This window comes from uncultured Psychrobacter sp. (assembly GCF_947500265.1).
GTDB lineage: Bacteria > Pseudomonadota > Gammaproteobacteria > Pseudomonadales > Moraxellaceae > Psychrobacter.
Genome location: NZ_CANMRN010000002.1, coordinates 288356 through 519041, shown reverse-complemented (window position 1 = coordinate 519041; position 230686 = coordinate 288356). Strand labels below are relative to the sequence as shown.

Below are 230686 nucleotides of genomic sequence, written 5' to 3'. Positions count from 1 at the left end.
TATAATGATGATAATAAATATCTTTTTCGAAATGTTTGAACGTTTTTGAGTGCTTTGTAATTCTTTACCTTATAAACTTTTGTTGCTACATTAAAGTACTGAAAATATTTGGCTAGACTCATGTCGCTATATCAGCTCAAAACTCAGTTTCAAAATCAACTACGCCCGATAAGTAAGTCGCTGGTTGAGCAAAATATTACCGCTAACCAAGTGACGGTATCCGCTGTTTTATTGAGTATCGGTACTGCCTATATCATTGCCAAACCAGCGGCTGAACAGCAGCGGCTGTGGCTTTTATTACCATCATCATTGTTTGTACGTATGGCACTCAATGCCATCGATGGCATGATGGCGCGTGAGCATGGACAGGCATCAAGGCTAGGAGCCGTGTTAAACGAGGTAGGTGATATGGTTGCCGATACGGCGCTATTAGCGAGTCTGGCGCCTCATATTCTGACGCATCATATCAATAATAAAGAATGGCAAAATTTAACAGCCAACTTACCAACGAATATATCAACTTCTCAGCATCATATCACTGCTCTGATCGCGCTTAGTATTGGCACCGAGCTGTTGGGCGTTACTAGTAATACCATGTTAGGTGTTCGTGCTAACCAAGGGCCTTTGGGCAAAAGCGACCGCGCCTTCCTATTAGGTATGCTTGGTGCCTTTATGGGTAGCAGAGCCAAAGTGCCAGTAAGTATTAAAGGACAGATGGCTTCGCCTGCCGTCAGAATAGGTCAATTATTTATACTAACAGAGATAATGCTACTAAAGACCTGTCTCAATCGACTACGTTATATGGCAGAGTTATACTTGAGGCGTAACCCACCTCAGCTGCGATCCGTACTGGGTGAGTCAACAAACAACTCACTATCTCTTACTGTTGTTTTGCCAAATACTTCTACTGATAACGCTCGCCCATTGGAGTTCAAAGAAATGCCAACCACAACCGTTGATAGTCAAAAATTCGAAGAACAGGCCAGTATTGGTTTGGACTTGCCTGCATCTAAAATCATCAATGGTGAAAGCTGTTATAACGCTTATGACGGCACGGCTATTTATTATCGCTATTGGCTAACGATGCCTTTAGAAGATATCAAGCCAACCAACCAACCATCACGCCAAGTTATTTTATTGCATCGAGGGCATGAGCATTCGGGGCGATTGGCAGAGCTAGGAGAGCAGTTTGCAACAGCTGGCTATCAAGTATTTGCTTGGGATGCGCGCGGTAATGGGCGCTCAGGGGGTATCAAAGATCATGCTGAGAGCGTTACCGAGCTTGAGCGAGATTTAGAAGGTTTTGTACAACTGGTGATTGGGCAAACAGGTATTGCTATCGAGGATACATTGATTGTCGCTAGTAGTATCGGCGCGGTATTGGCAGTAGCATGGGTACATGATTACGCGCCCAATATTCGCGGCATGATACTTGGCACGCCTGCGCTCAGTATTCGTCTGTATCTGCCCTTTGCTATACCATCGCTAAAGGTGGCACGTACGTTAGGTCTGATGTCACGTGTCAGCAGCTATGTTAAAGCACAAGTACTGACTCATGATAAAGACGCGCAGCAAGCCTACAATGCTGATCCATTAATCTCCAACAGTATCTCGACCGACTTACTCATCGACACTCATGCGACGGGTCAGCGTTTACTCGATGATGCTGGCGCTATTACTGTACCGACGTTTGTCTTATGCGCGGGTAAGGATTATGTGGTCGATAAGCAGGCTGAGCGGAAATTCTATGAGGCGATTAACACACCGATTAAACGCTGGCAGTTGTATCCAGACAGCTATCATGCAATCTTTCATGAGACCAATAAAGCCGATGTCTTTGCCGACTGTATTGAGTTTGCTGAGGAAATATTTAGCACACCAGTCCAAGCCCCTGATTTGAGTACGGCTCACTTAAACAGTGCCAGTAAAGATAAAGTAGATCGTTTGGCGATTAAACCATTCAATCCAAACTTTGCGATTACCCGTTTTGCGATGCAGAAGTTTGGTCATGTCAGCGATGCGATTGCTACAGGGCTTGAGCATGGATTTGATTCTGGTCATTCGCTAGATCATGTCTATTACAATAAGCCTAGCGGTCAGAATAAATTTGGACAGGCAGTAGATAAGTTTTATTTAAATAATATCGGCTGGCAAGGTATTCGTATTCGCCGCGAGCATATATTGGAATTGGCACGCTTAGCACTCGCAGATATCGAAGATAAAAACCAAAGTAGTAATAAACCATACCGACCAAAACTGTTAGATATCGCTAGTGGACATGGTTTTTATACATTTGATCTGCTGACAGAGTTTGCAGATTTGTATGCTGAGCTGCGTGATTATGAGATGCATAATATACAGGCATTGCAAGCAAAGGCAGAGCATTTGGCCATGAGCAATCGAATAATGACCAGTCAAAAGGACGCCTTTGATCCTGCCAGTTATATTGATGCAGATACGAATGATACTAGTACCGATACTAAAAAATCAGATCTTGCTATTGCCTCTGGGTTATTTGAACTGTTCTCTGATAATGCGCTACCAGCGACGGCATTGGCTGGTATTTATGACAGTTTAAAATCGGGCGGTTATCTGATTTATACCAACCAACCGTGGCACCCTGAACAGGAATTTATCAGTAAAACACTAAACAATCACCGTGGCAGTAGTTGGGTGATGCGTTGCCGTTCGCAGGCGGAAATGGATCAATTGGTTGAACGGGCAGGCTTTAAGAAAGTCACGATGCGTATCGATCGCTTTGGTATCTTTACTGTTTCGTTAGCGATTAAAACTGCATTAGCTGATAACGAGTAATAGATGAATAATCAGCAGGTTAAGCCTTACGAGCGTGTTCAGCTATTTTCAGGCGGAGGCTCACGTTTTGGTTATTATTTGGGCAGTTATGCAGCACTAGCAGCGCATGATTTGACGCCAGACATTATCGTTGGTACTTGCGGTGGTAGTTTGTCTGCTTACTTAGTACAACTTGCGCCTGACCCTAAAGATTTGCAAGCGCTGATGTGCAGCCGTGAGTTGTATCGTGTCATCACTGCAATCAGACAGGTCGCACCAGAGGAAGCCAATAAACGTCTAAAGCTGCGCTATATGACCCATGCACTCAAACGTTGGCGGTTATCAAAGCAAAAGGATAATGGACAAAGACAACGTCAAGCAGACAGCTACGAGCGACTGTTAAATGAGTTACAGCAGTTAGCGATGTTTCGTATCGATAACGAGCAGTACTGGCTAGATGAGCTGTCGCGGTTCGCTACTGGTAGCAAGAAAGGTGGCGCTGCTGATAAAACAACGCCAGAGATAGCTATCATTGCTAGCCGACTGTATCAAGCACCTGCTGATGCCTTATGTAATAAAAAACCTGTACTGCAAGAGTTGTTATTTGCGCCGCCGTGCTTAGCAAATTTACCAAATTCTGTATCAGGTCTGGTCGACGAGCAAATGACGTCACCTGTGCACACCTTTGCAAATGGACGCATACACCTGTCTGTAAAGGTACAGACGCAATGGGATTTTGCCCCAGTGATTCGCGCGTCTATGGCTGACATGTACTATCTACCGCCAACACATATCACAGAGCTTGGCTGGTGCTTGGGAGGTGTGATCAATCTGACACCGATTGAGCTAGCCTGTCAGTTAGGTCACAGCGTATTTGCAGAGACCAAGGCAGGTTATGATTCATGGCTGGCAGCTCCCGCGATTCAGCGCGTCTTTGGTTTCGATCCCAATGAGCGCTTGGCAGCAGTACACGGTTATCAACCGATGGAAGGGTCGTCGCACACTAATACGGCTAGCAACAACCGTCAGCTACATTGGTTACCATTTGCAGATAACGACCAGCAACTGAGAGGGCAAAATGTGCAAAAGCGTTTTAACCTAAAGCAAATGACCGTTGAGCTAATACACAGCGACTATGACGGTTTTGTGCAGCAAATGCAGGCGCAATGGCAATATGGCTATCAGCGTACGGTCAACTATATACAGCAGCATAAATTATGAAAAACCTCGCAAAAGGTATCAATAGAAACCATGCGCCGCATATCATTATCGTTGGTGGTACAAGTGGCCTTGGCTTAGCTTTGGCGTTGCATCATCAGACGCTTGGCTGGCAAGTGAGCGTTGTTGGAAGTAACACAGCAAAGATAGCCGATATCAATAGCCAGCATCCTGCTATTGTGACTTATGTATGCGACTTAACTGACCCAAGTCAAACGCGAACGTTATTAGACAGTTTGTCAGGTATTCCATTTCAAAGACTGATCTATAGTGCTGGTAGCTATACCAATGAGTGTATCCATCACCTAAATCAAGCAGATAGCGACCAAATGCTAGCGATTAATTTACAGGTGTTTGAGCAAGTTTTTAGATGGGCAAGCAGTCAGTTGAAGCAGCAGTTAAAACAACCGCGTCAGGCGTTGGATTTGACTAAAGGTGATAGACCTAGCCTCATCTGTATTGCCTCTATCGCAGGCACGATAGATTATCCCTATGCCAGTCTTTATGCCAAAAGCAAGCGCGCAATGGTTGCTACGGCTAGCGCTTATCGAGCAGCACTTGTACCTTATGATATCCAAGTAAACTGTATTGCTTCAGGCTATATCGATACCCAAGCATTACGTGATTTAAACGATGGCGAGGCTAGCCATAAGCCATTTATCATGAGCACGCAGACAGCGGTTGATCATATTATGCAAGCGATTGACGATGACGTAGAACTGGCGATATTTCCACGCTCGATGCGCTATATCACGAGTGCCTTAAATCATTTACCTAAGCCTGTGCTCAATTGGATATTGCGCAGTAAACTGGATAAAGCCAGATAGTATGGCTATCAATATTTTGACTAGGTTTAACCAAGTAACCAGTACAATAGGGTAAATACTGGCACGCCAATCAGCAAACTGTCTATCCGATCTAATACCCCACCATGACCAGCGAGCATCGTTCCGGTATCTTTCACCCCGTGCTGGCGTTTAAATGCTGATTCTAATAAGTCTCCAAAGATACCGCTCACAGCCAAGCCATAGGCAGCTAATAGACAGACCCACCAATCAAAAGGAGTGAGCCAAAGACCTAATACTGCTGCCAATATCGCCGCAACTAAACTGCCAAAGATAGCACCTTCAATGCTTTTATTCGGGCTAATAGTCGGTGCTAGACCTCGTTTAAACAGCTTACGTCCAAGCAGTCGCCCACATAGATATTGGGCAATATCATTAAACTGACTGGCAAATAATACGAAGAGTAAAACGCCATATTGTTCGCGTTGCCAGGTCAATTGCTGCAAGACAATAAGGCTAATGATGAGTGAGATAAATGCAGCACTCAGTAGCAGATCTAAGGAGTTGAGCCGCGTATAGTGTTGAGTCAGATTGAGAGAGATTTTCGGTAGCAGGAGCGTACTTGGCTGTAAGCCTTTAGCTTGGAGTTTATGAATGAGTGCGGCTTTACTGCGTAAACACCATAGGCGTTTAATCTCGTAGCTGCCGCGTAAACCAATTAATATAAAAAATAAAATGAGCAGCCATTGATAGGGATATACTTGCAAATGAGAACCTTGCGTATCGTTCGTTATTTTTGCAATCACATAGCAAGTGCAGAGCGCGACGAGCATTAACCACCACGAGCGGGCTATCAGGTAGATTTTTGGCAAGCGTTTGCGCAGACGAGGTACGGCAAGTACACTCCAAGCCAAACTGACGATTATCATCAGGGCAATCACAAACACAATATCAGAAGCCATACCATGGACACTCAAAAAAGAGATAATATTTTAAGCCTATCCATAATGATAGCTTAAATGCCTCTTTAACTATAGTGTTAGATATAACCCTTGATGGGTTTGGCTGTTATCTGTCGTAGGCTTAAATATGGTCAGTAACAGGTATCGGATAACTCTCGTCTTCTATAATGTGATTAATAGAGTGAAGCGTAGTTTTTCTTAATGGCAGAATGATACTGGTTAAAGGCGTTTCAGCTAAGTTAGGATAATCCTCACGATAATGCCCACCGCGACTTTCAAAACGCTGATAAGCCGATTGGACAATCATCGTTGCTAACGCTAATTGCCTCACCAATTGAAAAATGTCAAGCTCACTGTCAGTAGTAGGAGCTTTACTACTCATATCAGATAGCATGGTTTCAGTATGTTCAATTGACTCTTGCCACTGCTCAATTTGTCGCAATGCTTGCTCTAATTGTTTGGCACTACGTGTGATGCCCATATTGGCTGTCAAAAGAGCTTTCAACGCTATAGTTATCTCTGCAATATCTACGTCAGAATGAAATGCTTTATCGACCTTATAATTTGGGAGTGATGACTGCTTAGAAGAGGGCAAGATAACAAATTGCGTGTTTTCTAGTGTCGGGGATTGCCAAATGTCGGCAGCTAACTGATGCAGTTCATAATAGGCAGTCGTATGTGGCTGTGCCATTTTTTCTAAAGCTTCAGCCGTTTTCTCTAAAGCTTCTAAGTTCTTTAAGCGATCCAATTTTGTTAAGTAACGTGGCAAGTTGGCTGCGATGTTACGACCAACCACCACACACTCCAACAATGAATTGCTTGCTAAACGATTAGCCCCATGTAGCCCTGTATAAGCAACTTCACCTGCTGCATACAGCCCTGCAATATCGGTCAATCCATTGGCATCAGTCACCACGCCGCCACAACTATAATGGGCAGTCGGAGCGACCGGAATAAGGTCTGTCGTCATATCGATGCCGAGTGCTAGCAACGTCTGATAAATCTGCGGGAAATGTGCCTGTATAAATGCAGCTGGCAAGTGACTGACATCAAGATGCACGTAGCCAAGTCTGTTACCACTAATCTGATTGGCTATTGCCCGAGCGACGATATCGCGTGGGGCTAATTCAGCACGTTCATCAACGTCTAACATAAAGCGCGTACCAGTCTGTGGACAATACAGTCGTCCACCTTCACCGCGTAACGCTTCAGATATCAAAAAGCTGCTGTCATCTAATGCCAGACCCGTTGGGTGAAATTGCACAAATTCTAAATTTGCCAAACGACAGCCTGCTTGCCATGCCATCATGACGCCATCACCGACGCAGACATTAGGCGCGCTGGCACGCTTAAATAGTTGACCTAAGCCACCACTAGCGAGTACGACAGCTGGACTATGAATAGTGAGTTGACGCTCATTGACATGATCAAAGACCAGTGCCCCTCGGCAATGTTTAATATCGCTATCGTCCATGCTAAAAGAAGAGCTGCTAATCATAGGTGCAGTCAGTAACTCTAACGCTTCATGATAAGGCAAGATAGTGATATGGGTTGCAGCTTGTGCTTTGGTGGTTAATGCATCCATCACGTGCCGACCCGTTGCGTCATCCGCATGGGCCACACGTCTACAGCCATGACCGCCTTCTTTGGTCAAGTGTAAGTCACTGGTTTTTAAAACTGAAAAATCAGGAGTATTATCATTTTCTTTAGTTAAAGTGGTTTGAGTAAATGGCACACCTTGTTCACATAGCCACTGCACCGCTTGCTGTCCAGCAGCCAAGATACGGGTGGTATTGTCAGCCGCACACAATCCTGCACCAGCAATTAAGGTATCAGCGACATGATCAGTCACAGAGTCTGCTTTGTCTAAGCTGGCTGCGATACCACCTTGAGCATAGTGACTTGAGCACACTTCAAGTGCCGCTTTGCTTAAAACAGTAATATTCAGCGACTTTGGCAGAGATAGTGCGGTGCTCAAACCTGCCAGACCAGCCCCAATAACAAGAACATCAGTTTTTATAATATTACTCATATCACTGCTGCTCCTGTTATTTTCATAGCGAGTGGTGTTGGAACAATCAACTGAATGCGACGCATGCTAGGCTGCCCCAACGTTAGCGAACAGCGCACGGTCTTTTACAATGTCGCCACAAGCGGCTACGCGTTGCTTTTGCGCTTCAGCAAAATCGAGCATCCGTTGTAATGGTTTTTTTGCTGCAGTCGCTAGCTCAGGTGTCATTAGTACTTCACCGCTTTGATTAGTTAAGCACTGTTCAATCCCTTTTAAGCCGTTCATTGCCATCCAAGGACAAAACGCGCAGCTCTTACAGCTTGCACTCTCACCAGCAGTTGGTGCGGCCAAGAATCGCTTGTTTGGCGAGCGTTTTTGCATCTCGTGCAATATGCCCAAGTCAGTAGCGACGATAAAGGTATCAGCACCCATCTCATACGTTGATTGCAAAAGCTTGCTAGTCGAGCCGACCACATCAGCGAGTGATACCACGCTATCAGGTGACTCAGGATGTACCAAGACTTTGGCTTCTGGGTATTCGGCTTTTAATTGCAGCAATTCAGTGGCTTTAAATTCGTTATGCACGAGGCAAGACCCTTGCCACAGCAGCATATCGGCACCAGTCTCACGAGCGATGTATTTGCCCAAATGGCGATCAGGCCCCCAAATAATAGGTTCGCCTTGGGCATGCAGATGACGGACAATGTCGATACCGACAGATGAGGTGACTACCCAATCAGCTCTCGCTTTTACCGCGGCGCTGGTATTGGCGTAGACGACAACAGTACGCTCAGGATGGGCATCACAAAATTCTGAAAACTCGTCAGCAGGACAGCCTAAATCGAGCGAGCATTCGGCTTCTAAATCTGGCATGAGGATGGTCTTTTCCATGCTCAATATTTTTGCCGATTCACCCATGAAGCGCACACCAGCGACAACCAAAGTCTGAGCGCTATGAGCTTGTCCAAACCGAGCCATTTCAAGTGAGTCACCGACGCAGCCACCGGTTGCCAATGCCAAGTCTTGGATAAAAGGGTCGACATAGTAGTGTGCTACCAGTACGGAATTATTCTCTTTTAGTAGCTTCTTGATATTTTCTTCGACCACGATGCGTTCAGCGCGAGGCAAGTCTGCTGGCATCTTAGCTTTGGCATATTCGATATTCATCTGAGTGGCGATGCGATTGTCCGTACTCATGATGGGTGCGTCGTAAGGATAGTTTTTCATAATGGCAGCCTTTGTTGGTGCGATAACGATAAATGTGTGTGCTAAAAATGTGGGAATTGAACATAGTCAATTTATAAGTTGTCTTAATTATGCTCATTTTGAGCATAATTACAAGTATTTTTTTATACTGATCTATTCAATACATTCGGTTTTAGCCTTTCAAAACGGTATATCGATATTGATTTTTTATACTTACAACGACAGACTATGATAGTTTTAGATTCAAGCTATACTAAGCCGTACGGTAGCTATTAACCTTGATAGCCTTTTGTTTTCAGAGAAAAAGGATAATCCCCAAAGCCATGACGTTGTCTTATTCACATGCGCACCAACAAGGTAGCGGCACGACAGAAGTGGTCGCCGTGTTGGTCGCTATCACAGATCATATCGCGCGTGTCCTAACCGTTGACCAAGGCAAGCTGTTGCCAAATGGACCACTTATGCCGCTACATCGCTCGCTACAGGCAGGGGTGCGTCAGTGGGTAGAAGAACAAACACAGCAACCGCTCGGATATTTGGAGCAGCTATATACCTTTGTCGACACCAATAGACGTAACATCGATGGTCATGCGTTGGTGTATGTGAGTTATTTAGGTTTGGTGCAAGAGACGCAAACGCGGGCACTCCAAAGCAAAGCGCTATGGCGAGATTGGTATGATTATTTCCCATGGGAAAATCACTTGGATGGTATGCCCAGTATCATCATGGACTTTATCGTGCCAGCACTACTCGAATGGGCCAATACTGCCAACGACTCGATTGTCCAACAGCGCAGGCGTCAGCGCATTGGCCTGTGTTGGGGGCTGGACGAAGCGTTTTTGGCAAGTGGCAAACTCACTGACAGTCAATCTGTCAACGAACACGATAATGAAAGTAGAGAATGGATTGCAGAGCATGTATTACTACGCTATGAGATGCTTTATGAAGCAGGTCTGATACCCGAAGCTCCTAATTATCCGCCCAACTATCAGGCTGTTGCTTTGCCAGAAGACTGGTCACAACGCATAGGTGTACCCATGTATTACGATCACCGTCGCGTGATTGCTACTGCTATCTCAAGACTGCGCGCGAAGATTGAATATAGACCGCTTATTTTTGGTCTGATGCCAGACGTCTTTACCTTATCTCAGTTGCAGCAGAGTGTTGAGGCATTATCAGGCGTGCGCTTGCACAAGCAAAATTTTCGTCGATTGCTTGATTCACAAAATCTAGTGATGGAGACAGGAGAGAGTAGCACTGCTCAGCGCGGTCGTCCTGCCAAGCTATATCGCTTCCGCCATGATATTGAATTACAGAGTTTACTGATGGATAGCAAACTTCCTAAGCGCAAATAATCATTTCAAGCCAGTCCGTTGTATCTCTAAATCGGTTTGTAAAACGAAAAATTTGTCACCTTTCCTTGCAGGGTCGCTAACTTTACGCTATATTTATGCTCATTTTGAGTTTAAATGACAAGCAGTTTCTATCAATATCATGCCTAGATAAGGGTCAAAGATGACAATTGAAAAAGAGCCAGCATTGGATGACGTATTACTTAAACCATTGGTTGAGAATGCACTAACTGAAGATTTGGGTAGGCGTGGTGATGTAACCTCACAAGCTACTATCCCAGCCGATATGCAAGCGCAACTACAGATCAAGGCACGGCAAGCAGGCGTGATATGCGGTATAGACTTGGCACGTTTGTCTTTTGCCTTAGTCGATGCACAAATTGAGTTTATTGCACAAGTACAGGATGGCGAAACAGTAGAGGCTGGTGCAGTGTTAGCGACCGTAAAAGGTAACGCGCGTCATTTATTGACTGCAGAACGCACGGCACTGAACTTTATGACCCATCTCAGTGGTATTGCGACAGCGACACGTCAGATTGTCGATAGCGTGGCGCAATATCCTGCACAAATTACCTGTACACGTAAGACCATTCCAGGCTTACGTATTGTACAAAAATACGCCGTACGCTGCGGCGGCGGACGCAATCATCGCTTGGGATTGGATGATGCAATTTTAATCAAAGACAATCATATCGCCATCGCTGGCGACATCACGACAGCCATTCAACAAGCCCAAGATTTTGCTGGGCATTTGATTCCCATTGAAGTCGAAGTCGATACGCTAGAGCAATTAGAGCAAGCGCTCGATGCAGGTGTGAATTTAGTGCTATTAGATAACATGCCGCCTGAAACATTGTCGCAAGCGGTTGCTATGTGTCAGGGTCGAGCAAAGACTGAAGCCTCAGGTGGTATTACGCCCGAAACGGTACAAGCGGCGGCAAGTACAGGGGTTGATTTTATCGCGATGGGTTATTTGACGCATAGTACTACTGCTTTGGATATTGGGCTAGATTTTAGTGCATAAGGGCAGACGTAATACAGGCTAATAGCACTACATGCGCTCGATTTTATGACAAGGACTATCACTGAGTTGATAAAATGGTAATTTATACTGATAGCTTGGGCTAACAAGCTGTTAAATGCTTGTTTTTACACTGAAGCGTTACTAAGGTGACATGTAGGCGTAACGGCGCAAAGTTAATGATTTTATTAGCTTATCTGCCTATGCTACAATGCTATTTTTAGTTACCTATTGGGTCATCGTTGCACTCGCACGATGACCTTATCTTTTTGCACAAGCGGTATCAATAGACAAGCGAGCGCTCAGTGAATACTGAAATTATCAAGATAATCCTAGCCTTTATGGTATTGATCAATCCATTTAGCGCATTGACGTTATTTTTAGATTTGACTCGCGGCTATTCGATGAACAATCGACGTAAGGTCGCGCGCGTTGCTTGTCTGACCATTTTTATCACCATCAGCTTTTTTACGATTGCAGGTGAGACGTTACTAAAAACACTTGGTATTTCTATCGGCTCGTTCCAATTGGCAGGCGGTATATTGGTGTTTTTAATTGCCCTAAATATGATGAATGGAGAGGGTAACCCGGTTAAACCTGATCAAGAGAACTTCGATGTTGATCATGTAAAAGATGCGCCAGTTTCAATGGCAGCTGCCGTGGTTCCCCTTGCGATTCCGATGATGATTGGGCCTGGTGGTATCTCCACGGTTATCATTTATTCTTCACAAGTATCAGGTATTTTGCAGGTATCTGCCATCTTGATTGCTGGCTTATTCATCAGTCTGTTTTGCTATTTGGCATTGATGGCGGCAGGTCGTATCAGTCGCTTATTAGGCGATACTGGCTTGAACATCATGAGCCGAATCATGGGTATGCTATTGGCAGCCGTTTCTATCGAGATTATCGTTAATGGTCTGCGTACGCTCTTTCCTAGCTTGATGTAAATGATCAATACAATATTACCGCTAACCACATATATTTATATACCGGTTAGCGGTTATCAACGTGTTTCGGTTTATCTAATACGTTGTTTACTTGATATTCAGTTTATTCAACACTCAGCTTATCTATCATTTCCTAGTTATATTTCTATCAGCTTTGATACAAATGCCACGCCAGATACAGCATTAACAATCCTACCAAAGCATCCAGTATGTTCCATGCCTTAGGCTTCTCAAATAGAGGCCTGAGTAATCGCGCACCATACCCAAGCGCAAAGAAGAAAAAGAACGAGGCGCTAATTGCACCTGTGGCAAACGTCAATTTACTGCTTGCACCCGTAGAGACCATGCCGACGAGTACCAATGTGTCTAGATAGACGTGCGGGTTTAGCCAAGTAAAGCCAAAGCATAGTAGTAAAGCTTTTTTCAAACTCGTGACGACTTGTCCTTCGACAGTCAAAGCATGTGACACACGTACGCTGGCATACAAACTCTGTAAGCCGTATCCTAATAAAAATATAACGCCTGCTATTTTTGCGATATCTATAACGTGAGGATAGCGGGCCGTAACTGCACCAAAACCACCAACGCCTGCTGAAATTAAAAATGCATCGCTCACCGCACAAAACAAACAAACAAAAAATATGTGCTCGCGTTTGAGACCTTGTTTGAGTACAAAGGCGTTTTGAGAGCCAATAGCAATGATGAGAGATAACCCAAGTAGGAAACCAGAAATATAATCGGGAGCATTCATAATACGGTGCTTAACGGTTGGCGTGTAGGAATGGTGACATTTTGCTTACTGGCAGGCCAGCAAAAACCTGCTAAGATACGCTATTGAATGAATGTATGCAATATGCGCACAATGTGAGTGTAATAGACGAGGGGCAGAGCAAGTCATGGTAGTCAGTTTGACAAGAATGCTACAGTCATTTGGGCAAGCTCAAGATGACCTACCGACATTGGCAGCAAAGAATGCTCAGGAGATGAGCGTCAATCATGAACAGGATGCGGCTGCAAATAGTGATAGCAATCACGCAGTACATGAGCGTTCTACACTGACTCCGCCTGAACGTGTAAACCGTATATGTGATGCGTTGGCACAAGTCAGTGATAGCCAATCATCCACGCCTTTGACCGATCGCTATCTGAGTAATCGTGCTCAAATGCGTCCAACCAATAGACCGCCTTTTGACCCAGATACTTTGTGGTATCTCAAACATGGACGTTGTCCGATTATGACTGAGCTTGTTGATGTGGTCGATGAGGCCACCCTAAATGCCATGCCTATCGAAGCCGTTGCGATATTAGATCGTATCAACGGTAAGCTAAAGCGTTATCGTGAATGGAGTAGTGAGCTGAACGAACAGCAACAGCAGCAACACAATGAGCGTCAGTTCGTCATCGATAAATTAGTATCCGAAAGTATTCCTGAAGCATTACATCATTATGAGCAGCTACAACGCTTTAGTCCGCATCGTACCAAAAATAATATGGTGCAGGGCAAGATGACTGCTGGTGATATGCTGACAGATTTGTTCTTAGAGATTGATTATGAGCTTGACGAATTGTTAGATGAATTGCATCAGACAGTTTTGAACCGCCTTGCCTCAACCCACCGTTATGTTAAGAGCCGTACGCAAAGTTAAATGTTCTTTGATGATGTTTTTTTGAACACTTGTAAAGGTTAAGTATTATCAAAAAACACAATCGACCCAGTGCATAACAATATAGGGCTTTAATAGAGCCTTATTTTTTTGTTTAATAATAACAATCATAAGAAATCAGCCACGACATTCTGATAAGTAATAAGGACAATATAATGACCCAAATGACTGCAATGTTCGTAATGTTTGTTTTGTATGGGCTGTTGCCAGCGGCTGGGTTATATCTAGGTTACCGTGGCATTAAAAAAGTCACAGCACCCAAAATGCTCGAATATAAGGCGATGCCGCAACTGGGTTATATACCTGAAAAAAGCCTACCTGTCGACGTTAAAACTGCTCTGGAGCAAATTAATACAAAGGGTGAAAAGCTGCGTGTCATGTATGGCGATACCAATAACGATGGCAAAATTGATGACAAAGATACCGTCAATGAAACTTATATTATGATTCAAAACTTAATGGATAGGCACGTGCCACAAGCCGTCTCTGATTATCGCCGCTTACATGATTTAGATGTGACGGATAGTGCGCTTGCTGACACTACCAAAATTAAGCATTCTAATGTCACGGGCAAAGAAGCCTTGTTAGATGTGCTTAAGACAATTAACACACAGTTCGATGACCTACTCAACGCGTCATATCATCAAGACGGTCAAAAACTACTTGCAACCAATCGCTATCTCCAAAAACGTTTTGATAACCCTGCTAGCAACACAGAGTTTCAAAAGCCTGATAGCAATGCCAGTAGTAATGCTAGCAGTGATGTAAATATCCAAGCGATTGAAAGCCCAACTGGTGAAAATGTGAGTGCTGAAGACATTAAGCTATAAATACAAAGTTGAATGGTAAAAGGGTAAAGAGCAAGCGTATATGAGTATTTTAATAGGCATCGGTATTGTAACGACCGTCACTACCTTTTATCTAGGTAGAAAAGGCTGGCAAGCTTTTCATAAAGCCGTCGGTATCTCACCTGGTGTACTCACGTATCAGGATTACGATGTACCCTTGTCATTAGCCACATTAAATTGGCAGCAGTTAACGTTAAATAAACAGCACTTAAAAACGTTGTCTGAGCAGAAATTGCGCCAGTTAAAACGTATCGATGAAAAAGTAAGCAGCTATCACGCTTATCAAGCAGCCCTACAAACTCAACATAAGACACCAGCGATAACAGAAGCACAATTTGTGTTGAATAAAATGTTGCAAACACGGTTACCCGAGATGCTGGCTACTCATTACCAATTAACGGATATAAATGCCAAGAATGGAAATAACGAAAAGAGATTGGAAGCTAGTGAGTTATTGCAGAGTGTTTTAGATAATATCGAACAGCGTTTGGATAGACTACTGGCGCAAATGGACGAGGAACAGCTACAAGAGCTGCGAGTCATGAAGCACTATATTAATAGCCACGATAGCTGAGCCGTTATATCTATACTGAGAAACTGTGACGCCTGTAAACTGTGACGCCTGTAAAAAGACACAAAAAAAGCGGTCAATGACTATTTATCATTGACCGCTTTTTTATGTTTATCCCAAATCTATTTAAGACTTAGAATAATGTTAAACCAATTTAACTAGCGCTTATCATTGCGATCACGGGTGTTACGTGTACCGCGGCTGGCAGGGCTAGCGCTACTTTTAGGTTTCGCGCTGCTGTTGCGGTTATCGCTACGAGTATCAGTGCGACGCGCTTTAAGCGGCTTGTTTCTGATACGTTCTTGCTTCTCTTTAGCAGCGCCATGTAGACCCGTGCCATAACGTGGGCGTAAGCTGACCAAATCCGTCAACGTGTTGATTTCTTTTTTATCAAGCTCTAAGAAACGACCAGTACGTAGCTCTTTTGGTAGAACAATCGTGCCATAGCGTGTACGTAGTAGACGACTAACTTTTAGACCTTGTGATTCAAATAAGCGACGTACTTCACGGTTACGGCCTTCTTTTAGCTGGACGTGATACCACTTGTTGACGCCTTCGCCGCCGCCTTCTTTGATGTCTTCAAATTTGGCAAGGCCATCTTCTAGCATGACGCCAGCGGTCAATGCACGAGCAATATCAGGCGTTACTTCACCCAATACACGTACCGCATATTCACGCGTGACTTCACCAGATGGATGCATCAAGCGATGCGCCATTTCGCCATCGTTAGTAAATAACAATAGGCCAGTTGAGTTAATGTCCAAACGTCCAACCATCACCCAGCGGTCATGCGTCAGCTTTGGCAAACGTTCAAAGACAGTTGGGCGACCTTCTGGATCTTTAGCCGAGCAAACTTCGCCTTCAGGCTTATAGTAAGCGATAACACGGCGACGCTTCTCGTTTTCAGAAGTGTATTTGATTTGACGGCCATCAACGCGAATCTCATCACCTTGCGAGACACGATCACCGATGGTCGCAGGACCGTTGTTAACCGTTACGCGGCCAGATTTGATGACTTCTTCCATTTGACGGCGTGAACCAAGTCCCATACGGGCGAGTGCTTTCTGTAATTTTTCATCTTTCATCATAATATCCTTGAGTCGGTGGGTTTACATTTCTCAATGTAAAAAATTGGATTGACTATTCTACGCTATTTTAACAAATTTAGCACGTAAACCAATACCTTACTGGTTATTAATGCCTAAACAAACATAGTGCTAATCAATAAAAGTTTATTAGTCGTATACGAAATATAGACTCTCAGTGACTAACTAGATAAGTTAATACGTAGATACAAACACTTACACTACTTCGGCATTAAAAGGACATTTCCAATCATAAATGCAATCGAAACAATCCTTCATTAAGCTGAATTTTTTCAAATTAAAAATAAAAAATTTATTTATGACTAAGCTGTTTTCACTTCCGTTTTTTTTATCGCTCAGCAATTTGAAAGTTGATATCAATTTTCGTAATTAGCCGTAAATAAAGGGCTTAATGAGAAATTGTAAAACAGTCACTTAATTATTTTATGACAGATTATATGTATTGCACTGAATATATTTTAGGTGTATATTTATTAAATATATTCTTTTTTACGAATATAAATACTATGGTGAAGTTTTCTGGTTTGATTCACAAATATAAATATGAGTAACTGTTATGGTTAATAAATATTTCATTTTTGTACACAAACGCTTCTTGGTAATGAGCATATTTTGCTTATTTCTAATGGGGTTGTTTAGTGGCTGTACGATCAACTCAGGACTTCAGTCAGGAAATCTTCCTGAATCTGGCACCTTTACCGCAGAAAACGGTCTTCAATTTCATATTCAGCCTTTAAGTCTGGCAACTTTACCGCGTACAGCGCCGCCTACTGTGACTCAAGATCTCGCTCATTTAATCAAAATCTCTGGACGAGTCAATTACGGCATTGCGAAAGGGGACATGCTGAATATCATCCTTACCAATTATCCAGATATTAATGCGTCAACTGCTAGCTTAACGGTAGATCAACAAGGGTATATACAGTTTCCATTGATAGGCAGAGTTCAAGCCAGTGGGCTGAGCGTGCCGCAGTTCACCGCTACATTGCAAAGCAAACTACAGCGCTATCTCAAGTACTCAGATCCTCAAGTAAAAATCATCAATTACCGTGGTAGCAAGTTTTTCGTAGATGGGGCGGTAAAGCAGTCTGGCGAGTTTGCTATTGCTGATGTGCCAGTATCGGTATATGGGGCTATCTCTATGGCAGGTGGTACCACTGAGACAGGCGATTCAAATAACATTGTGCTAAATCGTCAGGGCAACAGCTATCGCTTAGGAGTGCAGTCACTACAAAGAATGGGGCTGTCTGCCAATCAAATCTATCTGCGGGATGGTGACTCTATCCACGTCAATAGCCAAAGCCGCAATAAGGTCTACGTATTGGGTGAATTTGGCAAAATTGAGCCAGTGGCGATTCCAGAACAAGGGCTGAGCTTAGCGCATGTATTGGGCGAGTCAAATGGATTAAATTCCAATACGGCTAATGCAGCCAAAGTATATATCGTGCGTGACAACCCTCAGGACCAGTACACCAATATTTATTACGTCGATATGCAGAGCATTACAAGTTTGGCATTAGCCAGTCGCTTTGACATGCAAGCCAATGACATTCTTTATGTGGATCCAACAGGCTTGGCTCGCTGGAATCGTGTGATTAGCGCGATACTACCATCAACCTCTGCCATCAACGTGATATCAGGGTTATAAATGATAGCTAGTGAAAATACTGGATGTGCTTTGAGTTTTAATACTGAAATTGAGAGATAAGAATAGGAAGTAGAGTGATAGGTTTTATAAGGTGCGATAAGGCAGAGAGCAATCTAACTGTAGTCAAGGGCAGTTAGGGTCTTGAAGCTAAGCGAAAGCGATTAAGCGATTAAGCGATTAAGCGATTAACATTGAATAATGGGTATATGGTTATGAATAATATAGATTCAAAAGACCTATCGACACCTAAGGGTGACAACGACAATGACAACATCGACTTAACGGCGCTGGTTTTGGTTTTGTTGCGTGGCTGGAAAGTCATAGCGCTCATGGCAGCAGTCGGACTCTTAATAGGATTTTTCTATACACGCTATATTAATCCAACCTTCAAGTCTGATGCGCTGATCCAAATTGAAGAAAATTCCCAAGGAGTCGATGCGCTTGGGGCGAATATCTCAGAGTTGGTCGGAGAAGAAGCGAGCAAGGCTGAGGCTGAAGCCGAGCTCATACGGTCTCGGATGATACTAGAGCCAGTCGTCGATATGCTACATCTAGACATCAAACTGACCGATCCTAATATTGGCTATCTCGATAAAATAACAAACGACCGCATTAATACTCAGTTGAATACAAATGATGGTGTGTCTTTGAGCACAAAAAACGGTTCGGTTCAAATCAATCAGTTCGATGTGTCACCAGCGTATTTAAACCAATCTTTTACGCTATCACAGTCTGAAACAGGATTTGTCTTGAGCAATGGACTAGATGATTTCAAAGGACAATTGGGGCAGCCGCATCAGTTCAATGGGGTAAACGGTGAGATTAATATTACGGTGACTGAGCTACCTACAGATGGTTATCCTATTGGCATCACTAAGCAGACCTTAAAGACCACGACAGATGCGATTAACAGTGCATTGTCTGTGGAAGAAAAAGGCGATAAAACCAATATTATTCAGCTGTCGATGACAGGCACAAACCAACAGCAAATCACGACCACACTTGATCAGATAGTCCAATCTTATATCGATCAAAACCAATCTCGGGGTACAGAAGAAACCACCAAAACACTGGCTTTCATGGAAACCCAGATTCCAGCGTTAAAAGAGAAATTAGACACCTCTGAAGCTCAGTTCAATGAGTTTCGTAAAAAGCACGGCACCATCGATGTAGGTAAAGAAGCTGAGCTATTACTAAATGAAAAGTCTCGAATCGATGAGCAGCTCAATGATCTCAAATTAAAGAGAGCAGATTTAACGACTTACTATACCAATGAACACCCACTCGTTATCCAGATCAATGAGCAACTAAAAGTCCTCAACAGTCGAATAGGAGCAATAGGTAGCACCGTTGCAGGACTGCCTGAAATACAGCGAGAGTTCTTAAAACTATCAGAAGATACAGCCATTAATAGAGAGATTTACCTCACACTGCTCAAAAATTATGAACAACTAAAAATCGTTAGAGCTGGTCAGGTTGGTTATGCCCGTATTCTAGATAGACCGACCAGTACCTTTGATGCCATTGCACCAAACAAATTCCAAATTATGCTGCTGGCACTACTCGTAGGTACTGTACTTGGGGTAATGCTGGTTTTAATCAGAAACTTAATTAGAAATGTCGTGAAGGACCCAGAGCATCTAGAGTCTAAAACGGGAATTCCTGTCATTGCAACGATTCCACGTTCGACCTCGATATCTAAGCTAGGTAGGAACAAAAAAAATACTGGTCGGATGCTTGCGCACGTTGATCACAATGGCTTGAGTTATGAAGCAATCAAAAATTTACGGACAAACCTTTTATTTGGTAAGACGACGAAGACAGTAGATGAGAAATCCGCTCAGACCATATTAATCACTGGAGAAAGCCCAGGTGTCGGTAAGTCTTTTATTACGGCTAATTTATCTGAGGTATTTGCACAGCTTGACAAAAAAGTGCTGATTATCGATGGAGATATGCGTTTAGGAGAGCTGCACAAAATGTTTGGTATGAATCCGGACAGGGGTCTCACAGATTATTTACTGCAGGATAAAGATAACTCTCTAACAGATAATGAGCCTCGATTAGATAATGATATGGCTAAATTAAACCTTGAAAGCTTTATCCAGCCGACTGGTATGGAGCATATTGACCTTATATCGCGGGGACGACCGTCGCATAATCCGACTTCGTTATTGATAGGAGAGAGGTTCAATTATTTGATGGCAGCGCTCAAAACGAAGTACGACTATATGGTTATCGATGCGCCACCTATTTTGGCTGCATCAGATGCCATGGTGTTGGCACAGCACGCAGACAAAGTACTGATCGTCACCAAGTTTGATCATTCAGTAGAAGGCCAGTTGGTCTATGCCATCAAACAGATGAGTAAAGCAAACATACAAGTCGATGGCATCATCTTAAATGACATACAGCAAAGTATTTTGAATAGGTACAGCTATCACTACCATTATGCTTATGGACACAATTCATAGTTAGTTACTGTCCATGGCAAACGAGCGACATAACTTAAGTAGGTGGATCTTATGTTTATAAAAACAGAGTCTAACAATGCTTATCAAACGCCAAGCGACCTCAATCAATGGTCGAAGCGTATGACGCTATTTTTATTAGCCTTACCACGCTTTGCTAAATGCTCTATCTTATTTGTCATCGACTTTTCGGTTGCTGTCCTTTGCTTTGTAGCGGCATTGGCACTGCGTCAGGGTTATGTCGATGATCAAATCGGCCTTACGGTATTAGCTTTTTATGCATTGATACCTGTCGTCAGCTTATACCTGATTGGCTTTTATAGAGGCGCCTCTAGAGGGTTTTTCGATGCGGTGATGGGTCGAGTCTTACAGTTGTTCTTATTACTTATTCTCGTTTATCAGTTCATCATTTATGTGAACCCAATGTCAATGATGCCGCGCTCAGCGCCAATTATATTCCTATTCTTATTCTTTATTTGGTTATGGAACAGTCGGCTAATAATTCGCGGATTGCTGAATCGACTACAGAAACCAGATAATCAAGATCGCCTAGATAGTTGCTGCGATAACGTGATTATTTATGGTGCAGGATCGGCTGGTAGAGAGCTATTAGAAAGCTTGAGACATTCTCATAAATACAATGTAGTGGCATATATCGATGATGATCCGCAGCTGATAGGGGCTTATCTACATGGTAAAAAAATATATGCTGCTCATGCGTTACCTTGGTTAATAGAAAAATTAAATGTCGCGCAAGTGATTTTGGCAATGCCTTCTATGAGCCGTGGTCGTAAAAAACAGATTATGGATAGCCTGTCAGGCGTTTCTGTCAAATTAAAGGATTTACCTAGCTTACGAGAGCTTGCTGATGAGATCGTAACAGTCAGCCATATACGTCCGGTCGATATATTAGATGTGCTTGAAAGAGAGACTGTAGATCCAGTTGCTGAGCTCCTCCAAAAAAACATTACGGGTAAAAACGTACTTGTGACAGGGGCAGGTGGCTCTATTGGTAGTGAGCTGTGTAGACAAATCATGAAAAACAAACCCGCATGTTTGGTGTTATACGAGCAGTCTGAATATGCTTTGTATACAATCGATCAAGAGCTTAGAAGCCTCGTCACTAGTAACGTCATTAGTAATATTGAATATCAAAATATCGAGATTGTTAGCATCATTGGAAGCGTGGGTAACGAAAAAAAATTAATCAATATATTCGAAAAATACCATATAAAAACGATTTATCACGCTGCTGCATATAAACATGTACCGATTGTCGAGTCCAATCCATTTGAGGGCACGATTAATAATACCAAAGGCACCTACCATTGTGCTTGTGCCGCAATAAAAGCTCATGTTGATACGTTTGTACTGATCTCTACTGACAAAGCAGTGCGACCGACCAACGTGATGGGAGCCTCCAAACGCTTAGCTGAACTCGTCTGCCAAGGATTGAGCCAAAGCAACAGTCATACGTGTTTTAGTATGGTGCGTTTCGGTAATGTCTTGGGTTCATCAGGCTCTGTGGTACCACTATTCACCAAACAAATTGAACAAGGTGGTCCGATTACCATCACCCATCCAGACATCACGCGCTACTTTATGACCATACCAGAAGCGGCCAGTTTGGTTATCCAAGCAGGGGCCATGGCGTTCGGTGGTGAAGTATTTGTACTTGATATGGGAGCGCCCGTCAAAATTGTGGATCTTGCAAAACGTATGATTCGTCTGACAGGGTGTGAGCTAAAAGATGCGAGCAATCCTAATGGTGATATCGAAATTGTATTTACGGGATTGAGGCCAGGTGAAAAACTCTATGAAGAGTTAATCATTGGTGCTGACAATATAGAGACCACGTTTCATCCACTCATCATGCAAGCAATGGAGCATAGTTTTCCATTGGAAGACATCGAAGCTATCTTGTTTGAGTTTATCGAAAGATCAAAGCGGCACGATACTGAATGGTTGAAAGCACAGTTTAGGACCTTCGTTGAAGGCTACCGAGAAGGCGATGACGCTGATGCCGAAAAGATAAATACAGAGCAGTTAGAGGTGGTTGGTTAAGGGATAGTAATGATATTAAGTAACGGTGATAGGGTTGATATTGAAAAGATGATGAAATCACTTATTGGTAATATTGTTTAGGATATGGTGATTGATATAAGTGCTATGACATACCAAATTGGATGATGAGTAATGGCCTCTGAAGTGTTTTTATCGATACAGAGCATAATTAGTCGATTGAAAACCAGTCACTTTGTACGAGATGTGGCCATGGTTGGAGGCGGTATTGCTGCTGGTCAGGCAATTGCTATGGTCTTTATGCCGTTTCTTACCAGATTATATAGTCCTGAAGATTTTGGTATCGCTGCTGCATTTGCCGCAGTCATCAGTATTATTACTCCGATTGCGACCATGGGTTATGCCAATGCCATTGTGATGCCTGACAGTGACGAGGATGCCGCTGCCATTATCAGACTGTCTGTATTGCTCAGTTTGTTTATAGCGGCTATAGCGTTTATCGCTGTCTATGTCGGAAATGTTCATTTGGCACGATGGACGGGTATGGAAAGTGCACCATACATGTTGTATCTCTTACCGTTGACGCTATTGGCCGGTGCGTTTCTAGCTGTTGCTGATCAGTCTGCTATCAGAGTAGGTTTGTTCAAAGCCAAGGCTCGCGCTTATGTGGAAAGCAAACTTGTGACAGATATCAGTAAGTTGATAGGTGGTGTATTGGCCCCCTCTGGTATGTTGCTTATTTTGTTAACGATAGCAGGACAGCTCACGAATTTTATGATGCAGATGCTTCGGGTGCCTAGGATTGGTGTATTAAATGTCCGAGACTGGTTTGGCACGGTTGGTATTCGTAACGCTGCTATATCGCAGCGTGACTTTGCCATATACCGCATGCCGCAAAGTATGCTTAATGCTGCTTCAGTAGGGCTACCAACCATCTTGTTAGCATCATTATTTAGTGCTTCTTCCGCTGGGCAGTATTCGTTGGCTGTTCTGGTACTTGGTGCACCAGCGATGTTATTAGGGCAAGCTGTTGGAGAGGTTTTTTATCCTAAAATTACGCGTGCGATCACAGCAAAGTCACCAGAAGCTTATCAATTTTTATTAAAAGTGACGGTAATTCTATTGGTGGTTGGTATTGTTCCATTCGGTACAGTGTTCGTTTTTGGCGATTATCTTTTTTCTTTAGTGTTCGGCGCAGAGTGGGCCTTAGCAGGGAGTTATTCACAGTGGCTTTCTATTTGGCTTTTGACCAGCTTGGTATCGGGTGCGAGTACTGCAGCATTGCCAGCATTACGTTTGCAGCGCTTTCTTTTGATTAGAGAGATTTTTGCAGTGATATTTCGTGCTGCAGCGCTGTATATAGGTTTTTACGTTTTTGAATCAGATATGGTAGCCATTGCCCTGTTCTCATTTGTTGGGGTCTTGCTTAGCTTATCTATCGTTTATGTCGCTTTTCGGCGTCTGGTTCATATTCATAAAGTGCAGCAGTAGGTAAATATGTTGACTGCGTTGGATGGCACAAAGGATATGCATTAGAAGTCTCAACTCAAGAGGCTCACTATGATTTCAGTTATTATTGCCGCATTTAATGCCGCTGTCACTATTGAGCGTTGTATTAGTAGTATTGACGTTGCGAAAAAGAACCATGAGATTGAGTTGATCGTTATTGACGATGGTTCTAATGATGACACTGCTAGGTTATTGCACAGGTGGGAAAGTGATAGGGCATGGGTTACGGTGAGATATCAAAAAAATGGAGGCGTGGCAGATGCTCGTAATACTGGGCTTGATATCGCAATCGGCGACTACATCGTTTTTATAGATGCGGACGACACTATCGATGATTGGTATTTTGACTTTGTCATTGCACAAACGGTTAATCGGGATATTGAGATGTTGGCGTTTGGTCATAAGCGCATAATGTTAGATGGCTCTGTTATCGAGCGCCATAACATTACAGCAGAATATTCACGGCAGGAAATTCAAGCATTGCAACTGAGAGTGACAGAAAATAGAAATATATATTGGTATGCATGTACTAAAGTTTATAGCAGAAAATTAATAGGCGATATACGGTTTGATTGTGACATAAAACTTGGTGAAGACGGTATTTTCAATATTGAATGCTTAAACAGAGCTAGTCATTTATCTGTCGTACCCGACTCTCCCTATAACTACTATGAAAATGCCACTTCGATGACGAGTTTGCAATATAAGCCAGGGCTGCTCGAGTCTATTGAAGCAGACTATAACGCTAGAGTCAGGATACATGACTGGTCTATCAGTGCTACTGAGAGGCAAGTGCTGCTATCAGATTTTGCTCGTAGTTATATCGAGCATATGCTGCCATATCTGCTCAATAACTTGGCTCATATTCAGATGAAAAAACGCCATGCAGAGTTGATAAAGATACGCCAGTCTTTCGTTTATCAAAACTGTTTGCAACATTACCATCAACGGCACCCAGCCCGCGGCATTCGTATTTTGATTTCATGTTTTTCACGACGTTGGTATGTGATGACATTGGCTTTTTTGCAGCTGTCTTGGTCTAAAGCGAAGGTAAAAAGACATGTTTAATATTGATTTATTTCCTCAGGCATTAAAAAGTGACGAAAATGGACAGACTCGTTCTTGTTTGCTGAAACAAACAACCATGGGTGAAAGTGTCACTGAGCAAGAGTTGTGGTTTGCATATCCTATCAATCTACCAATGCCAGAAGACGATGATTGCGACTCTTATTTGTTAGCCACATTGTTGCCTGCGATGCAGCTACGTGCGGTTATTCGGGTTCATGGCAGTGTGTCACACGAGCTATTAGCCAATCTGACAGAACTACAGTATGTCTGGAATAAATGGTTACCAGAGCGTTATTTTGTGATTGATATACAAGTTGATCGTATTAGAGCGCGCGACGTACAAGTAGATGGTGCGATTGCTGCATTTTCTGGTGGCGTGGATGCCCAATTTACCGCTTATCGTCATGCGACAGACAGAGCAGGATATGCCACACGGAATATTAAGGCAGGAGTTTTCGTGCATGGCTTTGATATACCTTTAGATGATACAGAAGGTTTTGATAGTGCTGTGGAGATAGCGACCGAAGTACTTTCTGATATTAACGTTGATCTACTACCCGTTAAGACAAATGTTCGAGCATTGTGGTCTATCGATTGGGAAGAATATCACGCGGCTGCCATTGCTTCCGTTCTATGTGGATTGAAACGATATGCAGGAATTGGACTCATCGGTAGTGGCGATTCTTATGATGTATTACTTACTCCATGGGGTTCACATCCCATAACAGATCCATTGTTGAGCTGTGGCAATTTTAGAATTATTCATGATGGTGCAGGATTTCGTCGATCTGAGAAGTTAATCATTCTTTCAAATTGGTCTATAGGCATACGAAATTTACGTGTTTGCTGGGCTGGTAATAAGCATGATAGAAACTGCGGTCATTGTGAAAAATGTGTACGAACTCGACTGAATCTCTTACTTGCAGGTGTTGATAACCCTGCTTGTTTTGACACCCCGATAGATTCGTCACTTTTCCGGTTCATGGTTCTGAAAAGTGACGCTGTACGCATAGACTGGTATCTAATTCGTCAAGAGATGATTGAAATGGGCAGGGGGCTTGAGTGGCTTCCGTACATTGAAAAAGTACTCAAACGTAAATCATCTCCAAAATTGAGTAGGTTATTTCCTTTTGGGTCAAAGCGTCGCATGTGGGTAAAAAAGATGTTAATGAGAAATAAATAAGGGAGTGTCAAAAATGAATACTACCGCCATAAAAAAGCTCATACCAATTAAACTGAAAAAACACTTAGTTACTTATATGGGCGCGCGAGATTTACCCTTGCCGAACAGTAATCGATGCTTCATTTTTCTGGCGGCTGACTACGGCAATATTGGTGATATCGCTATCTCTCACGCTCAAAAGCAATATTTGCAACATGTGATGACTGATTATGAAGTTGTCAGTGTTCCTATTAGTCAAACCAGATTGGTGCTTAATTCGATTAAACAACAAATACAACAGAGGGATATTGTCACTATTATTGGGGGAGGTAATATGGGTAGCTCATATCCTGATATTGAGGAGCTGCGCCAATTAGTTATCAATACGTTTCCTACGAATCGCGTTGTGTGTTTCCCTCAGACCTTGGATTGGAGTGATTCTGCTAAGTCTAAACGAGCATTGCATCGTATCGTAAACGTCTACGCCAAGCACCCAGATATACACATTTTCGCTAGAGAGTCGATGACAGCGGCCAAACTTATCAAGCTTTTTGCCGAGTATAGTAATGTCCATGTTGGTCTTGTGCCAGATATTGTTATGAGTGCAAACGCAGCAGTATTTGGGACGACAAATGACGTAGAGTCGTCAACTATTCTGCGATGCTTACGAGATGACAAAGAAGCTGCTCTATCCACTGAACAATACGGTTTTATAGATAAAGCTTTAGCAGGTACTGGTTATCATATTGAAAAGACAGATACCCATGCTGGCGGATCTCAATTGGACGAAGTACATTGCAAAAAATTACTGACTGACAAGCTTAGTCAGTTTCGTGCGGCAAAATTGGTCGTGACTGACCGCCTACATGGCATGATTTTATGTTTACTATCGGGTACACCTTGCTTGGTATTGCCGAACTCCAATCATAAGATAAGACAAACGCAGTTAGACTGGTTACGTAATCATCCAAGACTTGTGTTTTTAGAATTAGATGAGGTTGCTGAGATTTCGAAACATATCGACAAACTGCTATCCCTGTCTCATGGCACCATGACTGAGTCACCCGTTCATATCAATGAATACCATGATTTAGAAAAATCGGTGGTTATTACATGACTAGCCTAGCAGAGCCATTGGTGAGCATTATCGTGCCAGTATATAACGTCGCGTTATATATCGACGCGTGCTTAGAATCTATCAAGCAGCAAACGTATAAGAATATTGAAATTATTGTCGTTGAAGATTGCTCTACTGATAATTCAAAACAAGCGCTTGCCTTACATCTTACAGATAAGCGTATAAGAGTCATTCAACATAACGAAAACACCGGTCTTTCTGCTGCTCGTAATACTGGTATTAAATCTGCAGTAGGCGATTATATGATGTTTGTTGATTCTGATGACATTGTAGATACTCGCTTAGTAGCAGCTTGTGTAGATTGCGCTCTTACTACCAGTGCAGAAGTAGTGACATATGGTTTTGCACCGTTCAAAGAGGAAGCGGCAGAGAATGAACTACCGTATCCAGCTGCCAGCTTAGCATTCGAGGCAACTAAGATAGACGATTCGTATTTTAGCCTACCGCATTTTGCATGGCTAAAATTTATTAAATCCAGTGTCGTGCAAGCAGCTGCTCTAAGTTTTCCAGTGGGTTTGTATTACGAGGATTGGCCTTTCCATTGGCATCTTGGCTTATCTACTAAGGTTAGATATCAGTTGCCTATTAATTTTTACCTGTATAGACAGCGAGGCACGTCGATTACGGGTTCAACAGATAAAAAGCTATTAGACCTATTTATTATTCATTCAGAAGTCATGAACCTAGTAGAAGACTATCAAGCAGATGAAGTTAAAAAAATACTTGCCAATAAAATCAGACAGAGTCATTGGAGCATTCTTACCCGTATAGATAATGAGTATTTAATAAGGGCATTGGCACAAGCTAAAAAAGCAGATAAAACGCTACGATTAAATGGTTATCAGAATAAACGGACGTTAAGAAATATAGTGATCAGCAATATAGTACGTATGCCAAGCCAAATCGCGCTACCTATAATGCAGGTGCTTCGTCAAGCACTAGAGAAAGAAACAAGTTTAAAAGGAAGCAAATTGGAAATAGTTAAGAGAAGCAAAGTTGGCTTTATGTTTCTTAAAAGGTAAATGATATGACTGTCCGCAGAGTACTGCACATAGTGGGAAAAATGGATCGTGCTGGAGCAGAGACCATGCTTATGAATTTATATCGTCATATAGATCATAGCCAGATTCAGTTTGATTTTGTCACTTTTACCGACGAGATCGGCGACTATGACGCTGAGATAACAGCGTTAGGCGGTAGAATTATACCGATTTTAGCTGGTCATTCATTAACGCGCATGCTCAAACTTAAAAAATTCCTTAAACAGCAGCCTGATTATCAAATCGTTCATGCTCATATGCTATTAAACAATGCTTTTCACCTGTTGGCTGCTAAAGGTGCTGGCGTGCCGCATCGCATTTCGCACTCTCATAGCACCAGTAATGGTAAAACCAATATTATTAAAAAAATATATGAACAATGGGCATTAATTACCAATCGTACCTTGGCTACTAAGAGAATTAGCTGCGGTGACTATGCTGCAAATTACCTATTTGGTACTACAAAAGGCGTGTGGCTACTGCCCAATGCTGTTGATATACAGAAGATGATGACAGTCGCTAACCAATCACGGCATTATATCGAGCAGGAGTTTGGTGCTCAAAGACTTGGAGATAAAGGGTTAAAAATCATCCAAGTCGGTCGTCTCAATGAGGTTAAAAATCATCAGTTTTCTTTAGAAATCGCTGAGCAGCTGAAAAAACGTCAGATTGACTTTACCTTATATATCGTTGGACAAGGTCCATTGGAAGATCAATTAAGACGACAAGTGAAACAGCAAGCCCTAGGGAATAACATTAAGTTTTTGGGTATGCGTACTGATATTACTGAGTTAATGGCCAGTGCTGACTGTATGATTATGCCATCCCTGCATGAAGGTTTCCCAGTGGTCTTAGTAGAAAGCCAAACAGTAGGACTTATGGCATTGGTTTCTGATCAAGTATCACCTGAAGTAGACTTAGGACTTGGACTTGTATGTTTTTTACCTATACAGTCAGCCAATGTTTGGGCGGATAGTTTGCTGAGTTTTCAGCCTCCAATATCCAATGAAGCAGAAATAATGAATGCGCTAAATTTACATGGCTTTAGCGCCGCGACCAATTCGCAGAAGTTAACGCAAATGTATTTGAATATGCGATAAGGCTTTTACTTAACATTCAGCTATTTTATAGAGGGTTAAATGCTTCCTTATCTGTTAGTCCTTAGCCTTGTTGTTTTCTGGATAGTACTGGAGAAAAAATCTCTCAATCGTACGTCTTTTTGGCTGCCTTTAATTACTTTAGCCCTGTTCGCAGGCAGTCGTAGCTATTGGGTCGGTACAGATACAGGGAGCTATACCAAAAATTTTAATAATAAATTTAGTCCTGAATCCTTTAGATTTAATGAAGATGTTGAGTACGGCTACCAGCTATTTGAGTATTCGTTACTGCATGTGACAAATAACTATTTTTGGCTACTGATTATCACCAGTTTCGTTATCGTCTATTGTTATTTAAAAGTCATCAGAAGATACAGTGTGAACTATTGGCTCTCTGTATTCCTGTTTATTACGCTAGGCGTCTATACCTTTTCATTCAATGGATTGCGTCAAGGAATCGCAATGGCTTTATTTACTTTAGCCATTCCTTATCTGCTAGAGAAACGGCTTTTTCCTTATCTATTAATATGTGCCATTTCATCATTTTTTCATATCACGGCTTTATTTATCATTCCATTTTATTTCATTGTAAATTTGAGAGTGAAGCCAGCTTATAAAATACTTGCGACGTTTTTTGGGTCTTTATTCGTTAGTAGGTTACTAGTATCTTATATTTCATCTACTAATGATCGATATGAGAATTATGCAAAAGTATCTGAAGAGTCAGGCGGGTTTTTGACACTTGGGTTTTACACAGTGCTTATGCTTCTCATAATTGTTGCGAGCTATGTATATAAAATCAGAGACAAGAACTTTCAACAGCTATTGATGTTTTATGCGTCAGGCGTGGTTTTTGTTATACCACTAGCGCTGTTGGGTACTAGCGCTTCAGGCCCGCAAAGAATCATTTCGTATTTTACATGGACTTTGGCTTTGTTACTGCCTGTGGTTTTGAAAAAGATAAATAACATTTATGTCTATATCATCAGTGTGTTTATCTTCCTTGCGTATTTCATATTGACGACATCAAAGTTCAGCAATCTGAGTCCTTATATTATCAATCCTATGTTTGAGGTGTTCTGATGAAAAGTCGCGCTTATATCTCAATTGGCATTCCATTTTATAATACAGAAAACTATCTAGAAGATGCTATATGTTCAGTTTTAGCTCAAACATATCAATATTGGGAGTTAATTTTAATTGATGATGGTTCTTCCGATAAGTCATTGGAAATTGCTAGAGATTTTGAGAGTAGAGATACTAGGATCAGGGTGATATCTGATGGTTTAAATAAAAAATTACCCTATAGATTAAATCAAATTGTTCGTGAAGCCAAATATGATTATATTGCACGTATGGATGCTGATGACTTGATGAGTAACCATCGTCTTGAGAAGCAAATACAAGTATTAGAAAGTAATAAGGAAATTGATTTTGTTACTACAGGTTGTTTTACTATTGGTAGAAATAATGAGCTGACAGGTGTGCGATTAGGTGATAATTACCAAATGAATGCAAAAATGATTCTAGAGGGAGTGACTAATCTGTTACATGCTTCGCTATTAGCACGTAAAAGTTGGTATGTAAGAAATAATTATGATGAAAGTAGAATTTTGGCAGAAGATTTCGATTTATGGTTACAAGCTGCAAAAAATAATGACTTAAATTATTTAGTTATTGAACAACCTTTATATTGGTACAGAGTTGTTGAGAATGTAACTGTAAAAAAAATGATTCAAGGTTATAATATGCAAATGGAAATCATTAATAGTAATTATAAAGGTATAGTGTCTGTTAGTAGAAAAAATAAAATAATTAGGAGATTTAGGTTAAAAAAACTAGTGGTGAAATATTTAGGTTTTCTTAATCTCATGAGTGTTTTGCTCAAAAGTAGGCATGATGATTGTAAAGACCAAGATATTAGTGATTATAGTAAAAGTTATTCAGAAATAAAAAGAATAGGATTATTCTAGATGATTATTATTATTATTGGTACGGTAGCTTCTAGTTTTTTGGGTTTCCGTGCTGACCTGATAAAGATACTGATTCAGAAAAATCATATTGTTTATGCGTTCACGTCAGAATATACAAATGCTGAACTAGAAAAAATTAAGTTGTTAGGTGCCATACCAGTCACTTATGAGCAAAAGCGAGGTGGTTTAAACCCTTTGGTAGATGTAATATCAACATATCTCTTAACAAATAAAATTAAAGCTATAGCACCGGATTTAGTATTTTCTTATTTTTCTAAACCAGTAATATTTGGTACTTTGGCAGCTAGATGGGCTAAAGTACCTAAGGTAATAGGTATGCTTGAGGGATTAGGGTATACCTTTACTAAGCAGCCCAAAGGCTTGATAAAAAGAACGCAATTAATAAAGCAAATACAAATAGCGTTGTATAGAATTTCTTTACCAAGGTTAGATACTCTCATCTTTCTTAACCCAGATGATCCAAATGACCTATTGGAAGAATACTCAATAAAAGTTAGAAAAGTAGAGATTTTAGGGGGGATTGGTTTAAACCTTGATGACTATAGTTATTCAAACAACTACCCTAAAAACCCAGTATTTATTTTCATAGCAAGATTATTAGCAGAAAAGGGTATTCATGATTATATAGCCGCTGCTAAAATTGTAAAAAAAATATATCCACAGGCAAGGTTTGTTGTGTTAGGAGCAATAGATAAAGTAGCTTTAGGTGCGTTGACAGAAGTAGAGCTAAGACAAGTTATAAAGGCGAGTATTATAGAGTATCCAGGTCATGTTAATAATGTTTCAGACTGGATAACAAAATCTAGCGTATTTGTTCTTCCATCTTATTATCGTGAAGGTGTGCCGCGCAGCACTCAAGAAGCGATGGCAATTGGAAGACCTATTATCACTACTGATGTACCTGGTTGCCGTGAGACGGTTATTGATGGAGTAAATGGGTTTTTAGTAGAAAAATGGAACCCAAAAGCTTTGGCAGAGAAGATGATTTACTTTATAGAACATCCTGAACAGATTAAAGAGATGGGTGATGAAAGCTACAAGCTAGCACAAGAGAAATTTGATGCAGATAAAGTCAATAAACGACTAATAAATATGTTGGGTTTGTAAATGATAAAACGACTATTTGACATTGTAGGTGCAACGACAGCGTTAGTAGTGCTCTCTCCTGTCTATGCTGCAACTGCATACAAGGTGAGTAAAAATCTTGGCGCGCCTGTTCTATTTCGTCAGATTCGTCCAGGTCTGTATGGTAAGCCATTTGAGATGATAAAGTTTCGATCCATGAAGGATGATATAGACGCAGATGGCAATCCTTTGGAGGATGGCGAGCGATTGACATCGTTTGGTAAAGCTCTGCGTAACACCAGCCTTGATGAGCTGCCTGAGCTTTGGAATGTGATTAAAGGAGATATGAGTCTAGTGGGCCCGCGACCATTATTAATGGAATATCTGCCCTTATATAATGATGAGCAAGCGCGTCGACACGACGTCCGCCCAGGTATTACAGGGTATGCTCAAGTCAATGGTCGCAACGCTATCGGGTGGGATGAGAGGTTTGCACTGGATACATGGTATGTTGACAATCAGTCGATGTGGCTGGATATCAAGATTTTATTTAAAACAGTAAAAAAAGTTATTGTTAAAGATGGTATCAGTGCTGAGGGCGAAGCAACTATGAGTAAATTCATGGGCAATAGTATTAATGAAGAAATGCTTTAAAAAAAGTGCTTTTCTGATAGCAATACAGTTAATCAAAAGACATTAAGTATTAGAAAAATCATAAGATATAAAAGGTTAATGACATAGTGAGCAGTTTATCGTAGAGCGTGACACAACATTAGACATAAGTACCATAGAGGAACATATGCTAAATACCCCTTTTTCACCTTGGCCAAAATTTACGCAACAAGAAGCCGACGCTGTCAGTCGAGTACTACTATCTAATAAAGTCAATTATTGGACAGGTGAAGAATGTCGTCAGTTTGAGCGAGAGTTTGCTGATTGGACAGGTAGTAAATACGCAATAGCGTTGGGTAATGGCACCTTGGCATTGGATGTCGCGTTACAAGCACTCGATATAGGTACAGATGATGAGGTCATTGTCACACCGCGTACCTTTATTGCTAGTATCTCGTCAATCGTTAATGCAGGTGCGACCCCTATCTTTGCAGATGTCGATGAAGCAACTGGCAATATTACCGCTGAGACCATCACAGCTGTACTGAGTGATAAAACCAAAGGTATCGTATGCGTCCATCTAGCTGGCTGGCCATGCGATATGGACAGCATTATGGCACTGGCAGATGAGCATGACCTATATGTCATTGAAGATTGCGCACAAGCTCATGGCGCACGATATAAAGGGCGAAGTGTTGGCAGTATTGGTCATGTTGGGGCATGGAGTTTTTGCCAAGATAAAATTATGACCACAGGAGGTGAGGGCGGTATGGTCACCACCGATAGCGAGCTACTATGGCGAAAAATGTGGGCGTATAAGGATCATGGTAAGAGCTATGCTGCAGTCTATGAAACGGAGCAATCACCTGGCTACAACTGGCTGCATGAGAGCTTTGGCACCAATTGGCGTATGACTGAGATGCAAGGCGTTTTGGGACGTATTCAACTGGAAAAAATGAGTAAGTGGACAGCCAAACGGGCTGCTAATGCGCAAGCCATACTAGAGGCCTGTAGCAAATGGGAGTCCGAAGGTTACCTTTGTGTGCCGAGACTAGAGCATTTAGCGCAGTTCTCAAATGCTAACCATGCTTACTATAAATTATATGTCTATGTGCAGTCCGATAATCTACCTGATGGCTGGACACGTGACCGTATTATTGAAGCAATTAACAATCAAGGTGTGCCTTGCTTCTCTGGATCTGCGTCAGAAGTCTATTTGGAGAAGGCCTTTGATAATACTGGGTTGCGTCCAAGCATTAGATTGCCAATGGCAAAGCAGCTAGGAGAGAGTAGTCTGATGTTTTTGGTTCATCCTACGCTTGCGGCGGCTGAAATTGAACTGACGATACAGGCGATCGATGGTGTGTTTGGTTCGATGGTCGAATAAAATGGCAATGAATGATTATTTTTAGAAATTCATCCCTCAGTCGACGCTATTTTTATTGAAAGCATAAGATACATTTGCCTATATATACGTAATACTGTTTCATTCACTTATTATAAAAATTTATCAGTGCGCAGGCCTTATCTTACGCTAGGATTTTGTAGCGTACACAGGTACAATATTACTCTTAGTCAAAGATTGACGAAGCAAAGGACAGGCATGCAAAGTATTTGCGCGCGCTGTCTTTATTTTTTTATATCGTACCCTCTATTGGAGTTACTATGTCTACTGCCCAAGAATCCGCCACCGTTTTGGACGGCAAAGCACTTGCCAAACAAATAGAACAGGATCTGCGCACGCGCGTAGATACGATTAAGGAAAAGACTGGCCGCACCCCAAGCTTAGCGACGATATTGGTTGGTGACGATCCAGCCTCTGCCACTTATGTTCGTATGAAAGGCAACGCCTGTAAGCGTGTTGGCATGGACTCTATACGCGTTGAGATGCCGAGTGCCACGACCACTGAGCAGCTCATGGCAAAGATAGATGAGTTAAATAGCAATCCAGATGTACACGGCATTTTGTTACAGCATCCTGTTCCTGAGCATATTGATGAGCGTGCTTGTTTTGAGCAGATTGACTTAGCAAAAGACGTCGATGGTGTGACTTGTCTTGGTTTTGGTCGTATGGCGATGCAGCAGTCAGCTTATGGCTCATGCACACCGCAGGGCATTATGCATTTGTTAGAGCATCATAATATCGAGCTATCAGGTAAAGAAGCAGTGGTCGTAGGACGTAGTGCTATCTTAGGTAAGCCAATGGCGATGATGCTATTGAATGCTAACTGTACGGTGACTATCTGCCATTCAAGAACTCAAGGTTTGGCAGCCCATATTAAGCGTGCAGATATCGTGGTTGGTGCGGTAGGTGTACCTGAGCTGATTAAAGCGGAGTGGATCAAATCAGGAGCGGTTGTCGTTGATGCAGGCTTCCATCCGACAGATGATGGCGGTGTTGGTGATATCGAAATGAAAGGCATGGAAAACATTGCCAGCGCTTATACGCCAGTACCAGGCGGCGTTGGACCGATGACTATCAACACGCTTATTCGCCAAACGGTCGATGCTGCTGAAAAGTCAGCAGGTTTGAATAACGGCTAAAAAGATAGTCATACGAATACTGATTGCCGATATATAAGGGGCCTGAGGTAACGTAAGCTCAGGCTAAATCAACCACATTTCAGTTGATAGGACCTAAACATGGCTAAAAAAAACGTAGGTGTTCATGAGCGACTACAAGGTATTGGTAGAGAGTTTGTCGATGTCTGTCATTACGTCATTTTATTTCTAATCAGTGTGGTTGTCGTTTGGACCGCAGGAAAAGAGTTTATTTATATTGTCCAAAAAGGCTCAGCGGATCTAAAAGACATATTAATGTTATTTATTTACCTTGAGCTACTGGCTATGATAGGTATCTACTTTAAAACCCACCGACTGCCAGTACAGTTTTTGATATTTATTGCCATAACGGCCTTGTCACGACATTTGGTGGTTGATGTACAGGCAGTTTCAGACTATTTCCATTTATGGCTGCTTGCGACAATTTCCGTGGCCATCATGCTACTGAGCGGCTCTATTGTAATCTTGACTTGGACGGCCAAAACATTTGGTCGTCCAGAGGATAATCTTGATAAGCAGCATGCAAACCTAACGGTTAAAGCACTGTTGCCTGATAATGCTCAAGCGCCTGATAGCCATACCAAGCATCGCCGTGAATAATTAGATAGCAATACAAAAAGATAGCAACATAAAAAAAGAGCGACCAGTGGTTGCTCTTTTTTTATGCCTAGCGTTTGGTATTATAACCATTTTAATCTTTTAAAATTGTAGTACAGATAGCTACATAAGGCGATAATAATGGCCATAATAACAAGGTAAGAATACTTCCAATGCAGCTCAGGCATAAAGTCAAAGTTCATGCCATAGATGCCAGCGATAGCTGTTGGTACTGCTAGAATACCTGCCCATGCCGCGAGCTTACGCACCACTTCATTCTGACCCATATTGACCATTGCCATATAAGTGTTCATGACCACACTCAGCATTTCATTAAGACCATTAATAGCATCTAGTGAGTGCAATAGGTGATCGTTAACATCGCGAAAATACGGCTTTGCTGCTTGAGAAAATCCAGAGACAATCTCACTTTTTTTATGATTGATAAAAAAGCTACAGATGTCTTGCACAGGTAAGATGATGGCGCGCATATGTACCAGTTGCGATTTAAGCTCGTAGAGATTTTTTAGTGTGCCTTTATCAAACTCAGAAGTAAATACATAGCGCTCTTGCTCGCGCAAGTAACGGCCCAATCGATCGGTAATCGGCATATAGTTATCAACGATAAAATCGAGGATAGCATGCAGTACAAAGATAGGGCCCATACGCAGCTTTTCGGGGCGACGATGGCAGTGCTCACGTACTGGCGCATAAGAGTTTGACGGGCCATTGCGAATCGTAATGAGGTAGTTTTTACCCATAAATATCGCAGTAGTACCATAACGAATGACATTGTCTTCTAGCTTGGCTGTACGTAGCACCACAAAAACCATGTCATTATCGTAGTTTTCGACCTTAGCACGTTGATGATCAGCAAAGGCATCTTCAATCGCTAGCTCATGCAGGTCAAAGGCTTCTTTTACTTTGACCATGGTTTCTAAACTTGGATCATATAGCCCAAGCCAAATAAATTGACCGTTATTCCCTAGTGTACGACTCACATCGTTGAGCGCCACTCTATTAAGATTCTCACCTGTTTTACGTGAATAAGCGTAGCAATTGACCACTTCGCCTGCGCTTGATGAATCAATATCTTCATAGCGTTCAGAGTCAGGATCGTAGACCGTCATGGTCTCAATAGTGTCTTCAGTAGTGGCGTCCACATCACCATAAATATAGCTATCATCATCGTCCAAATAGAGATGCTTGTCATTCATATTGGCGTAAATATGATTCATATTGGAATCAGGGGCAATATGAGCCGTTTTTTTAATCAATTGATTATTATCATTTTCCATATACTTTCCTGTCATATAATAAAAAACTTCAATAATCCAAATATGCTGTGAACGCTGCTACGGTTTTATCGTGTACCAATACTATCTATAGGGCATAGATTTCTATAGGGCATAGCTTTTTAGCGTATCGATATCTACCAATGCCAATAGGCTTTCGTGACACGCTTCTAACTTGATTTGCGGTGCGATATCGAAGTCCAATGCTTCAACCCAACGTAGCGCGCAGATGCACCAGTAGTCACCAGGTTTGAGACCAGGAAAGTTGTATTCAGGTAATGGGGTAATCAGGTCGTTACCGCGACTGGCAGAGAAGTTTAAAAACTCGCTGGTCATCTTGGCGCAGACGGTATGTTGACCAACATCATGGTTGCCAGTATGACAAAAACCATTGCGATAATAGCCAGTGATGGGATCGAAACAACAGCTGGCAAGTGCGGTGCCTAAGACATTGGTTTGGTTGATGGCAGGGTTTGGGTGGTAATCAGATGACATAAGGCTTCCGAGATAAAAATATGTGTTAGTGTATCATGAGTCTGTGCCGAAGACGCTGCCGTAATCACGCTCATTATCTTATGGTTAACAAAAAATAAACCTCTCGGCTATTCGCTCAATATTGAGCCAAACACATCAATGATGACTGTTACATCTGCTAAGCTAATAAGCGGCAATTGAACTGTAATTAGATAGTGATTGTGGCTAATTGTCACTAGGCGAACCTTGAGTGCTATGCTAAACTAAAGCATAAAGTGCCTTGATTATTTGTCGCAATTTTTTAGCGCATAAAGATACTCGTCTTATCATTCTAAATTATACTTATTATTCACCCTTTTGCGGTTACCTGGTTTGTTTATAAATAATTGGGTCAATGATGTTGCGCGTTAAAAATAAACACACACAGCGTCAATACCCGGCAAATCACCCTTTAAGTACCGCATCAGTACCGCGTTTTTGGTAAGCGATACGCCAAACAAGGATTTATTGTGTCTGTTAGTTCTGATTCTGCAAAACCTGCCCAGCCAAATTCTACCAACGAAACAGTGTCTCAGCCTGCCGAAAACAGTGCTGCACCCAATCGTATGCCATATTTGAGTAACTTTGGCAGTGATGTTGCCAATAGTTGGCTATTGCCTGATGGGGTGGTTGATGTCCTGTTTGAAGATGCGCACAAGCAAGAAGTGCTTAGACATCAGTTAATCGAGCAGCTTATTACTCATGGTTATCAGCTGGTTTGTCCACCGATGATCGAGTTTACTGAGTCCTTGCTCAGTGATGCGTCAGAAGATCTGAAACGTCAAACTTTTAAAATTATCGATCAGTTGACGGGGCGTCTAATGGGCGTACGCGCTGATATTACCCCGCAGATTTTGCGTATAGATGCGCATCATGGCGGTACGGGTATTGCGCGTTATTGTTACGTTGGTGATGTGATTCATACCTTGCCATCAGGTCTGTTTGGCTCTCGTACGCCGCTACAGTTAGGTGCTGAGATATTTGGCTGTGCATCACTAGCGGCAGATATTGAGCTGATAGATGTGCTGTTTACGATGGTAAATAAACTCAATATGAGTGCAGCGCTTCATATCGATTTGGGTCACGTAGCGATATTCAAACGTTTGGCTGAATTGGCTGAATTGTCAGACAGTGATACTGAGCAATTGATGTACTTATATGCCAATAAAAACCTACCAGAGCTTAAGCGTGTTTGTCGCGCTTTGCCAATGGGTGATGATTTTTATGTGTTGGCACGCTTTGGTCATGATATTGCAAACCTATTAGCTAAGTTATCGGATGCGGCGCAGCAAGACAGCCAAATCGCAACGGCAATCGATGAGCTACAGCGTTTGAAAAACTATCTACAAGACCAATGGCAGTGCCCAGTGAGTATTGATGTGACTGAGCTATCAGGCTATCACTATCATACTGGCATCGTCTTCAATGGTTATATCAATAGCGAAACGCAGCCACTCGTACGTGGTGGTCGTTTTGATGGTATGCAAAGTCAGACCCAAGCGTTACGTGCGGCCACAGGCTTTAGTATGGATGTCAGCCGATTGTTGGCTCATACACAGTTAGATGCGCCAACCGTTGTCTTGGTTGATTTTGCCGCTTTGACCAATGCAAATACAGATGAGATGCAGACACTACTGCAACAAGTAGAGAGTCTACGTCAGCAAGGCTATCGCGTCACTATGCCATTAGATGCACAGGATACTCCAGATGATGTTACGCATCGTTTGAGCATGTCTGATGACAGTCAGTGGCAGCTACAGACTGTTTAACAGTTTGACAGTAGACTATTGAATGGCGCACGCGGCCAAAAGTATTCAGTACAAATTACGAGAACGTAAAATTATTCGTTAGATATCTCAGTGTTTCTATTTGATGAATCACTGAGATAAAAAGATATAGCTAAGAAAATTATTTTAATTTTCAGCTTTTATTGCACACACCTCAATACATAAAGGTAAGGATTGATCATGGGTAAGAATGTTGTAGTTTTGGGTAGCCAATGGGGCGACGAAGGTAAGGGTAAAATCGTTGATTTACTTACCGAAAAAGCCTCAGCAGTAGCCCGCTTCCAAGGCGGTCATAATGCTGGTCACACGTTGGTTGTCGATGGCAAAACCACTGTCTTGCATTTGATTCCATCAGGTATCTTGCGTGAAGGCGTCACTTGCTTTATCGGTAATGGCGTGGTGTTAGCACCTGACGCACTACTAAAGGAAATGAAAGAGCTAGAAGATAACAACGTACCAGTACGTGAACGTCTACGTATCTCTCCTAATTGCCCACTTATCATGCCTTATCACGTGGCACTTGATCAAGCTCGTGAAGCCAAGCGTGGATCTGGTAAAATCGGTACAACAGGTCGCGGCATCGGTCCTGCATACGAAGACAAAGTAGCACGTCGTGCGATTAAACTTGCTGATTTGTTCCGTGAAGATCTAGAAGAAAAACTACGTAACCTAATCGAATATCACAACTTCCAACTGACTGAGTATTATAAAGTTGAAGCGATTGATTTTGATGAGACACTTAAGCTTTGTAAAGAGTGGAAAGAAGAGATTAAAGGTATGGTTACTGATGTAACTGAAGACCTAAATCAATTACGTCTAGCTGGCAAAAACCTAATGTTTGAAGGTGCTCAAGGTACGCTACTTGATATCGACCATGGTACTTATCCGTTTGTAACCAGCTCAAGTGTAACTGCTGGCGGTGTATCAACGGGTACAGGTATCGGTCCATTGTATTTAGACTATGTACTTGGTATCACCAAAGCGTACACTACGCGCGTTGGTAGTGGTCCGTTCCCAACTGAATTGTTCGATGATGTTGGTGCTCACTTAGCCAAAGTCGGTCATGAATTTGGTGCGACGACTGGCCGTGCACGTCGTTGTGGTTGGTTCGATGCTGAAGCATTACGCCGTGCAGTAGTACTTAACTCTATGTCAGGTATTTGCTTGACCAAGCTTGACGTACTAGATGGTCTTGAAGAGTTGCTAATCGGTGTGGGTTATAACCTACCTGAGACTGAGTGTGCAGGCGCGCATGATGCTGAATTCTACGAGTCAGTCACGCCTAAGTACGAAACAATGCAAGGTTGGAGCGAGTCTACCGTTGGTATCACTAACTATGATGAGCTTCCAGAAAACGCTAAAAAATACATCAAGCGTATCGAAGCATTGATCGGTTGCCCAGTTGATATTATCTCAACTGGCCCTGATCGCGAAGAGACTATCGTATTGCGTGATCCGTACGACGCTTAATTTGTACTACAAACTTGATTAAATAGTTTTTGGTATCAATAAAAAACCCCAACGCTTAGCGTTGGGGTTTTTGCTTTTGTTAGAACTTATAGCATTATCAACGACTAATGCACAATAAATTTACTTTTATGCAAGGTATGGTCATAAATTAACCCTATCATTTATGGCCTTAATCATTATAATAGGCAGCAATCCGATGTTGGCGCTTATGGTTATACACTGATATACCATGAGTTGTGTAAAACAGTCCAAGTCAACATTGTGGCTAAAGCTAAAACAACGCATTATTTTTTTCATATTTTATTGAATTTATCATTTATTAGGAGCTTCTCATGGCTAACGAACGTACTTTATCTATCATCAAACCTGACGCAGTTGCTGGCAACCATATCGGCGCTATTTATAGCCGTTTCGAACAAGCTGGTCTAAAAATCGTTGCAGCTAAAATGCTACAACTTGATGATGAAAAAGCAGGCGGTTTTTATGCTGAGCACGCTGAGCGTCCATTTTACAATGACCTAAAATCTTTCATGATGTCAGGTCCAGTATTGGTATCAGTACTAGAAGGCGAAAACGCTATCGCTCAGCATCGTGAAATCATGGGTGCAACTAACCCAAAAGAAGCTGCTGAAGGCACTATCCGTGCAGACTTCGCTAGCAGCATCGACGAAAACGCTGTACATGGTTCAGATTCAGCTGAATCAGCAGCACGTGAAATCAGCTATTTCTTCAGCGATGATGAAGTTTGTGCACGTACACGCTAATATAGTAAATAAACTATAAGCTTTTACGGCGTTCGATTTGTTTGAGGTAACTGCTATAATGAGACAGCTACGATTTAGACTGATCTTACCTGTATGAATTTTATACTTGATTGACTATAGACGAATTATTTACAACATTGATTGTTTATAATTGGTTTGCGAGACGGCTTATATCTTATGGGTATAGGCCGTTTTAGCTATTATAATAATCCTATAATCAAAGAATTACTAAACTGCTAAGGCGTTACCCTCCTTGGATGTACTACTTGTACAATCTGCAGTTGGCTGCCTTGTATCTACTTTAGAGTTCTGTGATTATATTATTCATTGAAATTCTTAGTGACTTGCCTCATTATTGATTTTACTTAGCGTTATCAATCCCTTATCAGCATGTTTTTGTAAATTTAGAAAACTGCGCTCATAGCGGATTGCTCATGCACCCATGTATGTATGGCAAAGCCCATATAAATAATTGCACCGCTTATCTAAGCTTCTGCAAAAAGGTTACCTATTATGTCAACTGTTCAAGCACCTACTCAGCACGTACCTGCTAAGATTACTGATAGCATTAAGCTAGTAGATGAGGCACATGCCAAAACCAATTTATTGGGTATGACGCAAGCGCAACTGGCTGATTACTTCAAGAGTATTGGCGAAAAACCATTCCGCTCAACTCAAGTGATTAAATGGATTTATCAGCATGGCGTGACAGATTTTGAGCAAATGACCAATCTGAGTAAGTCATTACGAGATAAGTTATCGCTTAATGCTTGTGTGGTACCGCCCAAAGTGATTCATCGTCAATATAGTGACGATGGTACGCGTAAGTGGGTGTTTGAAGTCACCGGCGGCTCGTTGGTTGAGACGGTGCTTATCCCTGCAGATGATAGCAAGTTAAATGGCCGTAAGACATTATGCGTGTCTTCGCAAGTAGGCTGTGCACTAGACTGTAGCTTCTGTAGTACAGGCAAGCAAGGGTTTGAGCGTGACCTGAGTGCGGCTGAAATTATCGGTCAGTTATGGGTCGCTAATGCGTCATATATGACAGATGAAAATGAAAGCTTAGAAAACGTTGACCATAGCCTATGGGAAAATAACGTCACCAACGTGGTGATGATGGGCATGGGTGAGCCGCTATTGAACTATAAACCTGTAGTAGGTTCAATGGAGTTGATGCTAAGCGATCATGCTTATGGATTGTCAAAGCGTCGCGTCACGTTATCGACTTCTGGTGTCGTCCCGAAAATGTATCAGTTAGCGCAAGACATCGATGTGGCATTGGCTATTTCACTGCATGCGCCAAATGATGAGCTGCGTAATGAGTTGGTACCAATTAACAAGAAATATCCGTTAGAAGAGCTGATTGCAGCGGCAAAAAACTATGTTTATGATGTCAATCCACGTCATAAGAAGCACGTTACGATTGAATATGTGATGCTTGATGGGGTCAATGATAGCAATGAGCATGCCCATCAGTTGGTTGCGCTATTAGAAGGGTTGCCAAGTAAAATTAACCTTATTCCGTTTAACCCGTTTCCACATGCACCGTATGACAAATCAAGCAACAACCGTATTCATGCGTTTAGTAATATATTGAGCGAAGCGGGTTTTGTTTGTACGATTCGTCAAACACGTGGGGATGATATCGATGCTGCTTGTGGTCAGTTAGTTGGACAAGTTGCCGATCGTACTAGACGCTCAGCCGCGTGGCAGCAGAGCATCAAAGATCGTGAAAGCGTTTAGTGGTCTTTGAGAAAATAAGCGTTATATCTGACTGGTATAGCGTTTTAGCTGTCTTTTGTCTGTCGCAATGGTAAGAAAATGTAGCAATGACTGTCAAGATTGCAGAACGTGGTAATTAATAACAACTAAATTGTACTTATAGGGGTTAAATCTATTAAACTGAGGCCTCGAAGATCGAATGCATTGAATCCCAGTTTTATGATGGCGGCTATGATGACTTCTAAAAATTCTTGTCAGTTCAAATATCAAAAATTATTTTCTAAGTTTTATAAGCAGTCGAGTATCAGTGCTGCCCAAACCGCTTTGCCAAAGCGTGCAGTACTGTCGGCAGTATTTGGCGTCCTTGTATTAAGTGGCTGTCAGACCACACCGACCAATGATTTGCTAGGTAACTCTCCTTATCAAACATCTACGCGCGCTAGCAACGATCGAAATTTAGATCAGCAGGAAATCGCCCGTGTGCGTACCTCACTTGCCGCGCAATACATCCGAAAAAATGAGCTAGATACCGCGCAGCAGCAGCTCGAAAAAGCCTTTGCTGCCGATAGCCGTTATGCGCCAGCCTATGATATGATGGGCGTTTTGTTGCAGCAAGAAGGCAGCCGTATCAATCTAGCCAAAGCTGATGAATACTTCAAAAAAGCAATCGCGCTAGATAAAGACTTTGTACAAGCACACAATAATTATGGCGTGTATCTGTCACAGACAAAGCGCTATCGTGAAGCAGCAGAACAGTTTGAGATTGCAGGGGCGACGCTAGGCTATGAAGGCCGTATTGGCGCGCTAGAAAACCTAGGTCGTACTTATCTGCAGTTAGGTGATAATAGTGCCGCTTCAAAAGCATTTTTACGGGCACTCGATGGCAATCGTAATAGTATTATTGCTCATATCGAACTGGTAGATTTGCTGCTCGACCAACAGCGTGTACCGCAGGCACAGAGACTGTATGATGAGACGCTGATATTGGTGCAGGGGCAGGGTATTAGCCCGCGCTTGCTCTTACAAGGTATCAAGCTTGCAGCAGCACAAAATAATATAACAACGCGCCAGCAATTGGCACAGCAGCTTTTATCCGCTTATCCGCTAAGTGATGAAGCAAAACAACTTAAGACTTGGCTTAACAATCCAGAGGCACCATGGAAATGATCACCCCATCATCTAACACTCAATCTAACGCTCAGGGATCATTTGGTGCCGTGTTGCAGCAAGCCCGTAAAAACAAGCAAGTAACTTTAGAAGCAGCGGCTGCTGAGCTGTTTATTCTAAAGCGTCATCTAGAAGCGCTAGAAAGCGAAAACTTCGCTGAGCTACCACAGGCTGCGTTTGCTCGTGGTTTTGCGATTAACTATGCCAAATATTTGGGCTTAGACTCAGCAAAAATCGCTAGTAGCTTCGATGCCGCCTATCCTAATGAGCTAAAGGCCAAATCAGCCAGCAATATCGATACGCCGCTGCGTCCAATGGGGACTTTGCAGCGTGATACTCATAACCGTATCCGCTTTAACCCGCTATTGATCATAGGCGTTATCGGATTGATTATCTTGGCGGTATTCCTATTCCGCATGGTGAGTAACGCTAGCAAAGAAAACACGCAAGAGCCTGTATCAGCTGTTGAAGACATGTCAGCGATAGAGCAAGCCCAAGGTGCCGCCATCAATAGTGATGCAAGTGGCGTTGGTGCTTCTGGCTCTGCATTGAATCTGGGTGATGCTGCAACGACTGCTAGCCTAAACCTTGTATTGACAAGCGACGCTGTGGTTAGTATCACGGATTCTTCTGGAAACAGTTTGATAAATGGTTCTCAGTCTGCGGGTAACTATGACTTATCAGGTGTGCCACCGTTTAATGTGCAAATTGATAATATTGATAATGTTAGCTTGATGCTCAATCAACAACCAGTTGCGTTAGATACGTATGCAACAGATAAGCAAGCCACATTCGAATTGGCACCATAGCCAGTTGCATAAGTGCAAAATTTGAATGAAGCACTCATATGTTTGGATGAAGCATCTATGTGTTTGAATAAAGCGAATATGTGTAGGCTGATTTAGCTGGTTTATATTATATGTACAAAGGCCTAGGGCTTTTCTATTTTTGATTCAAGGATTTATGTATGTCAATGCCATCGCCTATTAATCGTCGTCTGACCAAAAAAATCTATGTCGGTGATGTCGCGGTTGGTGGTGATGCACCAATTAGCGTACAGAGCATGACCAACACTGATACCTGCGATGTAGCAGCGACGGTCGCTCAAATCGAGCGTTGTGTCGAAGCAGGTGCTGATTTGATGCGCGTATCAACGCCAACGATGGATACGGTCAAAGCCTTTGGTGAAATTCGCAAATTGGTAAGCGTGCCTTTGATCGCTGACGTGCATTTTGATCATAAAATCGCTTTGGCCGTTGCTGAAGCGGGCGCTGACTGCTTACGTATCAATCCGGGTAACATTGGTAGCGATGCTAAGGTACGTGAAGTGGTCGCTTGCGCCAAATATCACAATATTCCTATTCGTATTGGCGTCAACGCTGGCTCTTTAGAAAAAGACATACAGCGTAAGTATACTGAGCCAACTGGCGAGGCAATGCTAGAATCGGCAATGCGCCATATCGATATTTTAGAGCGTCTTAACTTTGACCAGTACAAAGTATCTGTCAAAGCCAGCAATGTGTTTTTGACATTGGATGCTTATCGTTTAATATCAGCGCAAATTGATAACCCCTTACATTTGGGCGTGACGGAAGCGGGTGTCTACCGTACTGGTGCTGTCAAATCTGCTATTGCGCTAGGTGGATTATTACTAGACGGTATTGGCGATACCATTCGTATCTCGTTAGCAGCTGAGCCTGAAGAAGAGATTAAGATTGGTTTTGATATTCTAAAATCGCTTAATATCCGCTCGAACGGTGTAAACTTTATCGCCTGTCCAAGCTGCTCGCGTCAAGAGTTTGACGTGATTAAAGTAATGACAGCGTTAGAGTCGCGTCTAGAAGATATTCGTGAACCGATGAATCTATCTGTGATCGGCTGCAAGGTAAATGGTCCAGGAGAGGCAAAAGAGGCCGATATCGGTATCGTTGGTGCTGCCCCTAGATCACTGGTCTATCGTATGGGTGAAAAAAGCCACCTTATCGATACAGGCAATCTGGTCGATGAAATAGAAGGTATGGTTCGCGCCCATGCAGAAGACTTGGCAAAAAAACGTGAAAATGAAATCATTCGCGTAAAATAAGCCATAGAATAGATTGTTACGTTAGGCTATACCGTCACAGTATCAATCAGATATAGCGCTTATTTGAATATATAGAAAACAATAATAGAATACCTGTTAAATATTTAAGGATACGACCGTACCATGATCAAAGCTATCAAAGGTTTTAATGATATTTTGCCTGACCAATCAGCAAAGTGGTTGCATTTAGAAGCGATATTGGCTGATGTACTTGGTAGGTACGGTTACGAGCATATTCGCTTGCCAATCGTTGAACAAACGGATCTGTTTGCCCGTGCTATTGGCGGCGCGACTGACATCGTCGAAAAAGAAATGTACAGCTTTACTGATAAATCTGAGCCACCAACGCCGTTAGCGTTACGTCCTGAAGGCACAGCTGGAGCAGTACGCGCTGTTATCGAGCACAACTTGCTACGTGGTGACACGCCCAAGCTTTGGTATATCGGTCCGATGTTCCGCTACGAGCGTCCGCAAAAAGGCCGCTATCGTCAGTTTCATCAGTTAGGTGTCGAGAGCTTCGGTAGTGCACTACCAGATGCTGATGCTGAGCTGATTGCGATGACTCATCTGATGTGGCAAGAGCTAGGCCTCAACAATGAGATGCGTTTGCAACTAAACAGTTTGGGTGAGCTGGATGAGCGTTATGCTTATCGCGAAGCATTGGTTACTTATTTGACTGATAAAAAAGACCAGCTAGACGAAGACAGCAAACGTCGTTTAACGACTAACCCTTTACGTATCTTAGATAGCAAAGAAGCGAGTACGCAAGCAGTATTGGCAGATGCGCCAAAGCTTGCTGACTTCTTGGGTGAAGAGAGTATGGCGCATTTTGAGCAAGTCAAAGCCTATCTGACTGCGCTTAATATTGATTTTGAAATCAATCCGCACTTAGTACGTGGCCTTGATTATTACAATAAAACGGTATTTGAGTGGGTAACAGATAAGCTTGGAAGTCAAGCTACCGTTTGTGCGGGTGGTCGTTATGATGGGCTAGTAGGGCAATTAAAATCAATCGGTACAGATGGCAGTAAACCAGTAAAATCTGAGCCTGGTGTTGGTTTTGCAATGGGGCTTGAGCGTTTATTGCTACTCATAGAAGCAGTTGCGCCGATTGCTTATATACCTGCTTGTGATGTATTCGTTGTGGCCCATCCTGAGGTATATAGTGCTGGTATAAGCTATGCACAGAACTTGCGTCGCAGTCGTCCAGATGTACGAGTAAAGATGGCCAGTGCCACGAGTCTAAAAGCGCAAATGAAGAAGGCAGACAAGTCAGGCGCGGCATTGACAGTCATTATCGCTCAGCGAGAGCTGGATGATAATACGATTAGTATTAAAGACATGCAGACAGGTGAGCAAAAGACGGTGGCACAAGATTGGCTATCAAATAAAGATAACTTTTCTCGTGGCTAGTCGACTTTAACTAATCAGCTTTGTTTGTGGCACTAGCAATTTAATGTAAATTTTATCAGGTAAATATATATGGCTCTGACACCTAATTCGCCGAATGCAGATAACTCCATGCAAGCGTTAAAGCAATATGGTAGTTATATCGTCACTGCGATTTTGTTAGCACTGGCCGCCTATTTTGGTTGGACGTACTGGCAAAACAACCATGCGCGAGTAGATACCGTCGCCGCCGATCAATATGCTGATATTCAGCAGCTAAACGAAGAGGTCAAACTGGCCTCGCAAAACCCAGATTTAGAAGCAGAGGCTCAAGAAGCACTTACCCAAAGTCGTAGCCAACTAGACAAAGATATTGATACTTTGGTCGGCACGCATGGTGAGTCGGTTTATGCATGGCAAGCGCTAATGATAAAGGCACGTCAGCAAGTAGACAATGATGACTTTGCAGCAGCGACTGAGACATTCAAAAAAGCATTGGCCATTGATTTGGGTGATGCTGGTCTAGAAGCGATTACTCGTTTACGCTATGCAAAAACGCTGTTGGCCGCAGGCGATACAGATGCTGCACTTTCAGAAGCAAACAATGACATGCCAAGCTCGTTTGAAGCAAGTCAACAGGAGCTACTAGGGGATATTTACTTAGCGCAAGACAGTAAAGATTCAGCGATTAAATCTTATAGCAATGCGTGGGAGCTATTACGTAGCCGTCAAGAAACGCGTGCAGTATTGGCATTAAAGATGGAAAGCTTAGGTATCACAGCTGAGCCGATTGCTGAGCAAACCAGTCTTATTCAAGAGGCATCTGCTCCTGAGCCGTCGCTAGTGATGGATACCTCGAATGAAGTCGCTGCCGAAGCGGGGCAATAAGTCGGTAGGATAGTATTGAGAGTTGGTAATCATCCAAAGCTCTTTTTTAATATAACCTAATGATTACTAATTTGCCGTTGGCCAATTTACCAATTAATAATAATTTATCTGTAGTGAGAACATACAATGACTCAATCTATTCGCTCTAGCAAAATGTTAAACACCAAGACCATCAAAAAGACAGTCATGCATGTGGCCGTACTGGCAGTAATGAGCACGGCAGTGATTGGATGTAATCGCGGTATTAAGCCGGTCGTTAATGACCCGGTAAAATTGGTACAAATCGCTCAGCCGATTAGCGTACTACAGCCTGTTTTCAGTACGGATGTTGGCAACAAAAAAGCCAGCAAAAAAGATCCGCTAGATTTGCAAGTTGGCTATGCCAATGGTCAAATCGTTACGGCATCACGCGGTGGCGAACTGTTAGGGTTTAATAGTGCAGGTGAGCGTGTATGGTCCATCAATGTTGACGATCAAATTACCGGCGGTGTTGCAGTAGATGCATTGAGCCAGACAGCTATCGTTAGTACTCGTGGTGGCAAGGTCATGGCGTTTGATAGCACGACTGGTGCAAAGCGTTGGCAGCAGCAGTTATCAGGTTCGGTTTTGACACCAGCACTTATTACCAATAATCGTGTGGTATTATCAGCGAATGATGGTTTTTTACACGGTCTGTCGCTGCAAACTGGACAATCGGTATGGCAGTTCGCAACTCAGGTACCTGCTATCAGCGTTCGCGGTAGCGCTGCACCGACTTTATTAGACAATGAGACAGCGCTTTTAGCGACAGCTGATGGTCGTTTGCACGCAATTACTGTCGATAACGGTCTTCCGCTATGGTCAAGACGTGTTGGCGTAGGTGCTGGTAGTAGTGAAGTTGAGCGCATGAGTGATGTCGATGGCAAACCTATCGTAGATAAAAATCAGTTATTTGCGATCAGCTATAGTGGTCAGCTATTAGGTATTGATTTGGCCTCACGTCAGGTAATGTTCGTCAATGAAATTGCGAGTCTCAAATCACTGGCGGTAAATACTCAGCAAGTCATCGCTACCAGTCTAGATGGCAAAGTAGTTGCTTATGATCGCAACAGTGGTGAGACACTCTGGGAAAGTGACGAATTGGCTTATCGTGATCTCACCAATCCTGTGATGATTGGCAACTATATCGCCATTGGTGACTTTGATGGCGTAGTGCATTTGTTTGATCCTGCTACGGGTAGCATCGTTAGTCGTGTAGAGACAAATGGTGCGTTGACCAATTTGCAAGTTCAAGGTAGCCGTTTAATGACTCAAAGTACGTCAGGACAAGTTGCTATCTGGCAGTTAGTGCGCTAATAACTATATAGATAGGTGCTTATAGATAATTAACGAAGTGTAATATTTCACTATAGCCCTTAAGCCTATTCTTGATTATCATTTATAAAACACAAACGCTGCTTAGTCAGCGTTTAGTGCCTTGTGTAAATTGCTTGTTTAAACACAGGCTTTCGCGTACTCTATGCGACCGATGTGCTATCCATATATACTACTGATTTATGTATAATAGGTATAATGAAGCCATCCTATATACTATTTTTAATCGTAAAATAGCCATCTATTATTTTTGCTATTGTTCTATCATTCATTTTAATTCACGGTCAATTGCAGCATATCTATTACTATTGTTATGTAACTGGTTATAAGAATAACTGTACTGCCCGTCATTGTGCCTTTCACTGAGAGTAACCCATGAGTATCAAGCCTGTGGTCGCCTTAATTGGTCGTCCAAACGTCGGTAAATCCACCTTATTTAATCAGTTCACAAAAAGTCGGCAGGCATTGGTCGCTGACCTTTCAGGATTGACTCGTGACCGTCAGTACGGTGATGCAACTTATGAAGACAAATCCTTTATCGTTGTAGATACGGGTGGTATCGGTGAAGCTGATGACGGTAGCGGTAATATCGATGACTATATGTCTGAACAGTCGCATACAGCAATTCATGAAGCAGACATCATCGTATTCGTCGTTGACGCTCGTGCCGGTATGATTGGCGCTGATGCTGAAATTGGCAAGTTTTTGCATACGTTAGGCAAGCCTGTCTATGTTGTCGCCAATAAAGTCGACGGTGTACATGATGCAGCACCTGCTGAGTTTTATGCACTAGGATTGGGCGAGCCGTATCCGATGGCAGCCAGTCATGGTCGCGGTGTGGGCAATTTGCTTGAAGTGCTAACAGCTGATATGCCTGAGCAAGAAAACATAGTAGAGCCAAGAGGCTTAAAGCTTGCCATTATCGGTCGCCCAAATGTTGGTAAATCGACGCTCGTGAACCGCCTGCTTGGCGAAGATCGAGTAGTGGTATTCGATATGCCAGGCACGACACGCGACAGTATTTATATTCCTTATCAGCGTGAAGGTAGAGATTATGTCTTGATCGACACTGCGGGTGTACGTCGCCGTGGTAAAATCGATGAAAAAGTAGAAAAGTTTTCTGTCATCAAGACCTTGCAAGCGATTGAAGACTCTAACGTAACTGTGATTGTTATTGATGCTCACGAAGGTATCGTGGACCAAGATTTGCATATGATTGGTTACGCGCTTGACGCTGGACGAGCGTTAGTCGTTGCGATCAACAAGTGGGATGGTCTAACGCAAGATCAAAGAGACTATATCAAGCTTGAAATGGATCGCCGTTTTAGCTTTATTCCTTATGTAAAAATACATTTGATTTCAGCACTGCATGGCACAGGTGTCGGTAATTTATATCCGTCTATCTTACGTGCGTACAAATCCTCAATGTTCGAAGTATCGACCAACCGTTTGACCCAGATTTTGCAAGATGCGGTAACGGCCAATCCGCCACCGACCGTTGCTGGACGTCGTATCAAGTTGCGTTATGCACATATCGGTGGCCACAATCCACCCGTTATTGTGATTCATGGTAACCAAACCAGTGCGCTTCCTAAGAGCTATCAGCGTTATCTAGAGAACCAATTCCGTCAAGTATTTAAGTTAGAAGGCACACCGCTTAACGTTATCTTGAAGCAAAACGATAACCCATATGCGAATAAGAGCGACACACCGACTAAGGCAAAAGCTCAGCAATTGCGTCAGCGCGAACGTAATAGATCACAGAAATTTACTACCAAAGATAAAAAGCCTCGTTAATCCTCGTATTTTAGGCTCTATATCTTTAGCTTTATGATTAATGTCATCGCGTTCGATAGCGCGATGACATTTTTCTATTAATACGCTATAGTTTGGGCTCATCAATAGCTATCTCAGTGCTTCAAAAATACTCAAATGTTTTACTTATCACATCTTTAAAATACCTGTACTATAAATGAAAGCTGCACGCGACTCAGTAGAGTGATATGAACAACCGTTCGTTTCAAACCATACCCGTACTTATCTGGCGTTCTGTCATACAAGCTGTCGTATTGGCAGTGCTGGCAGGTTTTTTATTGCCTTTTATTTATGGCTTAGTGCATCACTATCAAGAAAAAAACCAGCATATTCAACAACTGGCATCTTTATTAACGACTAGCGCATCGACTGCAGATGGCGCAGATATCGTGGCTGAACAAGTCAATATCTTATTAGAAAACGAGCCGACGATTCAGAGTATTGTTTTCTATTCAACTTCTGAGCCAATTGAAGATATAGACCAGTCGCTTGATGATTGGAAAAATGCTTTATTTGCGCATACGGTCAGTTTCAACTATCCAGTGATTAGTAAAGACCTCGATGCCAGTATTGTGGCGTCCAATAAGTCCGATTCCAATCAACAGTTAGCACTGACTTTATCAAACATTATGAGCGAATCGTCAGTGCCAGATGAGACGACTGATATAGCTACCGAAAATAGCACATTGATTGGTTATATTAATATTACGATGGACGTAGAATTGCTACGTTTACATTGGTTCCAAAATATCCTGTGGTTATGGCTAACAACAGTGGTACTGATTGTTATGTTTGCCTTATACATTTTTAGGAAGCTTAATTGGCCAGTCAGAGATATCGAAGCATTGACCGATGTTTGTGCCATTGTCATGAACAATGCAAATCTAGAGCAATTACCAGTCATTCCGCAGCAATTCAATTTTCAAGAACTGACCCAAATCAAAAAAGCATTAATTGTGTTATTTAATCGTTTACAAGAAGCACGGCAAGGTTATGAAGCCCTTGCAGCCTTTGAACAGCAATTGCACAATAAAGATGTGTCACTTGATGTGCAGTTGCATAATTTTCAAAGCATGATTTCTCATGAGTTAAAAACGTCATTGAATGCAATTGTAGGTGGTTTACAACTATTGGATCATGAGACGCTCAACAGAGAGCAAAAAGACGCGGTAGAGATTATCAGTAGCGGCAGTGATAAATTGGTATTGTCGTTAGATCATATTATACAGTTGAACCAGATTCAAAAAGGCCAGATAAGAATTCATAAAAATGAGTTTAACCCATTACAGTTAATCGCTGATCTGCTAGCTAAGTTTGAAAATATGGCTACGCAAAAAGGGTTAGAGCTGATTAGTAATATTCATCATATAGACTATAGCCTATACGGTGATTCAGAAAAAATACATCAGATACTATCGATACTACTCAACAATGCGATTAAGTTTACACCTGTCGGAAAAATTACGATTACGTCGCAACTGACACATTTTAATAAGAGTAACCGCTGGCAAATTAGCGTGAAAGATACGGGTATTGGTATCGATAATGAGCACCTAGACGATATATTTAATCCGTTCTTTCAGGTGGATTCTTCGCAAACTCGCCAGTACGAAGGCTCAGGGGTTGGCTTACCTATCGTTAGACAAATGGCGCAGCTTATGGGTGCTGCTATTGATGTTGATAGTGTGCTTGGCGTAGGTACGCAGTTTACGCTGACCATAGCGATGCCCAATCAACAGCAATCAAAACAGCAGCGCTTATTGTCTGGTCTAACGATTATTTATTATTACTATCATGAGACAGGCTCCTTGTTAGAGGAACTGGAATACCTAGGGGCTACGATTATTTGTCGCCAAGGTAATCAACTCGTCATAGAGGAGATGCGTAAGCAGAAAGTTGACATGGTAATGTTTGCTGAAGATGTTTTCCCAGAAAAAGCTGAGATGCTAGCCAAACGTATCCGTAAGTATGAAAGCGATGAGGGTAGTAAGAGCGAGCATCGTGCGTTATTGGTATATTGGTATCCGCAGCATCGGGCGCGCTATGTAGGCAGTTTTGAGTATGGTTTAAAAGCAGCTGGCATTGACTATTGTCATATTGCTACTTATAAGGACAAAGCGTTAAGCGACCTATTAAAACAATGGTTGGTTTAGACGTAGTACTGTCTTACTAAATCCATGTTCCTAGTTAGGTTTATTTTACTAGATAGCATTTTCTATATTTTCTACTTTTCAGTATCAAAGCACTTTTAAATTACAGTAGGCATAAAAAACAAAAAAGACGCCCATTTTAAGGCGTCTTTTTTTAAACAGTTTTTAGCTAGAAGTGCTTTCTAAAATTTTCTCTTAGAGAAGATTTTTTACCCAGCGTACGATATGTTCCCACGTACGGCTCATAAAGCCTGACTGTTCGATATCATTAGTTGCGATAATAGGAACTGAGGCTACCGCTTTGCCATCAATAACAGCCATCATTTTACCAACTTCCTGACCTTTCTTGATCGGTGCTTCTAAGCTCTCAGGAATATCGACCACTGTGGTGATTTTGTTTTTCTGTGTTTTGCTAGTTAAAATTTGCAAGTTGTCGCCAGTTGCAAGCTCTACCTCGTCAGCTTCTCCAAACCATACTGGAAGCTTACTAACGAACTGTCCAGCAGGCGCCTTGGTAACTGTTGTAAAGTGCCCGAAACCCCAGTTAAGTAGTTCACGTGACTGATCGGCTCGAGCCTGTTGGCTCTTGGTACCCATAATGACAGAGATTAGACGCATGCCTTCACGGTTGCTTGATGCAACCAAGCAGTAGCCTGCCGCATCAGTGTGGCCAGTTTTTAAGCCATCAACAGTTGGGTCGGTAATCAGCAGAGCATTGCGGTTACCTTGAGTAATACCGTTATACGTAAACTCTTTTTCTGCGTAGATACTATAGTAGTCGCCGCTGTTTTTGATAATAGCGCGAGCAAGTTTAGATAAATCCAAAGCAGATGCTAAATGACCTTCATCAGGCATACCAGTAGCATTGACAAAGTTAGAGTTCTCCATGCCAATTTTTTGCGCTTGTTCGTTCATCAAGATTGCAAACGAGGCTTCGCTACCAGCAATATGTTCAGCCATGGCTTTTGATGCATCATTACCTGATTGAATGATAATACCGCGTAGCATATCGATGACGCTGGCAGTTTTGTTCACAGGCACGTACATACAAGATTGGCTGCTGCTACCACGGCACCATGCGTTTGGACTCATCAATACCTGTTCATCTTCTTTCAGGTCGCCTGATGCTAAACGTTGCTCAATGATATAACTGGTCATCATCTTAGTCAGAGATGCTGGCGGCAGTGCCTCATTGGCGTTTTTTTGAGCCAAAATTTCGCCAGTGTTATAGTCCATCAACACATAGGCAGTATTGTCCATTTCAGGTGGTTGAATGGCTGCGTTTGCCACTACTGCACTCATCGAGATACTTACACCAACTACCAGCTGTACCAACTGATTTTTTACACGCTTTACTGTCATATATCATTACACCGCATCATGGAACCAAATGTATTTATCGCTCATGTTTTGTACCTATTTCCATACATTATTTTAAGCAGCATGTCTTAAATGCAGTGTTTAAAATAATGTATCGACGAAAATAGTAACGCCTACACAATAGACATAAAATTAACGCCTTATCTTAGCAAAATGACTACCGATGGGGAATCGATAAATGCAAAAATAAGGCAAGTTTGAAAAGAAAAATGAAGACCTATCATATATTTGTTCTGACTATCATCTGACCAGTCTCTGTAATAAAAATTTAACGCTCACAAAAAAGCCTGCTGCACTGCTTGTGAATAACAAGTAAAGTGACAGCAAGCTTTGAAGCTACAGATACCTAGACAACCAGTTGATAAACTTTGCTTAACCGATGTTATAAAGAGTACATAGCTTTTATTTTATTATCATTGATACAAATATTGTTATTAACAAGTTAAGCAGAAGACGCTAGTCGCTGAATCAAACTAGCTAGTTGTCTAATAGTCCGCGTTTGCCAAATCTTCACATAGTGCTTTGTTTTCTTGCTTTGAGAATCCCATCGTCCAACTACGAATACCTTGTAATATCTGGCGATAGTCTTGCTGTGTAGATAAGTATTGAATAGCCGCTTTTGGATCTTCTAGAGAAGGCATTAGCTCATGCAGCTGCACAGTGTACGACTTATAAAACCGCTGTTTTTGCTTACCATTTAGCATTGGTGGGCATATCTCTGATAGTACCTGCATTACCGCAATTTCGTGCTTAGTGATGTTGATGCCAGACATGTCTAGCGGAATGGTAGTGCCAGAGTTATTCGCAGCATTAGAAGCTTGAGACAGCATAGCAACAGACGTTATCAGTCCTGCAATCCCAACTTTTAAGGCAGTATTTGCTATCACAGAAGCTATAGATAATATCGATTGTTTATTCATTCAGTATTACACTCGCTCGTCTTTATTTAATGGTCATATGTTAATCGGTAAAAAAACAAAAGTCACATAAAATATTGATTTATGTGTAGATATCTTGTGAGCCAAAACCATTTTTTAGCAACATATCAGTAGCATACCCTAATGACGTTACTTCAGTATCAGTACATCGGTTTGTATTGTTGTGGGGTGTTGCGTATTGTAACGCGATGCTTAATCTACTAGTTGTCATCCGCTCTATACAAATATTTGTCACGTTATTTTTCTCATATAATTATCAGCATAAGAAGAACATGATACTTTGCTAAAGACAGGGTTCGTGTCTTTATATTATTCAGTTATAATCGCCCATGCTATCAAAATGATTCTTTTTCGTTAGACTGAGGCGTCATGTCATTGGAGAATTAGAGTATCATGTTTTCATTTTAAATATGAGCATCGTATTTTTATGCCATATCTTGAACAGACATGGCGCGATAGTAGAATTACCAAATAGAGATGTAGAAAGACAGCTAATAACATATTAACCAGATACTGAGTAGAAATGAGATTTTTAATTAGTAACGATGACGGTGTGTATGCGCCAGGATTATTGGCACTATTTCAGGCGTTAACGACTATCGGCGAAGTGGTGGTCGTCGCTCCCAACGATGAACAAAGCGGCTATGCCAGCGCGCTGAGTGTCTCAAGACCACTGCATACGCATCAGCTGCCTTCTGGATTTGTAGCGGTAAATGGCTCACCAGCTGACTGTGTCTATCTAGCAATCCATGAATTATATCGTGATAGTGACTTTGATTGCGTGATTACAGGCATTAACTCAGGGGCTAACCTTGGACAGGATGTGATGTTCTCTGGTACGTTCGGTGCTGCATTGACCGCGCAACTATCTGGTATTCCTGCTATAGCAACGTCTTTGGTAGGCGGGGGTGTCAAAAACGGTGGGCAAGAATCAGCCAGTGATTATCAAGTGGCCGCACATGAAATCGTCAAACTGCTTACTGAGACTTCGATTTTAGAGATGCTCAAAAGTTTGCCCTATCATGTATTAAACGTTAATATTCCTGATGTGCAGCATGCCGATGATATCAGGGGTCGAAAAATAACCTCGTTAGGCCATAAGCAAGCTGCTCAGCCAGTACGCCATATGATAGATCCACGCGGCCGAGATGCGTACTGGTTGTCTCTACGAAAAGGTAAAAATGAGCGACCATTAGAAACGTCAATCGATGCGGTACAAGCAAAGCAGGATGTAATGACAGATTATCAGGCTGTAGCGGCAGGGTATGTCAGTTTATCACCAGTACGCCTACATCATACGCCAACGGCAGCGCTGGAGAGATTATTAACACTCGCGCTATAAATTCTATAAGATATAATCCATACCGGCTTATTAAACACTGACGTGTTATGAGAATATCAGAAGACTCTTGTATGGCATTAAGAGCTTTTGAATGATTAAACAATGAATGAGCAACACAAAGAATAGGAACCTTGTATGAAAAAAATCATAGCTGGATCGCACCTTGTCAAAGCCGCGTTGATTGGTACTATGGCAGTCGCTACTTTATCTGTCGTCGGCTGTGCAACTAAGCCTACCTATCAATCAGCAAACCAAGCAGGTCCTAAGATTATTACTAACGCGCAAGGCGTCCCTAACTATCATCGTGTACAACGCGGCGATACGGTCAGCCAGATTGCAGCGCGCTATCGTCTGAACTACCGCCAAATCGGAGCGATGAACAATCTAGATAGTAAATATACCATATATAGTGGCCAATGGCTCAAACTATGGCAAGGCAATGCGGCCAGCACTGCAAGTAACAATAGCTACAGTGCCCCAGTTCAAACGCAACCAACTTATACGCCACCTGTGACCCAGTCTCAAACACCAGCTTATGAGGCCACTGCCAACTCGACCTCTGGTTATGATTATCCTACGCGCAACCCAGTGACTCGTAATATTGACCCTGCTGCGGGCAATATGGGAATGTGGTTTGCGGGCAAGGTTGGTGATCCAGTACTTGCCAGCCAATCAGGAACTGTGCTTTACTCAGGCAACGGTCTGCCAGAGTATGGCAATCTAATTATGATTCGTCATAGTGATAACTACATCACAGCCTATGCGCACAATAGCCAATTATTGGTGCAAGAGGGCGATACAGTACAGCGTGGTCAACGTATTGCCAGTATGGGCAGTAGTGGTCAGACCAATGAGGTAGGCTTAGAGTTTCAGGTTCGCTTAAATGGTAATCCTATTGACCCGCGTAGCGTACTTGGGCGTTAGACTTAAATAATAGCTACGGATAGCTTGGCCACTGTGAGCCATTTTATTTATTCATGTTTGAGATTTTTTATGAGATTAAAAAAGCAATACCTCACCTTTGTGCCAGCATTAGTGATGGTCGGGTGTACAAGCCAGCAGGCAATGCAAAGTAAGCCTGTTCGTCAAGGCGGCGTTGAGATTACTCAAACCCAAACCGTTCAGGTCAAACCAACACCTGCGCCAGTCGTAAAACCGCAGCCTGCACCCAAGCCTAGCTATAGTAGCTTTTCTGATTGGAAGTCAGACTTTTCTATGCGTGCAATATCATCAGGCTATGATGCCCAAGTTATTGGTCGATTGCTTGACTCTGCTTACCTAAATCAGCAAGTCATCTCATTAGATTCAGGTCAGCCCGAGTTTTCTAAGATGCCGTGGGAATACGTAGATTCTGCGGTATCAAGTGGACGCGTCAGTGTAGGTAAACGTAAATTTGCTGAGCAGCGTGCTTATTTGTCTCAGCTAGAGTCTCAGTATGGGGTTAATGCAGAGATTATCGCTGCGATATGGGGTATGGAGTCATCGTATGGCGCTGTGACCGGTAATAGCGATCTGCCAAGTTCTCTTGCCAGTCTTGCCTATGATGGTCGTCGTCAAGAGTTTGCTGAAACGCAGTTGCTATCGTTAGCGACACTGTTACAACGCGGTGACGTATCATGGTCACAGCTCGACGGTTCTTGGGCAGGCGGCATGGGACAAACACAGTTTATCCCTGAGACTTGGCTCAAACAAGGGGTAGATGGTGATGGTAATGGACATCGCAATCCTTGGGCGACTGGTGATGCACTAGCCTCGACGGCCAACTATCTTAGCAATTCAGGTTGGGTTCGTGGCTTAGCACCGTTTTATGAGGCAACGGTGCCAGCATCGTTTGATTACTCAGTGGTTGGTAGTAAACAGCCTGCTGCTAGATGGGCTGCAATGGGTGTCGATACGATAGCGGACGTTTACTTAGATGCCAATACTCAGATGGAGCTTTGGTTACCCGCTGGTAAAGACGGTCCAGTGTTACTGTTAAGCCCAAACTTTGATGTGATCAAAGTCTATAACAACTCATCAAGCTATGCATTGGGTGTTAGTCTGCTAGGCAAAACAATTAATGGACAAAGCGGTTTGCAAAAATCTTGGCCTCGTTATGAGCGTCCGTTATCGACTACGCAAGTGACTAACTTACAACGTCGTTTGACTAGTATGGGTTATGATACCAAAGGCGCTGATGGTATCGTGGGCACCAATACTCGCACGGCATTCCAGCGCTGGCAAGCAGATAACGGCCAAACGCCAGACGGATTCATTACTCAAAACAGTGCGTCTTTATTGGCTGGATGGTGAGGTAAACTGACGGTGTTTATACACTGTATAAAAGTGGCTCTTTTTAATCGTACTTAGCCATTATTAATTAGCCACTAGCCATCAAACGATAATTTACTTTGTTCTACAAAAAGCACCTTGCCAAGGTGCTTTTTTTGTCTCAATCTATGTCTGATTTTGCTAACACCTTTAACACCATGGACAATGCAATAAGTATCAAATATTAAGACCAGTGTAATCTGGCTTTATTCAAAACTTATCAGGACAAGGTTAATACAAGAAAGTTGATACTTTGAATGATAGACTCTAGATAATGTGTTTTTTAACGATGACTTTTACTCATAGTTTTGAGTGACATTTTTCAACGACCATTTTTAGTAACAGTTTCGATTATAAATAATTAGAACGACAGAAAGAGCGTGACCTTATGATTACCATGGAAGAATTACAAGCTGCGATACAGCAACGGATAGATAGTTATCATATTACTGACTTTCCACTACAAAAAAGAGCCGTCAATACTCTAGAGTTGCTGGGCAGCCTAAACCATATACTGGCTCAAGATATTGCTTCACCCTTTGATGTACCGCGACAGAACCTATCTGCAATGGATGGCTATGCGATTGCAAAGGGAAGTGAGTTATCAGAAAATAGTACTATCGAAATCGTTGGTGAGTCGCAAGCTGGTAGTGCTTATACTGGTGAGACAGAGGCGGGGCAAGGGGTACGTATTTTCACCGGTGCAGTCGTACCAGATTGCTGTGATACGGTCATTATGCAAGAGAATACAAATTTTGCAGATATCAAAGCGACCGTTGATAAATCTCGACCTTATAACATCACGCTCACGCAAACGGCCAAAGTTGATGATAATATCCGTTCACAAGGCGAAGAGATTGAGTCTGGGGAAGCCGTTTTAAAAATCGGTAAACGACTAAATCCTGCAGATATTAGCTTACTCGCCAACCTTGGTATTAGCCAAGTGAACGTGTTTCAACCACTCGTTGTAGGCGTGTTGGCAACAGGTGATGAACTCGTAGCTATTGGTAATGAGCTACAAAGCTTAGCCCAAATATATAACTCTAATACTCCAACGCTCAAAAGCCTGCTATCAGATCTGCCTATCACTATTCGTGATTATGGCATTATTCCTGACAACCTAGAGCAGACAACTATCGCAGTCAATGAGGCCATGCAGGACTGTGATGTACTGATATCGACAGCAGGTGTCTCAGTTGGTGACTATGATTTTTTGACCACGGTGATCGAAACATTAGGTCAGATTAACCATTATAAAGTAGCGATGAAGCCTGGTAAGCCTTTTGTATTTGGTGAATTGAATGAAAATCTTGATAAGCCGGTATTGTATTTTGGCCTACCGGGCAATCCGCTCTCTACGGTTGTGGGTACGCTACAGTTTGTGATTCCTGCATTGTGGCAAATGTCAGGTGCTGGCGTATCAGAGCAGCCAATGCCGCTAACTATTAAAGCCAAACTCATCAGTGATATCAGAAAATCCCCCGGCCGTAAAGACTTCCAGCGTGGTGTATTGTCACGAGATAAGACAGGTAATTACCAAGTTGAGTGCTTCTCAAGACAGCAGTCACATAGAATCAAACAGCTGAGCCGCGCCAATTGCTTTATTGTATTGGACAAAGACAGTGGGAATGTAGCAGCTGCTAGTGACGTCGTTGTACAACCGTTTCCTTGGCTACATCGCTAATTCATCGTTTGCCAATTTATTGTAAGGTGGTCGCACAAAGCTAAAGAGTAACCTTACACTGGTATGCTAAACACGAATAACAAAGTAGTGCTTATAGTAAGCAGTACTGATGGCAGTAACATATGATTGATGACAACATAGATGACAAACACAAAATAGACAGCCCGCAACTGTATTCACCGAGCTTGGCACCGGCATTATCTGATGGCTGCATAGAGCCTTCCTTGGTCGTGCCCACTGAGCAGATGAGTGACTATCACCAGCCGCTAACCGATGGGTTTGCACGGCGTCTGACTTATTTGCGTCTGTCTATTACTGACTTTTGTAATTTTCGCTGTGAGTATTGCCTGCCAAATGGTTATCAAGGTAAGCGCCCTGATGATGAGCTGAGTATCTCTGAAATTGCAACCTTGGTACGTGGCTTTGCTCAAGTAGGTACCAAAAAAGTTAGAATTACAGGTGGTGAGCCCTCTATTCGTCGTGATGTCGTCGAAATCATCGAAACGATTAAGCAGACTGACGGTATCGAGACGGTCGCGATGACCAGTAACGGCTATAAATTGGGTAAACATATAGCCAACTGGCAAGCTGCTGGACTTGATCAGCTCAATATCAGTATGGACAGTTTTGATGCTGCTACTTTTCATAAAATGACAGGCTTTGATACCTTGCCGCAGATATTGGCTGACATGGATATATTGTTAGAAACGACTGACATCAAGCTGAAAATAAATAGTGTCTTGATGGCAGAGACTGCTTTTGAGAATTTAATCACGGCGATCGACTATGTCAAAGACAGACAAGTGACCTATCGCTTTATCGAATTTATGCAGACTAGTGATAATAGCGATTTGTTTTTTGCGCAGCATGCTCAGTCTGATATTATCACCGATTACTTGTTAGAAAATGGCTGGCAGCCACATGAGCGCGGTAGTGCCGATGGTCCAGCGGTAGAGTACAGCCACCCTGAGTATGTCGGTCGTATCGGTATGATTGCCCCATATGCGGCGCACTTCTGTGATACCTGTAATCGTCTGCGTGTAAGCAGCCAAGGCAAGGTGCATTTGTGTTTGTTTGATCAAGGCAACTACGATATCCGTCCATACTTACAACAAGACGATATCCAAGGACTGGTAAACACTTTACATAGCTTTATGCCAATCAAGCCTGAGCATCATCATCTGCATGACTCTAACAGTGGCATCATGCACAATCTATCGATAATCGGCGGATAAAACATTTTGAGTCTGCAATCATGACGCTGATAGTGATTGTCTTCCAGTGCAATCGTTTTTCTACATAAATTTTTTTAATACAACTGCTTTTTAATACAATTATAAAATGACATCTACAAAGGATTATTTATGAGTAAGCCTGCTGCACAATTTACACCGCTTAATATTGCTGTATTGACTGTTTCTGATAGCCGTACGTTGGCAGAAGATACGTCAGGGCAGTACTTAGTAGACAGCTTGACCGAAGCAGGTCATCATTTAGCAGATCGTCAATTAATCACCGACGATATTTACCAGATTCGGGCAGTCATTAGTGGTTGGATTGCTAGTCCAGGCGTTCATGCGGTTATTACAACTGGCGGCACAGGGTTCTTCATCAGAGATAGTATGCCAGAAGCTGTGAGTGTACTGTTTGATAAATCAATCGATGGCTTTGGTGAAATGTTCCGTTTAATCTCAAAAGATGAAATCGGTATGTCTACCGTACAATCGCGAGCAGTTGCTGGCATGGCCAATGGCACTGGTGTGTTTTGTCTGCCAGGTTCCTCTGGTGCGTGCCGTACTGGTTGGGAAAATATCTTAAAAGATCAGTTTGACAGTCGTACTCGTCCGTGCAATTTTGTGCCGCATTTTTTGGCACAAAACCCTAGCCATGATTGAGTTATAAATAATTGAGCCAAGATTGATATTAAATCAAAACTGATAGGTAATGGCACAATGACAGAGCGCTCAACTAATTTGGACAGATTGGCAGGTGTGGTCATCTTGGCAGGCGGGGCATCTAGACGTATGGGAACGGCTAAGGCGATGCTGACACTACCGTCAGGTGAGCAGCTGCTAGACTATCATGTTCGTCATGCAAGCAATTTACAGGTTCCTATATTGATTGCAGATAATGGTCGCGACTTTCAAACTGGTTTAGATGTCTATTCAGAAAAACCTAATGCGCCTGTTATTCACATTGCTGATTATGGTGCTGATGTTGACTCTAACAAGCATGATGAGCAGATTAAAACTGGCGGCGCTTTGGTCGCTATTGAATCAGCCTTACAAACATTGAACGATTTGAACGGTTTGAAAGATTCAGGCGTATCAAAAAACGTACAAGCATCGTGGTTACTGGTTATTAGCTGTGATAGCTTAATACCAGTAACTGACTTGTGGCAGAAATTACAATGTGAAATAAGCCTTGCTGCCAATAAAAAAGTAATTTGCTTGAAAGGTGACAGTCACCTATATCCATTATTAGGCCTGTATCAGCTAAGTATCGAGCCTGATTTGAAAAGCTATATAGATAGCGGACAGCGTAGAGTAATGCAGTTTATTCAACCATTGGTGCAAGCTGTACCATTTAGCAAAGAGTGGCAAAATCTAACCAACTTCAATACGCCTGAAGATTTTAAGCAGGTATGTGCTGCTCTACCAAAATAATAAAAATATCACATAAGAAAGGTTATATAAATGAGTGACAGCGTTCAGATAAATCCGCAATCTACTTTATCTCACCTAGACAGTGATGGTGATATTACCATGGTCGATGTTAGTGGTAAGACAGCAACGACGCGAGAAGCCAATGCCACTGGACAAGTACGCTTTCCCAGTGAAATTTATGCGCAGATTAAAGCGACTGATGGGATGACCAAAAAAGGCAGCATCACGCAAACAGCTCATATCGCTGGTATCATGGCGGCCAAACGCACTCATGATCTGATACCGCTTTGTCATCCACTACCGCTAGACAAGATAGGTTTGAGCTTTGAGTATAACGACGCGCTCAGCAGCATCACGGTCAGTGCGGTGGTCAAGGTCACGCATAAGACAGGGGTTGAGATGGAAGCGCTAACAGCAGTCAGTGTAGCCTGCTTAACTATCTATGATATGACCAAAGCGCTATCACATGACATCGTTATAGATAATATTCATTTGGTTAAGAAGACAGGTGGTAAGTCAGATTACAGTCATGCTTAAAGTGACAACATTGCAGAGTGCATCGTTAATCAATTAATAAAAATATGCTAAATGCTAAGCAAGGAAGCTTGCATAAGAGGGAGAGGTTTATGAGTGCTATCGATATGACAACTGATATCGAATCAACGATGAATATTAATGTCATGTATTTTGCCAGTTTGGCTGACGAGGCCAATTGTCAGCAAGAGACAGTAAGCGTACAGCAGGATACGTCATTGACTGAACTATACGAACAGCTTAATCAAAAGCATCGCTTTAGCCGTCCGCAGTCGGAGCTACGCGTTGCAGTAAATGACTACTTTGCTAAATGGACTGACCAGATAAATGATGGTGATAGCGTGGTTTTCATCACGCCAGTCGCTGGTGGTTAGACAAGCGTTTACTAGTGTCCATTTTATCAGTGGCTATTCAGTGGTTACAAAGAAAAAATAATAAATAGAGAAGAAAAATGACCGACAACGTCCACGATCATTCAATGAGCATCAAACGTAGTGCTGACGAAGCTTACCTTATCGCTGAGCGTGATGGCTTTGCGCTACTAGATATTGCTATAGATGAAGATAGGCTAAAAAGTACGTTAGATAATGACAGCTGCGGTGCGTTTGTTTGTTTTGAAGGGCGAGTGCGCAATCATAATAACGCCACGAGCGTTGATCGTCTTACCTATTATGGTTATGAGGATTTGGCCATCAATCAAGGCCGCGCCATTATAGAAGAGGCCAAAAAGCGTTTTGAAATTACGCATGCTATTGCGATACATCGTATCGGTGCGTTAGAGATTGGCGATGTGGCTGTGTGGGTTGGGGTAGTGTCAGCGCACCGTTATCCAGCATTTGATGCGTGTCGCTGGATATTAGATACTATCAAAGCGGACATTCCTGTGTGGAAGCAAGAATACTACGAAGACGATTCGTCTAAATGGCTTAGCAATAATGGTTAAGTCATTAGTTACTGTCTGTGTATCTGCTTGTCTGCTATTATCATTAAATGCTTGTACGCAAGACAAAGACGCCAATATGGCGCTTGCTTCTGATACCACTGAACCAGCCCAGACTTTGCGTATCGCTGCGGCTGCTAACTTATCTGATGTACTCCCTCATATTATTGATAGCTATCAGGCTGATAACAGCTCATCTGCCCAAAATGTTTCAAGTATCTCAGATATTGAAGTTACTTATGCCTCTTCTGGTAAGTTGTATGCGCAAATCAAAGCAGGGGCACCATATGATATATTTTTGTCTGCCAATCAAGCGTTCCCTGCTAAATTGGCTGATGAAAATTCAGCTGGTGTTATTAGTGAAGATAATAAGCTAACCAAGCCTTTTACGTATACCAGAGGTCAATTAGCACTCTATAGTGTCACTAAACCTTTAAACAATTTTACACCAACATCGCTGGGTGATGTGTTTACCAGTGCTGACTTTACTCAGGACAGCAAGGTAGCTATTGCGAACCCTGACCTTGCGCCTTATGGTGCGTCTGCAAAAGCCTATCTGCAATCACAAAATATGTATGATAAGTTAAATGCTCAAAAAAGCTTAATACAGTCAGAGAATATCGGTCAGGCATTTCAATATGCGCATACGGGTAGTGTGGACTATGGGTTTGTAGCACAGTCTCAGCTTGTTGCGATTAAAGCCAAGCCTGAGCAGTTTATTACCTTATTGCCAACGTCTTATCCAGCTATCTTACAAGATGGGATAGTTATTAATAATACCGCCTCAGCAGCCGACTTCACCGACTACCTGCGCTCAAAAGCAGGGCAGCAGCACTTCTTACAAGCAGGCTATCTGGCCGTCCAGTAATACGTTAGACTAACCCCTCTCATCATAGAACGAGCAGTGACATTATATGATCGACCAGTCTCTTATGTCAGATATGCTCAGTCCATTTTGGGTGAGCATTAAGCTCGCTTGCGTGACCACCGTATGCTTACTGCTATTTGCAACGCCTATCGCTTATTGGTTGGCTAAGCCGAGCCGTATAAAAGCAATAGGACGTCTTAAGGTACTGCTCATGGGCATCATTGCGATGCCTCTGGTGCTACCACCTACCGTGATTGGTTTTTATCTACTGTTACTGCTCAGTCCTAGTGTGGGTATCGGTCAATGGTTGAGCGAACATAATATTAGCCCGTTGATTTTTACCTTTGAAGGTCTGGTCATTGGTTCTATTATTTACTCATTGCCTTTTTATATACAGCCTGTCTATGCACAGTTTTTACGTATTCCGCAAAGTGTCACGGAAGTTGCTCATCTCCTAGAACCAAGTCGTATGCGACGGTTTATGAAAGTAGCCTTACCGCAAGCGCGGGTTGGTATTATTTTGGGTAGTTTGGTGAGCTTTGCTCATACCATTGGGGAGTTTGGGGTTGTACTGATGATAGGCGGCAGCATCTCAGGCGAAACTAAGGTGGTATCAATTGCTATATATGAGCAGGTAGAAGCGCTCAACTATGAGGCGGCGCATATGATGTCTGGTATTTTGATTATCATGGGGGTAGTGATGGTAGCGTTAATCGCTAGTGTGAGCCGAATAAGTCAACGTCCATAGCACTGAAATATTTGTACGCGAGTTAAGAAGTGTTAGCTGGCGCAGTAGCTATATAAACAATGTCTAAGCAAAATATGTAGACACAAAAAAACCTCAAACAATCTAATGTTTGAGGCGAAACTTGCTTAAACTCGAAAGTCTAAATTCGTTTTAAATATGGCGCAGCGGACGGGACTCGAACCCGCGACCCCCGGCGTGACAGGCCGGTATTCTAACCAACTGAACTACCGCTGCTTAGGTCTCTTAGCTTGTTTAGCCACTTGCTAAGAAGTGGTGGGTGATGACGGATTCGAACCGCCGACATTCTGCGTGTAAGGCAGACGCTCTACCAACTGAGCTAATCACCCTTCGAACAATTGCTATGCAATTTATTCAACATCAACTGAGCTCTTAAGTTTGTCACTAAGCTCCGTTGCTGTGGGTGTGTATTATATAGATTTACTGTTGGGTGTCAAATATTATTTTAATATTTTTAGAAAATAATTATAAATCGCACTTGTAATCTATCAAAAATAGCACTCAAAGCCATGTATTATATAGTATTTCTAAAAGTACACTTATTATCATTATTTGTTGTTTAGAGGTGAAAAGCTACTATACTATGGATGCTTTGCTCGTTATGGATGCTTTATTCGTTGAACACGGTTGATGGAGGCCAATATAAACACTTTTACTATTAAAGATACTTTTACCAGCTGGACCTGGGGAGACTTAGCGGGTCTAGGTCTGGTGCTGCATATTGTACTTATGATAGTAATGACGCTGCGCGTGGTTTCTGTGCAGCGCAATATTGGTGTGTCTATTGCTTGGGTGGCTGTGCTTTATACGTTACCAGTATTTGGTTTTGTGGCTTACATTTTGCTCGGTGAGCCGATGATTGGACGGCGCTATCGTGAACGCGTAGATCAAGCCAGCATCTTGATGAACGATATGGCAAGGCGTGAGCATCTGATTTTTGATAAAGGGCAGGACTTATTACCAGCCAACTACCGCGGTGTTAGCCAAATAGGAACGCGCTGGACAGGGTTTGGTGTATTTCCCAATCATCAAATGCAGCTGTTGACGGATCCTGCTTCTATTTTTCAGCGTTTGATTGAAGATATCCATGCCGCCCAGCGCATTGTCCTCATGGAATTTTATATTGTCTATCCAAAAGGACAGGTGTTAGAGGTCATAGAAGCGCTGTCTGTAGCGGCTCAGCGCGGCGTAGAGTGTCATATATTGGCTGATAGTGTGGGCAGCTTTAGCTTTATTAATAGTAGCGTGCACCGCAAATTAGAAAAAGCAGGAGTTTATGTCCATCAGTCATTGCCAGTAGGGTTATTTAAGACATTATTTAAACGTTCTGATTTGCGCAATCATCGCAAAATGGTGGTTATCGATGAACATATTGGCTATATCGGCAGCTTCAATCTGGTTGATCCAAGGTTTTTTAAGCAAAACAAAAATGTCGGTCAATGGATTGATGTGGCGCTACGAACGACTAGCCAGCACTCAATTAGTATCAATACAGCGATGGCCAAGGTAATTGTTACCGACATCGGTGCTGAAAGTAATGACAATCTTGCTGAGCTGCATCAACGGGTTAATAACTATACCCGTAAGTTATATGTGATGCATCCGACCATCAATGATTTAAATAGCCGTGTGAAGGTATTGGCGGATACGATTGATGATCATGAGCAGCCAGATATAGGTGCCACTTCGATTGTCGTACCAAAGATGCCTGTCGTGGACAAAGTCTTGGCGCAGCTAATACCTTCAGCACCGCAGCTAACGGCTCATGTGATTTACAATACGTTAGTTACCGTGATTCATCGTGCCAATAAGCGCATCCGTATTACCACACCTTACTTTGTCCCTGATGAATCCCTATCGGGCGCGCTGACGATAGCAGCTAAGCGCGGCGTTGATGTAACGATTATTGTTCCTGAAAAGGTTGACTCGTTTCTGGTACAGCACGCTTCTCAAGCTTATTATCAAGAGTTATTGGATGCTGGAGTAACGATTGCATTGTTTAAAGGCGGTTTGCTACACGCAAAAACAGTGGTTATCGATGATGACTACTGTCTATTTGGCACCGTCAATATTGATATGCGCAGCTTTTATCTAAATATGGAAGTCAGTTTGGCGATTTATACGCCAGAAATGGTTGCCCAAGTAGCGGACTGTCAGGAAGTCTATTTAGAAAACTGCCGAATCTTGGATAGTGATGAGTGGCAACAGCGTCACGGATCAAAACGATTGTTTGATAATGTCGTGCGCTTGTTCAGTCCTTTATTGTAGCACTCGGATTTTTAGGGTAAGGTAATCTACTAGTATTGTTCTATCATCTTAGTCGTAGCAATCTTATAGCCTATATTTTTTTGGTTTATCTATCTGCAAGAGGTCACGTCCGTCTATGTCTGCATCACCTTTAACGCCACTGGACTACATTGCAGAAGGCTATTGGCAAGATTTCTTAGCTGGGCGTCCTATTGCAGGTGGTATCGCCTACGAAACTGAGCTGCGCGCTTGTAGGCTAGATGAGTCGCTTGAGAGTTTACAGCGTATAGATACGCTATTGTCCCAAGTGCGCCGAGATATGATCAAGAGCGGTATATGGGATGAGGTGACACTGCTGGTCGATGAGCGCTATCGTAATTTTATGGTGTTTTTGGCGTTTTATGCAGGTCGTGTATTGGCGCAGCAGTGGCAAAGCAAGCCACATTGGTATGGTCAGTTTGAGCTGCGTAAACGTTACCCTGAGCTAACATTGATCACCGATGATTTTTATCAGCATATGGCTGTCGGTTATGATGATAGCGGGGTTAAAGAGTGCTTGTTTTTTGCACTAGAGCCAATAGGGCTACGATTGTTTGGTCATATTGATCGGCAGTTTGACGCGGTACAAGGCGGGCAAGTAGAGAGCGGGTTGTATCAAGCGATTAGCCTTAGACTACCAACTATTCTAAGTAACGATGTTAATCCAATGCCCGAATTAACAGCGGATAAAGTAACAACAAACAAAGTAACAACACATAAAGCAACCACTCATCAAGTCACTGAAAGTATCGCTCCGAGCGCAGATTTAAATACGCATGTTGGTACTAGTCAATTAAATGTTCCTCTTAACAAGCCAGAGGAAGTATCGATAGGAGCTGAGCATCACCAAGCTAATATAGTTGTAACTGATAGTGAAAGTCTCGCAGCTCCATCTGCTATGCCTGATACGATAACTGAGTTGCAAACAAGCGTAGTATCTCCTAAATCTGAGAGCCCAATAAAGCCTGAGCTGACTAAAGTAACGAAGCCAACAACCAAGCCTACGTCATCTGTAAAAAACACATCAACGCCAGAGATGTTTACGCAACTGCTCGTAGAGTTAGATGAGATAGCGGTGCCACAACCAACTGGTGATATGCAGTATCAGCAAGCACGTAAAGTACTGGATCAGTTCGAGCAGCATATTGCCAAGCAGAACAAGCCTCGTCGCCAAGTTATATTTTCAAATGATCACAACACGGCAAAAAATAAAGCGCTTCTATTACTACAATCGGCTGCTGAAGATGGGAATACAGCGGCTATGTTACGTTTGGCCATGTATGAATTGTTAGGTGAAGGTTTGGCTACAAATAGCGATGATTCTAAAAAATCTGGCGTAGAGTGGGTTAATCAAGCCGCTAGCAAAAATGATAGCCGTGCTCAGCGTCTACTCAGTAAGATGTATTACCAAGGAGTAGGGGTGTCTCAAGATATAGATAGCGGTAAATACTGGTTAGAGCAAGCGGCAGATAATGGTCATGCCGAAGCGGCCAATCTGGTCAAGCAATGGCAGCAAGCAGAAATGCTGCTGATCACACAGAAGCAAGAGCAGCATAGCACCAAGCGTTATCAGCTGTTAATTGGTGCAATCATCGCAGTCGCTTTATTGATAATAGTCATTATCTAACAATCATTACCTAATAAATATTTACTCAGTAACTTTTTAAAAGCTTATTGTTACAGCTTAAATTCAGGTAGAATTGGCGCGCTTTACCTTTACCCTTTTATTGTTTGATTCATAACTAATCTGGGCTGTTCCATGCCATCATCTAATACCCCGTCTGACCACTCTGCGAATCCAATGGACCCTGTATCATCACCTAGTCGTATGGTATACGAGACACCTTTATATTATCAGTCTCTTATTGGGCTACTAAAGCCACTATATCGTCTGCAAGTATGGCGTCGATCTCATAGAAATGACAATTATCAGCAGGAAATCGATCAGCGTTTTGGTAAGCAGTATCCACCGCGTCCAGTGGTCAATGCTGATAGCGATAAAGGGGTAATTTGGTGCCACGCAGTCTCATTAGGTGAGACCAATACGGTCGCGCCTTTACTAGATATGTTATTGGCTAATGGCTATCAGATATGGTTGACCAATACGACTCAGACAGGTTTTGCTCGTGGGGCCAGTCGTTTTGCAGAACAGATAGCTCAAGGTCAGATGAGTCATAGCTATGTGCCAGTCGACAGCCCTGCTGTGATCGAGACTTTCTTAACGCATGTACAGCCGAGCGCTGCACTGTTTGTAGAAACAGAGCTATGGGCAAATATCTTGACCAAATTATCCCAGCACCGTATTCCAAGTATCCTAGTCAATGGTCGATTATCTGCTTCTTCTTTTCAGAGTTATCAAAAAATTGGTGCAGTCAGCGCCAGTATGATGAAAAACCTCTCCTTAATTATTGCGCAAGACAGTGACTCTGCTAAACGCTTTCGGCAGTTAGGGGCTAGTAGCGCCCAAATTCGTGTGGCAGGCTCATTAAAGTGGGTAATCAATGCGTCCAAACTCAATGACAAAGCGGTAGAAGATAATGGTATTTATAATAAGAAAGCTGAACTGCGAGCAGAGTTTGGTATAGCAGATCGTCCTGTGTGGGTAGCTGCGAGTACTCATGATGGCGAAGAGGCAGCAGCGTTGTCATTGCAGCAGCAACTACTGTCTCAAGCCACATTAGCAGATACGTTGCTTGTTATTGTCCCTAGGCATCCTGAGCGTTTTGATGAAGTAGCGGATCTCATTCAAAAAACTGGGTTAAACATGGTGCGCCGCAGCGATGGAGACATGATTGATGCAGATACGCAAGTTTATCTAGCAGATAGTATGGGTGAGATGATGACTTGGTATACATTGGCAAATGTAGCGTTTGTGGGCGGCTCACTGGTAGATATTGGCGGGCATAATCCAGTTGAGCCTGCTAGTGTGGCAACGCCTATACTGATGGGACGTTATACTCAGTCGTGCCAAAGCGTGATAGATAAATTGGCTAGCGTAGGCGCTTTATATCAGCCAAGCAATAATTTTTATTGTCCAATTGAGTCAGATAACTCAAGTAGTTCGGATGCACAGATGGTCAGTGATGATCAGTTAAAGGCGAACATAAAATCCTCTCGTAAGAAAACAGCTTATAACCGTGAAGACGCTGTGAGCATTTATACGCAGCTGGCGACTTGGTTAAGTAATTTACCATTGGCCGCGCAGGCAGGGCAAGCTGGCGAGCAAATGACGATACAGCAGCAAGCGGTACTGACCCGCCAATTTACGATGATTGAAGACGCAGTCGAGATGTCTTCCAACCAAGATAGCTTATGAACTGTATATTATTGCCCGCTAAAAACTTCTCATCAGACACAGCGAACATCGATGCCTTGTCTCAAGTCAGCCATGTGACTAAAGTGCTGGGTGCAAAAGTCGGTGATACGCTTAAAATTGGCCAGATCGGCGGCAACCTTGGTACTGCTGTTATCGAAGATATTACCGCTGACCGTATTCGGCTAGGTAACGTCCAGTTGAATACTGCGCCGCCAGCCAAATTAGATTTGACTGTTATTCTGGCGTTACCGCGTCCTAAAGTGCTACGGCGATTGATCATGGATATGACGGCGCTTGGTGTACGCGATATCATTCTGATCAATAGCTACCGTACCCAAAAAAGCTATTGGCAAAGTCCCATGCTTGAGCGGGTTGACGAGTTTGTATTAGAAGGCTTACAGCAGAGCATCGATACGATTGTTCCTAGTATTACGCTACAAAAACGTTTTAAGCCATTTGTTGAAGACACACTTGCAAGCTTAATGAGCAGTCGAGCGATAGTCGCGCATCCTTATAGTCAGCAGTCCTTTTCTGAATTTTTACAACAGCAACCATCACGAGAGCTACCGAGTATAGTTTGCATAGGCGCTGAAGGTGGCTGGATTGACTATGAGATAGAGCTGCTGTCGGCACAAGGTTGCACGCCTGTACATATAGGCTCTCGTATCTTACGTACAGAAGCTGCGGTCAATGCAATTTTAGGACAATGGCTGCTATAGATGGATGCTAAAACGCGTCGCTAGACCAAACTATTGAAAGAGCTGGTGAAAAATAGTTCTTAAAAATCAATGCTCAAGACTCATCACTGATATATTTGCCAGTTAAACAAATGTATTGATAATTAATCTCACTTCGATTAGTATGTTGCTTTAATATATTATGGCCTGATTACTGCTAGCGCTTAGCAAGTCATCGTTATAATCACTGTTATTTTGTCTCACTATACATCTTACTTTTTTATAGCATTACTATGGGGAAAACCATGTCATTGAACGCTATCAGCGCTAATCTAACCTCTACGAAGCTTATCTTACCTGCAGCCGTATTTGGCATGATGTTGGGTCTAGCAGGTTGTAGTAATTCTTCAACCACAGAAGAAAGCGTAGAAGTAGAGTCAACAGAAACAGGTGCTGAGCAGCAAGCAGCAACTGACGAAGCTACGACTGCTGATAGTCAGACGATTACTATCTACTCATCACGTAATGAGCAGCTGATTAAGCCATTGTTAGATCGCTATACTGAGCAAACAGGCGTAAAAGTTGAGTTGGTCACGGACAAAACAGGTCCACTCATGGCGCGTTTGCAAGCGGAAGGTCAGAATACTCCAGCTGATATGCTATTGACCGTTGACGCTGGTAACTTATGGCAAGCTGCAGAGCAAGGCCTATTGCAGCCAGTATCATCTACTGTGTTAGAAGCCAACGTCCCTGCAAAATACCGTGATCCAAAAGGTCAATGGACAGGTCTGTCACTACGTGCACGTACTATCTTTTATGATCCAAGCAAAGTCACTGCTGACCAGTTGTCTACTTATGCAGATTTGGCCGATCCAAAATGGAAAGGCAAACTATGCTTACGTACCTCTAAAAAGGTTTATAACCAATCGCTTGTTGCTAGCATGATGGAGCATTTGGGCGAAGAAAAAACCGAAGCAGTTATTAAAGGGTGGGTTGATAACCTAGCGACTGATGTGTTCAGTGATGACGTTGCGATGCTAGAAGCTATCGCTGCTGGTCAGTGTGAAGTGGGTATCGCCAATAGCTACTACTATGGTCGTCTATTGGATGAAAAACCAAACTTCCCTGTGAAGATATTCTGGGCAAACCAAGATACGACTGGTACGCACGTAAACATCTCAGGCGCTGGCGTGGTTGCAGGTTCAGACAATCCAGATGGTACGCTTAAACTGATAGAGTGGTTGTCATCTGATGAGGCACAAGGTCTTTATGCCAGCTCTGACAAAGAATTCCCAGTAAAAGTAGGTATCGATGAGTCAGACATGCTCAGATCATGGGGCGAGTTCAAAAAAGACGATATCAATGTACAGAAATTCGGTGAACTACAAACTCAAGCTATCCAAATGATGGATAAAGCGGGTTATAAATAAGGGATCGCCAGTAATACTGATACCAATCGCAAAATCATAACTTCGAGACAATAGTTCTTAAGCAATAGCTTTTAAAGAATAGGTTCAAAGGTTAGTCATTACAAAGGAGTTATTCAAGTAATGACGATTTTGAGGTTGGTATAAGCTTATAAGGTCTCTATACGTATGACACGGTAATGATAATATGATCACAACGCCAGATGCGTCTGTTAGTCAAAACGATACTGTCAATGGCGGTGTTAATGACAAGCAGACTGTCAGCCAAGACCACGCCCTTCGTAAACGTATTATCTCGAAATCAGTCTTAGGGCTGATTTCGTTGTTTATGCTAGTACCAATTTTAATCGTGCTGCTGTCGTGGACTCAGCCAGTGGCAGAGATTTGGACACATATGGCAGACTATGTACTGCCGCAAGTGCTCAAAAACACGGCGATTTTATTGCTAATGGTGACAGTTGTTTCAGGCACTATTGGTACTGCTCTGGCTTGGGTCACTAGTATGTATCGTTTCCCGGGTCAGCGTTTCTTTTCGTGGGCGTTGATGTTGCCACTTGCCATCCCTGCTTATGTATTGGCATTTGTCACTATTGGCATTGTTGATTTTAGTGGGCCGCTACAGACAGCTCTGCGGGATTCCGGTATCAGTACTGCCATACCGTCGATAAGGAATGTATGGGGCGCAGGCTTGGTATTATCGCTAGCGTTTTACCCTTACGTATATTTGCTCGCGCGTCAGGCATTTTTGTCACAAGGCAGGCGAGCGATAGAAGCGGGGCAGATGCTAGGTTTGAGTCGTAGCCGCGTGTTCTTTCGGTTGGCATTACCGCAAGCACTGCCTTGGATCATTGGCGGCTTGCTGCTAGCCAGTATGGAAACCTTAGCGGATTTCGGTGCAGTATCGGTATTCAATGTTGATACTTTTACTACCGCCATTTATAAAGCATGGTTTGGTTTTTTTAGTTTGACCACAGCGGCTCAGTTAGCAGCCTTGCTTATTGGTGTGATTTTTATCGTGGTATTGTTTGAGCAGTATTGGCAAGCTAAGCGTGGTAGCTCACTTACACAAGGTAGCAGCCAACGCTTTGACGCTAGCAAACCTGCCAAACTCGCCATGACACTGCTGTGTACGCTCATCTTTTTAATCGCCTTCTTGATACCTTTTTTGCAGCTTATCTATTGGACAGCACTGAATTTTCGCCAAGATTTTGATGCGCGTTACATTGATTTTGTTACCAACAGCCTCATGATTGCTAGTATGACCACGCTATTTATTGCTTTTTTGGCGATTATCATTGCGTGGATCAAACGGCAGTATCCTGATAAATCGACTAAGCTAATGACCACTTTAGCCAATTTAGGCTATGTCGTACCGGGGACTGTATTGGCGGTAGGGATATTTATACCTATTGCGTGGCTTGATAATCAAATGATTGCGTTTGGTATCACCTCACAGCAAGTGCTTTCTGGCAGTGTCATTGTTATGCTACTGGCGTTATCGACACGTTTTATGACGGTGAGCTTTCAGCCAGTTGACAGACAATTGCAGCGATTGACAGTCAATCAAGAAGCTGCTGCAAAATTACTGAGTGACAGTCCTTATCAGCGATGGCGTCATGTAATGCTACCTGTGCTTAGCCCTGGCGTATTGACTGCATTATTGATGGGTTTTGTCGAAGTGATGAAAGAGATGCCCATTACGCTGATGACACGGCGTCAAGGCTGGGATACGCTTGCAGTACGAGTATTTGAAATGACGAGCGAAGGTATGTGGGGACGAGCCGCATTGCCGAGTTTGCTAATCGTGTTAGTTGGCTTGCTTCCTGTCTGGATACTACTGCGTCAAAGCGATAAACACAGCTAATAGCAACAAAGTTAATAGCAATAATTTGGTATAAGTTTAACAGCACACTCGTAGTGTCAGCTATATTATAATTTGCTCTGTTTTATCGATGGTTTTACTTACTAATAGCGAACTGGTACCGTCTATGTACACTGATTCAATGAACGACTCAACAAATTCTAAGTCAGAAAAGGCTCGGGCTAGCCATGTGCCTGTAGCAAAGTCACCACTGTCACAAAATAGAATTAATCCAGTTCAGCCGAATAAAACTGTAGAACAAAACAATACCTCACAACAAAATATTGAGAAACATATCGCGACAGATCCTTACTTTAGTGTGCAAAATCTCATCGTAGGCTATGACGATACTATCGTCGTTAATGGTCTATCATTGATGCTGGAGCAAGGCGAGATTGGTTGCTTCTTGGGTTATAGCGGCTGCGGGAAAACAACAGCGCTTCGAGCAATCGCGGGACTGGAGCAAAGTCGCGGCGGCACTATCTATCTAAACAATCAACGTCTAACTGAGAAGACAGCTCGCCAATCATTCGCAGTTGCGCCAGCCAAGCGTGGCATGGGCATGGTGTTTCAGGATTATGCTCTTTTTGGTCATTTAAGCGTGGCGAAAAACATCGCCTTTGGTCTCAATAAATGGTCAGCTGCTGACAAAAAAGCCCGTGTGGCTGAGATGCTAAGCTTAGTTGAATTGACTGAACATGCAGACAAACGTCCTAATGAGCTTTCTGGTGGTCAGCAGCAGCGTGTGGCTCTCGCAAGAGCACTAGCCCCCAAACCAAAACTACTATTACTTGATGAACCATTCTCTAATCTAGATGTGGTGCTGCGTGAATCACTAGCAATGAATGTCCGTGATATCCTCAAACGTACCAATACTACAGCGATTTTGGTCACTCATGATCAAAATGAAGCGTTCGCGCTAGCGGATAAAGTAGGGGTAATGGATAAAGGACGATTGGTACAGTGGGCGCGACCAAGCGAGCTGTATCATGAGCCTGTCAGTCCTTTTGTCGCTGAATTCGTAGGCGAAGGCGCGATGATAGACGGTATCATCAAAGAAGGTCATGTTGAGACGGCGCTAGGTAATATCTATCGCCGCATGGAAGTCTATGATGAATCAGGCCAGCCACAGTATTGCGAATATGATTATCCAAATGGTACGCCAATCAAAGTACTCGTGCGCCCTGATGATATTATTCATGATGATGACAGTACGCAGACAGCTTTGGTTATCGGACGTGTGTTTCGCGGTGCCAACTATTTGTATCGACTACAGTTAGATGACGGACAGACTGTCTTATCCTTGGTTGCAAGCCATCATAATCATGCAATCGGCTCGCATATTGGCATTTTGCCTTTGCTGGAGCATGTCGTAGTTTTCGATGAAAAAGACATCAATGCCACTACTTGGTCAGAATACGATAGGTCATCGAGAATGGATGAAGAGGTTTAGTAGCATTTACCATTCTTGAGCTGTCGTCTCAATTTACCGTTTAGCCAAAATGTGTAAGTAACGACCAAGCCATTTGTACGGCTCTAACTGTGAGTAGCGTAACTCCATTCTTATCACTGCATCTGGGTCGTTATGACCGCCACGTTTGAGCGGCGCATAGTCATGAAATACTCGTAGACCACTGCTACGTACCGTCTGATAATCATGCGCTTGAAGCCACGTCTCGACTTCTTCTTTGGCCACGGGATGGTTGGGGGTGAGGCTTTTCTTATTGTCCGCTTTGTAATCGTTACCATCAAGTAAGCTATCGAGTAAGTTAAAATTCCCCATGATAAGATTACGATAGTCAAAACTCGCTGGATTATAGAAGCAGACAGATAACGCGCCACCATCTATTAAGTGCTTATCAAAAAAGTCCATGACCGCCGCTGGTTCTGCCAACCATTCAAGTAGCGCATGCGACATAATCAAATCAAACTTCTCTGTCTGAGCCAGTTTTTCTTCAAGCGCCTGATAAGGGCAAACATACCATGTGATGTCTAGCTTTTTATCAATTTTTTCTGCGCTCGCTTTCGCCTTCTCAAGCATATTTGCTGATATATCATTGATGACTACGCTATGACCTTGAGCAGCAAGTTCTATCGCAATTTGTGCAAGCCCTGCACCCACATCCAAGATACGTAAAGGTCGCCCAAGCGCTTCACTCATCTGTGAACTATATTCAAAAATATCACGGCGTAGTACAGCCAATCGAATCTCGCCTTTTAAACCACCATACACTTTCTTTTCGAAATGATCGGCAATGGCATCGAAGCTACGATCTGCTCGTTTGTCTTCTGTTGGTATAGAAAGGTTTGAGTCAGGCTGGCTATCTTGATGTTTAATTGTCATAGGTATTTAGATCAATAATTAAGAGGGTTAGAGTATAGTCAGCGAACTACTAAACCGCTACGGTGTTACCCTCCCTAGAGGTACTATATGTACAATCTGCGGTCGGTTGCCTTGTAGCTGTTTTAGATTTCTTTGACTATAAGAAAAATATTTAGTATGAACTAGCGTTTCAAACGTCTGTTAATTACCCATTTAAAAACGACCTTCGCTAAAACAATAACGACAAATACCACGATAACAAACACCCACATACCATTGCCTTGTAGGTTTTCTTGATAGGCTTTTGACAAGTATGCTGATAAAGCCATAGCGACTAAAAGTGCTCCCCAACGGACATAAGGGACAGCGCGATTGTTATGGTTAGGAAAGCTAGCAACGTAATCGCTCGAAAAGCTGTATAGCACCATTGCTAAAATCCAAACAATTGCAAGAATGATATCCATAATAAAAGTAGCCTGTTAGGTCGTTATGTAAGTGCTATAAAAGATGAGGTAGTGTAGCGTTTAGAATTTTTTTGTCCAGTATCACTAAAAAATAACCGCATTAAAGTGGTTTAAATCATAATGTGCTCATGAGAATAATATGACTTTGAAAACAGTATGCTTATGAAAGAATTATGATTGCAAAAAAATCATGCACATAAAAACAATCAGTTCACGAAAGAGCCTCAGTTCACGTCAGAGACAGTTGTAGGTTTTGTTGTATTGGCTAAATATTCTAAGCATCCTAGTTGTTTGCCTAATAGAGCTTATATGCAAACTACGTATGAGCCCTATGCTCAAGATTTTAGCGTTAAATTAAATGTCATGTTGAATTGTAGATAGAAATATAACTATTCACTCAGTTAGTCAAAATAAATCTTGTCGAGCTGTACTGAATGAGTATAGTATTTTTCTATTTAATATCCATCAGATACGGAGAATAAACAATGAAACCAATCAGCACAGCGCTACTCGCCCTAGTATTTGCCTTCACATCTATGAGCCAAGCCCAAGCTCGAAATACGCCTTGTTCGGGTAAAATGGGCGGGGTGTCTCATTGCTCAGCAGATGGTAAGTTCGTCTGTAAAAATGGCAAAATCAGCCAATCAAAAAAAACCTGTCATTAGAATTATTTTAGTGTGTGTCAATAATTTAAAATATCACTGTGAATGAACCGTCTAGCTTGATTTTAATGGCAGTCAAAGCCCCCTAAATCAGCAAATTTGTGCTAAAATAGCTTCTTTTATTAAACATTGTTTTTAACAAAAACCGTATCACTATTTTCCTATTGTTTTGCACGTGTAGCAGTGTTTTTTTATGGTGTCTATTTTGGTCATGACTGCCCATTTATGTGGCAGTATTTTTATATGATCTATGGGTGCCATAAGCGATGTGTCAACGTTAGAAAAAAATGTGAGTGAAGGAGTGTATATGAGCGAATCGGTCAGTCCTATTGGCATCGTAGATGAACTAAAGCAGTCGTATTTGGATTATGCGATGAGCGTGATCGTCTCGCGTGCGCTGCCTGATGTGCGTGATGGGTTCAAACCTGTACACCGCCGCGTGATGTATGCCATGCACGTGCTATCAAACGATTATAATAAACCGTATAAAAAATCAGCACGTGTGGTCGGTGATGTTATCGGTAAGTACCATCCACATGGCGATAGTGCCGTCTATGATGCCATCGTCCGTATGGCGCAGGATTTCAGCTTGCGCTATCCAATGGTTGATGGTCAAGGTAACTTTGGCTCGATCGATGATGATCCTCCGGCAGCGATGCGTTATACCGAAGTACGTATGACCAAACTGACCCACCAGATGCTCGCTGATTTGGACAAAGACACGGTCGATTGGGAAGACAACTACGATGGCTCTGAGCGCATGCCAAGCGTGATGCCAGCGCGTATTCCTAACCTATTGGTCAATGGCGCGACGGGTATTGCCGTTGGTATGGCGACCAATATGGCCCCGCATAACCTGACTGAAGTGATTAATGCTTGTTTGGCCTATGCTGAAAACCCACAAGTTTCAGCCGAAGAGCTGATGTCACATATCTCAGGTCCTGATTTTCCTACGGGCGGTATTATCTATGGCCGCGCGGGCATTTTAGATGCTTATCGTACGGGTAAAGGCCGTTTGCATATTCGTGGTCGTTATCATATTGAGCCGATGAGCAATTCTGGCGTCAACCGTGATCGTGAGCGCATCGTATTTACCGAAGTACCTTATCAGGCTAATAAAGCTAAGCTGATCGAGCGTATCGCAGAGCTTGTTCGTGATAAAAAAATCGAAGGCATTAGCGAGATTCGTGATGAGTCTGATAAAGACGGTATGCGTATCGCTATTGATTTGCGTCGCGGTGAGACGGCTGAAGTTATTGTTAACAACCTATTTCTACAAACGCCGCTAGAGTCTAGCTTTAGTATCAATATGGTGGCACTCGATAATGGTCAGCCTAAACTATTGACCTTGCGTCAGCTTATCGCTGCATTTGTCCGTCATCGTCAAGAAGTGGTGACCCGCCGTACGATTTATGAATTGAACAAAGCCCGCGTTCGTGGTCATTTGCTAGAAGGTCTAACGGTCGCACTAGCCAATATCGATGAGATTATTGCGACGATTAAAGCGTCGGCAAACCGTGGTCTAGCACGTGAAAGCTTATTAAATAACACGTGGGGTTCAGGTAGTGTCGTTGCGATGCTCACAGCTGCTGGTAGTCAATCGGTACGTCCTGAGTTTATCGATGGCGAAGATCCTAAAGCGCCGTTTGGTCTGATTGAAGGCGAAGAGCGTTATCGCTTGTCACTTGAGCAGGTCAATGCAATTTTAGATATGCAACTGCATCGTTTGACTGGTCTTGAGCAAGACAAGCTGACTGAAGAATACCAAGACCTATTACGTGAAATCGCGCATTTAGAGTCTATTCTTGGCGATTTTGATAAGCTGATGGCTATTATCTCTAATGAGATGATCGAGATTCGTGATAACTTTGGTGATGAGCGCCGTACCGATATCATCGATTCACGTATGGACTTTAGTCGTGAAGACCTTATCCCTGAGCAAACGGTCGTCATGACGGTATCGCGTACTGGCTACGCCAAAACTCAGCCGATTGATGACTATGTCGCACAAAAACGTGGCGGTAAAGGTAAGTCTGCTACGGCAATGAAAGAAGACGATGTAATCGATCACTTAGTCGTAACATCAACGCATTCTACGGTACTGTGTTTCACTGATAGTGGACGTGTCTTTAGTCTACGTGGTTTTGAAGTGCCGATTGCTAGTCGCGGTGCTCGCGGTCGTCCATTGGTCAATCTAATTGGTCTAAATAGCGACGAAACCGTTACGACGATATTGCCAATTCCAAAAATCGTGGAAGATACATCAGTAGTAAGTGAGGTATCAGAAGTAAGCAATGATGACGATTCGATAGAAGATAGCAACCAAGCAGAGCCGCCTTTTGTCTTCTTTGCCACGGCCAACGGTACAGTGAAGCGGGTAGAACTGAAGCAGTTTGCCAATATTCGCTCGAACGGTTTGATTGCGGTTGGACTAGAAGACGGTGATAAATTGGTCAGCGCTCGTATCACTAACGGTAGCCAAGAAGTGATGTTGTTTGCTTCAAGTGGTAAAGCCATTCGTTTTGATGAGAATGATGCGCGTGCGATGGGTCGTACGGCAAAAGGCGTCCGCGGTATGCGTCTGGCTACTGATGAATTTATCAAATCATTAGTCGTTATCGAAGATGATGTACGTGAAATCTTGATTGCTTGTGAAAACGGCTTTGGTAAACGTACCTTTATCGATGAGTTCAATACGCAAAATCGTGGCGGTGGCGGTGTGATCGCTATCAAGACCAGTGAGCGTAATGGCGCTTTAGTACGAGCGACCAAGGTCGACTCTACTGATGATATTATTCTAATCTCTGATAAAGGTACGTTGGTTCGTACCCCAGTTGAGCATGTTGCTAGCTCTGGTCGTAATACGCAAGGCGTAACATTGATTCGTCTGTCAAAAGATGAAAAACTGGTTGCCATGGCGCGTGTTGAGCATGAAGAGAACGATGATGAGCTTATCGATGCCATGAGAGAAGACGGTACGTTTGAAGTAGAAGGTCAAGAGCAGATAGATATTGATGCGACAACTGACAATACTGCAACTACTGACGTCGATGATGTGATTGATATTGCAAACGATCATAAACCAAGTGACAATCTATAATAGACTAACTATGCATAAGACGATGACGAGTAATAGTCTTGGTAATTAGCTTTTGAGTCTAGTCTCTTAGCATTTTTCTAGAAAAAAGCCTCTGACGTTATCGTCGGAGGCTTTTGTTTTTTAATTCTCATTTTTTCAATACTGTAAATAAGGTTCTATTTTTTAAGGCTGTTGTTATGCTTACGACCAATCAAACTTTTCAGGGAACGGTTGCTTCGGTATCATCGAGCTTTTTATTCTCGATGATGTTTTTGTTTGGACTGTTTATGCTGCCCTTAACAGGGACGCAGGTGGCATCATGGCGTGTGCTCATGATGTTGCTCAGTTTGGTGATATTGGTCAGTTTGACTAAACAATGGCAACGTATTTTTGATTATATAAATACGCTAAAGACAATCAAGGAATGGTTAATATTTATATTGCCTGCGCCAATCTTAGGGGGACAGATTTGGTTGTTTATGTGGGCGCCGGTCAATGGTTTTGGTCTCGATGTCACGTTGGGTTATTTCTTATTGCCGCTAGTGATGATTGTGCTTGGTCGATTCTTTTATCATGAGTATATGAGCATCTTGCAGTGGGCTGCCGCAATATTTGCAGCACTCGGTATCGGCTATGATATTGTTCAGTATGGTTCAGTCTCTTGGGTGACACTGTTTGTATGCTTGGGGTATCCACCGTATTATCTGCTACGGCGCACCCTTTCTGTACCGCCCATTACAGGGTTATTGTTTGATTTGACGCTGTTGACACCAGTAGTGCTCATCGTGCTCTACATGACGGGCGGTTTTGATGTTGCTGCGCAAGACATGAAGTTCTGGTATCTGTTACCGCTGCTTGGTGCTTTTAGTGCGCTTGCGATGTCGCTGACGATGATTGCCAGTAGTAAGTTGCCTGTTTCACTGTTTGGAGCGCTAAGTTATATAGAGCCGATGCTATTATTTGTGTTGTCTATCACGATTCTGAGTCAAAGCCTTGAGGAAGGTGGTTCACTCTTTATGTACGGCATGATTACGCTTGCGCTACTGGTCATGATGGCTGATAGCGTAAAAGGCTATCTCGTTCGTCAGCGTAATGACCGCTTGCATGGCTATAGAGAGCTTCAGATTGGCGGCTTTCCACCGCGTCGTCATTTTATCAATCAGCGTATCGATGGCGTGCTAAAAGCCCATCGTTTTCGTAAGATTCGCCGTTACCAAAAGAAGATGGATAAGATACAGCAAAAAATCGAACAACTTGATGCAAAATAAGCACTTACCTGCATTAAATTTACTCAATGCAGAAGTTTAAACACTAGATGAACAGCGGCATTGCTTATTCATTCTGACTTTGACATAATGCCGACCATGATGTAAGCCTAACACATCAAAAGCGTTCAACTTAGATTGCGCGACGACCTTATATGCAAAAGCCTCAGACGTTCTCGTCTGAGGCTTTTGTTTTTTTTAAAAATTGCCATGGATGTGCCCCAATCTTTAAAGGCTGTTGTGATGCTGACTACTAACCAAACCTCGCAGGGTACAATCACCGCTGTCGCTGCAAATTTTTTATACTCATTACTGTTCTTATTTGGTCTACTGCTGCAACCATTATCAGGTACGCAAGTCGCTTCGTGGCGCGTACTGACAATGTTTTTTAGTCTCGTACTGCTGGTCAGCGTACTAAAGCAGTGGCAGCACATTTTTGATTATCTAAAAACACTAAAAAACGCAAAAGAGTGGTTTCTATTTATACTACCCACACCAATTTTGGGCGCGCAAATCTGGATATTTATGTGGGCGCCAGTCAATGGCTTGGGGCTTGAGGTCACGTTGGGTTACTTCCTATATCCTATGATTATGATTGTTGTCGGCAGGTTCTTTTACAACGAAGACATGAGCTTACTTCAGTGGGCTGCTATCGTATGTGCAGGTCTTGGCATCGCTTACGATATTTTTGAGTATGGTGCTATTTCTTGGGCGACTTTGTTTGTTTGCTTGGGTTATCCTCCTTATTATCTACTACGCCGCAAGTTGGCAGTACCACCTATTACTGGTTTGATTTCAGACCTTGTATTGTTGTTGCCAGTGGTACTTGTCGCGCTGTATATGAATGGCGGTTTTGAAGTAGCAATCACCAACCACAAGCTTTGGTATCTGTTGCCGTTATTAGGCATCATCAGTACCGCTGCAATGTCACTAACAATGGTGGCCAGTCAGAAGTTGCCTGTCTCACTTTTTGGAACTCTGTGCTACCTTGAGCCAATATTCTTGTTTATCTTCTCAATCGCAATTTTAGATCGTAACTTACATGATGGTGGCTCCATGCTGATGTACAGCATGATCTTTATCGCACTGCTGATTATGATTGCTGATAGTGCGCTGGGTTATATGGCGCGTAAACGTGAAGACCGCTTACATGGCTACAATGAGCCACAAGTAGGCAGTTTTCCACCACGTCGCCGCCTGAAAAATCGCCGTATCAAAGGCGTGCTAATCGCGCATCGATTCCGTCAGATCAAAAAATATCAGCAAAAGATAGATAAAATGACGCGCAAGATTGAAGCATTACATTTAGATTGATGCCAAAGAGTACACCGTCTTAGATAGTATCTATTCGGTAGGCATTGTTTTCCAGTATGTCTGCCAACTCACAGTATTAAAGAAGTACAAATTACGCTATTATCGAGAGCAGTAGTGCCACGATCGAGTAAACGTATGGTGCTATATCTGAGATATTATGGCTGATTTACTACAATATATAACTAGGACGGTTTATGTTACATCTTCATCATTTAGCAAACTCGCGCTCGTTTCGTATTATCTGGCTTTTGGAAGAGCTCGGTGCCGATTATAAACTGACTTGCTATGAGCGCAACAAGGCATACCGTGCTCCTGATAGCCTAAAGCAAGTGCATCTGATTGGTAATGCACCAATATTAGAAGCAGACGATCGTGTGCTGATTGAATCAGGGTTTATCATTGAGTATTTGATTAAGCACTATGATAAAGAAAAGCAGTTCAAACCTGACGATAATAACGAAGCAGCATGGGAAGCCTATACGTTTTGGCTACACTTTGCAGAGGCTTCATTAATGCCGCTGTTGGTCATGCGTTTGGTATTCACGAAAGTAGTGTCTCAGTCGCCAATGTTAATCAAACCTATTAGCAAAAAAATTCAAGGTCAGATTGAAAAGAACATGATCAGTAGCAGTTTGGAGAAGATGCTAGATATGATGGAGCGTCACTTACATGAAAACCATTGGTTTGCAGGTAGTGAATTTAGCGCCGCTGATATTCAAATGCATCTTGCAGTCTTGGGTGCCAATGCTGGTGCAGGTTTAGATCAGAGTAAATATACCAATCTTTTGAACTGGCTCAAACGCTGCGAAGAACGAGATGCCTTTAAGCGAGCAGAAAAAAAGGGCGGCCGTCTGAATTTTTAGAGGATACTGGTATAATCCTCTCTCAACGCTTAAGTAGCCATGTAGACCAAAGGCTTTGTTTATGAATAAACAAAGCCTTTTTTAGGATAATGTTATGACAGATCTAAACACCTCGAATAAAGACAATCTAAAGCAAGATAGCCTAGACGTAAATGACAATCAGTCAGCAACTCAAACATCACTTAATAAGCAAGATACCAGTATGCAAGAAAATAATAGACAGCAGATTAATAGCCAGCAAGTCTCTATCAAATCGTGGTCACAGAAAATTCTAGTGGTAATTCTGTGTGCAGCGAGCTTTTATGGTGGCTGGAAATCTTACGAATCAAATATGGTAAATGAGTGTACTGCCAATGGTGGACAAATGGTTGAAGGTCAAAAAACCATGATATGCCAATTGTCATAGCTAGGCATATTCTTTGTTTATCTCATTTCTGTTATCGTTTTAGGATGAAGAGACGCTCTTGCAGTCTGAGCCAGTACTCCTGATAAATAAAAGGCATCATTATGCTAAAGCTAACCTTTTTGGGTACCTCTGCGGGTGTACCGACCAAACAGCGTAATGTGACTGCACTGGCAATAGAGTGTCTGAATCCGCATACCTCTGGCGTACAGCAAGGAAGTCGTCAACAGAACAATCAGAATAAGAAATCGCGTCCATGGGTGTTGATTGATTGTGGTGAAGGCACGCAGCAGCAATTGCTACATACCAAGCTCTCCCTACATCAATTAGCTGCTATCTGCATCACTCATGTGCATGGTGATCATTGCTACGGTCTACCAGGGCTATTAGCAAGCGCTGCTATGTCAGGGCGCCGTGAGCCATTAACTTTGATTGCCCCAAAAGCAATTGCTACTTTGCTTGAAGCTATTACCGCAACTACAGAGCTGTATCTACCTTTCGCTCTCGACTTTATAGCGATTGAAGAGGTGTTAGCTGAGCAAGGTGATACGAACAAAGTCAGCATTAGCTTAAGCGACCAACATCAGCTTGATATTGATATCACGCCGCTATCACATCGGGTTGCTTCTCATGCCTTTGGTATTACTCAGACTATTAGCCGCCGCATCCTTAATACAGATAAGCTTATGGCGGATGGTATTCCAGCAAGCGCATTGTGGGGTAAATTGCAGCAAGGCGAAGATGTCATGACTGAGGATAATAGACAATTGCGCTCAGTAGACTATGTTGACAATGAGATACAGCGGACGCGAGTGGTGGTGGCAGGAGACAATGATGCGCCAAATTTGTTAAGCAAAGCCGTTATCAATGCGGGTTTATTGGTGCATGAAGCTACTTATACGCACGAGGTGCTCACTAAGATTCGAGCCAAAAACCCAGACTATGATCCGATGCATAGTAGCGCCCAATTGCTCGGCGAATTTGCCCAAGCGGCTGGACTCAAAAATCTAGTTTTGACGCACTTTAGCGCCCGTTATCAGGTTTTTGATAATCCTAATAGCAAGACACCAAACATGGCAAATATTCGTTTAGATGCTGAGAGCGTTTACAAAGGCAATCTATGGCTGGCAGAAGATTTTGCTCAATATATGGTTGATGGTGCAATTGAGTCGGTAAGCAATCAAGAGGGCAGTCAAGAAGAGAGTCGCGTGCAGTATATAGGCTCTGCACGCAGTGATTAGATATGGCTAAGCTTAGATATGATTTAGCGTTAAATATGACCTAGTGCTTACTGTCTTCGATAGCCAGTTGTGTTTTACCACTCCAAAAGCGGCTGAACTGGTAAGCAACTCGTCCTGAGCGACCGCCACGTTCTGAGGCCCAACGTAGCGCATCCTTTCTGATCTTATCAGGCATAGAATGACTTTCCAAAATGTCCTTAGCATCACTATCCAGATCAGCGAATATTTTTTGCTGCTCTAAATTCAGATAGTGCTGAACAATATGCAGATAAGTCTGCTGATCCATAGGATGGAAGGTGAGGGACAAACCGAACCGATCTGATAATGACACGGTCTCATCAATGGCCTCATAGGGATTGACTTCATCCGTCTGCCCATTATAGATATCGACATTGTCTTTCATCATCTGCGGTAGCAAGCGCCGGCGATTGCTGGTGGCGTAGACCAGTAGTTTGTCTTGCTCAGAGTCTAGCGAGCCATCGAGCACGCTCTTTAGCGCACGATAGCTTTCGTCTTGACCATTAAAAGCGAGGTCATCACAGTATACGATATAGCGGCAATTGCAATCTGCTGGTAGGGCATTAATAGCAGCACGAATCTTATCCAATACTTGCAGATCATCGCGGGCAACCTCGATAATACGTAAGCCTTCACTATGATGGGCTTGTAGCAAAGCGCGAATCAATGATGACTTACCGGCACCGCGTGTCCCTGACATCAATACATGGTTGGCAGGGTAACCTTTAATAAACTGGCGGGTATTCTGTACCAGTTTCGATTTTTGCGTATCGATACCATGCAAGTCATCTAAGCTCAAAAACAAATTGACCGACAAAGGTTGCAGATGACCAGTGCGTCCACCAACCCAGCGATAAGCAAGCTGGCTCGGATCGATTTCAATAGTTGGTGTGACTCGCTCTTGTAAGTACTGACTGAGTAAGTCTAACAACGGTGTGGGTAGGGCGTAAGTAGGTTGATCAGATGGCATGGTTGGGATAGTTGGTTGGGACATAGTGGCTCTAGCAATTAAGGTTGTCTTTAATACCATACCCAAAAATACAATTAACGCTGCTGAAATTTCAGTGCCTACAATCTTAGTACCTATTAATCGTAGTACCTATTAATCGTAGTACCTATTAATCGTAGTACTTGTAATCATTATTCGCGCTATTATTATCTTTGGAAATGATACGAATGGGAAGGCAATAATCTCACTATATTATGAGAAACAATACCATGGAAAATAGTGCCAGTAATCCGTCTATTACGCAAGCCTTGAAAGCGCAGGCGATACAGCTATTGCCCATTATTACCCAAGAACTGGTTGCACAACATTTTAGTGAGATAGTACATCAGCGTATTGCTCAGCAAAGCACAGAACAAATACGAGATATTAAAACGCAACATATCGACAAGACTTACTTCCAAGGACTAACACGTGCCCAGCATCCGCAATTTGGTAGCGTGATGATTAAATGGCAGTTGAGTGATGGCGCTTATCCTATCGCTGCCGATTTAACTCACGAAGCGGATATTTTAGCTGCTGTAAATGCTTCATCGAAAATCAAAGATAATGCTATCGCACCGCCGCTATTGGCGCATCATTGTCTAAAAGTCCAAATACTAGAGCAGTTGCAACACCTAGTTATAGTGGTCATGCCTTATTATACTAATGGTAGCTTGGCGAGTCAGCTGACCGCTTCAAAACATCTGTCATTGATAACGTCACAAAAGCATCATTTCATCATGAAGTCTGCATACTTGATAGCCAATTTGCATCAGGCTGGCTGGCTACATAATGATATTAAACCTAGTAATATTTTGCTTGAAGGTTTTGACGATGAGTGGCCAGCAGATACTATGAGTAACGATCTGGCCCCTAGATTATTACTTACTGATTTTGCTTTATTACAACGTATGACGGTGGCTAATAGCCAACCAAATCCTGCTGGCACACCAGCGTATCTCGCACCTGAGCGTTGGCAAGGTCAGAGTGCAACTATACAGAGTGATATCTACGCGTTTGGCGTAATGATGGTTGAGATACTAACAGGAAAACGCCCGTTTCAGATAAATGCCGACAGCCATGATAAATCAAAAGCGTGGGCGATTCAGCATTGCCAACAACCTATTCCAACGTTACCATCAGAATATAGTCACTATCAATGTATTGTCGATAAAGCATTGGCGAAGCGGGAAGAGAGACGGTATCGGGATATGGATAAGATATTGATAGATTTAAAGTTATTAGACAACAGCTGAATTTATTATTTTATTTTAAAAAGTGATTGTTTGTAGTATTCACATATTACCTAGTCGTTGTTTTTTATGTTTGAATGGATATTCAGGCTCATTTTAAGCGAAGTCGCTATAAGCTAATTTGGGTTCCCGTATTTCATTACAGTGTTTTATTACAATACAGTGAGAATATCATGGCTAAAGTACTTATCATAACCGGTGATTTTGTTGAAGACTATGAAAACATGGTTCCGTTCCAAGCGCTTCTAGCGATGGGGCATGAGGTTGATGCGGTATGCCCAGATAAGGTTGCAGGTGATAGCATTGCTACCTCAATACACGACTTCGAAGGTGATCAAACTTATACCGAAAAACGCGGTCATAATTTTGTCCTTAATGCGTCTTTTGCCGATATCAATGTAGAAGACTACGATGCTTTGTATTTACCAGGTGGACGTGCACCAGAGTACTTGCGTTTGAATGCTAAGGTCATTGCAATGATTCAGCATTTCGCAAATACTGATAAACCGATTGCCTCAGTTTGCCATGGGCCACAAATGCTGACGGCTGCTGGCGTATTGAAGGGTAAAAAAGTATCTGCTTATCCTGCGTGTCAGCCAGAAATAGAAATGGCTGGCGCTGAGTATATCGAGTTACCTATGGATGGCGCTATTACAGATGGCCAGCTAGTAACGGGTCCTGCATGGCCTGCCCACCCAGCGATGCTAAAGCAATTTGTTGCCTTGCTATAAGCATTAATTTGGGTTTGTTGAACGTTCAATAGACCCCAGTATCGAGAGAGGATATATATATGTGCCAACTTTTTATTAGTGCTGACGATAGCTTGTGGAGCTCTAAAACCAAATCGCTTCGCATTCAGGGAGTTGTCACTTCAATTCGTTTAGAAGTGTTTTTTTGGGACATATTAGAAGAGTTGTCATTTCGCGATCAAATGACGGTTAATCAGCTGATCACTAAGCTATACCTTGAATCTCTCGATGCTGACCATGATATTGGCAATTTTACCTCTTTTTTAAGAGTTTGTTGTTCTCGTTATTTATCCTTAATAGCCGATGGTGATCTTTCTCGCGAAACAAGATTACCTTTAGAAAAAGTCGATGCAAAAAATATCATTCAACGTGAAACCCTCCGTAAAAATCAACGTAGTGTATTATTTAATGATAGTGAGGGAAACCTTTCTATTAATTAGTTCTGTCTATGGCAAGTACATTAAAGCATTGATGTAGCGGGTAAGTAAGTGCCATCAGAGTATGGAGGAAGTGTTAAAGGATTTAGAAAAGAAGATTAATACTTTTAATAAGATATTTTATAGTTTTAACACCAAATTCCAGACACAAAAAAACCTGCTAAAAGCAGGTTTTGATATTTGGTCTAAGATGTACTATCCGAAAATGGTGGGGCTGGAGAGACTCGAACTCTCACACCTTGCGGCGCCAGAACCTAAATCTGGTGCGTCTACCAATTCCGCCACAGCCCCATTTTCGTTACTCTATCATCAAAGGCGATTAAACTCAAACGCTATCTAGATAGTTAACTGATTCGGTAGTGCGTCTCAGTGGTTGGCTATTATATAGAGTTTTAATTGTTTGGCAACCCCTATTTGCAATTATTTTTAATTATTTATCATTTATTTTCGGTACTAATTTTAAGTGATTGATATTAATAATAATTTATTATCATGTTTTATGCGTTTATTTACTCTTTAGTTGGTACTCTCGGGGCAGAGATATCCAATTGCTGCAATTTGCGTGTCAGAGTATTGCGTCCCCAACCAAGTAAGCTTGCGGCTTCTATCTTTTTGCCGCCACTATGATTGAGTGCTGCTGTTAATAAAACGCGCTCAAACTCAGGGGTTGCTGTTTGTAAAATATCAGTTTCACCTGTGCTTAACGACTGCTCAGCCCAATCAGCCAATGCTTGTTGCCAACTTTGGTTCTTAGGCAACGGGCTACTTTGATTATTTTGATGACTGTTTAATGAACTGCCATTTAATACATCGCCATTTTGTACCAAGTTCTCTTGAGCGTCTTCCTGTGATGAGCCATGCTCTTCATAAAGCACCGTATTAGGTGAGATGTTTTCAAGTAGCTCTGGTGGCAAGTCTGTCGCCATCACCGTATCACCAGTGGCCATCACGGTGAGCCATAAACAGACGTTTTCTAATTGCCGCACATTACCACGCCAGTCAAACGTCTGCATAATTTGCAATGCGGCAGGATGTAGATACTTTGGAGTGGTATTCATTTGCTCTGCGGCAGACTGCATAAAATAAAGCGCTAATGCAGGAATGTCCTCAGGGCGTGTACGTAGTGGTGGTAAGGGTAATCGAATGACATTAAGGCGATAAAATAAGTCTTCGCGGAATCGGCTTTGTTTTACCAGCTCTTCTAAGTTTTGGTGGGTGGCTGCGATGATACGTACATCGACCTTGATTGGCTGCTGGCCACCAACACGATAAAACTCACCATTGGCCAGTACGCGTAACAGGCGTGTCTGAGTGCTAAAAGGCATGTCACCGATTTCGTCTAAAAATAGAGTACCGCCGTCTGCCTGCTCAAAACGGCCTTGACGCATCGTCGTTGCACCAGTGAACGCGCCTTTTTCGTGACCAAATAGCTCAGACTCGATCAAGTCATGTGGTATGGCTGCCATATTAAGCGCAATAAACGGTTGCTGCTTACGAGGGGAGTGTTGGTGCAATGCACTGGCTACCAACTCTTTACCCGTTCCAGACTCTCCAGTGATTAAGACGGAAATGGGGGATTGAGCCAGTCTGCCAATAGCACGAAACACCGTTTGCATGGCTGGAGACTGTCCAATGATGCCGCTAGGGTTCCCATTACTTTTGGTTACGCTGGCACCTTTGTTCTTATTGTCTTTGGTTGTCTTACTAGAAGATGCTGCTTTAGGTTTTATCAGGTCTTCGGTAGACGTGTCAGACGTTGTATTGGTATTGGGTTCATCTGAAAGGGAAACGGTCGTTGTTTCCAAATTGGGCTGGTAATTGATGGCTTTATAAATCGTTGCAACCGCGTCATCTAAGTCAAAAGGCTTGGGGAGGTATTCAAAAGCACCAGTCTGATAGCTATTGATAGCAGAGGTCAGGTCTGAGTGTGCCGTCATAATTACGATTGGCATTTTGGGGAAGTGCTGATGGACCCAGTCGCTAAAAGACAACCCATCCATCATTGGCATACGAATATCGGTCAGTATGACGTCTGGTAATTGCTCGGCTGACTCTTGCTGTTTTAACACATCGTTAAGGCGAGTCCATGCTGCTTGTGCTTGAGTAAAACTGATAACGGTCAATCCAGCATCTTCAAACGTGTCTGCCAACACCATACGTAGGGCTGCATCGTCATCGATTAACCACAATGTTGCAGGGTGGTCGCTGGGTGCATTATTCACAGTTACTATTTGTGATTGTGTTGATTGATCATCGCTTTTAGGTTGGAGGTCGTCGCTATATTCAGTCATGTATTGGGCCTAATCAGCAATTATTGATGGTAAGTTGGGGATTGGGAGTTGGCGTTATGAAACTTAGCAGCCTTTAATTCATAAATTCATAATTTGTTTTATGTCTCAGTGATGGGTTGAGTAAATGGTAGATATAGCGTAAATCGGGTTTGCTTATCTTCTTGCTCTTTTGTCGAGCTCACATCAATCATACCATGATGATGACTGATAATATCTTGGACGATGGATAATCCAAGACCTGTACCGGCTGCACGGCTAGTGACCATCGGGAAAAATATCTGACCGATCAATGCTGGATCAATACCTGAGCCATTATCAGTAATAGTAATTTGCATCACTTGCTTGTGCTGCTGCCCGACGATCGTATGCTGAAAAGCAACCCGTGTTTGAATATGCAATGTCGGTTGATAGTCAGAATTGCTCTCAGTTTGCGTAGTAGCTTGTGGTGATTCTTGAGACTCTGAGATTTTATTCTGTTGTAGCGTTTGTTCGAACTCAGTCATCGACTCACAAGCATTATTAATAAGATTTAAAAACACTTGGATCAGCTGATCCTTATCTGCACACAACTCTGGCAATGATAAATCATAATCACGCTGTAACACTACCTGTGGATACTGATTGGTCACTAAGGTTAAGACATGCTCCAAAGGCTCATGGATATTGAGCGTTTGCCAGTTTGGCAGTTGATTGGAACCCAGAAGCTGCCCAATAAGATGGGTTAATCGATCAGTTTCTGAAATAATAATGTCCGTATAGTTGCGCAGTTTTTGATTCATTTTTTGCAAATCATGCTGCGTGTCAGCGTTGGTGGTTGTCAAAGCACCATCAGCGCTAGAGACGCTAGTAGTAGATGCGTCACTGAATTTAATAAACTGCCGTTGCAACAGTTGTGCTGCCCCGCGAATACCAGCAAGAGGGTTTTTTATTTCGTGTGCCACTGAGCGTAGCATATGACGGGCAACTGTATACTGCTGCTGTTGACGCTGCTCCTCAGAGATACGACTTTGACGATCTTTACCCCACATCTCGATAATAAAATAAGGCTGCTGTTCATAGATGACTGGCGTGACGCTATAGTCGACTGACAATGATAAATTACCATTTAGCGGTGTTTTTATAATGTGATCATGATCGATAAAAGGCTGCTGATAGTTCTGCGCTTGCACAAAGCGCTCGGTCAACGAGTATGCTGGCTCGCTCGAAGGCTCATTTTCATTTGCATCATTACTATTATTATCGATAAATGCAGTATCTTTAGTCTTCAATTCATCAGGTGCGAGCAGGGTTAAGATGGATTGATTGATTAATCTGCCGCTACTAATGGCAAGTAGCTGCTCGGCTTGAGCATTCAACCGTGTGATTGATAGCTCATCGTTGACCCATAAAATAGCGGTGAATAAATGCTGAGATATAAATGCGAGGTCAGGGGTTGTTTTGGCGGTTATAAAATCAGCGTTCATCAGTAGTGCCCAAAAAAGTCAGATGCTTGAGATAATATTTAACCACAAATCAAGACTATAGAGCGGCAAAACTGGTGATTTTTGCAAAAAAAACGTACAATGCGCTCAGCCAATTTATCTCTAGCAAGGTCAGCCATGTCCAAAACTTCTACCGAGTCAGTGAATACGACAGCAACAGCTCCTCTATCTGCCGTAAAAGACACTGCCACTATCTTCAATCCTGCCGCGCCTACCATAGTACAAGCGCAGAGTCAGGCAGATGCCAGTCAAACAGACACTAAACAACCTTACCATCATAAAGCCAACCACAATCAGAACCGTAGTGTAGCCCAAAGCAGCGATGTTACGACTGCCAATGCGACTGCTACGATGCCAGTTAGTGCGGCGCCAAAGATTGGTTTTGTGTCACTAGGTTGTCCAAAAGCATTGGTGGATAGTGAGCGTATTATCACTGAGCTAAGCCGTGACGGCTATCAAGTAGCCAGCGATTACGACGGTGCTGACTTGGTCGTGGTAAACACTTGTGGCTTTATTGAATCAGCAGTACAAGAGTCACTTGATGCAATCGGCGAGGCCATTAGCAAAAACGGTAAAGTGATTGTCACTGGCTGTCTGGGCAAAGAAGCGGACAAAATCCGTGAGATGCATCCAGCTGTATTAGCAGTGACGGGCGCGCATGCCTATGACGAAGTAATTACGGCAGTAGCGCAGCATGTGCCCAAGCCAAATCGCAGTCAGGACGCCAACTATGATCCAAAAATAGATTTGATTAATGAAGCGGGTATCAAGCTGACCCCAAGCCATTATGCTTATCTAAAAATATCAGAAGGCTGTAATCACCGTTGTACGTTCTGCATTATTCCAAGCTTGCGCGGTGATTTGGTATCGCGCCCAATTGATAATGTGATGAATGAAGCACTGGCGCTCAAAAAAGCTGGCGTGAAAGAATTACTTATCATCTCGCAAGATACCTCAGCATATGGTCTTGACCTAAAATACAAGACCAGCTTTTGGAATGGTATGCCGCTCAAGTCTAAGTTTTATGACTTATGCCAAGCATTGAACGATTTGGGCATTTGGGTTCGCTTGCATTATGTCTATCCGTATCCACATGTAGACAAAGTCGTTGAGTTGATGGGTGAGAAAAAACTACTGCCTTATCTGGACATTCCGTTTCAGCATGCCAGTCATCGCATACTAAAGGCGATGAAACGTCCTGCACATAGCGAAAACACCTTGGCCCGTATCAAAGCGTGGCGTGATATCTGTCCTGATATCGTGATTCGTTCGACCTTTGTGGTTGGCTTCCCTGGCGAGACGGAAGAAGATTTTCAGTGCTTGCTTGATTGGCTAGTTGAAGCACGTCTTGATCGCGTGGGTGCATTTACTTATTCAGAAGTAGAAGGCGCAGTGGCCAACGACTTGCCTGATCATGTGCCTGAAGACGTCAAGCAGTCTCGCTACGAGCGTTTAATGGCGCTACAGCAAGATATTTCAGCGCAAAAGTTACAAGAAAAAGTCGGCAAGACCTTAACGGTATTGGTCGATGAAATTGATAGCGATGAAAATATTGCTATCTGCCGTAGCTATGCTGATGCACCTGAAATTGATGGTCATGTCTATGTTGACGACATCAACGCTCAAGTTAAAGTAGGGCAGTTCTTAACCGTGACTATCGATGATGCTAGCGAATACGATCTGTTCGCCAGTTATCAAGGCTAGATATCCAATAAGATATGCGAGTGAAAATTGCCCAATGGCGGGCAGTTTTTGCTACAATTAGCGCAATTTAGCCTTTTTAATACGCTTAGCTGTAAGTGTAGCGTTGTGGGCAAACTCGATTTGTATTTTACCGATAATTTTCTTTATAATTTCATGATAACAAGGTGACCTCATGTCTGACAAAAACCCGCGTTACGCTCGTATCTTGCTGAAACTCTCCGGTGAAGCCTTAGCTGGTAGTAAAGACATGGGTATCGATACCGAAGTGCTTGATAAAATGAGCTTGTCTATCGCTCACTTGCGTGGACTTGGTGTCCAAGTGGGTATCGTAGTTGGCGGTGGTAACTTATATCGCGGTGCGCAGTTACAAAAAGAAGGTCTCGTTGGCCGCGTTACTGGTGATCAGATGGGTATGCTAGCGACCGTTATGAACGGACTGGCAATGCGTGATGCGCTTGAGCGTCGCAACATAAAAACGCGCTTGATGTCTGCATTGCCGATTGGTGAAGTTACTGAAAGCTATAGCAGTCGTAATGCCATTCGTTATCTTAAAAACGGCGAAGTTTGTATCTTTGTCGCAGGTACGGGTAACCCATTCTTTACCACTGACACTGCTGCTTGTTTGCGCGGTATCGAGATCGAAGCTGGTTTGATTTTAAAAGCGACCAAGGTCGACGGCGTTTACGACAAAGACCCGAGCCTACATGATGATGCAGTCAAATATGACGGTCTGACTTTTGATGAAGTACTAGAGCAAAAGCTAGGCGTCATGGATTTAACGGCTATTGCACTGTGCCGTGAGCATAACGTGCCGCTACAAGTGTTTGACATGACTAAGCCTAATGCATTGTTGAATGTCATTATGGGTGAAAATGAAGGTACACGAGTTTTTCATTAATTGATGCAATACTGGTAATTAACGTCAGTAAATAGCTAACGATTAGCAACAAATAATTAATATCCCAATAGCAAATAAAAGATTTGTCGGTAACGATAAATAAGGATACACAATGATTAAAGAGATTAAACAAGACGGCGAAGCACGCATGCAAAAAACATTGGAAGCGCTTGAAAGCACTTTCAGTAAAGTTCGTACTGGCCGTGCGCATCCAGGTATGTTGTCAGGTGTGATGGTCAGCTACTACGGTTCTGATACACCATTGAACCAAGTGGCAAGCGTCAACGTTGAAGACTCACGTACTTTGTTGGTTCAACCGTTTGACCGTACGATGGTACAAGCAGTAGACAAGGCCATTCGTGAAGCAGATTTGGGTCTAAACCCAATGTCTGCTGATGTGATTCGCGTGCCGATGCCAGCATTGACAGAAGATACTCGTCGCGATATGCAAAAACTTGCACGTGGGGAAGCTGAGAGCAGCCGAGTGTCTATCCGTAACATTCGCCGTGACATGATGAATGACATCAAAGATTTGGCAAAAGAAAAAGAAATCTCAGAAGATGATGAGCGCCGCGCTAGTGATGACATTCAAAAAATCACTGACAAATATATCGAAACGATCGATGCTCGCTTGAGTAAGAAAGAAAGCGATTTGATGGAAGTTTAATACTGATATACTTGCCATTTATAGCAAGAATCAGTTCGGTAGATTATCTGTAATTGAGCAGCCAATACTTTATAGCTATTGGCTGTTTATTATTGTGTAGACTGATATAGTCAATCCTTTATAAAAAAGTGACAGCGTTAATCCCGCTTAAAGTATCACAGTTACATCTGCACTCGGTTGTGCTGTTTCTCTTTTAAACTGAATCAACTATATGAAGCCATATCTGAAGCAAGCCAAAGGTGTGGTTGATTGAACTGGATCCATCGCATTCTGAACACTAAAAACTAACGACGCAATTGTGATAAGTTAGTGAATTATATAAATGGCGCTTTTTAATCGCTGTTGCACACGTTATTATTATTTTACCTTAACAATAAGCAAGTTCGCCTATGTCCACTTCAGCCGTTTTGGCGCCCGCTATTCTTCCTCGTCATATCGCCATCATTATGGATGGTAACAATCGCTATGGTAAGGCCAATGATTTGCGCCACGGTCAAGGACATGTGGCTGGCAAAGATGCGCTCGACCCTATCGTTGATTACTGTGTCAATACAGGCATTGAAGTACTGACTGTATTTGCGTTTTCTAGCGAAAATTGGCAGAGACCGCCTAGTGAGGTAGCACTTTTGATGCAGCTACTCACATCGACGATTCATGAGCAAATGCCGCGCATGAATGAGTATCGTATTCGCTTGCGTTTCATCGGTGATCGCAGTCAGCTTAGTGAGTCATTACAAACGCTAATGGCTGATGCAGAAGAAAAGACGGCGGAGTTCGATGCGATGACGTTGGTGATTGCGATTAGCTACGGTGGACAGTGGGATATCGCAAACGCAGCAAAACAGTTGGCTCAGCAAGTGCAAGCTGGCGAGTTAAAAGCGGAAGATGTCAGCGAAGAGTTGTTAGGTAACTACGTACAATTAGCCGATACGCCAGCAGTAGATATGCTGGTGCGTACGGGCGGCGAGTATCGTATTTCTAATTTCTTATTGTGGCAATCTGCTTATGCTGAGCTGTTTTTCACTCCTACATTATGGCCGAATTTTACAGCAGAAGAGCTGGCTTTGATGATCGCAGAGTTTGCTAAACGCCAACGCCGTTTTGGCAAAACCAGCGAGCAGGTAGTGACAGAGCAGCAAATTCACTGAGCAGCGAGTTGATAGATAAGTCAGTCGGTTCAGTTTAGTTAGTACTGTATAACTGGTCAATAGTGTTGGTTTATGCAATGATAAACGGCTTGAATGAGTATTGAATGCTATCACTCGGCCATCGTTAGTTAGCTGCTATAATGCATTTTTTGACCATCTGTTCTTCATTATTATAAGGCTCGATAAGTATGTGGCAACGAATTAAAACGGCAATTGTTCTCGTTATTATCGTTGGTATTGCAATGTTTGCGAGCCAAACACCTATTTTATTTGCACCACTGTTAGCCATTGGGGTCATTATCGCCGCTCATGAATGGGCCAAATTAATGCCTAAGTGGCGTCAACCTGCGGTATTTGTTCTATTGATTTTAGCGCTTACTATATTCTCACTGATGTTCAAGGTAACTTGGTTGTTTTGGTGGGTGGCTTCATTAGTAATATGGTTGATGGCGCTGTCTTGGGTTCGAGTTTTCCCGACACAAACGAGGTGGTACGGAAACCAGCTGGCAATGATGGGTGCAGTTATTTTGACGGCATCTATCACGGCGATGTTCTATCTCTGGCAATTGTCGGCATGGTGGCTGCTGTATGTGTTCTTATTAGTATGGTGTGCAGATAGTGGCGCATACTTCGTTGGACGTAAGCTTGGTCGCCGAAAAATGGCACCCAATGTCTCACCCAATAAGAGCATGGAAGGGTTGGCTGGTGGCCTCGTTACAGGGCTGTTAGTTGTGATAGCTATCAGCGTCTTTAAATTACAGCTGACCGGTGTACCGTTAATCGCATTTGTAGCGTTATCGGCCATCACTATTCTTGCCTCTGTACTTGGAGACTTGTTTGAGTCGATGCTCAAGCGCCGTGCTGATGTAAAAGATTCAGGCACTATCTTGCCAGGTCATGGTGGTATCCTTGATCGTATTGATTCTCTGTTGTCTGCCACACCGATATTTGCACTTGGTTTTTGGGCGATACAGCAGTTTGGTTTGATAGTGGTGTAAGGTTATATAGCAGCACTGTTCTATTTGAACCTGTTCTGTGGTCAGTCCACCATAATATTGGTATAAGTGAGCCGAGAGCGAGCAATGCATTGGTACGGCAAGCGTGGCTACTAGCATGACAATTTTATAGTTAACAGACGATATTCTATTTTTATTATTTTTAAGTATCATGGGCATTGATGGTTATGACGCAACGCATCGCCGTACTAGGCGCGACAGGCTCGATTGGCGATAGCACTCTAGCAATATTAGCGGCGCAACCGCACACCTATGAAGTCTATGCTTTATCAGGCTATCATCGCTTAGATAAGCTATTTGCGCTCTGTCAGCAATTTCTGCCGAAACGCGTCAGTGTACCGACGTCAGCCGTGGATGACTTTGCTAACAGGCTTAAAGTAGCGGGAATTGATAGTGAGGTCGTAGGAGGCGAGGCAGGATTGGTAGATATTGCCACTGACTCACAGACTGATACGGTTGTAGCGGCGATTGTAGGGGCGGCAGGGCTACCGTCTACATTGGCAGCAGCACGTGCAGGTAAGCGTATCTTATTGGCCAACAAAGAAGCCTTAGTCATGGCAGGTAAGGTCATGATTAATGCGGTCAAGACGCACAAAGCCACTTTGCTGCCGCTGGACTCTGAACACAATGCCATTTTTCAATGCTTGCCACTCGCTATTCAGCAAGACAATACGCAAATTCATCAGCCAAATCATGGTGTTCGCAAACTTTGGTTGACGGCTTCAGGTGGCCCATTTTTGCAGCAGTCTTTTGAACAGATGCAGCAGGCAAGCGTCGCAGAGGCAGTCAAGCACCCTAACTGGTCAATGGGTCAAAAGATATCCGTCGATTCGGCGACAATGATGAATAAGGGGCTTGAGCTGATAGAAGCCTGTCACTTATTTGATTTGCCTGAAGATAAGATAAATGTGGTCATTCATCCACAAAGTATCATTCACTCAATGGTAGAATATAGCGATGGCAGCTTTTTAGCACAGCTGGGTAGTCCAGACATGAAAACGCCCATTGCGCACGCGCTGAGCTACCCTGATCGGATTGATAGTGGCTCGCAGCCGTTAGACTTATTTGCTCTTAGTGGTCTGGAGTTTATTGAGCCTGACTTGCAAAAATTTGCCTGCCTGCGTTTGGCTCGCCAAGCCATGCAAGCTGGAACACAAGCCACTATTGTGCTCAATGCGGCAAACGAAATTGCAGTAGCGGCGTTCCTCGATAGTAAAATACGTTTGACGGACATTGCTAATATTAACGAACAAGCCTTAAATGACATACAGCTGCCACCATTGAACGAAACCGCTGACATAGAAGACATATTGACAATCGATAAGATTGCACGCCATCTGACTGATAAGTTGGTAGCAAAGCTGACATAATCGTAGCAAGCGTCTCTTAGCTGATACATGATATTGCTAAACGATATTAGCGAAGATGTTAATAAAAATGCTGAGAGACAATACTGAGAAAAAATCATGACGTTTTTACTAACACTTCTTGCCGCCATATTTGTCTTAGGCCCGCTTATTGCCTTACACGAGTGGGGACATTATATTGTGGCGCGGCTTTGCGGTGTCAAAGTACTAACGTACTCTATCGGTTTTGGCCCTAAAGTTTTTGGTTGGACTAGCAAAAAGAGCGGTATCGATTATCGTATCTCAGCGTTGCCACTTGGCGGCTATGTAAAGATGCTAGATGAACGTGAAGGTAATGTCGCAAAAGATGAGCAGCACCTTGCGTTTAATCGGCAGCATCCGCTCAAGAAAATTGCTATCGTTGCAGCTGGCCCTATCATGAATTTTGTCATCGCTATCGCGCTATTTTGGGTACTATTTATGACCCCATCTGAGCAGTTGGCGACTAAGATTGGACAGGTACTACCAGATACGCCTGCTGCGATGGCACAGCTGCCAGTCGGTGATAAGATTGTTGCGATTGATGGGCACGATGTGCAGACATGGGAAGGTATTAACTATCGCCTTGCAGGACGTATGGGTGAGACGGATAATGTCAGCATTACCTTGCAGTCAGATGCCCAAACCGATCAGTCGACTAAAACCTATCAAGCACCCGTCACACAGTTTATGCAAGGTGAAGCTCAAGGCAAAGACGCATTGACCAGCTTTGGTATGTTGCCATGGCAGCCGCAGATTGCGCCGATTGTAGGCGGTTTGGCTCCCGATGGTGCCGCTAGCCGCCAAGGTCTAAAGGTTGGCGACCGCATTACTGCTATTAATAATGAGTCAATCGAAGATTGGATTACTGCCACACGTATTATCCGTGATAATCCTGAAACGCTATTGAACTTTACGGTGTTGCGTGATGACAAGCCTGTACAGTTGCAAATTATGCCCCAAGGCAAAAAAGACAACTTGGGTAATGATTACGGACAGATTGGTGCAATGGTGGATCAGACTGAGATTGTTATTCCTGATGATTACAAGACTACCGTGGTCTATGGTCCTAGTGAGTCGTTAGTGAAGTCGTTTGAAAAGACTGAGCAGCTAGCAGTAATGACCGTAAGCTCGATGGGAAAAATGCTGTCAGGTATGATTGGTTTAGACAATCTATCAGGGCCAATTACCATTGCCAAAGTCGCTAAACAAAGCTTTGATATCAGTTGGCAAATGGTATTGTCAACAGCGGCGCTGATTAGCCTGAGTCTTGCCGTCTTAAACCTTTTGCCGATTCCAGTATTAGATGGTGGTCATATTGTCTATCATTTTATTGAGCTGATTCGCGGTAAGCCACTGTCTGAAGGTGTGCAAATGGTCGGTCTAAATATCGGTTTACTCTTACTGGCAGGTTTCATGGTGTTAGCAATTGGTAATGACATCAGCCGGCTATTTTAATTAGCTGATGAGTAATATGGCTGATAAAGCACGATATACTAATGGTTTTACGCCTATTATAGGCTGATTATTGTTATGATAGGCATGCTACTCTGTGTCGCAGCCTCTGTACTAATCGTAATTTTTAGTTTATTTTGTGATGCAATTTATATAAAGTGTTCTGAGTTACCCTTGCATGGGTTTATAACCTTGCGTGAATGGGTTAGACAATACGTGCCTTTTAACTTAACTTAAGCAATTTTTTTATTGACGGATAGTGTTTATGCGTACGCCTTTAATTATGAGCGCGGCTGGGTTGCCGTTAGTTGTAGCGATGATGAGTATGCCAGTACAGGCTGCAGAATTTGTAGTAACTGACATCGGTTTTAATGGCCTACAACGCCTAACCCCTGATAGCCTCTATCCGGTCTTACCTGTTACGGTAGGCGATACGGTGAATGATAGTAGCTTAGCTGCCAGTATTAAGGCGCTATATGCAACTGAGAACTTTGCTGATATTCAAAGCCGTGTCGAAGGTGGCAAGCTAAGATTTGACGTCATTGAGCGTCCAACGATCGCTGAAGTAACCTTTGAAGGTAACAAGCTTATTCCTAAAGAAGGGCTTGAGCAGGGATTGAAGAATGCTGGACTGTCTGCTGGTGACGTGCTCAAGCAGTCTACTTTGCAAGGTGTGGCCAATGAGCTACAACAGCAATATATTAGCCAAGGCTACTACAATAGTAATATCGAAGTAGATCAAACGGTCCTTGATGGTAACCGCGTGAAACTTGACGTGCGCTTTGTAGAAGGCAAGCCTGCTAAAGTTGTCGATATCAATATCATTGGTAACAAGCACTTTAGTGATGAAGAGATTAAAGACGTTTTCGCGGTAAAAGAATCTTCATGGACGCGTCTATTATCTAAATCTGATCGTTACGCTCAAGAAAAACTGGCCGCAAGTCTAGAGAGTTTAAAGGCGCTGTACCAGAACGATGGTTATGTGCGTTTTTCAGTTGATAATGCCGTATTGAACATCAGCGAAGACAAAAGTAGTGTGTTTATCGAAGTTAGCCTAAGCGAAGGCGAGCAATACCAGTTTGGCGAAGTGAACTTTTTAGGTAAACCTACCTTTGAAAATAGTGAGCTAAAAGAGCTGGTTAGCTTTGCCCCTAATGAAAAATACTCGCAAGCAAAACTAGACGAAACCACTGCTTCTCTTAAAAGACGCTATGGTAACGAAGGCTATTATCTAGCTCAAATCAGACCAGTACCACGTATCAATGACGATACGAAAATGGTCGATGTCGATTACTATATCGATCCTGCACGCCCTATTTATGTTCGCCGTATCAACTTTACGGGTAATATCAAAACGCAAGACGAAGTATTACGTCGTGAAATGCGTCAGTTAGAAGGTACGCTGTCTTCTAATGACAAAATTCAGCTGTCACGCACGCGTTTGATGCGTACTGGATTCTTTAAAAATGTCACTGTCGATGTTAAGCCAGTGCCTAACCAGCCGGATCAAGTCGATGTAAACTATGTGGTTGAAGAGCAGCCTTCTGGTAGCTCAACGATTGCAGCGGGTTACTCACAGAGTGGCGGTGTGACTTTCCAATTGGATTTGACCCAAAACAACTTTATGGGTACCGGTAACCGTGTCAAGGCTGCGCTTTCTCGTTCAGAAACACGCGACTCTTATAGCCTAGGTTATACCGATCCGTACTTTACAGAAAACGGTGTTTCTCAAGGTATCAGCGGTTATTATCGCAAAACCAAATATGATGACGACAACGTTAGTAACTATGTGACCGATTCATATGGTGCGACGCTGAACTATAGCTATCCTATTGATGAAACCAAACGCCTGAGTGCTGGTCTAAATGTTGATAATACTACTGTACGTGGTGGTCGATATTTAGGAATATCTAATGTACAGCAGCTTCTAGATGATGGTGGTACACAAACACCTGAGAACGAGACTGATGGTATTGCCACCTTTAAGAATGATTATCAGACCTACAACCTTTTATTTGGTTGGGATTACAGTACTCTAGACCGTCCAGTATTCCCTACCAAAGGTATGAGTCATAAGGTTGATGCAACTATTGGGATAGGTGATGCTAATTATCAAAAGCTAACTTATAGCGGTAATATATATTATCCTCTTTATAAAGATGTGATCGCACGCGGTTATACCAAGCTTGGCTATGGTAACGATTTACCATTTTACGAAAACTTTTACGCTGGTGGTTATGGCTCTGTACGTGGCTATGAATCTTCAACGCTAGGTCCTAAATCAGAAAACTATTATGATGCCGTCAATGGTATTGCTGGGAACTTAGATGAAGAAGTCGGTGGTAACGCATTGGCAACGTTTGGTGCTGAATTGATTCTACCAATGCCATTTAAAGGTGATTGGGCAGATCAAGTACGTCCAGTATTGTTTGCTGAAGGTGGTCAAGTATTTGACACGACTGGGAAAGAAGACGAGACTTTCAGAGAAACCGATTATACTTTGATCACTCAAGATAATGACTTCCGCTACAGTGCTGGTGCTGGTGTCACTTGGTATACACCAATTGGTCCAATCTCACTTAGTTACGCGGTACCATTTGGTGACAAAGAAGGCGATGAGACTGAAAAAGTCCAGTTCCAGATTGGTAATACATTCTAAATTAATGACATCATTCTCATCTATTTGAGCAGTTTTAAAGATTGTCTCAAATAGACAGAAATATCATTAGAGCTTAGTAGGTCGTCAAAACGCATTGTTATTTTGGCGACCGTTTCATTTATAACCATATTTTATTAATAGTCATTATGATAACGATTGAGCAACTCATTACTCGAATTGAGCAGCGTCAGCCTATTATTAATAAGGCTGAGATTGATACTGAGCAATTGTGTCAACCATTCAGTAGCGTCGGTAGTTTGACGACGGCCAGTCAGCAGCAGTTAAGCTTTTTGGCAGATCCTCACTATATCTCTAGCTTGGCTAGCAGTGAGGCAGGCGCGGTGTTGGTAACGGAAGCATATCGTGACCAAGTGCCTACCTCAGCGATAGCGCTAGTCGTCTCAAATCCATATTTGGCTTATGCCAGTGCCAGTCAGCTGTTTGCACGTCATTCTTTATCTAATGGGATTCATCCTAGTGCTGTGATTGCAGACAGTGCTGTTATTGGCGAGCAAGTCAATATCGGCCCTTTTTGCGTGATTGGTGACAATGTGCAAATAGGGGCATGTAGCTCACTCGATGCTCACGTCGTGGTTGAGGCCAATACTAGTATCGGTACCGATTGTGTCATTAAGTCGCAAGTCGTTGTCGGGCCCGAGTGTGTTATTGGCAATCACGTTAGATTGCATGCAGGGGCAAGCATTGGATCTGAAGGGTTCGGGTTTGCTCCTACTAAAGATCCTAGTAACACAGGTTGGGAGCGCATTGCCCAGTTAGGCCGTGTCATTATTGGTGATCATGTACGAGTTGGTAGCCAGACGTGTATCGATCGTGGTGCTATCGATGATACCGTTATTGGCAATCACGTTATTATTGATAACTTGGTACAAGTTGCGCATAACGTCCGTATTGGTGACGGCACTGCTATTGCTGCTCAAACTGGCATTGCGGGTAGTACTACGATAGGTAAGCGCTGTATAATAGGCGGCGCTGTCGGTATCACAGGACACATCGAGATTACAGACGATGTTGTTCTTTCTGGTATGACCATGGTAACCAAATCCATTAAAACCGCTGGCTCATATTCATCTGGTACGGCTGCAATGCCAACTGCTAATTGGCGACGTGCTGCTGTACGTTTTCGTCAGCTGGGCAGTAACTAATGCAAATACAAACAAATAATAGATATTCAAAACACAGCAAGGAAGCGTCATTATGAGCAATAACAATATAGATACCCCAACTGATGAAGACGTTAAAAGCTTGGCTGAGCAAGGTCTTACGCTACCATTGACGTATCATACGATTAAGCATTACTTACCGCATCGTTATCCTTTTATGCTGGTAGATCGTATTGTAGCTTGTACGCCAGGTGAGTGTATTACTGGTATCAAAAACGTGACTATTAATGAAGAGTTTTTTAACGGTCACTTTCCTGACGAGCCGATTATGCCAGGTGTATTGATGGTGGAGTCAATGGCGCAGGTGTCAGGAGTGCTTGGTTTTATCAGTGCAGGGCTGACGGCAGAAGACGGTTACCTCTATCTGTTTGCAGGTGTGGATAAAGTCCGTTTTAAACGTCGTGTGATTCCTGGTGATCAACTTATCATTCGTGCAAAAACTGTGATGCAAAGACATGGTATCTATAAGTTTGATTGTACTGTCCATGTCGAAGATGAATTGGCGGCTAGTGCGCAAATTATGATTGCACGCCAAGAGCAGCAAAACCCTGCTAACACGAAGGGTGCTTAAGTTTTTAATAAGCCATACTGTACAAAGAGCGATATTGAAACCGCTCACTATCACTGCAATAAATAGCTATATGCAAACTCAACAACACAACTGGTATTAGCTTCGTTAGTAACACTGAAATAGCGATACTTTTTTATTATTTACTCGCATCAAATGATACAAGGGCCCATCTTATGAGTCAGATTCATCCTACAGCACTCATCTCACCGTCCGCGCAGATTGACGAGACTGCTATCATCGGGCCCTATTGTATCGTTGGTGATGAAGTATCAATTGGTGCGCATACGGTTTTGCATAGACATGTGGTTGTGACTAAGCTGACTCGTATTGGTCAACACAATGAGTTTTATCAGTTTGCGAGTATCGGTGAAGATCCTCAAGATTTGAAATATGCAGGTGAGCGTACTTGGCTTGAAATCGGCGATCACAATACGATTCGTGAAGCCTGCAGCTTACATCGCGGTACAGCGCAAGACGGTGAGCTGACTAAAATTGGTAGCCATAATCTACTGATGGTAAACACCCATGTCGCACATGATTGTGTTATTGGCGATCATAACGTACTGGCTAACAATGTTGGTGTAGCGGGGCATGTGACTATTGGCGACCATACCATCATCGGTGGTAACTCGGGCATACATCAGTTTTGTACAGTAGATGACTATAGCTTGATTGGCGGAGCAAGCCTCATTCTAAAAGATGTGGCTGCATTTACGATGGTATCTGGCAATCCAGCAAAGGCTCATGGACTCAATATCGAAGGTATGCGCCGCAAAGGTTGGTCAAAAGAAACCATTAATGTCTTACGTCAAGCGTATCGTACGATTTTCAGATCAGGTTTTACCACTGCACAAGCATTGGAAGTCTTACATAGTGAGCTATTGGCTAAAGAGCCAAAAATTCAGCTACTTATTGATTCATTACAGAATAGCAGCCGCGGTGTTGTGCGCTAAAAAAACATAACTCAATTAATGATGAGTTTGATACTTTTAATAAGCTAAACTTTTATGAAATGAAGGCGAATTACGTAGAAGCCATAACTATTTGTTATGGCTTTTTATATTTATGAGCACTTGACTTTTTTGGTCGCTTAGCAGAAACTGAGCGTTTACGATATTGTAATCAATTCTTTCTTAATGTTGCTGGGCGTTTCACATCGAAGCGTTTACTAAATAGCTCAATGGTAAGGCTGACTATTTATGTTGATCAAGGAAGATTATCAGTAACGTTAATTGAAGCACGAGGACGGAAAAAATGGCTATCAATAAACAAGAACATGCCCAATGGAGCTCAAGCTTTGGCTTCGTATTGGCAGCAGTAGGCTCAGCAGTTGGTTTAGGAAACATATGGAAATTTCCATACATGGTTGGCGAAAGCGGTGGTTCAGCTTTCGTTATTGCCTATTTGTTCTGTATCGCGCTGGTCGGTTTTCCGATATTAGTTGCTGAATGGTTAATTGGTCGACGTGGTCAAAAAAACCCAGTCAATACTTTTTCAGACGTAGCAGCGACTGAAGGTAAGTCGCGTAGTTGGGGTATTATTGGTGCTACTGGTGTTTTAGGTGGCTTTTTAATTCTATCGTTCTATAGTGTGATCGGTGGTTGGGCGCTTAACTACATTACTAAAGTAGCAACAGGTAGCTTTGCTGGTCAAGACAGTGATTCTGTTGCTGCAACCTTTGATGCTATGCTTGCATCAGCTGGTACATTGACGATCTGGCATACGGTATTTATGATTTTGACCGCTGTCATCGTTGGTATTGGTGTGACAAGTGGTATCGAAAAAACAGCTAAGATTTTAATGCCATTATTGGGTGTAATTCTGTTCGTTATCGTTGGTTATAACGTAATGAACGGTGGATTTGGTGAAGCAGTTGCTTACCTATTTACGCCAGATCTTAGCAAACTAACGGCTGATGTTATGCTTGCAGCATTAGGTCATGCATTCTTCACCTTATCAATTGGTATGGGTATCATGGTCGCTTATGGTTCGTATTTGGGCCGTGAAGTAAACTTGCTAAAAACAGCACGTACCGTTGTTATTTTGGATACAGTTATTGCGTTGGCTGCTGGTCTTGCCATCTTCCCAATCATCTTTAGCAATGGTCTAGATCCTGCATCTGGTCCTGGTCTTATCTTTGTAAGCTTGCCAATTGCTTTTGGTAGCATGGGTGCGGGTACTATCATTGGTGCATTGTTCTTCTTGCTTATTACCTTTGCTGCTATCACCTCATCTATCTCGTTACTTGAGCCAACCGTTGAGTTGTTAGAAGAGCGTACGTCGATGAGTCGTACTGTATCTACTATCGTGGCAAGTACAGTAATCTGGTTGTTAGGTATTGCAGCATTGCTATCGTTCAACCTATGGTCTGACTTTACTATCATGGGTAATGGTATTTTTGATGCATTAGATAAGCTTACTAGTAAATTCCTATTACCTCTAACAGGTCTGGCGGCAATTGTATTTGTTGGTTGGAAAATGGATCAACGTAACATTCAGCAAGAGCTTGGTTTATCTAATGGTACATGGCAGCTGTGGCAAATCGTTGCGAAATTCATCGCGCCAATCGCTGTTATTGTAGTATTTGTGACGTCATTGATGGGATAGTAGTCAAAATAGACTCTATTTGAATCATTAAGTGATGACCATTGAGTGATAAAAACAACACAAAAAAAGGGCTTAAGATTATTCTTAAGCCCTTTTTATTTCAACAGATTCGTTATACGGTCTTGAATATTAAACAGGATTAACGCAAGTTTAACTCAGGAACCGTTTGGCCGCGTTTGGCATAAAACTCGCTGACAAACTCATCAAATTTATCTTGCTCGATAGCATCTCTAATACCCTGCATCAAACGTTGGTAATAGCGCAAATTATGAATGGTCGCTAACTGAGCACCTAGCATCTCTTTGCACTTATTAAGATGGTACAGATAAGCACGGCTAAAGTTTTGGCAGGTATAGCAGTCGCATTCAGGATCTAATGGGCCTTCATCATTGCGATATTGGCTATTACGGATACGTACCACACCAGCATTGTCTGCATCGCCCGTCACAAAGTAATGGCCGTTACGCGCGTTACGCGTTGGCATCACACAGTCGAACATATCTACGCCGCGGCGTACGCCTTCAACTAAATCCTCAGGCTTACCAACGCCCATAAGATAGCGTGGCTTATCTGCTGGCATATCGTCAGGCAGGTAGTCTAGGACATCTATCATCTCTTCTTTAGGCTCGCCAACCGAAAGACCGCCAATTGCGTAACCATCAAACCCGATCTCTAACAAGCCTTCGAGTGACTGCTGACGCAAGTCAGGATACATACTGCCTTGTACAATACCGAATAATGCGTTGGTGCTGCCCAGTCGGTTGTGCTCATCGATACAGCGCTGTCCCCAACGTAATGATAACTCTAACGACTTTTTCGCTTCATCATGAGTGGCTGGATAAGGCGTACACTCATCGAATTGCATAACGATGTCTGAGTTCAAGCTGTACTGAATTTGCATAGATTTTTCTGGTGAAAGAAATACCTTTGCGCCATCGATAGGAGATTTAAAATTTACGCCTTCTTCGGTGATTTTACGCATTGCGCCGAGGCTGAATACTTGGAAACCGCCCGAATCGGTCAAGATGGGCTTGTCCCAATGCATAAATTTATGTAAGCCACCGAATTTATCAATGACTTCGGTACCTGGACGTAACCATAGATGGAAGGTATTGCCTAGAATAATATCAGCACCGATGGCTTCGATATCACGTGGCAGCATGCCTTTGACCGTACCATAAGTACCAACAGGCATAAAAGCAGGCGTTTGCACGTCGCCATGATTGAGATGAACCGTACCACGGCGTGCACGCGTTGCACCGCTGGCCGTTTTATGTAAGACAAATTGCATATGATAACCGCTATTTAAGCTATGAAAATGGCGCTAATTATAGCATTGTTAGCGGTTTTTTTGGATATATAGTCAGAGAATCACTGAACTGCTATGGCGTTACCTTTCCTAAATGTACTACTTGTACAATTTTCAGTCGACAGCCTTGTACCCGTTTTAGCGTTTTTTAACTATAGCTATTAGGTGTCATCGATATACGCGCAATATACACTTTGGTCAATACCGCTTTACTATAACTAAAAAACACAGATAGCACGCCAAAAGACACAGACAATGCTAGAGGTCTGTTGATACAGTAGAAGTTATACAGGTGAGGTGATAATCATTGCCACACCATGCTTTTAGATGCTGGAGACATAACATGAAAAAGACAGCTTACTTATTATTAAGTGGTTCATTATTAATATCAGGAGGGGCTATGGCTACCGAAGAGCCAGAGTACACGTTATTGTCGCAAACAGGCGACTTTGAGCTGCGTCGTTATGATGAGCAGCTAGTGGCGCAAACGTGGGTGAGTGGTGACCAAGACTCAGCAAGTCGTGAAGGATTTAAGGTTTTAGCGGACTATATTTTTGGTAATAACACAGCACCAAGTGGAGACAGTAGTAAAATCAGTATGACGGCACCTGTCACGATGCAAGCTGATAATAAAGAAAGTGATAATAAGTCACAAAAAATTGCCATGACAGCACCAGTCAGTATGCAACAAGACGATGGTAAGTGGCGCGTGCAATTTACGATGCCTAGTAAATATACAATGCAAACGTTGCCTAAACCAAATAATCCAAACGTTGAGATTATAGAAGTACCCGCACAGACGTATGGTGTGATTAAGTTCTCTTGGCTCGCAGGAGAGGACAAAATAGCGGAAAAAACCGAAGCGCTGCAAACATGGATGCAAGACCAGAATTTGACGCCTACAGGCGAGCCTGAATTGGCCCGTTATAACCCACCTTGGACGCTACCATTTTTACGTCGTAATGAAGTGATGATTGCGTATCAATCTAAATAGTAATCAGCCCATAAAAAAAGACAGCAATCGCTGTCTTTTTTGTGCTTCATCTAAAGTATCTGAGTTAGAAGTTTTGCTCACGGATGATATTAAGCATACGACGTAATGGTTCTGCTGCGCCCCATAACAACTGATCACCAACGGTAAACGCACCTAGATATTCAGGACCCATGTTAAGCTTACGCAAGCGACCTAGGGCAACAGTTAAGGTGCCAGTCACGGCTACTGGAGTTAGGCGATTCATGGTAGCTTCTTTATCATCTTCGACCAAGTCCAACCACTCGTTGCCACTGTTTTTGAGTGCAGCTTCGATTTCCTCTAGTGGAATGTCTTTTTTCAGCTTGATCGTTAGGCCTTGCGCATGACAACGCATAGCACCGACGCGTACGCACATACCATCGATAGGAATCGTACTGGCTTCATCGTTACCCAAAATCTTATTGGTCTCGACGCCGCCTTTCCATTCTTCTTTTGACTGTTTGTTTTCTAGCTGTGCATCGATATAAGGAATCAAGCTACCTGCCAGTGGTACACCGAAATATTGTGTAGGGAAGTCTGCTGAGCGCTGAGTCTGAGCGATTTTTTTATCAATCTCAAGAATAGCACTAGCTGGGTCAGCCAATTCATCTTGAACGGCATCATGTAATACGCCCATGCCACTAATTAATTCACGCATGTTGTTTGCGCCAGAGCCACTAGCAGCCTGATATGTCATCGCGCTGACCCATTCGACCCAGCCTTTATTAAACAGCTCGCCGATAGCCATCAGCATCAATGATACGGTACAGTTACCACCGATAAAGTCTTTTTTGCCATTGGCTAGGGCACTATCAATAACGTTACGGTTGACTGGATCAAGAATGATGATGCTGTCATCTTTCATACGTAAGGTACTTGCCGCATCAACCCAATAGCCGTTCCAACCACTATCACGCAATGGTTGATGGACTTTTGACGTATAGTCACCACCTTGGCAAGTAATAACGACATCACAAGCAGCAAGTGCGTCAATATCATGAGCGTCTTTTAGTTGGCCGGTTTCAATACCATCGAATTTTGGTGCATCACCACCAGCATTACTGGTTGAAAAAAACACCGGTGTGATACCGTTGAAGTCGTTTTCTTCCTGCATACGTTGTATCAATACTGACCCTACCATACCGCGCCAGCCTACCAAACCTACTGTTAAATCACTCATGAAGTTTAATCCTATTTACAATTATTTGTTGCATCGTCAACCGATAACAATGCCGTGAATGGCGCGAAAAAGCAAGGCGTTTTGGCTATTATTTGGTCGTTTTCCATACACTATTAACTATGTCGACTATAACTTTAAGTTATTACTATTGAAGAGATACTTAGCTATCTAACGACCTCAAAAATATAATGTTTAATAAAGCACTCGTTATATTGAATGAGCCAATATTGTAACGTTTTATGATAGTTGTCGCATAATTGAGACTCACCAGTAGGCGAGAATCTTCTGAAATGCTAAAGTAAGTCTCAAATCTAATTACTCGACGTTAGTTATTTGATGTCAGTTGAGTTACAACCACGATATTTCTTATCAAACAAAAGCTTAACCAATATACATCATCGGCTCTATTAATATTTCAATCAACGGTTAGTACCTACTTATGGATCTCTCACTATTATATTACGCCTTACAAGGTCTAGCAGGATTCATCGCCTTTGTCACAATCTGGGGCTGGCTGCCGCTGGATAACTGGTGGGTGCGTGGTGTTGAGTTTCCACGCATCCAAATAATGATGCTTGGTATTATCGCTTGGGTCGGCATGATAGTGTTTTTCTCAGAGTGGGAATTAGGGCAGTGGATATTATTTGTTGTACTGAGCGGTACGTTAGCATTTCAGCTGAGAATGGTACTGCCGTATACTAAGCTATGGAAAAAAGAAGTTCAAAAGGCAAAAGATAAGCCAGAAGGGCAAGCGCATCAAATAAAAATCATGGTATCAAACGTATTGACGCCCAATGACGAAACAAAAAAACTGGTCGATTTGGTTAAGCAAAAGCAGCCGGATATCTTAATTACATTAGAGAGTGACAAGAAATGGGAGCAAGCCTTACAGCAAGTCGAGTCTGACTATCCCTACACCGTGAAAGTGCCACTAGATAATCTATATGGTATGCATTTGTACTCTAAGCTTGAGCTGATTGATCCTGAAGTTAAGTATTTGATGATAGATGATATACCGTCTATTCATACACAGTTGCGTTTGCAAGGAGGCCGCGTCGTTTGGTTATATTGCTTGCATCCCATGCCGCCTAGTCCAACTGAAGCTGATAAGTCCACCACGCGTGATGCTGAGCTGCTCATGGTGGGTAAACATATAAAAGAAAACGACCAAACGGCGATACTGGCAGGTGATCTCAATGATGTCGCATGGTCAAAAACCACACGTCGTTTCCAACGTATCTCAGGACTACTAGATCCTCGTATTGGTCGACATTTTATTAATACCTTTCATGTTAAATATCCATTTCTACGTTGGGCTCTAGACCATATCTTTCATAGTGCCTGTTTTACGGTAGTTGATATTCAGCGTATGCCATCCGTAGGATCTGATCATTTCCCTGTGATGACTACCTTGCAATATGAGCCAGAAGAGGCAAGCAAGCAAGAAGGCAATGCGCCTACTGCACAAGTAGAAGATATCCAAGAGACTGACAATAAAATCGAAGAAGGCAAGAAAGAAGGCGAAAAAGTGTCAGAAGAGCACAGACAAGATCAGCGCAGTTTTGGTTGATAAAAGAGGCCGTTTATTAGCTGTAATGCATAGAAATGATGTAAGCATATGCTTACGCAAAATAGAGTCTTTAGCTTCTATCGGCACCAAATCCATTGGCCTATAATACATCCATCAACACAAGGATACGCATGGATGTAGTGTTGAGACAGTATCAATAAAAGCACAGGTCAGCCCGCTGTCTTATATAATACTGTTAAATGACTTAGGATGAGTCAGCACGGAAGAGAGATAATAACAATAACATGAAGTATTGAAACCCTGAACCAATCGCCCTAGGTTCGGGGTTTTTCTTTGTGTATAGATTTTGGTTTATCAAGATTCAAACTATTTAACTTTGAGATTTTTTAAAGCCTCCAGTTAAATATCTAACTGCGCAAAATAAAGAAGGGTATATGCAATGGCATATACCCTTCTTTATCTAAATCGATTCAATATTCTAGCTAACTTAATACTATTAGCTTATTGCAACATATCAGCCAAGTATCTGAATATAAGCGCCAGCACGTAGCTCTTGTAACCAGTCTTCTTGAGCTTGTGGTGCTAAGCGTTGATACAGTGCTTGACGTGCCATATTGCGACGATATTGCTCGCTAATATCTTGATCGCGCTTACCGTCGACTTTTAGGATATGCCAACCAAATTGCGTCTTAAATGGCGCAGAGTAATCACCAACAGCCGTATTCTTCATTGTGGCTTCAAATGGACCAACCATATCTTCTTCGCTAACCCAATCAAGGTCACCGCCACGTCCGGCAGAACCTGGATCGTCTGAATACGTTGAGGCTAAGCTAGCAAAGTCAGCGCCGCCACGAAGCTGCTCGTATAGATCATTGATTTTTTGTTCAGCAAGGGCGTCAGTCTGTAGATCATCGACTTTGACTAGAATATGGCGAGTATGCCACTGTGGTATCAGCATCGTATTGCTGGCTTTTTTATCAGCAAGCTTGATGATGTCAATACCTTCAGGAGTCAATAATGGCTCGCTTACGGTACCAACGTCTAACTTGGTAATTTTGCTAGATAGCTCTGTAGGTAACGAGGCTGCCTTGTGAAAGCCCATATCTCCACCTTGCAATGGAATCGGATAGCTACCTTGGCTAGCAGCAACGGCTTCAGCGACGTTGACATTTGGCTCAAGCAAACGCGTACGTAATGCTTGCGCGACTTTTAATGCTTCTTCACGTTGAGCGGGCGATAGGCGACTATAGTCATCTATATAAGGCACACGTACGTGAATGGTTTGATATTCGCTTTGATTCAGACGTTTGGCTTCAGGTGAGGCCAAAAACGCATCAATGTCTTGCTCGCTAATACGTACTCGGCGAGTAATTTGACGTTGCTGTAGCGCTTGGATAGAGGCCTCTTCGATCAGTTTGGCACGTAGATTGGCATAACTACCAGGTTGTGCGGCATCTAGACGTTGTTGCAATGCTGAGATGCTCTTAAGGCCTTCAGCTTGAGCGATTTGACCAAGACGTTGATTGATCTCTGATTCATCAGCAGACAGTCCAGCACGTTTGACCATAGACAGTTGTAGTTCACGCAAAATAAGCGCGTTTAACACCTCAGATTGTAGTTGTGCTGAGTTTGCGATAGGCTCTCCAGCAGCTTTTGCACGTGCTTGGGTTTGCTTGATAGCATCAACTAATTCGCTTTTTAAGATAGCATTTTCATTAACTAGGGCAATAATACCGTCTGTGCTATTGGCTGGCGTCAAGCGATCAACTGAGCTTTGCGCAGCAGAAGTAGAAGCTTGGGCTGCTGTAGGTTTGACAGTAGCAGCGTTGGCACTTAACGTAAGCGTAAGGCCTGCCATAGATAGCAATACTGCTCTGCTAGTCTGACGTAAAGAAAAAAATCTCATGATGCTCCTCATCAATGTCATTGCATCGGATGGTAGTCGGTCAACTCTATCCAATACTTTTAATAATAAAATATTCGACAGCGTTTCCCATAATAGGGGTTCAAATAGTGTCTTATAAATATTTACGTAAATAATTCTAATCTAGCAAAAAACTGGTTAGTCTTTCCATGCCGTCTGTACAGGTTCAAAGCCCAAGATTTTATCAGCAAGCAATCGTGTCAAGCGGCTACTACCACTGCCAAGACCGTTTAATCTAACTTCTGCCATAATAGCTTGTGTTGGTTCGTCTTTTACGTTTAGGTCATTGTAATAGCGGCGACCATAAACAGCAAAGCCGAAACAGCAATCTTCATAATCAACGCCGATTAATGAATCGAGCATTCTGTCGCTGTTTAGGTCATATTGACCTTGAGCCAATATTCGCCAGCTGTTATTAATAGGAAAAATTGCAGATGCTGTAAACGCGGATAGTGGCAACTGATCGGTATTGTCATCACGCTGACGCTTAACATAACCCACATTAAATAAGCTATTGTCTGACGGCTGATAGCGCAGTTCAGTCGTAATGTAGTTCAAATCATAGTTACTGGTTAAGGCACCGCTAACATCAACCCAAAAATTATTATAAGGTTGAGTGCTAGTATCCCATACCATACCTGAAGAAGACGAGGTAAATACTGGCTGATCGTCATCGAGTGTTACACGCCCATCATCTAGATAGAACTGTTCTGCAATGCTACCATCAAAACGTGTCACACCCGTTGCATCGATGTAACGATAATTGACGCCAGGCGTAATAGAGTGCAAATCCTGCAAACGATCATGACCTAAGAACCAACTGTCCGAAAACAGCTGTTCATAGTTAATCGAGGCAATACGCGTATTAAAGTTAGGAATGTCGTTTTGGTTCTTATACGGTGAATACGTATATTTTACGCGTGGGCTAAGTAAACGATAGCCGCCCATCGTATCGTCAAACGCACCAAATGGTGAGCCCGCTTGATAGAAGTGTAGTCCTGCATCGATACTGGCTTGCGGAACAAACACAGATTGACTGCCATCTTCTTCACTAAGCTGATTATCTTCCAAGCTATCTTCATCATATGACGTATATAGATGCTGCAAGCTAAGCTTAGGTTTGATATAACCCCAAGAAGTTTCCATTGGGTAGGCGGCGCTCAGTTTATTGTAAATACGTGCGCCACTTTTTTCGTTTTCAGAGCCATCATCGATAGATTTTTTGAAGTATGCAGAATCATGAATACCAGTAATATCGAAGCGCTCGGCCCAAGGCAAGCGATAATTTAATTTGAGCTGTGGCAAGCGTGAATACGGCTTGTCTTTGTCTTCTAACGCCTCACCGCTATCAGTGAATGCATCCAAAGTCTGGAAAGTTTCTACTTTCAGTTCACCATCGACATAATCATTGTAATAATTGACGCGGGCACGACGTGGCAAGTTTATGGTGCTGTCTGACAAGCCCAACGTATCAAAATCATTAAGGTAATCGGCATCTGATACATAGTTGTATTCAGCATCAGCACTTAACCGTGGAATGCTTTTCGACGACCAAGTGTGGTCATAAAACAAGCTGGTACGATCTTCGTCGTCATACTCTTTATCGTTTGGTAAGTATGAACCGTTTAAAATACCTTCCCCATAATTCTCAGTCAGATAACGGAACTCACCTGATAGCATAGGGTTACGGTCAGTATAAATATGCGTGTTAAGGGTGGCATCATAATTGGGTGCTAAGTTGAAATAATAAGGGATATCAACTTCAAGACCGCTTTCACTACTGACGCTAGCACTCGGTAATAAAAACCCACTACTACGGCGACTGTCTATCGGGAAGTTAAAGTAGGGGAGATAAAATACGGGTATATCAGCCACACGGAAAGTGGTGTTATACGCTTCGCCGCGCCCTGTATCGGTATTTAGATCGATACTTTTGGCTTCAAACTGCCATTTGCGGTTGGTAGGTGGACAGGTACTAAACATAACCTGATCCAGCTCGTATTCACTCTCATTCGGTTTATTTAAGCGTTTGGCATAGCCGTGCGCTTGTAGACCAACACTGGCAAATGCCACATCATTGGCCGTCGATTGACCAGTCTCAGTATTGTAATTCAAGCTATCTGCAACGCCAATTAGACCGCCTTGTGCCGCTCTATCGTTAAAGCTGGCTTGGCCGCTCTTTGTAGAAACGTTGTTTGTCGCTGCATTGCTTGTACGCTGTCCAGTCGCATTATCTGTAAACATGACTTTGCCTTGAGCTGCCGCAACGCCATTGCTCAAGTCAATCATGACTTTTTCTGCTTCAATATGCTGAGTGCCTTGGTCAATTTTTACATTGCCAGATAGCTCGGCATAATTAATATTATTGTAATAACCGTAATCAGACTCAGTAAATAAAGGGGCTTGATTGTTTGGAACGCTAGCCACATTTGGTGCTGGTTGTCCATTTGACGTACCAGCTTCATTCACAGCGCGTTGGTAATTGGGGTTGCTCTGCGGATATACCCATTGACCTTCACAGCGCTGGGCACTGTCCACAGCATTTGGCAGTAGACGTAAATTTCTACCGACCTTTGGAATCGTCTGTGCGGCAGGCATGGCGTTATTATGAGTATTGTTTGCTTCAGTGCTGATATCGTCATTATTTAATGTTGAAGCATCAGTATCTGGTGTTAGCTCATAAAACTCTGCTAAGCGCATTAGGCTGGCCTGAATACTCTCGTCATTAAGGTCTAGCTTGCCATTGTCTGTTGTTATCGCTTTAGGGACAAAGGCACTGCTATCTAGTGTATTACTGCTTACTTGGTTACTGGTTTCTGTATTTAGATTACTAGCATTAGAAACTTCATTGCTAAAAGCTTTAGAGTCAGCAGCCTCATTAATCTCTGTAATATCTAGGTCATTGTTCTCAGAAAATCTGCTATTTAACGCAGTATCATTCGATAAAGTAGCGTTATTCGTATTAGCAGAATTAGCATCGTCTGGATAGCTATCATTTAGAATATCTGCTTCTTGATAGCCATCATTGCTTTGAGTACGACTAATACTATTGGCGTCAGTCGCCACACTATTAGACGCATAGCTGCCTGTACTGTCCGTAGTTAGTGGTTCAGTTTTTTGCGTATTGGCATCACCAATGGCAGCACTGACAGTTAGGCTAGATAAGCCTAAGGCACCAAATAAGATCAAGCGGATGCTTTGGTAAAGCGGAGAATATAACAAGGGCACACCTATGATTGCAGAGCTTATTGGATTGCGTGACTGAGTTTAGTAGCGGTATCACCGAACGATATAAAGCAGTGAACGAGCGACTAAAATATGACTAATGTATTCTCAAAAATTTGGATGTTTTACATATAATGACGACTAATCATAGTCAAAAAAAACCAAATCAGCTACACTATTTACCAAAATTTATAATATAGCCATGCTGATTTTTAAGTAGCGATAGCGATTCTATCCGACATCAAGTATTGAATGATATAGCAATACGTCTGTGGCAGCTTGTATAGCACCGCCGCATATCGCTATTTTAGCAAGTATTTGTCAGACTTATCACTACTTTAATTATTTATGACTTATATTTAACCAGCGATGCCCAATATGACTGACAAAACGACTTTAGAGACTGATATGATCGATGAAAATAACAACCGCCAACAGCAATTAGAACAATGGTTACAGCAAGTATTTTTAGATCAAACATTTAGTCTAGACAGCTTACCTGGAGACGCTAGTGCCCGCCGATATCATCGTATCGAACTATCAGAGACAGACAATCGCGCCAACAAGCATTATATCGTCATGGACTCCGCTGACGAGCAAGATGCGATGCTGCAGTTTATCAATGTTGCGAAACTGATGGCACCTGCTGTCAACGTGCCGACTCTGACTGCACAAAATGTAGAAAAAGGATTTTTGGTATTACAAGATTTTGGCACAGTAGAATTTGCCCATTTGCTTGTCGATGCAACCGCAGACCAAATCAATGACTACTATCAGCTAGCAATGCAGACATTAGTCGCGCTACAAACGGTAGCAGTAGAAACGGCGAAGTCGCAACATCAGCTGCCAGATTATGACACGGCACTATTAGACCGTGAGATGGATTTATTTAGCGAATGGTTTATGCCATATATTGGTGTCGCGCTAGATGATCAGGTTTGGGGAAACCTAAAAAAAGCGTTAATGAATGAGATTTTGCAACAGCCACAAGTGGTGGTCCATCGTGATTATCACAGCCGCAACCTCATGCAAGATCAAGCAGACCAATCAAAGTTGGGCGTGATTGATTTTCAAGATGCCGTCATTGGCTCGTATGCTTATGATTTAGTGTCGTTAGTACGCGATGCTTATGTTGAATGGCCAGAGAGCCAAATATCTGCATGGATTGATGACTTTTGGCAGCTACAAGAACAAAAAACACTAACCACTGCTGATAGCGCGGTGCAGTTTGAAAACGATGTGAATGTTATAGGCGTACAACGTCACTTAAAGGTACTAGGGATTTTTATTCGTTTGTCTGAGCGTGATGGCAAAGACCGCTATTTGGCGGATATTCCTAAAGTCATGCGTGATTTGATTACTGAATTAAACTGGCTTGCCGAACATGGCAACGATGAACTAAAGCAATCAATTACACCGTTTAATCAATGGCTACAAGAGGCAGTGCTACCTGCTTATAAAGAGAAGTTTGCTTCAGCGTAGATGACGCTCAGCTAAATTAATTTAAATAATAAAGATAGGAGCGCAGATGTCTACCTCTACGATTACACAAGCCATGATTTTGGCAGCGGGCAAGGGCACACGCCTACGTCCATTAACGCTTGAGACGCCCAAGCCTTTGGTTGAAGTCGCAGGTCAACCGCTTATTGTTTGGCATATTAGAGCACTACAAGCAGCAGGCATTACTGATATCACGGTCAATGCTTCATGGTTGGCAGATAAGCTAATGGACACATTAGGCGACGGTTCACAGTATGGCGTAAAGCTGCATTGGTCAGTAGAAGGTGATGAACCACTTGAGACCGCAGGCGGTATTTTTCAGGCATTACAGTCAGGCAAACTAAAAGATGAGCCGTTTATTCTGGTCAATTCTGATGTCTGGACTACCTATGACTTCTCTCGATTAACAGATTATACATTGGGAGCGGATCAGCGCGCGCATTTGTTACTGATTGATAATCCAGAGCACAATAATGGCGGCGATTTTGCGGTTAATAATGGCCTAGCGAGTGAACAACCAGTGGGCGATGCAGATAAGTATACCTTCGCTGGTATTAGCGTAATGTCACCAAAATTGGTAGAAGGTCTGGTATCAGGACAGCCTGCTGCATTAGCACCACTACTGAAGCAAGCAATGATAAAGTTTCAGATTACCGCTGAAGTGACGACAGATAATTGGATAGATGTGGGGACACCAGAGCGTCTAACACAGGTCAATCAGTTTATCGAACAGCATGATATCGAGCATGCAGGTAAACCAAACTGATAAATTTAAGATAAATAAAAAGCAGCGTCGATTATTCAACGCTGCTTTTTTTATGCATATAGAGATATTTCTTACGATATGTCTAAAAGGTATATTGGCAAGACAAAAATGTAAACTTAGCATCTAGCAAGCTACTCATTAGCTAACTAACTGGCACTCGATCGTATGATTAGGCAATTACGCTAAACACCCATGGCCAGCTTGATTATCTGAGCAATGGTAAACACCACTAAAAACCCTGCCAAATATAGACCTACAAACCATGCCCATTGCGATTGTTTTTTACTGAACTTTTTCATAGAGATCTCCTGATTAGCGTTTGAAGCGTGACTACCATCTATAAACGATGATAGCCATCCTTTTTAGCTGATCCGTTGCCCGCCGCGATTAGCGACTAGTACATCGGATTGTGATCAGATTTACCTTTGAAGGTATAGTAAGCAAATGCTGTATAGCTCAAGATAATCGGTAACATGATACAGGCGCCAATCAGCATAAATGATAACGAAGTATCGGCAGCCGCCGCTTCATAAATCGTCATTTGATACGGTACGATATAAGGGAATAGGGCGAAACAAACCCCGATATAACCCATTAAAAATAGAGCAACCGTTAGCAAAAATGGACGATACTCACGCTCAGTTTTTAAGTCTTTACGCATGATAAAGAATAAAAGCATGACAATGATAGGCATAGGAGCAAGGTATAACAAATCTGGGAAACTAAACCATCCTTCTAACGCATCGATGTCTGAGAAGTACATAAACGCTGTGACCACAACCATCGCTACTAGTAACGCAGTAAGCATCCATCTAGAAACTTGGCGCGCCCATACTTGTAATGTGTGCTCTGTTTTTATAATAAGCCACGTCGAGCCAAGCAAGGCATAGCCGATAATCATGGCAAATCCACACACTATTGAGAAAGGCGTGAGCCAATCAAATGGGCCACCAGTATATAGACGGTTACTGGCTTCTAACCCTTGCACTAATGCCCCAAGCATAATACCTTGAGAGAAAGTGGCAACGACTGAGCCGACAAAGAAAAAAGTATCCCATACATGCCGACGTGAAGAGGATTTGAAGCGAAACTCAAACGCTACGCCGCGCATGATAAGACCGAACAGCATGGCAGTCACGGGTAAATAAAGACCTGTCATAATGATGCCATAAGCAACAGGGAATGCTGCGAATAGACCACCACCGCCTAGTACTAGCCACGTCTCATTACCGTCCCAAAATGGCGCGATAGAGTTCATCATGCGGCTACGGTTTTTATCTGATCCTGCAAATGGGAACAAGATACCGCAGCCCAAATCAAAGCCATCAAGCAGTACATAGACAAAGACAGACAAAGCAATCAAACCGCCCCAAATGAGAGGTAAATCTAATACATCACCGAAGTTAAACATTAGCGTAGTCCTCCATCATCGACATCATTTGCAGGCTCATCTAAGCCTTCTTCAGTACCTTTGGCAGGATTACTATCACCACTTAACGCGCGGCCTTGACTCTCAGTTACTGAGTGCTCGTAGAAGTTATCTTCTGCAGGATCTGTATAAGGTTTCGGCCCTTGAGCAATCAAGCGCAAGATATAAAAACTGCCTGCACCAAAGACAAATATGTACAGTACGATAAAGCCAATCAAGGTAGTGGCTACTTGCTGTGCTGCAAGCGGAGACATACTTTCAGCAGTACGAATGACACCGTAAACCGTCCAAGGCTGACGTCCTGTCTCGGTTACGAACCAACCTGATAATAAGGCGATAAAACCAAGCGGAGTCATCATCATCCAAGCACGGTGGAACCAGACACTGTCAGTATCGAACTGCTGTTTCTTGAAGTATTTGTATAGACTGAATAGGCCGACCAGCACCATAAGCATGCCAATACCAACCATGATACGAAATGCCCAAAACACGATGATAACGGGTGGTTGATCTTCAGGTGCCCAGTTTTTGAGCCCCTTAACTTCACCATCTAATGAATGGGTTAGGATTAAACCGGTCACATAAGGAATTTTTACTTCGTACTTATTGGTCTGATTTTCTTGATCGGGAATCGCAAAGAGACGTAGTGCAGCACCGCGCTCATCCTCCCAGAGCCCTTCCATCGCAGCAACTTTAGCAGGTTGGTGCTCAAGGGTATTTAGACCATGCTCATCACCAATCAATACCTGCGCTGGCGCAACAAAGATGGCCATAATCATCGCCATACCTAGCATCACACGACCATGCGCGCGGTGCTCGACATGCTTTTTGGATTGAATGTAGTATGCGCCGATACCACCGATGACAAAAGCAGTCGTCAGAAAGGCTGCGGTCATCATGTGAGCATAACGGTAAGGGAACGATGGGTTGAAGATAATTTCAAGCCAGTCGGTAGGATAGAGTAGGCCATCTGCACCCATCATAAAGCCCTGAGGGGTCTGCATAAAGCTGTTAGCAGCCAATATCCAAAAACCTGAAATCAAGGTACCAATAGCAACGATGGCGGTTGAGGCAAAATGCATGCGTTTGCTGACGCGGCCCCACCCAAATAGCATAATACCTAAGAAGGACGCTTCCAAGAAGAACGCTGTCAGTACCTCATAGGCGAGTAATGGGCCTAAAACGTTACCGGCTTTATCAGAGAATACTGCCCAGTTGGTACCGAACTGGTAGGACATCACCACGCCTGATACCACCCCTAAACCAAAGACGACAGCAAATATTTTGACCCAATGCTTGTACACTTCAGCATAAATAGGTTCACCAGTTCTTAACCAGCGGAATTCAAGTACCGCAAGCCAGCTGGCAAGTCCGATAGAAAAGGCAGGAAAGACGATATGGAACGAGATAACAAAAGCGAATTGAATACGCGCAAGCATCAGCGCATCGAGCTGGTCAATCATAAATGTAGCGAACATAAACGGTTACTCTCATCTGTTAGCTGAATAGCGCTGACTTCCATACAACGCTCAAGTAACTGTCCGTAACTATCCATCGATCAAAGTGGCAAGCATTACGGGCAATAGCTCAGTGACGTGGACTTAGCTCCATTAGACATAAATTGTGGCTAAGTTTGCGACTCACTGTTTAGCTGAATTGAATAATTTATGTCCTTATAAATTTACATATTACTGTCATGTGCTATGGATATATTATGCGCTCACCTAGATATACACGCAAGCAACCCAGTCTGTCTGTTGCAGACCTAAAAGTCATCAAAATAACATAATTCAAACATTGAAAAATAAAATTAATATTATTAAAAACAAAGCAGTATGCGTGAGCATACTGCTTATCCGAAACCTATAACTGATGTTTAAAGGTTACGATTTGCACATCAAAAACCTTGTGAAATAACAAAAATCTACATCATTCTTGTAGCTGCTTATGCAAAATTCTTCGCAACGTCAAAATGGTCTGCGGATTGGTCTGGATACTATGACCGCCATTGATAATTGTTTCAGACGCAGCACCATCGAGATGGGCACTATTATAAGGAACGATACCATCTGACAAACGCTCGGTCAGTGCTTGACTGATATCATCATTGACTGTCACAGCGGCAACAAGCGGCTCGGGTGGTAGCTGTGATGTCTCAGTATTGTCGCTGACATCAACGCTCGCCGTTTCATTTCCAGCATTGTCTTCTACAGCTTGAGACAAATCAATCTTGGCACCGTTTGGTTGCGTTTGTGCCAGTCCTTTAGTGATATCGGCATCGTTATTGGCAATGATTGAATGGTAAGTGATACGCTCATTCATAGTGATGTCTTTGGTTAATTCTATAAAAGAAGACTTGTCACTTAACTGGCTGGCACCGTTCTGCAAATATAATGCGCCTAGTGGGTTTTGTGCCAAGTCGCCTTGTGTGGCAATGGTCGCCAAGTTATCAGTGAATGTCTTGACCAGACCTACGGGTAAGTAAACGATGCGGCGTAGTGCACGGGTGAACCAACGATCTGCATAATCCGTACCACGGAAAGGTGCAGATAGAAAGACAGCGGTGTCTACTTGTGGCAATGCTTGTAGCTCAAATCGTTCCTTTAACTCATCTTCGCCAAAAGACGTTTGGAGCGCATTACGGATTTGCTGTTTTTCATTACTAGAGAGGATATCTTTATCATTAAGCTTATCTAAATCATCGACTAAATTTTCATCAGACAGCATCATGCGAGCGATAATGGCACCCATACTATGACTGATAATCACACTATTTCGACTGGCACGATTTTGTCCATTGGGATCAGTCTGCTGATATGTGCTGTTGATTAACTGCTGAATCTGATAGCGATTTTCTAAAATAGGCAGATTGGTTGGATAGAATATTTGCCAAACTTGGTAATTATCACGCAGTTTGTCATCATTGAGAATATCGTTGGTCAGATTGACCCATGTGGCCGGACTAGAAGCTAGCCCGTGCAACATAATCAACACGCGTTTATCAGGATCATAAGGCTCAAGCATGAAGAGTTTGGGCAGCTGAGCATCTGGTTGGCGCGTAATCAAGTTTAAATAACCCACACCATCTAACTGGTTCTCTGATAACCATAAACCATATCCCGCCGAAAAATTGGCTGCCAATGGGTAGTCATCATTGAGAATATTAATGGATTCGGTTTGGTAAGGGTTATATAAATGAATATCAAGCTTACGACTGCTCAGCGCATCTAATACGCTATTGCCATCTGGCTTAATCAATCCAGTTAGTAAAAGATGTCCCGTCGGATAAATACGAGAGCTTGGCTCGCTATCATCGGTGTTTTTATTCTCATTTGTTAGTCGACCAGATAAGGAGGCGACCAATAATTGACGGATTGTGGTGGTATAGCGATCATCCAACGACGCCACTAAACTGATGCCCAAACCAGGGCGCTTACTAACGGAATTGAGACCGGAGAGCCGTAGCTCATAAGTGGATGATAAGTCTGCCAAAGCGGAAGTTTGTTTATGAGCGTTTTGCAGATAGTTGTTTTCGTTGGGCAAATAAATATCAAGGTTATAATCATCTACAGTCACTTTCATGACTTTGACTTGGTCTGTCGCTTTGCCCTTTAGTGGTGGTCGATTGGCAATCGCTGCTTCATCCGTGTTATCACGCTTGGTAGAGGTTATTGGCAAATACTCTACTGTTGTATCACCCATCAACTTATTGGCATTTTCAGTTGATTGATAAATTTGAGTAATAACGTCGTTACTGGCAGCGTTATAAATGTCTTGGGTTTGGATGTCGTTGTCATTTGGAATACGGTTTTGCGCACGATGGCTATTGCTATTTTGCTCTGCACCTTCAAAGTCATGGGTCAGACTGTCATAAAACAGATAGGTGTAGCTGTATTTGACGGCATCAAATAACCTTGCTTGATAATCGGTCAAACACAGGTCAGTCTCTTCTTGCTGTGTTTTTGAATCCTCATTACTTAAAGGCGCATTGGCGTAATACGGATCAAGTGGCGGGCGTGCCAGCGCATTACGACAGTTTTTTGAATCAGATAGTTGACGCGCTTTTGCATAGTGCAGTTCTGCAAAAATAGCCAAAGCAGGGCGATAGTGCCTATTAAGCATACTATCAGAGAGCTGAGTTAAGCATAAGTCAAATTGCTGCATACAGGCTTGCTCATTCAGTCCTGCTGATAGCAAAGCAGATGCTGTGTCGCTGCTTAGCGCATTGTCAGTGACGATATTGCCGCGCTGCGCTGAGATGGTCTTGGCCGAGGCTTGTTTATCTACCGTCACCGTACTACACGCTGGTAGCAATACTGCTGCCGCCAAAAGCATAAGTGACGTAATGGGCAGGGTTTTTTTATTAGTATGCATTATTGTCTGTTTGCTAAAGCCAGCGAAAGTCATAAGTCAGTCCAATAAACGGTAGTTATGAGAGTATGAGTAATGAAAGTAGCAATTGATAATGAGTGTAGCGCAACTGTTGGCGTTAGACTATTCATTTGCAGTTCTACAAAGGCGAGTCTTAAAATGAATGGGTTTCTGATAATCGAAAAAAAGCGCTTTTGTCTTATAGATATAAAACAAAAGCGCTTGGTATTTGAAGCTTAGATTATTTATTAGAGTGTTTATCTATTAAGGGTCTTATTAAACAAATATCTTATGAGTGAACCCCTCAATAGTTAATCTCAACAAGTATAAAATTTCTAAGCACCTGGTTTTACACTGATGTCAGGGGCAGGAATATCCCAAATGTAGAATTTGCCTTCTTCAACGAGTTTGATTTGTTGAGGAATAACAGTATTGTGAGGGTATTGCCCTTCAAGACGACGTAGGCGTTCTAACGCATTAGCACGGCGGTCACTAAGTAGATCTGACTGTGCCAAGCTTTGTTCTGCTTCGGTGTACCCTAGAGCGACAGCGCGATCTAGATACTTTTGACCTTCTTTGAATCCGCCACCCTCTGATAGCATCATACCGTATAGGAAGTTAGCCTCACCACTATCAGGTTGCAGCTTGATAGCGCGATCGACATACTGACCACCACGTACCGTGTAGTCTGAACCCAAGTCTAGGTTACGACCCATACCGTTTAGCTTAGCAGCACGAAGCAACACATCATAAGAAGCATTTGGCGACTTAGCATAAGGTTCGATCCAATCCGCTAATACTTTGATTTTTTCACGAGTGTAATGACGCTGTGTGCGGTTAGGGAAGTTTGGTGGATAGTGGCGCGCGTTAGGGGATACATCAGCGATGAAGTCATCTAATAAGCTGACATCAAGCTTATCAGTACCTAGCCCTTTTTGTTGTGGAATTAGTACAGTTTTAACAAAGCTCATGTCTGAGAGCTGTACTTGCGGTGTAGGAATATTCGGAAGTTGTCCGCTACGCAGGTCGATACCGGTAGCTGTCATTGGACCAGGTTCATAGACACGAGTAGTGCCGTTCATGACAGGTGCAGCAGCAGGCGACATCATTTGTGGTGTTTGAGGTTGAGCAGTGCTAACAGATGCATTGTTTTGCAGAGTGCCGCTTAGTTGCATGTTACTTGTTTGAGCATTAGTCGGCTGGCTGTTGCTCGCAGGTGTAGCTGGCAAGCTTGTTTGCGCGGCATTGGCTTGAGCAGGACTAATGGCTGCATTAGGACGAGCAAGACGAATCACACGTTTGCTTGAGTCCATTGCACTAGGTACAGCCGTTGCAGTGGCGTCAGTTTCTGCTGCATTCACAGGTGCAGATAATAACATGGCACAGGTTGCAGCCATGACGGTCAACGTTGCAAACTTCGGTGACTTAATAGAGTGGCTACTAGAGAGAATCGCTTTCATAAAAATCGTTACCTTGTTTAATTTATTTGGTTGTTATTCATTGATTGGACGGTAATATAAATAGCGCATTGCTGCAAAATCGTACAAGTTTTTAATACCGTAGCAAATTAAGCTTCACGCTATCTGTGGTAGGATTGTTAATCACTAGAATTAAGCAAGCCTACGTAAACCTGTGCAGCTATTAATTAGTAAGAAAATCGACAACAGCAGCTAACCACAGTACCTGTAACCATAAGCTATAAATGATAAGCGGTATCTTTCATACGATTTGCCATCCATCGCATGGTGCGACGTACTGGAGGAGATAAAGCAGCGCCGCCGCTTGCAAGTGCTAGCTCACGATGGTGCAGCTCCTCTTTATCCATTTGTGCCAATATTTCTTTTGAGCGCTGATCATGTTCAGGTAACTGCTTGATATGATCCTGTAGATGCTCGCTGACCTGAGCTTCTGTCTCCGCTACAAACCCTAGACTAAACTCATTTGAGATCGCGCCTGCGACTGCACCGAGTCCAAAAGACATACCGTACCAAAGCGGCGTAAATACGCTGGCATGGCTACCAAGTTCGCTTAGACGAGTCTCGCACCAGACCAAATGATCGACTTCTTCTTCGGCCGATTGTTGCATGGCTTGTTTGACACCACTATCTTTTGCGGCAAACGCTTGGCCATGGTATAGACCTTGGGCACATACTTCACCTGTATGATTGATACGCATAAGACCTGAGACGTGCCGCGCCTCTGTGATGGTCAACTCAGGAATCTCATCGCTACTGACGGGCAACGGACGCGTGCTTGGATTGGAATGGGGCACGACAGCTCGTAATGCCTTATCGACCCCAAGTAACAACTGGTCAATTTTAGATAAAGGACGCAGGGTCATAACTCACTCCTGATGGTGTTAAAAACTGTCAATAAAATAAAATGTATTACCGTCTAAATGCAACGGCATAATGCGTATTACTATAACAAACAATCCAAATTATCGGCTCAAATATTACTGTCTAGATAGCTCATAAATAATCTATAGATGGTTGGTAGATTACTATAGCTATAACAGCAACAAAATCATCAGCGCAACGGTTAGACTGTATCTATTGAGCTAACCATATTTACGGTGCTATACCATCGTTAGTTTGGATAACGGCATGCTTAATATGTTTATTGAGTTTGATGTATAAGAATGCGCCAAACACAATATTCAATAGCCCTGTCACCAAAAATAACTGCGGCAGCGTAAATCCTAAAACATTTAAGATAACAATCGCAAAAATCGCTGATGTGACCATAAATATCGCGTTAAAAATGTTATTTGCGCCAACAATACGTGCTCGATGACTCTTAGGTGCGTAGGCTTGCATAGAAGCATATAGCGGTACGATGTACAAACCACCACTAAACCCTAATAAGAATAAATCCGCGAATACCCGCCAGCTACCGCTTATATTAAACAAATCACCGATGCCAAGTAATGTGCCATTATTCACATTTATATCTAAACCTGAAAGTGAAAAATACAAATCAATAGCAAAGATACTTAATCCAGCAATACCAAAAGGTAATAGACGCAAGCTAACTTTATTTTTGGTCAATGTTTTGCATAGTACCGAACCGATTGACACACCAACAGAAAACAATGTGAGTAAGAAAATAACGACTGACTCATCACCAAGCAAAATCACCTTGCTGAACTCTGGCACTTGGGTCAAAAACGTCGCCCCATAAAACCAAAACCAGCTGTTGCCAAGAATGATAAAGAACAAAAAAGGCAAAGAGTATAAGTAACGGACAGTGGCTAAGCTGGTCGTAATAATATTCCAGTTAATCTTCAGGTCAGGCTGCATCGCTGGCATAGTAGGAATATAGCGCGCGGCTAAATATCCTAAAACAGCGACAACCAACACCGTGGCACTAATCCAGTACAGGGATTGTGATAGCTGAGTCAAAATACCAGCGACAATCATCCCGACCAAAATAGCCAGCGACGTACCCATCTGAAAAAGGCCGTTGGCGCCGACCAACTCATCTTCTTTCATCGCTTGCGGCAGATAAGCGTATTTGATCGGTCCAAAGAAGGTCGAATGGGTACCCATCAAAAACAACGCGACAAATAGCAGTGCATACCATTCAAAGACAAAGCCGACTGCGGCAACTGCCATGATGACCAGCTCAAGCAGTTTGATAAACTGCGTGAGCTTTGATTTTTCATACTTATCAGCAATCTGTCCAGCCAAAGCAGAAAACAAAAAGTAGGGTAGGATGAATAACATGGCGGCCAAGTTATTAAGGATGCTGACCTCTACGCCCAATTTACTGGCGGCAGTATAAGTGAGCACCAGTATGAGCGCCTGCTTAAAAATATTGTCATTGAATGCGCCCAAAAACTGGGTGAAAAACATAGCGCTAAAACGACGGCGCTTGAATAACTGAAACTGGTTGGACATGGACATTCCTACAGATAAATCGCGACTGATAGAGAAAATAGCGGCGCTGAACGACAATTTTTTTATGATAATAATCGTAAATTTTATTAAAAACTATATCAAGATATAGCATAGGTTTTATCAATATTAAGCCGTATAATAGCAAGGCTTCGGTGAAAATACATGCAGTCAATGCTATGATTCGATATTTAACTAAGTTATGATTTATAAATTTTATGTGGTTGCGTTTTAGGGTATAAATAGTAGTGAAAACAAAGGCTGCTACCCATCAATGCTATCTATAAGCTATTAGCCTTTTCTAAGCTAGTAGGCCTATAAGGCAGTAGACACAGAGTGCTAAAGCCGACACTATAGATAACCAGTCATAAAATTAAAGTAGTAAACCATTAATTGCAGATAACTGCTATAAGTTTATTCACCGGTCAGACTTAACGATCGTTATCGTTAATAAGATTGTGCCGCGTGAGCTGATAGGACGTAAAGATGATAAAGCAGCCTTCAACTCGAGCATGCAAGGGTCTAATGATGCAGCGTGACACAGCCATAATCCAAAACGATAGTAATAATCCAAGTACATATCCAGCAGCGCCGCGTAAAAATTTCAGACGCTCTGCACTGTGCACTGCGCTTGCGACCAGTTTGTTCGGTATAGCACCTGCGGCAATGGCAGATACCATTAATAATGTAAACAATACCGCTATCACCAACTCATCTGCTGCTGACCAAACTGATAGCAATCAAACGCTTAGTAACCAGACTAACAATAGTCAAGCTGCGAATGATCAGGCATCTATCAAGCAATCAGCTACATTGTCAGATGACGATACTCAGCTAGATATGGCTCTAGATGCGCTACGTCTAAAAAAAGCAGTAGAACAAGGCATCATTGATCAGTCAGTATTGGACGACTATAGCGAACAGAGCTTGGGCATTAAGAAACCTAACTCGACAAAGTCAGGCTCTAAAAAATCGACGACGCAAAATGCCAATGCTCAAAACGCAACTTCTCAAAACAACAACACTCAAAATCTAGAAACTTTCATTGATAGTCCAAGCAGTTCATATAATCCCAATAATGCTCAATCAATCGCTTCTAATGATGACCTGTTGCAACAAGCAACCGAGATTCAGCAGCAGGGTTATCAAATGATGACACCTGAGCAGATCGATCGTGAGCTAGCGGCAATGGATGCGCAGAATGCTCAAGATATTGATAGTATCAATATTAGCAATAATGACAGTGACTTTGATGCGCCAATCGCTACGTTAGATGACACAACATCACCAATTGGTCTCGATGTAGAGCTAGATGCGACAAACTTGCCCGCGCCTAGCAATCTTGATACGTTGGGTAGAAATGAAACAACGCAAGAACAGGCGAGCACAGCTGAAGGGATGTCACGTCCGATTGAGGTAAGTGGCGCTGTTAGCAATGAAGATGCCGTTAGTAATGAAGCTACTGTTAAGAGTGAAAATGGCCTGACGACTGATGATAGTAGTGATGAGGTGATAGCTGGTACGAATGTGCCTGCCAATGTAGAAGGTACGACAACAGACATTATCAATCCGAATGACTATCTACCAGATTATCAGAATGATACTCAGGCCGTCGATCAAAGTATAGAACAAGCCAATAGACCACGGCCACGCGCGCGCAATAGAGGTAATATCGTGACGCGTCTGTACAATCGTTTTTTCAATGACGGTGGCGTGGTGGCTTTGCCAAATGTAGAAACCACTATTTATCTAGAGCAAGTATCCGCTGAAGACTCTCCTAACGGTAAGGCTCAGCTAGTTGAGGCTGACAATGACATTCAGCCGATGAAAAACATCAAAGCAGCACTAGATGATACTTCCGTTCAGTCGGTTATTGACTTTACTGCGGCATTGCCACGTTTGCGCGAAACAGCACAGAATGCTGCTAAAGCCGTTGGTTACTATGAGGTTGAGATGCGTTTGACCCAACCTGACCGCGATACAGTCAATGTGGTGATTGAAGAGCTAGGCGAGCCGGTACTGGTAGATAGCCGTATTATTGAGATTCGCGGTGAGGGCAGTGAGCAAGAAGAGTTTGCATCGCTTGAGGCAGACTTGCCGCCGCAAGAAGGTGATATCTTTAATCACCGTGTCTATAAGAGCAGTAAAGCGGCTTTAGAGGCCTTGAGTAATACCTACGGCTACTTTGACCAGTATTGGCTGAACAAATCCGTTGATATCATCTTGCCGGACAATAAAGCAGATGTCTCGTTGGTTTACAACACGGGTGATCGTTACGAGTTTGACGATGTGGTGTTTTTTACTTACGACAAAGAAACCAATACGCTGACCCAAGATCCTGACAAGCTACCAGTAGAGCTTTCATTATTACAACAGCTCTATGGCTTTACGCCGGGTGAGCCGTTTTATCGTCCAGCAGTTACTAAGTTCAGTAATGACCTATCGGCAACTCGTTACTTTAATACGGTCAACGTCGAGTCGATACTACCACCAACTGATAGTAGTGAAGCTGGTACCTTAGCGTTTGACAATGCTGCTACCGAGGGTAACGACACATTAGATGACGATATTAACAATGTAGACAATGATGGCGTCGCAGATCTGAGTAGCAATGATGGTGCAGCCGCCTTAAATGTGACTGCTAGTAAAGAAGATACGGTCAATGATAATAGCGACATAGGTGCAGAGAGCGATAATGCTCTGACTGCTAACAGCGGCGAGATGGTCAATGAAGCGGATATCGCTGCGATTGATTTTGAGGCTGATGAAGCCACCCTTGATAAGCTGCAAGCTATCAGACAAAAAGCAGAACGACTAAGCCGCTTGCCGAATGATCGCGTGCTTGATGAAAAAGATCAGGAAGCTGATAATCTATTGGGCAAAATCAGTGACTCAATTAGTAATGTTGCGCAAAAGATATTTCCTGACGAAAAGAGTCTGATCGCTGACGAGAACTTTGTACCGCCAACGCTAGCAGGACGTAAAACGCCGCAAGACGTTGCAGAAAGCAAAAAAGTACCTTTATATGTGTTTGTATACGCGGATAAACCACGTGATGCTCAAGTTGGTCTTGGTTATGGAACAGATACAGGCGTTCGCGCCACCGCAAAAATAGATTATAACTTGCTCAATCGCCAAGGCTATCAAGCGGGTGCAGAAACAGAAGTATCGAGAATCAGCAAAAACGTGGCTGTATACGCCAGTCGACCATGGAATCATCCGCTCAATGATAAGTTAGATGGGCGTCTTACTTATGAAGAGGAAGTGATTGACCAAGGGGAAGGTAATTTCGATCTATCAACCACAACGCTGAAAGCGGCCTTGGCACGTAATATCCGTAGTGATACTGGTTGGAATCGTAGCTACTCTGTACGTTACCGCTTGGATGAGCTTGAGACGGGGGTTGATGGAGCAGCACTAGATGATCTGCCTATCCGCTTTACCTCTTCAAGTCCGAAACAGCGCGCGCTGCTATTTGGCTATGGTGTCAATAAAACAGATACTGACAACGCTACCAACCCAACGCAAGGCATGCGCCAGTACTACTCAATCGAGGCTGGCACTGATAGCGCATTCAGTGATACCGATATGGCGATTATTCGTGCAGGTGTTAGTGGTATCTATAGCTTTGGCGAAGACAAAAAGCATCAAGTATTAGGTAGTGCCAATGCCGGTTATATCTGGGCGGATGATTTTTACGATGTGCCTTATAAGTTGCGTTTCTTTGCAGGTGGCGATCAGAGTATCCGCGGTTATGACTACGAGAGCTTGTCACCATTAGACAAAGGCTATCTAACGGGCGGGCAGGTGCTAGCGGTCGGTAGTGCTGAATATAACTATGAATTTAAACCAGGTTTCCGTGGCGCATTCTTCACAGATGTCGGTAATGCCTACGACAAAGATTTTGATACTGAGACAAAAGTCGGCGTTGGTGTCGGTATCCGCTGGGCATCGCCTGTAGGAATGGTGCGTGTCGATGTGGCTGCTGGCGTGACCGAGGAAAGCATTCCAGTACGACTACACTTCTTTATTGGTTCACCGTTATAATCGCTTAATATAGTAGTTCCAAATGTTTAGTCGCTCCAAATGTTCTAATTATCACTTATCGTACCGATTGCTGGTCTTCATTTTTTAACGTAGTTGAGTGTCATGCTGACAGAAAATACCCCGCCTAATAATGCTCCAGATGAAGATCCAGCACAGCGTGATGCCCGTGCCGTTAGGCGTTGGTATCCGTTGTCATTTCTGCTCAAACTTCTGGTATTGATGCTTATCGTACTAGCAATTATGTTCGCCATATTCTTTTATGTAGCAGGAACGGACGCTGGTACGAAGTTTATATTAGAAAAAATCAGTGTTGAGACAGGTATTGATTTTAAATACGGACGCGGTAACCTGCGTGATGGTATTTGGGTAACCGATATCGATATTGAAGCGACTGAAGATCTTGAGATATTGGTAGATAAGGCCTACGTCAAAATAGGTTGGCGTGCAGTATTTGCAAAAGAAGTGCATTTAAGTGATGCAGACATCCAGACCATAGAGATCATCAATAAAAAACCGCCTACTGGTGAACCGTTTGATTATAAAACTTTAAAGTTGCCAGTAAACTTGCGTTTTGACCAAGCAAAAATTAAGAAAATCACTTATAAGCAAGTAACCAAAGACCCTATCGTTATTCAAGATATTACGGCGCGTGACCTGACGTGGGTAGGTAGCACGGTGACTGTTGGCCGTGGTGATTTGCAGTACGCTGATATCGTAAAAGTCAGTGCCTTACAAGGAGAGATCGACCTACAGGGCGACTATCCACTAGATTTGAGTGCGATTGCGGAAGTCAGCGCCCTTGAAAAAGCCTATATCGACCCATTGAATATCTCTGCAACGGGAACGCTCAAACGTACTGTCGGTAAAGTACGTAGTCGTTATAACGATAGTGATGTGAAAGGCGACTTTGTAGTACAGGGGTTGGATGCGGGTGCGCCGTTCGATGCAAAACTACAGTGGGATGATATTCTTATTCCTTATGCTGACAGTCAAAACATTCGCCTACAAAGCGGTACGGCCACAGCTTCTGGCGTCATCTCTGAGATACGATTGCGTATCAATACTGAATTGACGGCCAAAGACATTCCATCAGGCCATTATCAAGGCCGTGCCGTTATCGCCAACAGTCAGCTACGTATAGATCGCCTAGATGCTGACGTGCCAGCGGGACGTTTGGCGTTGCAAGGTATTTTAGATTGGAAAGACAGCTTTGAGGCCACAGTGCGTGCGACGGGTAGCAACTTTGATATTCGCCAAGCTATTCCGGCTGAGTATACTGACTTTAAAGCTTATGCGCCGCAAACCCTTAACGGTAGGCTGTCATTGCGTTATCAGCAGCAGAATGGTACTGGTAACACGCAGATTGATGCAGATTTGCGTCAGCGCGATGGTGAGCATATCAATGCTAATATGGTTCGCGGTAAAACCTCTGCCAAGTCCAAGCAAGTCGCACCTTGGTATATTGATGCTAACTGGAAAAACCTAACCCGCCGTAACGTACCCAATATTGGCAATATCGACAGTCCTAGTGGGCAGGCAGACGTCATCGTTCGTGGTTCAACCCTATCAGTCGATGCCAATGCCGTTATCAATGAGCTCAATGCTGCCCCCAAGGGCAACTATGATCTACGTATACGTAAGGCTGGTGATGTCATTGATATCAATCGTCTTAATTATAACGGCATAGTAGGAGACTTATCCGGCACAGGACAGATTCAGTTAGCGAGCAAACAGCGTCCACTGACATGGCAGATTGATGCCAGTACCAAAGGTCTACTCCCTAAGAAATATCGTAGCGACTTACCGCTTGAGCGCCTAACAGGTAGTATAAGTGCGCGTGGCCGACTGCTAAATATCACCAAAAATGGTGTTAGCGGACAGCGTCATGTAATTACTTTAAACGATACCGATATGCAAGCGCAGCTCGATGCAACGCAAGCAGATCGTTCTATCGGTATCACAGGTGCTGGTGATGCCAGTGTTGATATCGTAGGTGGTGAGCTGTCAGTATTTGATGCGCGTTTTGATGGTCGGATTGATACAGCAGATGTACCACAAGGCCGTATGTCTATCGATGCTGCGGGTACGCCAAAGCTGATTAGTATTCGTAAGCTGAACTATAAAGGTGAAGCGGGCGCAGTTGATGCGAAAGGTGTTATCGACTTACGTAAAAATATCGGCTGGAATATAGATGGTCGTTTTGATCAGTTCAACTTGGGTTATTTTTTACCCAATAATCCAGCGATAATCACAGGCGATCTAAAAACCAGTGGCGAGTGGCAAAATGCGCCAAAAAATAGCAAAAACACCGCAGGCACATTGCAGCGCTTTGCCGTAAATTTTAACGGCATATTAGATGCCGAGCAATTGCCAGCAGGTAAGCTGAATATAGAAGCCAGTGGTGACAGTCAGCTGATACGTATCAATCGTTTCCGTCATGTGGGTGCGGCAGGTAGTATCGATGCCAGCGGTACCGTTGATGTGCGTCAAGGCGTTGCGTGGGATATCAACGCGGTGATGGATCGTTTTAACATTGGCTATTTCCTAAAAGATACCCCGAGCCTTATCACTGGTACGATTGATACAGATGGCCGCTGGAGTGACACGCAGCAGATCGTCAATATTAAACAAGTCAATCTGAATGGCATGCTAAAAGGGCAGCAACTGAGTGCCAAAGGCAGCCTATCAGCGAAAATGCGTTTGCCTAAAGATTTAGCAAGTTATTTTAAACAGCTTCAGACCCAAGATGCCCAAGCACAGTATAAGCAAGTAAATGCTTTGATTGATAGCCTAAATGCTAATAATCTGGTGCTACGTTGGGGTGATAATTACGTCACGGCTAACGGCAATGCCAAGCAGCTACAAACCAAAATTAACATTACCAGTCTAGATCAGCTGTCTAGTCAACTGGCTGGAAAAGTCACTGGCGGTGCCACGCTGTCTCAACCAGCTGGTCAAGCACTGCCTACTATTTATATTGATTTGGTCGGTGAGCGACTCGCGCTACCTGGCTTTATATTGCGTCAAGGCCGTGTACGCGGTAAGCTGGTCAACTTAGCCAATAGCCCAAGTCAGTTAATCGTGACGGCTGAAGGCCTAGATGCTGCTGGTCAAAGTTTCGATAGTGTTAAAGCGTCTTTTAATGGTACCGAAAAGTCTCATGTGGTCGATCTAAATGTGGCCAATAAGCAACTCGATGTCGGCGCTAGGCTAAAAGGTGGTTTTGATCGAGATAGGCTAAGCTGGTCAGGTGTCATTGGAAAAGGCCGAATCAAATCTAAATATGCGACTTTGAATCAATTACAACCTGCACAGCTGATTGTTAATTTACCTTACAATCAGGGTGGTGAGAATCGTGATCTAAAAGTACAGCTTGCCGCTCATTGTTGGCAGGCCACGGATCAAACCGGCAAGCTCTGTCTACGAGAAAAATTAGTGGCATCACCGGACCAAGGTGAGGTCAATGTAGCGTTGCAGAATTTAGATACGTCGTTATTCTCAGTGTTCTTACCAGAAGATATTGACTGGAATGGCAAGATTAATGGTAAAGCAATCGTCGGATGGCAACGTGGTCGTCCGCCAACTATCAATACCACGCTATACTCAGACAATGGCAAGATAGGCCTCGTTCAAGATGGTGAAAGCACATCAATGACTTTGCCATACAAGCGTGTGTCTCTCATTGCTCTGTCTGTGCCTGAGGGTATCAAGCTGCGTACTGACATCAATACTGGACGCGGTGCGCGTGGCTATGCTGAGGTGATCGTCGATCCTTATAAAGACCCTAAACCAATCTCTGGTGCACTGGTGCTGAACGAGCTTGATCTTGCGATATTTAAGCCTTTCTTCCCTGGTATGCGCGTCCTAAGAGGTAACGTTACAATGGCTGGTGGCCTAGGTGGTACCTTAACCAAACCGCAGTTCTATGGCGACGTAAAACTCTCTGACGGCCGTATAGCCATGCTTGATTTGCCAGTGAATCTGTCCAAAGTAAATGTGGCAGCCAAAATACGTGGCACGCAAGCGACCATTGATGGCACATTCAATAGTGGTACAGGTGAAGGCGAATTGTCAGGGACAGTCAACTGGCAACAAAAACTGCAAGCCAAGTTGAGTATCGTCGGTGAAGGCTTAGTCATCACTCAGCCGCCACTACTGGTTGCTGAAATTGATCCTGATATTGATATTATCGTGCGCCCAGGTGACCGTTATGTTGATATAAAAGGGGCAATCAGTGTGCCGTCTGCGACCATTCGTCCTCCTGAAGCCAGCGAAGATATCATTACTCAGACTGAGGATGCAGTTGTACTAGATCGCCGTTTGATTGGCAATATCGATGAAGTACTGGCTATCTCAAAACCTTGGTCCATCAATGCGGATATCGGTGTTGATTTGGGCGATGATATCAACTTTCGTGGTTTTGGCGCAGTCATTCCATTGGCAGGTGCAATTAATGTGACTCAGAATGGCACAGGTATCATGCGTGCCAGAGGTGTTGTGCAGGTCTCACGCCGCACCAATATCAATGCCTTTGGCCAAAGCCTAGAGCTGAATTATGGTCAAGTGCGTTTCAATGGCGATGTGATGAAACCGAGTCTGAGTATTGAAGCGGCCAAAACAATTAATGGCAAAACAGTTGGTCTGCGTGTCAAAGGAACGACTGAAAGCCCCAATATTATCGTCTTTAACAATGCAGGACTGACCCAGCAGCAAGCAATGAACGCGTTGGTGACAGGCCGCATCGATAATAAGAGCGCGACGCAAATTAGTGAGCAAGGGTTCAAATCGCAAGTGACCAATAATCTGGCTGCTGCTGGACTGAGCTTCGGTCTGAGTGGTACTCGTAGCCTGACCAATCAAATCGGACAGGCGTTCGGTTTGCAGAGTCTGACAGTTGATGCCTCAGGTAGTAGCGAGGACACCAATGTCAACGTCACAGGTTACGTCACCCCTGATTTATACATTCGCTATGGCGTGGGTGTTTTCAATGCGCAAAACAGCCTTTCTGTTCGTTATCAATTGACACGCCGTATCTATGTAGAAGCAAGCTCAGCAGCGGAAAATGCAGTGGATGTGGTCTATAGTTGGCAGTTCTAAATCGTTTATTCAGAGGACAACTGCTTTCTAGTTGATGTCAACTGAGAGCGCTTTTGAAATTATTTTTAAGTTGTATAACCTATAAAAAAACGCCTTCATTATGAGGCGTTTTTTTATAGAAGTATTGAAACAGATACTATTGAAATAGGCGTTACTTGGTTAGAATCAAGCGATTGTTGCGAGTTAGGCGTAGTCGATACTCTTCGCCTTCATGCTCGATACGTACCTCTTTAGTCAGTGCAAATAAATGTTGTGATTGCAAAGTAGGCAGACGGTTTTCACGACAGTTTAAATAACGAGAGATGACCATGCTCATAGTAAATTCCTTTTGAGAAGAAGTGGCTTAAAAAATTGGCTAACCATAGCGTAATTGTTTTTAACGATAATAATTATCATTTAGATTTGATAAATTTGCAAGGCAATTGATAAAATAAAATGCAGTTATTATGTAAACTTATCTAAGTTTACTGTCATAAAATATCTCAGTTGAATATTTTACCCATATAAATTAATAAGTTAGGTAATAAATTTAAATAAATCATCTAGCCTATAAAAACTATTAAATTATCAAAAATAATCAGAGTAAACACCGAAATAAAGGATATAAGTATGTTGAACGGGTCAAATCAACAATCAGAGACGAAGCCGGAAAGTAAGACAGATGGTAAGGCGAAAAATAACAAACCTAGCATCGTAAATGTTGCAGTGGCTGTTATTCATTATAAAGATCAGTATTTGCTTGGGTTTCGAGATGCTACTCAGCATCAGGGAAGTCGTTATGAGTTCGTCGGCGGAAAGATAGAAGCAGATGAGTCAGCAGCGCAGGCGTTGATAAGGGAAGTGGCTGAAGAGACGGGTATCTTACTTGATAATAATACTATCGTTAAGCTTGGGCGTTTGCATCATGATTATGGCGATAAGCAGGTCAGCTTACAGGTTTATAAGATTGAGCTGACAGCAGAGCAGTACGAGCAGCATAAACACTGTGAACAAGGTTTAGAAGGGCAGGCACTGACTTGGGTGACCAAATTACAGCTTTTGGCAGGAGCGTATAATCTGCCCGCTGCTAATAAGACAATACTTGAATGGTTGAAACTCCCATCGAAGATAGCGATTACTTATCCTCTAGCACATTTCGGCACACATACTGATGCAGCGGCAGCATGGCTACAATATCACCAAGAAAAGTTAGCATCAGAGTCGTGGACATATATCCGCTTGAAGGATGCAAAATCTAAGCATCTTGCTGAGCAACTGATAACGGCACGTCCAGATATTTTAGCGATTTTACCTAATAATAATGAGCAACTTTTAGATGTTGAGGAATCACTAACCGCTAATGAGACAGAAACTGGCCAGCGAATAGTTGGCAAGCATTTGACACACTCAACACTAATGCAGTGTTTCGATGAGGTAGGCAGTCCTACAGTTCTCACACAGTCGCTATCTAAAGACCATCCGCTTATCGTCAGCTGTCATGACATCGCGAGCATAACGGCAGCCAACAAACTTGCCAGCATAAGAATAAAACAGGGGCTACCACCAGTGATTGGTGCTTTCGTATCGCCTGTGCTCGCCACCCAAACGCATCCTGATGATACGCCGCTTGGTTGGGAAGCATGGTCAGCATTAGCAAAGTTGGCTGATATGCCTGTTATTGGGTTAGGTGGTCTGGAGCCTGCTATGCTCGATCAAGCATTGCAGTATGGCGGTATCAGTGTGGCAGGCATTCGTCAGTTTATATAATCCAACATGCCATTTGCCTGAATGTGACCCGTATTAGACTTGTGTATTAAGCTTAGTAAGTTCAAATAACTGACTTTTAACTTAGTTATCCAGCAAGTAACTGTGTGGTTATGATGTGTTCAAACAACACTCAAACCCCATAGTTACTTACAAACCGTTGCGTTTTCCTACATTGCACTACTGTTTTAATAGTCCAGTTGTCCTTAATATATATTGCATATCTACGATACGTTGATCTTATTTCTATAGACGAGTGACTGACCAAAAGTGATGTTCAAAATACAATAATAAAAAAGCTTTTGTAGAGTCAAGTTTTGCACAAATAATTTATACCAAAGCAAATGGCTTTTAGAAAACGAGACCAAATAGATGCCGTACATAAAGCGTTTTTAACAATCACTATTTAAGAATGGTACTCCTATGAAAACCAATAAGTTACCTGAATCAGCATGGATTGATTCACAGGCAGCTGGTTCTCAACTTCAGCAGCCTAAGCAATCGCTCAATGACAATGAATATGGCGACGACACGCAACAGACAAACCAAGCTAGTAACGATGCTAGCTATAATCACGACAGCTCGAATGGCGAATATTCGCACCATCTGGCAAAAGACACGTCTTCGCAAGACAGCTATTTTGGATACAAAAGCGCCGACAAAAGCCCTAGGGCAAAAGAGTCAGCTATGAGTAACAATGAAATAAGCAAAGATCTAAAAAATAGCAATGAGGACAGTTATGACGCGGCTGGTGAATATAAATCATCTGGTTATAAGTCAGCGCAAAATAAGCAGCCACAAAAGCTAACTGACGATGAGCCATTAATGTCAGGACTGTTAGAGGATCAAATAGATAATCTAAACAGTAGTTCTGAACAGGCCATCGACGCTGAGCAAATGAGTGATGCATCAACAAATAATTCATCCTACAAAGAAATACCGGAGCGCATATTTATGAATGGACTGATCAAACATACAGGCATTGCCTTAGCAATTATTATACCGTTAGCAGCGTTCTCAGCTTATGCGGCCACGCCGCCTGTGAACATGGCAACTAATAACACGGCAACTAATGGCATGTCTGATGATGCGATGAGCGAGAAGACCACGACTGATGTGCTATCGGTTAAGCCAAGCGATATTATTCATAAATCTGCAAGCACGCCAACTACTGTAGATAGCGTAGATCTGAACACCTATGCAGGTACTTGGTATGAAATCGGCCGTTTGCCGATGTATTTCCAGCGTAAATGTGCTGGTGATGTCACCGCCAATTATGCTCAAAAAGATGACGGTTCAGGAATCACGGTTACTAATAAGTGTATGAGCGAGGATGGTTCGGGTATCGTGGCAGAAGGTTTGGCTAAGCCAGTCGATGAAAGCGGCAGCAAACTAAAAGTGACGTTTTTACCGAAGTGGATTCGCTGGATTCCAGTGGGCCGTGCTGATTATTGGGTGCTAGCACGTGATGCAGAGTACAAAACCGCGCTAGTAGGGACACCTGATAAAAAATACTTATGGTTACTAGCACGCTCGCCAAATATCAGTCAGGAAACGTATACCAAATATCGTCAAATTGCTCAGCAGCAAGGTTATGACTTAAAAGAGTTTACATTGACGTCGCAGAGCAACCAAACGGTAAGTCTATCACCATAATAGATGTAACTGAAATTACTACTTTGATTAAACCATATAGCAATTATTATTTCATTACGTCTCGATAAGGCAGCATATATAGCTGCCTTTATTTTTATTACTAGCTGTATATGAGAACTATACATAAGAGCTATATACGAGAATGAAACCTATTATGCACGCTAGCTAATCGGTTACCACTGGCAAAATGAGGCGTTTTAGGCTAAAATCTAGGCGATTCAAATACTCTAGCGTCAATGACCCATATTGATAGTGGTTGATTATCATATTAGAGTCGCCATTTAGAGCATACACGACCTATCTATTTTACACTTCTTCATATTTTATTGATCATACATTACTGACCATAAGGATGTTTCTCGTGAGCAACGCTGATACCTTACGCCAATTACATCAAGACCACTTGAACAACTACAACAATCAAGAGCAACAAGCGATTGAGCTTATGGGGCTACTAAATAAGCTCTATAACAAGCAAGACGTACAAGTGACTTTGTTTGGCGAAACGCTAGACTCTACCTCAGTTGGTCAAATACTTGCTTTACATCAAAAAGTAGCGCTACGCGACCATGGCGCCAAAGCTATCGATATCGCTGATACTCTAGCGATGGTAAAAGTTATCTCAGAAAACACTGATATCCAAGCCACTCGTATCGATGTTGGTCAACTGATTGCTAATGATACTGACTTGCAAACCGCTCTACAGTCTATCAATAACGCTGGTGCTGTAAATGGCGCGACAGATGTTGTGCTTTACGGTTTTGGCCGTATTGGTCGTATCTTGACTCGTCTGCTATTGTCACAAGCGTCAAGCGCAAAAGGTCTACAACTAAAAGCAATCGTTGTACGTCCAGCCGCTGCTGGTGACTTGGCTAAGCGTATTTCATTGCTTGAGCGTGACTCAATCCATGGTAGATTTTTAGGCGGCATCAGCATTGATGATGATAATAACGGCATGATCGTTAACGGTCGTTTTGTACAAGTTATCTATGCCAAAGACCCAAGCGAAATCGACTATACTGCTTATGGTATCGACAATGCTCTTGTTATCGATAACACAGGTATCTGGAAAGACGAAGCAGGCCTTGGCAAACACTTACAGTCTACTGGCGTGAAAAAAGTGCTACTAACAGCACCTGCTGGCGGCGATATTAAAAACGTCGTTTATGGTGTGAACAATGATACCGTTGGTGATGATACGATCGTTAGTGCTGCTAGCTGTACGACCAATGCGATTACGCCAACGCTGAATGTATTGAATGATGAGTACGGTATTGTAAATGGTCATGTAGAGACTATTCACTCATTTACCAATGATCAGAACTTGGTTGATAACTATCATAAAGCAGACCGCCGTGGTCGTAGTGCGGTGATGAATATGGTTATCACCAGTACTGGTGCTGCAAAAGCCGTTGGTAAAGCATTGCCAGAACTAAACGGTAAGCTAACGGGTAACGCTATTCGTGTACCAACACCAAACGTCAGCCTAGCAATCTTGAACGTGAATCTAAAAACTGCACCAGCAAGCGCTGATGCGTTGAATGAGTTCTTGCGTAAAATGGCCAATAGCAGCACTTGGCAGTCGCAGATTGCTTATACGGATTCTACAGAAGCGGTATCAACGGATTTCGTTGGTACGACTCATGTTGGTATTATCGATGCTCAAGCCACTATTTTGACTGACAACCAAGCTATCGTATATGTTTGGTACGACAACGAAGTAGGTTATAGTACTCAGGTATTGCGTTTGGCGACGCAAATGGCCGGAATCAGATACGCTCAGATTCCAGCATAGATTACTAAATACAGTAGAGCAATAACGTCATACCAAGTATAGTAGCGCTATCGTGTCACAAGAATGGCGCTGTAGCAGATGCTACTTTAAATAGCTTGGTAGGATTTTAACTGTCATACTTAAACACCCGATAGTCCGATTGATTATCGGGTGTTATTGTCATAATGGGCACTAAGTAAAAGTAGTATTTATATAGTGCTCGTTGCGACGCAACAACATAGCAAAACCCCAAAATACAACCGTTGGTTGTAACCAGTTTATAGACTGGATTGTGAATTAAGGAACGTAAGATGCGATTTATTGATGAAGCCGTCGTAACGGTAAAAGCAGGTGACGGTGGTAACGGAATCGCCAGTTTTCGCCGAGAGAAATATGTCCCGCGTGGTGGACCTGATGGTGGTGATGGCGGCAAGGGCGGAGATGTGTATGTCATTGCAGAAGACAACACCAACACCCTAGTTGACTATCGTTATACGCGTCGTCATGACGCCATGCGTGCTGAGAACGGCCATAGTAGAAACTGTTCAGGTAAAGGGTCTGATGATCTTTATTTACCAGTACCAGTTGGTACGACGGTAGTTGATACCGAGACAGACGAAGTATTGGGCGATTTGATTGAGATCGGCCAGACACTACTGATTGCCAAAGGTGGTGATGGTGGTCTGGGTAATACCCATTTCAAAAGCTCGACCAACCAAGCGCCGCGTAAAGCGACGTCAGGTTTTGAAGGTGAGCTAAAAGTTCTTAAGTTTGAGCTAAAAGTAGTGGCTGATGTTGGTTTGATTGGTTTGCCGAATGCTGGTAAATCGACCTTTATCCGTCAAGTCTCTGCTGCTAGACCAAAAGTGGCTGACTATCCGTTTACCACGCTAGTACCAAACTTGGGTGTGGTCGATATTGGTCGTCATCGCTCATTTGTGATGGCAGATATTCCTGGTCTTATCGAGGGTGCATCAGAAGGCGCAGGACTTGGTATTCGCTTCTTGAAGCATGTTGCGCGTACGCGTCGTCTGCTACACTTAGTTGATGTTAAGCCTGTTGATGGCAGCGACCCAGTTGAGAATGCTCGCGTTATTTTAAATGAGCTTGAGCGTTTTTCTCCTGAATTGGCCAACTTGCCGCAGATTTTGGTATTAAACAAAATCGATCAGGTCAATGATGAAGATTTGAATGCGCTTTGTACTCATATCGTCGCAGAGCTTGGTTGGACTGGTATGGTCTTCCGTACGGCAACGCTAACTGGTGAAGGCGTTGATGCGGTCAAATATCATCTAATGAATGATATCGAACTTGAGCGTGAGCGTGAAATAGAAGATCCTATCTTCGCTGAAGCACAAAAAGAACGTTTCGAGCGTTTAGAAGCTGAAGTACGTCTTAACACTGAAGCACAGCGTGAGGCATATCGTGCAGCTCGTAAAGCAGCACGTGAAGGCTTGGATACGTCTGATTTTGACGACGATGATGACGATGGCGTTGAGGTAATGTACGTTCCTTAAGCTAGTATGCTTGAGCAGTTATACTTGAATTGTGAATTTAATCCCTACAATCAATTGATATGAAAAAAAGGAGTTTATATGGCAGATGACATAGCAAACACGATGGAAGAAGCAAGATTTGTTAAGCAAACTCGCAACTTTGATATTCAGCGCGTTATTGTCAAAATTGGTTCATCACTATTAACCAATAACGGTCGAGGGCTGGATCGTACTGCCATATATGAGTGGGCAAAGCAAATTGCTAAGCTGCACAAAAAAGGCGTTGAGGTACTGCTAGTATCATCAGGTGCTGTTGCTGAAGGTGTGGTACGTATGAACCTTGAGGAACGTCCTAAGAAACTAGCAGCACTACAAGCCTGTGCTTCTATTGGTCAAATGGGGTTGATTGAAACATGGTGGTCAGCTTTGATTCAGCATGGCATTCAAAGCTCACAGCTACTGCTAACTCATGATGACTTGTCTAATCGTAGTCGTTACCTCAATACGACTGGGGCGCTGACACAGTTATTAGAATGGCGCGTACTACCTGTTATTAATGAGAACGATACCATCACGATTGATGAGATTAAATTTGGCGATAACGATACCTTGGGTGCGATGGCAGCCGCGATGGTTAATGCTGATTTGTACATCATTTTAACCGATCAAGAAGGTGTCTTCACTGATAATCCACGTGATAATCCTGACGCCAAGATGATTCGCCAAGAACGTGCAATGGCGGATTACTTGTTTGATATTGCAGGAGACGGCGGTAAGCTTGGACGCGGTGGTATGTTAACCAAAATTCGCGCTGGACGCCTTGCTGCAATGGGCGGATGTCCTACTGTTATCGTTAGCGGTGCTATCGATGACGTTATCACTCGTGTGGTATCAGGCGAAGCCGTAGGTACATTGCTAACGACTAATGACGAAGATAAAATCATCGCACGTAAACAGTGGCTAGCTGCGCATCTGCGCATGTCAGGTAGCTTGGTCGTTGATGCAGGTGCTGCAAGAGCATTGACTGAGCACAATAGAAGTTTGTTACCAGTGGGTGTTGTAGAAGTGCAGGGCGGATTTGATGAAGGTGATGTGGTAGAAATCATCCATCAAGATACTGGCGAACGTATTGCCGTTGGGCAGGTAAACTTCTCATCGAATGATGCGCGCCGCGTCGCTCGTGAGCGTACTGAACAGTTCGATAAGATCTTTGGCAGTAGCGAAGAACGTGTCGTCATGGTACACCGCGACAATCTTGCATTAACTGTATAGCGCTTTCATATAACCTTTTTTATTCAACTTATTTTATCCAGCACAATATCCATTTATAAATATGGATATTGTGCTGTTTTGGAGATTTGTACATGAGTGCTTCAGACGGTAGTAACTCGGTTCAGCAACAATTTGCACCTTTAAAAAATGATAGATTGCTACGTGCATTACGTTTTGAGCCCATTGATACCACACCGGTATGGATGATGCGTCAAGCTGGTCGTTATTTACCAGAATATAAAGCCACTCGTGCTGAAGCGGGTGACTTTATGAGTCTGTGCAAAGATACAGCCCGCGCTACTGAAGTAACTCTACAGCCATTGCGTCGTTATGATTTAGATGCCGCTATTTTATTTAGTGATATTCTAACTATCCCTGATGCAATGGGACTTGGCTTGTATTTCGAAACAGGTGAAGGCCCTAAGTTCAAATACCCTATCCGTGAGCAGGCTGATCTTGATAGATTGCCAGTGCTTGAGCCAAACGATTCTCTAGACTATGTCATGCGAGCCGTAACCAGCATTCGTAAAGCATTGAATGGTCAAGTTCCACTATTTGGTTTTTCTGGTAGTCCGTGGACGTTGGCTACTTATATGATAGAAGGCGGTAGCTCGAAGGATTATCGTTATACCAAAGGCTTCTTATATAGTAACCCTGATTTTTTACATCAATTATTAGATAAGCTTGCGACGTCAGTTATTGACTATTTAGATGCCCAAATCGTTGCTGGCGCTCAAATTGTACAGATATTCGATAGTTGGGGCGGGGCGTTAGGCCATCGTCAATTTATCGAATTTTCACACATTTATAATAAACGTATTGTCGCTGAACTAAAAGAACGTCATCCACAAGTACCTGTAGTGCTATTCACTAAAGGTGGTGGGTTATGGCTTGATATTCAGGCTGACAGCGAAGCGGACGTGTTAGGTTTAGATTGGACGATGCCGATTGATCGTGCGCGTCAAGTATTGACTGAAAGTCAGCGTCAATTGACCAAAAAGCATAAGAAATTGCAAAGCAGCAAAGCTATCCAAGGCAACCTAGATCCAGCGACGTTATATGGTTCGCCTGCGACAATTCGTTCTGAAGTCAATGCGATGCTTGACCGTGCTTACGCTGATGGTGAAAAGACTGGTTACATAGCAAACTTAGGTCATGGCATCACCCAATGGGTCAATCCTGACAATGCCAAAGTGTTTGTGGATGCAGTACACGATTATAAAATTTAAGAGTCAGAATATTTAGAGACTGGTTCTGTATTTGTAGAATTACGCGCATTACATACAGGCAAACATAGAATCTATCAGTGCATATTTAGTATTTACCAAGAAAAGGGTGTTTTATGATTTCAGCAGCGATCGTCGGTGGTACAGGCTATACGGGTATTGAGCTCATTCGCTTATTATCTGCTCATCCTGAGGTTTCTATTGATTTATTAACTTCTCGTAGCGAAGCTGGCACTCGTGCTGATGAAATCTTCCCAAGCTTACGCGGTGTATCTGACATCGTTTTTAGCGACTTGGGTGATAATACGCTTGCCGCATTGCAAAAATGCGATGTTGTGTTTTTTGCGACGCCGCATGGTGTTGCAATGAAGCAAGCTGAAGCGCTTACACAAGCTGGCGTCAAGGTCATCGATTTGGCTGCTGATTTTCGTTTGCAGTCATTAACTGACTTTGAGCACTGGTACAAACAGTCACATGCTTGTCCTGAGTTGTTGAAAACAGCAGTCTACGGCTTACCAGAAATTAATCGTGACAAGCTTGCGAATGCGTTACTAGTAGGCAACCCAGGCTGTTATCCAACTACTGCAATTTTGGGTCTAAAACCAATTATCGAAGCCCAGAATAAGCAAGCAGAGCGTTTGATCGAGTCTCGTATCGTTATCGATGCAAAATCTGGCGTGTCTGGTGCAGGTCGTCAAGCATCACTTGCACTTAACTATGCTGAGACAACAGATAGCTTTAAGGCTTATAGCGTCGAAGGTCATCGCCATTTACCAGAGATTGAGCAGGGTGTTGCACAGTTACTAGACAGTCAATTCGCGCATCGTATTCGCTTTTTGCCGCATTTAGTACCGATGATTCGTGGCATGCTAAGCTCTATTCATATGGAACTGACTGATGCAGGTGCGGCTATCGATTGGCAGCAAGCGTTTGAAAATAGCTATGCGTCAGAGTTGTTTGTTGATGTCATGCCAAAAGGTCTTTATCCCGATACGCGTAGTGTTCGCGCTAGTAACCGTCTACGCATTGCGGTACATCAGGACAATGAGCGTGCTGAGCTAACAGTTATCGTCGTTCAGGATAACTTAGTTAAAGGTGCTGCTGGGCAGGCTGTGCAAAACATGAACGTGATGTTCGGTTTTGATGAGTCAATGGGGCTGAACTTTGCACCGATTGTTCCTTAATATCAACGACTTCATATTCCAATCATTCACATTTACGGTGCTAGGTATTGATTATAAATTCGGCTATAATGACTTGCCCTTACCCTTAAGAGATACTGTCTAAATGCGTGTTCAGCTCGTACTACGCTTTTGCTCACAGCCAGCACGTCTATCGTGCAAAGACTCAGTTATACCTAGCTTGGAGCGCAAACAGCATTCCTTTAGAAATAATAATGTCCCGATAAGTGGTATTGCTAGCTCACAACGCGGTGCTTCTACATTGGTATTGGCACTGTTTGTTGTAGCCGTATTAGTGACAGCGGTGGTTGGGCTAATATTTGGTCATAAGCTTGGCTACCAACGTGGCCTTCATTCGATGGAAACAGAAGCCAAGCAAGCAATCATCGATAGCACTGAAGCGACACAAGCACTAGAAGATTTGCGCCTTAGCAATAAGATAGCTACTAACCAAGCGGCAACTGCCAAACAAGAACTGGCCATCAGTTTGGCTAATTTAAAAGAACTGCGTGAGAGCCAGCAAGAATTAACAGTAGAAAATAAGCAAGTATCACAGCTCAATGAGCTGTATTCAGATGCTATCCGTAAGAAAGGTGGTATGCCTTTACAGGTATTAGGTGCCAAAATTTCGCCACTACCTGAAAATGCTTTTGAGTATGGTTTTGATATTGGGATGCTCAGTAGCGATGGTCAAGCCAAACGCTTAAGGCCTGTATTGACGTTACTTAACAATGATGACCTTGTAGAAGTACCACTTGACCCTGCATATCATATGATCGAAGGTATCGTCCGGATACGTGGTCGCTTTGTAATGCCGTCAGGCTTTAGACCATTGCAAGCCAAACTGACTTTGCAAGCTGGTGGTCAAAAAGTAGAGCAGTTGTATGACTGGAAGCTCGGTGATAGTGTGGATAACATGCTACCATCGCTCTTAGATTTACCAGAAGTTGATGAAAGTCCTATCGTACCTTAATTACCTCATGTCTTAATGAAATACTCAGTGACGATGCTGTGGTTGAAATCAAAGCACAATGACCTTAATTAGTAGTTGTGCTTTATACCATGCCTTATCGCCTGCCTTAACAATCTCTTCTATCTTAAACTTACCTTATAATTATATTTTGATTATGATGAAAAAAATGATATCACAAGCCACGCCAACGGTTGCTGATTGGCACTTTCCCAATATGCCTGCTCATCGTGCACAAGACGGTGATACCGATGGTGAAACCTCACCGCAAGCAGATGTATTGGTCGCAGAGCCTGAAGTAGCCAAACCGCCTATGTATGCGGTCGTTATGTACAATGACAACTACACGCCGATGGAGTTTGTTGTATACATATTGCAGTCAGAATTTCGTCATAGTATGGATTCTGCGATCGAGATTATGCTGACTATTCATAATAGCAGCAAAGGTATTGCTGGCATTTATCCTAAAGATATCGCCGAGACCAAGGCCAAAAAAGTAAATAGTCTGGCACATCGTGAAGGTTATCCGTTATTAACTCAAATCGAACCGCATCAAGGCGAGTAGAGCAATTTATTAATTTCTTATACTGATATATGGCTCTATTAAAGCTTTATCTAATATTTTGTACTTCTAAGTAATCTATATCAAAGCTCACCTTTATAGTGAGCTTTTTTGACTTTTCAGTCACTTCTCTTATATATGAAATTTGCCTCTTAAAATAGTTTTATTATCTATATGATATTGATTTCTATGGCAAATAACCCTATCTATTAAAATAGCCAGTTCTATAGTTTTGGACTAAGTATCTCCGTTGAACTTGCTAAAACTCTGTCATTTCTAGCTTCTAAAATATCAATCTCTCTTTCTATCTAATCTATCTAATCAGTTTTTCAACATTTAATATTCGTTATTAAGGTTGTCGCTACTAGCTTGTAGCACGCTTTGATACATTTTAGTCTGTGTTAATAGATTGACTCCGTCGAAGTATCGTGTTGATATAAAGAAAAGCGGCCATTGATAGTTGTGATTACTGTTGGCTGATAGCGAGATTATAGTATTTAGTCAATAGTCTACCGCTCACCTCATTTATTCATGACTTCTAATAATACGAATATAGCCCTTGAACAATTCATCTACCGCCCTGATTTACTTACTAACTCATTCATAAAACTATCAATTATAAAGATAGATATAACCGTAGGAAGTTGTTATGTTAAGTCGTCATCTTGAAGTTTCTCTACGTTTAGCAATGACGCTTGCGCGCCAAAAATCGCATGAGTATCTCACTGTTGAACATTTGCTTTTGGCCTTATTAGAAAACACTCATGCTGCCAATACGTTGACTGCTTGTAATGCTAATGTCTCGGCGTTGCGTACCGAGCTTGAGGTTTATATTAATAAACATACGCCAACCATCGATGCTGATACAGAACAGTCACCGCAGCCGACTCAAAGCTTTGATCGTATCTTGCAACGTGCTATTTTTCACGTGCAGTCGATCGGTGGTGGTCGTTTGGTAGAAGGCTCTGATATTTTAGTCTCTATGTTTTCAGAGCATGATACCTATGCTGTCTACCTGCTTAAAAAGCAAGGCATCAGTCGCCTTGAGCTAACTCAGTATTTATCACACGGCCAAGATAAAGAAGAGCCTTCTGAATCACGTGGTTCTGCAGGTACTGAGCGTCGTAGTGCCTCTGAAAAGACCAGTAAAGATCCATTGGTTGAATTTGCGACCAATCTAAACCAGCGAGCCGCTGAAGGTAAAACAGATCCTTTGATTGGGCGTGCTTCTGAAATTGAACGTGCTGCCCAAGTACTGTGCCGTCGTCGCAAAAATAACCCATTGCTAGTAGGTGAGCCTGGTGTAGGTAAAACCTCTATCGCTGAAGGTCTAGCATGGTTAATCATCAACGATAAAGCACCGAAGCCACTTAATGGTTGCGTGATTTATAGCCTTGATATCGGTTCATTGATTGCGGGAACTAAGTATCGCGGTGACTTTGAAAAACGCATGAAATCATTGCTTGATGCGCTAAAGAAAAAACCAAATGCTATTCTTTTTATTGATGAAATTCATATGATTATTGGTGCTGGTTCATCTATGAGCAGCAATATGGATGTGTCTAATTTGATTAAGCCAGCGCTTGCTAACGGTGAGCTGCGTTGTATCGGTTCAACAACCTTTACTGAATATCGCCAAGTATTTGAAAAAGATCATGCATTGTCGCGTCGTTTCCAAAAAATCGATGTCAAAGAACCCAGTGTGGATGACACTATCGATATCCTGCGTGGTCTGAAACCTCGTTATGAAGAGTTCCATAATGTTGAATATACGGATGAAGCGTTGGTCACAGCGGTACAGTTATCAGCCAAGCATATTCATGAGCGTTTTTTACCTGACAAAGCCATTGATGTGATTGACGAAGCAGGTGCATATAAGCGCTTAGGTGTGGTGCCTGATGTCGATGATGTCGAAGCGGAAGAAAGTTTCATTGCTGATTTAGAGCAAGATTTTGATGCGCAGATTGATGCTGATATCGAAGGTATCGATGGTGATACAGATAATGAAATGCAGGATGAAGCAGCGACTGCGAAAGCGAGCGATAGTGCTAAATCAGCAGATGGTGTGAAATTGTCAAAAGGTCAAAAGCCACCAATGAAAATCGATGTTGCTGATATCGAAGCTATTATTGCTAAATTGGCACGTATTCCACCCAAATCTGTATCAAGTGATGATAAGAGTATCCTTGAGCATTTAGATCGAGATCTTAAGCACTTGGTATTTGGGCAAGATGAGGCGATTGCTACGTTAGCCGATGCTATCAAGCTATCACGTGCAGGATTGAAAGCCCCAGATAAGCCAATCGGTTCATTTATGTTTGCAGGTCCGACTGGGGTGGGTAAAACAGAAGTGTCGCGTCAGCTAGCGAACCTGTTAGGTGTAGAATTAGTACGCTTTGATATGTCAGAGTACATGGAAGCGCACACGGCATCACGTTTGATTGGCGCGCCTCCAGGTTATGTTGGCTATGATCAAGGCGGCTTACTTACTGAAAAAATCAATCAGCATCCACATTGTGTGTTGTTGCTTGATGAGATTGAAAAGGCGCATCCGGATGTCTTTAACTTGTTACTACAAGTGATGGATCATGGGACGTTGACCGATAATAATGGTCGTGTGGCCATCTTTAAGCAAGTCATCGTTATTATGACAACGAACGTTGGTGCTGATAGTATCAGTCGCTCGTCAATGGGCTTTACTCAACAAGACCATAGTCGTGATAATACAGAGTCGCTGAAACGTGTCTTTACGCCAGAGTTCCGCAATCGCTTAGATGCTATAATTCAGTTCAACCCTCTAGATACGTCAGTTGTTGTATCGGTTGTCGATAAGTTCTTAGTTGAATTACAAGTACAGCTTGATGATAAGCAAGTGACATTAGAGATTGATGATGATGTACGTGACTACTTGGCGGATAAAGGCTATGACCGTCTAATGGGTGCACGTCCGATGCAGCGTCTGATTCAAGATGAAATCAAAAAACCATTGGCAAGTATGATTTTATTTGGAGATTTGGTTAATGGCGGGGTAGTACGCCTGACCTTAGAGCCTAAAGTCGATGATTCTCAAGAGAGTGATACGATGAAGCTTGATAAGGTATCAGACAAAGGCTCAGCTGATAGTCGTATTATTCTGACAGTCGTTGAAACTCATGAGCCACATCCTGATTCTGAGTCTTTAGCCAGTTAAGTTATTTAATATTAACATCATAAAAACGGCTACCGTATTACTGCGGTAGCCGTTTTTTTATTGCTATAATTCATCAACAAAGCTCATACTATTTTTTGTTAGTATGATTATTTACAGTAAGCTAGCTTTAACGAAGCTATGGAACTTATAACAAGTATAAAAAGGACACACTATGGAACTGTTTGATGAACCGATAACCAAGACCCCAGAACAAAAACAAGCGATTTTAGACAATGTCCGTTTACCAGAAGACTGGAAAACGGCATTAGCAGATGAATTAACGTCTGAGAATATGGACAATCTACGCGCATTTTTAAAGGAAGCCTATCAGTCGGATGATAGTATCTATCCGCCTGCACCGTTGATGTTCAATGCGCTGAACCTTACGCCGTTATCACAAGTCAAAGTGGTAATCTTGGGCCAAGATCCTTATCATCGTCCAGGTCAGGCTATGGGGTTATCATTTTCTGTTCCTAAAGCCATTCCTAAGCCACCATCATTAAATAATTTACTTAAAGAAATGGCAGATGACATTGGCATTCGCCCTTCAGCGCATGGTGATTTGACATATTGGGCGCAGCAAGGTGTTCTACTGCTTAACAGCTCACTAACTGTACGAGAAGGCGAGCCAAACAGTCATCAGAATAAAGGCTGGGAGCAGTTTACTGATGCCGTCATCGATGCCGTCAATGAACAGACAAAGCATACCGTGTTTATTTTGTGGGGTAGTAAGGCCCAGAAGAAAGGCAAGTATATCGATACCGATAAGCATTTGATTCTGACAGCGGTACATCCATCACCACTAGCGGCAAACCGTGGTGGCTTCTTTGGCACTAAACCTTTTTCTAAAACAAATGACTACTTGGTACAGTATGGCCAAACTCCAATTGACTGGCAATTACCACAATAAATGCAAAATATACAGAATATAAGATTAATGCCGTACCAATCTTCAACTATTCAATCTAACACCTTTTGGTCAGTTGAAGATGTTAAATGGATGCGAGAGGCAATCCAACTTGCTAAGCAAGGTGCTGAGCGTGGAGAGGTGCCGGTAGGTGCGGTATTGGTACATGATCAGCAAGTTATCGGCCAAGGATTTAATCAACCAATTAGTAGCCATGATGCTACTGCTCATGCAGAGATAGTTGCATTGAGAGACGCCTGTACGCGTTTAGAAAATTATCGATTGCCGCTACAGGCTACTTTATATGTCACTCTGGAGCCGTGTACGATGTGTATCGGCGCTCTAATCCATGCGCGTGTAAACAAGTTGGTGTATGCAGCGAGTGAACCGCGTGCTGGGATGGTTGGTAGTCAAATGGACTTATCGTTACAACCTTTCTATAACCATAGTATTCAAGCCTATAATGGATTATGCAGCGAGCATAGTAGTCAAATACTCAAAACATTTTTTCGTGAGCGTAGGCAAGCGGCGAAAAAGAATAAGGCTAATATGTAAACTCAAAATACTAATAAACAAGATATCAGTCTTGGTGCTAGTGGTCACGATGATTTTTTGCTATAATATTGCCCTATTTGATAGCACCCACCTTGATGGGATATTAAAGACTTAACATACGAATAAATATCGTTTTATTAATGACATACGATAAGCGATATAAGTAACGCATATTATTGAGTAAGTATTATGACTAGTCCTACACCTGATAATGTTTTACTCAATACAGAGAATAGCCACAACTCATCAGTGCGCTATCCTGTTATTTGTATCGATGGTCCTAGTGGCGCTGGTAAAGGCACGGTTACATGGCGTCTAGCACAAGTGTTAGGCTATCAGTTATTAGACTCTGGTGCGCTTTATAGAATTGTTGGGCTAAAAGCCTTTGAAGCGGGTCTAATCAGCGCAGATGCTAGCCAACCAATTGACGAAGATGCTGTATTAGCATTGACTGAAAGCTTAGAGATAGCGTTTGTACCAAACAATGACTCAGGACGTGTAGATATCATTGTTAATGGACAAGCAGTAGGTGAGCAAGTACGCAATGAAACGGTCGGAGGCTATGCATCACAGATAGCTGTCTTTCCACAAGTTCGTCAAGCATTGCTAAAGCTACAACAAGATATGGCCACTCGTTCAGGTTTGGTTGCTGATGGTCGCGATATGGGTACGGTTGTTTTCCCAGATGCTGATGTTAAAGTATTTTTGACGGCCAGTGCTGAAGCACGTGCAGAGCGCCGTGTGACTCAGTTATTGAATGTTGGTCAAACAGCAGATTTTGAGGCTATTTTAGCGACGATAAAAAAGCGTGATGATCGTGATGAAAATCGCAGTACAGCGCCATCGAAGCCTGCGGCAGATGCATTATTACTTGATAGTTCAGCGCTTAATGCTGATGCAGTATATGAGCAGGTCAAAAAGCATTGCCAAGATAAAGGTGTATTTTTCACTAGTTAGTCATTTAATAGCTAGTAAAAACAACATATTAAGTACTAAAAAGTTTCCTATTAATCATTGTTTTAGTATAAAATAATACGGTTAAGTGAAATTTTATTGAAGCAGTAAGAAAAATTTAGTTTATTTAAGATATTGCATTCGATATAAGACAGTTGTTGTTAGTCAGTTTTAATTACGATGAGCTCACTATCAACAAACGTTTTTTTATATGATTGCATGGGATATAAAACCAGTATTTCGTTCTATACAATCATAAATTTGATCCGTACTGTGCTGGACAGGATACGGCTATACAAAGGTAGACATAATGGAATCATTTGCTGAACTATTTGAAGCGAGCATTGAAGAGCAGGGCCTAGATATCGAGCGTGGCTCGGTTATTACAGGTGCTGTTGTGGCCATCGATAGTGATTGGATCACAGTAGATACTGGTCTTAAATCTGAAGGTATCGTCGCTCGTGAAGAGTTTTTAAGCGAAGAAGGCGAACTTGAAGTTGAAGTTGGCGATAGCGTTGATGTCGTAGTTGAAGCGGTTGATAACGGCATGGGTCAAACCTTGCTGTCACGTGAGAAAGCTAAACGTGTTGAAACTTGGAACTTCCTTGAAAAAATCGCTGATAACGATGAAATCGTTAAAGGTATTATCTCAAGCAAAGTTAAAGGCGGTTTCACTGTAGATATCGGTTCAGTACGCGCGTTCTTACCAGGTTCATTGGTAGATGTACGTCCTATCCGTGATACAACGCATCTTGAAGGCAAAGAGCTAGAATTCAAAGTCATCAAACTTGACCAGAAGCGCAACAACGTTGTTGTTAGCCGTCGTGCAGTTATGGAAGCTGAAAATTCAGCTGAGCGCGAAGAGCTATTGAACAAGCTTGAAGAAGGCATCGAGATCGAAGGTATCGTTAAGAACCTTACTGATTACGGCGCGTTCGTTGATCTAGGTGGTATCGATGGTTTATTGCACATCACTGACATGGCATGGCGCCGTATCAAGCATCCATCTGAAGTTGTTGAAGTTGGCCAAGACCTAAAAGTTAAAGTATTGAAGTTTGACCGTGAACGCAACCGCGTTAGCCTAGGTCTAAAACAACTTGGTACTGATCCTTGGGATAACGTTGGCGGCACTTACCCAGTAGGTAGTGTTGTAAAAGCTCGCGTAACCAACTTGACTGACTATGGTTGTTTCGCTGAGATTTCTGAAGGTATCGAAGGTCTAGTACACGTATCAGAAATGGATCATACCAACAAAAACATCCACCCATCTAAAGTTGTTCAAGTGGGCGATGAAGTTGAAGTAATGATTCTTGATATCGATGAAGAACGTCGTCGTATCAGCCTAGGTATCAAACAAACTCTAGCTAACCCATGGGATGAGTTTGATAAGAAACATGAGCGCGGTGATAAAATCACTGGTACTATCAAATCAATCACTGACTTCGGTATCTTTATCGGTCTAGACGGTGGTATTGATGGTCTTGTTCATCTATCTGATATCTCTTGGAACGAAACTGGCGAAGATGCTATCCGTAACTACAATAAAGGCGACACCGTTGAAGCAATGGTATTGTCTGTAGATGCAGAAGCTAACCGTATCAGCCTAGGCGTTAAGCAGTTAAGCTCTGATCCATTCAACGAATACCTAGTCAACAATGACCGTGGTGCTATCGTTAATGGTAAAGTAAAAGAAGTAGACGCTAAAGGCGCTACTATCGAACTTGCTGATGAAGTTGAAGCTTATCTACGTGCTTCTGAAATCCAACGTGACCGCGTTGAAGATGCAACTAAGCATCTGACTGTTGGTGATGACGTTGAAGCGAAAATCATCAGTGTTGATCGTAAAACACGCAACATCAACTTGTCTATCAAAGCGAAAGACGAAGCTGAAGAGCGTCAAGCGATTAAAGATCTTGGTAGCACCAACACTACTGCTGCTCCAGGTTCTGATGCACAGCCAAAAACTATTGGTGATTTGATCAAAGAGCAAATGCAATAAGCTGCAAACTATTGATATAAAAGTAATATAAAAAAAGCGACTTCGGTCGCTTTTTTTTATGATTAGATTTTATTAACACAGTTAGTAATAGAGGTTTTTAGCCAAATGGGCAAACTCTTATTCCCATTTACGCTAATATCCGCTATCATTTGCACCATTGAGTAACGAGATGATAGTTATAAACTTTTTATAGTCATAATATGATTCTGAATGTTAGTTTTCAAAGATTCAGTATATATAGTTTAATTATACAAACGCATTTACGTACTATAGAGCGTTGACTTATCATCAGCTTATCCATCAATCAACAAGGCAAGCGTAATAATGCAGCAAGCGATTAACAAATCCGAATTTATTAGTAATTTGAGTGCAAACTGTGACAACATGGCAGATACCGTGGTTGATGACGCAGTGCGTGAAATCTTAAACTTGATGACCCATACTTTAGCCAATGATGGCCGAGTCGAAGTTCGCGGATTCGGTAGTTTTTGTCTACATCACCGCCGTGCCCGTATGGGGCGCAATCCTAAGACAGGTGAAAGCGTACCTGTACCGGCTAAAGCGATCCCACATTTTAAGCCAGGTAAGGCTTTGCGCGAAGCAGTAAACGATACGGTAGCAAACGGTTAATTAAACCAGCACTGGCTATCTAACCGTCAAAATTTATCATTCCAAACTGAGGTAACTGTCTCATGCGCTTTCTACTATTTGTATTGCTGTTCTTGAGCTTTGCCTATTCACTTGGTTTGGTATTGGCAAATAATACTGAGGTCGGAGTCAACCTACTGTTTTCACAAGCACCTACGATGAATCTAGGGTTGCTACTTATTTTGTGTTTGATGCTAGGTATTGTTATTGGTATTTTACTGGCATTGCTTATCTTTCGTGTGCTACAGAATAAGTGGGAAATCTCACGTCTGCAGAAAGCAAACGCAAATCTACAAGAGCAATTGACTCAAGCCAATACAGTTATCGATCGTCAAGCAAGCGCGCCGACAGTGGATGAAGCTGTTTATGGTGCTTCTGCTGCCAATGTGCAAAGTAGTGACGCAACTAGCCTAACTGAAGGCTCTACTCTGTCTAAGCGTAGACGAGATTAAGTCGTTAAGTGATTTTTTATGTGATCTGCTAGGTGATAGCTTAACGAACGCAGTACTGACCTCAAATACAATACTTTGATAACTTCAAAATATATGGTAAAACCATGAATAATGTAATTAACTCTCCAGTTGTCGTCGCTCTAGACAATATGACGGTAGAGGCGTCTTTGGCGCTAGCTGATCAGTTAGATCCATCCCAATGTCGATTGAAAGTCGGTAAAGAGCTGTTTACCCGTTGTGGTCCTGATATCATCAAGGCATTACATCAACGTGATTTTGAAGTGTTCTTAGACTTAAAATTCCATGACATTCCGAACACCACTGCTCAAGCAGTATTGGCTGCCGCTGAACTTGGTGTATGGATGGTGAATGTCCATGCTAGCGCAGGTCTAGAAGCTATGTCGTTGGCGAAACAGCGCTTGCTAGATAGAGATCTCGATACCTTGCTTATCGCAGTCACTGTATTAACCTCTATGGATAGTGAAGCGTTGATGCAAACAGGTATCACTGATAGCTTAGATACCCAAGTAAGCCGATTAGCACAATTGACCAAGCAAGCTGGTCTAGATGGGGTGGTGTGCTCTGCTCAAGAAGCAAAAGCACTTAAAGCATTATGTGGTCAGGATTTTAAATTGGTAACGCCTGGTATTCGCTTAGCTGAAGACAATGCAGATGATCAAAAACGTATCTGTACACCAAGTCAGGCGCTAATAGACGGTTCTGATTATTTAGTCATTGGTCGTTCGATCACTCAAGCTTCAGACCCTGCTGCTAAACTACAGACAATACTTCAAAGTATTTAAGTTTGAATAGATGTTAAGAAAAAGAGACAGCCTAAATGGCTGTCTTTTTACTTTTTGATGGCAAAGAAAAAGCTGCTACACTACTTAAATTTATTCTTACAACCTTTCTAAAATATAATAACTATATGAAAAACGCTTATTTAGCTAAATATCAGTAGTACTGCTATGAGCGTTTATCGCTAATTAGATTTTTAATAATAACGCCACTAAATGATGTTGGATAATATGAAATTACAGATATTGAGTGACTTACATATTGATAGTTATGCACGTCAATTGCACCCCGTTGGACATATTCCCAAAACTGATGCAGATTTAGTATTAGTAGCAGGAGATACTGCTAATAGCGACAAAGGCATGCCGTGGCTGCAAGAACAAGCGGCGCGCTTAGAAGTCCCCCTGATTACTATCGCTGGTAATCATGAATACTTTGATGAAGACGTGTTGAGCTTTGACCGTAAACTGGCAACTTGGGATAACTATGATGCTGTGTCTAAAAAAGGGGTTCGCGTCTTACAATGTCAGCATATCGATATCGGTGATATACGCCTTTTAGGTTGTACGCTTTGGACCGACTATCAGTATCATGCTAATGAAGACACCATGGCCGCTGCTCGTCATTTCATGCGTGATTACAAGCAAATCTATGCAGACAATGAATTGTTTTCACCTGAAGTATCTATGCAAATTCATGCCAAGCATCGTCAGTGGCTACAGCAAGCATTGATCGAATCTCATGAACTAGGTAAAAAAACAGTAGTCATGAGTCATCATAGCGTCAGTGCATTATCGGTGTCTGAAAAATATGCCAATCTACCGAGTAATGCGGCTTTCGTTAGTGACTTGTCAGGATGGATGCACGAAGACTGGGCACCGATGCTATGGGTACACGGACATACTCATGAAGCATTTGATTATAAAATTGGTAATACGCGAGTGATTGTCAATCCACGAGCCTATCCTAATGAGGTCAGTAGTACGGCATTAGAGTTTGCATGGGACAAAGTTATTGATATTGGCTAGGACCGTGTGTAAATAAAGGGCAAACCTCCATTTATTTTAGGTATAGACTCTTTTGAATAAAGCGTTTTTTTTTAAAGAGTGCAGAGTATTTATAAGATATATTGCAACTAGATTTGTCTGTGGTTCATTCCTGATAAGAAATCTGCTAGGCTTGCTGTCATGAGTAAATATCTAAATAACACCCTGTCCAAAATATCTGCTGACAAGCTTGCGAGTCACACCCCAAGCGCGCCTGCACCTTCGCACCTACCAGATAGTATGATTTCCTCTGTCAGCCTATTGCCTGAAAACAAGCGACTGATATTATTTACTAGGCACTCTTTACGCGAGCGTTCTGACGGTAATGGTTTTGCTAGCTATCAGTTGCCGTTGACTCCCAAAGGTCGCATACTGGCAAAGTCTTGGGGTCGGTGGTTATCAGGTCATCTACCATATTCGCTCGACGTCGATAGTATCTCTAGTCCTATTGGGCGTTGTATCGATACCGCGCAGCTGATGCAAGAGGGGGCAGGACTACGGCGTGACATTACGCATCAATCATTGTTAGTTGAGCCTGGCAGTCTCGTCACTGAGCCTGAAATAGCCAATCCTGTGTTCAAAGAAATTGGCGTCCTAAACTTTATCAATCGCTTTTTGCAAGGCAATCTCGAAGGGACCAAAAACACCTATCAAGGCGGTTTGGATATTTTGTCGCTTTTTTACCAGAATCAGCCACAGCACGGCCATCTGATGCTCGCTGTGAGTCATGACACGTTGCTATCTGCATTCTTAGCGGTTATGTTCGATGTGGTAGAGATTGATTGGAATGATTGGCCAAAGATGATGGAAGGCGTATTTTTATGGTTTGATGATAAGCCATTTGATCAAGCGAGCGCGTATTTCATCTGGCGGGGTCAGGTATATACTCGGCCGATTAGTTCATTATTAGACGGTTATCGTGCAGCTGGTTACCATCCTAGTAAATTGCTATTGCCGCCAGAAGTGCAGTGGAATTGATATTTTATTCAAACATTGGGATGATTTCGTAGAGAAGCTGTTCATTGAATACGTTTTGAATAGGCATAAAAAAACCTTGCCACGGTATTAGAACCAGTGACAAGGTTTTAGTCATTACGCTATAAAAGCGAAATGCGGTCTAACCAATACAAATCTTAAGCTTGTAGGCCTTTGATTGTTTTGTTTAGGCGGCTCTTACGACGAGCAGCTTTATTCTTATGAATAATACCTTTGTCAGCCATACGATCAAGAACTGGTACCGCTTTTTTGTAAGCTTCGGTAGCCGCGTCATAATCTTTAGCTGCGATAGCCGCATCAACACGTTTTAAGTAAGTACGAACCATAGAGCGTTGTGACGCAGAGTTCTGACGACGTTTGGTGTTTTGACGGGCGCGTTTACGAGCTTGTGCAGTATTAGCCACGCGTATCTCCTTGATAAAGATAGATAAAAATATGAATGTTGATTGCAATAATGGGTTTAACAATCATCGGTGACGAGCAGCCGTCTCGTCAAATATGATGTCGATGTCTAATATTAAAGTATCTAATATGAATAGATCATCGTAAGCGTCAGAGCTGTTTGGAATAATTAAACAGCGTTGACGTGTAAAGCCGATTATCTTAGCAAATTATTGAACTAAGGACAATATATTTGATGATTAATGCTCAAAGAAGTTACGTAATATCATCGAATTCGGGTCATTCTAGTAACTAAATCAATAGTAAGCGTTGATAGACGTAGAGGGTTGATAAAATCTCTTACAATATATCCTATATAATAGCGTCAGTTATTGAGGAATTTAGGTATGATATTCTAACGATATACCTTGATATAGGTATTTTATATAGGTATTTTCTCATCAATATAGTTCATCTAATGTTATATAAGTGGATAGGGTATGCAGCGAAAAGCAATTGTGATTGGCGCAACGGGGTTAGTAGGGCAGCATTTGGTAAAGCAACTGAGTGAGCTTTATGACACATTGATTGTGATTGCCCGCCGCCCGCCACGCTACATTAATGCCAGCATGCGGTTTTATCAAATCAATGATTTTGATAATCTCTCAGAAGTGTTTGCAAGCGTTGGTGCAGACCGAACTACGGATGCTTTTAGTTGTTTGGGTACGACAAAAAAGCAGGCTGGTAGTGATGAGGCTTTTCGCAAGGTAGATCGAGACTATAACGTAAACTTTGCCAAGTTATGTCGTGACAAAGGGGTAGAGAATTTCTTTTTACTCTCTTCAATGAATGCAGATATTGACAGTCGTTTTTTATACAATCGAGTCAAGGCTGAGACAGAGCAGGCTGTTATGGCATTAGATTTTGGACAATTGGTCGTCTTCCGCCCGTCATTATTGCTTGGTAAGCATAAAGGTCGTCCGCTTGAGAGCATTGGTCAAAAAGCCTTTAAACTCATCTCGCCGCTCGTGTCAGAGTCGCTATCGTTACATCCTATTTCTGCTAAACGCGTTGCCAGCGCCATGGCCATGAGTGCTCATGATATCTATCATCGTAGTAAGTACCGTACTGAGCCTCAAATCAAGCGTACTGATATTATCGAAAATAAGCAGATGCTAGCGATGACCCGTGTCAAAAAATAAAAGGACAGTTTGTCTAGTGACAGATTCAGTCTCAAAACTGGAAAGCTACAGATATCGATTGTTAATTGCATTGGGACAAGATTGCATTAGAACAAGAATACAAGAGTAAAAAATACAATAACTTTTATCAAAGCATCAATAAGTATTGAAAAACCAGTCAGTTGAATTACTAAAACAAGGAGCAGGAGCAATGTCAGAATCGATACAAATGGATAGAGGAAATTTTGTCACTTGTGATCTATTGGATGCCAATCCTGAGTCGCAAGTATGCTTACCAAATATCGAAGGTAAGTCATTCCGTCAGTTTGGTGCAAAAGACAGATTCTGCGGTGAAATCGTGACGGTTAAATGCTTTGAAGATAATAGCCGTGTTAAATCTCTATTAAATAGCGATGGTAAAGACAAAGAAGGCAATGGGAAAGTGTTGGTCGTTGATGGCGGCGGCTCTATGCGCTGTGCATTACTAGGCGATATGATTGCACAATCAGCTATCGACAACGGCTGGGCTGGGGTAATTGTATATGGTTGTGTCCGCGATGTTGATGACATGGCAGAGATGGATCTTGGGGTGATGGCGCTTGGTTGTATCCCGCGTAAATCAACCCGCCGTGATGAAGGTCAAATAGATATCGAAATCAGCTTCGGTGATTTGACGTTGAATTCAGGTATGTTCGTTTATGCTGATAACAATGGCATTATTGCTAGTGATAAATCACTTATCAGCTGAAGTTTTAGGCTTGGCTTGATTAGTAAAAACGAAAACCTCAGCTGATAAGTTGGGGTTTTTTGTTATGTAATGACAGTTAAAGCGCAATAATCGTTGTTAACCCTCAATCGTTAATGAGTAAACTTTTAAGTGACAAACCGTTACGGCATAAGTTTTGGTAATTGCTCAAATATTCGTATAATAGCTTTCTGACTCCTTAACTTTGATCCTATTCTTTATGCCTATTACTGCTTTGACTGACGCGTTTGACCCTATTAACCAGCAGTTGTTTCCTATCCAAAATGCCGAGCGGCGTTGGCTAGCGCCTGTCCATGGGGCGGTCAGCAGCTTATGGTTGGCAAGCTTGGTGCAAACACCGATGTGGAATGTTGCCGAGCGCCTAAAAGTCGTTGTGGCACGTGACCAAAACCAACTTAATCAAATAGAGACTGAGCTGGCATTTTGCGGAGTCGATGCTTATGTGTTCCCTGACTGGGAGACACTGACTTATGATGAGCTATCTCCGCATCAAGACATCGTCAGTGAGCGTATAAATCTGTTGACGGATATGCCAAAAACGGGCGTGCTGCTTATTTCAATACAAGCCCTCATGCATCGCGTCGCACCGCCAAGTTGGTTAATTGGTCAGCATTTTGATTTGAGTGTCGGCGATCGTTTTGATATCAATACCCAGCGAGGGCTACTGGCAAAAGCAGGTTACCGAGCGGTTGAAAACGTTTTTGAGCCAGGTGAGTTTGCGGTACGTGGCAGTATTATTGATATTTTTGCCATGGGTCAACCTTTTCCGCTACGTTTAGACTTGTTCGATGACGAAATTGAAACCATTCGTTTTTTCCATCCTCAAACGCAGCGTACATTGGCTGCTGATGATTTGAAGGCGATGTTAACGGGCAACGATACCAGTATGGCGAAAGAGTCATTGTCACTACTGCATAAGATGCCAGATATCTCTAAACCTATCGAACAATTTCAAATCTTGCCTGCAAAAGAGTTTCCGCTCGATGAAGGGCGTGAGACCTTCCGCACAAACTTTGCTGCGCTGTTCCCTAATACTAGTAGTCGCAAGTCTGAGCTGTACAAAGATGTGATGGCAGGGATTGCCAGTAGTGGGCTTGAGTATTATCAGCCGCTATTTTTTAACTTAAAAGATTGGGAAGCAGAGAGTAGCTTATTTTCCTATTTACCAAGCGATGCGTTGTTTATCACCGATGAATTAATCAATGAAAAACAAGCCGATTACTGGTCACAAATCCAGCGCCGTTACGAAGAGCGTCGCCATGATATTGATAAGCCTATCGTAGAGCCAGCAATGTTGTATCTATTATCTAACGCGCTTAATGAACAGCTCAATCAATATCCACGAGTTATATTAAGTGCTCGTGATGAACTGGCTACGATGAATGATGTGGCAGTGCCAGAAAGTATAGATGCCTCACAAATACCATTGCCATCGAGTGTCACTAAACAACAAGGACTGGTGACATTAAGTGCTCAAGAGCCGCCACAATTAGCAGTTAATCATCAAAAGTCTGAACCATTATCCGAATTGCTCGACTTCTTGGATACGCAATCAAAGACTTCAACACCCGTACTAATCGTTGCGGAAACCGCAGGCCGTCGTGAGATTCTAATCGAACTGTTCAAAGGTAAGATTGATATCAAGGCATATGATAGCTTTGAAGCCTTTCTAGCCGCAGATAAAACCAGCGCCGTTAATAACAGTCATCTACCGCATGTCGGTCTGACCGTAGCGCCAATTGAGCGCGGTGTCTACGTGCCTGAGCGTTTGGTACTGATTAGCGAGACACAGCTGTTCGGTCGTCAAGTCTTACAGACGCGCCGTCGTCGCCAAAGCGGGGTATCAGAAGAGTTCTTAGTCAAGAGTGTCACTGAAATAACAGATGGCAGTCCAGTGGTACATATTGAGCATGGTATCGGTCGTTATAATGGCTTGATTACCTTAGATGTGGGCGATGGCGAGCAAGAGTTTATCCACCTAAAATATTCTGATGACGCTAGTATCTATGTGCCAGTTGCTAATCTGCAAATGATTAGTCGCTATAGTGGCGGTGATCCTGCCTTAGCACCGCTACATAAGATTGGTAGTGGAAAATGGGACCGAGCCAAGCAAAAAGCATTAGAGCAAATTCATGATGTCGCTGCTGAACTACTCAATATGCAGGCAAGACGTGAGGCCAAAGTTGGCATTCATTTTAAGATAGACCCATCGCAATATGAGCTATTTGCCAGTCAGTTTGCCTTTGAAGAAACCGCTGATCAAGCCAATGCCATTCATGCAGTCATGGAAGACATGAGACAAAACCAACCGATGGATCGTCTCATTTGTGGCGACGTTGGTTTTGGTAAAACAGAGGTCGCGATGCGAGCCGCGTTTATTGCCGTTAGTGCTGGCTATCAGGTTGCCGTACTGGTGCCTACCACATTGCTTGCCGGTCAACATGAAGACAACTTCCGCGATCGTTTTGCAGATTGGCCAGTCCGTATCGAGAGCTTATCGCGCTTTGGCGGCAAAAAACATCAAGAAATGGTATTGGCTGATTTGGCCGCTGGTAAAGTGGACATTGTTATTGGTACTCATAAACTGCTACAACCGGATGTGAAATTTGCCAACCTTGGCCTGATGATTGTTGATGAAGAGCATCGCTTTGGAGTGCGTCATAAAGAGCGTATCAAGGCCATTCAAACAGATGTGGATAGCATGTCTATGACGGCGACTCCGATCCCTAGAACGCTTAATATGGCGCTCTCAGGTATGCGTGATATGTCGATCATCGCCACACCGCCTGCTCGTCGTCTTGCGATAAAAACTTTTGTGATGCAAAAGACAGAAGCTTTGATGAAAGAAGCCATATTGCGTGAGCTTCTGCGCGGTGGGCAAGTCTATCTGCTACACAATGATGTTGCTAGTATTGAGCGTATGGCAGAAACCATTCGTGACCTAGTGCCAGAAGCGCGAGTAGGAGTAGCCCATGGGCAAATGCAAGAGCGCCAGCTTGAGCAGATCATGCAGCAGTTTTATCACAAAAAGTTCAACGTGTTGGTTTGCTCTACCATTATCGAGACGGGTATTGATGTGCCCAATGCCAATACGATCATCATTGAGCGTGCAGATAAGTTTGGTCTGGCGCAATTGCATCAGCTGCGAGGCCGAGTAGGACGCAGTCACCATCAAGCGTACTGTTACTTACTAGTGCCTTCTCTGAAAGGTCTTAAAGGTGATGCTAAGCGCCGTTTGCATGCGATTGAACGCGCCAATACATTAGGTGCAGGCTTTATGCTGGCAAGTGAGGATTTAGAAATTCGCGGTGCAGGGGAGATATTGGGTAAGCAGCAAAGTGGCAATATGCAGGCGATTGGTTTTAGCTTATACATGGATATGCTGGAGCGTGCGACTAAAGCTATTAAAGCTGGCAAGGAACCTGATTTAAATACACCATTGTCGCTAACCAGTGAAATCAACTTACACAGCTCTGCTCTCATTCCAGAAGAGTATCTACATGACGTGCATCAGCGCTTATTGTTTTACAAACGTATTAGCAATACCGATGATAAAGAGGCATTGACGGATATTCGTACGGAGATGATAGATCGCTTTGGGTCACTGCCAGATCAAACCAAGCAATTATTCGCTATTCATGGATTACGTTTACAAGCAGAACCGCTTAAGATTAACAAAATTGATGCCAACAGTAGTAGTATGACGCTGGAGTTTGCGCCAGATACTCCAGTTGATGCGTTAGCGATTATCAAGTTGATCCAATCAAATGGTCAGCATTATCGTATGAATGGCGCATCTGGTATCCGTTACCAAAATAGCGATAAACTGGCCACACCGCAACAGCGCGTGACGGTCATACAAGAGCTGCTGCGCTATTTTAGCGAGCACATGGTGACAGAGCCTGCTTAGTATATAGCTGGTTGTCAAGTAGGCTAGGTAGTTAATCTAAGCCAATAAATCATGGTGCTATTTTATCAACCAGATAACTGATAAAATAGCCAAACTAACTTTTTAACCTTCTGTATTTTATTTGCATTAAACAACAAGAGAACCGTCATTATGTTCCAACTTCATCATAAACTTGCTGCTGATAGTTTTTTAGTGGGGGATTTTCCATTATCCACTTGTCGTTTAATCAATGACTGCCAATTTCCTTGGCTTATATTGGTGCCACGTGTATCCGGTATCAAAGAGTTATATGAGCTGTCTGAGGCAGACCAAACACAGTTCTTACGAGAGTCCAGCTGGTTGTCGAGTCAGTTAGCTAAAACCTTTCAAGCCGATAAAATGAATGTGGCCGCTCTTGGCAATCAAGTGCCACAGCTTCATTTTCATCATATTGTCCGTTATCAAAATGACATGCAATGGCCAAACCCAGTATGGGGTGTGCCAGCGGTGCCATATAATAAAGAAGTGTTGGCGCAAATGCAGCAAACATTGATGATGGCATTACGTGGTCATCACCAAATGCCGTTTGATTGGCAAATGTAATTATCAATCTATCCTGCATTCAATAAGGATAGATTGCACCTTAATTTTATAGGTAAAAAGAGAGGCCAAATACTTAAATGTATCTGGTCTCTCTTTTTATTTAAATTTGAATAAAAGTGTAAAGGAGGGAATAAACTAGACAAAAGGTCGCCTCGTAGTCATCAGTAACCTTGTTTAAACTTATTTCGAAAGTATAATATATTATTAGATATATCTTATGATAAATCGTCATAAGGACAAATAACGTACATATGTTAGTGTAGTATGCCTTTGTCTCTCAGATAGCTCACCTTATTCAAGTGAATCTCATATGACCTTCTCAGAGACATTCAAACCAATGACGCCGTTAAAGGACACCGGGACATGTCATTTTGACTATCCAGAAGTGTTCGTGTTAATACTGACGGTTGTTTTGCGTGCTATATACTACGACTTCCGCTCTATCTCAATGGCATTATTGGTTATTATCACATTGCCAAGCCTCATGATCCTGATATACAACTACCGACGTCAGACCAGCTTTTGGACGTCTAATATCGTTATTATTCTATTATCGGTTGTCATCGGCTCACTACAATGCTGTACGGTCATATCAATCAGTTTGGCTGCTTTGATTGGTGTACGTATCATTCTTAGCCGACCTGAGAATCACCTCAGACTGTTATCTGTATCTGTCGTGACGATCATTGTATTTTTCTACGTTAGCACAGTCTTAAATGCGAATAGTATGGACTTTGATGAAGGTCTATTACCATTGATAGTAATGGTGGCAAGCTTAGGCGTTATTTTGTACCAGTTCAGGCGTATCTATCAGCAACATATTACTTTTAAAGTACGTGCCCATCAGGCTAGTGGACGCCTGAATACGATGGTATCAGTGATCAATAAACTGACTCGATTTGTGCCACCACAAATTTGGGAGCCTATTGTCAAATCGGATAGCCCTGTTAAGGTTTCTAATAAACGCGCAAAAATAACTATCATGTTTTCAGATATTGTCGGCTTTACCGAGCTGTCTGATAGTCTAAGCTCTGATAATTTGGCAGATATTCTCAATACTTATATGCATTGCATGACGTCGATCGCTGACAAACATGGTGCAGTGCTTGATAAGTTTATTGGTGATGGCATGGTATGTTTTTTTGGTGAACCTAATAGCCGTGGCTCGCGTCAAGATGCACTAGATTGTGTGGCGATGGCAATTGATATGCGCCGAGAAATGCGCACCTTACGCCAGAAATGGCGGTTGATGGGGTTTGAAGGCTTATATATACGTGTTGGTATCACAACTGGCTACTGCCACGTTGGTAATTTTGGTAGTAATAGTCGATTAAGCTATACCATCATTGGTAAAGAAGCCAACCTAGCTTCTAGGCTTGAGTCCTGTGCGGGCAAAGATCAGATATTGGTCAGTGAAAGCACTTACGATTATATTTGCCATAACTATGAGTGCGAGCACGTTGCCGCATTTTGCTTGAAAGGTATTGATGAAAAGGTCGATGCATGGCAAGTACTCGATCCTAGTGCCAGTACAGGTCATTTATCTAAATGGGTCGACCACACATTACCTGGTTTCAATTTGCATTTGAATTTTAAAGATATGAAAGACAATGATTATCAAGATATTAGAGCTCGTTTAAATTTTGCGCTGGAACGCATAGAGCAAGAGGAAGAAAAAGTAGTAAAGAGCATAGCTGCAGAAAGTAAGCGTGAGAACGCCAATCGCAAGTAAGCGTTTCAAGTTTAATGTCTCAAATTCCTATATAGAAAAAGGCCAGCTATCACATAGCTGGCCTTTTTTAATCTTAACTAGAAAGTATCATCAGTGTTTAATGATTTTCCTTAGCATGATTGAGGGTATATTTAGGAACTTCGATGGTCAAGTCTTCATCATCAAGCATGACCTGACAAGATAAACGTGAATCAGGCTCTAGTCCCCAAGCACGATCAAGTAGATCAGCTTCAATATCATCCATCTCATCTAAACTGTTGAAACCCTTACGTACTACAACATGGCATGTAGTACAAGCTTTCGACATCTCACAGGCATGCTCGATTTTAATGCCTTTTTCTAGTAGTGCTTTGCATAAGTTTTCACCAGCTTGCAACTCAACTTCTGCGCCTTCAGGGCAGATTTCGTGATGGGGTAGTACGGTAACTTTTGGCATAAATTATCTGTCCGATGCTAATCAATTTAAAAAATATTAGAAGTTAGCTTAACGTGTTAGCTAAGCTATATATGTCGATGTATTTATTACCAGTCTTTGGCACTAGTACCGGCCATACTGGTCTTGACGCTCTGATTCATAATACGTGCAGCAAAGGCATCACTATGCGGCTTAAGCTGAGCTTGTTGTGCTTCAATAAGCGCTAAGTCATCAGTGCTAAGAGAATTACGTAACGCTTGTATATGCTTTGCTAGTGACTGTTGTTCTTCGACAGAGAGTAATGCTGCAAATTCTTTAAGTGCTGACTCTAGGGCAAGTACTTCACGTTCCGCTTCTACTTTGGTCTCAATTAAAGAACGCGCGTTTTTGTCTTCTTCTGCGTGTTTAAACCCTGCAACAAGCAACTGTTCTTTCTGCTCATCTGATAGACCATAAGAAGGCACAATCTCGATTTTGCTTTCTGTTTTAGTCGTAGTTTCTTGTGCACTGACAGTAAGCTGACCATTAGCGTCAATACTAAAAGTGACTTCGATACGAGCAAATCCAGCTTTCATTGGCGGGATACCATACAGCTCAAAACGTCCAAGCGACCGACAGTTTTCTACCGTTTCGCGCTCACCTTGCACCACGTGAATCACCATACCTGTTTGACCATCTTGATACGTGGTAAATACTTGACGTTTCTTCACAGGGATTGGCGTATTGCGTGGGATAAGTACTTCGACCAAACCACCCATGGTCTCAAGACCTAATGATAATGGCGTCACGTCCAATAACAATAAATTATTATCACTATCACCATTAACCAATTGGTGGGCAGTCTGAGCAGCACCTAAAGCAACGACCTCATCTGGATTCAGACGACAAAGTGGCTGCTTAGCAAAAAACTCAGTCACAACTTTCTGCACTGCAGGCATACGAGTCGAACCGCCCACTAAGATAACTTCATCTAGGTCTGTAGTAGACAGCTTGGCATCGCGTAGGACTTGTTCGCACACACTTAGCGTACGGCGACTAACAGGCTCTACGATAGTTAGCACATCTGTACGGCTTAATACGCCTTGATAAGACTGACCATTGACACTAACACTGATATCTACTTGTTCAGCATCAGTCAATGCTTGTTTATAAGCTTTGGCTTGTTGAGCTAGTATTGATTTGTCATGCAGGCTTACGTCTTTTGGATCGATATTTAATTGTCTAATAATCCAATTGGTAATAAGACGATCGATATCATCGCCGCCTAGTGCACTATTACCACCAGTTGCCAATACTTCAAAGACGCCATCGGTAAGCTTTAAGATAGAGACGTCAAAAGTACCACCGCCCAAATCATAGATTAAGTAATAGCTTTCTTTTTGACTGTCTTCTGATGATTGATCAAGCCCATAAGCGACTGCCGCCGCTGTTGGTTCATTCAACAAGCGAAGTACGTTGATACCCGCTGCTTGAGCGGCATCTTTGGTTGCTTGACGCTGTGCTTCATCAAAATAAGCGGGAACCGTAATCACGGCACCTTCAATACTATCTGCAGGTAAGGCGCTTGCTGCACGCTGCTCAAGAGCGGCTAATATACGCGCCGATACTGCAACAGGAGAAACCTCGCCTTGAGCCGTTACAAATGCAGGCATATCATCTTTATTGCCAGATAACTCATAAGGATGAGAAAATTTTATATCAGCTTGACTACGACCCATAAAACGCTTAGCCGAGACGATCGTATTTTTTGGATCATCCGCTAAATGCGCTAGGGCGTCATAGCCAACCAATGGCGTGCCAGTCGCTGGATAATAGACAACAGACGGTAATAATGTATCTGTCGCTGCGCCTGCCTCTAAGACTTGTGCCTTACCTGAACGCACTACCGCAACCAATGAGCGTGTAGTACCAAGGTCGATGCCCAAGCCGAATTTATGTTGGTGAGGTTGAGCGCTTTGATTGGGTTCAGCAATTTGCATTAAAGACATAAGAATAACTCAGAGATAAAATTAATAAGTGAAATGGAGCAAATATAGCATATGCAGTAAGAGAGCTTAACGTCGGTAATCTCATTCCATGGAATACGGATTCTGACAGTTTGATGCGCTTAGACTCAAAGATTATACGGTATCACGGTCACCATTTTAACCAAATATACAGAATTTAGCTTGTTAGTGAGAGCCATAACTACAGATGTTTAAACGTATAAGTCATCGTCATCTGAATGCGATGAATTTGCAACATCATCAAGCCCAGTCGTCACATCAGCATTTAGCTTAACCAAAAACTTTAGTTTCTGTGTCGCATCAATCGCTGTTTGCCAATCTTGATTTTGATAAGCACTATTAAAGCGTTCAGATTGATTTGCTAGACGCTCTGTAATCTGAGGGTGTAATTGCTGCAAGGCTGCAAGATCTTTGTCTTCGATAGCATCATCTAGATCCATACGCATCTGCATCGCATCTTCCAAAAAGTCCAAATCTGCGATTGAGTGCTCTATATTTTGTGCTTGATCCGCCATCTCTAATAAATAACCAGCACGGCTATCAGGAGCGCTTAGCGTTTGGTACGCCTGATTAATTAAAGCCGACGCTTTTTCAGAATGCAACTGTGCTTGAACCATATCGGTCTGATTTTTGGCGACATTATCAGGATGATAGCGTTTCTGCAGCAGGCGCAAACGTTGTTCTAGATTGCTTTGGTTGATTTCAAATTGTACAGGCTGCTCAAATAGGGCAAAGAAGTTATCAAACTGTGGTTCTGAAGTAATATCTATCATAATCCGATGCCTTGCTTTTTTATTTATTTTAAAGTCATGACCTAGCTAAGAATACTGAATCGCTTGGGTACTCAATTACATTAACCTTTCTTCATAGCGATAGCAGAAATACTGTACTATTCTTATGAAAGCTTGTTGAAGCATAAATCTATCAGTTTTTAGCCATTGAACAATTAAACTGTGAAAGACTCACCGCAACCACATTCACCTTTTTGGTTAGGGTTGGTGAATTTAAAGCCTTCGTTTAAACCTTCTTTTTCGTAATCCATTAACAAGCCGTCTAAATATACTAGGCTTTTAGGATCAATAAAGATGCTAACGCCGCGACTTTCATAACGCGTGTCGTTTTCATCAGGGGTATCTACAAACTCTAAAACGTAAGCTAAGCCCGAGCAACCCGCCGTACGGATACCAACTCGAATGCCTTCGCCTTTGCCGCGATTGTCCAAAAAGTCTCGAACATGCTGAGCGGCGCGTTCTGTCATTTCAATCATGCCAACTCCCATTGACTATTAATCATAAATATCAATAAAAAAATCTAGATAAACTGACAATCAGAATTACAAGATTGCCAAAAGTGTAGGCTTGCGACTATTAGAAAACAAAAGGTGACAATTACATAAGTGTCATTGTCACCTCTTTAGCGTCAGTAGCGATTACACATTGCTACTTTAGCGTTGCTAGTACAACGTAGCGCATACGCTAGCAGGCTTAGCCTAGCTTAGATCGCAGCTTCTTCTGCTGGAGCTGCTACGCCATGCTTACCTTTATAGTCGCTAATAGCGGCTTTAATAGCGTCTTCTGCAAGTACAGAGCAATGCACTTTTACTGGTGGTAATGCTAGCTCTTGAGCGATATCATTGTTTTTGATTTCGCCAGCTTGATCCAAGCTTTTGCCTTTTAGCCACTCAGTAACAAGCGAGCTTGAAGCAATCGCTGAACCGCAGCCATAAGTCTTGAAACGTGCATCTTCGATAATACCATTATCGTCGACTTGGATTTGTAGACGCATTACATCGCCACATGCTGGGGCACCGACCATACCGGTACCAACGTTTTTGGCGTTTTTATCAAGATTACCAACGTTGCGTGGGTTTTCGTAATGATCAATAACTTGGTCACTATAGGCCATGGGGTTTTCTCCTAGTTAGATGATGAGTAGTCGTTTATCAACTTTAAATGTCTAACTACTCATCGATAATTGGGGTCAAACGCTTAATTTAATTGTCTGATCAATTGTTTAATAAATATATTGCTAGCTATACTAAAAAGCTATATTAGAAATTAATGCTCAGCCCACTCGACTGAGTTTAAATCAACACCTTCTTGGTACATATCCCAAAGTGGTGATAGGGCACGTAATTTATCAACAGCTTCATGCATCTGTTTGATAACAGTATCGATGTCTTCGTCAGTAGTATAACGGCCAAAGCTAAAGCGAATTGAGCTATGTGCCAATTCATCTGGACGACCGATTGCACGTAGTACATATGATGGCTCAAGCGTCGCTGACGTACAGGCTGAACCTGATGATACCGCTAAGTCTTTAAGTGACATCATCAATGACTCGCCTTCAACGAAGTTAAAGCTGATGTTTACGATGTTTGGTACGCTATTCTCAAGATCACCATTTAAATAAATCTCTTCGATGTCTTGTAGGCCATCCCAAAGCTTTTGACGTAGTTTGGCTGCATGTGCATGGTCGGCTTCATAGCTTTCATTAGCTAAAGCAAATGCTGCGCCTAGACCAACGATCTGATGCGTTGGTAGAGTACCTGAACGCATACCGCGCTCATGACCACCGCCATGTTGCTCAGCTTTCAAGCGAATACGTGGCTTACGACGAACAAACAATGCGCCGATACCTTTAGGGCCGTATGCTTTATGACCTGAGAAGCTCATCAAATCAATTTTCATTTCTTCAAGATTGATTTTTACTTTACCAACAGACTGTGCGCCATCAACATGGAAAACTACGCCAGCTTCGCGAGTGATTTCACCAATCGCTGCAACATCAGTAATAGTACCAAGCTCATTATTCACCATCATAAGTGATACTAAAATCGTATCATCACGTAGTGCTTCTTTTACTTGCTCTGGCAAGATAAGACCTGTACTTGGCTGTGGCTCAAGATACGTAATTTCAAAACCTTCTTGCTCAAGCTCACGGCAAGTATCTAATACAGCTTTGTGCTCAATTTTACTGGTAATGATATGTTTGCCACGAGACTGATAAAAATGTGCTGCACCTTTAATGGCTAGGTTATCAGATTCAGTCGCACCAGAAGTAAAGACGATTTCGCGTGGATCAGCGTTGATAACTTCAGCAACTTGACCGCGAGCAGTTTCTACTGCTTCTTCCGCTTGCCAGCCGTAACCATGTGAGCGTGAAGCTGGGTTACCAAAGACACCATCTACAGTCAAATACTCGCTCATTTTAGCAGCTACTGATTTAGCAACTGGGGTAGTGGCGGCATAATCTAAGTATATAAGGTTGTTATGTTGGCTCATGCTGGGTTTGCCTCGCTGTTCGATAGAGTAATAGTATTAATGTCTTTTATGGAAATATCTTTTGTAGAGGTGTGCTGACGCTCTGAGACTGACTGCACGTTTTCCATATCTAATAATTGCGCTAATGTTATATTTTTCAAGTACTGTTCGATATGATTTGATAGTGCACACCACAGATCGTGAGTTAGGCACATTGTACCACCTTGACAGTCACCGCGTCCTTCACACTGCATCGCGTTTACTGACTCATCAACCGCAGATATGATGCTCATCACATCTATCTCATTCAATGGCTTAGCTAGGTGATAACCACCTGCAGCACCGCGAATACTCGTGACAAGGCCACGTTTGCGGAGCTTAGAAAATAACTGTTCAAGGTACGAGATTGAAATCGATTGCCGTTTGGCGATATCGGATAATGATACAGCACTGTCTTGTTGGCTGGTCTGTAATGCCAAATCTAATAATGCGGTAACAGCGTATCTGCCCCGAGTAGTCAAACGCATGTGTTATCTCCAAACTTGATGTCATTTATGTTTAACAACGATCTTAGCAAAGGTTTGAATCAGCGCTCATAAGATAAAAAGAGCAACCAATAATACGTCAGCTAAGTTTTGTCTTATCGTTATTGAACAACAGATGATTAACCCGATGTGTGCAACGATTAAGGTAATTATACTTAATCCCGAGTAATTTAGTCAAGATTAAAGTGTGGTTCAATGGTTAATCAAGCTTATTGCTGTAATTGATAAAAACAATGATGTTTAGAAGAGATATATGAGTGAGACACAAGCAGCTTAATTTGTCTGCTACAGATACATTTAACGAAGTAAAAAATAAGCGTTCAATATCTATAGAAGACATTGAACGCTTATTTATAGGTAATTCAGCGAAACAAAACTAATTCATCAATAGTGCGATAACTGAGCCGATCATAATCACAAGGGCGACAACAGTGACAATCATCAACGTTTTTTGCTTGCTCTGAAGCTCTCTCACGGTTGTTTCAAGTTCACGGTTTTTAATGGTCAAGGTATTAATCTGTGTTTGCTGTTCTTTAATACGAAGTTTGTAGTTGTTCTTTTTTTCTTCCAGATCAGCTTCTGTAGGTTTGGTTTTAGTCTTGCCACCTTTTATCTTTTTAATCAGACCTTGAATCAAGCTGCCAAGCCCAAGTTGCATAATAAATTGTTTGACCAGTTGTACTTGAATCGACTCACCGCGCATCTGTAGCTTTTCGGTGGTTTCGCTATCATGAGTGGTGATGGCGTTGATAACTTGAATGCTGTAGGCATTGATAACCACGTCAGGCTCACTACGACCAATCGGCAGTTGCGCATCTAGTAACACGCCTTTGGTACTAAAGGTGGCAAATACTTCTACATGCGGTAAATACAAGCGAAGCGCCACCACGGTGCCTTGCTTGGCGAGCGGATAAGCGGCCTTACGCAGTTCAGGATCCAAACGTAACAGTAATGTCAGCGCCGACTCGATAAATACTAAAATGATATTAAGAAAAGAGTGAGACAACGTAGAACGCTTCATGTAAGTAATCCGTTTTTTATTTAGCAAGTTTTAGATATTGAGCAAACAGAAGTCTGTATTTGTCCAAGGCTTGCAGTGATATTTTGCTTATAGTAACGTCTTTATAATAAAAAGTAACGCTAGTTTCTGTAGTGGCTAAATTATTACATTACAATTTAGCAGTCAATAAAGACACTCTTATTTATGACCAGCAATATACAAACTTAATGCATAGCAATGCACAGACGGCAATTGACAAATCTGTCAAAGCGTAGAAAATAGGAAAGCCAATCGTCTCAGTTATGCAGAGCCACTTATATATAAATTCCTAACGCTTTGCGTAACATTAGGTGTCAAATACGTAGTATAGAGCACAAAAATATGTAAAATCGCTTGCGCTCCTTATGCTGCCTTGATATAAAGACGATAACAAAGAAGAACCTGTTAATGCGCCAGTTAGGTAGTTTTTATTGCGTAAGCACCATGAGAGCGTTACAATACTTGGCGTGAGCATTTATTACCCCCTTAAACTTGAAGGAAATTTTATGAATAAGTCAGAATTAATTGATAGCATCGCAGACAAAAGTGGTCTAAATAAAACCCAAGCTGGTGATGCACTAAACGCTGTTATGGAAAGTGTTGGCGAAGCGCTAGAAGCTGGCGATAGCATCTCATTAGTTGGCTTTGGTACTTTCAGTGTAAAAGATCGCAAAGCACGCACTGGTCGCAACCCTAAGACTGGCGAAGAGCTAAGCATTCCAGCAAGCAAAGTACCAAGCTTCAAAGCTGGTAAAAACTTAAAAGAGCGCTTGAACTAAGCCGCCTTTTTAAGCGTAAAATGATAGTCGGTGGTCTATAGCTGAAGTAATGAGCTAACCATTGAAGAGAGCACCTAATATTTAGGTGCTTTTTTTATCGCTATAGTTTGTATCATGCGTCGTGAATATTTTGAGTCTGCATGAAAAATCACGTATCATAGGGCGCGCGATAGGTGTGTCATTTAAGTCAGATTTCTTTAGTAAATTTTGTTTTTTACTATAAAATGCATACGCTCTTACTCTTACTCTTACCATTGCTAGCTTAAATAGTACTGATATTGACAGGTTGCACTCAACAGCTCGTAACAGTATTACAATGGTTTTTCATCAATATAGGTTAATAAAGCAGAGATAACTATGGATAAATTGCGCGATTTCTTAAAAAGCTGGCCAGGTCGCATTTTATTGATTTTATGCCTATCGCCGCTCGCTCTCTTGGGTGTCGAAAGCTATTTTGGCGGCAACGTCGATCCCAACCAGATTGCGCAGGTAGGTGAGGCAAGCGTAGGACTGTCCGAGTATCAAACTGCTGTCAATAGCCGTCGTTCTGAAGTGCTAGAGCAAGTCGAAGATGCCAGCTTGTTGAATGAAGATGTGCTTCATGAGCAAGTATTAAAAGGTCTAATCGACCGTACGTTGTTAGAGCAGCAAGCAGGTAAGCTTGGTATGACAGTCTCTGACGACACGATCAATCGCCTACTGCGTCAAGAAGAAATATTCCAAGATGCAGAGGGTAACTTTTCAAATGATCAGTTCTCAAACTTCTTGCGTCAGCGCGGCATGACCAAAAACCAGCTATTTGCAGAATTTCGCAATCAGTTAAGCTTGGATCAATTAAACGCCAGTATCGTTGGGACGGCTGTCTATCCTATGCAAGCGGTCAGTCAATTAATTGATTTGCAACTTGAGTCGCGCAACGTTTGGGTACACCGCTTTAATTGGCAGGACTATGCTGACAAAGTTAAGCTTAGCAAAACAGACATTCAGTCTTACTATGATGCTAACAAAGACACATTGAAAAGTGCAGCGATGGTTGACTTGGCGTATATCCAGCTTAGCCCGCAAACTATCAAGGTTGATGAAGTAACCACAGAAGAATTGCAGCAGCAGTATGAAGCGTATAAGCAAAGCATTTCGGCTACTGATGAGCGTAAAGTCAGTCAGATTCTGTTTACTGGTAAAGATGCTAAGACACGAGCCGACAAAGTGAAAGCACGTCTGAATAAAGGTGAAGCGTTTGCTGCGCTTGCTAAAGCAGAGTCGGACGATCCATCAGGTGAAACAGGTGGTGATATCGGACGCTTTAATCCGTCAGTGTTTGGCAGTGATGCAGATACTGTACAAGAGGCACTAGAAGGGTTGAGCGTTGGTGATGTGACTGCACCTATCAAAACCAGCTTTGGTTATCAGATATTTACGGTCACTGAAGACAATGGTAAAAAGATTCCAAGCCTAGACAGTATGCGTGAAGAGTTGACTGCAAAAGCAAAAGAATATAAACGTCAGGAAATCTATGCTGATAAAGTGACATCAATTAATGATTTGGCAGCAGATGGTTTCAGTATCGAAGATATTGCACAGCAAGAAAACGTCAGTCTAAAGCGTATCAAAGATTATCGTAAAGTAAATAATAAGTCTGCACTACCGCAGCCAGCAGTGGTTAAACAGGCATTTGATGAGTTTACTATTCAAGATCAAGCGGTAACGGCGGGCGTAGAAATTGGCAACGGTACCGTATGGTTACAGCCAAGCAATTATCGTCCTACTAAGACGCTTGCTCTAGCAAATGCAACTCCAAGAATTACTCAAATACTTCGTCAGCAGAAAGCGACAGCATTAGCTTTAAAAGACGCTAAAGCATTGGCTGCTGGTATCAAGACGCCAGCTGATATGAGTAAGCAATCGGTAAGCTTCCAAGCACTGGGTGAGATTAACCGTCAAACGACGCAGCTAACGGACAAAGAGCGCGGATTGGCCTTTAGTCAGCAAGCCGCTGATAATGGCGTCGTCGCGATTGCTAGTGAGACTGAGATGGGTGCAACGCTACTGGTTGGAGACCGTATTAAAACTGAACAGCAGTCACCACTGTCTGATATGCAAAGAGCGCAAACAGCCAGTATTATTCGTGACAATTTAGGCCAAGACCAGTTGCAAGACTATTTAGATTATCTACGTATGGTGTATACGGTTGAGATTAATGAAAGCAATATGGCAAACGCGCAAGGACGCTAAGTATTTGCTAGATTCTTATTTTTAGACGTAAAAAAGCCACCGTATCAATTGATACAGTGGCTTTTTTTTGAGAGATGCTTTAACGATAATTATCACGAATATTATATAGACTGGGATTAGTCGCATTAATAAATACAGCTGCTGCGACTAATCCCAGTCTTAAATTAATAGGTGATTGTTTAATGGCGGAAATGGCGCATGCCAGTAAATACCATCGCGATACCATGCTCATTAGCAGCAGCAATGGTCTCGTCATCACGCATAGAGCCACCTGGCTGAATGATAGCAGAAATACCTACTTCAGCAGCATTGTCGATGCCATCACGGAAAGGGAAGAACGCATCTGATGCCATAACAGCACCTTCAGTTGCTAGTCCAGCATGTTCTGCTTTGATAGCAGCAATACGTGCTGAGTTAACGCGGCTCATTTGGCCTGCGCCAACACCGATAGTACGTTGGCCTTTTGCATAGACAATGGCATTAGATTTAACGTATTTTGCCACGTTCCAGCTGAACAGTAGATCTGCCACTTGCGCTTCAGTTGGTTGTACATCAGTGACGATTTTTAGGTCGTTAGCCGTGATTAAACCAAGGTCTTGCTCTTGTACCAGTAAGCCACCGTTAACGCGTTTATAGTCAAGTTGAATATCACGCTGATCTGGTGCTGGTAGCTCGCCGCATACCAATACGCGTACGTTTTTCTTAGTGGCTGTCGCTTCAAGTACACCGTCTTCGATACTAGGCGCAATGATTACTTCTACGAACTGATTGTCGATAATGGCTTTTGCAGCAGCAAGCGTCAACGGACGGTTGAATGCGATGATACCGCCGAAAGACGATTCAGGATCGGTGCTAAAAGCAGTACGATAAGCAGCTACTTGGTCATTATCAACCGCAACACCGCAAGGGTTGGCATGCTTAACGATAACGCAAGCAGGCGCGCTGAAAGCTTTAACGCACTCAAGCGCAGCATCGGTATCAGCGATGTTGTTATAAGATAGCGCTTTGCCTTGTAACTGCTTAGCCGTTGCGATTGAAGCTTGTTTGCTTTTTAAAGGCTGGTTTTCAGTATAGAAAGCCGCGTTTTGATGCGGGTTTTCACCGTAGCGTAGGTCTTGTGCTTTTTCAAGCTGTACATTGAATGTACGTGGGAAGTTTTCTGGTTCTTGAGTTTCGTTGACACGGCTACCTAAGAAGTTGGCAATCATACCGTCGTACTGTGCAGTATGCTCAAACGCCTTTACTGCCAAGTCATAACGCAAAGCGGTTGTCAGTTCGGTGCCACCATCTAAGGCGTTAAGTACACGGTCATAATCAGCTGGATCAGTGACGATACCTACATGAGCGTGGTTTTTCGCTGCTGAACGTACCATGGTAGGGCCACCAATATCGATGTTTTCGATAGCGTCGTTCATAGTTACGTCAGCACGTGCGATCGTTTCAGCAAACGGATATAAGTTCACGACGACTAAGTCGATACGTTCGATCGCATGATCACTCATTACTGCATCGTCTGTACCGCGGCGTCCTAAGATGCCACCATGAATCTTAGGATGCAGCGTTTTAACACGGCCATCCATCATTTCAGGAAAGCCTGTGTAATCTGATACTTCAGTCACATTGACGTTGTTTTCTGTGAGCAGACGATAAGTACCGCCAGTAGATAATAAACCAAAACCTGCTTTGAGAAGGCCTTGAGCAAACTCGACGATATTAGACTTATCGGAGACCGATAGTAGGGCAAGTGGGGTTGTACTCATAAGAAATTTTCCATAAAAAAAGCCTGACGTAAACGTCTGGCAAGGTGATGATGACAATGGTATGCCGTATCATGATAGATAAAGCGACGAACGTTTGATTGCCATACATAATGATAGTCAATGATGGGTAAGCTCATATAACAATGCTACATTAAATCATAGGTTTTCATTTTTTTGCGCAAGGTGCCTCGATTTAGGCCTAATATCTGAGCACATTTGGTTTGGTTACCTCTTGTTTTTTCTAGGACGACAGATAAGAGAGGTTCTTCGACTTGCTTTAAAATCAGCTCATATAAATCAGTAGGCATCTCATCTCCTAGCATCGCAAAGTACTGACGTACCACACGCTCTACATGAACTCGTAGAGGTTGCTGCACACTATTTGTATAGTTTTGACTAGCAAAATCAAAGCCGTGCGTAGGTGGTTGGTATTCGTCTTTATTATAATCGGCAGGGTGCTCAGAGCTTTTAGCAAAATGATTGGCATTATGCTGTGCATGAGGTGCCATAAAATAATATCCTTGAGATGAAGAAAAATTCTGATTGTGAAGGGTCAGAACCATAGTATATCAAATTAATATCGCCTAGCGCTGATAGATTCATCGTTATCTTGGCTATCACGGTTTAATTGAAAGTGAATTTACGGTGTGTTTTCTACTCACGCTTATCTATATATGACACCCTACTTTAATAAAGAGCGTTCATAGTGATTTCGCGAATTTGTGCATTAGCCACAGGGATAGTAAATAATAGCTGTCTATCTGTATTGGCAGCTAACTGACTTTGCTTGCCTAATAAATAATCGTTTGGATCTGCAATAAACTCTCCAATTAGCTGATCTTTACCATAAACGCTTATTTTTACATTGGGGTATAGTTGTGGTTGCGGGCTGCTATTACTTAGAGTAGCGCCTATATCGCTAAATGTACCAGCAGTTTTAATCTGACTGCTTCTATGAAAGGTATTACTGATGATAAGCGCTGATAAGTCTGCACTGGGCAAGCTGCAGGCAGCGACAGAGCAGATCGATTGGAGACGCTGAGCATAGGCTGGGTTTTTGACTAAATTTGCTAAGTTAAAAATAACATACTGAGCCACGAGTAGCAGTGCTAAGACCAAACAACCTAATATCCATAATAGTGATGCAATTGAACGTGTCGTTTGGGTTGGTGCAAACGGTAGCTGTGTTTTTCTTAAACGATCGTCGGCAGCAGGGTCTTCATCTTTAACGGGTACTCCCATATCGGATAGAAGCTGTGATAAGTCTGTATCGTCTGGTGGTGTTTCTTCGTCTTGATTTTGTTCTTCTAATAGTTTTTGCAGCCACGAATTGTTATCAGTACTCTCAACATTGGCATGAATATCATTGGCCGCTGCCGAGCTAAGCATGTCTTGTGTTGATGAGGATGCTGATATTGTACTAGTAGATGGTTTCTTGATTGATGAATTAGAGCTTTTGATAGTTTCTTTAGAAAGGGGCGCTTTTGGTTTTTCTGTGGTTGCTACGCTAGAATTGGTATTACTTGCTTCGGTTAACCATGCATCCATACTATCTAAAGAGTCATACTCTTGAACATTTTCTTCTGGCTCATCTATATCCATATCATCATAGATTAAGTCATCATGAATCAAAGTATCAGATGATTTTTTCTTGTTGGTTGAAGTTATGGAGGGCTTCTGAATATTTTGAGGTTTATGCTGATTGCTACTAATATTCGCTTTTTTCTCGTTCGAAATTGGTTGAGTTTGAGCTTTTTGTTGAGCAGGAATATTTTTTTGTGGTGTTGGTTTTTGAATGACCTCAGAATTTACCACAAGATGTTTATTGACCAAAAAACTTTGCTGGCACCGATCACAGCTGATGGTAGCATTGACTTGATTTAGTTGAGTTTGTTTAACGCTATAGCAAGCTTGGCAATGGGGGCATTGGGTTTTTATTGGCGTGGTCATAGAGGTGAATCCAAAAAAGTATGGTTATCAATACCGCTTAGCCACTCACCAATAGCTGCCCACAATACTCATTTTACTTATTTAATTTCGATGAATTATGGGCAAAGACAGAGTGGCGTCAAACACATAACATTTGACTGCCCTCTATCGTAACAGATGTAATTAAATGTTGCTAGCTGGTAAATGTACCTGATAAACGCTGCCAGTGTTGGTCTTCTTGCGCAGTAAAAGCATGCTTAGGATCCAGTGCAAAATATGGCTGATAAGCTTCAGTGACTTGCTCAGTTTGCGACTCAATCAAACCTGCCAATACGATACGGCCCTTTGGCGCAATCAGTGTTGCAAAGTAAGGCGCTAAACCAATAAGCGGCTTTGCTAAAATATTGGCAACAATCACTTCTACAGGCAGCACATCATGTTGCGAGCAATACTCTGTAAATTCTTCTGGCAAAAATGCCTGCAAACGGTCGCCCACATTGTTGCGTACCGCATTCTGATTGGTAGCAAGTACCGCCTGAGGGTCAATATCGACTGCATATACCTGACGTGCACCCAATAGCAAAGCAGCAATCCCTAGAATGCCTGAACCACAACCATAGTCGATAACCACTTTATCTGTTAGGTCTTGCTCTGTTAGCCAGTCTAGGCACAGGCGAGTCGTAGCATGATAGCCAGTACCAAATGCCAAGCCTGGGTCCATAATGATATTGGTGGCTTCAGGGTTAGGCGGCGTTAGCCAGTCAGGCACAATCCATAAGTCATTAGCACATTCGATAGGATGATAGTTGCTCATCCATTCGCGTTCCCAGTCCTTATCATCAACAGCTGTTAGCCAAATACGAGTAGCCTGTACTTGTGCAGCAATTTCATGACTTAATTGCTCAACCGCTTGACGACTACCAGCATCAGTAGTCGCATCAAATAGCCCTGTTAGTATCACCTCATCCCAAAGCGGTGATTCACCTGGAAGTGGCTCAAACAAAGGTTGATCGCCCGCATCGTCTAAAGCTATTGATAAGGCGCCTGCTTCTAATAAAAGCGCTTCAGCCAAGTCGACGTTTGATTTTTCGCATTGTAAATGCAGTTGTTGCCATGCCATAAAGATAACCTTAAGCGGAAATAAAAATAAGTGTAGGTGTTAGGGGCTGCCCGAGATGAATCTACATATAATGAAATTCATAATGTATATAGATGCTCAAACTGATGAATCTAAAATGTGCAAATATCAGCTATTAGCGCAATGCTTGTTTTGCTTCATTGACCACACGCGAGTTACCCTGAGCTTGTCCTGATTGCAATATAACCTGCCATAGTGCTCGTCTACGATTACTGTCTTGAGAGACGCTAAGACCACGGCGTGCCATCGCTTCTGCTTTACGAGGCTGGTTCTTTTTTAATGCTATTTGTGCCAAATAGAAGTATACCGCTGATGATTTGGGCGCTAGACGCTGAGCACGGGTAAAGCTGCTTTCTGCATTGGTTAGATTGCCCGCTTTCAACTGACTGATACCTACTTGCATCAAATTGCGAAACGCAGGTAGATTACTATTGTTGCTGGCAGATTGTTGAGTACGTTGCTGCGAGTTTCTTCTAGCGTGCTCCAGTAGCTCATTATGCGACGGTACTGATGGCTCAGAGATTATATAATCATTACGAGAAGGCGCAATGATAACAGGGTCAGGCTGCGTTATTTCTGGAGTAGGAGGCTTAAATACAGGTGTCTCTTGCGTTAATGGATTTGGTGTTTCGGACTGTTCAACTGCATCGTAAGGCTCGGTTGGATAGTTGCTTTGATCATTTGCTTCCGTGATAGGCGCCCGAGCAGTTGTCGTTGATGGCACAGTCGGTTGTGACGTTGGTAATGTTTGAACAGGCGTGGTTTGCACTGTGGGCGATGTGCTAGGGGCCGTCTGACAAGCACTTAGGCTTAGCATGCCAATGATCGCGCTGCCTGCAAGTAAGGTATTGCTTGACGTAATTTTATTACGCCATAGCACTATGGTTTGTTTTACTGAAGTAGTTGTCCGTAAAGATGACACCATCATGTTAAAACCTTTTTTAAATATTAAAAGCTAAATACCAAAACACTATTAGAGTTATTTAACAGCTAGAGCTATTCAACAGCTAGAACCATTCAACAGCACGGTCATACCAAGTATCAGCACGGTCTTCATCACCTTCACTTTGCTCGCTGCTACCTTCTGCATCATCAGATTCAACAGCTTCACCATTTGGAATCTCTAAACCTTCGCGGCGACGTTGTTGATTGATATCACCTTGCTGGTTCTGAAACTGTGTCTGTTCACGAGCGCGATCTTGCTGATACAGGCTCAGTGCACAACTGCTGGCTTCTTCTGGTAGGTGAGCTGACATTACTGGTAGGTAGCGAGCGTTAGCACAACGCTCATTAGACAGTTTGCCTGAGTTGTTCTCTAGCCATAACCACTCGATACCTTCTGGCTCTGGTAGAGCAACTGGAGTCAGCTTTAGGCGTTTCATATAATCTACCCAAACTGGTAAGGCGCCAGTACCACCACTCAAGCCAATCGGTTTATTATCATCACGACCAACCCAAACAACACTTACATAGTTGCCACTATAGCCTGCAAACCAAGCATCGCGGTAGTCATTTGTCGTACCCGTTTTTCCGGCTAAGTTTAAATTACTGCCGAGTGATTGCGCACGTCTAGCCGTACCATTTGAGACGACTTGCTGTAATGCATAGTTGGTCAAAAAGTTGGTTTCAGGTGGAATACTGCGCTGAGTGTTAAGCCCAGTACGCTGTAAGATACGGCCGCGATCATCAATGACCGTACGAATACTATGAATAGGAGTACGGAAGCCACCAGTGGCAAAGACTTGGTAAATACCAAGCATGTCCATCGGACTCAAATTAACTGAGCCTAACAATGCTGATGGGTAAGGTGGGATTTTTTCTTTGATACCCATGCGCTGTAATTGCTTAGCAAAGGTATTAACACCGAACTCCATACCTAAGCGTACTGCCGCTTGGTTATAGGATTGTGACAATGCCGTGGTAAATGGTACATAGCCATGATCACGGTTGTCGTAGTTTTTAGGGTTCCAGTCAGTACCGTCGTTTAGATTGACCGTAATAGGGGAGTCATCTACTGAACTGGCCAAGTTATAACGACCGCTCTCAAGCGCAGTCATATAAATGATAGGTTTCAGCAACGAGCCGACTTGGCGTTTGGCATCGACCGCACGGTTAAATCCTGTAAATTCACTACCACTACCTACAACAGACACTAGCTCGCCAGTCTCAGGGTTGGCACTCACCAACGCGCCTTGTAAATCCTTAGTTTTGCTACTATTGCGGCGCAGCTCACCAAGTTTTCTATCAACGGCCTTGTCTGCTGCCAATTGAGCGATAGGGTCTAAGGTACTGATAATAATCAGACCTTCGTTCTTGAGGTCATCAGAGTAGTAAACGGTATTTAGCTCACGTTTAACAATATCCAAGAAGTCAGGGAACTGACTTTTGCCTTCAGCAGGCTTATCCACGATGCCAAGTGGTTGCTTTAAGGCTTTGTCGTAGTCTTCTTGGCTCAATGTGCCCATAGTCAGCATGTTGTTAAGCACTACGTCACGGCGTGCTTTTGAGTCATTCGGATTGCGACGTGGGTTATAGATACTTGGGCCTTTTGCCATACCAACCAGCATCGCTTGCTGATCTAAGCGCAGCTCATTAAGAGGTTTGTCAAAATAAAACTGTGATGCCAAACCAAAGCCATTAATCGAGCGATTGCCATTTTGACCCAGATAAATCTCATTCAAATAGGTCTGTAAAATTTCGTCTTTGCTATAATGCAGCTCAAGTAGCACGGCCATCAATGCTTCGTTGGCTTTGCGTTTGATAGTGCGATCTGAATTGAGATAGAAGTTTTTAATCAGCTGCTGGGTGATGGTCGAGCCACCTTGTCTGGCACCACCAGTAAAATTATTGATTACGGCACGGGCGATACCACGTACCGATACCCCTTTGTGCTCATAAAACGCGCGATCTTCGGTAGCGATGAGGGCATCAATTAACGGCTGAGGCACTTCGTCCAAAGACACAACCATCCGATCTTCATTACTGTCGGGATAGATACCACCGATATTGACAGGCTCTAGACGAATGATGCCGCTCTTAGCCGGCAGAGTACTTTGGATAGACTCTACTTTATTACCAGAAATCGTCATTTTGATGACTTGCTCGGCATCTTTATCATTAGCACTATACGTAAAGCCGCGCGTGTGAATGAAGTAAGTATTGCCTGTTCGGTGATAAGTACCCGTGCGGTCATAAGCTTTGTTGCTTTGATAGTTAAGCAACTCTAGCCATGTCTTCATCGTATCTCTATCGACATTGGCGCCTTGATACAGCTCAAGCGGCTGCGAATACACTTTGGCTGGAATGTCCCAGCGCTTACCCTCAAACTTATGAGTAATGGTGCGATCAAGTTTGATCAAATACAGTGCCAATAGCACCATGCCTGCGATAATGATAATTAATAGCAGACTACTAAAGACCAAGCCGCGCTGCTGCGAGGGTAGCGTGTGCATAGCAGACTTAGATGACGCTGATAACTTGGTATTTGGTAACTTGTAATTAGGTTTTTGCACGGATGTCGCACCATTTTTGGATAAAAAACTGCCTCATAATGACGCAAATTGACAAATTTTTCAATCTATCATCGTTAACGCAGGCATTTATTGGTCGTAGACTATGAGTGATGGTACTGCTCATAGCGATGGCTTATAGTATAATCCCTATTAAAATACCGATACTTGTAATAAAGCGTCAGTCACTTTCAATCTGGTAGATAAACGCCATATAAGATAACAATTTACGATTGCCCTCACGATGTATTTTGTATGAATTCGCTGTTGCTAATTGTTTGCTATTAGCCGTTTGTTATTAATACTATGCTACTAGCGGTAGTGATATTCATGTGATTAAAAACGGCTCTATTGCATGACGTACAGTACAGTCAATACGAGCAAGTTTGCTTTAAATGAATGCATTTTGAGCAAGCCTGTCAAAGGAAGTAAGCGCGACTATGTCTAGTATCCCATCATCAGTATCATCTGCTACCAATCATTCTTATGAAGACACTTCTATCATCGAAGGTTTAGTGCTCCCGCTGGCTGACCACTGTTTTCACTGTGGTGATCCCGTACCTCAGCCACCCTTTTATGCTGAGATATTAGGTCAGTCACGAGAGATGTGTTGTATGGGCTGTCAGTTAGCTGCCCAAAGCATTGTAGAGGCTGGTCTTGAGCAATATTATCTTGACCGATCGGAAATTAACCGCACGGCAAGTTTACCAACTCAGCTGACGCGCCTCGAAGTCTACGATCATGACGAGATAAAATCACAATTCGTTTACGCGCAAGATGGCATGTCAGTAGCAGAGCTGTCTGTTAACAACTTACGGTGTGCTGCCTGTACTTGGCTGATTGAGTCGCGTCTCGATGAGCTAGAGGGTATTGGTAAATGTCAGGTAAATTTGACCAACCAACGTATGCGTGTCATTTGGAATGAAGATAAGTTACCCATCAGTCGCATTTTAGCGGTCATCAACGAAATCGGCTACGAAGCCAAGCCTTATCGCCAAGATACTCACGAAGCCATGCTGGCACGTCATAATAATCAAATGCTATTGCGTCTCGGCATCGCTGCACTAGGTTCGATGCAGGCGATGATGTATGCCGTTGCGCTTTATTTTGGTGAATATAGCGACATGTTGATATTCCAGCGTGATTTTTTGCGTTGGGTGTCTTTGTTTGTGAGCACGCCTGTTTTCTTCTATGCTGGTATTCCTTTCTTTACCTCTGCATGGTCAGCGATTCGTGCGCGCCAAGTCAATATGGACGTGCCTGTCAGTCTTGCGTTGATTATTACTTTCTTTGCCAGTCTCTACGCTACCATCACTGGGCAAGGGGAGACATACTATGACTCGGTCAGCATGTTTATTTTCTTTTTGCTGGCAGGGCGTTATATCGAGCACAACGCACGTCTAAAAGCTGCGACTATGGCTAATGATTTGGTCGTGGTTGAGCCGGTATTGGTACAAAAAATCGCTGAAGACAAATCAGCAGCTGAGCATATTTTACAACTGCTAAAAGAAAATGCGTCTCAACAAGATGAGCTCATTAAAAGTGAGCTTACTGAAAATGAAACTACTAAAGGTGAGTCGGCTACAGTAGAGCCGATGCCTGATTTTATGCAGCGTATGGATGCTAATGTTCATACGCTCACATCGCTTATCGCTCAAGACTGGCAGCAGTCACGCAACCAACAGAGTGCGCTATCACAACCCGAAGGCGATATAGAGTCGAAGCAAATGGTCACTGCCCACAGTCTGCAAGTGGGTGACATCATTTTGGTTGAGGCAGGTTCAGAGATTATCAGTGACGGCATCTTACTAAGTTCTACTGCAACGGTGTCACAAAGTCTACTGACTGGCGAAGGTGATTTAATCATCAAATCCCAAGGTGATTATATTGTTGGCGGTGCACAAAACGATAGCCAACCGTTTGAGATGTTAGTCACCGCCTTGCCAAAAGACAGCCAGATAGGCTTAATTGATCGATTGATGAATCGTGCCATGAGCGAAAAACCCAAATTGGCGCAGCAAGCAGATAAGTTGGCGCGTTGGTTTGTGGCGCGTATTTTGGTTTTATCCGTCTTAGTATTTGTCGGTTGGTATATTGTTGACCCAAGCCAAGCGATTTGGGCAACCGTGGCAGTCTTGGTGGCTACTTGTCCTTGTGCATTATCATTGGCGACGCCGATTGCCTTGACCGTCTCAACCAATCGTTTGGCAAGCTATGGTTTTTTGACGACGCGTGGACATACATTACAAACGCTGGCTGAAATCACGCATGTTGCTTTTGATAAGACGGGTACGCTGACTTATGGTAAGCCAAATTTATTAAATATTGAGTTAGTCACACCAAAAAGCCAGACCGAATCTGATGGTTTATCCTCAACGGCGCAAAAAGATATGCTGTTGGCCATTGCATCTGCGCTAGAAGTAGGGAGTCGTCATCCAATTGCCCACGCCCTACTGACGGCGGCCTATCAGTTACACCTGCCATCGACGCAAGCCGTACAGCATTATCCAGCAGGCGGTGTAGAAGCGATGATTGATGGCACTGTATATCGAATCGGTCACAAGGACTTTGCGTTAGACAGAACAGATAATAGCGGCAATGATATAGATGCAAACGATGATTTAACCATCGATCTGGTAGCTCAGCGAGCCAGCTCAGCAGTGGTATTGTCTTATCAAAACACTGATAGCAAAAAATGGCAGGCGCTGGCATGCTTTTATTTCAATGACAAGGTACGTGATAGTGCGCAGTCGATGCTCAATACGCTCAAAGAGCTAGGTATCGAGTCTGTTATGTTGACAGGTGATCCAAGCCCGCAAGCGCTAGTCATGGCTGAGAACTTGGGAATGCAAGCAGCATACAATGGACTATCACCAACTGATAAGGTCAATCATATCCAGCAGTTGCAAGCTAATGGTGCTGTGGTATTGATGGTAGGTGATGGTATCAACGATGCACCAGTGCTAGCCGCAGCAGATGTGTCGACCTCGATTGCAGGTGCGGCAGACTTAGCACAAGTATCTAGTGATAGTATTATCTTAAATGGACAGATCGAGGCCATCACTGCGGCTAAACGCATCTCTGATAAGACGGAACGTATTATCAAGCAAAATTTCCGTTGGGCGCTCGCTTACAACAGTATCGTCCTGATACCAGCGGCTTTAGGCTATGTGCCACCATGGCTCGCTGCAATTGGTATGTCGCTCAGCTCATTGTTTGTTGTATTAAATGCATTGCGCTTAAAACGTGCTTAGCCTCTTTAAAAGCATTTAATTTAGACAAGCCTGTGAAATTTGCTCACAAAAAAACCGCCTTGCATCAAATGGAAGGCGGTTTTTTCTATACAGAGATACTTGTTAGGTTACTCTTACAATTAGTCTTGTAGATAGCTTAGCAGACGCATAAATTCGATATACATCCAGACTAGGGTTGCAAGAATACCAATACTGAACAACCATTCGTAATCTTCAGAAACACCCATCGCAACACCGCGATCAATATTATCGAAATCTAATAGCAAGGTGAAAGAAGCGATAACGATGACAAATAAGCTAAAGCCAATAGCGATAGCGCCACCTTCAAATAGGAACGGCAATGATGAACCAAACGCTAGAGAAAGTACCCACTGTGCTACATAAACAAGCATAATGGCAATAACTGCTGAGGTCACGATAGAGCGGAACTTTTCAGTAACCTTAACTAGACCTGAACGATATAGACCAAGCATAACTGCAGCTGTGACGAAAGTTGCACACATTGCAGTGACTGGTACTGTTGGATACATTCTCATGAAAAATAATGAGATGCCGCCCAAAAAGATACCTTCTAACAAGGCGTAAGGCACTGCCAAAGTCTTGGCTTTTTGCGGCTTAAAGGTAATAAAAAGAGCCAGAACAAACGCAGCAATCATGCTACCAAAGGCTGCCATCGTAATAAAACCTTGCGATAAACCTGCCATAAGCGCATAAAAGAAAAAGCCCACACCAGTAATGGCTGATAAACCAAGTAACAAGCTGGTCTTTTGAATTACGCCCTTGACCGTCATTGGATTACCGCCGATCGCAAGTTCTGCGCGACTGACAATAGGATTGGCCATACATAAGTCCTTAATAATAAAATATAAAAATAGTAATGTTAGTTACTTTAGCAAAACCGCCATTATTGTCAACTGTGTTTACGTGACAACTGCTGCGGTGCAACCTCAGGCTGCTCATTGGCTAGCGCATCGGGCTACTGTATCGCTCAATACGCTAATTGAAAAACTGACCAGAAAGATCTGACTAAGTAAAACATTCGATAGCTTTTATATGGGGTCAGTTACGACAGTTAACAACGATAATTAATAAACGTGCTAGTCTAAGCGCGCATTTATCGCTATCATTACCTTGTACTTCACCGTTATACCGAGTCGTTTTATGGAAAACTCAGCGCAGTCAGCAAGATTGCCACACTTACATGAATCAGAGCTATTCCACGCTATTAAAAACCCCGCCTTTAGGCGTATTGGTCTAATGGGCCGTGCTGGTAAACGTAGTGTCACTCAAAGCTTGGTACAGATTGCCCAAACCGTCAATGACATGAATTTGACGTTGATAATGGATGTACAAACTGCCAATTTGCCAACGCTTGACCTCACAGACATAGAAAGAGTCAAAATCGTCAAACGGGGTTTGATTGGTGAGATTTGTGATTTGGTTATTGTGGTTGGCGGTGATGGTTCGATACTACATGCCGCTGAAGCGCTAGCACGCTACCGTGTACCTGTACTAGGGGTAAACCGTGGTCGTTTAGGGTTCTTAGCAGATGTAAAACCTGATGAAGCTGCGTTTAAGTTACGCCAAGTATTGATGGGAGACTATCAACTGGACCATCGGTTCTTATTGACGATGGAGATACGAGAAGGGCGCAAAATTATCCATGAAGACATGGCACTGAACGACATCGTACTGCATGCTGGTAAATCGGTACATATGATTGATTTTCAGATGAAAATTGATGGACATGACGTTTATAGACAGCATAGTGATGGCTTGATAGCAGCAACACCGACTGGCTCTACCGCTTATGCCTTATCAGGTGGCGGTCCAATCATTCATCCAAGTATGGACGCTATTTGTCTGGTGCCAATGCATCCCCATACATTATCGAGCAGACCGATTGTGGTCAGTGGTAATAGTGAGGTCTGTATTCGTATCCACGAAGACAATCGTACTCAGCCGATGGTGAGTGCGGACGGTAAGCCAAGCGTGCCACTTGAGCAAGAGCAGCGCCTACATATTCGTAAGCATCCTGATAAGCTTACCTTGTTGCACCCGCCTGGGTTTGACTTTTATGAGGCCTGCCGTACAAAGCTGCACTGGAACGTACATGCCGAAGAATTCAGTCTTGATGTCGATGATGATATTATAGACGATGAATAAGCGTATCTATTAGACCCAAATATGATGCAAAAAATGGCAGTGGAGAGTAGGCAAGATGGATAAACAAACAATACTAGCAAGTCTAACGCCCGAAGTGGTTGATAAGTTTCGTATGGCGATTGAGCTAGGTAAATGGCCTGACGGTCGTAAGATTACCGCTGAGCAGCGTGAGACTTGTATGCAAGCAGTGATGGTATGGGAGCATGAGCACCTACCGCCAGCCGAGCGTACAGGTTATATTCATAAACCTGTAAAAGATGATGGTTCTGTCGTTGGTGCTGAATGTGACGTCGAGCACGAGCATCACTATCCTAATATGCCGAATCCTAAAGGCGCGGTACAGCCTGTTAAGTTCCGTGATAAATAGGTTTATAAGAAGTCTATAATAGTTATTATAAAAAAAATTATCATAAAAAAGCCACGCTATATAGCGTGGCTTTTTTTACTTTATCAATGACTAGACCATCAGAAATAGCTTAATCATCATAAATGATTAAATAGCAGTCGTATCAACACTAGGACGAACCGTTAGCGGGTTCTTTTGCATCAAAAATCCTTGCCAGCCCCAATGTAAAAAATTACGGATATTGGCATGATCGGTACCATTAGGCGTTGCTTGAACCTTGGCATAATGCTCGCCAAATAGTTTAAGCGTGTCCAATTGGTTTAGGCCATGGTGTTTAGCAAAACCAAAAATCTTTGCGCTACCTTCGTTCTCACCGGCTGCATTATGTACCATCCCATTCACAAAAGGGGCCGGTGCATAGCGATAAAAATCATCGATAAAGCTGATGACATCATTGAATCCAATGGCTTTTTTGTTCAAACCATTAAGTAATGCCGATACATCTGATTGGCGGATACTCATAAATAAATGACCTCAGAGCAGATTAAAAAAACAATATAATATTTATGTGTGCTCAATGATGATAGTAGCCGTTGAGCGTTCAGCATTATAATTTAGCTAGCTTAGCGATTAAAGTAATCTTCGTCATCAAACGAAGGCGAAAAGTTGCCTTGCTCAAGATGCTGCATTTGCGACTGTACAGAACGCTCATGCTGAATACGTTGATAAATCTCTTCGCGGTGTACTGCAATATCTTTAGGTGCGTTTACACCGATACGTACTTGATTGCCTTTGACGCCTAGAACCGTCACACTTACTTCATCGCCAATCATTAGCGTTTCGCCCACGCGGCGTGTCAAAATTAACATGCGTCACACTCCTTATGTCGCATCAACAAATTATTACTCATCAGATTACTTCTCAATTGCAGAACATCACCGCAGCACCAAACATGCAATATAACCATTATCACGATGCTCGATATCGTGCCAATAGCGGTAATGATAGGTAGATTCATTTAGCCCAAATGAAAGCCCCATTATAGGCGGCATAACAGATACTGTCACGGTTTTTCACAAAACTATTAGGTAAATGCTCATTTCAACTATGCTAAAAAATAAAAATAGGACCTAAAAAGATCCTATTTTATTTAAGTACTGTATTTATTTAGATATTATTAATTCAAACGCTATTAATCCATATGCTGTTTGTCTACATACTATATAAAGTCATTAATAGCGGTTAATAGATAACCATTAAAGCTAATGCTGTATTTTAACAGTTTTTATGTCTTATAGCCCAGCGATTTTGCTTTCACCGTCTTCACGATCTAGGCCAAATGCCGTGTGTAATGATTTAACGGCTTTTTCTAAGTGTTGATCTTGAATCAGAACCGACACTTTGATTTCGCTGGTTGAAATCATCTGGATATTGATGTTGTTTTCAGCGAGTGTTTGGAACATAAGGCTAGCGACACCTGCGTGTGAGCGCATGCCAACACCAACCAATGAAACTTTAACAACTTCACTGTTACCCAATATTTCTTTGGCGCCAATTTCATCTTTCACTTCTTCGTTAAGCACTTTTAGCGTCTTATCTAAATCAGTACGGTTGACCGTGAAAGTAAAGTCAGTAGTACCGTTATCCGAAAGATTTTGTACAATCATATCGATTTCGATATTGGCACGACCAATTGGGCTTAAGATAGCAGAGGCGATACCAGGATGGTCAGGCACGCCGCGTACCAAGATTTTTGCTTCGTCTCTGTTGAACGCGATACCTGAGATGATTGCCTGTTCCATATTGTCTCCTTCGTCTATCGTAATTAGGGTACCCACGTTGTCTTGAAATTCTTGGTCAAAGCTACCGTCTGTGTTTTCATCAAAGCTAGAAAGTACACGCAGCGGCACGCCATATTTACCAGCGAATTCTACTGAGCGAATTTGTAGAATCTTGGAGCCAAGACTTGCCATTTCAAGCATTTCTTCAAACGTAATTTTTTCAAGCTTTTTGGCTTTTGAGGTCACACGAGGGTCAGTGGTATAGACACCATCGACATCGGTATAAATTTGACACTCGTCAGCGCCTAAGGCCGCAGCAATCGCCACACCTGTGGTATCAGAACCGCCGCGCCCTAATGTGGTCGCGTTGCCTTCTTCATCGATACCTTGAAAGCCTGCCACAATAACGATATTGCCAGCATCTAATTGCTCACGTATGTTTTTATCATCGATACTTTCGATACGGGCTTTGTTGTGGGCATTGTCGGTTTTAATCGCGACTTGGCGACCAGTCATTGAACGGGCACCAATACCAAGCTCTTTAATGGCCATGGCAAGCAGTGAGATAGAAACCTGCTCACCTGTTGAGACCATCTGATCGTATTCGCGAGGATCAGGCTGCGTGCTAATTTGGCGAGCTAAATCAATCAAACGGTTGGTTTCGCCGCTCATGGCTGAGACCACGACGACCACTTGATGACCATTGTCATGCCAGCGTTTGACTCGTTTGGCGACGTTTTTGATGCGGTCGATACTGCCCATTGAGGTGCCGCCGTATTTCTGTACTATTAACGCCATAAAAATCTACCTATTTATTCAATAATGACTTTTTATTGTCATTGATGAGAGTCAATGTGATGCTCGTCAATGCTTGTATAGATAAAGCCAGATGATAAGAGTTATGCTTTTAGGTTTTTCGTTCTTCTAATGGTATCTATCAACCTTATGGAATGAACAATATGCCCAAACGTTGACCTTTATACCATATCTACCGCATAACTTTAAGCCTCAGGAGCGCTTAGATGTATGGCGATTGGTTATAGTCGTTATAACCAATCACGTATTCTATGCGTAGTAGAGTAAAGCTATGCGATAAATATAAGGTACATTGTGTGACGCTATACCAGTATATTCACGAGTTTAATATTCGCTAGCTTAGCTAAGCTGGGTTTCAATCCAAGCAGGTAGAGCGCTGATAACCGCTGCACTGTTGCTAGACTTCGGTGCGCCGCCTTGTGCGTAGTCAGGCTTACCGCCACCTTTACCACCAAGCTCACCTGCTAAATGACGAATAATATCACCAGCTTTGACTTTAGCAGTGACAGATTTTGCGACGCTCGCTGCGAGTGCTAATTGGCCATCTTTATCACCAATCAATACAATCACGCTATCAGGCAGTTTTGATTTGATATCGTCCATCAGCGTACGGATGGATTTGCCATCGATACCGCTTAATGTACTAATAAGAACTGGGGTACCTGCGATCGTTTGTACATCATTAAGCAAATTGGCTGCTTGAGCGCTGGCGATTTTTTGCTCTAAGCGCTCTAGTTGTTTTTCTAGGTCACGTTGCTTATCAGCCATCGTACGAACACGCTGCGCCACTTCAGGACGTTTTACTTTCAGCTGACTTGCCAATTCGCTCAGTTGTTGCTCGCTTTGCTGAATATTTTTGACCGCGTTCATGCCAGTGACAGCTTCAACTCGGCGGATGCCAGCCGCAATACCAGACTCACTGGTGATTTTTAGCACACCGATATCGCCAGTGCGCTCGACATGCAAGCCACCACATAGCTCGATAGAGAAAGGCTTGCGCTGACCATCAACGATACGATCTGCACCCATGGTTAGGACTCTAACGTCACTACCGTACTTTTCACCAAACAGTGCCATAGCGCCTTGGTTCATCGCTTCGTCAATCGACATGTGCTCGATACGGGCAGGGGTGTTGGCTTGAATTTGCTCATTAACGAGACGTTCGACACGCATGATTTCAGCGGCGCTGACAGGTTTGTCATAAGCAAAGTCAAAACGTAACACCTCGCTTGAGACTAGTGAGCCTTTTTGTGTGACCGCATCGCCTAGCACTTCTCTTAGCGCTGCATGCAATAGGTGAGTGGCCGAGTGGTTTTTGGCGCTGGCTGCACGAATGCTAGACAGTACTTGCGCTTCAGCAGTTTGCTTAGTGCTGATATCGCCCATGGTCACGACACCATAATGGATAATCGCCTGACCAGATTTTTTGGTGTCTTGTACTTCAAAGACGCCAGATGCTGTACGAATTTCACCAAGCTCACCAACTTGCCCACCACCTTCAGCATAAAATGGGGTGCGATCCAATACTACAACGCCTTCCATGCCTTCTGTTAAGCTGCCTGCTGGGTTGCCGTCTTGATAAAGCGCGTCAATAGTCACGCCGTCTTCTTCAAGCTGCTCATAGCCGATAAATGTCGTTGGCGTTTCTACTTGGATAACGCTGCTGTAATCGACGTCAAACTTGCCAGCATCACGTGCACGCTCACGTTGTGCTTGCATATGCTCATCAAATTCGGCTTCATCAATAGCAATACCACGCTCACGGGTGATATCGGCGGTCAAATCAAGTGGGAAACCATAGGTATCATAGAGCTTAAATGCGGCTTCACCAGATAGCGTATCGCCATCTTGTAAGCCTTCAAGTTCGCTGGCAAGTAAACGTAAGCCTTGAGCCAGTGTTTTAGCAAACTGTGCTTCTTCTTTTTGAATGGCGTTTTCGATGACGCTTTGTTTGTCTTGTAGCTCAGGATAGGCACTGCCCATTTCAGCCACAAGCGGGGCAACCATCTTATAGAAAAACTCACTATCAGCACCAAGTTTGTTGCCATGGCGTACTGCGCGACGAATGACACGGCGCAATACATAACCGCGACCTTCATTGCTTGGTGTGACACCATCGGCAATCAAAAACGCCACGGCGCGGATGTGATCGGCGATGACTTTCAATGATGATTGTTGCTCGTTGCTGATCTCTAGGATTTCAGCTGCTGCATCCATCAAATGGACGAATAAGTCGATCTCATAGTTGCCATGAACGCCTTGCATGATGGCACTAATACGCTCAAGCCCCATGCCTGTATCGACGCTAGGTGCTGGCAGTGGTAACAGCGTGCCGTCCTTTTGACGATTGAATTGCATGAATACACAGTTCCAAATCTCAATATAGCGATCGCCGTCTTCTTCTGGCGTACCTGGTAGACCGCCTTCGATATCGGCGCCGTGGTCATAAAAGACCTCGGTACAAGGGCCACAAGGACCCGTGTCACCCATCGTCCAAAAGTTATCAGAAGCGTAAGGAGCACCTTTGTTATCACCAATCCGAATGATGCGCTCACTCGGGATGCCGATGTTTTTATTCCAAATCTCAAAGGCTTCGTCGTCCGTCTCATAGATAGTGACGTAGAGACGATCTTTATCAATCGCTAACCACTTCTCCGAGGTCAAAAACTCCCAGATATACTCAATACCTGCTTGCTTGAAATAATCACCGAATGAGAAATTACCAAGCATTTCAAAGAACGTATGATGACGGGCAGTATAGCCGACATTATCCAAATCATTGTGTTTGCCGCCAGCACGTACGCACTTTTGCGAGGTTACCGCACGTGTATAGTCACGTGGTTCCATACCCAAAAAGGTCTCTTTAAACTGATTCATACCGGCATTGGTAAATAGCAATGTCGGATCATTGTGTGGAATCAAGCTAGACGATGAAACTTGGGTGTGCTGCTTGCTTATGAAAAAATCGATAAAGGCTTGGCGAATATCGGCTGAGCGAAATGGCTGGCTCACAGCGGCTCCTTACTGACGGATAGAATTGAGTAAATGACATAAAATAATTTTGCAAGCGATTTTAGCACAAACGCCCAAGCTCTTGGTACAAGAGTTATAACTACTAGGTTATTATACGTGTGCTAGTCATTGCCTAATTTGTAAAGTATGCATACTAGTTGGTCAAAATTGCCGCATCCGTTTCATCCAATTTGTCTTGTGTGGTTGGATTGGACTCGATTACTTGTACAGGCAAATAACGTAGTTGAAGCTTGATTGGCAAGTACTCTGGGAAATTCTCTGCCATATCATTAGTAATGAGCGTTTCAATCTGGCGTACGTCATATGAGCTTGGCAAAGTCTCTCCACGCACAATCGCCCGCACCACTTGGTTCTCTTCTGAGGTATCAAACTGCGTATTGGTCAATACATTGCCTTGGTCGATAAAGTAGTTGTTGATCGCTTCTTTGACACTACTCTCAAACACTTGCTGCTTGGCATTGGTCTGTAGATTGATGGTCAAATAGGCACCTAAGCCCCCAAGTAGTAATAAAGTTACGGCGTTGCGCTGCAAAAAGGTCAGATAGGTACTGGATTTATAATCGTCATCGACCAAACGACGGAACCCTAATACCCACAATACAAGCGCATTGGTAAACTGGATAGCAAGGATGTTGGTTGCTGCCAATAACAGCGCACCAAGCCCAAGCTGTATCTCGCCATTAGCGAGCAAGATACCGCTAGCAGCTAGTGGTGGTACTAAGGCTGTGGCAACCGCGACTCCGACAACAGCAACCGAGAGATGCGGAGATACCATCGCGTACGCGCCAGCCGTACCACCTGCTAAGGCAATCATCAAATCCATGGAAGTAGGCTGGGTGCGAGATAGGATTTCTGCCGTTAGCGGTTGATCTTTGTGTAGCCAACCAACGATAAAGCCAACTAATACCACCAATGAGACACCGATAATGACGGTAAAAAGCGACTTACGTAGCAATGGCATACGGTGATCGATAATTGCTAGCGCTATACCCGTGATAGGGCCTAGCATCATCGCAACCAACATCGCTCCGATGACTACGGCTGCTGAATTGGTCACTAGTCCATAACTGGCAATGATGGCAGACAAAATGTTCATGATGAAGTACATCTTGCTAGGTAGCGCGTTCGCCTCAATCCTAACCCGTACTTCTGGGTAATCTACTTTTTGATTACTAAATTGTTCGGCGACAAACTGCTTATAAGACTCAAGTTTGGCTTCTTTTTCCTCTTGAACCTCATCTTCGTCACTTTCGTTTTCTACATCGCTATCTTCTACATTAGTGTCTTTGCTTTGGCTTTTATCTTCTGAGTCATTATTTTGATGGTCGTCATCGCGACTAGATGCATCTTTTGTTTTTGGTTGATTAGCTGTTTTGTTATCTGATGACTGTGCTGCGATATTTTGGCCAAGATCAGAGTCGTCTTCTGCTTCTACCGTTACTTCAGCATCACTATCATCTCGAGCATTTTTTTCTGTTGTCTTTGGCGTATCCGGCTGGAAGAAATCTGACTTTTCTTTCGCTTCTATAGTTTCTGACTCTGCAATCTCAGACGCTTCAGTATTTGATTGTGACTCAGGTTCTGTCGACTCCAATGTTGCTACGACCACATCGTCACTAATGGTTTCCATGGTTATCTCAGCGTCAGGCGGCTGCGCACATTCAGTGTCTACTTCGGAGTCTGTTTCGCCATCTGTATCAGTCGATTGCTTGTGTTGATTGTCTTCGCTTTCACCATTGTCTACAGCGGCATCATCAACTACTGGGTCAATTGTTGCGTTTTGATTGTGAGAGGCGTCAGTAGTGTCTGATGAATCATTTTGATCCACTGAGTTAGGTGCAGTATTTTTTTCAGATGAGGACATAGCAGATAGCGTTCTTAGTAGATAAAGAAAGTCATTATTGTAATGATAAATAGATAAAGATATAGGGGATTCTTGAAAGTTGTAAAAAAGAGTAGAGAGAAGATGGGGGTAAGAACTGATATTTCTTATGATCAAGTCTAAAACCTTAATAATAGCATGGTTTTTATTCGAAAGTCATCTAATATAGATGCTACAAGGGTTCACGGTAAATACTTACTTTTTTTGTGGAATTAAGGTTAAATGTATTATATCCACAATAAAGATAAGGAGTAACTTATGAACTGGCCTTTATTTTCTGTCATTTACTCAATGACAGCTACCGTGACTATCGGACTTTTTATGATTGGTGCTCTCATTTCAGGGTTTGATGAGATATTTCATATTCAAATAGCAGTGGGATTGGGTGTTTTGGCTTCAATACCTGCAGGATTATTCTTTACCAAAAAAATTGGCAGTATTACTGGGAATGAGGAAGGCTATAAGACATAAAGGCGAACAGTAAGACATAAAGACAAGCAGGGTTATCGATGTGAAGTGGAACTACCTATCAACAAACAAAAAAAGACCTCAATATTGAGGTCTTTTTTATCGTTAGAATTATTTGCTAACTAGCATCGAAGCTAGATTCAATAAGGTTCTATTTATTGAAGTTCGACAACCGCGCCATTTTCGATATTGGCATACACTTCTAACACATCCCAGTTGGTCAAACGAACACAACCTGCTGAGCCTTGACGACTGATACCTTCAGGTACTGGTGAGCCATGTAAACCGTAAGATGGCTTAGATAATCCCATCCAAACGACACCGACTGGGTTGTTTGGTCCTGGTGCTATCATATGAACTTTCTTTTGAGCGCCTTCACCAACGGTTGATTTATACCAAGGCATTTTCACTTTATTGATGATTTTGAACGTGCCTTTTGGAGACGGTGTGGCATCGCTACCAACGGTCGTCGGATAAGTAGCAACCAATTTGTCACCATTGTAGGCATACAATGTTTTGTCGGCTTTGTTGGCAACCACGCGATTGATACGTTGGTTCAGCTTGTCACGAGTATTTAACACTGTGATAGTCTCGCCAACAGCATATTTTTTATTTTTGTTGAGTTTATCTAAGTAACGTACATCCATATGGAAACGTTCACCTAGCATCTCTTTGATATCTTGATAATAAAGACCTTTCATTTTTGACTTCGCTTCTGAACCAGAAGGGGTAGTCGCAAAATTGGTATTGATATCGTCTGCGGTCAACGTATAAGTGACCAGTACAGGTTTGTTCGCAGGGATATTTTTAACCAAGGCATCCCAAGTTTTTTGATCCATTTTACCAGTCGCTGGCAAGCCTTTCATCGTTTGGAAGTTAACAAGGGCTTTTTTGCTATTCATACCCCAACCGCCATCAATAGGACCAGGAGAAGCATGGTTCCAATCGAGCAGCGCCTGCATTTTGATCGTCATCGCTGAGTTGACTTTCATATTAGGTGACCAGACAGCACCATTCACTTGCTTAGCATAGTTCGACAAGTTCAGTGTTGTATGCTTCTTACCATCTTTGTCTTCGATGTTTTTGATGGTTGGATCATCGCTAAAGTCTTGACGCTTCTCACTCTCTGGCAACTCAAAAGCGAGTGGATCAGACGAGTCGATAGATGATAGGTCGCTAGGCGCAGCAACGGCTTGACCTTCACTAATGTCATCATTGCGGTCAGCTTGCTCATCTTTACGCGTCAGTTCTGCTGCACTCATATTGTCAGCAGCTGGGGCTGGCACGTTTTGGTTGGCTTCTTGCTTATTATTGATAAGCTGGTTCATGCTGTCGACTGGTTTCGCTTTCTCTGTATTTAACTGTACAGTAGCAGCGCCATCTGAGCGACTACGGTTCTCTTGCACATTAAGGCTGACCTTTTTAGCAAGACCTGGCATAGCGTCAGCCGTGCGTACTGGCAATGTGCGAGTACTATCGGCAGGTGCAGCAAGTGCGGCTACACTAGCACTTACAGCTGCGATAGATATGGCAGTAATAATTGGCTTTATTTTCATCATATTGAGTCACTTGTGGTTGCTACTAATGCGGCTATTATGCGCATAATTTGATTGCATCGCAAACTTTTGACACATCTTTTTGCATTTAAGACTTGCCAAACGTCAACTGCTGACGTATTCGCTACAGTTGGGTAATAATTTAACCAAGGTGTGTATGGCGTCGTGCTCGATTCTTACGCAAACTGTTCATTATTCGCACTATTTTTTGTGCAAGTAAAAATGACAGTTATTGGCGCTACTAGAGGTTTACGTCTATAATGTATGACTGAATTTTATTTAATGTAACGATTTTTAGCAAAAAGCAATTTAACCCGCCAGCAGTTAATCCACAAGGTGCGATATGTCAGAAGACCAAACAATGAGTGCAGAAGAGTTTCAAAACCAATACTTCAATGATGAGTCTGAGGGCTTAGACGGTGAGATGGAGTATGATTTAGAGACTGGACTTCTTGGTGAGCACGATGAATTTGCTAACTTACATGCAGAGCTAAACGAAGCACGTGAGCAGCTCGTCAGTATTCGCGACTTTATTCGTTTTTCAGTCACGCAGCTGCGTAATTATGACGTCGTTGTTGCACAAGGCACGACCGATGAGTTTGCAGAAGCGTCAGCCATTGTCCTGCATTCTTTGTCTCTCGATTGGTCTGCCAATGAGCAAATTTTAGACTGTCGTCTGACCACGTCTGAGAAGCAGTTGGTACTAGGGCTGTTAGAAGAGCGTATCGCTGAGCGTAAGCCGCTCAGTTATTTGATTAACTTGTCGTACTTCTGCGACCTGCCTTTTTATGTTGATGAGCGTGTTCTTATCCCGCGTTCACCGATTGCAGAGTTGATTCGTCAGCAGTTCCATCCGTACTTTGAAGTTACTGACTTGGCCAAACCACTGGGTGTCAGTCCGAACGAAAAGTCAGCGGTATTTTATGACCATGGCTTGGATGTGAAGCAATTGTCACAGCCTGAGCGTATCTTGGACTTGTGTACTGGTTCTGGTTGTATCGCAATCGCGCTTGCTACTCGTTTCGTTGATGCGTTGGTCGATGCTGTTGATATCGATAAAGGCGCGTTAGAAGTGGCAATGGTCAACGTCGATCATCATGACCTTGGCCATCAAGTCAACGTAATCGAGTCTGATTTGTTTGCCAAGATACCTGCTGAGAACCAGTATGAGCTTATCGTCACCAATCCACCGTATGTGGACGCTGCTATCATGGCAGATTTGCCGCCTGAGTTCTTATATGAGCCTGAGCATGCACTAGCAGCGGGTCAAGATGGCTTAGATTTGGTACATCGTATCTTATTTGAAGCGCCAGATTACCTTAGCCCAGATGGGTTGCTGATCTGTGAAGTGGGTGACAGCGAATGGGCGCTAAAACAAGCCTATCCTGAAATCCAGTTTGATTGGTTGAAGTTTGCACATGGCGGACATGGTGTCTTTGCGATTACCTATGATGAGCTAGTCTCAAACCGTCAATTGTTTGCCTCTTATGTTCAGCTATTAGATAGCCTTCAATAGACAGATATTAGGTTAAATAGACGTCGGCTTCATGAGCCGAAACTATAAGCAACAACTACAATCACTCATTATAAGCAACACAAGCAATAATCATGAGTGATTGGTCACATAGTCATCAGTAGCGTTTACTTGTTTAAGGACAGTTATGGCAGGCAATAGTATTGGGCAGGTTTTTACGGTTACCACTTGCGGTGAGTCGCATGGGGCAGGCCTTATGGCCATCGTTGATGGCGTACCACCAGGTTTAGCATTATCTGCAGACGACCTACAAGTAGATTTGGATCGTCGCAAACCGGGTACGTCTAAGTATTCAACCCAGCGCCGTGAGTCTGATGAAGTTGAGATTATCTCTGGCGTATTTGAAGGCAAAACCACAGGTACGTCTATCGGTCTATTGATTCGCAATACCAATCAAAAATCTAAAGACTATAGCGATATCAAAGATACTTTCCGTCCTGGACACGCTGACTATACTTATAGTATGAAATATGGCTTCCGTGACTATCGTGGTGGCGGTCGTTCGTCAGCGCGTGAGACGGCTATGCGTGTAGCAGCTGGTGCTATCGCCAAGAAATACTTGCAAGAACGTCTAGGCGTACAAATTCGTGGTCACGTGACTCAGATTGGCAATGAGGATAGTAATGTCTTAGACCCAAGCCAAATTGACTGGGAATTCGTAAATAGCAATCCGTTCTTTTGTGCAGACAAAGAAGCGATTGGCCGGTTTGAAACTTTGATTGATAACTTGCGTCGTGAAGGCACTAGCTGTGGCGCGCGCCTTGATATCATTGCGAGCGGTGTACCAGTAGGCTTAGGTGAGCCAGTATTTGATCGTTTAGATGCAGATATTGCTCATGCGATGATGAGTATCAATGCGGTCAAAGGCGTTGAGATTGGTGATGGGATGGCGGTAGCAGGTCAATTTGGACATAGCGCTCGTGATGAGCTGACCCCAGATGGGTTTGCAGCCAATCATGCCGGCGGTGTCTTGGGCGGTATCTCATCAGGCCAAGATATCCGTGTAAGTATTGCTCTAAAACCAACGTCTAGTATTACTACTGCTGGCAAGAGCATTAACACTCAAGGTGAAGCAGTCGATATGCTGACTAAGGGTCGTCATGATCCTTGCGTTGGTGTGCGTGCTACGCCTATTGCCGAAGCGATGCTAGCGATTGTAGTGCTTGATCACTATCTACGTCACCGTGGTCAAAACGCGGATGTGAAGCCGCCAGTACAATCGATTACTTAGTATTTTTGTCGTAGAGTAATCAGCCCTTTGTTGTTTCCAGTAGTTTAATACTAGAAATAATAAAGGGCTTTTTTATGTCCAAATAAAATAGAGGTGTTACCTAAATACAATTAATGTATTGAGCGAGCAAGATATCAGGCTGCCAGTTGATATTCATCAATAGCTACGCACTGCTGGTATCGAAATACCAATAACAACCGCTGACTAGGAATCGCTAGCCAATGACCAAACTCAATACTATCGACGCCTTGGCTTGATAAGGTTTGTGCACAGTGATGACGGCTAAAGCCGATTAGGCTCTTGACGATAGGGTTATCCGTTAATTGATGTGACATAGATTTTCTACTCCTAATTTACTTTACGAATTTGACGGTTCAACAGACCCTAGTGCTATCGTAAAACAATGAAGTAGAAATCCTGTGTAGTCATGATGGAAAGTTGATGAACTGTTATATAGTCATTCCACTATAAAAGTATTACAGCGTTAACCTCTCTTGAAGTATCACATATACATCTGCACTCGGTTGCCTTGTACTACTCTTAAATTGAATCGACTATAAGTTATTATTCTCAAGCTAAGGGCAAGGTAATACTAACCATCACACCAGAACGCTGGTTTTTACCATTATCAGTGGCTTTATCATCATTGGCATGGACATTATTGATGGCTACCTGACCACCATGATGTTCAATTACTTGCTTCACTAGTGTTAGACCAAGCCCAGTGCCTTTTTTAAGTGTATTACTACTATAGTCAGTCTGCCTTGGCTCAGTCGTTGGATCTGTCGACTCTGTATATAGATCATTGTTGTCTGTGCGATTCGTTGTTTGAGATGAGGGTTGGCTTTGATGAGACAAGCTAAAGTAACGCTCAAATGCTTTTGCGACAGCATATTCGGGTAGTAGCTTACCATCATTGAATATATCGATAGTGATGGTTCGAGCAGTGCTGTGCAATGAAATCTCAACGGTACGATTTGCAAAGTGTATCGCATTATCAAGCACGTTTTGCAGTACCTGTATTAACCAAAACTGATCAGCATACACACTAGTCGCTGCCAGTATTTCTGCTGGCAAGTTTGCAATGTTGGTCACATTCTTATTACCAATATATATATCGATAGGGTATAGATTCTGCTGTTGCTGCTTGGCTGTATTATCTTTGATCAGGCTTTGCAAAAGTGGTAATAGGGGAGTCAGTTGTCGGTTGAGCTTAAAGGTAGGCTGTTCTACTTTAGCAAGCAATAGTAATCGGTCGATGAGCTGTTGCATTTTTACGCTTTGTTCACCTACCGTCTCAATGAGCATCTGACGATCTTCATTATCTAGTTTATTGCCATCTAATCCATCGTCCTCTAACAGCTCGCTACTGGCACGTATGGCGGTCAAAGGGCTTTTTAGCTCATGGGTCAAAGTATGGACATAATCAGTGACGTAAGCACGGTTTTCAAGTCGATGCTTCATGGTCTCGATGGTATCTGTCAGGCTATTTAATTCATGACCCAGATAGAAATAGGGCTTTTTAGTGTCTTCTGCCAGCGCGCTAGTATATTGAGTCACCAAGGTAATGCTTTGCTTAAGCCACCATGCTACTAGACCTGCCAGTATAAGGGCTGCGATGCTGATAAGTAGTGCGGTGATAAGCATACGGTTACGTGTGTCATCTAAATAAGGCAATACGCTAGCGACAGGCTTGCCAACACTGACCACACCGATGATATCTCCAGACGGATTTTTGATGGGCTGAGCCACATACATGACCGAACCATCGCGCCGCTGATAATCTCGCAGCGTGCTTCTTGCGCCGTATTGTCCCTTTAAGGTGAGATAGACATCGTTCCAGCGCCCGTAGTTTTGCCCTTCATTATTATCAGGTTTGGGTAGAGAATCATAAATGACGATGCCGCTACTGTCTGTCACATATACGCGAAAGCTACTGTAGCTTTTGGTTTGATCGACAGGACTGAGCGTTTCGCCCATCGCTGGCATGCCGACAAATGCAGCATCAAGTTGCGCTTGATATTCCTCATCATATAACTGTCCTGTAGATAACGGCACCTGTAGACTGGCCGCGAGTAATTTACTGGTGTCTAGAAGCGTGTCTTCGATGACCTGCTGCGCGGTTGGCTTGACGTAGCCAAACAATTGAGTAAACACGACCACGCCACATATGACGAGCACCAACGCAACGGCTAGCCAAATTCTAAAAAATATACTTAAATTGAGCAGTCGTTTGCGTTTGGGAGCTTGCTGAGCAGTACCGATAGGATGCAGTTTGGCATACCAATTGCTTTGGTCATTATGAATATCATTTTCAGCAGGATTGGTTTGATTATTCATAAACTAGCAGCCACTGTTAAGAGGGACATAGTGCATAACCCAGTCCGCGATGCGTATGGATGACATCGACATTAGCATCTACCATAGCAAGCTGTTTACGAATTGATTTGATATGACTGTCTATAGTGCGTGCCAAACGGTGGTCAGGATAGTCGCTTACTGCGCTAAGCAATTGCTCACGGCTAAAAATTTGCTGCGGCGCTTGTAATAACGTCAGCAAAATTTTGCGTTCTGTATTGCTAAGCTCAAGCTTTTGCTCTTGCCATGTTAATGAATAGTTGAGCGGTTGATAATGCCAAACGCCAGATTGGTTCTCAAACGTTAATGCTTGTCCTGATAGATTATTTGAGGAAGTAGTATCAGTACGGTTATCTGAATTTGTAGTATGAGAGCTTGACTGTTGAATCAGCTGTTCACGTCGCCAAATGGCTTTTAGGCGTGCGACCAATTCACGTGGGCTAAAGGGTTTGGCGCAATAATCATCACCGCCCATCTCCAATCCCAAAATCCGATCGACCTCATCGCTACGCGCGGTCAAAAACACGATAGGCAAATTTTTTAAGGCATCGATATCAAGTGTATGACGTATTTGTTGACATAGGCTCAAGCCATCACCATCTGGTAGACCGACATCCATAATGATCGCCGATAGATCTTGTGCTTCATGACTATGCAACATGGGTAACACGCTACTGGCATTATCCAACCAAGTTATTTGCCAGCCTTCGCGCTTGCAGGTAACCTTAAGCGACATCGCGATCGCAGGATCATCTTCTACCAGTAAAATATGGGTCATAGTCTCTACATCGTCTTATAGGCTTAGTAAATTATCGTAGCACAAAACAGCAGACTGCTCTTGCTGCCACGAGTTAAATGGTGTGAAAAGTTAATGGAAAAGTAGGGTGCTCAGTAGATAGTGTGCGATGTAATTATTTTAATGCATTTAAAAAAGGCCAGCTCAATGGGTAAGCTGGCCTTGGTAATAAAAACTAAGCGTGGTTTTTTATTAATAGACTAAGCGTAAACCTATTTAAGACCTTTGCAGTTGGCATAGTAGCTCACTGTAGCGGGCCAATCTGAAAAAATGCCTTGGACACCGACGTCCTGCGCTAGTACGTCAATATAATTCATCATATCACCATCATTGTTGATAGCATCGCTAAGACCGCTATAGTACCAATCGCCACCATCCGTTAATGGCCCTGAACGCTCTATCGACCAGGTAATGATTTTTAGACCATTGGCTTTGGCTTGTTTTGCGTATTCTGATGGTTGCATATTTCCCTTACCATCATTAGTGACTAGCAACCAAAGTGCTGGAGCAATGGTGTTTATGCCACGTGCTTTGATATCAGCCAATGAGTGCTTCCATGTGGCTGCGTCATCTTTATCAAATGTTTTATCCTTAGCGGTCTCATTGCTGTCATCAATAAGATAAACGGCATTAGCCCCATAAGCTGGCTCGTTTTTGATCCAGTAATCAAGATCTTCTATATTGAATGACTGGGCAAATACATCACTTGCAGGTACATTCGCTGCCTTATAAGTATCTATCAGCTGTTGGCGGTAGTCGTTCAAACGATAGCCGTTAAACGGCATGGTCACTGCAGGCGCTTTTAGCTCAGGCGTGTGCTTCATACCTAGCTGACGTGCCAACGCGATATGCTCCGTTAAAGTTAACACTTTGCCGTTTTGCGAGTATAAGTCCGTTCGCCAAGGCGCGGTTGCATTCATATATTCACTAATACTGGTTGCTTTTTTATTGGCAGCATCCATCTTACCCGTCAAGGTTTTAAACTGAGCCGCACTGATATCTGAGGTGCGGCATTCGATACTGTCGGCATTGGTAAGTTTGCCTTTAGCATCTAATATGGGCGGTACAGTGCATTGGTTTGCTAGCGGCGTGGTTAGAATATTAGTAGTGGTGTGCAAATCGTTTTGGGCATGACGACAGACAAGCTCGCCGTCATTGGTAAAAGCGACATCACATTCCAAGATGCCAGCACCCATTTGTGCTGACGCCACGTAGCTATCATAAGTATGTTCAGGGAGCTGTAATGGCGCACCTCGATGTGCAATAGAGAAGTCTGTCTTACTTGGCAGTTGCCCCCTGCATGCCTGTAGCTCTTCTTTTAGTGGTCCTTCGTCCATATCGTTTATCAGATAAAACGGACGCACTCCATAGGTATATGCGACAGGTGAGGACAATTGTGGCTGTGATTGCGGTTGCGCTGTCGATGAAGGAGATTTTGATGTGAGCATTGAGCGGCTATCGGTAGTGCAGCCTACTATCAATAATGAGCTGATCAGCGTTAAAGGTAAGGCGAGATTAATCTTATTAACCTTAGCCGGCGTCTGCTTACTCAGCTCAAGCGCTGATTTATTAGAAATTGTCATGTAAAATGTTCCTGCAAAATTATAAAAAATCCTATCGGTCAGATTGATAGGAATTGAAAAATTAACGTTTGACTATTGGTTGCTACTTGCCAAAAGAAGCTAAGGGTCGTGCATTCTTGTAAGAACTTAGTTTTGTAAGAGCTTAGCCTTGTAAGAACTTAGCATTAATGCGGATACAATTGTAGGCACATGTACTAAAGAATAGACAGCTGACAGTATTTGAGCTTATCGGTCGTAAAATCATACGTGTCTTCTTATACTGTTCACATTTTCGCTATTGTCCGTTTGGTACCTCACTATTGACCATACTCTTAAACTAACAGATGATATTGACCATATAATGACACACACATTATTTTGGCAAAAAATATAGAAATGCTTAAGGCATATCTCACTACATTATTAAGGATAATTATGAGTAACTATTTAGATGCAGTCGTCGTTGAGCACAATCCCTCTCAAAAAAAGATAGATCGCGCAGTGATTTGGCTGCATGGCTTAGGTGCTAGCGGTCATGATTTTGAGCCAGTGGTACCGCAGCTTGGCTTGGCTGATGATATGGCAGTACGTTTTATCTTCCCACATGCGCCTAAACGCCCAGTCACGGTAAATGGCGGCATGGTGATGCCAGCATGGTACGACATCATAGAGATGAGTCTAGAGCGTAAAGTAGATGTGGCTCAAATTGAAGAGTCTGCTCAGCAGATACAAGATTTGATCAGTCGTGAGATAGAGCGAGGCGTGTTACCAGAGCATATCGTTATCGCAGGGTTTTCGCAGGGCGGGGCAGTTGCGTATCATGTGGCACTTGGCTATCCAAAACGTTTGGCTGGCTTGATGACGCTCTCTACCTACTTAGCAACCAATGACAATATTGAGTATAGTGCTGCCAATAAAGACATGCCGATTTTGATTGAGCATGGCTCGCATGACCCAGTTGTGCCTGTCATCCTAGGTGAGCAAGCCCAGCAGTTATTGTCGGCAAAGGACTACAATGTGTCTTACAATACGTATCCGATGGCACATCAAGTCTGTATGCCGCAGATTCAAAATATCGGCAAATGGTTAAACGCTGTTTTGGCGTAAATTATTAAGCTGTAACGTAATGTAATGCATGCTACTTATAGGTTGAAACCTAACCGATATCTCCTATATAATAAGCGACCTTATTGGGGATGTTCTGGCTTCGACGCTGGTGATGAAACTCAATGATGCATGTCGAGAGTGTATGTCCTCTCGTTAATCAAACATATATTGTTATAGTCGCAAACGACGAAACTTACGCTCTAGCAGCTTAAACCCTGCTTACTTAGTTGCTGATCACCTACAGTTGGTTAACTAAGTTGAAGCGTCCGCATGTAGGCTCGCCACAAGTGATTGTCTCAATTGCTTGGGTTCAAAAGTAGAGAATCGTCTAATCCATCCTGACTGTCGGATCGGTGCGGATTAAAACTAAAGACAGAAACTAAACATGTAGATTCATGAGCGTAATGCTGGCGGACGCGGGTTCAACTCCCGCCATCTCCACCAAACATTGATAAAGGGCTGACCGTCATAGACGGTCAGCCCTTTATTTTGCCTGTCTTTTGGCTAATTGCCGTACAGGGTTGACCGTCATAGAACGTGACAAGCCGTGTAAAAATGCGGTATATTTTACGGTATATTTTATACCGTTACGAGAATATACCGTCATGTCATTAACTGATAGCCAAATCAAACGCTTAAAGCCTAGCGATACTTGCACACCTAGCCGACCTGACAAATATAGTGATGGTAATAATCTACGCCTATGGGTGCGTAGTACAGGCAGTAAAGTATGGGTATGTGACTACAAGTATGCAGATAAACGCCAAAGCCTGACTATTGGCAAATATCCAGCAATGAGCTTGCAGAACGCAAGGCAGCGCAATATTGAGATAAAATGCTTAATAGCTGATGGTGTGAACCCTAAAGACCATAAGAAAGAGCAGCAAGCCAGCCAAGACGGTTTAAATATTTTCGATAACATAGCCCAGTCATGGTATGCAGAACGCAAAACCTACCTAGCAGAAAACACCTTTTCCCGTAATTATTCCGCCTATATGCGTGATGTGAAGCCGTCTATCGGTCATAAAAATATAAACGACATAACCCCACCTGATGTATTGGCTATTGGTAAAGCAGTAGAAAGCCGTGGCGCTAATGAAATGGCAAAGCGTACTATTAGAGAAGTAGGGCAGATATTCAAACATGCGATACGCAATGGACTAGCCACACATAACCCAGCCACCGACCTAGCCGAAGCCATAAAGCCACACAAAACAATCAACCATCACCGCATTACTAGCCAGCAACTACCTAAACTACTAACAGACATCAATGCTTATCAAGGTGATGTACTGGTAAAACTGGGTTTATGGTTCTTATGCTATACGTTTGTGCGTACCAATGAATTACGCTTTATGGAGTGGTCAGAGATTGACTACAAACACGGTTTATGGCGAATACCAGCCGATAAGATGAAAGCCAAGCGTTTGCACATTGTGCCACTAGCACCACAAGCAATGGCGATACTGGAGCAGATCAAAGAGCTAGGTTTTTCGGATCAGTACGTTTTCTTTAATACCTCAACTCGTAAGCCATACAGTCAAAGCGCATTTATTAATGCCCTATGGAATATGGGTTATAAAGGCAAAATGACGGGGCACGGTTTCCGTGGGCTTGCCAGTACCACACTGCATGAAAAAGAGTTTATGCACGAAGCGATAGAGCTACAGCTGGCACATGACAGAGAAAACAAGATCAGCGCAGCATACAACGGAGCGCAGCACCTACCATACAGAATAGACATGATGCACCAGTGGGCAAAATTCATTGACGATGCTTACGCTGGCAAACTGGATAACGTGATCCGTGCAGACTTTAAAGGACAAAAACAAAAGCTAGGCTAACACTTAGCACCAACTATGCAAGGCTAGGACTAATTACCCGAACGACAGCTATTTACACACCCTTATGCTGTCACTGCCTTGCGCCTATTTTGATAAAAGGGTGTAGGGGTGTGTATTGTGAGTACTTTAATTGATGAACTAGAAGCGCGTAAAAATGACTATGTTTTAGTAGCAGATGTCATAACTTTGATGGAAAATGCGACCAATAGCACACCTCATGAGGTAGTAAAATACCTTGACGCACATAATATCGATGAGCAGATATCTATATTCTATATGGACGAGAGCTATAATTTTGAGCCTTATAATGGTCACTTAATAGGTCTAGGAAATGATGCAAACCGTACTTATTTCCACAAGTCTGATGTGATGGCGTTTGAACCAATCACAAAGCATAATGTTTTTAAAGAAAGTCTATACACAAATAATATAGTCGCTGATGTTTACGGGCGAACTCATGATGTTAATCAATATAAGAAAAATCGCGAGGAAACCTACTTAACACTAAGTGAAACAATTGATTTAATTAATACCAATATCAACCCTAGCAACCAGTATGGATTATCTGTTGATAACACTAAATTAAGAGACCTAGCTAGGAAAAAGAATTTTACACCTTGTTTTTATTATCATGGCTATGTTGGTGAAATAGATTATCAAGGCATTTTGCACACAGAAATTATCGCTGGTTACTTCACTTATAGGTTATTAACTGAGGAAATTTGTGGTTTCGATAATTACATGGAACTACCCAGTGATGGAGTGAAGATTTACAGAATTATCGAAAGGAAGTCCGCAAGGTTTGCAGATTATGATGATGGATTATTTTTATTCTATAAAAACCCTAATGGACTGACCAATGCTGAAGCAGATAGGCAAACGCATGTTGAAGCGGACGAAATTAGGTTTGTAAAACGAGAAGTAGATAGCTACATAGCATCGCTCGCGAATAACAGTATGAGCCGAGACGACACACCAGCACAGAATGATAGTAAATTACTCGCAAAGCTGAAAAAGTTACAATCTGAAAATGACGACCTTAATGCTAGGCTGAGCACTGCTAGAAACACTTACAAGCAACACCGAAATGAGATAAAAGCACTCACAGAAAAGAACGAAAAAGCGGACAGTGAAAAAGCGGAACTTATCGAGCAGCTGAATAGCGTCCAAGCAAAGTTGGCAGACAAACAGACTGATAGCGCTATACTTTCAAACACTGATATTCAAAACATAAAGAAAGCAGCTATCAAGCAGTTCAATAGAAGCCTAGCGATGGCTTTGATTGACCTAGATTACCAAAGTAACCTAAGAAAGGGTGACATAGTCAATTTCATAATACCTTATATGAAAGAGTTGGCATATGTACTTGCTGATGAGCAGGCAGATAAAGCTAAAGTTTTGACGGTAAAAAGTAAGACAATTTATGATACTCACTTACAAGGATTAAAGTTTAAGCAGGGGACACAGACTAAAAAAGAAAGAGAACGAGTAAATATTGAACTTTTATTCAAAAAACAATTACCCGTCACGGAATAAATACCCCGTTAAATACCTTTCACAGCCCGTAAGCCCTCTATTTAGAGGGTTTTTTGTTATCTAAGCTATCCATATCGCAGAACACCGCTGCGATGCCACTTACACGATATGGAGTAGTTAGAATGACATACCCAACCCAAAACACCTCAGTTATCCCTTTGACTGGTAACACTTCTCACGATACCGAACTAACCACTGCAAACAGTCCAGTTATTCAACTGCCTACTACAGGTATGGGTAGAGCAAAGGACATTTTGCCGTTCCTACCTTTTAGCAAAACCACCTTGTTTGAATGGTCAAAAGATGGGCGTTTTCCAGCTGGCAGAAAGTTATCACCAACGATGACCGCATGGAGCTATGCAGACGTTCACGAATGGCTTAATTCTCACACCTCAACCACTAGCGAGGTGTAAGCCATGAATACACGGCAACCAAAGCAGACCTATAGCCAAATCATTATGGCGCACCTAATGGCAGGTAAGACTATAACCAATATGCAAGCCTATGACGAATACGCCATCACTTGTTTGGCTCAGCGCATTAGTGAGATACGAGCCGATGGCGTGATTATTCAAGATGAAATGATTAAGCAGAACGGCAAACGCTTTAAGCGGTACTGGATAGATCAGCCGACACCGCAAACCATAGAGGAGGTGTAATCATGCTTACTATCTCAAACAGTAACATAGGTATGAAAGACGGGCTTTACTCACTCAATGACCTACATAGAGCTAGTGGCAGTAAAAAGAAGCACCAAGCCAGTAACTTCATGCGATTAGAAGCCACAAAGGGCTTAATTGCTGAAATAGACCGTTCCTCAGATATGAGTAACGGAACAAATTCAACAGCTTACAAGGTTATTCAAGGTGGTGACTCAGAGCAGCAAGGCACATTTGTATGCCGTGAGCTTGTCTATAGTTATGCAATGTGGATCAGCCCACGCTTTCAACTACTGGTTATACGTGCCTTTGACTCGATAGCTAATCAGCAAAATCAGCTTAGCCAGCGACTCAATGAGCTATGCCATGATCTTAATATTGTTGATGCTGGACTCACTAGCGCAGGTCGTTTCCTTTGCAAGGTTGGTAAGCAGATCAAGCCACAAATACAGCATGATATTGATAGCACCCTAAAACAGATGCAACCCAGCCTTTTAGACGTGGAGGACATGCAAGATGAGTAATAATGACAAAACCAATCTAAAAGCGCATCACGGGCAGCACAGCGACAGCCAGCCACATAAGCGTGGCTTATTACTTAGCTTTGTCATCTTTATGGCATGGGTGGCAGGTATTGGCTTGCTACTCTCACTAATCGCGTGCCAGCCAGTCAATGCAAAACCGATTGCAACCGATGATAGTAGCGGTTACTATATAAACCTCTCAAAAAAACACGCAAGCGGACAGCCAATCCGTAAACCTTTGGCTTTTTATGTGCCTGTCATTGGTATGGACTCTCAATCCTCAACCAAACAGACAGACACCGCCCTAAGAGCGCATTTAAGCGCATCAAGGGGGCAAACCATCATATCTATAGCAAATCACTTGCTAACCGACTATGACGGGTTGACGCTGCAAAATAAAATAGCCTTTGGGCGAATATGCAGGGCGGTTGCTTGCGTGACCGAGAGTAAGACCCGTCACCCTATACTTCTACCGTATAGCGTGGCACATACTCAAAAAACGACGCAAGGAGGGCATTATCATGCCTAATTCAATCCGTACGACCTCAAGCACCCAAACCACTACTAACAGCACACCAGCCACATTCAAGGCAGGTGATAGCGTTCTGTGCCCGTCATTGAGCCTTAACCCGTTTGTACTTCACAATGACCCATACGGCAAGCGCAAACTATTGGCACTTACTCACGATGACAGCCACTTGTACTATGACAAGCAAGGTTATTTTGTCCCAGCATGCGATAAGCAGATAGGCGATTATCAGCCGTCACTATTTCATGACACGCCAGCAAACCGCCAAGCGATAGCCACGCTATACAGTGGCAAGAAAACCAGCCAACACACAGTAATAGACATGACCGAAGCAAACGACAATGAAGTTATTGTTATGTCATCTTTTGAGTTATCAGATATTGCTTGTGATCTTGAAAGCGCAGCCGTTGTTATAAGTGACATTGGCAAGCTGTTAGCACTTATTCACTATTAGAAAATAAAACCTGATGTTGCTATATCAATGGCACGTTTAACGCATGACACTACTGAAACATGGCACGAACTGCTACAAAGCCAGTTAGGTTCAATCAAGAAAACCCTAGCAATGACTCGTTACGGCAAGGAGGGCAGCCAGTGAAAACCTACCCTCCAAAACAAAGCCGTAAGCACGCCAAGCGCAAAAGCTACTACAAGAAGTACATAGCCATGCGCCAGCCTAAACAGTCACACGCAAGGGGGAACAGATGACCACCACACCACAAACGATAGACAATAAAAAAGCCCATGCGGACAACATGGGCGCTCATACTCTCTTACAGGATTGCAAGCCACCTACAGAGGAACAGCTGGCAAACAATCCGTTTTTAATCAAACTCAATGACATGCTAGAACCTGAACGGCTGCTATTCGTTACAGGTGACACCACTATATATTATGGTGAACAAATTGGCAAAACTGAACCAACAGCCAACACCATAGGCTTAGCATTGACCGACAAACAAGGCGATACAGTAGGCGCGGTATTCTACACACCAAACAGCAAAGCAAAGCCCATTGTCATTGATCCTACAGGTTATGGCGCTATCGTCATTGGTGAGCCAAACAAAGCCAATGAGATGATAGCGTTTAATGACCTTGATAGCGGTATTGATGTTTACAGCTACCTGATGGGCAGCGATAAAACAATCATTGTTAGCCCTCACAAAACCAAGCAGTGCCTTAAAAAGATGGTGCAGCACTGGAGCAGTGGATCACAAGTAATTGTTTGTTCACCGATAGAGGTTATCGCTAAGACACGGGACACAAGCAGCGGTACATGGGGGCGGTTATTGCAATGGCGTGATGATGACAGCGTATCGCATACATGGTCAATGCCGTTATCACTACTGAAAGGTGATGCAAGGGAATACCGCCGTGAGCTAGCTAGTCAAGGCTTGAACATTACCACCAACCCCAAACAGCGCAGCTACTTAGACACCTATATTCAAAACTACCCTATTCACAAACGGGCGTTATGCGTGGATAAGTTAGGCTGGCACGATAAGCAATATATATTACCTGACAGAGCCATAGGCAGCGATAGCAAGCAGCTTATCGTCTATCAGTCTGCAAACAGCATTAACAGCACCCTAACCCAGCAAGGCACATTAGATCAATGGCGCGATAAGCTGTGCAAACCACTAGCAGAACAAAGCCGTTTTGTTTTCTCTATTGCTTGCGCGTTCGCAGGTCAATTACTGGAATTATTAGAGTATGACGGGGGCGGTTTTCATCTCTTAGGATCATCAAGCATGGGCAAGTCCCTATCGCTTAAACTAGCTGCTAGTGTATGGGGCAATCCTGACAGGTACGTTAAGACATGGCGCAGCACTGATAATGCCCTAGAAGGCACAGCAAGCGAGCACAACGACAGTTTTTTGCCACTCGATGAGATTAGCGAATGTGACCCCAAGATAGTAGGCAAAACCGTTTATATGCTGGCTAATGGTCAAGGTAAAGGACGTAGTACCACCACGGGACACAATCGCATTGCTAAAACATGGCGCATTATCTTTTTGTCTAATGGTGAGGAGTCGCTACAAAACTTCATGGCGCAAGCAGGACAGAAAACCAATGCAGGTATTGAGGTTCGAGTCGCGCATATAGATGCTGATGCCGGCAAAGGGTTAAAGACCTTTGATAGCTTAGTACTGGCAAAAACAAGCGAAGCACAAGCTGATAAGATCAAAGAGCTGTCACACGCTTACTATGGATCAGCTGGCATTGCATGGCTAGAACATATCACCAGCGACAAAGCAGCGACCACCGCCAACGCTGAGCAGCTTGTCAGTAGCTTTATGAGTCAGTACAGCGACCTGACAGCACAGGCGCATAGAGTGGCTAAACGGTTCGCTATCGTGAGCGCAGCTGGTGAGATAGCAACACAGGCAGGTATAACAGGCTGGCAAGCAGGACAAGCAACTAAAGCCGTGATGACATGCTTAGATAATTGGCTTGATAACTATGGGCGTGATGGTGAGCATGAGCAGCGCCAAATCATAGAGCATATCAAAGCATTTATTGAACAACATGGAGCGAGTCGCTTTCAACCTTGTCACATTCACATACATCAAGATTTTGAAACCAAGATAACCAACCGTGCTGGCTATCACAATTACGACACAGGGGAATATTACTTCTCTACCAGTACCTTTGATGAAGTCTGTTCACCATTTAACAAAAGCAAAGTATTGCAAGTGTTAGATGAAGCAGGATTATTAAATGTGACTGAGAATGACCGTAAGACTTGCAAAGTGCCTTTACCATTCAAAAAGAACCGCCAACGTGTTTATGCGGTCAAAGGTGAGATATTAAGTTGTGAAACTATAAAAAGCACTGGGACAGCTGGGACAACCCATACACCGCAAGGGCTAGAACCTGTCCCAAGCATTAAAATACCACTGGGACAGCTGGGACAAAATAGCTCAATTTGTTAATCTGTCCCAAGTGTCCCAAAGGCTAAAAAAGGGCTGGGACAGCTGAAAGCAACTAAGTACGGGCGCTGTCCCGTTGTCCCAAGTGTCCCAAGCAAAAAAGTAGATGCAGACAAAAATAATCAAAGGCAGCCGTTTAGCGTCTGCCTTTTTTTGTGCCTGATGTTCATAAATGTTTATCGTGAGATCAGTTTGAGCACTGGCAGCCTGTTAATAAATGTTAAGGTTTATCTAAGTTTTCGGACACGTTAGGCGATCACAGCCAAGCCCTTTTTATAGTGTAAAGATACCCTAAGGTTTCCCCTAGGTTGTTGGACACGTTAGAACCCAATAAAACCCAACATTCAAAATAAAAACACGAAGTAGTGAACCTGTCAAAACTTGTGGTCTATAACATGTCAAAACCGTACATTCAAAACCAATTTGCATGTTGTCATTTGTTAACATTGGCAGACAGTACCGACTTAATAAAACTTAACATTGAGAACCTGAGAAAACCTGAACCCTCACATAGTAGAACCTCATAAAACCTCACATTGAAACGTTAGAAAACCACATATCGCAAACCTTATAAAACCTTACATTCAAAACCAAACAACACACCGCGCAATGCTGGCTTGAGACTTACCGTAATCTTACCGTTGCCTAGTTTTCGGAGTCCGTAAAAGGGGCAATTTACGGACATCATAAGCAGGGTTAAAAATGAGTTTATGGAACAGTACGCACACGCGCGAAGCAAGCACCAATGACGGGGTTCTTGGAGTCCATAAAAGGGGTAGTTTCTTAACAAGTACGAGGCAGGTTATTAGACACATTAGAGTTATGGGCACAGTACGCACACAGTTGCAGCTTATGCCAATGCTGGCTAGTTTTCGGACATCTTAGAGTGCAATTAAAATAATACTTTGAGTCCATAAAAGGGGCAATTTACGGACAAGTATCGAGGGGGGGGCTATAAATCGAGATTAAACAGACAAACCACATAAGAGCGCCCCTATCCACACGCACAAAATAAAAACCGTTTCAAAAAGAGGTTAAAGGTAATTTTGCGACAAGTATCGTAAGCGCATGACTTACAGCGATCAGTAGTAGGTTAAAGCCATGTTAAAAAGTTAAAGCACGGATTTTATTGGTCATGCTAAGGTGTGATTTACTAAACAGGTACTAACAGGCGGATAGATGAACAAGTTAATCCCTATGATCTTATTATCACTGACAGCTTGCCAGCCTATAGATGATACCGTTAGTGATACTGATGATGTTATAGAGGTTAACGATATTTATTGGTCAAGTTATGGCAATGTTGAGCCATACCCGTTTACTACTCAGTATGGGCATATTGCTTGCAGTTTAAACGAAGTAACATATTATCCTGATGATACGATCAATGATGAGTCGCAAGTAGGCTTACCATTAAACAAGCTAGCTCAACAAAGACAAGATGAAAGCGGTATAACAGCAACCGTACCAAACGCCATAAAGCCTAATGCTGATTTGTCCGAAGCTATTAGAATGGGGCTAGATAGGTGCAAGCAGGTACAACAGCAATTAGATAAACTTAGATCAGAAAGCGGTATGTAGAACTTGCCTAATAATTTAGATAAAGTTTAGAGGTAGCAGTTACAAGGGGTAGTTACCAATCGAAAAAGTGGAAGCAGGGAAAATAGGAAGCAAAATAGCGTACTTCTTACTATTTCTATTTAGTGCCAAGTCAATACAGCAAACGGATAGCAATGGAAGCAAACGTTTTTAAGGAAGCACAGGAATAACCCCCATTGGTGGTAATTACCAGACGCACACAAAACGCACGATATTTGCACTTATAAAAGCGGTATTAATCGAGCGCATGCAGTCATTAGCAATTCAACCCCATGCAAACAAGAAACAAGTTGGTTTAAGTATCTCAACTTTCAATAAAATTCAATCAATTTACTTATACTCACATAAAAGATATAATTCTGAAATTTTGTCATGCATTGTTGTGGGATAAATATGAAATTCAGAAAAGATATTAACGGACTTAGAGCACTTGCCGTCATCGCTGTTGTTCTATTTCACTTTAATGCTTCTTGGATGCCGGGTGGCTTTGCTGGGGTTGATGTCTTTTTTGTGATCTCAGGTTTTTTAATGACTGGGATTATATTCAGAGGAATGGATCAAGATAACTTCTCAGTTTTTAATTTTTATGTTGCTCGAGCTAATAGAATTATTCCTGCTTTAGCGTTGCTTTGCTTGGTGTTATTGGTCTTTGGATGGTTTTATCTTACACCGCTTGAGTATAAGGCATTGGGCAAACATGCTGCTAGTAGCGTAAGTTTCTTATCTAACTTTGTTTATTGGCAAGAAGCTGGTTACTTTGATGCAGCTTCTCATGAGAAATGGTTGCTACATACTTGGTCATTATCAGTAGAGTGGCAGTTTTATATCATCTACCCGTTGGTACTTCTAGCTCTACGTAGATTTCTATCTATAAAGACTCTGAAATTACTACTCATAGTTGGCACTGTACTTGGCTTTATATTTTCTGCTATTGCAACCTATAAATCACCTGATGCAGCCTATTATTTGTTTCCTACTAGAGCATGGGAGATGATGCTGGGTGGAATTGCCTACCTTTACCCTTTTACACTACAAGAAAATAGAAAGAAGCTCGTAGAGTGGATAGGCTTGATATTAATTATTACCTCTTACTTCTTAATTTCAGCAGAAAATCTGTGGCCAGGTTATTTAGCCATATTCCCTGTTGTCGGCTCATTTCTTGTTATTCAAGCCCAACGTAATGATAGCCTGATTACCAGCAATATAGTCTTCCAAAAACTAGGAGCGTGGTCTTATTCGATCTATCTGTGGCATTGGCCTTTTGTGGTTGTTATCTATAAATTCTCATTGCCTGATTACTATATTTATATAGGTATGGTACTTTCAATATTGCTAGGATTCTTAAGCTATAAGTATGTTGAGAAAATTAATTTCCCAAGAAGTTTTCCTACTCTTTTAAGTTATTTAAAATGTAAGCCAGTTTATATCGCTTTAATTGTAGGGGCGCTGGGTAGTGCTATCTTTATAAAAAACGATACAATCAGATTTTATCAGATGTCATCTCAACAAATAGCATTTATTGATAGTATGGTAAGAGGGGATTATGAGTGTTTTGACAAACCATACCAGCATAATTCAGAAAATGAGTTTTGTACCATAACTAATGGCACAAAAAATATTTTAGCATTTGGAGATAGCCACTCTTACTCTTTATTGCCTGCAGTTGAGCAGCTAGCTAGGGATAATAAACTACAACTTACATACACCGGCTATAGTGGATGTCTTCCACTAATAAATACTTATGTAAAACGAAATGATCAAGAAGAAAAGTCATGTGATGAACTAAACAACAAGATAAAAAAAACTATTATGACTGGAGTTTATGATTATGTGCTTTTGTCTGCAAGATGGACTTATTATACAGAAGGTGACTATAAAGGTGATGATATGCAATTTGCTTATACTGAAGCCAATAAAAATATAAGTCAGGAAAATTCTATTAAAGCGTTTAAGTCAGGTATTCGAGATACTTTTAAAGAGTACTCAAAAAGCAAATCTCAGATTTATATAATGCTTCAAATTCCTCTACAGGAAAAGCAGCCTGATGAAATACTCTTCAATTCCTCAAAGAACAAGGTAACTAACATTAAGGCTTTAAATGGAAATTCTGTTTCTACAGATAAGCATAACCAGTTTCAGAAAATGACAAACGATATCATAAAAAAAGAAGCAAACCTCTTTGAGAATATTACAGTCATAGATCCTACCGCTACTATGTGTAATAAAAACAACTGCCCAGTTGGTAACGAGCAGACTTCATATTACTTTGATGATGATCACCTGTCTGTATCAGGAAACCTTAAGCTTAAAAATTTCTTAGAATACAATATACTTTCTAAGTATTAACCTTATATGCAATCTGGGAACTCGAAAAAGGACTCTATTGAAAAATAGCGTCCTTATTTATTACTCGTCATTTACTTGTTTCATTTTTGGTAGTAGGAGATTGACATATTTCTTGATTTCCCTATTGACGACCTTGACCATCAAACTAACAGTAAGGTCAAAGCGATTAGACGAACACTTTCACGCTATAAGACAGCGTTTAGGCTGGCACTATGGATCAAGCCACACCCAAAAGGTAGGCACTGCGGTACTTATAAACGGCTATTCATAAAATGTATAAAGAAAGAGGGTGGTCATATAGACAGAATCGCGGCTATTGATGAGTTAGTGAAAAGCAGGAAGCAACAGCTAAACTTTTAATTTCGCTTGCGTAAAAAAATATATATGGCAGCGGTCACTACTGGTGAAGCTGTGAACAATGACACCGCCCTAGTATATTGAGAAATGTCGAAAGGATAAGCTGGAACTTATTATTTTGTAACCAGCTTTATGAGCATTTAGGTAGTCAAACAGGCGCAAAAACCTAAGTGACTTTTATAAATTGCGGTATATTTTGCGGTATAAATTTTATTTAAAAAATAAATATATAATAAAAACAGTAACTAATATTAATGGTTTAGTTTCCGCCATCTCCACCAAACATTGATAAAGGGCTAACAGTCATAGACTGTTAGCCCTTTGTTTTGGGCGTTTTTTGGGTTTTTACTATCTCGTAGGAGTATGGCGAACCATATAGGATGTTGGTATTATTTTTGGTATTAAAGTTTATATACGCTCTCAATACTAACAAAGGATAGCCCAATGCCCTTAACTCATACCGTCATTAATAAGCTATTACTTAGTACACCTCGATTGATACAAAGCGACCTGACAAGCATAGTGATGACAGTAATGGGCTGCAATTACGGGTGCATACCAGTCGATAAGATGAAAGCTAAGCATTTGCACATTGTCCCACTAGC

Annotated in this window: 177 protein-coding genes, 3 tRNA genes, 1 other RNA gene and 2 pseudogenes; 128 read left to right on the top strand and 55 right to left on the bottom strand. The window is 42.8% G+C overall.

Translation table 11 applies throughout. The features are described 5' to 3' along the window. Nucleotides 1–120 precede the first annotated feature (120 nt). Genes Q0788_RS04705 through Q0788_RS04695 form a run of 3 tightly spaced genes read left to right on the top strand, consistent with a single transcriptional unit; the run spans nt 121 to nt 4838 of the window. Nucleotides 121–2814, top strand: a complete 2694-nt coding sequence (locus Q0788_RS04705; protein ID WP_298808261.1) for an alpha/beta fold hydrolase — start codon at nt 121–123, stop codon at nt 2812–2814. A gap of 3 nt (nt 2815–2817) precedes the next feature. Beyond that, entirely contained in the window at nt 2818–4014 is a 1197-nt protein-coding gene (locus tag Q0788_RS04700; protein WP_298808259.1) for a patatin-like phospholipase family protein, read from the top strand. Continuing rightward, the gene (locus tag Q0788_RS04695; RefSeq protein WP_298808257.1) at nt 4011–4838 is read left to right on the top strand and encodes an SDR family oxidoreductase; all 828 of its coding nucleotides are present in this window, start codon (nt 4011–4013) and stop codon (nt 4836–4838) included. Before Q0788_RS04700 ends, Q0788_RS04695 begins: the two co-directional genes overlap by 4 nt. A gap of 26 nt (nt 4839–4864) precedes the next feature. Here the strand turns inward: Q0788_RS04695 and Q0788_RS04690 are convergent, their stop codons facing one another. The 3 genes from Q0788_RS04690 to nadA form a co-directional block, all read right to left on the bottom strand. Beyond that, complete coding sequence (locus Q0788_RS04690; RefSeq protein WP_298808254.1) at nt 4865–5758, bottom strand: phosphatidate cytidylyltransferase; 894 nt, start codon at nt 5756–5758, stop codon at nt 4865–4867. 121 nt (nt 5759–5879) lie between these two features. Further along, complete coding sequence (nadB, locus tag Q0788_RS04685; protein WP_298808253.1) at nt 5880–7790, bottom strand: L-aspartate oxidase; 1911 nt, start codon at nt 7788–7790, stop codon at nt 5880–5882. Nucleotides 7791–7856: 66 nt separating this feature from the next. Beyond that, complete coding sequence (nadA, locus tag Q0788_RS04680) at nt 7857–8966, bottom strand: quinolinate synthase NadA (RefSeq protein ID WP_367179709.1); 1110 nt, start codon at nt 8964–8966, stop codon at nt 7857–7859. Between the two features lie 332 nt (nt 8967–9298). Between nadA and Q0788_RS04675 the strand changes: the two genes are divergently transcribed. The 3 genes from Q0788_RS04675 (at nt 9299) to Q0788_RS04665 (ending at nt 12295) form a co-directional block, all read left to right on the top strand. Beyond that, nucleotides 9299–10330 (top strand): hypothetical protein, encoded by a 1032-nt coding sequence (locus tag Q0788_RS04675; protein WP_298808249.1) that lies wholly within the window; start codon nt 9299–9301, stop codon nt 10328–10330. Nucleotides 10331–10490: 160 nt separating this feature from the next. Next, nucleotides 10491–11351, top strand: a complete 861-nt coding sequence (nadC, locus tag Q0788_RS04670; protein WP_298808247.1) for a carboxylating nicotinate-nucleotide diphosphorylase — start codon at nt 10491–10493, stop codon at nt 11349–11351. A 302-nt stretch (nt 11352–11653) separates the two neighbouring features. Continuing rightward, complete coding sequence (locus tag Q0788_RS04665) at nt 11654–12295, top strand: MarC family protein (protein ID WP_082624565.1); 642 nt, start codon at nt 11654–11656, stop codon at nt 12293–12295. A 148-nt stretch (nt 12296–12443) separates the two neighbouring features. Here Q0788_RS04665 and Q0788_RS04660 read toward each other — a convergent pair whose 3' ends face one another. After that, the gene (locus Q0788_RS04660) at nt 12444–13046 is read right to left on the bottom strand and encodes a LysE/ArgO family amino acid transporter (RefSeq protein WP_114700740.1); all 603 of its coding nucleotides are present in this window, start codon (nt 13044–13046) and stop codon (nt 12444–12446) included. Between the two features lie 145 nt (nt 13047–13191). Here Q0788_RS04660 and Q0788_RS04655 point away from each other — a divergent pair, with 145 nt between their 5' ends. From Q0788_RS04655 to Q0788_RS04645, 3 genes are all read left to right on the top strand, one after another. Beyond that, nucleotides 13192–13941 carry a hypothetical protein gene (locus Q0788_RS04655; RefSeq protein ID WP_298808245.1) on the top strand — a complete coding sequence of 250 codons (750 nt, stop codon included), beginning with the start codon at nt 13192–13194 and terminating at the stop codon, nt 13939–13941. Between the two features lie 173 nt (nt 13942–14114). Continuing rightward, nucleotides 14115–14789: a hypothetical protein gene (locus Q0788_RS04650; RefSeq protein ID WP_298808244.1), complete on the top strand. Its 675-nt coding sequence runs from the start codon at nt 14115–14117 to the stop codon at nt 14787–14789. 40 nt (nt 14790–14829) lie between these two features. Beyond that, complete coding sequence (locus tag Q0788_RS04645; protein ID WP_298808243.1) at nt 14830–15381, top strand: hypothetical protein; 552 nt, start codon at nt 14830–14832, stop codon at nt 15379–15381. Between the two features lie 155 nt (nt 15382–15536). On the opposite strand, the gene rluB is transcribed toward Q0788_RS04645, so the two are convergent. Beyond that, a complete protein-coding gene (gene rluB, locus Q0788_RS04640; protein WP_101206234.1) occupies nt 15537–16463 on the bottom strand; it encodes a 23S rRNA pseudouridine(2605) synthase RluB in 927 nt (308 codons plus the stop codon). A gap of 622 nt (nt 16464–17085) precedes the next feature. Between rluB and Q0788_RS04635 the strand changes: the two genes are divergently transcribed. The 16 genes from Q0788_RS04635 to Q0788_RS04560 all read left to right on the top strand — a co-directional run bounded on the left by Q0788_RS04635 (nt 17086) and on the right by Q0788_RS04560 (nt 36472). After that, the gene (locus Q0788_RS04635) at nt 17086–18132 is read left to right on the top strand and encodes a polysaccharide biosynthesis/export family protein (protein ID WP_298808242.1); all 1047 of its coding nucleotides are present in this window, start codon (nt 17086–17088) and stop codon (nt 18130–18132) included. Between the two features lie 212 nt (nt 18133–18344). Then, nucleotides 18345–20606: a polysaccharide biosynthesis tyrosine autokinase gene (locus Q0788_RS04630; RefSeq protein ID WP_298808241.1), complete on the top strand. Its 2262-nt coding sequence runs from the start codon at nt 18345–18347 to the stop codon at nt 20604–20606. A 51-nt stretch (nt 20607–20657) separates the two neighbouring features. Continuing rightward, nucleotides 20658–22667 carry a nucleoside-diphosphate sugar epimerase/dehydratase gene (locus tag Q0788_RS04625; RefSeq protein ID WP_298808240.1) on the top strand — a complete coding sequence of 670 codons (2010 nt, stop codon included), beginning with the start codon at nt 20658–20660 and terminating at the stop codon, nt 22665–22667. A 132-nt stretch (nt 22668–22799) separates the two neighbouring features. After that, nucleotides 22800–24116: a lipopolysaccharide biosynthesis protein gene (locus tag Q0788_RS04620; protein ID WP_298808239.1), complete on the top strand. Its 1317-nt coding sequence runs from the start codon at nt 22800–22802 to the stop codon at nt 24114–24116. 69 nt (nt 24117–24185) lie between these two features. Next, nucleotides 24186–25202 (top strand): glycosyltransferase family A protein, encoded by a 1017-nt coding sequence (locus Q0788_RS04615; RefSeq protein WP_298808238.1) that lies wholly within the window; start codon nt 24186–24188, stop codon nt 25200–25202. After that, nucleotides 25195–26385: a hypothetical protein gene (locus Q0788_RS04610; RefSeq protein ID WP_298808236.1), complete on the top strand. Its 1191-nt coding sequence runs from the start codon at nt 25195–25197 to the stop codon at nt 26383–26385. Before Q0788_RS04615 ends, Q0788_RS04610 begins: the two co-directional genes overlap by 8 nt. Nucleotides 26386–26398: 13 nt before the next feature. Further along, nucleotides 26399–27481: a polysaccharide pyruvyl transferase family protein gene (locus Q0788_RS04605; RefSeq protein ID WP_298808234.1), complete on the top strand. Its 1083-nt coding sequence runs from the start codon at nt 26399–26401 to the stop codon at nt 27479–27481. Beyond that, nucleotides 27478–28524: a glycosyltransferase family 2 protein gene (locus Q0788_RS04600; RefSeq protein ID WP_298808232.1), complete on the top strand. Its 1047-nt coding sequence runs from the start codon at nt 27478–27480 to the stop codon at nt 28522–28524. Before Q0788_RS04605 ends, Q0788_RS04600 begins: the two co-directional genes overlap by 4 nt. Nucleotides 28525–28529: 5 nt before the next feature. Continuing rightward, nucleotides 28530–29642 (top strand): glycosyltransferase, encoded by a 1113-nt coding sequence (locus Q0788_RS04595; protein WP_298808229.1) that lies wholly within the window; start codon nt 28530–28532, stop codon nt 29640–29642. Nucleotides 29643–29681: 39 nt separating this feature from the next. Further along, nucleotides 29682–30722, top strand: coding sequence for an EpsG family protein (locus Q0788_RS04590; protein ID WP_298808226.1), 1041 nt, complete (start codon nt 29682–29684; stop codon nt 30720–30722). Beyond that, complete coding sequence (locus Q0788_RS04585; RefSeq protein ID WP_298808223.1) at nt 30722–31612, top strand: glycosyltransferase family A protein; 891 nt, start codon at nt 30722–30724, stop codon at nt 31610–31612. Before Q0788_RS04590 ends, Q0788_RS04585 begins: the two co-directional genes overlap by 1 nt. After that, nucleotides 31613–32740: a glycosyltransferase family 4 protein gene (locus Q0788_RS04580; protein ID WP_298808220.1), complete on the top strand. Its 1128-nt coding sequence runs from the start codon at nt 31613–31615 to the stop codon at nt 32738–32740. Beyond that, nucleotides 32741–33352, top strand: a complete 612-nt coding sequence (locus tag Q0788_RS04575) for a sugar transferase (protein WP_298808219.1) — start codon at nt 32741–32743, stop codon at nt 33350–33352. A gap of 145 nt (nt 33353–33497) precedes the next feature. Further along, entirely contained in the window at nt 33498–34697 is a 1200-nt protein-coding gene (locus Q0788_RS04570; protein WP_298808218.1) for a DegT/DnrJ/EryC1/StrS aminotransferase family protein, read from the top strand. 278 nt (nt 34698–34975) lie between these two features. Further along, nucleotides 34976–35854: a bifunctional methylenetetrahydrofolate dehydrogenase/methenyltetrahydrofolate cyclohydrolase FolD gene (folD, locus tag Q0788_RS04565; protein WP_298808216.1), complete on the top strand. Its 879-nt coding sequence runs from the start codon at nt 34976–34978 to the stop codon at nt 35852–35854. Nucleotides 35855–35953: 99 nt separating this feature from the next. Then, nucleotides 35954–36472, top strand: coding sequence for a phosphate-starvation-inducible PsiE family protein (locus Q0788_RS04560; protein ID WP_165597444.1), 519 nt, complete (start codon nt 35954–35956; stop codon nt 36470–36472). Nucleotides 36473–36552: 80 nt separating this feature from the next. Here Q0788_RS04560 and corA read toward each other — a convergent pair whose 3' ends face one another. After that, nucleotides 36553–37767 carry a magnesium/cobalt transporter CorA gene (corA, locus tag Q0788_RS04555; RefSeq protein ID WP_191114866.1) on the bottom strand — a complete coding sequence of 405 codons (1215 nt, stop codon included), beginning with the start codon at nt 37765–37767 and terminating at the stop codon, nt 36553–36555. A gap of 102 nt (nt 37768–37869) precedes the next feature. Beyond that, nucleotides 37870–38259 carry a DUF2237 domain-containing protein gene (locus tag Q0788_RS04550; RefSeq protein ID WP_057759025.1) on the bottom strand — a complete coding sequence of 130 codons (390 nt, stop codon included), beginning with the start codon at nt 38257–38259 and terminating at the stop codon, nt 37870–37872. Between the two features lie 488 nt (nt 38260–38747). Here Q0788_RS04550 and Q0788_RS04545 point away from each other — a divergent pair, with 488 nt between their 5' ends. From Q0788_RS04545 to Q0788_RS04490, 12 genes are all read left to right on the top strand, one after another. Then, complete coding sequence (locus Q0788_RS04545) at nt 38748–40046, top strand: ATP phosphoribosyltransferase regulatory subunit (protein ID WP_298808210.1); 1299 nt, start codon at nt 38748–38750, stop codon at nt 40044–40046. Nucleotides 40047–40244: 198 nt separating this feature from the next. Then, nucleotides 40245–41534 (top strand): adenylosuccinate synthase, encoded by a 1290-nt coding sequence (locus Q0788_RS04540; protein WP_057759029.1) that lies wholly within the window; start codon nt 40245–40247, stop codon nt 41532–41534. Between the two features lie 332 nt (nt 41535–41866). Then, nucleotides 41867–42298 (top strand): nucleoside-diphosphate kinase, encoded by a 432-nt coding sequence (gene ndk, locus Q0788_RS04535; RefSeq protein ID WP_057759031.1) that lies wholly within the window; start codon nt 41867–41869, stop codon nt 42296–42298. 513 nt (nt 42299–42811) lie between these two features. Further along, complete coding sequence (gene rlmN, locus Q0788_RS04530; protein ID WP_057759033.1) at nt 42812–44041, top strand: 23S rRNA (adenine(2503)-C(2))-methyltransferase RlmN; 1230 nt, start codon at nt 42812–42814, stop codon at nt 44039–44041. 210 nt (nt 44042–44251) lie between these two features. Next, nucleotides 44252–45187 carry a type IV pilus biogenesis/stability protein PilW gene (gene pilW / locus Q0788_RS04525; protein WP_298808207.1) on the top strand — a complete coding sequence of 312 codons (936 nt, stop codon included), beginning with the start codon at nt 44252–44254 and terminating at the stop codon, nt 45185–45187. Next, nucleotides 45184–45996, top strand: coding sequence for a helix-turn-helix domain-containing protein (locus Q0788_RS04520; protein WP_298808367.1), 813 nt, complete (start codon nt 45184–45186; stop codon nt 45994–45996). Before pilW ends, Q0788_RS04520 begins: the two co-directional genes overlap by 4 nt. 158 nt (nt 45997–46154) lie before the next feature. After that, on the top strand, nt 46155–47270 hold the full coding sequence (gene ispG / locus Q0788_RS04515) for a flavodoxin-dependent (E)-4-hydroxy-3-methylbut-2-enyl-diphosphate synthase (protein WP_057759039.1): 1116 nt from the start codon (nt 46155–46157) through the stop codon (nt 47268–47270). A gap of 123 nt (nt 47271–47393) precedes the next feature. Next, nucleotides 47394–48683, top strand: coding sequence for a histidine--tRNA ligase (gene hisS / locus Q0788_RS04510; RefSeq protein ID WP_298808202.1), 1290 nt, complete (start codon nt 47394–47396; stop codon nt 48681–48683). A 69-nt stretch (nt 48684–48752) separates the two neighbouring features. Continuing rightward, entirely contained in the window at nt 48753–49547 is a 795-nt protein-coding gene (locus Q0788_RS04505; RefSeq protein WP_298808200.1) for a tetratricopeptide repeat protein, read from the top strand. Between the two features lie 126 nt (nt 49548–49673). After that, nucleotides 49674–50882: an outer membrane protein assembly factor BamB gene (gene bamB / locus Q0788_RS04500; protein WP_298808198.1), complete on the top strand. Its 1209-nt coding sequence runs from the start codon at nt 49674–49676 to the stop codon at nt 50880–50882. A gap of 393 nt (nt 50883–51275) precedes the next feature. Beyond that, nucleotides 51276–52697, top strand: coding sequence for a ribosome biogenesis GTPase Der (gene der, locus Q0788_RS04495; protein ID WP_057759046.1), 1422 nt, complete (start codon nt 51276–51278; stop codon nt 52695–52697). A 206-nt stretch (nt 52698–52903) separates the two neighbouring features. Continuing rightward, complete coding sequence (locus tag Q0788_RS04490) at nt 52904–54868, top strand: HAMP domain-containing sensor histidine kinase (protein ID WP_298808195.1); 1965 nt, start codon at nt 52904–52906, stop codon at nt 54866–54868. Nucleotides 54869–55060: 192 nt separating this feature from the next. Here the strand turns inward: Q0788_RS04490 and Q0788_RS04485 are convergent, their stop codons facing one another. Together Q0788_RS04485 and Q0788_RS04480 are read right to left on the bottom strand one after the other, a co-directional pair. Continuing rightward, the gene (locus Q0788_RS04485; protein WP_201579371.1) at nt 55061–56227 is read right to left on the bottom strand and encodes a D-alanyl-D-alanine carboxypeptidase family protein; all 1167 of its coding nucleotides are present in this window, start codon (nt 56225–56227) and stop codon (nt 55061–55063) included. A 503-nt stretch (nt 56228–56730) separates the two neighbouring features. Further along, nucleotides 56731–57165: a hypothetical protein gene (locus Q0788_RS04480; protein ID WP_298808191.1), complete on the bottom strand. Its 435-nt coding sequence runs from the start codon at nt 57163–57165 to the stop codon at nt 56731–56733. A 541-nt stretch (nt 57166–57706) separates the two neighbouring features. Between Q0788_RS04480 and surE the strand changes: the two genes are divergently transcribed. The 12 genes from surE to modB all read left to right on the top strand — a co-directional run bounded on the left by surE (nt 57707) and on the right by modB (nt 68275). Further along, nucleotides 57707–58525: a 5'/3'-nucleotidase SurE gene (gene surE, locus Q0788_RS04475; protein ID WP_298808189.1), complete on the top strand. Its 819-nt coding sequence runs from the start codon at nt 57707–57709 to the stop codon at nt 58523–58525. Between the two features lie 135 nt (nt 58526–58660). Then, complete coding sequence (locus Q0788_RS04470; RefSeq protein ID WP_102094334.1) at nt 58661–59449, top strand: M23 family metallopeptidase; 789 nt, start codon at nt 58661–58663, stop codon at nt 59447–59449. 69 nt (nt 59450–59518) lie between these two features. Next, nucleotides 59519–60817: a lytic murein transglycosylase gene (locus tag Q0788_RS04465; protein ID WP_298808186.1), complete on the top strand. Its 1299-nt coding sequence runs from the start codon at nt 59519–59521 to the stop codon at nt 60815–60817. Nucleotides 60818–61223: 406 nt separating this feature from the next. Next, nucleotides 61224–62519: a gephyrin-like molybdotransferase Glp gene (glp, locus tag Q0788_RS04460; RefSeq protein WP_298808184.1), complete on the top strand. Its 1296-nt coding sequence runs from the start codon at nt 61224–61226 to the stop codon at nt 62517–62519. A gap of 122 nt (nt 62520–62641) precedes the next feature. Beyond that, entirely contained in the window at nt 62642–63754 is a 1113-nt protein-coding gene (moaA, locus tag Q0788_RS04455) for a GTP 3',8-cyclase MoaA (protein WP_298808182.1), read from the top strand. Between the two features lie 129 nt (nt 63755–63883). Next, complete coding sequence (gene moaB / locus Q0788_RS04450) at nt 63884–64414, top strand: molybdenum cofactor biosynthesis protein B (protein ID WP_298808179.1); 531 nt, start codon at nt 63884–63886, stop codon at nt 64412–64414. Between the two features lie 57 nt (nt 64415–64471). Next, nucleotides 64472–65185: a molybdenum cofactor guanylyltransferase gene (locus tag Q0788_RS04445; protein ID WP_298808177.1), complete on the top strand. Its 714-nt coding sequence runs from the start codon at nt 64472–64474 to the stop codon at nt 65183–65185. Between the two features lie 30 nt (nt 65186–65215). Continuing rightward, nucleotides 65216–65722, top strand: coding sequence for a cyclic pyranopterin monophosphate synthase MoaC (gene moaC, locus Q0788_RS04440; RefSeq protein WP_298808175.1), 507 nt, complete (start codon nt 65216–65218; stop codon nt 65720–65722). Between the two features lie 89 nt (nt 65723–65811). Continuing rightward, nucleotides 65812–66093 carry a MoaD/ThiS family protein gene (locus Q0788_RS04435; protein WP_298808173.1) on the top strand — a complete coding sequence of 94 codons (282 nt, stop codon included), beginning with the start codon at nt 65812–65814 and terminating at the stop codon, nt 66091–66093. A 77-nt stretch (nt 66094–66170) separates the two neighbouring features. Further along, complete coding sequence (locus tag Q0788_RS04430) at nt 66171–66662, top strand: molybdenum cofactor biosynthesis protein MoaE (protein WP_201571239.1); 492 nt, start codon at nt 66171–66173, stop codon at nt 66660–66662. Continuing rightward, nucleotides 66655–67527 (top strand): molybdate ABC transporter substrate-binding protein, encoded by an 873-nt coding sequence (gene modA, locus Q0788_RS04425; RefSeq protein ID WP_298808172.1) that lies wholly within the window; start codon nt 66655–66657, stop codon nt 67525–67527. The genes Q0788_RS04430 and modA overlap by 8 nt, the downstream gene beginning before the upstream one ends. Before the next feature lie 46 nt (nt 67528–67573). Then, complete coding sequence (modB, locus tag Q0788_RS04420; RefSeq protein ID WP_298808171.1) at nt 67574–68275, top strand: molybdate ABC transporter permease subunit; 702 nt, start codon at nt 67574–67576, stop codon at nt 68273–68275. Between the two features lie 157 nt (nt 68276–68432). Here modB and Q0788_RS04415 read toward each other — a convergent pair. Both Q0788_RS04415 and Q0788_RS04410 read right to left on the bottom strand, forming a co-directional pair. Then, nucleotides 68433–68509 (bottom strand) — tRNA-Asp (locus Q0788_RS04415). A gap of 37 nt (nt 68510–68546) precedes the next feature. After that, a tRNA-Val gene (locus tag Q0788_RS04410) sits at nt 68547–68622 on the bottom strand. A gap of 301 nt (nt 68623–68923) precedes the next feature. On the opposite strand from Q0788_RS04410, the gene Q0788_RS04405 reads away from it, so the two are divergent. The 7 genes from Q0788_RS04405 to Q0788_RS04375 all read left to right on the top strand — a co-directional run bounded on the left by Q0788_RS04405 (nt 68924) and on the right by Q0788_RS04375 (nt 79313). Further along, nucleotides 68924–70561 carry a cardiolipin synthase gene (locus Q0788_RS04405; protein ID WP_298808170.1) on the top strand — a complete coding sequence of 546 codons (1638 nt, stop codon included), beginning with the start codon at nt 68924–68926 and terminating at the stop codon, nt 70559–70561. Nucleotides 70562–70676: 115 nt separating this feature from the next. Then, entirely contained in the window at nt 70677–72206 is a 1530-nt protein-coding gene (locus Q0788_RS04400; protein WP_298808168.1) for a tetratricopeptide repeat protein, read from the top strand. A 132-nt stretch (nt 72207–72338) separates the two neighbouring features. Next, nucleotides 72339–73895, top strand: a complete 1557-nt coding sequence (locus Q0788_RS04395; RefSeq protein ID WP_298808166.1) for a 3-deoxy-D-manno-octulosonic acid transferase — start codon at nt 72339–72341, stop codon at nt 73893–73895. Continuing rightward, on the top strand, nt 73892–74614 hold the full coding sequence (locus tag Q0788_RS04390; protein ID WP_298808165.1) for a 16S rRNA (uracil(1498)-N(3))-methyltransferase: 723 nt from the start codon (nt 73892–73894) through the stop codon (nt 74612–74614). The genes Q0788_RS04395 and Q0788_RS04390 overlap by 4 nt, the downstream gene beginning before the upstream one ends. 263 nt (nt 74615–74877) lie before the next feature. After that, nucleotides 74878–76002 (top strand): extracellular solute-binding protein, encoded by a 1125-nt coding sequence (locus Q0788_RS04385; protein WP_298808164.1) that lies wholly within the window; start codon nt 74878–74880, stop codon nt 76000–76002. A 184-nt stretch (nt 76003–76186) separates the two neighbouring features. Continuing rightward, a complete protein-coding gene (locus Q0788_RS04380; protein WP_298808163.1) occupies nt 76187–77863 on the top strand; it encodes an iron ABC transporter permease in 1677 nt (558 codons plus the stop codon). Nucleotides 77864–77987: 124 nt separating this feature from the next. Next, complete coding sequence (locus Q0788_RS04375; protein WP_298808162.1) at nt 77988–79313, top strand: ABC transporter ATP-binding protein; 1326 nt, start codon at nt 77988–77990, stop codon at nt 79311–79313. 33 nt (nt 79314–79346) lie between these two features. Here Q0788_RS04375 and Q0788_RS04370 read toward each other — a convergent pair whose 3' ends face one another. Next, a complete protein-coding gene (locus Q0788_RS04370; protein ID WP_298808161.1) occupies nt 79347–80204 on the bottom strand; it encodes a methyltransferase domain-containing protein in 858 nt (285 codons plus the stop codon). A 161-nt stretch (nt 80205–80365) separates the two neighbouring features. Continuing rightward, the gene (locus Q0788_RS04365; RefSeq protein ID WP_101206189.1) at nt 80366–80647 is read right to left on the bottom strand and encodes a hypothetical protein; all 282 of its coding nucleotides are present in this window, start codon (nt 80645–80647) and stop codon (nt 80366–80368) included. Nucleotides 80648–81132: 485 nt separating this feature from the next. Here Q0788_RS04365 and Q0788_RS04360 point away from each other — a divergent pair, with 485 nt between their 5' ends. The 7 genes from Q0788_RS04360 (at nt 81133) to Q0788_RS04330 (ending at nt 89474) form a co-directional block, all read left to right on the top strand. Beyond that, complete coding sequence (locus tag Q0788_RS04360) at nt 81133–81312, top strand: hypothetical protein (RefSeq protein WP_102092005.1); 180 nt, start codon at nt 81133–81135, stop codon at nt 81310–81312. A gap of 304 nt (nt 81313–81616) precedes the next feature. Then, entirely contained in the window at nt 81617–84409 is a 2793-nt protein-coding gene (gyrA, locus tag Q0788_RS04355; protein WP_298808154.1) for a DNA gyrase subunit A, read from the top strand. A gap of 176 nt (nt 84410–84585) precedes the next feature. Then, the gene (gene rarD / locus Q0788_RS04350) at nt 84586–85656 is read left to right on the top strand and encodes an EamA family transporter RarD (RefSeq protein ID WP_298808152.1); all 1071 of its coding nucleotides are present in this window, start codon (nt 84586–84588) and stop codon (nt 85654–85656) included. Between the two features lie 240 nt (nt 85657–85896). After that, nucleotides 85897–86967 (top strand): EamA family transporter RarD, encoded by a 1071-nt coding sequence (gene rarD / locus Q0788_RS04345; RefSeq protein ID WP_057759099.1) that lies wholly within the window; start codon nt 85897–85899, stop codon nt 86965–86967. Nucleotides 86968–87161: 194 nt separating this feature from the next. Beyond that, nucleotides 87162–87830 (top strand): glutathione S-transferase, encoded by a 669-nt coding sequence (locus tag Q0788_RS04340; protein ID WP_298808149.1) that lies wholly within the window; start codon nt 87162–87164, stop codon nt 87828–87830. Between the two features lie 94 nt (nt 87831–87924). Continuing rightward, nucleotides 87925–88236, top strand: a complete 312-nt coding sequence (locus Q0788_RS04335) for a hypothetical protein (RefSeq protein ID WP_298808146.1) — start codon at nt 87925–87927, stop codon at nt 88234–88236. Between the two features lie 101 nt (nt 88237–88337). Beyond that, nucleotides 88338–89474 (top strand): ribonuclease Z, encoded by a 1137-nt coding sequence (locus Q0788_RS04330; protein WP_298808143.1) that lies wholly within the window; start codon nt 88338–88340, stop codon nt 89472–89474. A 40-nt stretch (nt 89475–89514) separates the two neighbouring features. Here the strand turns inward: Q0788_RS04330 and Q0788_RS04325 are convergent, their stop codons facing one another. Next, complete coding sequence (locus Q0788_RS04325; protein WP_298808365.1) at nt 89515–90462, bottom strand: ATP-binding protein; 948 nt, start codon at nt 90460–90462, stop codon at nt 89515–89517. 248 nt (nt 90463–90710) lie between these two features. On the opposite strand from Q0788_RS04325, the gene Q0788_RS04320 reads away from it, so the two are divergent. The 3 genes from Q0788_RS04320 (at nt 90711) to Q0788_RS04310 (ending at nt 92922) form a co-directional block, all read left to right on the top strand. After that, nucleotides 90711–91736 carry a protein kinase gene (locus tag Q0788_RS04320; protein ID WP_298808141.1) on the top strand — a complete coding sequence of 342 codons (1026 nt, stop codon included), beginning with the start codon at nt 90711–90713 and terminating at the stop codon, nt 91734–91736. 167 nt (nt 91737–91903) lie between these two features. Further along, nucleotides 91904–92464 carry a DJ-1/PfpI family protein gene (locus Q0788_RS04315; RefSeq protein WP_298808363.1) on the top strand — a complete coding sequence of 187 codons (561 nt, stop codon included), beginning with the start codon at nt 91904–91906 and terminating at the stop codon, nt 92462–92464. 59 nt (nt 92465–92523) lie between these two features. Continuing rightward, on the top strand, nt 92524–92922 hold the full coding sequence (locus tag Q0788_RS04310) for a ribbon-helix-helix domain-containing protein (RefSeq protein ID WP_298808139.1): 399 nt from the start codon (nt 92524–92526) through the stop codon (nt 92920–92922). Between the two features lie 203 nt (nt 92923–93125). Here Q0788_RS04310 and Q0788_RS04305 read toward each other — a convergent pair. From Q0788_RS04305 to Q0788_RS04295, 3 genes are all read right to left on the bottom strand, one after another. After that, nucleotides 93126–93210, bottom strand: a tRNA-Leu gene (locus Q0788_RS04305). A 218-nt stretch (nt 93211–93428) separates the two neighbouring features. Continuing rightward, nucleotides 93429–95210, bottom strand: coding sequence for a sigma 54-interacting transcriptional regulator (locus Q0788_RS04300; RefSeq protein WP_298808137.1), 1782 nt, complete (start codon nt 95208–95210; stop codon nt 93429–93431). A 98-nt stretch (nt 95211–95308) separates the two neighbouring features. Then, on the bottom strand, nt 95309–96673 hold the full coding sequence (locus Q0788_RS04295) for an ATP-binding protein (protein ID WP_298808136.1): 1365 nt from the start codon (nt 96671–96673) through the stop codon (nt 95309–95311). A gap of 135 nt (nt 96674–96808) precedes the next feature. Between Q0788_RS04295 and rimO the strand changes: the two genes are divergently transcribed. The 12 genes from rimO (at nt 96809) to Q0788_RS04235 (ending at nt 111982) form a co-directional block, all read left to right on the top strand. Then, the gene (gene rimO / locus Q0788_RS04290; protein ID WP_201555859.1) at nt 96809–98395 is read left to right on the top strand and encodes a 30S ribosomal protein S12 methylthiotransferase RimO; all 1587 of its coding nucleotides are present in this window, start codon (nt 96809–96811) and stop codon (nt 98393–98395) included. A 172-nt stretch (nt 98396–98567) separates the two neighbouring features. After that, complete coding sequence (pyrH, locus tag Q0788_RS04285) at nt 98568–99293, top strand: UMP kinase (RefSeq protein WP_057759121.1); 726 nt, start codon at nt 98568–98570, stop codon at nt 99291–99293. A 112-nt stretch (nt 99294–99405) separates the two neighbouring features. Then, complete coding sequence (frr, locus tag Q0788_RS04280) at nt 99406–99960, top strand: ribosome recycling factor (RefSeq protein WP_057759123.1); 555 nt, start codon at nt 99406–99408, stop codon at nt 99958–99960. A 389-nt stretch (nt 99961–100349) separates the two neighbouring features. Beyond that, nucleotides 100350–101108 (top strand): polyprenyl diphosphate synthase, encoded by a 759-nt coding sequence (uppS, locus tag Q0788_RS04275; RefSeq protein ID WP_298808128.1) that lies wholly within the window; start codon nt 100350–100352, stop codon nt 101106–101108. A 188-nt stretch (nt 101109–101296) separates the two neighbouring features. Next, on the top strand, nt 101297–102106 hold the full coding sequence (locus tag Q0788_RS04270; protein WP_298808125.1) for a phosphatidate cytidylyltransferase: 810 nt from the start codon (nt 101297–101299) through the stop codon (nt 102104–102106). A 179-nt stretch (nt 102107–102285) separates the two neighbouring features. After that, on the top strand, nt 102286–103494 hold the full coding sequence (gene ispC, locus Q0788_RS04265; RefSeq protein ID WP_298808122.1) for a 1-deoxy-D-xylulose-5-phosphate reductoisomerase: 1209 nt from the start codon (nt 102286–102288) through the stop codon (nt 103492–103494). 96 nt (nt 103495–103590) lie between these two features. Continuing rightward, the gene (gene rseP / locus Q0788_RS04260; RefSeq protein WP_238053219.1) at nt 103591–104967 is read left to right on the top strand and encodes an RIP metalloprotease RseP; all 1377 of its coding nucleotides are present in this window, start codon (nt 103591–103593) and stop codon (nt 104965–104967) included. Nucleotides 104968–105229: 262 nt separating this feature from the next. After that, nucleotides 105230–107623, top strand: a complete 2394-nt coding sequence (gene bamA, locus Q0788_RS04255; protein WP_298808116.1) for an outer membrane protein assembly factor BamA — start codon at nt 105230–105232, stop codon at nt 107621–107623. A 146-nt stretch (nt 107624–107769) separates the two neighbouring features. Further along, a complete protein-coding gene (lpxD, locus tag Q0788_RS04250) occupies nt 107770–108786 on the top strand; it encodes a UDP-3-O-(3-hydroxymyristoyl)glucosamine N-acyltransferase (RefSeq protein ID WP_298808113.1) in 1017 nt (338 codons plus the stop codon). Between the two features lie 52 nt (nt 108787–108838). Then, complete coding sequence (gene fabZ / locus Q0788_RS04245) at nt 108839–109375, top strand: 3-hydroxyacyl-ACP dehydratase FabZ (protein ID WP_298808110.1); 537 nt, start codon at nt 108839–108841, stop codon at nt 109373–109375. Nucleotides 109376–109548: 173 nt separating this feature from the next. Further along, nucleotides 109549–110328, top strand: coding sequence for an acyl-ACP--UDP-N-acetylglucosamine O-acyltransferase (lpxA, locus tag Q0788_RS04240; protein ID WP_298808108.1), 780 nt, complete (start codon nt 109549–109551; stop codon nt 110326–110328). A 301-nt stretch (nt 110329–110629) separates the two neighbouring features. Continuing rightward, on the top strand, nt 110630–111982 hold the full coding sequence (locus Q0788_RS04235; RefSeq protein ID WP_298808105.1) for a sodium-dependent transporter: 1353 nt from the start codon (nt 110630–110632) through the stop codon (nt 111980–111982). A gap of 139 nt (nt 111983–112121) precedes the next feature. On the opposite strand, the gene tgt is transcribed toward Q0788_RS04235, so the two are convergent. Next, nucleotides 112122–113273 (bottom strand): tRNA guanosine(34) transglycosylase Tgt, encoded by a 1152-nt coding sequence (gene tgt, locus Q0788_RS04230; RefSeq protein WP_057759140.1) that lies wholly within the window; start codon nt 113271–113273, stop codon nt 112122–112124. 418 nt (nt 113274–113691) lie between these two features. Between tgt and Q0788_RS04225 the strand changes: the two genes are divergently transcribed. After that, nucleotides 113692–114285, top strand: coding sequence for a heme-binding protein (locus tag Q0788_RS04225; protein WP_298808103.1), 594 nt, complete (start codon nt 113692–113694; stop codon nt 114283–114285). Between the two features lie 64 nt (nt 114286–114349). Here Q0788_RS04225 and asd read toward each other — a convergent pair whose 3' ends face one another. Continuing rightward, on the bottom strand, nt 114350–115483 hold the full coding sequence (gene asd, locus Q0788_RS04220; RefSeq protein WP_298808101.1) for an aspartate-semialdehyde dehydrogenase: 1134 nt from the start codon (nt 115481–115483) through the stop codon (nt 114350–114352). 439 nt (nt 115484–115922) lie between these two features. Between asd and Q0788_RS04215 the strand changes: the two genes are divergently transcribed. Further along, entirely contained in the window at nt 115923–117053 is a 1131-nt protein-coding gene (locus Q0788_RS04215) for an endonuclease/exonuclease/phosphatase family protein (RefSeq protein ID WP_298808099.1), read from the top strand. A gap of 475 nt (nt 117054–117528) precedes the next feature. On the opposite strand, the gene Q0788_RS04210 is transcribed toward Q0788_RS04215, so the two are convergent. After that, on the bottom strand, nt 117529–118920 hold the full coding sequence (locus Q0788_RS04210) for a peptidylprolyl isomerase (RefSeq protein WP_298808098.1): 1392 nt from the start codon (nt 118918–118920) through the stop codon (nt 117529–117531). 156 nt (nt 118921–119076) lie between these two features. Continuing rightward, nucleotides 119077–122166 carry an LPS assembly protein LptD gene (locus Q0788_RS04205; protein WP_298808096.1) on the bottom strand — a complete coding sequence of 1030 codons (3090 nt, stop codon included), beginning with the start codon at nt 122164–122166 and terminating at the stop codon, nt 119077–119079. Nucleotides 122167–122541: 375 nt separating this feature from the next. Here Q0788_RS04205 and Q0788_RS04200 point away from each other — a divergent pair, with 375 nt between their 5' ends. Continuing rightward, a complete protein-coding gene (locus Q0788_RS04200) occupies nt 122542–123645 on the top strand; it encodes a phosphotransferase (RefSeq protein WP_298808094.1) in 1104 nt (367 codons plus the stop codon). A 46-nt stretch (nt 123646–123691) separates the two neighbouring features. Beyond that, complete coding sequence (gene murU, locus Q0788_RS04195; protein ID WP_298808093.1) at nt 123692–124429, top strand: N-acetylmuramate alpha-1-phosphate uridylyltransferase MurU; 738 nt, start codon at nt 123692–123694, stop codon at nt 124427–124429. A 182-nt stretch (nt 124430–124611) separates the two neighbouring features. On the opposite strand, the gene Q0788_RS04190 is transcribed toward murU, so the two are convergent. The 7 genes from Q0788_RS04190 to Q0788_RS04160 form a co-directional block, all read right to left on the bottom strand. After that, on the bottom strand, nt 124612–124728 hold the full coding sequence (locus Q0788_RS04190) for a DUF2474 domain-containing protein (RefSeq protein ID WP_114700806.1): 117 nt from the start codon (nt 124726–124728) through the stop codon (nt 124612–124614). Nucleotides 124729–124823: 95 nt separating this feature from the next. Further along, nucleotides 124824–125840: a cytochrome d ubiquinol oxidase subunit II gene (gene cydB / locus Q0788_RS04185; RefSeq protein ID WP_057759155.1), complete on the bottom strand. Its 1017-nt coding sequence runs from the start codon at nt 125838–125840 to the stop codon at nt 124824–124826. After that, entirely contained in the window at nt 125840–127336 is a 1497-nt protein-coding gene (locus Q0788_RS04180) for a cytochrome ubiquinol oxidase subunit I (RefSeq protein ID WP_298808092.1), read from the bottom strand. Before Q0788_RS04180 ends, cydB begins: the two co-directional genes overlap by 1 nt. 451 nt (nt 127337–127787) lie before the next feature. After that, nucleotides 127788–130265, bottom strand: a complete 2478-nt coding sequence (locus Q0788_RS04175) for an alpha/beta hydrolase (RefSeq protein WP_298808090.1) — start codon at nt 130263–130265, stop codon at nt 127788–127790. 299 nt (nt 130266–130564) lie between these two features. Continuing rightward, nucleotides 130565–131689 carry a hypothetical protein gene (locus tag Q0788_RS04170; protein WP_298808088.1) on the bottom strand — a complete coding sequence of 375 codons (1125 nt, stop codon included), beginning with the start codon at nt 131687–131689 and terminating at the stop codon, nt 130565–130567. 236 nt (nt 131690–131925) lie between these two features. Continuing rightward, nucleotides 131926–132564 (bottom strand): 2-polyprenyl-3-methyl-6-methoxy-1,4-benzoquinone monooxygenase, encoded by a 639-nt coding sequence (gene coq7, locus Q0788_RS04165; RefSeq protein ID WP_201571247.1) that lies wholly within the window; start codon nt 132562–132564, stop codon nt 131926–131928. Between the two features lie 235 nt (nt 132565–132799). Beyond that, a complete protein-coding gene (locus Q0788_RS04160; RefSeq protein WP_298808086.1) occupies nt 132800–134131 on the bottom strand; it encodes an MFS transporter in 1332 nt (443 codons plus the stop codon). A 483-nt stretch (nt 134132–134614) separates the two neighbouring features. Here Q0788_RS04160 and Q0788_RS04155 point away from each other — a divergent pair, with 483 nt between their 5' ends. Further along, nucleotides 134615–138175 (top strand): autotransporter assembly complex family protein, encoded by a 3561-nt coding sequence (locus Q0788_RS04155; protein WP_298808084.1) that lies wholly within the window; start codon nt 134615–134617, stop codon nt 138173–138175. A gap of 102 nt (nt 138176–138277) precedes the next feature. Then, nucleotides 138278–143272 (top strand): translocation/assembly module TamB domain-containing protein, encoded by a 4995-nt coding sequence (locus tag Q0788_RS04150; protein ID WP_298808082.1) that lies wholly within the window; start codon nt 138278–138280, stop codon nt 143270–143272. Between the two features lie 151 nt (nt 143273–143423). Here Q0788_RS04150 and hemP read toward each other — a convergent pair whose 3' ends face one another. Continuing rightward, nucleotides 143424–143588 (bottom strand): hemin uptake protein HemP, encoded by a 165-nt coding sequence (hemP, locus tag Q0788_RS04145; protein WP_010200173.1) that lies wholly within the window; start codon nt 143586–143588, stop codon nt 143424–143426. Nucleotides 143589–143881: 293 nt separating this feature from the next. Between hemP and Q0788_RS04140 the strand changes: the two genes are divergently transcribed. The 19 genes and pseudogenes from Q0788_RS04140 (at nt 143882) to Q0788_RS04050 (ending at nt 166679) form a co-directional block, all read left to right on the top strand. Further along, nucleotides 143882–145018, top strand: coding sequence for an NUDIX domain-containing protein (locus tag Q0788_RS04140; protein ID WP_298808080.1), 1137 nt, complete (start codon nt 143882–143884; stop codon nt 145016–145018). 420 nt (nt 145019–145438) lie between these two features. Next, nucleotides 145439–146671 (top strand): lipocalin family protein, encoded by a 1233-nt coding sequence (locus Q0788_RS04135; RefSeq protein ID WP_298808077.1) that lies wholly within the window; start codon nt 145439–145441, stop codon nt 146669–146671. A 352-nt stretch (nt 146672–147023) separates the two neighbouring features. Continuing rightward, nucleotides 147024–148466: a glyceraldehyde-3-phosphate dehydrogenase gene (locus Q0788_RS04130; protein ID WP_298808075.1), complete on the top strand. Its 1443-nt coding sequence runs from the start codon at nt 147024–147026 to the stop codon at nt 148464–148466. 290 nt (nt 148467–148756) lie between these two features. Beyond that, on the top strand, nt 148757–149962 hold the full coding sequence (cgtA, locus tag Q0788_RS04125) for an Obg family GTPase CgtA (protein ID WP_101206151.1): 1206 nt from the start codon (nt 148757–148759) through the stop codon (nt 149960–149962). A 78-nt stretch (nt 149963–150040) separates the two neighbouring features. After that, nucleotides 150041–151213 carry a glutamate 5-kinase gene (proB, locus tag Q0788_RS04120; RefSeq protein ID WP_057759177.1) on the top strand — a complete coding sequence of 391 codons (1173 nt, stop codon included), beginning with the start codon at nt 150041–150043 and terminating at the stop codon, nt 151211–151213. A 92-nt stretch (nt 151214–151305) separates the two neighbouring features. Next, the gene (hemE, locus tag Q0788_RS04115; RefSeq protein WP_298808071.1) at nt 151306–152442 is read left to right on the top strand and encodes a uroporphyrinogen decarboxylase; all 1137 of its coding nucleotides are present in this window, start codon (nt 151306–151308) and stop codon (nt 152440–152442) included. Between the two features lie 113 nt (nt 152443–152555). Then, nucleotides 152556–153623, top strand: coding sequence for an N-acetyl-gamma-glutamyl-phosphate reductase (argC, locus tag Q0788_RS04110; RefSeq protein WP_201567000.1), 1068 nt, complete (start codon nt 152556–152558; stop codon nt 153621–153623). A gap of 103 nt (nt 153624–153726) precedes the next feature. Next, entirely contained in the window at nt 153727–154593 is an 867-nt protein-coding gene (locus Q0788_RS04105; RefSeq protein ID WP_298808069.1) for a hypothetical protein, read from the top strand. A gap of 166 nt (nt 154594–154759) precedes the next feature. After that, nucleotides 154760–155155 carry an ATP-dependent Clp protease adaptor ClpS gene (locus tag Q0788_RS04100; protein ID WP_298808066.1) on the top strand — a complete coding sequence of 132 codons (396 nt, stop codon included), beginning with the start codon at nt 154760–154762 and terminating at the stop codon, nt 155153–155155. A 646-nt stretch (nt 155156–155801) separates the two neighbouring features. Beyond that, nucleotides 155802–158198 (top strand): annotated as a pseudogene (locus tag Q0788_RS04095) (AAA family ATPase); the annotation flags it as partial. A 316-nt stretch (nt 158199–158514) separates the two neighbouring features. Further along, nucleotides 158515–159252 carry a uracil-DNA glycosylase gene (locus tag Q0788_RS04090; protein WP_298808062.1) on the top strand — a complete coding sequence of 246 codons (738 nt, stop codon included), beginning with the start codon at nt 158515–158517 and terminating at the stop codon, nt 159250–159252. A 27-nt stretch (nt 159253–159279) separates the two neighbouring features. Further along, the gene (gene tadA, locus Q0788_RS04085) at nt 159280–159804 is read left to right on the top strand and encodes a tRNA adenosine(34) deaminase TadA (protein ID WP_298808060.1); all 525 of its coding nucleotides are present in this window, start codon (nt 159280–159282) and stop codon (nt 159802–159804) included. A 189-nt stretch (nt 159805–159993) separates the two neighbouring features. After that, a complete protein-coding gene (gene cmk, locus Q0788_RS04080; RefSeq protein WP_298808056.1) occupies nt 159994–160761 on the top strand; it encodes a (d)CMP kinase in 768 nt (255 codons plus the stop codon). Nucleotides 160762–161068: 307 nt separating this feature from the next. Beyond that, nucleotides 161069–162757, top strand: coding sequence for a 30S ribosomal protein S1 (rpsA, locus tag Q0788_RS04075; RefSeq protein ID WP_057759193.1), 1689 nt, complete (start codon nt 161069–161071; stop codon nt 162755–162757). Nucleotides 162758–163081: 324 nt separating this feature from the next. Continuing rightward, a complete protein-coding gene (locus tag Q0788_RS04070; protein WP_057759195.1) occupies nt 163082–163387 on the top strand; it encodes an integration host factor subunit beta in 306 nt (101 codons plus the stop codon). Nucleotides 163388–163449: 62 nt separating this feature from the next. After that, the gene (locus tag Q0788_RS04065) at nt 163450–163857 is read left to right on the top strand and encodes a lipopolysaccharide assembly protein LapA domain-containing protein (protein WP_102091942.1); all 408 of its coding nucleotides are present in this window, start codon (nt 163450–163452) and stop codon (nt 163855–163857) included. 104 nt (nt 163858–163961) lie between these two features. Next, nucleotides 163962–164660, top strand: coding sequence for an orotidine-5'-phosphate decarboxylase (gene pyrF / locus Q0788_RS04060; protein WP_102091941.1), 699 nt, complete (start codon nt 163962–163964; stop codon nt 164658–164660). Nucleotides 164661–164885: 225 nt separating this feature from the next. Further along, nucleotides 164886–165683: a metallophosphoesterase gene (locus Q0788_RS04055; RefSeq protein ID WP_298808053.1), complete on the top strand. Its 798-nt coding sequence runs from the start codon at nt 164886–164888 to the stop codon at nt 165681–165683. A gap of 159 nt (nt 165684–165842) precedes the next feature. Then, complete coding sequence (locus tag Q0788_RS04050) at nt 165843–166679, top strand: histidine phosphatase family protein (RefSeq protein WP_298808052.1); 837 nt, start codon at nt 165843–165845, stop codon at nt 166677–166679. Nucleotides 166680–166834: 155 nt separating this feature from the next. Here the strand turns inward: Q0788_RS04050 and rpsT are convergent, their stop codons facing one another. Further along, nucleotides 166835–167101 (bottom strand): 30S ribosomal protein S20, encoded by a 267-nt coding sequence (gene rpsT / locus Q0788_RS04045; RefSeq protein WP_010200097.1) that lies wholly within the window; start codon nt 167099–167101, stop codon nt 166835–166837. A 477-nt stretch (nt 167102–167578) separates the two neighbouring features. Between rpsT and Q0788_RS04040 the strand changes: the two genes are divergently transcribed. From Q0788_RS04040 to Q0788_RS04020, 5 genes are all read left to right on the top strand, one after another. Then, the gene (locus tag Q0788_RS04040; protein WP_201571930.1) at nt 167579–168280 is read left to right on the top strand and encodes an NAD-dependent epimerase/dehydratase family protein; all 702 of its coding nucleotides are present in this window, start codon (nt 167579–167581) and stop codon (nt 168278–168280) included. A 190-nt stretch (nt 168281–168470) separates the two neighbouring features. Continuing rightward, the gene (gene rraA / locus Q0788_RS04035; RefSeq protein ID WP_298808050.1) at nt 168471–169007 is read left to right on the top strand and encodes a ribonuclease E activity regulator RraA; all 537 of its coding nucleotides are present in this window, start codon (nt 168471–168473) and stop codon (nt 169005–169007) included. 217 nt (nt 169008–169224) lie between these two features. After that, the gene (gene mfd / locus Q0788_RS04030; RefSeq protein ID WP_298808048.1) at nt 169225–172935 is read left to right on the top strand and encodes a transcription-repair coupling factor; all 3711 of its coding nucleotides are present in this window, start codon (nt 169225–169227) and stop codon (nt 172933–172935) included. A 150-nt stretch (nt 172936–173085) separates the two neighbouring features. Further along, a complete protein-coding gene (locus Q0788_RS04025; RefSeq protein ID WP_298808046.1) occupies nt 173086–173517 on the top strand; it encodes an HIT domain-containing protein in 432 nt (143 codons plus the stop codon). Nucleotides 173518–173827: 310 nt separating this feature from the next. Then, entirely contained in the window at nt 173828–175249 is a 1422-nt protein-coding gene (locus tag Q0788_RS04020; protein ID WP_191114942.1) for an adenylate/guanylate cyclase domain-containing protein, read from the top strand. 97 nt (nt 175250–175346) lie between these two features. Here Q0788_RS04020 and fdx read toward each other — a convergent pair whose 3' ends face one another. The 8 genes from fdx to Q0788_RS03980 form a co-directional block, all read right to left on the bottom strand. Further along, nucleotides 175347–175685, bottom strand: a complete 339-nt coding sequence (gene fdx / locus Q0788_RS04015; RefSeq protein ID WP_101206134.1) for an ISC system 2Fe-2S type ferredoxin — start codon at nt 175683–175685, stop codon at nt 175347–175349. An 86-nt stretch (nt 175686–175771) separates the two neighbouring features. Beyond that, nucleotides 175772–177652 (bottom strand): Fe-S protein assembly chaperone HscA, encoded by a 1881-nt coding sequence (hscA, locus tag Q0788_RS04010; RefSeq protein WP_298808044.1) that lies wholly within the window; start codon nt 177650–177652, stop codon nt 175772–175774. A 209-nt stretch (nt 177653–177861) separates the two neighbouring features. Beyond that, on the bottom strand, nt 177862–178443 hold the full coding sequence (gene hscB, locus Q0788_RS04005) for a Fe-S protein assembly co-chaperone HscB (RefSeq protein ID WP_298808042.1): 582 nt from the start codon (nt 178441–178443) through the stop codon (nt 177862–177864). A gap of 173 nt (nt 178444–178616) precedes the next feature. Further along, nucleotides 178617–178937 (bottom strand): iron-sulfur cluster assembly protein IscA, encoded by a 321-nt coding sequence (iscA, locus tag Q0788_RS04000; RefSeq protein ID WP_021814983.1) that lies wholly within the window; start codon nt 178935–178937, stop codon nt 178617–178619. 227 nt (nt 178938–179164) lie between these two features. After that, entirely contained in the window at nt 179165–179575 is a 411-nt protein-coding gene (gene iscU / locus Q0788_RS03995) for a Fe-S cluster assembly scaffold IscU (RefSeq protein WP_057759218.1), read from the bottom strand. A gap of 152 nt (nt 179576–179727) precedes the next feature. Continuing rightward, nucleotides 179728–180954: an IscS subfamily cysteine desulfurase gene (locus tag Q0788_RS03990; RefSeq protein WP_057759220.1), complete on the bottom strand. Its 1227-nt coding sequence runs from the start codon at nt 180952–180954 to the stop codon at nt 179728–179730. Next, the gene (locus tag Q0788_RS03985) at nt 180951–181460 is read right to left on the bottom strand and encodes an Rrf2 family transcriptional regulator (RefSeq protein ID WP_057759222.1); all 510 of its coding nucleotides are present in this window, start codon (nt 181458–181460) and stop codon (nt 180951–180953) included. Before Q0788_RS03985 ends, Q0788_RS03990 begins: the two co-directional genes overlap by 4 nt. A 394-nt stretch (nt 181461–181854) precedes the next feature. Continuing rightward, entirely contained in the window at nt 181855–182499 is a 645-nt protein-coding gene (locus Q0788_RS03980; protein ID WP_114700834.1) for a hypothetical protein, read from the bottom strand. 524 nt (nt 182500–183023) lie between these two features. On the opposite strand from Q0788_RS03980, the gene Q0788_RS03975 reads away from it, so the two are divergent. Then, complete coding sequence (locus tag Q0788_RS03975; RefSeq protein WP_045445077.1) at nt 183024–183296, top strand: HU family DNA-binding protein; 273 nt, start codon at nt 183024–183026, stop codon at nt 183294–183296. Nucleotides 183297–183653: 357 nt separating this feature from the next. Continuing rightward, nucleotides 183654–185528 (top strand): SurA N-terminal domain-containing protein, encoded by a 1875-nt coding sequence (locus tag Q0788_RS03970; protein WP_298808039.1) that lies wholly within the window; start codon nt 183654–183656, stop codon nt 185526–185528. 179 nt (nt 185529–185707) lie between these two features. Here Q0788_RS03970 and purH read toward each other — a convergent pair whose 3' ends face one another. The 6 genes from purH to mrcB all read right to left on the bottom strand — a co-directional run bounded on the left by purH (nt 185708) and on the right by mrcB (nt 193807). Beyond that, nucleotides 185708–187288: a bifunctional phosphoribosylaminoimidazolecarboxamide formyltransferase/IMP cyclohydrolase gene (purH, locus tag Q0788_RS03965; protein WP_298808037.1), complete on the bottom strand. Its 1581-nt coding sequence runs from the start codon at nt 187286–187288 to the stop codon at nt 185708–185710. Nucleotides 187289–187434: 146 nt separating this feature from the next. Then, nucleotides 187435–187797: a DNA-binding transcriptional regulator Fis gene (fis, locus tag Q0788_RS03960; RefSeq protein WP_298808036.1), complete on the bottom strand. Its 363-nt coding sequence runs from the start codon at nt 187795–187797 to the stop codon at nt 187435–187437. A 178-nt stretch (nt 187798–187975) separates the two neighbouring features. Then, the gene (locus tag Q0788_RS03955) at nt 187976–189238 is read right to left on the bottom strand and encodes a DUF3426 domain-containing protein (RefSeq protein WP_298808035.1); all 1263 of its coding nucleotides are present in this window, start codon (nt 189236–189238) and stop codon (nt 187976–187978) included. 172 nt (nt 189239–189410) lie between these two features. Beyond that, nucleotides 189411–190337 carry a 50S ribosomal protein L11 methyltransferase gene (gene prmA / locus Q0788_RS03950; protein WP_102090395.1) on the bottom strand — a complete coding sequence of 309 codons (927 nt, stop codon included), beginning with the start codon at nt 190335–190337 and terminating at the stop codon, nt 189411–189413. Between the two features lie 133 nt (nt 190338–190470). Then, complete coding sequence (locus Q0788_RS03945; RefSeq protein ID WP_298808033.1) at nt 190471–191283, bottom strand: tetratricopeptide repeat protein; 813 nt, start codon at nt 191281–191283, stop codon at nt 190471–190473. 79 nt (nt 191284–191362) lie between these two features. Beyond that, nucleotides 191363–193807, bottom strand: coding sequence for a penicillin-binding protein 1B (mrcB, locus tag Q0788_RS03940; protein ID WP_298808361.1), 2445 nt, complete (start codon nt 193805–193807; stop codon nt 191363–191365). A 497-nt stretch (nt 193808–194304) separates the two neighbouring features. On the opposite strand from mrcB, the gene Q0788_RS03935 reads away from it, so the two are divergent. Next, the gene (locus Q0788_RS03935; protein ID WP_298808032.1) at nt 194305–197118 is read left to right on the top strand and encodes a heavy metal translocating P-type ATPase; all 2814 of its coding nucleotides are present in this window, start codon (nt 194305–194307) and stop codon (nt 197116–197118) included. Nucleotides 197119–197237: 119 nt separating this feature from the next. Here the strand turns inward: Q0788_RS03935 and Q0788_RS03930 are convergent, their stop codons facing one another. Beyond that, the gene (locus Q0788_RS03930; RefSeq protein WP_057759239.1) at nt 197238–197960 is read right to left on the bottom strand and encodes a Bax inhibitor-1/YccA family protein; all 723 of its coding nucleotides are present in this window, start codon (nt 197958–197960) and stop codon (nt 197238–197240) included. A gap of 319 nt (nt 197961–198279) precedes the next feature. Here Q0788_RS03930 and Q0788_RS03925 point away from each other — a divergent pair, with 319 nt between their 5' ends. Continuing rightward, nucleotides 198280–199284: an NAD(+) kinase gene (locus tag Q0788_RS03925; RefSeq protein ID WP_179798759.1), complete on the top strand. Its 1005-nt coding sequence runs from the start codon at nt 198280–198282 to the stop codon at nt 199282–199284. Nucleotides 199285–199339: 55 nt separating this feature from the next. After that, nucleotides 199340–199651: a DUF1315 family protein gene (locus tag Q0788_RS03920; RefSeq protein WP_057759241.1), complete on the top strand. Its 312-nt coding sequence runs from the start codon at nt 199340–199342 to the stop codon at nt 199649–199651. Between the two features lie 126 nt (nt 199652–199777). Here Q0788_RS03920 and Q0788_RS03915 read toward each other — a convergent pair whose 3' ends face one another. From Q0788_RS03915 to Q0788_RS03895, 5 genes and pseudogenes are all read right to left on the bottom strand, one after another. Continuing rightward, entirely contained in the window at nt 199778–200152 is a 375-nt protein-coding gene (locus Q0788_RS03915) for a HopJ type III effector protein (protein ID WP_057759243.1), read from the bottom strand. Between the two features lie 179 nt (nt 200153–200331). Further along, a pseudogene (gene csrA / locus Q0788_RS03910) lies at nt 200332–200499 on the bottom strand (carbon storage regulator CsrA); the annotation flags it as partial. Between the two features lie 423 nt (nt 200500–200922). Continuing rightward, nucleotides 200923–202209, bottom strand: coding sequence for an aspartate kinase (locus Q0788_RS03905; RefSeq protein ID WP_057759246.1), 1287 nt, complete (start codon nt 202207–202209; stop codon nt 200923–200925). Between the two features lie 357 nt (nt 202210–202566). Beyond that, entirely contained in the window at nt 202567–205239 is a 2673-nt protein-coding gene (gene alaS, locus Q0788_RS03900; RefSeq protein WP_298808030.1) for an alanine--tRNA ligase, read from the bottom strand. 154 nt (nt 205240–205393) lie between these two features. Continuing rightward, a complete protein-coding gene (locus Q0788_RS03895) occupies nt 205394–207124 on the bottom strand; it encodes a DUF389 domain-containing protein (protein ID WP_298808028.1) in 1731 nt (576 codons plus the stop codon). 276 nt (nt 207125–207400) lie between these two features. On the opposite strand from Q0788_RS03895, the gene Q0788_RS03890 reads away from it, so the two are divergent. Further along, on the top strand, nt 207401–207613 hold the full coding sequence (locus Q0788_RS03890) for a hypothetical protein (RefSeq protein WP_298808025.1): 213 nt from the start codon (nt 207401–207403) through the stop codon (nt 207611–207613). Nucleotides 207614–207765: 152 nt separating this feature from the next. On the opposite strand, the gene Q0788_RS03885 is transcribed toward Q0788_RS03890, so the two are convergent. Beyond that, entirely contained in the window at nt 207766–209169 is a 1404-nt protein-coding gene (locus Q0788_RS03885) for a L,D-transpeptidase family protein (RefSeq protein ID WP_193834241.1), read from the bottom strand. Nucleotides 209170–209509: 340 nt separating this feature from the next. Between Q0788_RS03885 and prmB the strand changes: the two genes are divergently transcribed. Both prmB and aroC read left to right on the top strand, forming a co-directional pair. After that, a complete protein-coding gene (gene prmB / locus Q0788_RS03880; protein WP_290177709.1) occupies nt 209510–210682 on the top strand; it encodes a 50S ribosomal protein L3 N(5)-glutamine methyltransferase in 1173 nt (390 codons plus the stop codon). A gap of 145 nt (nt 210683–210827) precedes the next feature. Beyond that, nucleotides 210828–211931: a chorismate synthase gene (gene aroC, locus Q0788_RS03875; protein WP_298808022.1), complete on the top strand. Its 1104-nt coding sequence runs from the start codon at nt 210828–210830 to the stop codon at nt 211929–211931. Nucleotides 211932–212065: 134 nt separating this feature from the next. Here aroC and Q0788_RS03870 read toward each other — a convergent pair whose 3' ends face one another. From Q0788_RS03870 to Q0788_RS03855, 4 genes are all read right to left on the bottom strand, one after another. Continuing rightward, nucleotides 212066–212266: a hypothetical protein gene (locus tag Q0788_RS03870; RefSeq protein WP_298808020.1), complete on the bottom strand. Its 201-nt coding sequence runs from the start codon at nt 212264–212266 to the stop codon at nt 212066–212068. Nucleotides 212267–212501: 235 nt separating this feature from the next. Next, nucleotides 212502–214271 (bottom strand): two-component system sensor histidine kinase CreC, encoded by a 1770-nt coding sequence (gene creC / locus Q0788_RS03865; protein WP_298808019.1) that lies wholly within the window; start codon nt 214269–214271, stop codon nt 212502–212504. 16 nt (nt 214272–214287) lie between these two features. Beyond that, on the bottom strand, nt 214288–215067 hold the full coding sequence (locus Q0788_RS03860; RefSeq protein WP_298808017.1) for a response regulator: 780 nt from the start codon (nt 215065–215067) through the stop codon (nt 214288–214290). 230 nt (nt 215068–215297) lie between these two features. Further along, a complete protein-coding gene (locus Q0788_RS03855) occupies nt 215298–216668 on the bottom strand; it encodes a glycerophosphodiester phosphodiesterase family protein (protein ID WP_298808015.1) in 1371 nt (456 codons plus the stop codon). A 414-nt stretch (nt 216669–217082) separates the two neighbouring features. Between Q0788_RS03855 and Q0788_RS03850 the strand changes: the two genes are divergently transcribed. The 12 genes from Q0788_RS03850 (at nt 217083) to Q0788_RS03795 (ending at nt 229724) form a co-directional block, all read left to right on the top strand. Further along, on the top strand, nt 217083–217754 hold the full coding sequence (locus Q0788_RS03850; RefSeq protein WP_298808014.1) for a dienelactone hydrolase family protein: 672 nt from the start codon (nt 217083–217085) through the stop codon (nt 217752–217754). Between the two features lie 85 nt (nt 217755–217839). Then, nucleotides 217840–218198: a transfer-messenger RNA gene (gene ssrA, locus Q0788_RS03845) on the top strand. Between the two features lie 161 nt (nt 218199–218359). Continuing rightward, a complete protein-coding gene (locus Q0788_RS03840; RefSeq protein ID WP_298808013.1) occupies nt 218360–219598 on the top strand; it encodes an integrase arm-type DNA-binding domain-containing protein in 1239 nt (412 codons plus the stop codon). 117 nt (nt 219599–219715) lie between these two features. Then, nucleotides 219716–221134: a hypothetical protein gene (locus tag Q0788_RS03835; protein ID WP_298808012.1), complete on the top strand. Its 1419-nt coding sequence runs from the start codon at nt 219716–219718 to the stop codon at nt 221132–221134. A 122-nt stretch (nt 221135–221256) separates the two neighbouring features. Beyond that, nucleotides 221257–221547 carry an AlpA family transcriptional regulator gene (locus Q0788_RS03830; RefSeq protein ID WP_261868782.1) on the top strand — a complete coding sequence of 97 codons (291 nt, stop codon included), beginning with the start codon at nt 221257–221259 and terminating at the stop codon, nt 221545–221547. A gap of 3 nt (nt 221548–221550) precedes the next feature. Continuing rightward, entirely contained in the window at nt 221551–221793 is a 243-nt protein-coding gene (locus Q0788_RS03825; protein ID WP_261868783.1) for a helix-turn-helix domain-containing protein, read from the top strand. Between the two features lie 2 nt (nt 221794–221795). Next, nucleotides 221796–222317, top strand: coding sequence for a KilA-N domain-containing protein (locus Q0788_RS03820; RefSeq protein ID WP_298808006.1), 522 nt, complete (start codon nt 221796–221798; stop codon nt 222315–222317). Further along, complete coding sequence (locus Q0788_RS03815) at nt 222310–222846, top strand: hypothetical protein (protein ID WP_298808004.1); 537 nt, start codon at nt 222310–222312, stop codon at nt 222844–222846. The genes Q0788_RS03820 and Q0788_RS03815 overlap by 8 nt, the downstream gene beginning before the upstream one ends. Continuing rightward, nucleotides 222839–223300: a hypothetical protein gene (locus Q0788_RS03810; RefSeq protein ID WP_298808002.1), complete on the top strand. Its 462-nt coding sequence runs from the start codon at nt 222839–222841 to the stop codon at nt 223298–223300. Before Q0788_RS03815 ends, Q0788_RS03810 begins: the two co-directional genes overlap by 8 nt. 250 nt (nt 223301–223550) lie before the next feature. Next, nucleotides 223551–225782 (top strand): DUF927 domain-containing protein, encoded by a 2232-nt coding sequence (locus Q0788_RS03805; RefSeq protein WP_298808001.1) that lies wholly within the window; start codon nt 223551–223553, stop codon nt 225780–225782. Nucleotides 225783–226958: 1176 nt separating this feature from the next. Then, nucleotides 226959–227360 carry a hypothetical protein gene (locus tag Q0788_RS03800; protein WP_298807999.1) on the top strand — a complete coding sequence of 134 codons (402 nt, stop codon included), beginning with the start codon at nt 226959–226961 and terminating at the stop codon, nt 227358–227360. A gap of 411 nt (nt 227361–227771) precedes the next feature. Further along, nucleotides 227772–229724: an acyltransferase family protein gene (locus Q0788_RS03795; RefSeq protein ID WP_298807997.1), complete on the top strand. Its 1953-nt coding sequence runs from the start codon at nt 227772–227774 to the stop codon at nt 229722–229724. Nucleotides 229725–230686 lie beyond the last annotated feature (962 nt).

Bases quoted from the DNA above. Each gene is read 5' to 3' on its own strand.
- Q0788_RS04705 (WP_298808261.1), top strand. From the start codon at position 121: ATGTCGCTATATCAGCTCAAAACTCAGTTTCAAAATCAACTACGCCCG.
- Q0788_RS04700 (WP_298808259.1), top strand. From the start codon at position 2,818: ATGAATAATCAGCAGGTTAAGCCTTACGAGCGTGTTCAGCTATTTTCA.
- Q0788_RS04695 (WP_298808257.1), top strand. From the start codon at position 4,011: ATGAAAAACCTCGCAAAAGGTATCAATAGAAACCATGCGCCGCATATC.
- Q0788_RS04690 (WP_298808254.1), bottom strand. From the start codon at position 5,758: ATGGCTTCTGATATTGTGTTTGTGATTGCCCTGATGATAATCGTCAGT.
- nadB (WP_298808253.1), bottom strand. From the start codon at position 7,790: ATGAGTAATATTATAAAAACTGATGTTCTTGTTATTGGGGCTGGTCTG.
- nadA (WP_367179709.1), bottom strand. From the start codon at position 8,966: ATGAGTACGGACAATCGCATCGCCACTCAGATGAATATCGAATATGCC.
- Q0788_RS04675 (WP_298808249.1), top strand. From the start codon at position 9,299: ATGACGTTGTCTTATTCACATGCGCACCAACAAGGTAGCGGCACGACA.
- nadC (WP_298808247.1), top strand. From the start codon at position 10,491: ATGACAATTGAAAAAGAGCCAGCATTGGATGACGTATTACTTAAACCA.
- Q0788_RS04660 (WP_114700740.1), bottom strand. From the start codon at position 13,046: ATGAATGCTCCCGATTATATTTCTGGTTTCCTACTTGGGTTATCTCTC.
- Q0788_RS04655 (WP_298808245.1), top strand. From the start codon at position 13,192: ATGGTAGTCAGTTTGACAAGAATGCTACAGTCATTTGGGCAAGCTCAA.
- Q0788_RS04650 (WP_298808244.1), top strand. From the start codon at position 14,115: ATGACCCAAATGACTGCAATGTTCGTAATGTTTGTTTTGTATGGGCTG.
- Q0788_RS04645 (WP_298808243.1), top strand. From the start codon at position 14,830: ATGAGTATTTTAATAGGCATCGGTATTGTAACGACCGTCACTACCTTT.
- rluB (WP_101206234.1), bottom strand. From the start codon at position 16,463: ATGAAAGATGAAAAATTACAGAAAGCACTCGCCCGTATGGGACTTGGT.
- Q0788_RS04635 (WP_298808242.1), top strand. From the start codon at position 17,086: ATGAGCATATTTTGCTTATTTCTAATGGGGTTGTTTAGTGGCTGTACG.
- Q0788_RS04630 (WP_298808241.1), top strand. From the start codon at position 18,345: ATGAATAATATAGATTCAAAAGACCTATCGACACCTAAGGGTGACAAC.
- Q0788_RS04625 (WP_298808240.1), top strand. From the start codon at position 20,658: ATGTTTATAAAAACAGAGTCTAACAATGCTTATCAAACGCCAAGCGAC.
- Q0788_RS04620 (WP_298808239.1), top strand. From the start codon at position 22,800: ATGGCCTCTGAAGTGTTTTTATCGATACAGAGCATAATTAGTCGATTG.
- Q0788_RS04615 (WP_298808238.1), top strand. From the start codon at position 24,186: ATGATTTCAGTTATTATTGCCGCATTTAATGCCGCTGTCACTATTGAG.
- Q0788_RS04610 (WP_298808236.1), top strand. From the start codon at position 25,195: ATGTTTAATATTGATTTATTTCCTCAGGCATTAAAAAGTGACGAAAAT.
- Q0788_RS04605 (WP_298808234.1), top strand. From the start codon at position 26,399: ATGAATACTACCGCCATAAAAAAGCTCATACCAATTAAACTGAAAAAA.
- Q0788_RS04600 (WP_298808232.1), top strand. From the start codon at position 27,478: ATGACTAGCCTAGCAGAGCCATTGGTGAGCATTATCGTGCCAGTATAT.
- Q0788_RS04595 (WP_298808229.1), top strand. From the start codon at position 28,530: ATGACTGTCCGCAGAGTACTGCACATAGTGGGAAAAATGGATCGTGCT.
- Q0788_RS04590 (WP_298808226.1), top strand. From the start codon at position 29,682: ATGCTTCCTTATCTGTTAGTCCTTAGCCTTGTTGTTTTCTGGATAGTA.
- Q0788_RS04585 (WP_298808223.1), top strand. From the start codon at position 30,722: ATGAAAAGTCGCGCTTATATCTCAATTGGCATTCCATTTTATAATACA.
- Q0788_RS04580 (WP_298808220.1), top strand. From the start codon at position 31,613: ATGATTATTATTATTATTGGTACGGTAGCTTCTAGTTTTTTGGGTTTC.
- Q0788_RS04575 (WP_298808219.1), top strand. From the start codon at position 32,741: ATGATAAAACGACTATTTGACATTGTAGGTGCAACGACAGCGTTAGTA.
- Q0788_RS04570 (WP_298808218.1), top strand. From the start codon at position 33,498: ATGCTAAATACCCCTTTTTCACCTTGGCCAAAATTTACGCAACAAGAA.
- folD (WP_298808216.1), top strand. From the start codon at position 34,976: ATGTCTACTGCCCAAGAATCCGCCACCGTTTTGGACGGCAAAGCACTT.
- Q0788_RS04560 (WP_165597444.1), top strand. From the start codon at position 35,954: ATGGCTAAAAAAAACGTAGGTGTTCATGAGCGACTACAAGGTATTGGT.
- corA (WP_191114866.1), bottom strand. From the start codon at position 37,767: ATGGAAAATGATAATAATCAATTGATTAAAAAAACGGCTCATATTGCC.
- Q0788_RS04550 (WP_057759025.1), bottom strand. From the start codon at position 38,259: ATGTCATCTGATTACCACCCAAACCCTGCCATCAACCAAACCAATGTC.
- Q0788_RS04540 (WP_057759029.1), top strand. From the start codon at position 40,245: ATGGGTAAGAATGTTGTAGTTTTGGGTAGCCAATGGGGCGACGAAGGT.
- ndk (WP_057759031.1), top strand. From the start codon at position 41,867: ATGGCTAACGAACGTACTTTATCTATCATCAAACCTGACGCAGTTGCT.
- rlmN (WP_057759033.1), top strand. From the start codon at position 42,812: ATGTCAACTGTTCAAGCACCTACTCAGCACGTACCTGCTAAGATTACT.
- pilW (WP_298808207.1), top strand. From the start codon at position 44,252: ATGATGACTTCTAAAAATTCTTGTCAGTTCAAATATCAAAAATTATTT.
- Q0788_RS04520 (WP_298808367.1), top strand. From the start codon at position 45,184: ATGATCACCCCATCATCTAACACTCAATCTAACGCTCAGGGATCATTT.
- ispG (WP_057759039.1), top strand. From the start codon at position 46,155: ATGTCAATGCCATCGCCTATTAATCGTCGTCTGACCAAAAAAATCTAT.
- hisS (WP_298808202.1), top strand. From the start codon at position 47,394: ATGATCAAAGCTATCAAAGGTTTTAATGATATTTTGCCTGACCAATCA.
- Q0788_RS04505 (WP_298808200.1), top strand. From the start codon at position 48,753: ATGGCTCTGACACCTAATTCGCCGAATGCAGATAACTCCATGCAAGCG.
- bamB (WP_298808198.1), top strand. From the start codon at position 49,674: ATGACTCAATCTATTCGCTCTAGCAAAATGTTAAACACCAAGACCATC.
- der (WP_057759046.1), top strand. From the start codon at position 51,276: ATGAGTATCAAGCCTGTGGTCGCCTTAATTGGTCGTCCAAACGTCGGT.
- Q0788_RS04490 (WP_298808195.1), top strand. From the start codon at position 52,904: ATGAACAACCGTTCGTTTCAAACCATACCCGTACTTATCTGGCGTTCT.
- Q0788_RS04485 (WP_201579371.1), bottom strand. From the start codon at position 56,227: ATGACAGTAAAGCGTGTAAAAAATCAGTTGGTACAGCTGGTAGTTGGT.
- Q0788_RS04480 (WP_298808191.1), bottom strand. From the start codon at position 57,165: ATGAATAAACAATCGATATTATCTATAGCTTCTGTGATAGCAAATACT.
- surE (WP_298808189.1), top strand. From the start codon at position 57,707: ATGAGATTTTTAATTAGTAACGATGACGGTGTGTATGCGCCAGGATTA.
- Q0788_RS04470 (WP_102094334.1), top strand. From the start codon at position 58,661: ATGAAAAAAATCATAGCTGGATCGCACCTTGTCAAAGCCGCGTTGATT.
- Q0788_RS04465 (WP_298808186.1), top strand. From the start codon at position 59,519: ATGAGATTAAAAAAGCAATACCTCACCTTTGTGCCAGCATTAGTGATG.
- glp (WP_298808184.1), top strand. From the start codon at position 61,224: ATGATTACCATGGAAGAATTACAAGCTGCGATACAGCAACGGATAGAT.
- moaA (WP_298808182.1), top strand. From the start codon at position 62,642: ATGATTGATGACAACATAGATGACAAACACAAAATAGACAGCCCGCAA.
- moaB (WP_298808179.1), top strand. From the start codon at position 63,884: ATGAGTAAGCCTGCTGCACAATTTACACCGCTTAATATTGCTGTATTG.
- Q0788_RS04445 (WP_298808177.1), top strand. From the start codon at position 64,472: ATGACAGAGCGCTCAACTAATTTGGACAGATTGGCAGGTGTGGTCATC.
- moaC (WP_298808175.1), top strand. From the start codon at position 65,216: ATGAGTGACAGCGTTCAGATAAATCCGCAATCTACTTTATCTCACCTA.
- Q0788_RS04435 (WP_298808173.1), top strand. From the start codon at position 65,812: ATGAGTGCTATCGATATGACAACTGATATCGAATCAACGATGAATATT.
- Q0788_RS04430 (WP_201571239.1), top strand. From the start codon at position 66,171: ATGACCGACAACGTCCACGATCATTCAATGAGCATCAAACGTAGTGCT.
- modA (WP_298808172.1), top strand. From the start codon at position 66,655: ATGGTTAAGTCATTAGTTACTGTCTGTGTATCTGCTTGTCTGCTATTA.
- modB (WP_298808171.1), top strand. From the start codon at position 67,574: ATGATCGACCAGTCTCTTATGTCAGATATGCTCAGTCCATTTTGGGTG.
- Q0788_RS04405 (WP_298808170.1), top strand. From the start codon at position 68,924: ATGGAGGCCAATATAAACACTTTTACTATTAAAGATACTTTTACCAGC.
- Q0788_RS04400 (WP_298808168.1), top strand. From the start codon at position 70,677: ATGTCTGCATCACCTTTAACGCCACTGGACTACATTGCAGAAGGCTAT.
- Q0788_RS04395 (WP_298808166.1), top strand. From the start codon at position 72,339: ATGCCATCATCTAATACCCCGTCTGACCACTCTGCGAATCCAATGGAC.
- Q0788_RS04390 (WP_298808165.1), top strand. From the start codon at position 73,892: ATGAACTGTATATTATTGCCCGCTAAAAACTTCTCATCAGACACAGCG.
- Q0788_RS04385 (WP_298808164.1), top strand. From the start codon at position 74,878: ATGTCATTGAACGCTATCAGCGCTAATCTAACCTCTACGAAGCTTATC.
- Q0788_RS04380 (WP_298808163.1), top strand. From the start codon at position 76,187: ATGATCACAACGCCAGATGCGTCTGTTAGTCAAAACGATACTGTCAAT.
- Q0788_RS04375 (WP_298808162.1), top strand. From the start codon at position 77,988: ATGTACACTGATTCAATGAACGACTCAACAAATTCTAAGTCAGAAAAG.
- Q0788_RS04370 (WP_298808161.1), bottom strand. From the start codon at position 80,204: ATGACAATTAAACATCAAGATAGCCAGCCTGACTCAAACCTTTCTATA.
- Q0788_RS04365 (WP_101206189.1), bottom strand. From the start codon at position 80,647: ATGGATATCATTCTTGCAATTGTTTGGATTTTAGCAATGGTGCTATAC.
- Q0788_RS04360 (WP_102092005.1), top strand. From the start codon at position 81,133: ATGAAACCAATCAGCACAGCGCTACTCGCCCTAGTATTTGCCTTCACA.
- gyrA (WP_298808154.1), top strand. From the start codon at position 81,617: ATGAGCGAATCGGTCAGTCCTATTGGCATCGTAGATGAACTAAAGCAG.
- rarD (WP_298808152.1), top strand. From the start codon at position 84,586: ATGCTTACGACCAATCAAACTTTTCAGGGAACGGTTGCTTCGGTATCA.
- rarD (WP_057759099.1), top strand. From the start codon at position 85,897: ATGCTGACTACTAACCAAACCTCGCAGGGTACAATCACCGCTGTCGCT.
- Q0788_RS04340 (WP_298808149.1), top strand. From the start codon at position 87,162: ATGTTACATCTTCATCATTTAGCAAACTCGCGCTCGTTTCGTATTATC.
- Q0788_RS04335 (WP_298808146.1), top strand. From the start codon at position 87,925: ATGACAGATCTAAACACCTCGAATAAAGACAATCTAAAGCAAGATAGC.
- Q0788_RS04330 (WP_298808143.1), top strand. From the start codon at position 88,338: ATGCTAAAGCTAACCTTTTTGGGTACCTCTGCGGGTGTACCGACCAAA.
- Q0788_RS04325 (WP_298808365.1), bottom strand. From the start codon at position 90,462: ATGCCATCTGATCAACCTACTTACGCCCTACCCACACCGTTGTTAGAC.
- Q0788_RS04320 (WP_298808141.1), top strand. From the start codon at position 90,711: ATGGAAAATAGTGCCAGTAATCCGTCTATTACGCAAGCCTTGAAAGCG.
- Q0788_RS04310 (WP_298808139.1), top strand. From the start codon at position 92,524: ATGTGCCAACTTTTTATTAGTGCTGACGATAGCTTGTGGAGCTCTAAA.
- Q0788_RS04300 (WP_298808137.1), bottom strand. From the start codon at position 95,210: ATGACTGAATATAGCGACGACCTCCAACCTAAAAGCGATGATCAATCA.
- Q0788_RS04295 (WP_298808136.1), bottom strand. From the start codon at position 96,673: ATGAACGCTGATTTTATAACCGCCAAAACAACCCCTGACCTCGCATTT.
- rimO (WP_201555859.1), top strand. From the start codon at position 96,809: ATGTCCAAAACTTCTACCGAGTCAGTGAATACGACAGCAACAGCTCCT.
- pyrH (WP_057759121.1), top strand. From the start codon at position 98,568: ATGTCTGACAAAAACCCGCGTTACGCTCGTATCTTGCTGAAACTCTCC.
- frr (WP_057759123.1), top strand. From the start codon at position 99,406: ATGATTAAAGAGATTAAACAAGACGGCGAAGCACGCATGCAAAAAACA.
- uppS (WP_298808128.1), top strand. From the start codon at position 100,350: ATGTCCACTTCAGCCGTTTTGGCGCCCGCTATTCTTCCTCGTCATATC.
- Q0788_RS04270 (WP_298808125.1), top strand. From the start codon at position 101,297: ATGTGGCAACGAATTAAAACGGCAATTGTTCTCGTTATTATCGTTGGT.
- ispC (WP_298808122.1), top strand. From the start codon at position 102,286: ATGGTTATGACGCAACGCATCGCCGTACTAGGCGCGACAGGCTCGATT.
- rseP (WP_238053219.1), top strand. From the start codon at position 103,591: ATGACGTTTTTACTAACACTTCTTGCCGCCATATTTGTCTTAGGCCCG.
- bamA (WP_298808116.1), top strand. From the start codon at position 105,230: ATGCGTACGCCTTTAATTATGAGCGCGGCTGGGTTGCCGTTAGTTGTA.
- lpxD (WP_298808113.1), top strand. From the start codon at position 107,770: ATGATAACGATTGAGCAACTCATTACTCGAATTGAGCAGCGTCAGCCT.
- fabZ (WP_298808110.1), top strand. From the start codon at position 108,839: ATGAGCAATAACAATATAGATACCCCAACTGATGAAGACGTTAAAAGC.
- lpxA (WP_298808108.1), top strand. From the start codon at position 109,549: ATGAGTCAGATTCATCCTACAGCACTCATCTCACCGTCCGCGCAGATT.
- Q0788_RS04235 (WP_298808105.1), top strand. From the start codon at position 110,630: ATGGCTATCAATAAACAAGAACATGCCCAATGGAGCTCAAGCTTTGGC.
- tgt (WP_057759140.1), bottom strand. From the start codon at position 113,273: ATGCAATTTGTCTTACATAAAACGGCCAGCGGTGCAACGCGTGCACGC.
- Q0788_RS04225 (WP_298808103.1), top strand. From the start codon at position 113,692: ATGGCTACCGAAGAGCCAGAGTACACGTTATTGTCGCAAACAGGCGAC.
- asd (WP_298808101.1), bottom strand. From the start codon at position 115,483: ATGAGTGATTTAACAGTAGGTTTGGTAGGCTGGCGCGGTATGGTAGGG.
- Q0788_RS04215 (WP_298808099.1), top strand. From the start codon at position 115,923: ATGGATCTCTCACTATTATATTACGCCTTACAAGGTCTAGCAGGATTC.
- Q0788_RS04210 (WP_298808098.1), bottom strand. From the start codon at position 118,920: ATGAGATTTTTTTCTTTACGTCAGACTAGCAGAGCAGTATTGCTATCT.
- Q0788_RS04200 (WP_298808094.1), top strand. From the start codon at position 122,542: ATGACTGACAAAACGACTTTAGAGACTGATATGATCGATGAAAATAAC.
- murU (WP_298808093.1), top strand. From the start codon at position 123,692: ATGTCTACCTCTACGATTACACAAGCCATGATTTTGGCAGCGGGCAAG.
- Q0788_RS04190 (WP_114700806.1), bottom strand. From the start codon at position 124,728: ATGAAAAAGTTCAGTAAAAAACAATCGCAATGGGCATGGTTTGTAGGT.
- cydB (WP_057759155.1), bottom strand. From the start codon at position 125,840: ATGTTTAACTTCGGTGATGTATTAGATTTACCTCTCATTTGGGGCGGT.
- Q0788_RS04180 (WP_298808092.1), bottom strand. From the start codon at position 127,336: ATGTTCGCTACATTTATGATTGACCAGCTCGATGCGCTGATGCTTGCG.
- Q0788_RS04175 (WP_298808090.1), bottom strand. From the start codon at position 130,265: ATGACTTTCGCTGGCTTTAGCAAACAGACAATAATGCATACTAATAAA.
- Q0788_RS04170 (WP_298808088.1), bottom strand. From the start codon at position 131,689: ATGAAAGCGATTCTCTCTAGTAGCCACTCTATTAAGTCACCGAAGTTT.
- Q0788_RS04160 (WP_298808086.1), bottom strand. From the start codon at position 134,131: ATGTCCAACCAGTTTCAGTTATTCAAGCGCCGTCGTTTTAGCGCTATG.
- Q0788_RS04155 (WP_298808084.1), top strand. From the start codon at position 134,615: ATGATAAAGCAGCCTTCAACTCGAGCATGCAAGGGTCTAATGATGCAG.
- Q0788_RS04150 (WP_298808082.1), top strand. From the start codon at position 138,278: ATGCTGACAGAAAATACCCCGCCTAATAATGCTCCAGATGAAGATCCA.
- hemP (WP_010200173.1), bottom strand. From the start codon at position 143,588: ATGAGCATGGTCATCTCTCGTTATTTAAACTGTCGTGAAAACCGTCTG.
- Q0788_RS04140 (WP_298808080.1), top strand. From the start codon at position 143,882: ATGTTGAACGGGTCAAATCAACAATCAGAGACGAAGCCGGAAAGTAAG.
- Q0788_RS04135 (WP_298808077.1), top strand. From the start codon at position 145,439: ATGAAAACCAATAAGTTACCTGAATCAGCATGGATTGATTCACAGGCA.
- Q0788_RS04130 (WP_298808075.1), top strand. From the start codon at position 147,024: ATGTTTCTCGTGAGCAACGCTGATACCTTACGCCAATTACATCAAGAC.
- cgtA (WP_101206151.1), top strand. From the start codon at position 148,757: ATGCGATTTATTGATGAAGCCGTCGTAACGGTAAAAGCAGGTGACGGT.
- proB (WP_057759177.1), top strand. From the start codon at position 150,041: ATGGCAGATGACATAGCAAACACGATGGAAGAAGCAAGATTTGTTAAG.
- hemE (WP_298808071.1), top strand. From the start codon at position 151,306: ATGAGTGCTTCAGACGGTAGTAACTCGGTTCAGCAACAATTTGCACCT.
- argC (WP_201567000.1), top strand. From the start codon at position 152,556: ATGATTTCAGCAGCGATCGTCGGTGGTACAGGCTATACGGGTATTGAG.
- Q0788_RS04105 (WP_298808069.1), top strand. From the start codon at position 153,727: ATGCGTGTTCAGCTCGTACTACGCTTTTGCTCACAGCCAGCACGTCTA.
- Q0788_RS04100 (WP_298808066.1), top strand. From the start codon at position 154,760: ATGATATCACAAGCCACGCCAACGGTTGCTGATTGGCACTTTCCCAAT.
- Q0788_RS04090 (WP_298808062.1), top strand. From the start codon at position 158,515: ATGGAACTGTTTGATGAACCGATAACCAAGACCCCAGAACAAAAACAA.
- tadA (WP_298808060.1), top strand. From the start codon at position 159,280: ATGCCGTACCAATCTTCAACTATTCAATCTAACACCTTTTGGTCAGTT.
- cmk (WP_298808056.1), top strand. From the start codon at position 159,994: ATGACTAGTCCTACACCTGATAATGTTTTACTCAATACAGAGAATAGC.
- rpsA (WP_057759193.1), top strand. From the start codon at position 161,069: ATGGAATCATTTGCTGAACTATTTGAAGCGAGCATTGAAGAGCAGGGC.
- Q0788_RS04070 (WP_057759195.1), top strand. From the start codon at position 163,082: ATGCAGCAAGCGATTAACAAATCCGAATTTATTAGTAATTTGAGTGCA.
- Q0788_RS04065 (WP_102091942.1), top strand. From the start codon at position 163,450: ATGCGCTTTCTACTATTTGTATTGCTGTTCTTGAGCTTTGCCTATTCA.
- pyrF (WP_102091941.1), top strand. From the start codon at position 163,962: ATGAATAATGTAATTAACTCTCCAGTTGTCGTCGCTCTAGACAATATG.
- Q0788_RS04055 (WP_298808053.1), top strand. From the start codon at position 164,886: ATGAAATTACAGATATTGAGTGACTTACATATTGATAGTTATGCACGT.
- Q0788_RS04050 (WP_298808052.1), top strand. From the start codon at position 165,843: ATGAGTAAATATCTAAATAACACCCTGTCCAAAATATCTGCTGACAAG.
- Q0788_RS04040 (WP_201571930.1), top strand. From the start codon at position 167,579: ATGCAGCGAAAAGCAATTGTGATTGGCGCAACGGGGTTAGTAGGGCAG.
- rraA (WP_298808050.1), top strand. From the start codon at position 168,471: ATGTCAGAATCGATACAAATGGATAGAGGAAATTTTGTCACTTGTGAT.
- mfd (WP_298808048.1), top strand. From the start codon at position 169,225: ATGCCTATTACTGCTTTGACTGACGCGTTTGACCCTATTAACCAGCAG.
- Q0788_RS04025 (WP_298808046.1), top strand. From the start codon at position 173,086: ATGTTCCAACTTCATCATAAACTTGCTGCTGATAGTTTTTTAGTGGGG.
- Q0788_RS04020 (WP_191114942.1), top strand. From the start codon at position 173,828: ATGACCTTCTCAGAGACATTCAAACCAATGACGCCGTTAAAGGACACC.
- fdx (WP_101206134.1), bottom strand. From the start codon at position 175,685: ATGCCAAAAGTTACCGTACTACCCCATCACGAAATCTGCCCTGAAGGC.
- hscA (WP_298808044.1), bottom strand. From the start codon at position 177,652: ATGTCTTTAATGCAAATTGCTGAACCCAATCAAAGCGCTCAACCTCAC.
- hscB (WP_298808042.1), bottom strand. From the start codon at position 178,443: ATGATAGATATTACTTCAGAACCACAGTTTGATAACTTCTTTGCCCTA.
- iscA (WP_021814983.1), bottom strand. From the start codon at position 178,937: ATGATTGAAATGACAGAACGCGCCGCTCAGCATGTTCGAGACTTTTTG.
- iscU (WP_057759218.1), bottom strand. From the start codon at position 179,575: ATGGCCTATAGTGACCAAGTTATTGATCATTACGAAAACCCACGCAAC.
- Q0788_RS03990 (WP_057759220.1), bottom strand. From the start codon at position 180,954: ATGAGCCAACATAACAACCTTATATACTTAGATTATGCCGCCACTACC.
- Q0788_RS03985 (WP_057759222.1), bottom strand. From the start codon at position 181,460: ATGCGTTTGACTACTCGGGGCAGATACGCTGTTACCGCATTATTAGAT.
- Q0788_RS03980 (WP_114700834.1), bottom strand. From the start codon at position 182,499: ATGAAGCGTTCTACGTTGTCTCACTCTTTTCTTAATATCATTTTAGTA.
- Q0788_RS03975 (WP_045445077.1), top strand. From the start codon at position 183,024: ATGAATAAGTCAGAATTAATTGATAGCATCGCAGACAAAAGTGGTCTA.
- Q0788_RS03970 (WP_298808039.1), top strand. From the start codon at position 183,654: ATGGATAAATTGCGCGATTTCTTAAAAAGCTGGCCAGGTCGCATTTTA.
- purH (WP_298808037.1), bottom strand. From the start codon at position 187,288: ATGAGTACAACCCCACTTGCCCTACTATCGGTCTCCGATAAGTCTAAT.
- fis (WP_298808036.1), bottom strand. From the start codon at position 187,797: ATGGCACCTCATGCACAGCATAATGCCAATCATTTTGCTAAAAGCTCT.
- Q0788_RS03955 (WP_298808035.1), bottom strand. From the start codon at position 189,238: ATGACCACGCCAATAAAAACCCAATGCCCCCATTGCCAAGCTTGCTAT.
- prmA (WP_102090395.1), bottom strand. From the start codon at position 190,337: ATGGCATGGCAACAACTGCATTTACAATGCGAAAAATCAAACGTCGAC.
- Q0788_RS03945 (WP_298808033.1), bottom strand. From the start codon at position 191,283: ATGATGGTGTCATCTTTACGGACAACTACTTCAGTAAAACAAACCATA.
- mrcB (WP_298808361.1), bottom strand. From the start codon at position 193,807: ATGCACACGCTACCCTCGCAGCAGCGCGGCTTGGTCTTTAGTAGTCTG.
- Q0788_RS03935 (WP_298808032.1), top strand. From the start codon at position 194,305: ATGTCTAGTATCCCATCATCAGTATCATCTGCTACCAATCATTCTTAT.
- Q0788_RS03930 (WP_057759239.1), bottom strand. From the start codon at position 197,960: ATGGCCAATCCTATTGTCAGTCGCGCAGAACTTGCGATCGGCGGTAAT.
- Q0788_RS03925 (WP_179798759.1), top strand. From the start codon at position 198,280: ATGGAAAACTCAGCGCAGTCAGCAAGATTGCCACACTTACATGAATCA.
- Q0788_RS03920 (WP_057759241.1), top strand. From the start codon at position 199,340: ATGGATAAACAAACAATACTAGCAAGTCTAACGCCCGAAGTGGTTGAT.
- Q0788_RS03915 (WP_057759243.1), bottom strand. From the start codon at position 200,152: ATGAGTATCCGCCAATCAGATGTATCGGCATTACTTAATGGTTTGAAC.
- Q0788_RS03905 (WP_057759246.1), bottom strand. From the start codon at position 202,209: ATGGCGTTAATAGTACAGAAATACGGCGGCACCTCAATGGGCAGTATC.
- Q0788_RS03895 (WP_298808028.1), bottom strand. From the start codon at position 207,124: ATGTCCTCATCTGAAAAAAATACTGCACCTAACTCAGTGGATCAAAAT.
- Q0788_RS03890 (WP_298808025.1), top strand. From the start codon at position 207,401: ATGAACTGGCCTTTATTTTCTGTCATTTACTCAATGACAGCTACCGTG.
- Q0788_RS03885 (WP_193834241.1), bottom strand. From the start codon at position 209,169: ATGATGAAAATAAAGCCAATTATTACTGCCATATCTATCGCAGCTGTA.
- prmB (WP_290177709.1), top strand. From the start codon at position 209,510: ATGTCAGAAGACCAAACAATGAGTGCAGAAGAGTTTCAAAACCAATAC.
- aroC (WP_298808022.1), top strand. From the start codon at position 210,828: ATGGCAGGCAATAGTATTGGGCAGGTTTTTACGGTTACCACTTGCGGT.
- Q0788_RS03870 (WP_298808020.1), bottom strand. From the start codon at position 212,266: ATGTCACATCAATTAACGGATAACCCTATCGTCAAGAGCCTAATCGGC.
- creC (WP_298808019.1), bottom strand. From the start codon at position 214,271: ATGAATAATCAAACCAATCCTGCTGAAAATGATATTCATAATGACCAA.
- Q0788_RS03860 (WP_298808017.1), bottom strand. From the start codon at position 215,067: ATGACCCATATTTTACTGGTAGAAGATGATCCTGCGATCGCGATGTCG.
- Q0788_RS03855 (WP_298808015.1), bottom strand. From the start codon at position 216,668: ATGACAATTTCTAATAAATCAGCGCTTGAGCTGAGTAAGCAGACGCCG.
- Q0788_RS03850 (WP_298808014.1), top strand. From the start codon at position 217,083: ATGAGTAACTATTTAGATGCAGTCGTCGTTGAGCACAATCCCTCTCAA.
- Q0788_RS03840 (WP_298808013.1), top strand. From the start codon at position 218,360: ATGTCATTAACTGATAGCCAAATCAAACGCTTAAAGCCTAGCGATACT.
- Q0788_RS03830 (WP_261868782.1), top strand. From the start codon at position 221,257: ATGACATACCCAACCCAAAACACCTCAGTTATCCCTTTGACTGGTAAC.
- Q0788_RS03825 (WP_261868783.1), top strand. From the start codon at position 221,551: ATGAATACACGGCAACCAAAGCAGACCTATAGCCAAATCATTATGGCG.
- Q0788_RS03820 (WP_298808006.1), top strand. From the start codon at position 221,796: ATGCTTACTATCTCAAACAGTAACATAGGTATGAAAGACGGGCTTTAC.
- Q0788_RS03815 (WP_298808004.1), top strand. From the start codon at position 222,310: ATGAGTAATAATGACAAAACCAATCTAAAAGCGCATCACGGGCAGCAC.
- Q0788_RS03810 (WP_298808002.1), top strand. From the start codon at position 222,839: ATGCCTAATTCAATCCGTACGACCTCAAGCACCCAAACCACTACTAAC.
- Q0788_RS03805 (WP_298808001.1), top strand. From the start codon at position 223,551: ATGACCACCACACCACAAACGATAGACAATAAAAAAGCCCATGCGGAC.
- Q0788_RS03800 (WP_298807999.1), top strand. From the start codon at position 226,959: ATGAACAAGTTAATCCCTATGATCTTATTATCACTGACAGCTTGCCAG.
- Q0788_RS03795 (WP_298807997.1), top strand. From the start codon at position 227,772: ATGAAATTCAGAAAAGATATTAACGGACTTAGAGCACTTGCCGTCATC.